The organism is Bounagaea algeriensis, assembly GCF_054491375.1.
In genome coordinates this window covers 2,686,185-2,915,712 of the sequence record NZ_CM137102.1, presented here as the reverse complement: position 1 = coordinate 2,915,712, position 229,528 = coordinate 2,686,185, and the positions used below count along the sequence as shown (strand labels likewise).

Below are 229,528 nucleotides of genomic sequence, written 5' to 3'. Positions count from 1 at the left end.
TGAAGACCTGGGACAGCTATGCGGCCTTCGCCAACATCCTGCACACCCGACTGGGCATCGGCGCCAACGGAGACGGCTCGAAGGCACTGCGCCTGCTCGTGCGCATCCAGTCCGGCCACCAGATCCGTACCGTCGACGAGCTCTACAAAGAGATGGTCCTGGAGCGACCGGTCACTTTCGCAGCCGCCGACCGCGCCATCGAGCACTTCGACGATCTCGAGGCCGCCTACGTGGCGATGCAGACCGAGCAGGAGAAGGCTGACCTGCTTGCTCCTATTACCGACCTGCACCACCGACTGCTCACTGCCCGCGCTGAGGTCGAGACGATCGGCACTTTCGGCCTGACCCTCCACACCGACAGCCCCATCGGTTTGTGGAGCCTGCGCACCGAGTCTGCGCTGCTCACCGATGCCGTGGACGCCAACCGGAACGCACGCGCAACGAATGCCGACCACCTGAAGCAGGCACGCGACGACGAGACTGATCTCACGCGCGATCTCGAGGCCGCTCGAAAGACGCACCGTGACAGCGGCGGCGCCGACCTCGAGCGGCTCGCAGACGAGATCACGACCGCGCAGCGCCGACGCGACGAAAAGCTGGATCGTCGAGGCAACCTCGCTGAGCGGACGGTCGTGCTGGAAGCACCGCTGGACAACCGCGAAGACTACGAGAAGCTCCGCAGCGCCGCTGAGGCGTTCCTTGCTGGCTACGGTGACGCCGACACCAAGCTGAGCGAGCGGCGTGACGAGCTGATGCAGCAGCAATTCCCGCTCTTGGAACGCCAACGGCGGCTGACCGACGAACGGGCGTCCTTCGCCGGTCGTGCCGGACGGGTACCGAAGGTCCTCGACGACATGCGTCGGCAAGTCGCCGCCGCCGCGGGGATGGACCCTGAGGAACTGCTCTTCCTCGCCGAGCTGATCGACGTCGCCCCCGAGCACGCCCGCTGGCGCACCCCGATCGAAACTGTTCTCGGCGGCAGCGCCCGCCTGCTGCTGGTGCCGCACGAACAGCTGGATGAGTTTTCCCGCAGGATCGACTCGCTGCACCTGCGGGGGAGGCTGACATTCGAGGGTATCCCGTCCGCCGAGCACCGTGAGACGACCGGCGACCCGGACACCATCGCAGGCAAGCTGCTGTTTAAGAACCACCCCTTCAGCGCATGGGTGGTTCGACACGTGACCGACCCGGTGCGCAACGCGCTCTGTGTGGAGACCGCGGAAGAGCTGGCGGGCGACGGTTACCGGGTCACCCTCGCCGGGCAGACCCGGCGAGGCACCAGAGGAAGCCACGGCCGTAACGACAACTCGAACATCATCGGGTTCTCCAATGCCGAGGCGATCGCCGACATCGACCGGGAACTCGCCGAACTCAAGCTCGAACTCGACACGCTCGACTCCCAGCGGATGCGGGTGGAACAGGAGCGGACCGCGCTGGGGCAGACCAGTCGGGCATACGAGGAGGTTCGCCGGGTCGCCTGGGACGACATTGACGTCGCAGGCAGCGAGCACCGCATCCGCGAGCTGGAAGCCAACCGACGCGCGATCCTCAACGCCAACGACCGCCTGCACGCCCTCGAAGAGCGCATCACAAGCCTCAAAAACCGATTGGAGAAGGCTCAAGAACACCGGTTCACGCTGCAACGACGCGAGAAGGAACTCGCAGCGCAGCACGCCAGCCTCACCGAACGGCAGGATGAGGTGAGCCACGAGCTCCACCGGATCCAGGATGAGCAGACGGTGGTCCTTGACGAGGAGCAGATCGCCCGGCTGAACAAGGAGTTCGCCGCGGCTGTGGCACCGGCGGACCCCTCCAGCCTCGACCAGTTCCCCACCAACCTGGGGCGTCTGCACAAGCGGCTCACCGAGGCCGTGACCGAGGCGCAGCACGAGGTGCAACGCACTGAAGCCGAACTCACACGAACGTTCCAGAACTACCAGCGCCTGTGGGAGGACCCCAACCTGGGCACGACAGCCGCCTCCTACCCGGACTACGCCCAGATCCTGGACAACATCATCACCACTGGCCTGCACGAGCGACGCGACGAATGGCGCCGTCGGCTCACCCAATGGAGTGGCCAGGACCTGGTACCGCTATCAGGCGCCATGGACGCCGCCATCGAGGACATCGAGGACCGGCTCGCGCCGATCAACGACATCCTCACCGCACTGCCCTTCGGCGCCGGCCGCGACCGGTTACGCATCAAACTGCGCCGACTCACACCCGACCACGTGACGCAGTTCCGCCGCGAACTGCGAGTGCTGTCGGCGACAGCGACGAAGGGACTCGAGGAAAGCCACATGCAGCGCCGGTTCGCTGAACTGCAACAGTTCATGGCCCAGCTCCGGCGCCGCAACGACCCACGCGCCAACGCAGAGCTCACCGACCGCGACCGGCTCCTCGACGTACGCCGCCACGTGGAGATCACCGCCGAGCGCTACAGCCCCGACGGTGTTCTGCTCAGCGTGCACTCGGCGCTGGGTGGCAAAAGCGGCGGCGAGAGCCAGGAGCTCGTCGCCTTCATCGTGGGGGCCGCATTGCGGTTCCGCCTCGGCGACGAGCTGCGGGCCCGACCGCGGTTCGCACCGGTATTCCTCGACGAAGGATTCGTCAAGTCCGACTCCGAGTTCGCAGGCCGCGCCGTGCAAGCGTGGAAGGGCCTGGGCTTTCAGCTGATCGTTGGCGCACCGCTGGACAAGGTGACCGCACTGGAGCCGCACATGGACCAGCTGCTCGCAATCACGAAAGACACCGAGACTGGCTACTCATTCGTCGCGCACATCAAGGAACCTGATGACGGGGGCGCGCATGAAGACACCTGACCAGGTGGTCACCGATCTCGCGCGCCAGCTGAAGAACTCCTGGGCAGCAACCCTGGTCGGCGGGCCCGATGGGCCAGTATGGCCACTGGTATTGCCCATCGGGCAACCGAGTTCCACCGAGCTTGCAGCCCAGTTCACCGCGGTCACCAAGCTGGTAACCACGTGGCGGGAGTGGGCCACCGCGCATGACCTCACGCTGCAGTTCCGTTCCCGCCGCGTCGCTGGTACGGACCAGGAGCTGCCCACCCACCTTCACGTGCCCGATATCGATATCGCGGCCCGCGTCTGCGCGGCCGAGTGGCCAGCCCGCATCGCTCGAGGGCGGCGGCGAGCTGCGCTCCTGGGCGAACGCTACCCACACCTCGCCCAGCCGGACCGCACGCTGGCCGCCGTTGATGGCCTCTCTGACATTGACTTCGATCTGCTTTGCCGAGCCGCGGACTGGTTTGCCGGCAACGACGCGACCGGGCTGACACCTCGCCAAGTGCCGATCGCAGGTCTGCACGCGAAATGGCTCAATACCCGACAGGCTTTGGTGAAAGACCTCGCCGGCGTCGAGGACCTGGGGCTGAGACCAGCACACCCGGCCCGTATTCACTTCACTTATCTCGATCCGGCCCACCGCGCCGCTGGAGGTCGCCTGCACGACTCCGCCACGGTGGGCGACAGCATCCAGATGCCCTACCAGCCGGACATCGTGATCATCTCCGAGAACAAGGACACCGCTATCCACTTCCCCGAGCTCGCCGGCGGAGTGTCGGTGGAGGGTGTCGGCCGCGGTGGCAGCACAACTGCGGCATTCGACTGGATCACGCGAGCTCCGCAAGTCTTCTACTGGGGTGACATGGACGCCGATGGTCTCGAGATCCTCAACGAGTTCCGCAGCGCGGGAGTGCCAGCCACGTCGATCTTGATGGATCCGGACTCCTACGAAGCATGGGAACGATTCGGCACAAGCTTCGACCGGTACGGCAAACCGCTCGGACCGCGCCCCGCGCGGCCGGTACCGCACCTGACCGAGGCCGAACGCACCCTGTACCACCAACTCATCGCACCAGCCTGGGATCGACACCGCCGTATCGAACAAGAACGGGTCCCGCTGATCATGGCGCTTGAACAAGTGAACCGTCGTGGGACCTCCCACGGTGAGAACGCTACATAAACCGGCGGAAGCCCTGGGCCGGTTCACGCCCCTGACTTTCGACAAGTCGTGAGCATTCGGGATCTTGTCGCCCCTGGCAGGTAAGAAAGCGCGAGCGGGTGAGCGAGGCAGCCGGTCGCCGACAAGCGGTTCGCCGGCCAGCGGATCGAAACTGTGGGGAAACGGCCGGACCCCGCTCTTCGGGTGAAGCTTGGGTCTGGTCACCGGATCAGCGCCCACCACAGTGTCTCGTCGGCGCCGCTGAAGAAGTCGCGGCGGAATATGTCGCCGCCGAGATAGACGCGACCGGTGATCAAGTGGTGTTCGGCGTCGGCCTGCTCAGGCGTTGGGCGGCGGTCCTTGCCCCACTCGGTGCGGGTGCCGGGGGTGAACTCGGCCAGTCCTTGGGTCCAGGCCAGGGCGTGGATCTGACCGCCGACGTAGTCACCGCTGTCGCGGAGCTTGTTCAGTTCGTCGGCCCGCTGCATGATCTCGTCTTCGCCGCGCAACGCCGGCTCGGGGTGAGCGATGCCTGTCTCGTGGGTGGTGTGGGTGGGCAGGGCGTGCCAGGCAAGCTGGGCGAGCTGGCCGTAGAGATGCTTGTTGTTCTCTTTGACGGTGAACACGTCCAAGCCGCCGCGGTGGTGAATGTTGTGCGCGTTGGTGCGGGGTGGCGTGCTGCGCATCAGCGGTCACGATCCGCCCGCCCAGGTCCAAGGGGGTGAGCAGGGGTTGGAATGCGCTGCGTTCGTTGCCGTCGCGGGGGATGTCTCGTTGGGCGATGATCGCACCGGTGTCATGCGTCAACGCGGCGATCAGACGGTTTCCGGTGCCACCGCTGCGGGGATAGGTTCCGCGGAGGGCCTTCCCGTCGACCGCGAGGACCCGCGGGCCGGCGAGATCGTCCTGACCAGGGGTACTGGCCAGCCATCGGCTCAAGGCTGTGTCCAGCTCGTCGCCGTCCACCCGCGCCAACACTCGCCGGGTCGTGGCCTCATCAGGAACCTGCAGCCGGCCATCGGCACCACGCCGGACGTCGAGCCGGGCCAGCACCTCCTCCGGCGCTTCCTGAGCCCAGCAGGCGATCGCGGCGAACGAGCGGGCCCCGGCCGCGACCGCGGCCGCAGCCAGCCCCAAAATCGACACCAACGAATGCCGCACGCCCCGCCGACACCGCGGATCACGTATCTCGGCGAGACACTCCCGCAGGTCCGAGACACCGCCCTCGGTGGACCAGCGAGAAGAATCCACCTCCTCCGGCGGGGTCAAAGGCTGCAGCACATCACCAGTCAGGCATGATGGGGGCGCGGGCACGGCTCTCTCACATGATCATGGGACTTCGACACTCCACATGATCACCTGTAGCCGTGCCCGCACATGCATCCGGGGCCAAACGACTTTGCCGGACCCGTGCAGTTCGCCGAGGTTATTTCAGCGGGGTGTGTGCAGTCGAGCCTCGCACTGTGAGGGAGTTGGTGAAGACTTCGCGGCGCACTGGCAGTTCCGGTTGGGTGATGCGTTCCAGTAGGAACTGCACAGCGGTGTGGGAGAGGTTGGTGATTGGCTGGTGCACGGTGGTCAGGTCGTAGGAGTCCCACGCGGCCATGGCGATGTCGTCGTAGCCGAGGACCCACACGTCGTCGGGAACGCGCAGGCCGAGTGAGCGCGCGCCGTCGATGGCGCCGAACGCGGCGAGGTCGTTGGCGCAGAAGATGGCCGTGGGGGCAGCGGGGGCTTGCAGCATGGAGCGCGTCAGCTCGCGGGCCGCGTCGTGTTCGAAGCCGGCGCGCTGGACGAGGTCTGTCTGCAGCTCGACGCCGAGTTCCGCCAGCCGGTGGCGGAACCCGTGTTCGCGGTGCACTGCCGTGCTGGGCAGTTCGGGTCCTTGCAGGAAGCCGATGCGTTCGTGGCCTGCCTTGACGAGGTAGTCCGCGACGGTGCTGCCGCCGGCGACGTTGTCGCTGACGACTTGGTCGCACTCGGCGTTTTCCAGTCCGCGGTGCAGGAGCACGACGGGTTCGTCGTGCAGCAGCGCTTCCGTGAGGGGAGCGGCTCCTGCGAGGACGGTGGTGAAGAGCAGACCGTCGACCGAGCCTTCGCGGATGGCCTGCAGCGCGCTGTGCTCGCCGGGGCCTGCGGAGTTCCACAGGAGCATGCGTTGGCCGGCCTGGTCGAGGGCGTGGCTGACGGCCTCCAGCAGCTGGGGGTAGAAGGGGTTGGTGATGTCGGCGATGACGACGCCGATGGTGTGCGAGCGGCGGGTTTTCATCGCTCGGGCGGCGGCGTGGGGGCGGTAGTCGGCTTCCTGCATCGCTGCCAGCACGCGCTCGCGTGTGGCAGGCGAGACCCGCACGTTGCCCTGCAGCACCCGGGACACGGTCGCTTGCGAAACGCCCGCGCGGGTTGCGATGTCGCGGCTGGTGACCACTGCGCGTCCTCACGTCTTCTGGATCGGTCCATCGTTGTTTACGTATTCATCCTAGCGGGTTACTCTCCTATGAATACGTACACATGAAGGGAAGTCCGCGACATGGCACACGTGTTGAAGGCTGCCTCCGGGGCCACCGGTTCCGGCCCGGATCGGGCTGCCGTGCGGGAGCGCGTCGCGTCGGTCATCGCCGATATCCGTTCCCGCGGTGACGCCGCGGTCCGCGAGTACTCCGCGAAGTTCGACCAGTGGGAGCCGGAATCGTTCCGCGTTGAGCCGGACGAGGTCGAGCGGATCGTGGCTCGGCAGCCTCAGCACCTCATCGACGACATCGAGTTCGTGCAACGGCAGGTCCGGCAGTTCGCGCAGTATCAGCTCGACTCGATGCGCGAGTTCGAGGTGGAAACGCTGCCCGGTGTGCACCTGGGGCAGAAGCACATCCCCTTATCCGCCGCCGGTGCCTACGTGCCCGGGGGACGCTACCCGCTGCTGGCGTCGGCGCACATGACGATCCTCACCGCCAAGGCCGCGGGGGTGGGCCGGGTCGTGGCGTGCACGCCGCCCATTCGCGGTTCCGTTCCCGAATCCACGGTCACCGCCATGCATCTCGCCGGAGCGGACGAGATCTACCTGCTCGGCGGGGTGCAAGCCGTGGTGGCCCAAGCGCTGGGCACGGAGACGCTCGCGCCGGTGGACATGCTGGCCGGGCCGGGCAATGCCTACGTTGCCGAAGCGAAGCGGCAGCTCTTCGGCGAGGTCGGCGTCGACCTCATCGCCGGGCCCACCGAGATCCTGATCGTGGCCGACGAGCACGCCGATCCGTTCACGGTGGCCGTGGACCTGCTCAGCCAGGCCGAGCACGGGCCCGACTCGCCTGCGGCGCTGATCACCACCTCCGCGGACGTCGGCCGCGCCACCCTGGAGCACGTCGAACGGCTCCTGCCGGGCATGCCCACGCGGGACTTCGCCGAGCAGTCGTGGCGCGAGCACGGGGAAGTCCGCATCGTCGACGACCTGGAGTCCGCCTACGCGCTCGCCGATTCCTACGCCAGCGAACACGTGCAGATCCTGACCGAGCAGCCGCGAGTGGCGCTGGAGACGATGCGCAACTACGGCGCGCTGTTCCTCGGCGCGGGCACCTGCGTGTCCTACGGGGACAAGGTGATCGGGACGAACCATGTCCTGCCCACCGGGGGCGCTGCGCGCTACACCGGGGGCCTGTGGGTCGGCAAGTACCTCAAGACCGTCACCTACCAGCAGGTCACCGATCCGGGCAGCAGTGCGCACCTGGGCGAGGTGTGCGGACGGGCGGCCCGTGCCGAGCACTTCGAAGGGCATGCCCGTTCCGGCGACGTCCGGGCGGCGAAAAATGCTGCAACGACGCCTGATTGGGCGTAGCAGATCCGCCCCCGGGTGCAGGCGGGGGGCGGGTCTGCCGCCCGCCTGCGTTGCACCGGTCCGGCCCGGCCTGGCGTCGCAGGAGGTCGCACGGCTGCTTCGGGCCGCGCTCCCCGTCCCGCAGAGAAAGAGGACGTCACGATGAACGTGCTGGCCGTGGGCCTGGCGGTGATGGCCGTGTACTTGGTGCTGATGGTGCTCTGGACCCGCTACGACCAGCTGCTCGATGAGGAAAACTCGGCATCCGCGGCCGGAGAGGAGAAGCGATGAGCGTTGCCGTGTGGGCCTGGGTGTTCCTCGCGGTCTACGTGGCCCTGATGTTCTACCTGGGCTATGTGGGCATGCGTCGCACGAGCAGTGCCGACTCGTACGCGACCGCGCGCGGTTCCTACAGCGGCCCGCTGCTCGGATTGAGCTTCATGGCCATGATCGCCAGCGGCTCGACGTTCATGGGCATGCCGGGCATCGCCTACGAGTCCGGTTTCAAGGCCGCGTACTACCCGCTGCTGTACCCGGTGGGGGCCTACATCGGCGTCATGCTCGTCGCCCGGCGGATGAAGCGCTCCGGCGACCGCATGGGCTCGGTCAGCGTGCCCGATTTCCTGGGCGACCTGTTCCGCAGCCCGCTGCTGCGCGGTCTCGCGGCGTTGCTGTCGCTGTTCCTCATCTACTACCTGATGGCCCAGCTCGCGGCCTCGGGGCAAATGTTCGAGACGCTGTTCGGGATTTCGTACCAATGGGGCATCACCATCGCCATGGTGATCATCCTGTGCTACATGTTCTTCGGAGGCACCCACAGCGACATCGTCACCGACGCGATCCAAGGGCTTTTCATGCTGGTCATCGCGGTCGTCGTGATCGGCGGGTTCCTCATCGGGTTCGGCGTGGACGGTTTCGGTCCCGGTGCGGTCAATGCCGCGCTCGCGGAGAACATGCGGTGGGACGTGCACACCGACCCGGCCGGGGACTCCACCTTCGCCAACTGGTGGGTCATCGTGCTCCTGTTCGTCGCCCACCTCGGATTCGTGGTGCAACCACACCTGGGCAACAAGTTCTTCGCCCTGCGAGGAACAGCGCACATCCGCTGGTTCGTCGTCACCTCCAGCCTCGCCGGATTCACGGTCAGCTTCCTCTTCCTCGGCGGTGTGCTGGCCCGCGCCACCGGTGTGCAACCCGCGCATCCGGATGCCGTGATGCCGGCACTGTTCATCGACATGGCACCTGCCTGGTTGGCCGCGCTGCTGAGCGTGGCGATCCTGTCGGCGATCATTTCCAGCTCAGATGGGCTGTTGATGAGCATCTCGCAGATCTTCGCCAACGACCTGTACCGCAAGACGTGGGTGCCCTGGCGCGGCCACGACCCCGACGATCCCGCGGTCGATCGCCGGTCCCTGCTCATCGGCCGTGCCGGGGTGCTCGCCGCCGGGGTGGTCGCGGTCGCGGCCGTGTGGACACCACCGGACCTGCTCGCCGTGTGGATGTGGGTCGGCATCGGCGGCGTCATCTCCGCACTGACCGGGCCGCTGTTCCTCGGCGTGTGGTGGCGTGCCACCACGACGACCGGCGCGCTGCTCGGCATGCTGAGCGGGTTCGCCGTGTACGCCGCCCTGCACCTGGGCCCCCAGTTCGGCCTCTACACCGGCACGTTCCCGTGGAACGACAACCCCTTCGCCGCAACAGCGGTCGGCGCGATCGCGGGGGTACTCGGCACCGGGATGGGCAGCGCCCTGACCACCCACCGCTCCCGCGGCCCCTCCGGCGCCGAAACACCCGAACACTCGCAGAAGGCGTGACAACGTGGCCGAACGAGAGATCCGGGCCGTTCCCGTGGACACCGGCGTCGCACGCTCCCGCCGGGTAGTGCAGCGGCGACCGGGCTGGCTGCTGCGGTGCCTTCGCGGCGGCGCGGACACACCGCGCCTCCACGGCAGCCTGTACTGGCCGATCGAGCTCGCACTCGCCGCGGCCACGGTGAAACTGCCCTTCCACGCACCCCGACGCGTTGCTGTACCGATCGCCCGCGACGCCGTCACCGCCCACCACGGCGTCCTCGACCTCCCGGTGCGCGAACCGGAAACAGTCACCGTTCCGGAAGCAGAGATCGTGCAAGCCGGCGCGGAGACACCGGAGTCCGCGCTGCGGGAGTTCGCACGCGAGCAGATCGTGCGGCGCCACCGCCCCACGCACATCCAGGACCTGGATTTCGAAGCGATCCAGCACCTCCACCTGCCATACCACGTGCTCAGCCACGGTAACTCCGTGTTCCTCGTCGACCGGCTGGCAGAACGCGTGGACTACCCCGAACGCCACCCCCACGCGCAGACGGCCACCGGAGACCTCCTTACCGCCGGCACAGCCCCAGACCGTGCCGCGTGACCTCCTTCTGGGGCGGGCACTGCACAACCAACACGAATGTCCGCTCCAGCGAGGTGAACTGTCCGGAGCGGGAATGGTCCAGACCCCGGTCAAACACCCATCGGGCCACCAGGTCCTCGATGCGAACAACCGCACCTACAACGCGCTGCTGCCCGGACTGCGCAGCCTCGGCGAACGCGGCTTCGCCCTGCTGACCAGCCGGTGGCGCATCCTGGGCCGCATCACCGCCAGTCCGAGCAAATCGGCTGCATCATCCAAGCCGCACTCGTGTTGACCTACCGCGAACACCGCACAACGTGAAACTCGCTGAGATCACCTCAGTGAGCCACAAGGGACTGTCAGGAAAACGGTGTAACCGTGGTGCGTGCGGTTACTGATCAGTGGTGGGGATGATACGGCCTTCGAAGGCGATGGCGAATGCGTTGAGGGCAGGTTTCCAGCGGATCATCCACTTGCGACGGCCGGTGCCGGTCGGGTCCAGTGATCGGATCGCTAGATACAGGCACTTCAACGCGGCCTGCTCGGTGGGGAAGTGCCCGCGGGCCTTGACCGACCGGCGTAGCCGTGCGTTGAGGCTTTCGATGGCGTTAGTGCTGTAGAGCACCCGCCGGATCTCGGGGACGAGAGTCCAAAAACGGTACGAATTCGGTCCAGCTGTTCTCCCACCGGCGGATGATGGCCGGGTAGCGCTCGCCCCACGTGTCGGCGAACTCGCTGAACCGGTCCTTGGCGGCGGCTTCGGTGGCGGCGGTGTAGACGGGCCGGAGGTCCTTGGACATCGCGTCGGAGTACTTGCGGCTGGCCAGCCGGAAGGTGTTGCGGATTAGGTGCAGCACGCAGGTCTGGGTGATGGCCAGCGGCCAGGTCTGTTCGATCGCCTGCGGCAGGCCCTTGAGTCCGTCGCAGACGACGAAGCACACATCGTCCACACCGCGGTTTGTGAACTCTCGGTGAGGACTTGGAGCCAGAACTTCGCACCCTCGCCGCCTTGGCCGATCCACAAGCCGAGGATGTCGCGTTCTCCGTCGACGGTCACCCCGACGGCGGTGTAGACGGGCCGGTTGGTGACCTGCCCGTCGCGGACTTTGACCACCAGGGCGTCGATGAAGATCACCGGATACACGCGGTCCAGCGGCCGGTCCTGCCAACTCGTCATCTCCTCAACGACACGATCGGTGATCTTCGAGATCGTGTCCTTGGACACCTCGGTGCCGTACACCTCGGCCAGATGCGCCGAAATTTCACCGGTGGTCAGGCCTTTGGCGGCTAGTACTGCAGCCGTAGTTCATGGTTCGCGGTTGCGTTGTCGCTGGTAGTGGGCTCTTCGGGCGCGGTGTTGGTGGCGCCGTCGCCAGGTGGACCAGGTCAGGATGTGGGCGGCCTGTTCGGGTGAGGCGCCCGTCATGGCGTGCAGCAGGTGGGTGATCTCGGGCAGGGTCAGCGGGATCTGTTCGGCTGGCGCGGGTCGTGCGCGGGCGGCGGCGGTGGTGATGGCCAGGAAGGTGTGGGCCAGCATCACCAGCGTTGTCCAGCGATACCAGGAGTGCCACCGGCGTACTTGGTGCTGGTCGAGCCCGGTGTGTCCTTTGGCGGTTTGGAAGGACTCTTCGACGGTCCACCGTCGTCCGGCCACGTGGGCCAGTGTGGACAGTGGCACCGGGGAAGGGCTGTGACAACGGTAGTAGGCCAGCTCCCTGGTGCGGCGGTTGCGTCGGGCCAGCAGCCACCGCCTCCCGACTGTGTCGGGCTCGTCCAGCTCGACCAGGGCCCAGTCATAGTAGCGCTGCCCGTGCGCCCCGGCTCCGGCCGAGACACGTTGCCAGGCCCGTCTCGGCAGGCTCGCGACCACGGTGTCGGCCCGGGTAGTCCCCGCACTGGTGCGTACCCGGTGATCGCACGATACGGCCAGCACATAGCCCAGCTGCTGGGTTTCCAGCTGCCTGCGCAGGGTCGTGTTACCCCCATAGACCTCGTCGGCGGCCACCCACCGGACCGGAACCTCAGCCTGCACCGCTCGGGTGATCATCTGGGCGGCCAGCTGCGGTTTCGTCGCGAACTCCACGTCCTCGGGCACCCCGGCCGCCTGACGCCGGTCCAGGTCGTCGGCCCAGCAGCGGGGCAGATACAACTCCCGATCGATCAACGTGTGCCCAGCCTCGGTGGCGTAGGTGGCAAACACCGCGACCTGGGCATTCTCGATCCTGCCAGCGGTGCCGGTGTATTGGCGCTGCACCCCGACGGTGTGCCGGCCTTTCTTCAGGTCGCCGGTCTCGTCCAGCACCAGCACCGCCTGCCGATCGCCGAGATGCTGCACAGCGAGGTCACGCACGTCATCGCGGACTACGTCGGCGTCCCAGACGGCTTTGCGCAGCAGGTGCTGCATCCCATCCGGCGAGGCGTCCCCGGCGTGCTCGGCCAACGACCAGCAGTTCTTGGTGGGCAAGTCCGCCATCAGGCCCTGCACCAGCGCCCGCGCGCGCTTGCGGGTCTCGATACGGGCGAACCGGTCGGCCACTCGCTGCATCAACATGTCCAGTTCCGCCTGCCACCCGGCAGGGTCTATGCTGTGGCTTGCGGCCACCACACGATCTTGATGAGTCGACACACCTGATCATGATCACGTGGTGGCCGTCCTCGTCTGCACCGGCCCTCACCAGCCACGATCACCAAAGTCCGGCTGCAGTATTAAGCACGCGCGGAACTGCCCGCAGTCGGCCTTGGCGATCGAGGCTCTGATCACCGAAGCCGGAGCTCCGGACGGGGTTTATCTCAACCTGTTCGCCGATAATGCGCAGATCGAGCGAATGATCGGGGACCCGCGGGTGCAGGGTGTGTCACTGACCGGGTCCGAACGCGCCGGCTCCGCTGTCGGCGAGGTCGCCGGTCGACACATGAAAAAGTACGTGCTCGAACTCGGCGGTTCTGACCCATTCATCGTGCTCGATGCCGAGAATCTGGACGCGACCGTGTCCGGGGCGGTGAACAACCGTCTGTTCAACGGTGGTCAGGCGTGCACGGCCTCCAAGCGCTTCATCGTGCTGGACGACGTCTACGACGCGTTCCTGGACAAGTTCGTCCCAGCGATGCGGGAGTCCGTGCCCGGGGACCCGAACGATCCGGCCACGCGCTTCGGCCCGTTGTCCTCGCAGAGCGTCGTGGACGATCTTGTGGAGCAGGTGGACGATGCGCTTGCCAAAGGGGCGACTCTGCACACGGGAGGTGAGCGCAGCGATGGCCCGGGCGCCTACTATCAGCCCGGCGTGCTCACCGATGTGACTCCGGATATGCGCGCCTACTCCGAGGAGTTGTTCGGCCCGGTCGCGGTGGTCTACAAGGCTTCTTCGGCTGAGGAGGCCATCACGTTGGCGAATGAATCGCCGTACGGGTTGGCGGCCTCCATCTACTCGGCCGATGTTGAACGGGCCCGTGCCTTGACCACGGATCTGGAAAGCGGCATGGTCTGGATCAACGGTACGAGCAAGAGCGCCCCCGACTTGCCGTTCGGGGGTGTGAAACGCTCCGGTGTGGGACGCGAACTTTCCAAGTTCGGCATCGACGAGTTCGCGAACAAGAAGCTCGTCCGGATTCCACGCTGAGCCTCAGTCCCATCCCTGCCCGTCCCTGTCCCTTCGCGGTGATGGGGCGCGGAACGGGTACAGGGATGGGCTTACCACTCGAGACGGTAGAACCGCATCTTGCGGTAGAGCGTGGTCCGGCCGATTCCCAGCGCGGATGCGGCCTGGGTCCGGTTGCCGCCCGACTGGCGCAGAGCGGTGACGAGGGAGTCACGTTCTGCGGTCTCCATCATGGTTAGCTGCCGTTGGCTGGCGGTTTGCTGCATTCGGGTCGGCAGGTCACCAGCTGCCACGGTTTTGCCAGGCATCCGGTGGGCGAGGAATTCGATGGTCCGGCGGAGTTCGGCGATATTGCCGGGCCAGGACCACCGCATTAGCAGCTGCAGCGCTTCAGAGGAGAACACGGTCTTGTGTTGGCTCCCGGGCATCGAGGCAAGGATGCTGGTGATGAGTGCGGGTAGATGCTCGGACATCTCCGCGAGCGTAGGCAGCCGCACTGTTGTGACCAGCTGGTTGACGAGGGCACGGGTGTGTTCTGGAGCGTTCTCAGTGTCGACGGTGAGGACGAGCGGAGCCGGGCTTCCGCCGTGCTCGTTATGGGAACGCTCGACGATCGCCTTGACTCGGTTCGCGTCCGCCGGAGCGATGTCCTGCAGGTGACGCAGCAGCACTCCACTGCCAGCGGTCAACGCGTCCATTGCCGAGGTGAACCAGCTGTGCCCATCCTCGGGATTGTAGGTTGAGAGGTCGAGCACGAGCGGCGACGTACCGGCAAAGTGCTTCGCGAACACCGTGGAGGCCACGTGGCGCTTGCCCGTACCGGGCTCACCGTCCAAAGCGAGGCATTCCCGGTGCCGAATCGCGGTGGAGAGCTGCTCGTCGATGTCCTGCCGCGGGTGCACGGATTCTGTTGAGGAACCGGCCCCGGCACGCGAGATCCTTCCGGAGGTACGACGAGGTTCGTCGGTCTCGTCAGGTTGCCGGGGTAGGAGACGGACACAGTACGCCGCATGCTCCCCGCTGGTACCGTCGATCTGTTCAACGATCGCGTCGTGCCACCCCGACGGAAGCGGCACATGGGTTTGCAGCGGTTGCCGCTGGCCAGTGAAGTCCTCCAGGTGGGTCCACAGTAGCGCGTGTGATTCAGGGGTCACATGGCGAAGTCCCCGCGTGTTGGCGAAGACGGTGCGTTCGTTGAGCACGATGACCGGGTGCTTTTCCGTCTTGTTCGCTAGCAGATAGGACTGGATGAGTACACGTTCGTCGGCACTGAGCCTCGTGGTTAGATTGCTTTCGATTTGTCGGCCGACGTCGGTCGTGATAGCAGTGATCAATGAACTGGCGTCCTCAGTTTTGCAGGCCAGGGAGAAGGTGCCGAGAATGCGCTGGCTGAAGGGTTCGAAGATCGGAGTGCCAGCACAGGTCAACGGCTCGAGCGCATCGTTGTAGTGTTCACTGCCTCGAACCAGCAGCGGCCGACGCTCTGCGATCACCGTGCCGAGACCGTTGGTGCCGATCGAACCTTCGGAGAAATCGACCCCCTCAACGGCCGCTGCGTTGTCGAGCTGGTTACGCGTGCGAGAGTCTGGCGCCTTGCGCATGACGATGTGTCCCCGGTCGTCACTCAGGACCAGCGCGACCCGCGCATCGGTCAGATGCTCACTGAGCCGCTCGAGCACGGGTTGTGCGGCTTTGAGAAGCGCCGGTTGCCGTTCGCCAACGTCGCCGGCAGAGATGGCGCGCGGTTGCGTCGATACTCCTTCACCGATACAGCGTCGCCAGCTCCGTTCAATGACACCCCGGACCCCAGGCTGCATTGCTGGCGCGGTAAGCAGCCCGTTGCTGCACAGCCTCTCCTTGGCCTGCCGTACTGCTTCCCCATCGAAGGGCACAGGAGCCGGTTGATCGATCTTATTGACGCCGTTCATGACGCGCGATCACTCCTCGCCTTGCTCGCAGGAACTCAGCGATATGCGTGGTGTGCATCACAGTATATCTGAGGTTGTCTCAGGTGGCACAAGCGAATCTCTACGCGTCTGGTATCTAAGCAGGCAGCCACGGAGGACCATCGCTACTGAGGGTGCTCCGCTGCTGCCTGCTCATAGGGTCACGGACTGTTCACGTTGACACGGGCTGCGCGTCCTTCTGTAGGTGGAAACCCGTGTAGTCGTTGTCGCGCACCTCGATCAGCTGCTGCCGGTAGGCGCTCATGCCTGCCAGGTAGAACATCACGGTGTTGGTCTTACCGGAGATGTTGCCACCGAAGATCCATGACTGCGACTGAGGGAACAACGTGGCGTTGGCGACCTCTCGGCAGATGGCCGTCCAGTTATCCTCGGCCTCTTGGGTCGCTTCCACCACGGCCACATTCGCCTGCTCGGCGTCTCCGATGAGATCCGAGATCCCCTCGACCTGCACCTCGAGGGCCGTCATGAGATTCGTGAAGGGTCCGTTCGGTCCGAGGATCATGAACATGTTGGGGAACCCCGTCGTCGCGATCCCCAGATAGCTGGTGGGCGCATCCTGCCAGTGCTCGCTGATGTGTTGTCCGCCCCGGCCGCGCAGGTCCATGCGCCGATAGTTGCCGTCGACGGCATCGAAGCCGGTCGCGAGCACCAGGACGTCGAGCTCGTGCTCCATGTCGTCCTCGGTGCGCACTCCGTTCGGGGTGATCTCGATGATCGGGTTTTCCTTGATATCGACCAGGGAGACGTTGTCGCGGTTGTAGGTCTCGTAGTAGCCCTCGTTGCACAGTGGTCGCTTGGCGTAGAGACCAGTCGGGGTGAGCTTGCGGGCAGTTTCTGGGTCCTTGACAATCTCGGCGATCTTCGAGCGGATGAACGACGCGGCGGCCTCGTTGGCATCCGGATCCGTCGTGATATCGCTGAAGGTGCCGAACATGAAGCGGAATCCGTTACCGCGCTCCCAGTTCTCCTGGAACACGCGTTGACGCTCCTGTTCGGAGACGCTCATTGCCGGGACGGTGCTTTCCTTGATACCAAACGCGGTGGTCGAATTGCGCACGTGCTCCCAGGTCTGGTCATAGTTCTTCTTGATCTCGGCGAGCTCGGCTGCATCCACAGGCCTCTTACCGGAGGGAACACTGTACTGCGGGGTCCGCTGGAAAACAGTCAGGTGTTCCACCTGGGGAGCGGCCGCGCAGATAAACTGCGTGCCCGTGGAGCCGGTGCCAATCACGCCGACTCGCTTACCGGTGAGGTCTTCATCTGCGGGCCAGGCACCGGTGTGCAGCAGTTCCCCGGCGAACGTGTCCGCTCCCGGGATATCCGGCAGGTACGTCGCTGCCAGAAGCCCCACCGCGTTCACCAGGTACCGCGCGGTGAACACCTCGCCGGTCTCGGTCCGGATCTCCCACAGAGTGCGATCCTCGTCGAAGTATGCGGCTGTGACGCCTGTGTTGAGCTGGATGTCGCGGCCCAGCTCGTAACGTTGCACCACGTGTTCGAGGTAGGCCAGGATTTCCGGCTGCTCCAGGTAGCTGTGCTCCCAGCTCCACTCCTGCAGCAGGTCCTGGTCGAAGGAGTAGCGATACACGAAGCTCTCGGTGTCCGATTTGGCACCGGGGTAACGGTTCCAGTACCACGTCCCACCGATACCACCGGCACGGTCGAAGATACGAACACTGAGCCCCAGCTCGTTGCGCAGTTTGTGCAGCATATAGATACCACCGAAGCCGGCCCCGATCACGATGGCGTCGAAGTCGGTCCGCGTCTGCATGTCCGTCATGACTGTAAGCTCCTCTGTTGTTCTGGATTGTGCGGTGGAAAGGTTGGTCAGCCGCGGTACCAGGCAGCGACTTTGCGGATCTCCTCGTCGGCCTCCGAGGCACGGCCGGCCAAGCACGGAAAGACGTGCTGCATGCCCTCGACAACCGAGAGCGTCACGGCGACACCGGCCAACTTCGCCTGGTCGGACAGGCGGACGGCGTTGTCGACCAGTGCTTCGACGGACCCAGCGTTGATGTAAAGCGGCGGGAGACCGGTGAGGTCGGCGTACAGCGGATTTGCCAGCGGGGTGGTCGGGTCGACGGAGTCACCAAGCACGCCGGCAGCCATGCCTTCAAGCAACCCGACGGTGATCAGCGCATCGGTCGCGTCGTTCGTGGTGAGGGTCTCGCCCTTGTTCTCCATATCGAGCCACGGCGAAAACGCGATAATCCGCCCGGGCAAGGGGCTACCTTGCTCGCGCAGTGCAAGCGGGATTGCAACAGCCAGGTTTCCGCCGGCCGAGTCACCGATGGTGGTGATGTTCTCGGGTGCAATACCGCGCTTGGTCAACGCGATGAAGGCCGCGACGCCGTCCTCGACCTGCGCCGGGTGGGGGTGCTCCGGCGCCCTACGATAGTTCAGGACCAGCGCGGTGGCGCCGAGCGCTTGAGCGATGTGCGCAGCGAGTTTGCGGTGACTCGCCGCCGAACCCACGGCGAAGCCACCCCCGTGGGTGTAGAGCAGCACCTTCGACCGCTCTGCCCCGCTCGGCAGCGCCCAGATCCCGGGAACCCCGCCGATCGTTTCTTCCTGGTAGGTGACGTCCTCGGGTTCGCGCGCCGGCTGGTGCCACTCATCGAAAATGCTTCGCAGAAGCCGCATGGACAGCTCAGGATTGCTGGCCATGGCCTGAGACCACTCGGAGTAGAGGTGTTCGAGGAACTGGGCTTCCTCCGAAACCTCCGGCACACGGGTAGCAAGAGTAGGTGTCACGTCGATACTCCTTTGGAACCTTAATCGGAAACGTTGAGGTGCAGACCAATCCCGATCAGGAACGGTCGCGTGATGGAGTTCACCGTCGTACTCCGCCACCGTGTTCGGTTGTTCCGATCTGAAACACGGGGAATGTCTGGGTGGAGCTATTGGACCGTTCCCGCTTTGGGGGTAGGTGGGAGTGGTGATCGGGTGTCTGCTGCATCGGGAACAGTCCAGGGCGTTGTCGGTGCAGTTGTCGGCCTCGAGGACCTGGGGGGCCGGATGGTTGTGCGAATGGAGTGTGCACACCGACACCGCTACCGGTGTAGCCGTCGTCGGCCAGGGTCGGCAGGCCCTGGGACGCCGCGGTGGACAGCGCGCCCAGTGCGTGTCACGCGCGGCGGTCACGTCATGGACCGAGCCGGGTTCCCCGTCCGAGGTCCACAGCGGGAATCCGTCCGGTGCTGACAGGGCCTGCACATTTCCGCCGTGTTCGCCGGCCTTGCCGGATTAGCCCAGATCGGTGGTTTTCCCTGCACACTGGTGGTTTTCTCACTCAGGCGATCGGTCGTGATCACGGTACCGTCGAGGGTCACATACGCTAGGCCCTGCTCATGAGCCTGCTGCAACGCCTGATGCAGGTCTCTGAGCCTCCTCAGCCAGTACCGCGATGACCTCAGCGAGAGCGATACGCCGTCGCACGGGACACCCGGTGGTCACGGCCCAACGTCTCCGGATCGGTGCGCTCGCAGACATCAGCGAAACCCGAGCACGGCCTGCCAGAAACACGTTAACGCCCGCGCGCTCGTACGAGTACCGCGCCGGCGCCGCTCAGTCTGCAACAGCCGGGGTGCGGGCGAACGAGTGGCCCGCGGGCTGAGCGAGGTGGGTGTTGGTAGGGAGTGCGTCGCTGGCCGCAAATGAGAGGTCTCGGTGCTGGGGCCACAGGGGCTCCAGGGGATCATCCTGGAGCACCATGACGGAGCAGCACTCGACTCGTTTTTGGTGTTCTCATCAGCACTGATGCTTGTGCTTGCGGCGCATCACACTGTCCTTACCGACATGCCGACACCGCGGCGCCCCTCTCAGCTCACTGCTGGTGACTCCTCGCGGGCTCGGCCAGGCTCGTGCCATGCCGTCCGGGCCGGGACTCTCCGATGAAGAACGAGCCGATGATGCCGAGGACGCCGATCATCCCGGCCACGAGGAAGGAGACGTTCGCGCCGTGCACGAGGCCGGCCGCGCCGTACTCTTCCGGGGCACGGGCAGCTGCGGTCATGACGGTGATCAGTACTGCCGTCCCGACGGAGGCGGCGATCTGACGCAGGGTGTTGTTCAGCGCTGTCCCGTGCGGGATGAGCCGTTGGGGGAGCTGATTGAGCGCCGCCGTGGTCACGGGCATGATGACCATCGCCGTACCCAGCATGCGCACCGCGTTCACCACCGCCAGGTAAGCAAACGACGTGTCCGGGGTCAGCATCGCGAACATGAACGTCGTGCCGGTGACGAGGGTGAACCCGATCATGGCCAGCCACTTCGCCCCGAACTTGTCGAAGATAGATCCGGTGATCGGGGACATCAGTCCCATGACCGCGGCTCCGGGTAGCAGGGTCAGCCCGGACTCCATCGCCGAGAAATCACTCATGTTCTGCATGTAGAGCGGCAGGATGGTCATGCCTCCGATCATCACCATGAACACGCACATGCCCAGCACCGTGTTGAGGGTGAACATCGGGTACTTGAGCACCCGGAACTCGAGGATCGGTTCCTCCAGCGTCAGCTGACGCCGCAGGAACCAGACCAGCACGATCGAGCCGAGGAGGAGGGGCACGAGGACCTGGGCGCTCGCCCAACCCGTGTTCCCGGCCGTACCAAGGCCGAACAGGAGGCCGCCGAAAGCCAACGACGACAGGATAATCGAGAGGACGTCCAGGCGCGGGAATGTGCGCTCGGTGACGTTCTTGAGGATGAAGTAGGCGATGATCACGGTGATCACGGCGATCGGCAGCATCATCACGAAGAGGGTTTGCCACGGGAGGTGGTCCACGATCCAACCTGACAGGCTGGGCCCGATCGCCGGGGCGAAAGCGATGACGAGCCCGAACGTCCCCATGGCGGTGCCGCGCTTGTCGATCGGGAAGAGCGCGAAGAGGATGGTCTGCATCAGGGGGATGATCATCCCGCCGCCGGCAGCCTGGATAACGCGGCCGACGAGCAGCACGCTGTACGCGGGTGCCAGGACACAGACGAGTGTTCCGACGGTGAACAGGCCCATCGCGGTGAGGAACAGGGCGCGCGTGGTGAACTTCTGGATCAGGAATGCCGTGATCGGGATCATGATTCCGTTGACCAGCATGAAGATCGTCGTCACCCATTGCGCCGAGTTCGCGGTGATCTCGAAATCCCTCATGAACGCGGGCAGCGCCGTGCTCAGCAGCGTCTGATTCAGGATGACGACGAAGGCGCCCGATATCAAAACGGCCAGGACGACGTTGCGGTTGACTCGTTTCGCCGTCGAGGGCTCGCCGTCCGCGCTAGCCTCGCCCGGGAAGCTCCCGGCAGGTATGGACCCGTTGGTTTCGCTGGCCAACCGCGATGACCTCTCTCATGCGTCGTGCTGCCCTGGTCATTCGTCTGCCAGGGCCGCTGGTAGTTCGTCGATGGTCCTGTCCGCGACCGTCACATGGTGAGCCGAGGTGGTGGTTCGGACAGCTCGCCTCGTTCAAGCAGATCGAAGGCTGCGTCGATCTGCTGATACAGCGGCTGCTGCCCATCAGCCGTCCAGCGGCGCATCGCCACCCGCAGCACGCTCACCGTGAGTGCCGCGAGTAGCTCCGGGCGCAGATCCTGCTCAGGGTCCACGCCGAGCCGCTCCGCGAGTGCCTCGGTGAAAATCCGCTCCACGCGCGCGTACTGCGCCAGCTGCCGCGACATCAACGACGGATGCTCATGGACCAGTCGCTGCCGCGCCAGGATCCGTTTCCGGTCCGCGTGCACCGCGCCGAAGACGTCGCTCTGCGCGATCACCGCGCGCAGCGCACGCAGCGGCGGTTCGGCCGACGGCCGTTCGGTGATCATCCGGTGCAGGTCGGCTGCGACTTCTGCCGCCTCGACGATCAGCGCGTCCTCTTTACAGGCGAAATAGTTGAAGAAGGTCCGTGGAGCCACCTCGGCGGCCTCGCTGATCGCCTCGACCGTCAGGGACTCCATCCCCTGCTCGAGAGCCAGGTCCAGTGCCGCGTCCTTCAACGCCCGACGGGTCTTGACCTTGTTCTGCTCGCGCCGACCCCACGAGGTGCCCACGCCACTCATCTATTTTGCAGTGTACGCAAACATGCACTATGTGCAAGCTGACGTAGCCCCCGGACTTCCCGACCAGACAGACACCACAGGGGTGACGTGTCCGCTCAAGCGGGAACACTTCACCTGTCTGCCACTGGGCCGTCAGCTATTTGGCTGGCGGCTCGCCCCGCCTCTGTGGTGTGTCAGGAGTCGGCAGTGTCGGCTTGGTCGAGTCGGGCGTGCACGCTGCCGCTGCGCCAGTCGCCGGTGGGCAGCAGCTGTTGCAGTCGCTGTAGGGCTTGCACGTCGTCAGTGCCGCACTCGCCGGTGATGTAGTCCCACAGTAGGTTTGGGTCGTCGGTGTGTAGCACTGCCGTGCGTACGCTGACGGCGAGGTCTGCGCGTTCGGCCACGATGCCCGGAGCTTCGGAGTCGGGCAGCAGTCCGGCACCGTGTTGCTGCAGGGCCTGTCGCACCTCGCCGCGCTGCAGGTGTTCGCGCACCTGTTGGAAATCCGCCTGCACGTGAACGTCGAGTCGGTACGGTTTTGTGCGCACGAGATCCGCGCCGAGATGGGTGCGCAGTCGGTGGATTTCGGCGCGCACGGTCACCGGGTTGCCTTGTTCGCCGTGCAGGAGCAGTGCCAGTTGTTCGGCGTTGGCTCCGTCTTGGCGCATTGCCAGTGTGGTGAGCAGTTCGGCGTGCCGCATGCCCAGCGGGATGATGCGGCCGTCTAGTTCGGCAATGGGCTTGCCGGTTCCGAGTAGTCGCAGCTGCAGCACGGGATCGCGGCAGCGGCCACGGCTGTGCTGCGGCACGCGTAGCAAATAGCCCTCGTCGAGAGGCTCGAGCACTGCTTCGCGACCGTCGGCCAGCGCCACTGCCTCCGACGGCCCTTTCGGCAGCAGCCGCTCCGGCAGGGCGGTGTCGCCGGGCATGGAGTCGATCACCCGACCGGTGGGGCTGAGCAGCGCGGCGGGTGCGGCGTGCTGGGTGCGCAGCACGTGCTGGTGGCGCTCGCGGATCCGTTCGTCGCGCAGCCGGGCCTCGTGCTCGATGCGGCTTTCGGCCAGCCGCGCGGTTGCCGTCACCAGCGCCCGCAGCGCGGGGTGCACCGTGTGCGCGGGGCCGCTGAGATCCAGCACACCGAGCAGCCGCCCAGTCTCCGGATCGCGGATCGGGCTGGCCGCGCAGGTCCATGCGTGGTACGTGCGCACGAGGTGCTCGGCGGAGTGGATTTGCACCTCATCCCCGGTGGCCAGGGCCGTGCCCATCGCGTTCGTACCGATCACGTTCTCCGACCACCGCGTGCCCTCGGCCAGCAGCACCCGGTCGGCCGCGTGGCACACCCGCGCATGTCCCTCGCGCCACAGGATCGTGCCCTGCTCATCGGTGACGATCATGATGTAGGGCATGTCGCCGACCGAGTCGAACAGCGTGTGCCGGAACGTCGACACGCTCCGCGACAGCGGGTGCTGATCGCGGAGGCCGTGGAGCTGATCGGTGTTCAACGTGACCGGGGGCTGCTCCGCGTCCGGGTCCACCTCGGCGGACAGCGAACGCTGCCACGAGTCGTACACGAGCTCGCGCGGCCGTGCGGCGGTGGTTGCACCCGAGAGCACGTCCTCGTGCACGTCGCGGAGCAGGTGCACCTGCTCGCCGTGGTCATTCGTTGCGTTGTGGCTTGTTCCTCGCATCGTCGTGCGCACCTTGCTCGTTCAACGTGCCTCTCGCCGCAGGCCCGCGACGGCCACCGCGCGAAGGGCGATCACAGCCAGGTTGCCTCCGTTGCCGTCATTGATCCGACCCAGGATGCTCGTGATCGGGCTAACAAACAAGCCTCGCCAGGAAGAACGGTGTTTGCCCTGCGCACGGAGATGCAACGGGGATGCAACGCCAAGGATCACAGGATGTGCCTCACACGTGAACACCGACACGTCGCTGGTTGCGGCGTGTCGTTGCCGACAAGGAGGCGCACCCATGACCGCCTACACCGCACCGGGCACCACCGGTTCGATCGTCGACTACGCCACCCGCTATGACCACTTCATCGGTGGCGAGTACGTGCCCCCAGTCCAGGGTCGCTACTTCAGCAATCCCACGCCGGTCACCGGCCAAGACTTCACCGAGATCGCCCGCGGCACGAGCGAGGACGTCGACCGCGCGTTGGATGCCGCCGAGGCCGCGGCGCAGCGCTGGGCCAAGACCTCCACGACCGACCGCGCGAACACGCTGTTGGCGATTGCCGACCGCATCGAGCAGAACGTGGAACGGTTGGCCGTGGCCGAATCGTGGGAGAACGGCAAGCCGGTGCGGGAGGCGCTGGCCGCCGACGTGCCGCTGGCCGTCGACCACTTCCGCTACTTTGCCGGCGCGCTGCGCGCGCAAGAAGGCTCGATCTCGCAAATCGACGAGGACACGGTCGCCTACCACTTCCAAGAGCCGCTGGGCATTGTCGGCCAGATCATCCCGTGGAACTTCCCGATGCTCATGGCCACGTGGAAGCTCGCCCCGGCGCTGGCCGGCGGCAACGCGGTGATCCTCAAACCGGCCGAGCAGACCCCGGCATCGATCCACGTGCTGCTGTCGGTGATCTCGGATCTGCTTCCGGCCGGCGTACTCAACATCGTCAACGGGTTCGGCGCCGAGGCCGGCAAGCCGCTGGCCGCAAGCCCGCGGATCGCCAAGGTCGCCTTCACCGGCGAGACCACCACCGGCCGACTGATCCTGCAGTACGCCAGCGAGAACATCACCCCGGCCACCGTGGAGCTCGGCGGCAAGAGCCCGAACATCTTCTTCGACGACGTCGCCGCGAAGAACGACGCGTTCTACTCCAAGGCCCTGGAGGGCTTCACGCTGTTCGCCCTCAACCAGGGCGAAGTGTGCACCTGCCCGTCCCGGGCGCTGGTGCAGGCCTCCATCTACGAGGACTTCCTCGCCGACGCCGTGGCACGCACCGAACGCATCCAGACGGGCAACCCGCTGGACCCGAGCACCGAGCTCGGGGCCCAGGCCAGCAACGACCAGCTGGAGAAGATCCTGTCGTATCTCGACATCGGCAAGCAGGAAGGCGCCAAAGTCCGCACCGGCGGGGAACGCCTCAACCTGGGCGGCGACCTCGCAGGCGGCTACTACGTCGCCCCGACAATCTTCGAGGGGCACAACAAGCAGCGGGTCTTTCAGGAGGAGATCTTCGGCCCGGTCGTGTCCGTGGCGAGCTTCGCCGACTACGACGAGGCGATCAAGATCGCCAACGACACGCTCTACGGCCTGGGATCCGGCGTGTGGTCCCGCGACGGGAACACGGCCTACCGCGCCGGCCGCGACATCCAGGCCGGCCGGGTGTGGGTGAACAACTACCACAGCTACCCCGCGCACGCGGCCTTCGGCGGCTACAAGCAGTCCGGCATCGGCCGCGAGACGCACAAGATGATGCTGGACCACTACCAGCAGACGAAGAACCTGCTGGTGAGCTACTCGGAAAACCCCATGGGGCTGTTCTGATGCCCGAGCTCGAGCGTGTGGCCGTGACCGACGAGGCGGCGGACATGCTGCGCTACCTGCGCTCGGAGCACGGGCCGTTGATGTTTCACCAGTCCGGCGGCTGCTGCGACGGCAGCTCGCCCATGTGCTATCCGCACGGGGAGTTCCGCACCGGCGATTCGGACGTGCTGCTGGGCAGCCTCCACGTGCGCGGCGTCGACGAACCGATCCCGGTGTGGATGTCCGGTGCGCAGTTCGAGTACTGGAAGCACACGCACCTGACGATCGACCTCGTCTCCGGACGCGGCAGCGGATTCTCGATCGAAGCCCCGGAGGGGGTGCGGTTCGTCATCCGCTCGCGGCTGCTGACCGATGAGGAGCAGCTGAACGCGGTGTGATCCCGCGCGGTCCGCGCGGGGTGGCGCGCTCGATGCCCGACGACGGTGACCGAGCTCGTCGGCGTCAAGGCCCATGTGTGCCAGACACGGCATGGGCAGCGCCTCCGCGTCAGCCGCCGCGAGACGGGGCGGAAACGCCGCGGGGTTGGCGGACAAGCTGTCCGCCAACCCCGCCGCTGCGATCTAGCGGGACAGCTCCAGGACCGCCCGGCCCTGGAGGGTGCCGGACTGCATCCGGTCCAGGATGTCGTTGACCGAGTCGAACGGTTCGGCTGCGGCGGTCGAGGAAACCATCCCGCGGGAGTAGAACTCGAGAGCTTCGGCCAGGTCACGCCGGGTCCCCACGATCGAACCCCGAATCGTGAGGCCACGCAGCACCACGTCGAAGATCGACAATCCGAACTCACCCGCGGGCAGACCGTTGAACGTGATCGTCGCCCCACGCCGCACCACGGCGATCGCCTGCTTGAAGGCCGCCGTGCTGACCGCAGTCACGAGCGCGCCGTGCGCACCACCAATGGTGTCGTGCAACACCTCGGCCGGATCGTTCTGCGATGCGTTGACGGTCACCTCGGCACCGTGCTGATGCGCGAGCGTGAGTTTCGCGTCGTCGATGTCGATGGCGGCGACCCGCATCCCCATCGCGCGCGCATACTGCACCGCCAGATGCCCGAGCCCACCGATGCCCGAGATCGCGACCCATTGGCCTGGTTGCACGTCGGTCAACTTGAGGCCCTTGTAGACGGTGACACCGGCGCACAGAATCGGTGCCACGGCTACCGGATCCGCATTGCTCGGGATGCGACCGGCGAAACGCGGATCGACGAGCATGTACTCGGCGAAACTCCCGTTGGTCGTGTACCCGGAATTGACCTGGCTTTCACAGAGGGTCTCCCAGCCGTTCTGGCAGTGCTCGCACTCGCCGCAGGCCGTGTGCAGCCAGGCGTTACCGATCCAGTCGCCCTCCTGCAGGTGGGCTACCCCGGATCCCAGTTCCACCACTCGTCCATGGCCCTCGTGGCCGGGCACGAACGGCGGTGTGGGTTTGACCGGCCAGTCCCCCTCCATGGCGTGCAGATCCGTGTGACACACCCCGGTGTGCTCGACCTGGACCAACGCCTGACCCGGACCCGGGCGCGGGATGGGGATCTCCTCGATCTGCAGAGGCTGGCCGAAGTCCTGCACGACGGCAGCTTTCATAGTGGACATGGTTCGCTCCTTTCCCAGCGCACCCACGAGAGGTGTGCTGCACATCACTTTAGGAAGGAGCGTACTGCGTGCCCGTTGCATCTGCGTTGCATCGCAACCACCAGCGCAGTGGCATGAGCCAACGCGCTCCGCACCATCACCCTGCGCGCCTGAGGAGAGCCCACGCCGTAGGCGTGCTCTACGTCGTTGACAACTCCGCGCTTCCTCACGCCCTCGGCAATCCTCCTGTGATCACACAGGCGTTGGCCACGTGCACAGCGAAGAAAACCCACCAGAAGCATTTCGGCGGTGCGCCACGGGGTTGACCGCGAGGAACCGGTGGTCTCGACCGATCCACGCATCAGCGCTCAATGGAGCCAAATCGGTCTCTAACTTGTCGTGTGGACCGTTCCCGTGTTGGTTGTGCAGTACGTGTATCGGAGAGGGAAGACGAACGCTTCGAGCACGAATACCGCGCCAACTACATCAACCGGCACGAGCTGCGATGCACCACAGCCCTCTCAGGAGGTGCAATGGATTCGCCGGACCCCATCTACAGCACCACGCTGGAGGAACCCGTCGCGATTACCAGCGTGACCGCGCCGGACTATCGCGTCGAACGAGCCGTGGCCGTCCACGCGCTGCACACGGTAGCCACCGACCTACTGCGCGACGGTGATGCTGCCACGACCCGCAGCGAAGTAGCGCACTGGCTGCATCAACGCGCCCACATCCTCACCCACGGCCACTAACCAGGCCATTCACGGGCATGGACGCGCGCATCCGCTGCGCCGGAGCGGAGCTGCTGTGCTGCGGCGGTCCTGTCGGGTGGGCGGTTCTGTTTGACCGGGCCCTCGGAGGAACGGAGGCTGGAAATCCCCGTCCCGTCCGGTACAGGAGGCGCACGGATGCAGCCAGACGCGGTATTGGCTTGTGTGGGTCAGCTGCAGCAGGCCGGCTGGCAGGTCGCTCCCGTCGCCAGCCCCTGGCAGGCTGTCACGGAGATGCATGCCCACCGCTGGTGGAGCGGTCAACTTGTTGATGCCGCACATCTGTCACTTGTCACCGGACAGGGCATGTTGCAGCGCATCCAGGTCACTGCCACCGCGAGCGGTCCGGCCCACGTCATCCTCGCCGACAGCGGTCTCGTTGCCCTCGATCAACTTCCCGCCATCGCCGTGAGCTGGCCCGCCCCACCGGCCGCCGACCTCGCTCCCGATACGCCATCAGGCCCGACCGATCCACCACACGCACACGCCGACGGGGAACCCGGCTAAACCGATCTGATGGTCTCTCGTGGACCGTTACCACTGGGGAGTCGGGTTTCCTGGATCGGTGAGTCTTCTGTGTTCGCGCTCGATCGGCAGTTGACGTGTTCCCGGTGAGACGGGCAGTTGAGCGCGAGCCGCGTTTGTTCGTGCCAGTGGGAACGCTGCATACTATGGGCATGCTCGTCATGGGGGTGGTGCGGCCCGGGGAAGGAGCACGATGGACGCTCCGGTTGATCAGCTTGGCAGGGGGATGCGGGACCTGCGGGTTTCGGTGACGGACCGGTGTAACTTTCGGTGCCGCTACTGCATGCCGCGTGAGCTTTTCGGTGCTGGGCAGCACGAGTTTCTGCCGCGTGCGGAGCTGCTGAGTTTCGAGGAGATCACTCGGCTGGTACGGCTCGTCGCGGGCTTGGGGGTGACGAAGATCCGGCTGACCGGCGGCGAGCCGCTGCTGCGTAACGAGCTCGAACGGCTCGTCGGCATGATCGCCGAGGTGGAGGGGATCACCGACATCGCGTTGACGACCAACGCTTCACTGCTGCGCGGGAAGGCGCCGGCCTTGCGCGCGGCGGGGCTGTCGCGGGTCACCGTGAGCCTTGACTCCGTCGAGCCGGAACGGTTCGCCGCGATCAGCGACACCCCCGTGCCGCTTGCGCGCGTGCTGGACGGGATCGCGGCCGCTGAAGAGGCGGGGCTGGAACCGGTCAAGATTAACACTGTGGTGAAGCGTGGCCTCAACGATGGGGATGACATTCTCGATCTCGCCGCGTTCGGTCGTGAGCACGGCCGCATCGTGCGGTTCATCGAGTACATGGACGTGGGCACCACCAACGGGTGGCGGTTGGACGAGGTCACTCCTGCCCGTGAGATCGTGCAGCGCATCCACGCGTCGTGGCCCATCGAGGCCATTCAGCCCGCCTACTCCGGCGAAGTCGCCGAGCGGTTCCGCTACACCGACGGCAGCGGCGAGGTCGGCGTGATTGGCTCGGTCACCCAACCGTTCTGCCGCACCTGCACCCGCGCACGCCTGTCCGCCCAAGGCGAGCTGTTCACCTGCCTGTTCGGCTCGGCCGGGCACGACCTGCGCACCCTGCTCCGCGATGGCACCAGCGAGGGCGAGCTCGAACAACGGCTGCGCACCATCTGGGGGCAGCGCACGGACCGCTACTCCGAGATACGCACCGCCGAAACCGCCGGGCAGCAGAAGGTCGAAATGTCCTATATCGGAGGGTGATTCTGCAGCTACTCACGGTCCGGCACCGCCGCCGGCCGGAGTAAGTAGGTGACAGTCCCTCTCGCGAAGCTAGGGACAGCTGGGCGGACAGGATCCCGGTGCAAGAGTGGGCATCGGCGAAGAGCCGGATGGTCAGCTGATACGCAGAAGAGCGACAAGAGCTGATGGGCACTCGCTGGCCATACGATCCGCGCCCTTGTCACTCGGCCGTGAACGTGTCGGGGCCTCGTTCAGCCTAGTGTCGTGGTCGGTGGGGATTCGTCGGTTCCGGGCTGTGGTCCGGCTACGACCGCGGTGGGTTCGGTGGGTGCTTCGGTAGCCGTTGAAGCCGGGCGGCGGTTGATCAGCAACCGCAGCACATCGGGCCGAGAGTAGTGCCCCACCGGGTCGGCGGCTGACTTGGCGATCGCGAGCAGTGCGGGGTCGAGGTCGGCGGAGAGGATGCCTTCCTCCGTCTCGGCCAGTGGCTCGGCCAGGACGGATCCCTCGGGGCCGTAGATGCGGGCGAAACCACCCCCACGTTGCAGCAGCTGCTGTTTCTGTCCGGTGTCGCAGAACAGGTCATGTGCGGCTTGCCCGATCACGGCGCAGGGGGGCGAGCACGAACGTTTGCCCTTCGACGGCGTACATGAGGCTGGCTGCGGTGTTCACCTCGGGACCGAGTGCTTGTGCGGCTCCTCGGTACACCGAGAAGCTCGGCCATGCACCCACATGGATTTCCTCGCCGAGGCTATACATCGAAGTGATCTCAACGGTGAGTGGTGCTGGCGTAGTCCCTGGGGAGAAGGGGTAGACGCAGAGCCCCTTGGTAGGGCTGGTCTTGCCACAGAACACAGTCTGCCGTGGAGGCTCTGCGTGATTACTCATCGTGCCACATTGGATGTCTCTACTGAACTGGCCCAGTACGTGGCCTGGTTGCTGTTCGCCGAACGCTGCCGCCGCGGGACACCGTCAGGTGCCCGGGCGCTCACGTGTTTTTGGCAGGCTGTGCTGGGGCTGCGCTGGTTCCGCGACCGCCTCGCCCCGGCCCGACTGGGCCGCGATCACGGAGTCTCGCGAGCCACGAGCTACCGCTACTTGGATGAGGTCATCGCGGTGTTGGCCGCCCAGGCCCCGGACATCCACCAGGCCCTGCACCACGCCCAGAACCAAGGGATGGAGTATGTGCTCCTCGATGGCAGCGTGCTCTCGTCCGACCGCTGCAGCGAGACCACCACCAGTACACAGGGCTACACCATCGACGCCCGCTACTCCGGCAAAGCCGCCCAGCACGGCGGAAACATCCAAGCTTTGTCCGCTCCGAGCGGGACCCCACTGTGGACCTTGAGACGTCGAACCCGGCTCAACCCACGACCTGACCTGCGCCCGCCAGCACGCCCTCGGCGCCCTTTACGCCGCCGCTTCCCAGGGACTGCCCACCCTGGCCGACAGTGGCTACCAGGGTAGTGGCATCGGGGTGCATACCCCGCTCAAACAGCCTGTCGGCGCCCAGCGGCTGGACCCGGACAACCGGACCTATAACGCCCTCCTACGCAGCCTGCGCGGCCTCGGCGAACGCGGATTCGCCTTGCTCACCCAATGGTGGCGCACCCTGCAGCATCTCACCGTCAGTCCTCGCCGCATTGGCGACGTCGTCGCAGCCGCCTTGACCCTCACCCACTACGAACACAGCATGATTTAACTCGCTGAGATCACTTCACCGTATGGTGTGGCGACATCACCTCCGTGCGTACCGTGGACGGCTGGGCCTACACCGCCACCGTCATCGACGTGTACTCGCGCACTGTCGTCGGCGATGCGGTCGCCGACCACCGACTGACACCAGCCTGGTCCTCGAGGCACTCACCGCGGCCCTGGTGACCCGCAAACCCCCGGAAGGAGTGATCTTTCACAGCGACCGCGGTTGCCAGGGCAGTACACCTCGAAAGAATTCGCCAACTTTTGCGCAGAAAACGGCATTCGACGCTCCATGGGCCGGCGGGCCACATGTTTCGATGCCGTCGCCGAATCCTTCTTCGCAACCTACAAGAAAGAACTCATTCACACCCGACCCTGGAACACCGTTACCGACGTTCGGCAACAAACATTCCTCTGGATCGAAAGCCGCTACAATCGACGCAGGAGGCACTCCACACTCGGATACTTGACACCACGAGAATATGAACTAGGATACAGGCACATCACCGAATTGGCAGCCTAAATCGCTGTCGACAAAGCGGGAACGCTCCACTGCCTGCATACCCCAGACATGCCCCACCACATGATCAGAAAACATCAGTCAGACTGGGACAGCATCCTCTCGATCAATCTCAAGGGCGCCGCGCTTGGCTGCAAGTATGCTATTCCGGCGATGGTTGAGCAGGGCGGTGGCGCTATCGTCAACAACTCATCGACGAATGGCATCGCGGCAGTACTGGGTGCCGATGCCTACACTGCGGCGAAAGGCGGCGTGGTTGCGCTGACGCGCGCAATGGCGGTGGAATGGGGTGCGCGCGGCGTCCGCGTCAACTGCACGTGCCCCGGTGGGATTGAAACCCCCATGATCGCAGAGGCGTTGCAAGAGCCGGAGTACGCGAAAGGTGTGCGTGATGACAATCCCATGAAACGGCTTGGCAGTCCTGACGAGGTCGCCAGCGTCGCAGTCTTCCTCGCCAGCGATGCAGCCTCCTACGTCAATGGTGCCATCCTTCCGGTCGATGGCGGCTGGACGGCCAAGTAGGACACGAACGGGAGAAACCCTCATGCAGGCAGCGGTTTTCCGAGGACCAAACCAGATGGTCATCGAGGACGTCGTTGACCCACATACGGCAGCCTGGACCACTCCCGCTTTGGCGGGCAGCCGAGAGTAGTGATCGACTGTCCGCTCAAGCGGGAGTGGTGCGTCTTTAGCTGCCGGGTATCTTGCCTGGTTGCGTGCATATAGTCGCGAGCGCGGCCGCTGGGCGTTCCGGGGTCGAATTGAGCAGGGTTGTGCGCACGTCCTCGGCGATTCCGGTAGCGGCGGCGGTTTCCATGTTGGTGGCGAATTTGTCCGTGATGTCTTTTCGGGTCAATGGCCGCTCGGCGTGTCCGCGGTTGGTTTCCTCGCGGTGTTCGAGCACGGTTCCGTCGCGCAGTTCGACTTGCACCGCTGCACTATAGGCCTCCGGGAACCTGCTGTCCGGGTCGTCGGCGATCTCGACGCGGTCGGCGAGTACGTGGATCGCCGCGTCTGCCAATGCCTCGTCGTCGAATTCATCGAGGGTGAGCCGACCGCGCTGCAAACACGCTCCGACGACGAAGGGAATGCTGAACTTCGCGTCGTAGTCGTCGCGAGGCCTGCGCTTGTTCTCTAGCGGCTCGCATACCGCCGCGGCTGCAGTGGGATGCACTAGGCAACGGATACGCGCCACGTCCTCGCCTGTGAACGTGTGTTGTTCGCGTAGCAGCAGGATCGCGTCGGCGTAGGCGTGCGTGAAGTGGCAGCTCGGGTAGGGTTTCACGGCCGTGGCTAGCAGTTCCCAGCGGTCACCGAGATCCGCCACGACGGGGCTGGTGTCCCAGTCAGAGGCCCCCAAATGAGTGACGTAGAGGCCGTACCGACCTTCGTAGACCCGGCATGGGCCGGGCCAGTGCGCTGTGGCGAACGCGGTCGCGCTGAGCGCCGCGGAAGCTGCCCAGCCGGGATGTAGCCGCTTCGTCCAGGCGCCGTCCTCCAGGAATTCCAAGATGCCCGATGCCATGGATCCGACGATTTGCTGGGTGCGGGTGATGCCCGCGGAGTCGAGTCCCGCCAAGCGTGCGGACGCCACGGAAGCGCCGAAAGCTCCGACGACGCCCGTGGGATGAAAACCGGCTGTGTGAAATCCGCCGTGACCGACGAGGCCGACGCGGGCGCTGACCTCGATGCCCAGTACGTAGGCCAACAACAGCTCTTCGTAGGAGCGGTCGAACTGAATAGCTGAGGCCAGCGCGGCGGGAAGTGCCGACGCCGAGACGTGCACGATTGAGCCGGTGTGGGTGTCGTCGAAGTCCAGACCGTGGATCAGTGTCGCGTTGAGCATCGCGGCCTCGCGCGGCGCGAGCCGATCGGGCAGTGCGAGGACCGGTTGATCGCCGCTACCGAGTAATGCAGCGGCGTGCTGGGCGCGAGTCGCAAACTCGTGCTTTGACGACGCGAAGGCGACTCCGACGGAATCGAGCATGAGGTAGCGGGCATAGTCGAGCACTTCCGGCGGCACGTCCTCGATGCGCAGTTCGGCGGCGAACTTGCCGATCTGCTCGGCCACCACTGCTGGCTCGTCCGGCTCGACGTGTTGGTCCGCTCGGGACTGCCCGGCCATTGCGGACGCCTGCATGGTGCCTCCTCCGCCGCCGGCGGCGCCGACGCCAGCCGATCGTCTGCTCCGAAACCGTAGTGTGCCGAGCGCGAGAGGGTCGACGCAATAAAACATCAGACCTTAACTGGGCTGCTGTTCAGTCGTCCGGTTCGCCCATTTGTTCGTAGAGCGGCCGGAGACTGTGCAGGTGTTCCCGCGTCAGCCGTTCGGCTTTCGCGCCGTCCCCCTCTTCGACGGCCTGATGTATCAACACGTGTTCCCCATCGATCCGCTCCCAGGCCTCCTGTGCGATCCGGTTCCGGTGCAACCGCGAGTGCAACACCTCGTTGATCGGCTGGCACATCATGCGCAGCAGCGGATTCGCCGTCGCAGCGACGAGCGTGCTGTGAAAGTCCCAGCGCACCTCGAACCCGCGCGACGGGTCGCGGTCCGGAGTGCTCTGGAGGGTTTGGCGCAACTCGGCCAACGTGGTCTTGTCGCCGTGCTCTGCGGCCAGGCGCGCGGCTACTGGTTCCAGGATTAACCGCGCTTCCAGCAAGTGCGCCACGGTCAGGTTCTCCGAGTTGACCAGCAGACCGAGCGTTCCACCGAGGTCGTCGGCGACGGCGGAGGTGTTCGGCACAGCGACGAAACTGCCGCCGTTCACCCCTCGCGTGGTGTCGATGAGGTTTTGGCTCGCCAGCAGGCGGAGTGCTTCGCGTACCGTGCTGCGACTGACGCCGAACATGCTGGCAAGCTCTGACTCGCTCGGTAGCCGCGTCCCGGAGGCGAGCGCGCCGCTGATGATTTGGCTCTTGAGCTGATCGGCGACCTGCCGGTATGCGGCCTGAATGCGCTGCACACGCAGACCGTCGCGCGCGGTGTTCGGCTTGGCCATGCCTGGTCTCCTCGTCCTCGTTCCCCGACAGGTGCACCTCCCGGCCCACCGAGCCAGTGTAGGCCAAGCGCTGGAGCGGACCGCACTCACTGAAAAAGTCAGACGTATTGCCTTCGCACTGTTCACGACGCATACTTACCGCCATCTCGCTCATCCGGACAACGACAGTCAGGGGAGGTGCACGAGTGGTCGTGCACGACAGTTGGCAAGGCCGCTACTACGAGGACTTCGAGGTGGGCGATGTGTACCGCCACCCGTTGGGACGCACCATCACCGAAGCCGACAACACATGGTTCACCTTGCTCACGATGAACACCCATCCGGCGCACTTCGACGCGCATTACGCCTCGAAGACGCCGTTCGGCAAACCGCTGGTGAACTCGGGACTGACCATCGCCATGCTCATCGGCCAGAGCGTGACGGACGTCAGCCAGCGTGCGGTAGCGAACCTGGCGCTGACGAATGTGCAGCTCACACACCCGGTGTACGTGGGCGACACGTTGTACGCCGAGTCGATCTGCACCGGCAAGCGGGAATCCACGTCCAAGCCCTACGCCGGCGTCGTCCATGTGCACAGCCGCACGCTCAATGCCGATGGCGATGAGTGCCTGTCCTTCGACCGCACCGTGCTGATCTACCGGAAGTCGCAGGCCGAGCAGATCGAGGCGTTCCCGGAGGCCAAGAACGGTCCGTTGCGCCTCGAGGAAAAGGACTCCTCAGCATGAACAGCCACTTGCCACTGCAAGACCTTCGCGTTCTCGCTATCGAGCAGTACGGGGCCGGACCCTTCGGCTCGGTACACCTGGCCGACCTGGGAGCGGAGGTCATCAAGATCGAAGACCCGCGATTCGGCGGGGATGTCGGGCGTCAGACACCGCCTTACGCCGAGGGCGACGACTCGCTGTTCTTCGAGGCCTTCAACCGCAACAAGCAGTCCATCGTGTTGGACCTGGAGAACCAGTCAGGTCGCGAGGTCTTCGAGGAGCTGGTCAAGGTCAGCGACGCGGTGTATTCGAACCTGCGCGGCGATGTCCCCGAGAAGATGGGGATTCGCCACCAGGACCTCAAGCACCTCAACCCGCAGATCGTGTGCTGCTCGCTGTCCGGCTACGGGATGACCGGTCCCCGCAGCGAACAGCCCGGTTATGACTACATGCTGCAAGGGCTGGCCGGATGGATGTCGGTGACCGGCGAGCCGGACGGACCGCCCACAAAATCGGGATTGTCTATGGTGGACTACTCGGGTGGGTTCGTTGCCGCGTTGTCCATGCTCTCCGGTGTCCACGCCGCTCGCCGCGACGGTACGGGCATGGACTGCGACGTCAGTCTCTACGACACGGCTATCGGGATGCTGACCTACCTGGCGACCTGGAACCTTAACGGTGGTTTCGAACCCTCGCGCACGCACCACTCGGCGCACCCGAGCCTCGTCCCGTTCCAGAACTTCCCCACCGCGGACTCGTGGATCGTCATCGGATGTGCCAAAGACAAGTTCTGGCACCGCCTCGTCGAAGCCATGGGCTCACCAGACTGGTGCTACGATCCTCGTTTTGCCACACCGGCTGACCGATACGAGAACGCGACGGACTGTGTCGCCCGGTTGGAAGAGGAACTCGCCGCGCACACCACGGACGTGTGGCTCAACCGGCTGGAACGGGCCGGCGTGCCGTGTGCTCGGATCAACACTGTCCCCGAAGCACTCGCCGAGAAGCACACGGCTGCACGCGACATGGTCGTTGCCACCGAGCACCCGCGCTTCGGTGCCGTGCAGCAGGTCGCCTCACCAGTGCGTGCCGGTGAGGCCCGCGCCGAGCACCACCGCGCCCCGCGGCTCGGCGAACACACACAGTCGGTGCTGTCCGGTCTGCTGCAGCTCGGTTCGGACCAGTTTCGTGAGTACGTGCGGGACGGCGCGTTCGGGGCGGAAGGAGGCACGACATGGACTTCGAACTGACGTCGGATCAGGAGCAGTTCCGCCGCGTCCTGCGCGAGTTCGTGGACGAACAGATCGTGCCGGTTGCCAACGAGTGGGAGCACGCGGAGCGCTATCCCACAGAGATCGTCGAGCACATGAAGGAGCTCGGCTTGTTCGGGCTCATGGTGCCGGAGGAACACGGGGGCGCGGCGGCGGATTTCACCTCGTTCACCTTGGTGTTCGAAGAACTGGCGCGTGGCTGGATGGCCATCGCCGGCATCCTCGGCAGCCACTCGCTGTCCTGCTGGATGATTGCCCAGCACGGCACGTCTGAGCAGAAGCAGCGATATCTTCCCGAACTGGCGACCGGCGTGCGGCGCACTGGCATCGCGTTGACTGAACCCGACGCGGGAACGGATCTGCAGGGCATTCGCACGACCGCCGAACGCGACGGCGACGACTACGTCGTCAACGGTGGGAAAGTGTGGATCACTAACGCGCGGCACGCTGATCCGCTTCCGGTGCTGGTAAAGACCGACCAGCACGCCCAGCCGCCGCATCGCGGGATGAGTGTGCTGCTCATTGATGCGGATTCACCCGGATTCGAGGTCACCAAGGACATTCCGAAACTGGGATACAAAGGCACGGAGTCGTGCGAAGTGCTTTTCGACAACGTGCGCGTTCCCGCCAAAAACCTCCTTGGAGACGTCGAGGGCAAGGGCATGAAGCAGGCATTGTCCGCCCTCGAAACCGGACGCTTGAACATCGCAGGCCGCAGCCTCGGGATCGCTCAGCGCGCCTATGACGAAGCGCTCAACTACGCCGCGCAACGCGAGGCGTTCGGCCGGCCGATCTCCGATTTCCAAGCCATCCAGATCCGCATTGCCGAGATGGCGACCCAGTTGCAGTCGGCGCGCTTGCTCACCTACTGGTCGGCCTCCAAATTGGACCAAGGGCAGCGCAGCGACCTGGAGACCGGCATGGCGAAGCTGTCCGCCTCGGAAGTCGCACTGCAGGCCGCGCAGGACGCGATGCGTGTGCACGGCGGATACGGCTTCTCCGCGGAATTCGAGATCGAACGGCTCTACCGGGATTCCATCCTTATGCCCATCGGGGAGGGGACCAGTGACGTGATGCGCACGGTCATCTCGAAGTCGTTGTTTCAGGGAGACGGTCGGATCGGTTGGTGAACGGAGGCGGCCAGCCGCTGCTGTCGCCCCACACCGGATCACCGGGAACAGGCGGTCTGACCGGCAGCTTCCGGGAAGCACCCGGAAACATCGAGAAGCGCACTCTCCCCACACTGCAGCTACCAGACAAGCGGACAGTGCGACAAGTGGTGGTCAAGGAGGGCCATGACATGAAACAGATCGGAGTAGACGTCGGAGGCACCTTCACCGACCTCATGTACTGGGATGCCGACGGCAAACTCGCTGTACACAAGGTCCCCTCAACGCAGGACGACCCCGCCCGAGCCACGGTCAGCGGGATCAGCGAACTGGTCGATCAGGCCGGTGTCTCGGTCGACGAGCTCGACATGTTCCTGCACGGGACGACCGTCGCCACGAACATCGTGCTGCAGCACAACGGCTCGGAGGTCGGCCTGATCACGACCGAGGGGTTCCGCGACATCCTGCACATCGCCCGCAAAAAGCGTCCCCTGAACTACTCCACGCACCAGGACCTGCCGTGGCAAAAATGGCAACTGGTGCGCCGCCGCAACCGACGTGTAGTCCCGGAGCGCATCAATGCCGCTGGCGAGGTGGTAACCCCGCTCGACGAGGACGCCGTCCGTGAGCAGGTGCGCCTCCTCAAAAACCGTGGGGTGCGCGCCATCGCTGTATGCTTCCTGCACTCGTACCGCAACCCAGTCCACGAGCAGGCCGTGAAACGCATCGTCGAGCAGGAATACCCGGACGTGTTCCTTTCGCTGTCCAGCGAGGTCGCGCCACAATACCGCGAGTACGAGCGATTTTCCACGACGGCGCTGAACGCATTCGTGGGCCCGAAAGTCGCCGGTTACCTCGACAACCTCTCTGCTACCGCGCAGGACGCGGGAGTGCGCAGCGACATCCACTTGATGACCTCCGCAGGCGGATTGATCACCTCGGCGGGCGGTGCGCGGAACCCAGTGCTGCTGGTAGCTAGCGGGGTCGTGGCCGGGTTGCTCGGCGGTTGCGCCATCGGCGCGGCCTCCGGCTATCCGAGCGTCATCACACTTGACGTTGGCGGCACCTCGGCCGATGTCGGAGTCGCTCCGGACGGCCGGCTACGCATGAAACACCTACTGGACACCAAGATCGGCGACTATCACGCGATGGTGCCGATGGCCGAAGTCGACACGATCGGTGCCGGCGGAGGATCGATCGCGTTTGTCGACGAGGGCGGCATGTTCCGGGTCGGCCCGCGCAGCGCAGGCGCGACCCCGGGCCCGGCCTGCTATGCGCGTGGTGGTACCGAACCCACCAGCACCGATGCGATGGTCGTACTGGGCTGGCTTCGAGAGAACAACTTCCTCGGCGGCAGCATGACGATCCAACCCGAGCTCGCGAACAAGGCCGTCGAAGAACACGTCGCCGACCGATTGAACACCTCGATCGAGCACGCCTCGATCGGGGTCTTCCAGATCCTGGCCCACGCCATGACCGAAGCCATCAGTTTGCACTCGGTGCGCAAGGGTTACGACCCGCGCGACTTCTCGCTGGTCGCCGAAGGCGGCGCTGGCCCGCTATACGCGTGGCACATTGCCCAGCAGCTCGGCATCCCACGGGTCATCGTCCCGAACCATCCTGGCATTGCCTCGGCGATGGGGCTGCTGTCCACCGACGTCCGCTACGAGAGCGCGGCCACGGTGTGGACGTCCTCGACCAACCCTGACATCGACCGCATCTCGGCCGAATTCGACCGTCTGTCCACGCTCGCATTGGAACAGCTCACCTCCGACGGCCTCTCAGCCGAAGACGTCGTGCTGGAACGCAGCGTGGACTGCCGTTACCTCGGTCAGGGCTATGAGCTGCGGGTACCCGCGCCGGACGGGGACATCGATGCGGACTGGGTCGCTCGCACCGCTGAATCCTTCCACGCGGTGCACGAGCGCGCTTACTCGCAGCGCTCCGATGACAAGCCCGTGCACCTGGTCAACGTGCGGATCACCGCAATCGGCAAGGTCGGACACGTATCGCTCGCCGAAATCGACTCAGGCGCAGCAGATTCCTCCGGAGCTCTCAAAACCCATACAAGTGCCCTGTTCTGGACTGACGACAACCAACCGATCTCCTACGACACAGCCGTCTACGACCGCTCCCTGCTCAAAGCCGGAAATAGCTTCAATGGCCCGGCGATCGTTGAGGAGTTCGACTCCACCACGATTATCGGCCCGACCCAGCGTGCCAGTGTGGACCAGGTGGGCCACATCATCATCGAAGGAGGACAGTCATGACTGAACTCGACCCTGCCGGCGTGTCGCTAGCCGGGGCGGCCCCCGGCGATCACACCGATGTCGAGGTCGACCCGATCACCTTGCAAGTGATCGGAGGTGCGCTGAATTCCATTGCCCAGGAGATGGCGCAAGTCCTCTACCGGATGGCTTACTCTAGCCTGATCCGCGAATCGGAAGATCTCGGTGCCGGGATTTTCGATTCGCAGGGCCGAGAACTGTGCGAATCTGATTCCACACCGATGCACTGTGGCTCGATTCCCGCCTACGTGCGAGGCGTCAACCGCAGGCTGGCTGGCACCTACCAACCTGGCGACGTGATCCTGCACAACCACCCGTATTACGGGGCGGCGCACTCACCGGATTATGGGATCCTGATACCGCTGTTCTGGGACGGAAAGCATATCGGTTTCGCCGGTTCCACTGGACACGTCTCCGACATCGGAGGAAACTTCCCCGGCTTGTGCACGGATGTCGTTGACGTGTGGGCTGAAGGCAAGCTCCTGGATGCGATGAAGATCTACGACGCCGGTGTGCGCAATGATCCACTCATCCAACACGTGCTGGACAACGTGCGCACGCCGGAGCAAAACAGTGGTGACCTCGAAGCGCTGATCGCCTGCGCACGCATCGGCGAACGGCGATTCACCGAGCTGCTGGGCCGTTACGGGCTTGATGTCGTCATGTCCGCTGCCAGCCAATGGATGGACTACTCTGAGCACATGGTGCGTCGCAAGATCCGTGAGATCCCGGATGGCGTGTACGAAGCACCGCCGAACTACCTCGATGACGATGGCAAGAACCGGGGCGTGCCGATTAAGGTCGCTGTCAACGTCACGATCGACGAGGACGACGTTGTGGTGGACTTGAGTGGGTCAAACCAACAGGTACCAACCGCGTTTAACGTTCCGTTCGAAGGATCAGTCCTGCCAACGATCGCCTCGGCCGTACGTACGTTGCTGCTCGATGAATCGCTCACTGAGGAGTTCGTTCCGCAAAACGACGGCTGTTTCCGTCCCGCGAAGGCCTACGCACCAACTGGATCCCTGTTTAATCCGGACTTTCCCGCGTCGTGCTTCGCACGATTCTCGCAAATCAACCGGATCTTCGACTCTGTCAATCTCGCACTGTCCGGTGTGCTGTCCGACAACGCGGTAGCCGGATCGTCGGCGGCATTCACCGGAGTCGCCTACTCGGGGCTTGCCGACGATGGCTCCTATTGGGTCTACATCGAGATTAACGAGGGCTCCTATGGAGGCCGCAACGGCAAGGACGGATTGGATTGCGTGGACACCTTGATGGCGAACACGCGCAACAATCCGATCGAGGAGGTCGAACTTAATCACGCGATGCGGGCCGAGCGTTACGAACTCCGCGACGAGCCGCCTGCCCCGGGACGATGGCGCGGTGGCATCGGTAGCGTACGAAAGTGGCAGATGTTCACCGACACGTTCATCGGTTCGGAAGCTGACAACCGCAATGACCCCCCGAGCGGGCTCGAAGGCGGCCACCCCGGGTTGGCGGGATCGTTCACTCGCAACGCAGGAACCGAACAAGCGGAGGCCCTTTACTCCAAAGTGACCCAAGAGGTCTGCGTCGCCGGCGACACGCTGGAGATCAAACTTCCCTGCGGCGGCGGGTACGGTGATCCGTTCCTGCGCGATGCCGACAGCGTCATGGAGGACGTGCTGGATGACTTTGTCAGCGTCACCGACGCGCGTGAACACTACGGAGTCATCATCGACGAGGACACGATGACGGTGGATCACGCAGCCACAGCGGCAGAGCGGTCAACCGCGGCCCGCACGTGAGGAGGGGATGGCCGCATGGCACCAGCCAGCACGCGGGTGCGGCAGGCGTTGGATCGTGCGCAGCGGCGGGGCCCCGAGCTGCGCGCGATCACCACGCTACGCGGCGAGGACGCCGGTGAGGAAGCCGAACGGCTCGATGCCAAGGATGCGCCACGAGGCCCGCTGTTCGGCGCTCCGGTGACCGTCAAAGACAACATCGACGTCGCCGGGATTCCCAGCACCGCGGGCTCATCCTTCCTCGGTGCCCACCCGGCAGAAGCCGACTCCACGGTTGCCGGACTCCTGCGCGCGGCGGGTGCGATCATCGTGGCGAAAAACAACATGTCCGAATGTGCCATGGGAGCCACGAACCAGAACCGCACGTTCGGCGACTGCCGCAACGCGAGGGACCGCGAACGCATCTCCGGAGGTTCCAGTGGTGGTTCCGCCGTGGCGGTGGCCTCCGGCATCGTGCCCATCGCGCTCGGCACTGACACGGGCGGATCGGTGCGGATTCCCGCTTCGGTTAACGGTGTCGCGGCGATACGACCCACGATCGGCCGCATCTCAAACCGCGGCGTGTTGCCGGTCAGCAAAACCTTCGACACGGTCGGCCCTGTGGCCTGCGATGTCCACACGCTCGCACGGATGATCGCCGCGCTGGATCAATTCGACCCGCTGGATTCGACCTCGCGTCAAGGGACACGCACTCCGGTCATGAGTGCGCTGGACGTCGATGTGCGTGGGATGCGTGTCGGCGTGCCGCAGGAATTCTTCTTCGACGGTGTCGATGAGGGTGTCGCCAGCACGGTCAAGTCCGCCATCAACACGTTCGCCCAGCTCGGGGCACAAATCGTCCCGGTCCGGGTTCCCGGTGCCGAACAAGCGCAGCAGCAGATGCTCACCATCATGTACCCGGAAGCGGCGCAGTTCCATCAGGAACGGCTGCGGACAGCTCCCTCGACGTTCGACCCCGATGTGCTGAGGCGACTGCGGATCGGCGAAGCTACGGCCGAACGGGACATCGAGACCGCACAGCAGTGGCGACGTGGTTTCCAATCCGACCTGAACGTGATGTTCCAGGAACTCGATGTTGTCGCGAGTCCCACAATCCCCATCGATGTCCCGCATATCGCCGATGTCGACTTGGCCGCAGCTACTACCGAAATAGCCCGCTTCACCTACACGTGGGCGATGTACGGCGGGCCCTCGATCACCGTGCCGTGCGGCCAGCATCCGGGTTCGGGAATGCCCGTCGGACTCCAGTTGAGCGCGGCGCCCTGGCACGAACACGTGGCATTGCAAGCCGCGCTCCGCTTCGAAGAGACCATGTCCGGAGATTAGCGAAAACTGGTATAAACCGACTCATCCGACCACGTGCGCGATGCCTTGGCCGGCCTCCTGGCTAACAAAAGCCCGTTCGACACCTGAAACGTTCCCACATTGGCGAACGGTCGAAGTAGTGATCGACCGTTCGCTCAAGTAGAACGCTCCACCCTCGCTATGAAAACGACATGAGGCGAATTGCTGAGATCGCTCCATTGGCCCGCCAGCGAAGTCGCGGGACGGGTTGATAAAGGTTATGGTCTTCGAGGGCCCAATGGCGGGTCGCTCGCTGGCCGTGGCTATTTGTCGAGGAACCGAAGCTTGAGGAGCGTTTCATGAAGGATTTTCAGGAGTCAGTCGAAGAAGCCACGATCGAGGGTATACACGCGGCGATGTCCGCTGGAGTCCTGACCAGCCAAGCACTCTGTGAGGAGTACCTGGCACGCATCGAGAGCTATGACCGTAGTGGGCCGAACCTCAACGCTGTCGTGGCTGTCAACAACGGAGCCGTGGAACGGGCCCGCGTGCTGGATGAGGAGTGGAAGCGCTCCGGTGGACCGATTGGCCCCTTGCACGGCATTCCCGTTCTCGTAAAGGACAATATCGAGACAATTGAGGTGGACACTACGTGCGGCTCGATCGCTCTAGAAGGTTATCGGCCGGAACAGGACGCTACCGCTGTTCACCGCCTGCGCGAGGCAGGCGCTATCGTCCTCGCTAAGACCACTCTTCCCGATTTTGCCGCCTCCTGATTTTCGTACTCATCTGTCAGCGGTGAAACCAAGAACCCTTACAAGCTCGATCACGATCCCGGTGGTTCCAGTGCCGGTACCGCGGCAGGTATAGCGGCAAATCTCGCCGTAGCAGGTATCGGTACTGACTGTGGTGGCTCAGCCAGACTGCCTGCCTCGTTCTGCAACCTCGTCGGTGTGCGTAGCACGCCGGGCGTGGTTTCTAGGGCTGGTTCCAGTCTTCTTGTTGCCTTTCAGGACACAGTGAGCCTTTTCCATCGTCATTCTTGGTTTTCGAGGGTGAGGGTGGCGGGGGCATAGTAGGCCCCGGCCAGGGGGCAGCAGCGGAGTTGGTCGAGGATGTGCCAGTGGCTCAGGGTGGCGAAGCCGCGTTCGCCGGGCCCGCGGACGTGGGCGTGGGCGCGGTTGGCCTGCCGGTAGGGCTCCGGTAGTTCCCGGCCCTTGTCGGGGGTGAGGGTTCCGCAGCTATCGCCCTGATAGCCCTTGTCGCCGAGCACCATGACGCCGGCTTGCCGGCACGTGCTGAGCATGCGGTGCGTGCGGGCAGCGATCACGTCGTGCACGGAACCAGGCAGGCCGGGTGAGATCCATACCAGGCGTCCGGCGTGATCAATCAAGCCCTGATGGTTGAGCCCGTGGTGGCGGTGTTTGCCGGAAAAGGATCCATCCGGTCGTAGGCGGCCAGCCGATCGATGGCAATGACCGTGCCGTCGACGATCAGGTAGTTCGACGCGCTCGAGCACACCCGCCACAGGGCGGCCTGCAGACTCGGAGCTCGACGGGCCAACAGCGCGACGGCCTCGTGGATGTAGCGGCACACGGTGGCAACCCCGACACCGAAACCGCAGGCCAGCTGCTCGTACGTGTCGCCATTACGCAGATGCGCCAGCACCAACAGCGCTTGCCGTGAGGCCGACAGGCGCCGCCACGGTGACGGGATCCGACGCCGGTGGCGCCGGAGCAGACCGGCCAGATACCGCAGCGTCGAGCTGGACAACGACATCGCCGACGGGTAAGAAAGCACTGAAGCTCCTGGTGGCTCTCGGGTAGGTCTTGGTCGACTCCCTGCCTACCAGGAGCTTCTTCTGCCTCTGCATCCTCCGCCCCTGCTGACCAGCATCAATCAGGATGGAAAAGGCTCAAACAAGGGTCCTTCGGCAGTGTCGATCTGGGTGATGTCACCGACCATGGCGCCGCCCGGTAGGTCGGCGGTGAAGTCCCGGCCGAGCAGGTCTGGCAGTTCGGCGGCTTGCCGATCGGGCACGGTCAGCCCCTTGCGGCATCGCTTGACCTGCACTGGAGTAAGTTCGAGCTCACGCATGAGCGTACGGACCAGCTTGTCGTCGACGGCCACACCCTGGCGGTTGAGCTCACCACAGATACGCCGATACCCGTACGTTCGACCCGAGTTATGAAACTTGTGCTGGATCAGCACTTTGAGGTTCTCACGGCGTTGCTGGCTGGCCGATGCCGGGCGATCCAACCAATCATAAAACCCCGAGGTAGACACTCCCAGCAAGCGACACATCATGATCACGTCGAAGTTCTCCTTCTCCGCGGCGATGAGCTCGAAGCGCTGGCTCACCGCTGTTCCTTCGCGAAGAAGGCGGCCGCTTTTTTAGGAACGCGTTTTCTGATTCGAGCTCAGCGTTGCGCCGTTCCAGCTCCGCCAACCGGGCCTGATCAATCGAAGACTGGGCCTGTTCGGTAGTCCCACCCGAACGCTCCTTTCGCGCCTGCTGCACCCAATTCCGCACCGTCTCGGCAACCAAGCCGAAATCCCGCGCAGCCTGCGCCGGAGTCAATCCCCTATCCAGAACCGACTTGACCACTTCGGCCTTCAGCTCCGGCGAGTACTTCCGCTGCTTACTGCTCAACCCTCTTCCTTTCCGGACTCACCCGAACCCTACTTGGGTCCGTGTCCGGAGACCTCGGGCCACCTCAGTGGGCATCTTGGACGGTGCCGATCGTGCGGCCGACTTGGGTTGGATGCGCGGCCCCGATGGTGTCGGCCAGGTGGATCCGCTCGGCACCCAGTTTGATCAGGCCGTCCGTCAGGCGTGCCACACGCGCCGGATCGGTATCGCCGTCGAACGGGCACACGAACGCGGTCGCGATCGCTGCTTCCAGCCGGATGCTGGAGCTGGCGAGCATCTCCGCGCACCGGCCCAGACGGTCCAGTGCCCGCGCGGTGGCGGCGCCGGTGTTGGAGCGGCTGTGCCCGTCGCTGGCCGATGCGGTGATCCGCACGCTGTCCACTCCGCACGCCATCGCCCGCTCGGCGCCGGCCGAGTTGAAAGCCAGGGCGTGCAGCGTCACACCGGGAACCGCGCCGAGTGCGGTGACCAGGTCGTCGGTGTCGGCCATGGATGGGACTCGGTCCGGGCGGACGAAAGTACCGATTTCCAGCGAGGTGAAACCGGCCGTCGCCAGCATGCGGGTGAGCCGGACCTTGGTGGCGGTGGGCACGGTCCCGGCTTCGTTCTGCAACCCGTCGCGCAGCGCCGTCTCGGTGAGCAGCACGTCGGCCACTTCAGATCACCCCCGCCGCGCGAAGTGCGTCCTGTTCGGACTCCTCGATGCCGATCCCGGTGAGGACTTCGGCGGTGTGGTGGCCGAGTTCAGGACCGAGCCATCGAGTGTTTCCTGGCGTGTTCGAGAGCTTCGGCACGATGCCCGTGACGGATATCTCGGTGCTGTGCTGGTCATCGATGTTCACGGTGCGCTGTTCGTGCATGGCCCGAGCCGCGTAGTGCGGGTCGTCGGCGAGGTCCGGTCGTTCGATCAGCCGCATGAGGCGACCGAAGATGCCGTCGTTGTTGCCGCCGATCACCTTTTCTCCAATCGGCGGAAGCCCCGGCGTTCACGCCGGGGAGGGGCCGATCCCGAGTGGTTCCGGGCAACCATGCACCCGTGCTTACTCGTGGTCGATTGTCGTGGAAAATGATGGGTATGCGGACGGCGTACAAGTGCCGGGCCTACCCGGACTCCGAGCAGGCGGCCCAGTTGGGCCGCACGTTCGGGTGCGTGCGCCTGGTGTGGAACAAGACCCTCGCCGAGCGGCATCAGCGCTACCACGCGCACGGCACGACGACCTCCTACAAGGCAACCGACGCGCAGCTTGCCGCGTGGAAAAAGACCGAGGACTTGGGGTTTTGTCCGAGGTCTCGTCGGTGCCGTTGCAGCAGACGCTGCGGCATCAGCACACCGCGTTTGCGCATTTCTTTTGCCAGCCGGGCCAAGTACCCCCGGTTCAAAAACCGCACCGGTAAGCAGTCGGCGCACTACACCCGCAGCGCCTTCACGCTGCGCGACGGACAGTTGACGCTGGCCAAGCAGGCAGCGCCGCTGGAGTTCGTCTGGTCCTGGCCGGACGTGAACATTGCCGAGCTGAGCCCGACGATGGCCGTCGTGTCCCGCGAACCCGACGGCCGGTGGTATGTGACCTTCGCCGTGGACACCGACGAGCCGGAACCGGCCGCACCGACGGGGGAGGCGATCGGCGTGGACCTCGGCGTCAAGGACTTCGCCACCCTGTCCACGGGCGAAACCATCGCCAACCCGCAGCACCTGGACCGCAAGGCGCGCAACCTCAAGCGGTATCAGCGGATGATGGCCCGCAAGCAGAAGGGCTCGAACAACCGCCGCAAGGCCAAGCGCAAGGTGGCACGGGCGCACCGCAAGGTCCGCCACGCGCGGCAGGACTTTCTGCACCGCACGTCCACGAACCTGCTCCGCCGGGCCGACACGATCGCGATCGAGGACCTCCACGTGGCGGGCATGACCAGCAGCGCGCGTGGCACCGTCGACGAGCCCGGACGTAACGTACGGTCCAAAGCCGGGTTGAATCGGCGCCTGTCGGATGCCGCGTTCGGCGAGTTCCGGCGTCAGCTGGAGTACAAGGCCGCCCGTGCGGGCAAGACCGTGGTCGTGGTGGACCGGTTCTATCCCAGCTCGAAAACGTGCTCCGCCTGTGGGCACCTGCTGAACCATCTGAAGCTGTCCGTGCGGCACTGGACGTGTCCGCACTGCGGCACCCGGCACGACCGGGACCGCAACGCGGCGAAGAACATCCGTGCCGCTGGTCGAGCGGTAGCCGGGCAGCACCCCGGCGATGCCTGTGGAGCTGGTGTGAGTCCGCAAGGGTCTTCCCTTCGGCAGTCGGCAACGAAGCAGGAACGATCGGGCGTGAGCCCGATGGGAATCCCCGCCCCTTGAGGGCGGGGAGGAAGTCAAGGATTTCTTGTTCCTGCCCAGCAGCCGGAACAGCAGGGAGGTGTCAGCGCCGTACTGGCGCCAGCCGCGCAGCTCGTCGCCGGTGCCCGGCCGCTCGATCTTGATCACCTCGGCGCCGAACTCGGCGAGCAACCGGCCCGCCGAGGGGGCGGCGATGAAGTTGCCCATCTCCAGCACGGTGATGCCGGCAAGCGGACCCGGCTGGGAGCCGGGTTGTGAATCTGCGGAGTCGTCCATCAGGCACCCTCCTGGGCGAGAGCGCTCGCAATGTGGTTTGAAGAATTACAATGTAGGTTGTTCATGGGTGTCAAGGATTGCCCCCAGGGCCGCCGCCCGCTTCCGGTTTCCCACATGGCGGTACGATCGGGGCGTCAACGCACGAGGAGGAGCGCGCCAGTGACCGACGTTCCGAACACGCCTGAAGGCTCCGGCGGCATGGAGGCTTCCGGGGGCTCGGCGCGCCCGGTCCTGGTGCTGCAGAAGCTTCGAAGGATCTTCGAATGCTTCACGCTGGACGAACCGGAACTCGAACTCCGGGAGATCACCAGACGCACCGGGCTGCCGCCGAGCACGTGCCAGCGGCTGGTCCAGAACCTGGTGAGCGAGGGCTTTCTGGACAAGGACGGCGACGCTTACCGGATTGGGCTCGGCATGGTGCGCTGGGCCGCGCCCGGTGCGTACGGGATGGACCTGGTCAAGCTCGCCCGCCCGGTCCTGGACGAGCTGCGCGATGCTGTGGGCGAGACGTCCTTCCTCCAGGTGCGCGACGGGCCCTATCGCACGATCGTTTCGCTCTCCGAGGTCCGGCACGTGGTGATACGCCGATTCATGGTCGGGATGGTGATGCCGCTGCACGTCGGCTCGGCGGGCAAGGTGTTCCTCGCGCACGACCCGAGCGCGTGGCGCGATGCCATCGGCCTCGGCCTGGGGGGCGGCGCGGAGGACAACCGGGCAGTCGACCTCGAGGACTTGCAGCGCGAGGTTGCCGAGGTCCGCGAGCGCGGCTACTCGGCGACGTTCGAGGAACGCGCTACCGGCGCAGGATCACTGAGCGCTCCGGTCTTCGACATGGACGGCAGCATCGCGGCAGCGATCGGCATCGGCGCACCGATCCAGCGCTTCGCCGAGGCCGACGCCGAACGGATCGCACCGCTCGTGATCAGCGCCGCCAAGCAGGTGTCCGCGAGCATCGGCTACCACGACTGATCCCGCGTTCTGGACACGCCTGTCGATGTGCCGGGAGGTCCGAGCCTTGACGAATCGGATCATCCTTCGCATGCTTGGCACCTACATGATGGATACCTGGCTCACATCGCAGGACGTTGCCCTGGGTGCATCAACGCGGTGGCGTTGTCTCCCGGGGTCAGTTCGGCGTGCCCGCGCATGAGTCCGCTCGGCAGTGCGGGGCCGTGGTGGAGTTGTCCGACAGCACCGGTCCGCCACAGGAGAGGAGTCGGCTGTGTCCGAAACGGGCCGATCTCGCAGGAGGGAGCCGATCCGCAATCCGTGGATCTGGATCGGGCTCATCGCGATCATCCTGGTGGGCATCCCGTGGTATCTGCCGCCGGGGACGTTGCACCCGCTCGTGTTCGGGATGCCGATGTGGACGCTGGTGGCCGTGGCCTCGTCGATCGGGGTGAGCGGCTTCCTGCACTGGGCTCTGTCCCGGCACTGGAACCTGGTGGAGGACGCGGAGGAATCCCCGGATCCAGCATCGACAGACGGGGGTGACTCGTGGAGAACCTGACCTTCGGCGGCTGGACCGGGATCAGCGTCCTGCTGGGATTCGCGGTGCTCATGCTGCTTACCGGCTACTTCTCCGGCCGGGGGCGGCCAGGTATGCGGCACGACATGAAGAGCTATTACCTCGCGGGCGGCAACCTCGGCGTCCTGGTGCTCTTCTTCACGCTCTACGCCACGCAGTACAGCGGCAACACCGTCATCGGCTACGCCCCGCAGGCCTACCGCGAGGGATTCGCGTGGTGGCAGTCGGTCACCTTCTTCACCGTGGTGATGGCCGGTTACATGCTGTTCGCACCGCGCTTGTACGTGATGGCGAAAAAGCACTCCTTCATCACCCCGACCGATTGGGTGCGCCACCGGTTCTCCTCGCCGGCCGTCGCACTGCTCGCCACTGTCCTCATGCTGTGGGGACTGGCCAGCTACCTGCTCGAGCAGCTCATCGCGATGGGTCAAGCCATCGCGGGCCTGACCGGTGACACCGTGCCCTACCAGGTCGGCGTCGTGGTGTTCGTCTGCGTGATGCTGGCCTACTCGTGGATGGGTGGGATGCGGGCGGTCGCGTTGACCGACGTCATGCAGGGCATCGCACTGCTGGTCGGCATCGTCGTGATGCTCATCGGTGCGTTCGTCCTCGCCGGCGGATCCTGGTCCGACACCACGCAGCACTTCGTGGAACAGCAGCCGGACGCGGTGGCCGTCCCCGCACTGCAGGACTCGGTGAACTGGTTCTCGATGATTCTGCTCGTGGGGATCGGCATCACGATGTACCCGCACGCGATCCAGCGGATCTACTCGGCGCGCAGCGAGAGGACCCTCAAGCGCTCGCTGAAGCGGATGGTGTGGATGCCGCTGATCACCGCAGGTGCGGTGTTCTGCGTCGGTATGATGTCCATCCAGATCTTTCCTGGCTTGTCCGACACCGAATCGGAGCAGCTGGTCGGCATGCTCGCCAATGAAGTGGCGGGGATCAACCCGGTGTTCTACCTGGCGATGCTGCTTCTCGTCGGCGGTGTCGTCGTGGCCATCGTCTCCACATCGGACTCGGCGCTGCTGAGCTTTTCCTCCCTCGTCTCCAAGGACATCTACGCCCGTTACGCGAGACGGGAAATCAGCGAGCACCGGCAGGTGGTCATCGGCAAGGCCGTCGGCGTCGGGGTGGTCTTCGCCCTCCTCGTGCTGGCGTGGAACCCGCCCGCCACGCTCGTGGACATCTTCGTGCTCAAGATCGAGTTGCTCGTCCAGCTGGCTCCCGCGTTCGTCCTCGGCCTGTACTGGCAGCGGCTTGCTTCCGGACCCGTGTTCTGGGGCATGGCCGCCGGTGCGACCCTCGCAGGGACGATGACGCTCACCGGAGTGGAGACGCTCCACGGCGTGCACGGAGGGCTCGTCGGTCTTGGGCTCAACCTGGTGATCTGCGTGGTCGGCAGCATGCTCGTCCGCCAGTCGCCCACCGAGTCCCAGGCCGGAAAGTCCGTAGTCGAAGCAGTGCAGCGAACTTGATCTGCGGGTTCCGTTTTTGCGGCGGGGGAGGTGCGGTGCGTGAGCCGATCGTGCGGTTGGTGTATGAACGCACCGCTGCGCCGGGTGTCGACGGTGGCGTTGAACCGCTGATCGCGGTGTGCGCCACCGAAGACGAGGCCGAGGACCTCAGGAAGGCCAGTGCCATCCGCGGCCGGTACGCCTCCTGGGAACAGCACCCGCTGCAAGGTGCTGCCGGCCGCACGGCACCGCTGGTCGACGGCGAGGTGGTGCACGTGGTGCTGATCGGTGATGTGGCGGCCGAGCACCGCGATCCGATCGGGATCGCCGTCTACACCGAGCACGAGGCCGCAGAACGGCGCACATCCGACGAACTGCGCCAAACCGGAGATACCACCTGCCGCACCCGCACGCTGCCCATCGGGTGGCGAGCCACCTTCGGCCCGTAACCGCAGCACACGGGCTGCTGACGTGGCCTGTCAGAGAGAACGCGCAGGTGCGCGCAGCACGACAACACCGTGGACGAGATGCGGAATCCGCCGGCGAGCACCGCATCACCGCGTCGAGCCCCGCGCGAACCGTGGACCGTTCCCGCTGTGGTGGATCGTCGATCAGCACTCCGGCGGCCTGTGCAAGCGGGAACGTTCCAGGACCATGGGCAGCCATCGTGCGTTGCGCCGTCGTCGACACCGCGTATGCCGGTGAACATCGGCTGTTCGGCGGCTGGGTGCTGCTGGTGGGAAGCGGTATCCTGCTGGTGATGTCGCAGGATGCGGAGTTGCAGGCCGCGGTCGCCCACGCGGATCTTCACCAGCCGAACATCGCGCGGATGTACGACTACCACCTCGGCGGCTCGGCGAACTTCGCCATCGACCGGGAAACAGCTGAGCAGGCGCTGCGGATCGCGCCGACCGAGCGGGACTACTGCTGGGCCAACCGCGGCTTCCTGGCCCGCGCCGTGCGGTATCTCGTCACCGAGGCCGGCATCGACCAGTTCCTCGATCTGGGGTCCGGGGTGCCCACGGTGGGCAACGTGCACGAAGTCGCCCGCTCCTGCGACGCGGAGGTGCGCGTGGCCTACGTGGACTGGGAGGCCATCGCCTGCCACCACGCGCGCCACATCCTCGGCGACGACGCCCGCGTGAGCGTGACCGAAGCCGACGTGTGCGAGCCCGAGGCGGTGCTGTCAGCGCCCGGTGTGGCCGGCCTGCTCGACTTCACCCGCCCCGTGGCGGTGCTCGCGTTCGGCGTGCTCGACATCATTCCCAGCTCCGACGGAGCCGCGCTGGTCGCGGCGTACCGCGACGCCTGTGCGTCCGGTAGTGCCCTGGCGGTGTCCAACAACGCCCAGCTGAGCCGCACCGACGAGGAGGTCGCCGGCCTGCGGTCGCTGCTGGCCGGCACGTCCACGCCGCAGCTGCACCTGCGCACACCCGACGAGGTCGCCGCGCTGCTGCCCGGCTACCGCCTGGTCGAGCCCGGTGTGGTGCCCGCCGCGCAGTGGCGGCCCGACCGGCCGGTCACCGACGAGGAAGCCCACCGCGGCAACGTCCACGGCGCCGTGGGGCTCCTGCCCTGAATCCCCTTGGAAGCTCGGGCAGCTCTTCCTGCTGTTCAGCCACGGCAGTGGAACCAGTTGATGGATCGTCGGCGAGCGCCCGGTCGGCTGGGGCGTCCGTGCGGCTGGAGAGGTCTGTTGCGTGTGCGACGCGGGGTGGGCGATTGGAGCTGCTCGACGTGGCCAGCAGCGATGGGGTAGTGCTGGGGTTGTGTCGGATTGGGATGCGCATCTGGAAACGGAACGGCCGAACACCGCGCGGATGTATGACTACCTGCTGGGCGGGTCGGCGAACTTCGCCGTGGATCGGCAGGCGGTGGACGCGTTGGCGGGCACGATCCCGGACAACGAGGTGTACATCCGCAGCAACCGGGCGTTTCTGCACCGCGTGGTGCGCTACCTGGTCACCGACTGCGGTATTGACCAGTTCCTCGACCTGGGTTCGGGGATCCCGACCAAGGGCAACGTCCACGAGATCGCGCAAGCGGAGAATCCGCAGGTTCGCATCGCCTACGTGGACTTCGAACCGATCGCGGTGCACCACGCGCGTCGGCTGCTCGGCGGCACCCCGCGGGTGAGCGTCACCGAAGCTGATCTGCGCGAGCCGGAGACCGTGTTGTCCGCACCCGGCGTGGCCGAGCTGCTCGACCGCACCCGCCCGGTCGCCGTGCTGGCCGTGGGCGTGGTGCCGTTCCTCGATGACGAGCAGGCCCTGCAGGCGTTGTCTGCCTACCGCCAGGCCACCTGCCGCGGCAGTTACCTCGCCATCAGCCACCTTTCCCGCCTGGGCTGGACCGAGGAGCAGATGCGTGCCCTGCTGGCCGTGTCCGCGCAGACCTCCACGCCGGAGCGGGAACGCAGCCCTGAGCAGATCCGTCGGCTGTTGCAGGGCTACGCGCTCGTGGAACCGGGGCTGGTGCCCGCCCCGCTGTGGCATCCCGAGACGACGCCGGACGAGGACACCGTCGCCGGCAGCAATTGCTACGTCGCGCTCGGCCACCGGTCGTGACGACAGCACCACACCGCACGGATCAGCACGGACGCGGGCCGAAGCCGCGGGCCACGCGGATCCATGATGCCGCCTGGGCAGCACCGCCGCCCGGGGAGTGCACACTGGGCGGAGCGTTGTTCCCCACGACGGAGACCTGGACCGTCCTCGTGCTGGCGATCGGCACTGGCCGACGTCGGCACTGTTCTCGGAGCAGTGCGCCTCTGGGACGCGATGCCTCGCGCGTGGCACGGAAAGCAGTGAGATGGCGGCGGCATCCGTGATCGCCGTCCCGGAAGCTGTGGTGATGCAGGCCGATGCGCAATAGCTGTCCGCGCTGTTCCGCACCGTCGTGTTCCGCGCCGTTGATCGCAGTACCGAAGAGGCGCCTCCTCGCCGGAGGCGCCCGGTGGGGTCGGCGGAGGCAGACGTGTGCTGGTCCACCTCTCCTTGAATGCTCCATCTTGTATGCAACAGCATGCTGAATGCATGCCGCAGTGTCCGTCAATAGCTCCGCCGTTGGCTGTCAACGTGAGCGATTAAGTGGAGTTTAATCGGATTGTAGGCGGATATCTGTCGCAGCGGAGGCCGCAAGATTCGGCATTGACCAGATACTACTTGCATGCAACAGTAGCGCGCATCGTGTCGCGAGCTCGTCTTCGCGGGCGGCTCGTCGCACTGCCCTTCCCGCCAGCTCACGGAGACAACGATGTCTGATCCCTCTTCTGCGCGGCCGGAGCGCTGGCGCCCCGGCGCCGTCTTGTACCTCTCGCTGTCCTTGGCTCTTGCCGTCGTCGTCTGGGGCGTTGCCGCTGGCGACACGCTCTCGCGCGTTGGCGCTGCCGCTCTGGACGGCATCACCGGCGGGTTCGGCTGGGCTTATCTGCTGGTCTCGCTGGGATTTCTGGCCTTCCTCGTCTTCCTGGCCTGCAGCCGGTACGGCCGGCTGCGTCTCGGACGTGCGGATGAGCGTCCGGTGTTTCACCGGTTCAGCTGGTACGCGATGATCCTCTCCGCCGTGATGGGCATCGGGTTGATCTCGTACGGGGTTGCCGAGCCGATCACGCATCTCGCTGAGCCCGCGCACGGCCTGGCCGATCCGATGACGTCGGAGGCAGCGGTGCGCGCGATGCAGTTCTCGTTCTTCGACTGGGGATTGCACGCTTGGGGCATCTTTGCCGTTGTCGGGCTGGCGATGGCGTGGTCGATGTTTCGCCGCGGCCGTCCGGGGCTGGTCAGCGCGTTGTTCCGGCCGTTGCTCGGGCGCCGCGTTGATGGGGGCCTGGGCGTCGTGATCGACGTGTTCGCGGTTCTGGCGACGCTGTTCGGCACGACGACGTCGCTCGGACTGGGTGCGATGCAGATCAACGGCGGGTTGACCGCCCTGTTCGGGGTGCCCGGCTCCGTGCTCGTGCAGTTCGCGATCATCGCTGTCATCACCCTGCTGTTCACCGCGTCCGCGTTGACCGGTGTGGCCCGCGGCATTCGCTATCTCTCGCAGACGAGCATGGGCCTGGGCGCGGTGCTGTTCGTGTTCGTCCTGGTGGCCGGTCCGACCGTTTATCTCGTCAACCTCTACGTGCAATCCGTCGGGCGCTACCTCAGCGAGTTGGTGTCGACCAGTCTGATCACCCCGGCCAGCGGGGATCTGGACTTCATGCAGTCCTGGACTTACTTCATGCTCGCCTGGTGGCTGTCGTGGGCCGCCTTCGTCGGGACCTTCCTCGCCCGCATCTCCCGCGGGCGCACGGTTCGCGAGTTCATCGTGGGCGTGCTGCTCGTACCCAGCGTGGTGTTCTCGGTGTGGTTCGTCGTCTTCGGCGGCACCGCGATCCACGGCGACCTGGCCGGTACCACTCAGATCGCAGCAGCGGCCGCAGCGGATGCGAACTCGGCCTTCTTCGCGACGTTGCAGTCGTTGCCTCTCTCGTCGCTCACCTCGGCGCTGACGATCCTCCTCGTCGCGCTGTTCTTCGTTTCCGGTGCCGATGCGAACACGTTCGTCCTGGGCATGTTGACCAGTCGCGGTAGTCAGCAGCCACCGGCCCGGATCCTGGCGCTGTGGGGCGTGGTGACCGGTGCCGCGGCGAGTGCGCTTCTCGTCGCCGGTGGTTTGCAAGCACTGCAGCAGATGGTGATCGTCAGTTCAGCACCGTTTCTGCTCGTCGTGCTGGGCGTGGCGATCTCGCTGTCGAAAGACCTGTCTGCGGACGTGGTTTCGTCTGTAGCTCCGACGTCGCAGCGCGAAGTCGAACGTCGGCCCGAGGATCCTGCCGAGAAGGCGCGTGCGGATGACGTCTCCGAGGCCGTCCCCACTGCCGTCTCAACCGAATGACGCGTCGATCGATGCTGGGCATGTCGGACGTACTTCCTCCGAGTCAGCGTGGCAGTTGGACATGCATGCAACAAGATGGGTCAGCGAGGTACAGCGCGATACGAACCGACCCACCCACTTTTTCGTGCAGTGCTGAAAAATATGCTGGTATCGGTATTTCTCGTCGTTGTGATGGTTGACCCCGTCGGGGGTGCGGGATATGGTTACTTGCATGCAAGAGACGCCAGCCAGTGGTGCGACGATGTCGAGCGGGAGCGGCGCCCAGGCCCGAGTGCTCGACGGCTTGCGGCACGCCATCGTCAACGGGTCCTACCAACCGGGGCAGTTGTTGTCCGAGATAGCGCTGGCTGCGGAGTACGAGGTGAGCCGCACCCCGGTGCGGGAGGCGCTCAAGCAGCTGCAGATCGAGGGACTGGCGGAGATCCGGCCGCGCGTGGGGACGTTCGTGCGCGAGCCCTCCCGCCGCGAGATCGTCGAGCTGTTCGAGTTGAAGGAAGTCCTCGAAGGCATGGCCGCCCGGCTGCTGGCGGCCCGCGGCCCGACTCCGGTGTTGGATCAGCTCGAGGAGAACATCGAGAACTCGGGCCAAGCCGTTGCGCGAGGCGACACCGAGGGCTACTCGACGCTGGTGCACGAATTCCACGGTTTGCTCGTCACCGGGGCTGACAACACGCGGCTCAGCGCCCACTACCAGACCTTGATGAATCAGCTGGCCTACCACCGCTTGGTGGCGGCTTCGCTGACGCGTCCCGGGCGGCTCGGTGACTCCTTGTCCGAACACAGACGCGTGCTCGAACTGATTCGCGAGAAGGACGGGTTCGGCGCGGAATTCGCCATGCGCGACCACGTTCGCTCCAGCGAACGAGCAACGATGTCCGCCGAAGATCCGATCGCCGGTGGTGACCCATCCGGAGAGGAGTTGTAGCGATGCGGTTTTCCATTTTCCACAACGTCGGAGCCCCCGGTCGGCTGCACGACGTCGCGGCCGTCTTCGACGAGATGCGCGAGGTTGCGACCCTCGCCGACGCTGCGGGATACCATTCGATCTGGTACACGGAGCACCACTTCGGACACGAGGGCTTCGAACTGGTCCCGAACCCGGTGCTGATGGGCACCGACATCGCAGCCCGCACATCGCGGATCCGCATCGGGCAGGCCGCGAACACCGTGACGTTCTGGAACCCCATGCGGCTGGCCGAAGACATCGCCATGCTCGACCAGCTCTCGGGCGGCCGGGCAGAAGTCGGAGTCGGGCGCGGCCTGTACGGGCGCGAGGCCATGAACCTCAACCCGACCGCGGACCCGCGCGATGCCGAGCAGAACCGCGCCCTGTTCGAGGAGACGCTCGCACTCCTCCGCAAGGCGTGGAGCGGCGACTTCTTCGAACACCAAGGGCGGTTCCACCAGATCCCCGCTGGCGGGGTCCCTTGGAACCATCCGATGTCGCCGGCCTCCCCGGAGTTCACGGACGACGACGGCACCATCACGAAGCTGCAGGTCGTTCCGCAACCACTGCAGCGCCCGCACCCTCCGCTGTCGCAGGTGATCGACTCACCCCGGTCGATCGAGAGCGCGGCGCGCGACGGGATGAAGGGCATCTTCTGGATGCCGCCGGTCTCCGAGCTCAAACGCCGCTTCGCCCTCTACCGCGACACGTCGTCGGAGGCGACCGGCGTCGCACAGCCGCTCGGCAAAGGACTGTCGCTGGTGCGCGACGTTTACGTCGCCGACACGATGGAACAAGCACGTGCCGATTTCGAAGAAGCCGTGCTGACCTCGTACCGGTGGGTCTGCCACTGGCGCGGACTGGGCAACTTGAGCGGCCCCGAGGAGGACATCACCGGGCGCGACCTGGACTACGACTTCCTCGCCGAGCGCAACCTCCTCGTCGGAACCCCGGATTACGTCGCCGAGAAGATCCACGAACTCCGCGACGAGCTGAACCTGCAGGATCTGATGCTGTGGACCACGCACCCGGGCCTGGAACACCGCAAAGCGATGCGCAGCTTCGAACTCTTCGCCGAAAAGGTCATGCCGCAGTTTTCCGGAGCGAACGCATGAGCGGGAAAATCCGCCGGATCGTCACGATCGTCGACGAAACACTGCACGAACTGGGCGAGCCCGTGCGGACTCCGACGCGCCGCGCAGCGGCTGTCGCGGTGGTGGCCAACCCGTGGTTCGGCGCCGGTGTGCAGGAGGACCTGTCAGCCGAGTCCGCGCGGCTGGCGCCGGACATCGCGCACGCGTTGTCCGAGCGCCTGCTCGCCGCCCTGGGCGGTGCCGCATCCGTCGAGGCGTTCGGCAAGGCCGCGATCGTGGGGTTGGACGGCGAGATCGAGCACGCCGGTGCGCTGATCCACACCCCGTACTTCGGCGACGTGCTGCGCAACCGCACGGAGGGGGAGTCGATCATCGTCTTCTCCGACCAGCGGGCCGCGGCCGGGACCACGTTGAGCGTTCCGCTGTGGCACAAGGACCACGCAGCTACGCGCTCGCACTACCAAACGCTTCCCGTGCGTGTCCCCGACGGTCCGCGACCGGGAGAGATCGCCGTGGTCGCCGCCGCGTCGGACGGGCCCCGCCCGAACGCCCGCATCGGAGACCGCACGACCGACGCGGCCGTGGATGACGCCGTTCTCACTCAATCCGATTTGGAGCATGCCTCATGAGTGCCACTATCCGCAGCATCTCGACCACGATCGACGAAACCCTGACCGAAGGCGGTCGAGCAGTCGATCCGTCCGCCCGGGTCGCGGTCGTGCTCGCGGTGATCGAGAATCCGTGGTCCGGACGGGGATTCGTCGACGAACTCGGACCGGGCATCGAGGCCGTCGCCCCGGATCTGGGCAAGGTGCTCAGCGATCGCGTCGTCACGGCACTCGACGCGCCCGTCGAGGCCTACGGCAAGGCCGCGATCGTCGGCCTGGACGGCGAGATCGAACACGGCTCCGGCCTGATCCACACCTTGCAGTTCGGCGATCACTTCCGCGAGGCGGCGCAGGCGAGCACGCTGCTGCCGGCGGTGGAGAAACGCGCCGCGGCCGGCACGGTCTTCGACATCCCGCTGAAGCACGTGACCGATGCGACGACCCGCTCGCACCACCAAACCATCGAGGCGCGGGTTCCCGACGCCCCGCGGGCGGACGAGATCATCATCGGCCTCGCCGCCGCTGCGCAAGGGCGGCCGCAGGCGCGACTGGCCCCTCTCGCGAACCAATGACCGGTTCGACGGACGTGGTGCTCCTGCACGGTGTGGGCTTGGACCACACCATGTGGGAACGCGTGCGGCAGATCCTGGCGCCGCACTGCAGGACCAGCACTCCGGATCTGCTCGGACACGGACAAGCCCCCGATGCGCAACCGGGCACCACGCTCACCGACCTCGCTGCGCCACTGCACCAGGTGGTGCCCGTCTCCGGCCGGGTCCACCTGGTCGGGTTCTCGCTCGGCGCTTTGGTGGCGACGCAATTCGCGCTGGAGCAACCGGAACGGGTGGCGTCGCTGACCCTCGTCAGCGGTGTCGCAGGCAGATCCGCTGGCGAGCGGGACGCGGTGCGAAACCGCTTGGCCGCAGCACGCCAGGACCTTCCGGCGACGTTCGAGGCGGCCCTGCAACGGTGGTTCTCACCGACGTGGCAAGCCGCGGAACCGGAACTGGTGCGACGGGTTCGCGCTGTGCTGCAGACGAACCGCCCCACATCGTACCTGGCCTGCTACGCCGTGTTCGCCGAAGCCGACGCCGCGTTGTGGCCGCGCCTACCGCACCTGGCGCCCCGGCTGGTGGCGCTCACCGGGTCCGACGATCCCGGATCCACACCGGAAATGTCGGCCGCGATAGCTCAGCGCGTGCCACGGGGGCAGTGGACCGCCGTGCCCGGCGCCCGCCACCTGCTACCACTGGAGCGCCCGGGTGCTGTCGCCGACGCCGTCCTCGCGAACGTCGAGAACCGCCAGCTCGTACACCCATCAGGAGCGTGACAACGATGACCGCACCGGCATCCCCACCTGCATCCGCAGCGCAAGCGCACCGCCTTCCCCACTACGAGCACTACATCAACGGCGAGGAGGTGCCACCCGCCGAGGGCGAGTACTTCACCAGCGACAACCCGGCCACCGGACAACCGTGGTACGAAGCCGCCCGAGGCAGCTCCGCCGACGTGGAACGTGCCGTGGGCGCGGCCAAGCGAACGTTCGAGTCCCGTTCGTGGCAGCGGCTGTCCCAGTCCCAGCGGGGAGCGCTGCTGCGGCGCGTCGGTGAACTGATCGCCGAGAACGCGGACGAACTCGCGCGCACCGAAACCACCGACAACGGCAAACTGCTGCGCGAGATGAAAGCCCAGCTCGCCGGAATTCCCGAGTACTACCACTACTACGCGGGCCTGGCCGACAAGATCCACGGCGAGACGATCCCCGCCAACAACGTCGACGTGCTCAACTACACCCTGCGCGAACCCGTCGGGGTGATCGGAGCGATCACCCCGTGGAACTCGCCGCTGCTGCTGACCACGGCGAAAATCGCCCCGGCGCTGGCCTGCGGCAACACGGCAGTGATCAAACCCTCGGAGTACACCAGCGCCTCGATGCTGGCGCTGGCGCCGCTGTTCGAGCAGGCGGGCTTTCCCGCCGGGGCCGTCAACGTGGTCACCGGCTTCGGCGCCGGTGCCGGGTCGCCGCTGGTGGATCATCCAGATATCGGCAAGCTCTCGTTCACCGGCAGTACCGCCACCGGCGCCTGGATCGCCGAGCGGGCCGGCAAGCGACTGGTGCGGGCCGGACTCGAACTCGGCGGGAAATCACCGCAGCTCGTCTTCGCCGATGCCGATCTGACCAGCGCCGCCAACGGCGTCGTCGCCGGGATCTTCGCCGCTGCCGGGCAAACCTGCATCGCGGGAAGTCGGGTGCTGGTGCACCGCTCGGTGCACGACGAACTGGTGAGCCGCGTCGTCGAGCGCGCGAGCACGATCCGGATCGGCGACCCCACCGATCCGGACACCGAACTGGGCCCGCTGGCCACCCCGGAGCAGCAGACCAAAGTGGAGAACTACGTCGCCACCGCCCAGCAGGAAGGCGGCACCATCGCCTACGGCGGCGGCCGCCCCGACACCGGACTCGACGGATGGTTCCACCAACCGACCGTGTTCACCGGACTGGGCAACGAGACCCGCACCTGCCAGGAAGAGATCTTCGGCCCGGTCGTGGCCATCATCCCCTTCGACGACGAAGACGAGGCGCTGCGCATCGCCAACGACACCAGCTACGGCCTGGCCGCGGGCATCTGGACCAAGGACCTGGGTCGTGCGCACCACGTCGCGGCCGCGCTCGAGGCCGGCACGGTCTGGGTCAACATGTACCGCGCCATGTCCCCGATGTCGCCGCGCAGCGGCTTCAAAACCTCCGGCCTCGGCGTTGAACACGGCACCGAGGTCGTCCGCGAGTACACGCGCCTGAAGAGCGTGTGGATCAACACCAGCGACGAACCCGCAGGCGACCCGTTCGTGATGCGGTCCTGATTCGAAGGAGGCTCCGATGACGGAACTGACCTCGACCGTGGGCACGGACGGTGCCGTCGACGAAACCGGACTCCGCACCGCCTTCGGACGCTTTCCCACCGGCGTCACCGCAGTGGCCGCGCTCGACGAGGCGGGCACGCCCCTCGGCATCGCCGCGAGCGCGTTCGTCCCGGTCTCGCTGGATCCACCGCTGGTCGGCCTGTGCGTGCAGCACACCTCCACGACCTGGCCAAGCCTGCAGCACCGCCCGCGCATCGGACTGTCGGTGCTCGGGGATTCCCAGAACCGCGCGTGCCGGCAGCTGGCCAGTCGCAGCAGCAACCGTTTCGCCGGATTGGACTGGCAAACCACGGACCAGGGGGCCGTGTTCCTGCACGGGGCAACAACGTGGCTGGACTGCGCCGTCGAAAACACCGTCACAGCGGGCGACCACGTATTCGTCCAGTTCCGGGTGCACCGCCAATGCGTCCACCCGCAGCACGGGCCCCTGGTGTTCCACGCCAGCAACTTCCACGCGCTCTCCGTGCTGGAAGAGGCGTCATGAGTGCCGCGACGGTCGCGGCCGACCGGTGTGCGGGCGACGCGCTCGGCACCGTCGAGGACGCTCTGGCCTCGTTGCGTTCCGGCCGTCCCGTGCTGGTGGCCGACGAGCGGGAGCCGGCTTGGCCGAGCCACGTCGTGCTGCCGGCGGCACTGGCGGAAGCAACCTGGGTGGCGTGGGCCGTCCGGTACACCTCGGGTCTGCTGTGCGCCGCGCTACCGGGGGAGTGGGCCGATTGGCTCGACCTGCCTCCCATGGTGCGGCCCGGTACCTCCACCGGTGCCGTCTACACCGTGGCGGTCGACGCCGCCCGCGGTGTCACCACCGGCATCAGCGCCGCCGACCGGGCCCGCACGGCCCGCGTGCTGGCCGCCCCGGACTCCGACCCCGATGATCTCATCCGCCCAGGGCACGTGCTGGGGCTGAGGACGGGTGCCGAGGGCGTTCTCGGGCACCGCGGCTTCGCCGAGACCGCCGTCGATCTGTGCACGTTGGCCGGCCTTTCCCCGATCGGCCTCATCGCTGCCGTGACCGAACCTGCCGAGGGGTGGGATGGCGCTGCTGCGCTCGCGAAGCGGTACGAGCTACCAGTTGTGACGGTGGGCGAGCTCATCCAGTACCGCCTCGTCCACGGCGACGGCCGGAAAGGCAGAGTCGCACGCGGAACGCGCCGCAGCGTGTCCACATCGCAGGGCCAGTTCGACGTGATCGGCTACCACGATCACGTCACCGGTGCTGGGCATCTCGCGCTCCTCAGCCCGACCCCACCTGCGGGACAGCCGCTGGTCGCGGTTCACGTCGAGTGCCTGACCGGTGACGTGCTGGGTGACGCTGACTGCGACTGCCGCCGCCGATTCGACGAAGCCTTGGCCAACACCGCTGTGCACGGCGGGGCCGTCATATACCTCCGCCACGACTCCGGAACCGCCGATACCGCAACGAAACCGGACTGCGACGGAGCGGTGGCCGCATCAGCGGTCGAAGCCGGCGCAGCGGCGGCGATCGTGGCGGATCTCGGCATGACCGAAATCCACTTCGACCGCGAGAACACTGCTGTGGCCGAGCTCGCTCGGAGTGGAACCCATCTTGCCGGGTAGCCACGTCAAGTCAGCGCTGCGCCCGCGCGCTGCGCTCGCAGCGATGCCGAACTGGACCGTTCCCGCTCGAGCGGACAGCCGAGAGCAGTGATCGAGCGTCCGCCGCAGCGGGAACGATCCACCTGCGCACAGGCCCCTCACCAGCCATGATCACGAAGTGCTGCTGGATTGGGCCGGGTGCATCCGGTCGCGCGCCTGCCGGTAGGACTCGCGCACCGGCACCAGCGTCGCCGGGTCGCCCGCCGGCAGGCGGCTGCGGGCGACTTCCCAGTTCGGAGGTTCCTCCGCGGCCGACAGGCTCCAGGCTGCCTGCCGTGCGGCGCCGAGGGCCACGTATTCGCCCGGCGTGGGCACTTCCACGTCCGCGCCGAACAGGGCCGGGGCCACGTGCTGCACCGCCGGTGACCGGGCGGCCCCGCCGGTGAGCAGCACGCGGTTGACCGACACGCCGTGTTCGCGCAGTCGGTCCAGGCCGTCGGCGAGTCCGCACAGCATGCCCTCGACGGCGGCCCGGGCCAGATTGCTCGGCGTCATGTTGGTGGTGCGCATCCCCGTGATCGTGCCCGCAGCTTCCGGGAGGTTCGGCGTGCGTTCGCCCTCGAGGTAGGGCAACAGCGTCAGCCCGCCGGCCCCGGGCCCTGCCTGCGCGGCGAGCCGGTTCAGCTCGTCGAGATCGGTGCCGAGCACCTCCGCGGTGCTGCTGAGCACGCGCGCGGCGTTGAGGGTGCACACCAGCGGCAGGAACCGGCCCGTGGCATCGCAGAAACCGGAGATGTTCCCGCTCGGGTCGGCGACCGGCTCCTGCCCGACGGCGAAGACCGTGCCCGAGGTGCCGAGCGAGATCACGACGTCGCCCGGCCCGATGCCCAGCCCCAGGGCGGCACCCATGTTGTCACCGGTGCCCGGCCCGAGGGTGGCACCGCCGGTGGTGGTGCCAGCCGGTTCGGCCGGTCCGCACACCCGGGGCAGGTGCGGCACCGAGCCGAACGCGCGCTCGACCAGGTCCTCGCGATAGCTGCCCGTCCGCGGTGACCAGTATCCCGTTCCGGAGGCGTCGCCCCGGTCGGTGGTGAGGTCGGCGGGATCACCACTACCGGCCAACCGCCACGTCACGTAGTCGTGCGGTAGGCACACCGCCGCGGTGCGCCGGGCCGAAACCGGGTCGGTCTCGGCGAGCCACCGCAGTTTGGCCACGGTGAACGAGGCTCGGGGAACGATCCCGGCCACCTCGGCCCATCGCTGCGGGCCGAGCTCGGCCACGAGCTCCTCGGCCGCTGCGGAGGGGGCGAGATCGTTCCACAGCGACGCCGCGCGCACGATCTCGCCGTCCTCGTCGAGGCAGACCAGTCCGTGCTGCTGGCCGGCCACCGAGATCGCAGCGACGTCGTCGAGCCCGCCGGCCCGGTCGACGGCGGTGTGCAGCGCCGTCCACCAGTGCCGGGGGTCGACCTGGGTTCCGCCGGGATGTTCGGCGTGGCCGTCACGCACCGGCGCGCCGGTGTCGGCGTCGCGGACGAGCACTTTGCAGGCTTGGGTCGACGAATCGACACCCGCGACCAGGGGCATGATCAGCGCGCTCCCATCAGGTGTTCCACGGCCAGCTGCTGCAGGCGGGCGTTGGCCGCGCCCCGCTCGGCCGCCTCGTCCACGTCGAGTCCCTCGGAGCGGACGCTGGTGACGGTCTCGCCCTCGTCCAGAGTGGGCACCGACAGCTGGTCCAGGCGGGCGGCCCTGCGCGCCTCGGCGACCTCGGGGTCCTGGCGGAACTGCCGCGCCCGCTCGCGCAAGATCAGGTAGGTGCGCATGTTGGACCGTGCGCTCTCCCACACGCCGGCCTTGTCCTCGGTGCGCAGCGGCTTGTAGTCGAAGTGGCGGGGACCGTCGTAGCCGCCGTTTTCCAGCAGGTCGACGAGGAAGAACGCGTTGATCAGGTCGCCGTGCCCGAACACGAGGTCCTGGTCGTAGCGCGGGCCGTGCTGGCCGTTGAGGTCGATGTGGAACAACTTGCCCTGCCACAGCGCCTGGGCGTAGCCGTGCACGGCGTTGAGCCCGGCCATCTGCTCGTGACCGACCTCGGGATTGACCCCGACCACTTCGGGATGCTCCAGCGTCTGGATGAAGGCCAGGGCGTGGCCGACGGTCGGCAGCAGGATGTCGCCGCGCGGTTCGTTCGGCTTGGGTTCCACGGCGAAGCGCAGCTGGTAGCCCTGCTCTTTGACGTAGTGCGTCAGCGCGTTGAGGCCCTCGCGGTAGCGGTCCAGGGCCGCGGCCGGATCGTAGGCGGCCTCGGCCTCCGAACCCTCGCGACCGCCCCAGAACACGTAGGTCTGCGCGCCCAGTTCGGCGGCCAGATCGATGTTGCGCGCCGCCTTGCGCAGGGCGAAGCGTCGCACGTCCCGGTCCTTGGCGGTCAGCGCACCATCTTTGAACACCGGGTGTCCGAACAGGTTGGTGGTCGCGGTCGGCACGGTCAGCCCCGTCTCGGCGAGCGCCTTGCGGAACCGCTCGATGATCGCGGTGCGTTCGGCCTCCGGCGTGCCGAACGGGATCAGGTCGTCGTCGTGGAACGTGATGCCGTACGCGCCGATCTCGGCGAGCCCGTGCACTGCCTCGACCGGGTCGAGACGTTCGCGGGTCGGGTCGCCGAACGGGTCGTTGGCCCGCCAGCCGATCGTCCACAGGCCGAAGGCGAAGCGGTCCTGGGGCGTGGGGGTGAGGTCCATGTGCTCTCCTCGTCTCGGATGGTGTCGGGTTGGGGAGGGGATGCTGTCGGGTGCTCAGCCCGTCCGCGTCAGCGCGGTGCGGTCCATGTCCTCGAGGGTTCGGCCCTTGGTCTCGGGGATCCACTTGAGGACGAACCACACCGACACGGCCGCGAATGCGGTGTATCCGAGGTAGGTCATCGACAAGCTGATCTCGGACAGCGGCGGGAACGTGGCGGTGATGGCGAAGTTCGCCAGCCACTGGGCGGCTGCGGCCACCGCCAGAGCTGGAGCGCGGAACCGGTTCGGGAACATCTCGCCCAGCAGCACCCAGACGACCGGACCCCACGAGATGGCGAAGAAGAACACGAACACGTGCGCGGCGATCAGCGCCATCGGGCCGTAGGGGTCGGCCAGGTTCGGCTCGCCGTCCACGGTGCCCGCGTGGCTGAAGGCGTAGGTGGCGACCGCCAGCATGACCGCCATGCCCACCGAGCCGGTCAGCAGCAGGGGACGACGTCCGACCCGGTCCAGAACCATCAGCGCGAGGACGGTCCCGGCGATGTTGAAGATCTGGGTGGACAGGCTCAGCAGCAGCGAGCTGGACTCGTCTATCCCGACCGACTGCCACAGCGCCGAGGAGTAGTAGAAGATGACGTTGATCCCGACGAACTGCTGCAGCGCGGACAGCACGATCCCGACCCAGACGATCGGGAGCAGGCCGGTGCGCGTGTTGCGCAGGTCCCGCACCCGCGGCCGGTGGTCGTTGGCCACGGATTGCTGGATCTCGGCGAGCCGCGTGTCGACGTCGCCCCCTTCGGTGGTGTTGAGGACCTGGCGGGCGCTGTCCGCGCGTCCGCGAGTGACCAGGTAGCGCGGCGATTCGGGGATGGTGAAGGCGAGCAAGCCGTAGAGGACTGCCGGGATCGCCTCCACGGCCAGCATCCACTGCCACGCGTCGAGCCCCAGCAGCGGCTCTTCGGCTCCGCCGGCGGCGCCGGCGATGATCCAGTTGACGGCTTGGGAGATCGCGATTCCCAGCACGATGGCCAGCTGCTGCAGCGAGCCGAGACGTCCTCGGCCGGCCGCGGGGGAGATCTCGGCGATGTAGGCGGGTGCGATCACCGAGGCCATGCCGACCGCGACACCGCCGACGAGTCGCCAGAGGGTGAAGTCCCAGATCGTGAACGGCAGCGCCGAGCCGATCGCGCTGAGCAGGAACAGCACGGCAGCGGTGCGCATCGTGGCCAGGCGGCCGTACCGGTCGGCGAGCGTTCCGGCGTTCCAGGCCCCGAGGGCCGAGCCGATCAGGGCCGTCGCCACGACGAGCCCGGTGACGGCGGCGCCGACCTCGAAGGTGCTTTGAATGGCGGTGACGGCCCCGTTGATCACGGCGGTGTCGTAGCCGAAGAGGAAACCGCCGAGCGCGGCGACCGTGGCGAAGTGCACCGTGCGCAGCGGGCTGGAGCGGGGTCTGGAACTTGAGGAGCCGGTGGTGGAATGGACGGACATCGGTGCTCCATTGCAGTGGTGGGGCGAGCGCTCAGCAGTAGTTAGTAAGGATCATATCCTTACCAACTTCTGTCAAGATGGAAACTGCCCGTCGCCGAGCGGATGGGGCGGAGATCGTCGAGAACCGCGGTGCTCGCGGCTGGCAGCGGCTGCGCAGGCCGCACGAGGAGGTTTCGCAGCATGGCCGACCCCCGGACGGTCCGGCAGATGAACCGGCAGCACGTGCTCGAGCTGTTCGGCGACGGGCGAGCGCGCTCGCGCGCGGCGGTGGCCCGCGCGACCGGTCTGACCAAACCCTCGGTGGCATCGATCATCGACTCCCTGCTGGAGGAGGAGCTGCTGGTCCCCGCCGGCGTGGGCGAGGCCGGTGTCGTCGGTGGCCGCAGGCCGAACCTCGTGGTCTTCAACCCGGACGCGCGCGCCTACGTCGGCGTGCACCTGGGCGTGCGGCGCAGCTCGGTCGCGGTAGCCGACGCGCTCGGCCGGACCCTGGCGCAAGCGGCCGTGCCCAGCGCGGTCGGTGACGCCGCAGCCGGCGTGCGCCAGCTGGGGCCGCTGGTCCGCGGGACGGCCGAGCGAGCGGGCGTGCCCGCCGACCGCATCGCCTCGGTCGGGGTCTCGGTCTCCGGTCTGGTCGACCACCGCAGCGGGCGCTGCCTGCTCGCCCCGAACCTGGATTGGCACGACGTGCCGCTGCGAGAGTGGGTCGAGGAGCTGTTCGGCGTCCCCGCGGTGATCTACAACGAAGCCCACGCCGGTGCGTTGGCAGAACAACGCTTCGGCCGGGGCGAGGGTGTCGCCAACTTCGTGCGGATCATGGTCAGCGCGGGCGTCGGTGCCGGTGTCGTGCTCGATTCCCGGTTGTTCTCCGGAGCCGCCGGAATCGGCGGGGAGATCGGCCATTGCCGTGTCGAAGACGACGGTCGGCCGTGCGCCTGCGGCAACATCGGATGCCTCGAGAGCGTGGCCTCCCAGCCCGCGATCCTGCAGTCGGCACGCGAAGCCGCTGAAGGAACGGCCACCGAGCTCGCATCCGCCTGCGACATCGAAGACGTACTGGCAGCAGCTGCGCGCGGTGACACCGCGGCGGTGGCTGCGGTGCAGCGCGCCGGAACCGGACTGGGGCGCGGGATCGGCTACCTCCTCAACGTGCTCGATCCCGATCTCGTCGTGCTCGGCGGCGCGGTGGCCGGCGTCGGCGAAGTGCTGTGGCGCCCGCTGGAACAGGCCGTTCGGCACTCCTCGCTGCCGCAGTCCGCCTGCCGCCTGGCGGCGAGCTCGTTGAGCAACGCCGAACTCGACGGCGCCGTGCTGCTGGCGCGCGAACACGTCGCGCTCTGAGCAGCCATCACCTCCACCGCGTCGACCCGTGTTGCACGATCGCGTCATGCCGCGGAATTCCACGGAAGTTTCGGTGGATTCCGGGGCATCAGGTTGTTGCAGGACAGAACCGCGCCAGGTACGCGGTTTCACAATCCCTTTCGAAGTTGCGAACCGGTGCCCGCCTCCGCACCGGCCGAGCCGTACACAGATCCTCCGGCGAGGGTGTCCACGATCTCGCGCGCCGCAGCCGGCGCGTCCCGACGCGCACCGCCGACGAGGACGAACACCGCGAACGACACGAGCACCGGGGAGGCGACGGTGACGGCCTCCGGGGCACCCAGCCCGTACTTGACCACCCCGAACGTGCACAGACCTGCCGCCCAGGAGGCGATCGCCCCGCTCGGCCCGATCCTGCGGAAGGGTCGCAGCATGCCGAGCATGAGCGGGATCGAGATCGGCCCGATCAGCGCGCCGACCCACGCGAGGATGATCCCCAGCACACCGCCGAGCCGGTCCGCGTTGAGGGCGATCACCACGCTCAGCGCGACGAAGGAGACCGTCAGCAACCGTCCGAGGGCCAGTTCACGCCTGCCGTCGAGTTCCCGCAGCCGCGCGGACAGCCTCGGCAGCACGTCCCGGGTGAGCACCGCGGAGATCGCGTTCGCGTCCGAGGCGACCATGGACATCGTGTGCGAGAAGAAGCCGACGAGGATCAGCCCCACAAAACCGGCCGGTAGCAGCTGCAGCGCCATCGCAGCGTAGGCGTTCTCCGGGTCGGCCACGTCGACCAGCAGCGGTGCGGCGAACATCGGCAGCATCAGCACCAACGGCCACAGCAGGTAGAGCCCGCTTGACAGCAGTGCGGTGCGGCGCGCCTCGGCAGTGCTGCGCGTGGCCATGTAGCGCTGCGCGAGGTTCCACATCCCGCCGTTGTACTCGAACGTCTTCACCAGCATGTAGACTACGACGAAGTAGCCCGGGTACGTGCTCGTGGCCGGATCGGTGTGCCCCTCGGGGAGCGCGGCCCAGAAACTCGCGTAACCGAGTCCGCGGTCGGACAGCGCCAAGCCGACCACCACGAGCATCGCCACCGCGCCAACAGCCTGGATCAGGAACTGTCCGGCGTCGACCAGTGCATCCGCCCAGATGCCGCCGGCGGTGCAGTACACCAGTGTCGCCGCAGCCGTGCCGATGATGCCCCACATCAGCGGGATTCCGGCGAACGTGTTCAGCAGCAGCGCGACCGCCGACCACTTGGCCGCGACGTCGAACACTTTGAGCAGCGACCCGCTCCAGGCCAGCACTTGCTGCGTGGGCACGTTGAACCGGCTGGCGAGGTACTCCAGGGGTGAGGCGATCGCGTAGTTGCGCCGCAACCGGTTCCACTTCGGTGCGAACAGGAACGCACCGATGCCGGTAGCCACCGACAGCGGGAACAGGAACACCACGTACGACACGATGCCCTCGTCGTAGGCCACTCCCGCGTAGGCGACGAAGATCACCGCGCTGTAACCCGACATGTGGTGCGAAATCCCGGCAAGCCACCAGGGCATCCGGCCGCCGGCGGCGAAGAAGTCACCTGTGTTCGACACCTGCCGGCGCGCCCAGGCTCCGATGAGGACGACGACGACGAGGTAGCCGGCCATGGTGATCCAGTCGAGCGCGTGCATGCGGACTCCTCACAGGCAGAAGGCTTCTCTTGGCGGGCGTTCGACCGGGTCGCGCATCTTCGCGGCAGCCTCGTCCGAGGAATGCGCGTACCCCGAGCAGAGCCGATCGACGTGTCGGTGCGAGCTGATGATCGGGGGATCGCGTACGTGCTCCTGCAACTGGCGTGTGATCGATCGCTGCGCCGGGGCGGTCGGCAACGGCCGCTCCGGGCGCGATTCGAGCGGCTCCGCACCGCCCTGCGTGGTGCTCGCCGCAGTGCTGCAACGCGGTCCTCCCGTTGGCGCATGCCCGCATGCTCGGGTGGAAGTCCCGCGCCGACAACGAGTTGCCCTCAGTTGCCGCGGTCCGGCGCGCATCCGGTCGAACCGCGCACGACGAGCTCGGCGGCGAAGGTCAGGCAGCGCGGTTGCGCCGCCCGCGAGGAGGACCACTCCTGGAGCACGTCCACCGCGCTCGCCCCCATCTCCGCTGCCGGGCCGCGCAAGGTGGTCAGCCCGGGCGCGGTGAGGTTGGCACCGAAGATGTCGTCGCACCCGACGACGCTCACCTCCTCGGGAACGCGCACGCCCGCTGCGAGGAGGCGTCGCGTCGCGCCGAGGGCGACCAGGTCGTTGTAGGCGATCACGGCGGTGGCCGCCACGTCCGCCAGCTCGGCGCCGGCCTCGTAGCCGGCGTCGAGCGTGGGGGTGCACGGCCCCAGCAGGGCGGTGCGCATGCCCAGCTGCGCGGATGCCGCGCGCACGGCGCGCCACCGCTGGCTGTTCATCCAGGAGTTGCGCGGTCCGGCGAGGTAAGTGATGCGCCGGTGGCCGAGTTCGGCCAGGTGCTGCACCGCTTCGTGCATCCCGCCGGCGGTGTCCCAGATCAGCGTGGGCACGCGCGTGGACGCCCGGTTGAGCATGACCAGGGGGACGGTGCGGGCGAGTGACTCGACGACGTCGTCGGACAGGCGCGAGGTTGCCAAGATCGCCCCGGCGGAGGCGGCGAGCAGGCGCTTGGCGTTGCTCGCTTCGAGCTGCGGCGATTCGTCGCTGTCGGCCAGCGCGAGGGTGTAGCCGCGCTCGAACGCGTGGCTCTGGGCCGCTTTCACCAGCGGTCCGTAATACGGGTTGGCGATGTCGGAGACGACCAGCATCACCGCCCGCTCGCGCACTCCCGCGGCCGCTCGCGTCCGCTCGGGTGGCACGTAGCCGAGCACGCGCGCGGCGGTGTAGACGCGCTCGCGCATGCGGGCGCTGACCCGGCCAGGTCGGGAGAAGGCGCGGGAGACGGTCGAGGCGGCCACGCCGCAGTGCCGCGCCACGTCGTAGATCGTCACCTGCCGCTGCGCTCCGCCGCCGTCACCGTGCGGCTCGTCGTCAACCTCCTGGTCGGCGCTCCGCACCGCGGCGCTGGCACCGTCGACCGCTGTGCACATGGTTTCGGACCGCCTCATCGTTGAAGGGGGCACCGTTCGGCGGTCAGGGCCGGTCTCGCGGCGAGGCCGGCCCTGACCCAGCCGCCGCGGCGCTCGCGGCGGCGGATCCTCCGCCAGCGGAGTCGTCCCCGCTGACGGGCCGCCCGTGGGCTCACGCTCCGTCGCCGACGTGGACGGTGAAACTCGTTCGCTGCTTCGCACCGCGGTACTCGATGGTTGCGGTCACCGTGGCGACCCCGGGCGAGCGGGTGCGCGCACCGTTGCCGTCGACCTGCACCACCTCGGGCCGGTTGGACTCGTAGTCGATGCGCATTCCCGGTGGTAGCGGTGCGGCGGTGCCTTCGGCGTCGTAGCCGCGGCGGGTGCCGTCGGACATCGCCACTGCCGGCCGCGGAGCGATGTTCGTCCCCGGCGCGTACATCACGCGGGAGGCGTTGTTGTCCTCCGGGTCGCCCTCGGCCTGCGGTGTCACCGACACGGACTCCGGTTTCGGCACGAGTGCGCCGGTCACATCCAGGTGCTGCTCGTCGGCCGCGTTCCCGCTGGAGCGACCCAGCTGCAGCTCGTAGGCGTCGTCGACGGTTTCGCGGCTGCGCTGCTCGTCGAAGAAGGCCAGCTCGTGCACGGGGACGTGGAAAGTGACCTCGGTGCTCTCGCCCGGTTCGAGCTGCACCTTCTGGAAATCGGCCAGGCGCTTGTCGGGACGCGGGGCGTCCCCGCCCCGCTGCTGCGAGCTACCGCCCCGCTGCTGCGAGCTCGAGTAGAGCTGCACGACGTCGGATCCGGCCCTGTTCGATCGGTTGGTGATCGTGGCCCGCGCGGTCACGGTTCCGTTGGCGTCGACGCTCTCGCTGTCGACGCGCAGGTCGCCGTAGTCGAAGTCGCTGTAGCTCAGTCCGTGGCCGAAGGAGTAGGAGGGATCGCCCTGGAAGTACCGGTAGGTGCGGCCGGGATCGCCCTCGTGCGGCCGGATGTCGTAGTCACCGGGCTGGCCCAGCTGCTCGTCGTTGCGGTACCAGGTGAACGGCAGGTGCCCGCCCGGGTTGTGCGCGCCGGTGAGCACGTCGGCGAGGGCTTGGCCCTTGCGCTGCCCGTTGTAGGAGCTCCACAGGATCGCCGGCACGTCATCGGCGAAGCGCGTCACGTCGACCGGGCCGACGGTTTCCAAGTATACCGCGGTGTTGGGGTTGCTGTCCGCGACGCCTTCGATCAAGTCGGTCTGCGGTTCGGGCAGTTGCAGCGTCTCGCGGTCCTTCTCCTCCTTCGCGTGGTCGTCGTCAGTGCCGGCGTAGACCAGGGCAGTGTCGTAGTCCGCGGCCTTGCGGACCGAGTCGGCGTTGGCCTTGGTGGGGTCCTGCGGATCGGTACCGGGCAGGTAGTCCACAGTGGCCTGCGGGTTGATCCGCTTGATCGCCCGTTTGACGCCCTCGAAGCCGTTGACGCTGTTGGCCTGTCCCGATGGCCCCTGCTCGCTGGAGTAGCCGCCGAGATACATCTGTTCCGGGTTGGCGTAGTCGCCGATGACGGCGACGCGGAACGGGCCGTTGCGCGGTACGTCGAGCGGCAGGACCTTCTTGCCGTCGGCCGCCGGGTCGTTCTGCATCAGCACGAGCGATTCGCTGCCGGCGCGGCGGGCCAGGGCGAGCCGCTCCTCGGTTTGCGTGACGGCCTTGTTGGCCTCCGAGTTCTCCCAGCTGCCGCGCGGGACGCGGTCGTGGGCGCGCTGCACCCACGGGTTGTTCGCGTCGTCGTCGAACTCGCCCAGTCGGATGCGGGTGGTGAACAGCCGCACGAGCGAAGCGTCCAGGAAGTTCTCGGTGTAGGCGCCGTTCGAGGTCTGCGTGCCCTGTTCGACCGCGGTGGGCAGCGTGTTGCCGTAGTGGTGCTCGTCGTGCAGGCCCTGGTTGCAGTTCAGGTCCACCCCGGCAGCGTTGGCGTAGGCGTTGCGCTGCACCGGTCCGACGGGTTCGTCTTGGCCCGGCGGCTGCCAGTGGTGCCCGTGCTGCATCTCGCGGGCGGAGTCGCAGTCGGTCGTCATAAACCCTCGGAAGCCGAACGTCTTGCGCGCGAGCGTGTCGAGCAGGTGCGTGCTGGCCGTGGCCGGGACGCCGTTGACGCGGTTGTAGGAGGTCATGATCGAGCCCGGCTGGGTGCGCTCGAGGACTTCCTCGAAGGGCTTGGTGTAGTACTGCCGCAGCGTGCTCTCGTCCATGTCGGACGATCCGGTGGTGCGGTTGTACTCGGTGTTGTTCGCTGCCAAGTGCTTGATGGTGGTGCTCGTCTTGAGGTATCCGCCGCTGTCCGGCCGCAGGTGACCGTTGCGGTCCTTGCCCTCCATGCCGTTGACGTACTGCGCGGCCAGTGCCGCGGTGAGTTTCGGGTCCTCGCCGTAGGTTTCGTCGTTGCGTCCCCACCGCGGATCGCGGCCGAGGTTGATCGTCGGCGAGTAGAAGTTGAGGTTGAGGCGGTTGTCCCGCACCACCTCCCGGGCCTCGCTGGAGACCTGCTCGGCGACCTCGTGCGCGAGCTTCGGGTCCCAGGTGGATCCCATGGACAGGCTCACCGGGTAGGACGTGGTGTTGACCAGATCCGGCGGGTCGTCGCCGTCGTTGGTCTGCTCCCGCGAGACGCCGTGGATGGCCTCGTTCCACCAGCCGTAGTCCTTGACGCCCAGGCGCGGGATCGCGGGCGCCTTGCTGGAGGTGAGCTGCCGGGCCTTCTCCTCGACCGTCATGCGGGAGACGAGGTCGGCCGCGCGTTCGGCGGGCGCGTAGGACGGGTCGCGGTAGACGGGCGGTTCGGCCGCCGCGGTCGAGGCGGTCGTCCCGACGCAGGTGAGGCACAGGCTCAGCGCCGTGGCGAGCAGGAGCGGTCGTTTCCTCCGGGGGCGCACGGTGACCTCCAGGCGGTTCGTCGCGGTCAGTGGGAAGGGCTGGGCGCTCTCGGGCGTTCCGGGGCCTCCGCCGGGTCGGAATGCAGGTCCGTCCGAGGCGGTTCAGGTTCGTCGCGTCGTTGCTGGCGCATCGATCTCCGACATATAAGATTTTAAAGAGGAAAAAATAAAATGCTCGCGCCGTCAACCCCGGACATAGGCGATACTGGCCGGGAGCCGCCGAAACGAGGAACCAGTGAGTGCTTCGACCACGTCGGGCCGCGCCCCGGCCGGCCTGCGCCGCCACAACCTGCGCACGATCCTGCAACAGCTGCACCTGCACGGGCCCACCAGCCGCGCTGACCTGTGCGAGGTCACCGGACTGACCCGCAGTGCGGTGGCCGACCTCGTCGGAGAACTCGCCGACCGCGGCCTGGTCACCGAAGGCGAAGCCGCGGGACCGCAGGGCGGACGCGGCCGTCCGCCGCGGATCGTCTCCCCGCGCGGTGACCGCGCCCAGGTGCTGGCCGTGGCGATCGAAGTGGACACGATCCGCATCAGCCGCGTCGGGTTCGGCGGCACGCTGCTCGACGAGGAGCACGTGCCGCACGACTGGGAACCCGGTGCGCCCGCGCGCAGCCTCACCCAGATCACCGAGCTCATCGCCGACCGCGCGCGCCGCGCCGAGGAGCTGATCGCGCTCGGCGTCGCCGTGCCCGGACTCGTGCGCAGCGCCGACGGGCAGGTGATGCACGCACCCAACCTGGACTGGCACGACTTGAGCCTCGGTGCGGAACTGCGCCGGTCCACGGCGCTGCCACTGCCGACCATCGTCGGCAACGAAGCCCGGCTGGCCGCACTGGCCGAACAGCGCCGCGGCGCGGGCCGCGACTGCGGTGAACTCGTCTACGTCTCCGCCGAAGTCGGCGTCGGCGGCGGCATCATCACACGGGACCGGGTGCTGACCGGGCACACCGGATATGCCGGCGAGATCGGGCACATGATCACCGACCCGGGGGGACGGCGGTGCCGCTGCGGCGGGCGCGGCTGCTGGGAAACCGAGATCGGCGCCGACGCGCTGCTGCGCCACGCCGGCGTGCACTCCCCGGCGGACCGGCACGCAGCGTTGAACGACCTGCTCGCCCGCGCCGCCACCGACACCGACGCCGTGCAGGCGCTGCGCACGCTGTGCACGCCGGTCGCCAAGGGACTGGCCAACCTGGCCAACATCCTCAACCCGGAGCGCGTGATCCTCGGCGGACTGCTCGCCCCGCTGCTGCAGCACGCCCGGGCGGACCTGGACACCGCGCTGGAGGAGTTCCGCGGCCCGGACGTGCCGCTGCAGCTGTGCCGGGCCGAGCTGGGAGAGCACGGCGGCCTGCTCGGCGCGGCCGAAGCAGCCGTCAACCAGTACCTGAGCCAGTTCGACTGACCACCACGAGGGATTTCGGATCCCGCGCGGCGCCAACGCGGTCTCGAGCTCCTGACCCGACATCGCAGAGCGCGGAAGCCGGCCCTGTCCCCAACGAGGCGGTTTCAAGACCGCGGTGGTGCTCCTCGTCGCCAGCTCGCCGAAGTTCTCGTCGAAATGACGGGACGAACGCGGGAAGGCGCACGCCACTCACGACGGCGTGGTGCCGTGGTACCTCCTCCGCCGGCAGTGCGCGAGGGCTCTCGCGCCCCAGAAGCGCTCGGGAATGCGCTCGTCCTCCCGGAACAACCAACCACTGGACGCGTCCGTAGGCATCGCCTGCAACTTTCCCGTGCTGGCAACAGCGGCAACCGCTTGACCGGTGCCGGTGGCGTTGGTGATCTCCCATGCGTACCCGGCCGCACCTCCGCGACTCCGTGGACGGCCCGTCGACCCACCAGGGAGGATCATGGTGGTACGACGCCGCACCGTGCTGAAGATGGCCGCCGCAGCCACCGTGCTGTCCGGATCGACCTCCACCGCCTCCCGCGCCGTCGCCGAGTCCGCACGTGGTAGCGGAGCCTTCCCCGCCACAGCGACCGGCGGGATCGACGCGGAACGTCCGCGGGCTCCGCTCCCCGCGGGCGAAGCGCACTTCGCCCGCGGACGCCGTATGGCCTTCCTCAGGTTCGACCCGGTTCCGGATCGGCCGGTGCAGCGGGCGAAGTTGCGGTTCGCGGTCACCGCCCAGCACAACAGCGACGGCGGGTACTGGCCGTTCGAGGTCTACGCCGTAGACGCGCGCGGCTGGAACACCGATACGATCACCTGGAGCGATTCCCCGCGGCACGGCGGCGACTGGCTGGCGCTCGTCGACGCCAGCTCCGCCGCTGACGCCGACCCGCGGGGGGTGCACGAAATCGACGTCACCGGCCACGTGGCGGCGCGGACCGCCGCCGGCGAGCCGATCGCCTTCCGCGTGGAAGGACTCCCGGACAAGGACTGGGCACTGACCCTCGGCGGGGCCGACTCCACTGGCGCGCCGGAACTCGTGCTGTTCACCGAGGACCCCGTCGGCGACCTCGGTCCCCCCGCGCCCGAGGCGGTCAGCACGGCCGGCTCCGGCCTGTGGTTGCGCTACGCACCACTGACCGGTTCCGCCCACCGCGCAGCGCAGCGACACGCGCAGCGGCTGTCCGTAGAGTCCGGCGGGCCGGTGCTGCAGGCCGCCGCCGACGAACTCCGCTCCGCGCTGGGCGTGCTGCTCGGCGCTGACGTTCCCGTCGACGAGCGGGCGCAGCCCGCGGACGGTGGCATCCTGGTAGGGACGGCGGACGCACCCGCAGTGCGTGGCCTGCTGCGCGATTCCGGCCGCGAGAACGCGGTGCGACAACTCGGACCGGAGGGCTACCTCCTGGCCAGTCTGCGCAACGAACAGGGACGCACGGTGCTGCTGACGTCCACCGACGAGTCCGGCGTGCTCTACGGTGCTTTCCGCATGCTGCGCATGTTGCGCCTCGGTGAGGACCTCGACGAGGTCGATCTCACCGACGCCCCGGCGATTCGCTACCGCCTCAACCACCACTGGGACAACTTCCCCTCGACGGCGGCGCGCGACGGGTGGGGAACGATCGAACGCGGCTACGCGGGCCACTCGCCGTGGCAGTTGGACCTTCCGGCATCCCAAGTGGTCGACCGCTACCAGGAGTACGGGCGCCTCAACGCGTCGGTCGGCATCAATGGGACGGTGCTGAACAACCCGAACGCCACTGTGGACTGGATCGACCCGAACAACCTCCCGCGCATCGCAGCGCTCGCCGATGCGCTGCGACCCTACGGGATGCAGGTCTACTTGGCGCTGCGCTTCGACAGTCCGATCGCGACGAACGAACTGGACACCGCTGACCCGCTGGACCCGCGGGTGCGTCGGTGGTGGCGACGCGCGCTGGAGCGCATCTACCGGAACATCCCGGATTTCGGCGGTGTGCTGGTCAAGGGCGATTCGGAGGGGGAGCCCGGGCCGCTGCGGTACGGTCGCTCGCACGCGCAGGCGGCGAACATGTTCGCCGACATCCTCCGCGGGCACGGCGGTGTCGTGCTGTGGCGGATGTTCGTCTACGGCGAAGCCCTCGAGAACCCCGACCCTGACCGCGCCAAGCAGGCTTACGAGCTGTTCCAGCCGCAGGACGGCGACTTCGCCGAGAACGTCATCCTGCAGAGCAAGCACGGACCCTGGGACTTCCAACCTCGCGAACCGGTGACGCCGGTGTTCGGCGGCTTTCCGAACACGAACCTGGGCATCGAACTGCCACTGATGAAGGAGTACACCGGCCACACCACGCACGCCAACTACCCGGCGGCCTACTTCGAACGAGTCTTCGCCTTCGACACCCACGCGCGCGGCAGCGGCCACACGGTGGCCGACGTGGTCGACGGCAGCACCTTCGGCTACGCCCGCACCCTGGCGGTGGCGGTGAACAACCCCGGCACGGACCAGAACTGGACGCGGATGCCGCTGGACCAGTGCAACTGGTACGGGTTCGGCGTACTCGCGTGGAATCCGCGCTCCTCGGCTCGCGAGCTGGCCGTGCAGTGGGCGCGGTTGGCGCTGCACACCGATCGCAGTGCGGGCGTCGAGGTCGCCGACTGGCTGATCACCGCCGACGAGGCGTACCGCCAGTACTACCAACCACTCGGCATTCCGTTCACGTCTTCGGTGGAATACCACTTCAAGAACGAGCCGGAAGCCTGGGAGGAATCAGCCAACGGCGCCACCTCCGCCGGAATCGGCGTGGACCGCACGCGCGCAGGCACCGACTACAGCGCTTTGTACCCCGCACCGATCGCGCGGCGCTACGAGCACCTGGCGAGGACACCGCAGGATCTCGTGCTGTTCCTGCACCACGTGCGTTACGACGCCGTGCTGCCGCACACCGGTGAGACCCTGGCGCAGAGCATCTACGACAGCACGTTCGCCGGTGTGGACGGGGTGCGCGAACTCGTCACCCGGTGGGAGCGGCTGCACGGCCAGGTGGACGAGCCCGTGTGGCTGGCTGTGCGGTGGATGCTGCGTCGCCAGCTCAGCGAGGCGGTCAACTACCGCAACGTGATGAACCACTACGTGCGCACCCGGTCCGGCCTGGCCGACCGACGTGGCCGGGACAGCGGACTGCGGCACCAGCCCGGTGCCATCCTGCCGGATCAGACGGTGCGGCCCGGTGGGCCGATCCGCGACGTGCGGGCCCCGGCGGCCGCGCGCGCCTACCTGCTGCCGGCGAACTGGGCCGGCATCGGTCGATGGGACCGGGAGGATCGGCTGCTGCTGGCCGCGGACGAACGTACGGGCAGCCGCGGAGCCGTGCACGGCGACCGGGCCGTGTTGCGCGCTCCCGCCGAACCCGGCGAGTACCGCCTGCACGCGGTCAACGACCAGGGCTTCGTCTCCGCGCCTTCACAGGGCGTCGTGTGCGTGCATCCCGGGGTCTGAACTCGCCGCCCCGGCCGCTCAGGACCTTCGCGTCGCTGATCGGGACCTGTTCAGAACCCCAGCTCGAACACCCACGCGGCGAGCGTGTACATGGTGATCGGGACCAGCATCATGGCCGCCAGGTTCAGCCAGAGGCCACCGCGCACCATCTGACCGATCGTGACGTATCCGGACCCGATCGCGATCGCGTTCGGGGGTGTCGCGATGGGCAGCATGAAGGCGAAGCCGCTCGCGAACACGGTCGTCAAGACCAGAGTCATCGGTTCCTGCCCGAGGCCTGCGGCAATCCCGCCCATCACCGGCACGTAGGTCGCGATGGTCGCGGTGGTGCTCGTCAGCTCGGTGAGGAACAGGACGAGTCCTGCGACGAGGATGACCAACAAGATCGGTGGCACACCCCGAAGCCCGGCCACGTGGCTGCCCAACCAGTCGCTAAGCCCGGATTGGGTGATCATCGCGGACATGCTGAGCCCACCGCCGAACATGAGCAGGATCCCCCAGGGCACGTCGCTGGCGTCTTCCCACCGCATCAGCATTTGGTCGCGCCGAGGCCGGACAGGCAGCAGGAAGCACACTATCGCAGCGATGACCGCGATGCCGGCTTCGGAGACGTTGCCCAGCCATGGCAACAGGTTCGCGGCCGGTGGCCAGTCACTGAGCAGGGGGATGAAGATCCAGCACAACGCCGTGCCGACGAACACGACGGCGATGAACCGTTCGCCGCGTCCGAGCGGACCCAGCTCCTGGAGCTGCTGGCGGATCAGTGCGGCACCTCCGGGAATTTCGTCGATGCGGGGAGGGAAGATCATCCGCGTCAACAAGAACCAAGCAATGGTGAGGAAGACCAGCGATAACGGGGTGCCGACCAGCATCCACTCCGCGAACGTGATCTCGATGCCGTGATTTTGCGCCAGGTACGCAACCACGAAAGCGTTGCCCGGTGTGGCGACGATGGTGGTGGTGGTGCTCATGGTGGCGCCGTAGGCGATGCCGAGCATGAGGCAGATGGCGAAGTTCCGGTCGATGTCCTCGCCGTTTCGCCTGAGCAGGGTCACGATGGACAGGCCCATCGGCAACATCATCATCGCCGTTGCCGTCGAGCTGACCCACATGCTGATCAAAGCGGTCGCCAGCATGAACCCGCCGATGAGCCGAGTGGGCCGCGTTCCGACCGCCAGCACGACGGCGAGCGCGATGCGCCGGTGCAATCCCCACTTCTGCATCGTCAGCGCGAGGACGAAACCACCGAGGAACAGGAACACCACGTCGGAGGCGTAAGGCGCTGCGACGGTGTCCAGTTCCGCGACGCCGAGCACGGGGAACAGCGCCAACGGCAGCAGCGCCGTCGCCGCGAACGGGACCGCCTCGGTCATCCACCACACGGCCATGAGCACGGTGACACCGGCGACCGAGCACGCCGTCGGGCTCAAGGCCTCCGCCGTCGACGAGGTGAGCAGGAACGTGGCCAAGCCCAGTGCGGGACCGAGAAAGATCCCGATGACTCGACGTAGGGGCATCCGCTGTTCGGCGGTGCCGGGCTCACCGGGCGCGGCCGAAGACGTCGAGGTGGACTCGTCGCTGAGGTCGGCGGAGGTTTTCATGTGCCATGGGCCTTCCTTCTCGAAGCGTGGTCGGTTCGCCTGCACGGGACGCTCGGTGCTGCGCGGGTTCGGTTGTTCGCTGCGTCGGTGCTCGGTTCGCGCGGGGCCGTGGAGCCGGTGGCGTTCGGGCCGAGGCGGGATGGACACCAGATCGGACCGCGGCGGATGTCAGGTTCACGGCCGGTCGTCTTCAACCGCGGTCTTCGTTGCTCGTTCGAGCGTCGAGGTCGGCGAGGTGTCGGGTGCCGGCCGACGATGCCGCGGGCACGCATCAGGCGGGGCACGCGCTTGCGGTTGATGCGGTTCCCCTGGTCACACCGCTCCGCGGTGACCCGTGGTGCCCGTGCGAACAGCCGGGTTCAGCATGGGGCTCCTGGAACCGTTCGGTCCGCTGATCCTCGCGCTGCTGCGCACCCGGTGCCGCAGCGTCTCCCGATCCCCGACTCGCGGGACATCGAGGCGGACGAGCGGCCCGAGTACCGCACGAGCTCCATCCCGTCGTCGCGGACCTCGGCCGGATGCTAGCCGAGGGTGAAGGGGTCGCGGGTCTCGCCGGTGAGTTCGACCCACACGGACTTGTTCTCGAGGTAGGGGTCCAGGGCGTCGATGCCGTTCTCCCGCCCGAGCCCGGACTGCTTGTACCCGCCGAAGGGTATGCTCGGGGCGACGGTGCGGTACGCGTTGATCCACACCGAGCCGGCCTTGATCTTCGCGGCTACCCGGTGGGCACGGTGGACGTCCTTGGTCCAGACGGCGCCGGCCAGGCCATAGGGGGTGTCGTTCGCGAGCTTGATGGCTTCGTCCTCGTCCGTGAACGTCACGGCGGACAGCACGGGCCCGAACACCTCTTCGCGGAAGACGGTGTCGGTCGGTTTGACCGACAGGATCGTGGGCTGGACGAAGTATCCGCCCAGGTCGTCAGCGGCAGCGCCCCCGTGGGCGACTGCGGCTCCTTCGCTCTTGGCCGTGTTGAGGTAGTTGAGCACCTTCTCGTACTGGGGCGCGTTCGCGATCGGTCCCATCTCCGTCTCGGGATCGTTCGGGTCGCCGAGCTTGATCCGGGCGGCGCGATCGGCGATGAGTCGGACGAGTTCGTCGTGCACGTCGGCGTGGACCACGAGTCGTGAGCCGGCCATGCAGGTCTGCCCGGTCGCGGCGAACACTCCCGCGATCAGCCCGTTCGCAGCGGCCCGCAGGTCGGCGTCCGGGAAGACGACCTGCGGCGACTTCCCGCCGAGTTCGAGAGTGGCGGGGTTGAGGTTGTCCATCGCCGCCTTGCCGACGATCTTGCCCGTGGCGCTGGAGCCGGTGAAGGCGACCTTGTCGACGTCGGGGTGGGAAGCGAGGTGCGCGCCGGCTGCGCCCGCCCGGTCGGTGACGACGTTGATGACCCCGGCCGGCAGTCCGGCCTGTTCGACGAGTTCGGTGAAGCCGAGGGTCGAGGCGGGCGAGTGTTCCGAGGGTTTGATCACCACGGTGCAGCCCGCCGCCAGAGCGGGCGCGACCTTCCAGGTCATGAGCAGCAACGGCGAGTTCCACGGGGTGATCGCCGCGACGACGCCGACCGGCTCGCGCCGGGTGTAGACGAGGTAGTTCGGATTCGGTGCCGGGATCTGGCGGCCTTCGATCTTGTCGGCCAGTCCGGCGTAGTAGTAATACCACGAGCTCAAGCTGGTGAGTTGCCCGAGCATTTCGCGGTAGAGCTTGCCGGAGTCGTTGACCTCGAGGCGGGCGAGACGTTCGGCGTTTTCGCCGACGAGATCGCCGAGACGCCGCAGGTGGGCCGCCCGTGCGAAGCCGGTCTTCTGCCCCCAGTCGCCGTCGAGAGCGCTCCGAGCGGCCGCGACCGCGGCATCCACGTCGTCGGTGCTGCCGTCGGGGATCCGGGCCCACGACTGGCTGGTGTAGGGGTTCTGGCTCTCGAAGGTTGCGCCGGAGGTGGCTTCGACGGGCTCGCCGCCGATGAGCATCCGGAACTGTTCGAGCTCTGCCATGGTGGTCTCCTCACGCGGTGCAGGGCCAGCTCGCAGCTGCTCCCGGTGGGCGAAGGCTGACGAGCTCGCGCAGTGCACCCGTCACTGCCAAATCGCAGTTGGACGAGTCCACGTCGAGTTCGTCAGCCGCGCCGCCTCTCGGTCGCGGCCACCACGGGCGGCCGATTCGATCATCGGTGCACCGGGTCCCCGTGGGCGCCGCCGCCCGGGTGGCCCGTACCGAAAATCTCCGATGGGCACCAGGACGATTTGTCCTCGGTGGACGTTGGGTTCACTCCGCGTTCTCGCCGGCCGGCGCTCCCGTGCTGTGGTGTGCTGGGGAGGCGCTGGTGACCGGTGCTTTCGGGTCGAGGGTTCCCGCGGCGATCGCTGTCTCCTGGCGTGCGAGTTCCCGGTCCACGGCCCGTGGATCGCCGCTGGCGCGGGCGGCGAGCATGCGGCTCGCGGTCGGTGTCAACGTGCAGCTTCCCGGCACGCCCCGGTGGTCGGCGCAGGAGTGTCCTCCGGTGGGTGCGGGCGGTGCTGCTGATGTCGGCGCTTCCGCGAGCAGTGCTGCTCCGCTGAAGCGGCGGTGGGCAGTGGCGCCGCAGGCCGCGCAGGTCGACTGGGGGGCCACCGGTTGGCGCGCCCACTGCTCGGCCCGGGTGCCGCACGATGCGCATTGGTAGTCGATGAGCATTGGCATGGATGCGCTCCTCGTCACTGGTAGCACTTCGGTGCTGCGAAGTGCTCCCAGTCCTCGGGGTCGTGGGGGATCCAGATGTGCGCGTCGTGGCTCTCCGAGATCTGGCGGAGCCGGTGGATGGACTCGACGGAGTCGCGAGTGTTGTAGTCCGAGCCCATCGGCAGGGTGTCGGTGAGGGCCGAGCGCAGGTGCACGGTGTCGGCCGTGAGCATGAAGTACCGGTCCGGCAGGCGTACGAGGAGGCTGGTGTTGCCCGGTGTGTGACCCGGCATCGCGAGCACGGTGATGCTGCCGTCGCCGAACAGGTCGTGGTCGCCCTGCAAGGGGTGCCAGTCGAAGGAGCGGGTGGCCTCGATGTCCGGCTGGCGGAAGAACACGGAGGCCGCCGGGTTGGGCCAGAACGCGTACGGCAGGTCCGCGGCGCCGATGTAGAACTTGGCCTGCGGGAACAGGTACATGCCGCCGGTGTGGTCGAAGTGCGCGTGCGAGAGCACCACGTGCGTCACGTCGGAGGTCTTGTACCCGAGCGCTTCGATCTGCCGGTCGACGCGCTGCTCCGGGGTGAATTGCAGGCCGATGTGCTCGGCCAGGTCTCCGTACACCCCCTCCGGATCGACCGATGCCTCCGGGACGATCCCGGTGTCGAACAGGACGAGGCCGCGATCGTGCTCGATGAGGAAGGTCGGAACCGGGATCGTGACCTCACCTTCAGCGCCGAGGACCAGCAGGCCCGAGTCCAAGGTGAGGGTGGCGCCGTCCAGGGCCCAAAGACGCTTGATAGTTCCGGTGGTCGTGGTCGTCATGTGTCGTCACTCCTTCGCGGTGTTCCTGTGCGGACTGGCTTTGCACGATCCAGTCACCGCTGCTCTTGAATGGCCCGTTGTGGATGACAGGCCGCGAATCGGCCCGCCTCGTTCGCGCCGTGGTTGCTACTCGTGCATGACCACGCCACGGATGATCTTTCCGTCGCGCAGGTCCTGATAGCCCTCGTTGACCTGGTCGAGGGTGTAGGTCTTGGTGATGAGGTCGTCGAGGTTGAGGTGGCCGGTGTTCCACATCCGGAGCAGCTTCACGATGTCGTACTGCGGGTTGCACGAGCCGAATTGCGCACCCCTGATGACCTTCTCGCTGCGAGTGAGCAGCGCACTCGGGATCTGAATGGTGTCATCCTCCACATTGGCCTGGCCGACGACCACGACCGTGGAGTCCTTGCCGATGATGTCGAAAGCTTGGCGGACGACCGTTGCATCCATGACGCTGACGGTCAGTATCGCCTGATCCGCGCCGTCGCCCCAGGTCAGTTCCTTGACCTTGCGGTCGGCTTCCTCCGGGTCGGCGAAGGTGTGCGTTGCGCCGAACTTCAAGGCGATCTCGCGCTTGAACTCCACGGGGTCAACGACGACCACGTACTGGGCGCCGGCGTAGGCGGCACCCTGCACGGAGTTCATCCCCACACCACCGGCTCCGTAGATCACCGCGGTGTCCCCGACCCGTACGTTGCCGGCGTTGACGGCCGAGCCCCAGCCGGTCGGAACACCGCAGCCGGCCAGCACCGCTACCTCGAGCGGAAGCCACGGGTCCACCTTCACCGCGGACCGGGCCGGGATCGTGGCTCGCTCGGAGAACGTGCCGAGCATGCAGAAGCCGCCCAGGTCACTGTCATCGCGGTGGTAGCGGAACGTCCCGTCGGGCATGTTGCCCTTCAAGATGTTGGCTCCGATGTTGCAGAGGTTGGTGCGCCCGGTTTCGCAGTACCGGCAAAAACCACAGCTGGGCATGAAGCTGCACACGACGTGGTCACCCGGCTCGACGTGCGTCACGCCGGGTCCGACCGATTCGATGACACCGGCTCCCTCGTGCCCGGCGACGATCGGCAACCGGGGGGAGTTGCCGTAGACGCCTTCGACGAGGTGGAGATCGGAGTGGCAGAGCCCGGAGGCGGTGAACTTGATGTGCACCTCGCCGAAGCTCGGCTCGTCGACATCGAGCTCGACGAGCTCGAATTCCGTGCGTCCCCGTTCCATCACTGCAGCGCGCGTCTTCATCGATTGCCTCCTGTGTAGCGGTCGTACGAGACCGTTAGTGGACGACTGATGCGGCATGGCATGTCGCCGCGTGGTTGGATAGTAAGATCAAACTGCCGCGCTTTTTGTCCTACGACCGAGTTGTGCAGCTGCTGCAGAGGCGACTGCGAGATAGATGCGTGTTCTCTTCGGGCGCTAACCGTCGAGGCCTAATTGCGCCTCGACCATCACGGCGCCTTCGCCGTTGAGTACGGCAGTGTTGGCCGAGTTTCCGTCCGGAGTTGCAGTCAGCAGCACGGGATCCCCGGAAAATACCGGTCGGCGAAGCCGGTAGTCCAGGGTGGACACGCGTTGAAGTGAGCTCTGGCAGGTCAGTTCAACCATGAGCAGCACCAGCAGTGGCCCGTGCACGACCAGGTCGGGGTAGTACTCGACGTCCCGGGCGTAGGGCGCGTCGTAGTGGATGCGGTGCGAGTTGGCGGTCAGGGCGCTGTAGCGGAACAACCGGACGGGATCGCCGGTGAACGGTTGCTGCCAGGGCGCGTCCGAGGTGGGCAGTTCCTCGGACCGGGTGGAATCCGGGTTTTTGGCGATGCTCTCGCCCGAGCGGTAGACGTAGTCGTGCTCCTCGGTCAGGCAGGTTCGCCCGTCCTGGTCGAAGACGCTGCGGACCGTCACGAAGACCATCTCGCCGGACCGGCCGGTCTTGACCGAGACGTTCGCGAGCGAGCGGGTGCGCTCGGCGCTGCGGCCCAGTGCCAGCGGCCGGTGCACGGTCAACCGCCCACCGGCGAACATGCGCCTGCGGTCGGGGACCGGCGGCAGGAAGTGGCCCTCGGTGGGGTGGCCGTCCTGTCCGAGCTCGCGATGTCGGGCCCATTCGAGGAAGTAGACCCAGTGCCACAGCGCCGGCAATGTGCCGGAGTTGGACGGGTGCTCGGGTGTGTCGAGCACGGCCGCGAGGGCGTCGGCGGGTCCGGTCGGCAGCGGATCTGAGTCGACCAGGTCCTCGGGGATCCACCCCTGCAGATGCTCGTCGAGACTGGACACGGCCACTCCCTTCGATTGGTCGTACAAATACTCAGATGTGAGCTTAGTCATGTCAAGTCGTCGTTCAGTCTTCCTGGTGTGCGTGACAGATGGTGCGCATTGACCCGGCGATGAATTGGCCGTACCAATGTAGTGGCACACCACGTCGAGCCCGAGGGAGGCACGATGGGCACTCTTGCGGACTCCCTCGCCCGCTGGGCGGGCGAGCTCGACCCCGGCGTCGAGGACGTGGCCCTGGCGCAGCGATCGCTGACCGACACCGCGGCGGTGGCGCTGGCCGCGCGCGAGCACCCGGTGACCGGGATCGCCGCCGCGCTGCCGGACGCCGCGCGCTGGGCTGCCGCGGCGCACGTGCTGGATTTCGACGACCTGCACATCGAGTCGACCACGCACATCAGCGCGGTTGTCGTGCCGGCCGCGCTCGCCACGGGTGGCGGTCCGGAGGCGTACCTGGCGGGCGCCGGAGTGATGGCGCGGCTGGGCACTGCGCTGGGTTGGTCGCACTACTCGGCGGGCTGGCACGCGACGTGCACGGCGGGTGCTCCGGCGGCCGCGGTCGCGGCGGGCAGGGCGTTGGGGCTGTCCGCAGCGGAACTGGCTGCCGCGATGGCGCTGGCCGTGCCGGCGGCAGGTGGGGTGCAGCGGTCGTTCGGCACGCACGGCAAATCGCTGCAGGTCGGGTTCGCCGCCGATGCCGGGGTCCGCGCCGCGCGGCTGGTGCGGGCCGGCGCGAGCGCCGACCCGGGCGCGCTGGAGGAGTGGTTGCGGCTGGTGGGCGGTGATCCCGACGCGGTGGACCCGGCAGGTCCGGCCGTGCCGGGCGGGCTCGCGATCAAGACCTTCCCGTGCTGCTACGCGATGCAGCGCCCGATCGCCGCGCTCCGCGAGCTGCGCGAGGACGTGGCCGGCGAGGTGCGCCGGGTGCGGGTGCGCACGCCGGAGCCCGCGGTGCAGCCGCTGATCCACGACCGGCCGCGGACCGGGTTGGAGGGCAAGTTCAGCCTCGGCTACGCGGTGGCGACCGCGTTGCTGGACCCGTACCCGGACTTCGCCGCGTTCACCGACGAGGCCGTGCAACGCTCCGCGGCGCAGGAACTCCTGCGCACGGTGGAGCTGGAAACCAGCGGCAGCGGATCCGGGTTGCTCACCGGCGAGGTCGACATCGAGGTCGAGCACGGCGACGAGGCGATGCGGGTGCGGTTGGCGCACCCGCCTGGATCGCCGTCCCGGCCTCCGAGCGAGTCCGAACTGGACGCCAAGCTCGCCGCCTGCGGCGGGGATGTCCCGGGTCTGCTCGCCGCCGCTGACTGGGAGTCGACCCGGGAGTTGCTGGCGACGACCTTCCCGCGCTCGGAAGTGGGCGAGCACAACACCTCGAGCCTGACCGCTGTCGGGCGCGATGAACGGGAAATCGAAACCATGCGCGCCGATGGCGCGATCTGAGGCGGGAGAGCTATGAGCACGTGGGACGTTCTCGATTCCGAGGAGCGGATGGTCGTGGAGACCGTCCAGGGCTTCGTGGACGCGGACGTGCGCCCCGTGGTGCGGGAGCTGGAGCACGCCGACACCTACCCCGAGACGCTGATCGAGCAGATGAAGCAGCTGGGCATCTTCGGGTTGGCGATCCCCGAGGAGCACGGTGGCACGGCCGTGTCCACACCGTGCTACGCGCTGGTGACCGAGGAGCTGGCGCGCGGCTGGATGAGCCTGGCCGGTGCGATGGGCGGGCACACCGTGGTCTCCAAGTTGCTGCTGCAGTTCGGCACCGACGAGCAGAAGCGCCGCTACCTGCCGCGGATGGCCACCGGTGAGGTCCGCGCGACCATGGCGCTGACCGAGCCCGGTGGCGGCTCGGACCTGCAGGCGCTCGCCACCCACGCGCGTCGCGACGGCGAGGAGTACGTGATCAACGGCGCCAAGACCTGGATCACCAACTCCCGGCGCTCGCAACTGATCGCGCTGCTGTGCAAGACCGACCCGGAGGCCGAACCCAAGCACCGGGGCATCTCCATCCTGCTCGTCGAGCACGGGCCCGGGTTGAGCGTCTCCCGCGACCTGCACAAGCTCGGCTACCGCGGTGTTGAGAGCTGCGAACTGTCCTTCGAGGACTACCGCGCACCGGCGGATGCCGTGCTCGGCGGGCAGGAAGGACACGGGTTCGCGCAGATGATGAAGGGCCTGGAGACCGGCCGGATCCAGGTCGCCTCCCGCGCGCTCGGCGTCGGCCGGGCCGCGCTGGAGGACGCGCTGGACTACGCCCAGCAGCGCGAAACCTTCGGCAAACCGATCTACAAGCACCAGTCCATCGGCAACTACCTCGCCGACATGGCCACCAAGCTCACCGCCGCCCGCCAGCTCACCCTGCACGCCGCGCGCGAGTACGACGCGGACCGGCGCGTGGACATGGAGGCCGGCATGGCCAAGCTCTACGCCTCCGAGGCCGCCATGGAGATCGCGCTCAACGCGGTGCGGGTGCACGGCGGCTACGGCTACTCCACCGAGTTCGACGTCGAGCGCTACTTCCGCGACGCCCCGCTGATGATCGTCGGCGAGGGCACCAACGAGATCCAGCGCAACGTCATCGCCTCCCAGCTCGTCGCCCGCGGCGGCCTCGATGCGTAGGCCACGCGCGGTCCTCCGGCTGCGGGGCGGTTGCTCCGATGACGAAGAGGGCATCCGGTCTGCAACGACGTCGGCTCTCCGCGGCAAGGCCCGCGAGCGGACCGCTGCTCGGTTCCCGGTCGCGGTCGGTTACTGTCCGGAAGCGACAGAGTGAGGGGGAGGAATGCCGTCGAAGGCCCGGGAGAGCGCCTATCTCCGCCTCGCGCGTGAGCTGCGAGCCGCGATCCTGCAACACCGGTACCAGGACGCGCGGTTGCCCACGGAGGCCGAGCTCGCCGAGAGCTACCAAGTGAGCCGCCAGACCGTGCGCCGGGCCTTCCAAGACTTGGTCGCCGAGGGCATGGTCTACAGGGTGCCGGGCAGGGGCACGTTCCCCGCGCCGCGCGAGGAGCAGTACCTGCGCCAGTTCGGCTCGGTCGACGACCTCATGGGGCTTTCGATCGACACCACCATGCGGCTGGTCACCCCCATGCACCGGAAGGTCCAGCTCGACGCCGCCGGGCGGCTGCAACTGCACTCGGACCGGGTGCACACGCTGGCCTTCCTGCGCCTGCACGACGCCACGCCGTTCTGCCTGACCACGGTCTACTTGCCGCCGTCCGCGGGTGCGCTGGTGGAGTCGCGTCCGGAGTTGACCGAGGTCGGTTCCCACAGCGACGTCACGATCATCGGGTTGCTCGACGGCAAGCTGCCCGATCCGATCGCCGAGGCCGAGCAGAGCATCACCGTCGACCACGCCGGCGAGGAGACCGCGGAGCAGCTCGGCTGCGAACCGGGCCGGGCGCTGCTGCGGATCGACCGCCTCTACCAGTCCACGGCGGGCCAGCCGGTCGAGCTGGCGGTGAGCTACTTCTTGCCCGAGCACTATTCGTACCGCGTGCGGCTGCGACGCAACGTCCGATGAGCAGCAGCGGCGCAACGCATCGGAGGCACGGGTGGCGCGTCTTGCGGGGTGATCTTCCGTCTGTCGCAAGAAGGAATGATTACCCAAGGGCTTCACTCATGATTAACTGGGGGCACACATCAGCACCACCTGGTTAAACAACAAGCTGAGATCCCGTCTTGGGTCCCGGTGTTGGCATGGGAGTGGAACGTTCCCGCTTGACCGGGCGATCGCTACTCGTGGACCGTCCACCACAGCGGGCGCGGTCCACGAGACCAGCAGACTCGAATGTTGACCGGGTCAAGTTGAGTCGCGTTCTTGGCGCGGGGTGACGTGGACGGTGCCCAGCTGGGTCAGGTGCAGGTTGGTATCCGCGAACTTCGGTGCCACTGCCTGCAGTGTTTCGAGCATGAATTCGGCGACGGGCGTGGGTGCTCGGTTTGTCGGACGGGCCAGCAGGATCCGTCGGGTCGGCGCGGGCACCCTGGCATCGAAGTTGATCAGCCGAACGTCGTGGCGGCGGTTGGTCAGCGCCAGCCGCGGTGCGATGGCGAGACCGAGTCCCGCTGCCACCATCGCTTGAGCCTCCTGGTAGTCGTGTGACTCGTAGGAGATCGCCGGTTCGAATCCCGCCAGACGGCAGCTGCGGTGCAGCACCTCGGCAACCGGATGGTTGTCCGCGCGGGTGATCCACTGCTGGTCGGCCAGCTCGGACAGCTCCACGCGAGGCTGTTCGAGCAGTTCGGAATTCGCCGGGACCACCAGCACCGTCGGATCGTCCAGCAGGTGCGTCACCTGCAGAGACTCGTCCTCGATCCGGTTCCACTCGTAGTCCCAGAGGATCGCCAGTTCCACGTCCCCGGAGTGGAGCAAGTCCAGCAGGCCGGTCAGCAGCGATGACCGCACGGTGACCCGAACGCCGGGGTGCTTGCGGGAGAACCGAGTCAACGCGAGCGGGAGCAACGAGGAACTGGCGGTCGGGAACGCCCCCATCTTCAGCTCGCCCCGGTCCAACCGCGCGAACGAATCCAGGTCCGCCTGGGCTCCCCGCAGTTCGCTGCGGATGCGGTGCCCGCGCACAGCCATCGCCTCGCCCGCGTCCGTGAGCCGAATACCGCGCGGCAACCGCTCCACCAGCGGCTGGCCCGCTTCCGCTTCCAGCCGCGCGATCTGTTGCGACGCGGCGGAGGGCGTGATCGCGAGCGCCTCCGCCGCCGCGCTGAGCGATCCGCGGTCGGATGCTTCGGCCAACAGCAATATGCGGCGCACGTCCATGCGCACTCCCCTCGGTATGAGCTGTGCTTAATGCAGGATAAGTACGTGAACATTGTTGTAAATGCTCCCCGGTGCCACAGTCCTCTGCATCCAGCGCGGCGATCAGCGCCCGCGCCAGGAAGGAAGGGAGGTGCACCGTGCGGGTACCGGCGAGCTTGGTGCGTGGCGGCACGAGCAAGTGCTGGCTGTTCGAGACCGCTGCACTGCGCGACCGAATGGACCTCGACCTGCCGAGTCTGGACCGATTGCTGGTCAACGCCTACGGCGCTGGCGATCCGGCCCACATCGACGGCGTCGGCGGGGCTACCCCGACCACTTCCAAAGCCGCGTTCGTGCAGTCCAGTGACCAACCGGGAATCGACGTCGACTACCTCTTCGGGCAGGTCGGTATCGGCGTCGCGGGTGTCGAATGGGGCAGCAATTGCGGCAACTGCGCAACGGCCATCGCGTTGTGGGCGGTCACTCGCGGTCTCGTCGCGCCTGCGGGGGATCGGACCACGGTCGTGCTGCGCAACAGCAACACCGGTGCCGTACTGGAAGCCGACGTCGACACGACCGGTGGCCGGGTTCACGAGTTCGGAGCGGAAGCAGTGCCGGGTACGGACGCGGGCGGGGTCGGAGTGGGGCTGGCCTTCCTCGACCCCGCGGGCAACACCACAGGGCACGCACTGCCGACCGGGAACGCGGTGGACGAGCTGCTCGTCGACGAAGTTCCGCTGCGGGTGAGCATGATCGACGCCGGAGCACCGGTGGTGCTGGTCGACGCGGGTTCGCTCGGGCTGACCGGGCGCGAGCCGATCACACCGGGGCTCGTCGAGCGGCTCCGCCGGGTGCGCCGGGCGGCCGCACAACGGATCGGGCTGCCCAGCGGTGACGCGATTCCGAAGGTCGGAATCGCGGGGAGCCCGCCGTCCGGTTCGACGGAGGTCGACGTGTGCGTCCGCATGCTGTCGATGAACGCACCGCATCCGACGATCGGCCTGACTTCGGCGGTCGCCGTCGCCGTCGCGGGGTCGTTGTGCAAGTCGGTCGTTGCCGCCCACTCCACCGCTGGCGAGGCGTCGTCGCTGCGGATCGGCATACCCGACGGTGTCGTCGCGGTCAGATGCGCGGACTTTCGCGACCGCTTGCCGCGACGGGTCGCCGTCCAACGCGCTGCCCGGATCCTCTGCGATGCCGAGATCCGAGTGCCCGAACCGGCCGCGCCTTCTGCACCGCGTCTTTAGCGCGTCCGCGCCGAACCGAACTGAGGAGGAATGATGCAGTCTGGTGAGAAGTACGACGTCGTGGTCGTGGGTGGCGGCAACGCCGGTTTCAGCGCCGCGCACGCCGCGGCCGAACGCGGGCGGCACGTGCTGCTGCTGGAGAAGGCGCAGCCGGGTGCGGCCGGTGGCAACAGCTACTACACCGCAGGTGCGTTCCGCATCGCGCACCACGGTCTCGGTGAACTCGCCGATCTGCTCGACGATGACGACCGCCACTCCGCCTCTCTGCTGGAGCCCTACACCGCGCAGGAGTTCGCCGGCGACGTGGCGAAGGTGACCGGTGGGTGCAACGATCCGGCTCTGACCGGGGCCGTGGTCGATGACAGCCAAGAAGTGCTGCGCTGGCTGCACCGCAAGGGACTGCGGTTCCGGCTGATGTACGAACGACAGGCGTACCCGGACGATCAGGGACGACACGTGTTCTGGGGTGGTCTCGCGGTCGGCAGTACCGGTGGCGGCAAAGGACTGGTCGAACAGCACACGCGTGCCGCAGCACGGGCCGGGGTGGACATCCGCTACGGCGTGCGCGCGCAGGAACTCGTGCTGGACGGCGGTGCGGTGATCGGTCTGCAGTGGACCGACGAAGCAGGTGGATCAGGTGTGCTGCACGCGGATTCCGTGGTGCTCGCGGCAGGCGGGTTCGAAGCCAACGCCGACCTGCGTGCGGAACACCTCGGCGAGGATTGGCGCCACGCCAAGGTGCGCGGCACCCCGCACAACACCGGCGACATGCTGAGCGCAGCGTTCGAGGCAGGTGCGGCCTCCCACGGCGACTGGAACACCTGCCACAGCGTCGCGTGGGACGCCTGGCACCAGGGCAATGAAAGCAACCGGGGCTTCACCAACCAGCTCACCCGGGGCGGCTACCCGCTCGGCATCGTGGTGAATGCGCGCGGTGAACGCTTCCTCGACGAAGGCGCCGATTTCCGCAACCTCACCTATGCCAAGTACGGCGCCCGGATCCTGCAGCAGCCGGGTGGCGTCGCTTTCCAACTGTTCGACGCCACCACCCGCGGCTGGCTGCGCGCCGAGGAGTACGACATGCCCGACGCCTCGGTCGTCGCGGCGGACTCGTTGGAAAACCTCGCCGCGGGGATGGACGTGGAAGCAGCCGCGCTGAAAAGCACCGTCGCTGATTTCAACGCCTCGATCGACCGCTCCGTCCCGCTGGACATCGCCTCCCTCGACGGGCGGGTGGCACACGTCGCCCCGGCGAAGTCGAACTGGGCGATTCCGCTGGAAACCGCGCCGTACTACGCCTTCCCGGTAACGTGCGGAATCACGTTCACCTTCGGCGGCTTGCGCGCGGACACCCGCGGGCGGGTGCTGAACGAGCTCGGCGGGCACCTGCCGGGGTTGTTCGTCTGCGGCGAAATGCTCGGCGGCCTCTTCAGCGGCAACTACCCCGGCGGCACCGGGCTCACCTCGGGCGCCGTGTTCGGGCGCCGGGCCGGTTCCCTGGCCTGACGAGCTCCACCGCACCGGAAGCAACGGCGCGTCGTCACGGCGCAACAGCCGCGGGCCGGCGATTTTCGGCCCGGGACAACCAAGACCAGTGGTAGGACAGCGATGTCTGAGATCATTCCGCTCGTCGCGCTCGGCGCCATGTTCGTCGTCGCGACATTACTTCCCATCAACATCGGAATCCTCGCGTTCATCGGCGCGTTCCTCGTCGGTACCACCTCCCTGAACCTGACCGAGGAGGAGATCCTCGCGGGGTTCCCCGCGTCACTGTTCGTCACGATTGCCGGGGTCACCTACTTGTTCGCGGTGGCCCAGCGCAACGGCACCGTCGACCTGCTGGTGCGGTCCGGGGTGAAACTCGTGCGCGGCAAAGTCGCGTTGATCCCCTGGGTGCTCTTCGCGGTGTGCGGGATGCTGTCCGCGCTCGGCACCTTCCCCACCGCGGCCATCGCGCTGCTCGCCCCCGCGGGGTTGAAGTTCGCGCAACGTTACGGCATGAGCCAGTTGCTCATCGGTGCGGTGTTGGTGGCGGGCGCACACGCCGGGTCGTTCTCCCCGATCGCAGTATCCGGCGCGCTCGTGCTCGGCATGATCGAACAGACGCCGCTGCACGTGGCGCCGTCCGCGTTGTTGTTGGCCAGTTTCGCGTTCAACGTCCTGATCGCGGCGGTGAGCTTCTTGGTGCTGCGCGGTCACCGGAGAGCCGAGCCTGCAACGCCCCAGCAGGATCCGGACCAGGACGAGGCCGACGCCGCCGGGGCGGTCGACTGGCGGCAGGCACTGACCCTCGCGATGCTGGTCCTGCTGGTCCTCGGCGCCTTGGTGTTCCAGCTGGAGATCGGCTTCCTCGCGCTGGGGGCCGGTGCGTTCCTCGCACTGATCGACATCAACCGGCAATCCCGGGCGATCGAGGGGATCAGCTGGTCTACGATCTTGCTCATCGGTGGGATGATCACGTACGTGGGGATCCTGGAGCAGGCAGGCACCATCGACGGGATCTCCCACGGCGCGTCCCGCCTGGGGAGTCCGCTGCTGGTGGCGTTGCTGCTGTGCCTCGTGGTCGCCGTGGTCTCCGCGTTCGCGTCGTCGACCGCCATCCTCACCGCCATCATCCCGATCGCGGTTCCGCTGCTGCTGTCCAGCGACCTCAGCGCAGCGGGGCTGGTCGCCGCGCTGGCAGTGTCGGCCACGATCGTGGACACCTCGCCGTTCTCCAGCAACGGTGCCCTCGTGCTGAGCAACGCCAACGGCTCGGACAGAACGCGAATCTACCGGCAACTGCTCGGATACACCGGCACCATCGTTGCCATCGGCCCGTTCTGCGCGTGGGCATTCCTGGTCGTGCCCGGTGCGGTGTGAACGGGGCGTCCCGCTTCCGCACGTGTTGGCCGGTCGATCATACGAGAACCGTTCCGGAAGAATGCCCTGTGCGACGAGATCGGCTGGTGTATGCGCTTGGCGATCGCCGGGACGCGCTCGCCGACGCTTTCCAATCCGAGTTACCAGCAGTGGTCGTGAAGGCCGGGAGTCCAGCTTGTTCGCAAGAAGGATGAGGCAGTAGGAACGCCGCCGGAGCACAGGAGAGCGCCCGCAGGCACTCAGCCGGACGAGAGGGGATCGAGCAGCAAGGCCCCCTCGGCCTCGACAACTCCGGACGTTCCCGGGGTGGGGTGCTGGTCACCCGGACAGGCCCGTGATGCGTCGTGCAGCTCCGTCACGCCGGGACGGATGCGGAAGCTCGGGGTTTCATGGGCGTGCCGGGGGTTCCGATGGGGATGGGATCGTCCGTGCCGTGTCGATTGTCGTGGGCGTGTGCGGCTTTTCCGGCAGGGGGTTGAGCCGGCCTTCAGTCTGCTGGGGCTGCGCGAGCACGGCGGCGATCCCGGTGCGTAATGTGGCCAGGGCCTGCGACGGCGTGTGGGAACCGTAGAGCAGGCGCATGGCCAGCCCGTCGGAGAGGGCGATGATCGCTGCGGCCGTCTCGGGCGCGGTGCCCAGGTATGCGGTGAGCTCGTCCTGTATCTGCTGGTCCAGCACGCGCAGCCGGTCGGCGAGCCGTTCATCGTGTGCCGCACGCAGCGCGAACTCGTGCAGCACCAGGGTGTCCACCCGGCGTGGCTCGTCCAGCGGCAGGGTTGCGGCCACCAGCGCGGTCACGGTCTCGACCGGGTCGCCGTCCCGGGGGACGGCGTCGATGCGCGCGCCGGACCGTTCGCAGTAGAGCTCCAGCGCGGCCGTGAGCATCTCGTCCTTGGTGGCGAAGTACTTCTGCACCGCGCCGGGCGAGCGCCCGGCCGCGGTGGCCACGGTGCGCACGCTGACCGCGTCGATGCCCTGCTCGGCGCAGCCCTGGTGCTCGTCGGAATCCTGCTGCGCGTCTACGGCGGGGACACCGATGTCGGGCCAGTCAACCTGACAACCCTCGGCAACGTGCTCTGGATCGTCGGCGGCGTGGAAATCCTGGTCACCCTCGGGTCCCTGCTTACCCCGAACCGGCAAACCAAGTGACCACTCCTCGCCGGCTACGGTCGAGCGGTTCGAGCACGTCGACGCAAGCTGGCCTGTTGCTGCCCGGTTGAAGATACACTCTCGCGGTCGAAGAGGGGCTGCGGTCGCTCACGCCCGACCTCAGGCGGCCGTGGGAACGCCCCACTTCGCCGAGCCGCTTCACCCCCCGCCCGGCTGCGACGGGGGTTTCGCAATCTGCGCGTGACGACGCCGTGCCCAGCGCATGCACCAAAACTCATCCGAGCCGTCCCCGGACGCCCTCCCAGCTCGAGAAGCCGCCACCGCGCCGCCCGCTACGACGTGGGACGCGTCCTCGCCACCGGTGAGGCATACACCCGCCCTGTCCACCACAAAAGGGCACCAAACCCGACGCGGAAGTTGAACGACGAGCTGAAGCAGGTCGTGGCCTTCGACCAGAACACCGGGTGTCGTTTCTGTCGGCACGGCGACATAATCGGCTTGCGCTTGGGCGGAAGCATCACGGAACTGGAGGGTGCACGTGGAACTGCGTCACCTCGAGATGTTCGTAGCCGTGGCGGAGGAACTCAACTTCCGCAAGGCGGCACAACGGTTGCACATGTCCCAGCCGCCGTTGTCGCAGCAGATCAAGCGCCTGGAAGGTGAGGTCGGGGTAGCGCTGCTGTGGCGTACGACCCGCCATGTCGCCCTGACCGCTGCGGGAGAGGCCTTCCTGGGTGAGGTGCGCAAGATGCTCGCCGCCGCGCATGCGGCGCCGGTGGTGGCGCGCAAGGCCGCGGCAGGGCAGATCGGATCCCTCCGCCTCGGCTTCAGTGGGCCCACCTCCTACGAGGCGCTTCTGCTGATCGTCCGAAAGTTCCGCGAGCGCTACCCGCAGGTCCGCTTCGAGATCGTCAGCCCGCTCTACGGCGGCGAGCTCGTCGAGCGGATCAACCGGGAGGAGCTGGATGCGGGGCTGTTGCGGTTGCCGATCCCGTCGGAGAGGGGACTGAACGTTCGTGAGTTGCAGCGACATCCGCTGGTGATGGCGGTGCCCACCGGGCATGCGCTGGCCGAGCAGGATCAGGGCAGCCTCGATGACATCAAGGACGAACCCATCATCACCTACCCCACCGGCAGGGGGTCGGTGGTCAACCAGATCGTGCAGGCGGCTTGTCTGCAGCGAGGATTCAGCCCTCACTTCGCACAGGAGGCACCCGACACGCACACCATCCTGTCGTTGGTGGGCGCCGGCTCCGGGATCGGCTTGGTACCGGCGAGCGCGGGACACCTCGAGTTGCCCGGTGTCGTGCTGGTCCCCCTGCCCGGTGCACCGGCCATACCGTTGGCGCTTGCGTGGCGGGAGGACGATCCCAATCCGGCACTGCACGCTCTGGTCGACCTGCTGCACGAGGTCGTCGAGGAAGTCTAGGGCCCGGCGCGGTGGAGTGCGCCGACGGACATCGCCGAGACCTCCGGTCCGCGACGAGCGCGGATGGCACGCCCCGGGCTGACTCTGTTCTCCCTGGGTACGCGAGATTATGTCGCCCGAGGCAATCACGTGTGCACCGACTCGGTGTTGGACAGCGCACAGTCGACGTCCTAACTTCATATCAATCGAAAAGCGCCCTGGCATTCGGCCGGTGCCTCGGCGTGAACCGCCCGGATCCCGGTAACGCGCAGCCGGGTCAATGCACCGCTTCCGTGAGCCGGTGACGTCCACAGGGCATTGTGAGGGCATCGACCATGCGTAACAAGATTTTCCCCGAGCACGAGAAGATGGCTCGCAAAGCGGGTATTGCCTCGTTCGTGGGGACCACCATCGAATGGTACGACTTCTACCTCTACGGTACGGCGTCGGCCCTGGTGTTCGCACCCTTGTACTTTTCGGACGTGCCACCGTCGATCGGACTCGTGCTCTCCTTCGCCACTTTCTGGGCGGGATTTCTCTCACGGCCGTTGGGCGGGATCGTCTTCGGGCACCTCGGTGACCGCGCCGGACGCAAGGCGGCGCTCGTCACGACACTGCTGCTGATGGGATTCAGCGCGGTCGGTATCGGGTTGCTCCCGACCTACGCCCAGATCGGTGTGGCCGCACCGGTGCTGCTGACGCTGTTCCGATTCGTCCAGGGACTGGCCGTCGGCGGCGAGTGGGGTGGCGCGGTGCTGATCGCCACCGAGCACGCGAAGAAGGAGCGCGGCTTCCTGTTCGGGGCGTTTGCCCAGCAGGGATCGCCCGCAGGCAAGCTGCTCGCCTGGGCGGCGTTCGTGTCCGCCTCGCAGTTGATGCCGCAGCAGGCGTTCCTGAGCTGGGGCTGGCGCATCCCGTTCCTGGCTTCTGCTGCCTTGGTGGTGGTGGGACTCGTAGTTCGGTTGAGCATCACGGAGTCTCCGGCCATGGCCGAGCTGGCCTCCAAGGAGAAGAAGGAGCGCATACCGCTGATCACGCTGTTCAGGTCACACGCGAAACCCGTGCTGATCGGCATGTGCGCGGTCATCGTCATCTTCACGGTGGCATACGGCAAGAACGCGTTCGCGCTGTCGTGGGCCACCAATGAGGTCGGCTTCACCCAGGACACCTTCCTGAGCATTCTTCTCATCAGCGCGGCGGTGCAGTTCCTGGTGCAGCCGTTCGGCGCGGTGCTGGCGAGTCGTTGGAACCCCCGGAAGGCCGTCACACTGCTGCTGATCCTCGAAATCCCCGCGTTGGCAGTGATGTTCATGATGATTGGAACGGGCAGCATCGCCTTCGCCGTATTGGGCACCATTCTGGCGACACTGCCCGACGTCATGTACTACGCGCTCGTGGCGGGCATGCTCTCCCAGGCGTTCCCGGCCGGGGTTCGCTACACCGGGGTGTCGATGACGTATCAGCTGACCGGTTTGGTGGGCGGTTTGACCCCGTTGCTCATGCAGTCGCTGTTCACGGCGTTCGGATCGATCGTCCCGGTGATCGCCTATGCCCTGGCCACGGTGCTCACGTCGCTGTTCGGTGCCCGTGCGCTGCTGGGTCTTTCCAAGCGGGAGGAAACCGCCGAGGCCGACGGGGTTTCCGCTACCACGCACGCCTGATCAGGTGAAAGGAAACGGGACAGATGGATTCGGAACTGTTCGACGACGTGCTGCGGACTGTCCGTGACTTCGTGCGCAGCGAGGTGATTCCCTGCGAGGACGAGATCGAGGCGGCCGACGCGATCCCGCAGCGCCTGCGGGACACCGCTGCCGAGATGGGACTTTTCGGTTTCGCACTGCCCGAGGAGTACGGCGGGCTAGGGCTCTCGACGAGCGAGGACGTACGTCTGGCGATGGAGCTCGGCTACACGACTCCGGCGCTGCGGTCGATGTTCGGTACCAACAACGGGATCGCCGGACAGGTGCTGGTCGGCTTCGGCACCGAGGAGCAGCGCAAGCAGTGGCTGCCTCGATTGGCGTCCGGAGACGCCATCGCCTCGTTCGCGCTGACAGAGGACGGCGCGGGGTCGGATCCAAGCCGGGTGCGAACGCGGGCCGTGCGCGACGGTGATGACTACGTGCTGACCGGAACCAAGCGATTCATCACCAATGCCCCGGAAGCCGATGTGCTGGTGGTCTTCGCCCGCACGAACGAGAACGTTGCGCCGCACAAGGGGATCTCGGTGTTCCTGGTGGAGACGGGCCGTTCCGGGGTGCGGATCGGGCAGCCGGACGCCAAGATGGGCCAGTCCGGTGCGCACACCGCCGAGGTCTTCTTCGATGACGTGCGGATTCCCGCGGAGTCGCTGGTCGGCGGAGAGGAGGACACCGGGTTCGGGGCGGCGATGGCGTCGCTGACGCGGGGCCGGTTGCACATCGCCGCTCTCTGCGTCGGGATGGCGACCCGGATCCTCGACGAGGCAGTCCAGTACGCCGCCACCAGCGAGCAAGGCGGCGCCCCGATCGGTCGCTTCCAGCTGGTGCAGGCGCAGCTGGCCGAGTCGCAGGCCGAGCTCTACGCCGGCCGGTCGATGGTGCTCGAGGCGGCTCGCGAGTTCGACTCCGGTACCGATGCCCGCATGGCACCGTCGAGCGCGAAGTTGTTCTGCAGCGAGATGGTCTCGCGGGTGGCCGATCGTGCGGTGCAGGTGCACGGTGGCTCCGGCTACATGCGCGGTGTGGCGGTGGAACGCTTCTACCGCGACTCCCGGGTGTTTCGCATCTACGAGGGCACCAGCGAGGTGCAAAAGCTCATCATCGCCAAGCAGCTCCTGAGCCGGTCTGCCGCATGACGGTGCAACAGCAGAAAGGTGGCAGCACCGTGAGTGCTACCGAGGTCATGTCCGGTGTTGACAGTCGTGATCAGGTCATCGAGAAACTCCTCCACCCGCGCTCGATCGCGGTGCTCGGCGCTTCGGACAACCCCATCAAACTGTCCGGCAGGCCGGTGGACTATTTGAAGCGGTTCGGCTTCACCGGACGTATCCTGCCGATCAATGCCACTCGGACCGAGGTGCAGGGCCTGCCCAGCCATCGCAGCCTCGAGGATGTCGACGGCGACATCGACCTCGCGTTCATCATGTTCTCGGCCGAGCACGTGGCCGAAGGTGTGCGAGCTTGTGCCGAGCACGGCATCGAGGTCGTGATCGTGGGCGCGGCCGGCTTCGCCGAAGTCGGCGGCCGCGGTGCGGTCTTGCAGGAGGAACTGCAGGCCGCGATCGACGAGACCGGTGTTCGGGTGCTCGGCCCGAACTGCCTGGGCATGATGAGCGTGCGGGACCGGGCGATGGCGACGTTCACCTCGGCCCTGGACGAGGACGTCGACCTGCACGAGGGACCGGTGGCGTTCGTCAGCCAGAGCGGGGCGTTCGGCTCCTTCGTCTTCAGCGAGGCCCAGCAGTCGGGCGTGGGGATTTCGCACTACTTCAACACCGGTAACGAGGTCGACCTGTCGGTCGCGGAGATCCTCGGTGGTCTGGTGGAGTCCGAGCAGGCGCAGGTGCTGCTGGCCTACCTCGAGGGTGTGAGCCACGGACGGGAACTGCTGGACGTGGCCCGCCGTGCGCACGAGTCGAACAAGCCGCTGCTGACCGTGAAAGTCGGCCGCTCGGCCGCCGGCGCGCGCGCAGCGCAGTCGCACACCGCTTCTCTGGCCGGGGAGGACGCCGTCTTCGACGGGGCGATGCGGCAGGCCGGCGTGATCCGCCTCGACGGCACCGAATCCCTGCTCGACGCGGCGCAACTGTTCGCCACCGGCCGGCGCGCGCGGGGACGGCGGCTGACCACGTTGTCGTTGTCCGGTGGCGCCGGTGTCCTCATGGCGGACATGGCCAATGGTCACGGCGTCGAGGTCCCGACCTGGGAAGAGAGGTGGCAGCAGCGGATGGCCGAGGTGATCCCGACCTACGGGTCACCTCGCAATCCGATCGACCTGACCGCGACCTTGGTCAGCGATCCGGAACTGCTGCGACGTGGCCTGGAAGTCGCCGTGGAGCATCCGGACACGGACATGATCGCCGTCCTGCTCGGCAACGCGGACACCGGTTCCGAAGCGCTCATCGGCGCGATCGAGCAGGCACACCACCGCACCGATCGACCCTTGGTCGTCGTGTGGACCGGCGGCAGCGGCCGGCCCCGTCGACGGCTGCGGGAGCTCGGCATCCCGTGCTACACCGATGCGGGCCGTGCGGCGGCGGCGCTGGGAGTGCTCGCCGACTTCAGCCTCCGCCCACCGCTGTCGTCGGCTGAACGCCCCGCCGACATCGATGATGCCGTCGCCCGCGCTGTGATCGCGCGAGCACGGGATGCGGGCCGCAGCCAGCTCAACGAATACGACTCCAGCCGCGTGGTCGCGGCCTACGGCGTGCCGTGCGCGGGTGCGCTCTGCGTCGACACCCCCGACGGGGCGGTCTCCGCCGCTGCGGAGCTGGGTGAACCCGTGGCAGTCAAACTCTTGTCCGAGAGCATCGGGCACAAGAGCGACATCGGCGGTGTGCGCCTCGGTGTCTCCGGAGCCGAGTCCGTGCGAACCGCGGCCGAAGACCTGCTGGGCGTCGCCGGGAAGAACGGCGACAGCAGTGCACGCCTGCTCGTCCAGCGGATGGAACGCGCGGAGACAGAACTCATCGTCGGTATCAAGCACGACCCCTCGTTCGGGCCGGTCGTGGTTGTCGGGTTCGGCGGCGTCCTGGTGGATGTCCTCGCCGACAGTCAAGTCGGTGTGGCTCCGCTCGATCCCGACGCGGCCAAGAGGCTCCTGCTGTCACTCCGCGGAAGCCGATTGTTCGGCGCCGTCCGGGGGCAGCCGCCCCGTGACCTCGACGCGGCTGCGGACATCGTGGCCCGTCTGTCCTGGTTGGCCTTCGATCTCGCTGATGACATCACCGAACTCGACATCAATCCGCTGCTGCTGGGCGCCCACGGACACGGCGCGATCGCTGTGGATTGCCTGGCGGTACTCACGCACGGAGGGAAGGACCACGGATGACGAGCGAGACGAGGACCCGTGGCGACGCGGCTCCGGACGTGGTGTTCCGCGAGGGGCTTGCCCAGGGCGAACTGCGGTTCCAACGGTGCCGGTCCTGTTCGGCAGCGGTGTTCCAGCCGCGGGTGCTGTGTCCGTCCTGCGGAAGCGAGGAGCTGGGATGGCACCGCAGCGACGGTCACGGAACCGTCTACTCGACGACTGCGGTGCGTTCCCGCCACGGGATGCACAACGTGGTGCTGGTCGATGTCGATGAGGGATTCCGGATGATGTCGCGGGTCGACGACATCGAGCCCGACCAGGTCGTCATCGGATCCCGGGTCACGTTCGCCGTCGCCGACGACGAGGGGACGCCGGTTGCGGTGTTCCGGGAGGGAGAGCGCTCGTCATGAGCATGCGTGGCACCACTGCGGTGGTCGGGGTCGCCGAGTCCGACCTCGGTGAGGTTGCCTCCGGCCTGACGCCCTTGGACCTGGTCGGTCAGGCGACGGTGCGGGCCTTGGCTGACGCGGGAATCAGCAAGTCCGCTGTGGACGGACTGTTCACGGCCTCATCCTACTACCCCATGGCGGCCATGGACACCGCTGAGTACCTCGGCATCACACCGAGCTACCTCGACAGTTCAAACATCGGCGGCAGTTCGTTCGTCTCCCACCTGCTGCATGCGGCATCGGCGATCAACGCCGGGCTGTGCACGACGGTTCTGATCGTCTACGGCAGCACTCAACGCTCCGACGGGGGACGACTGGTCTCGCCGTCCAAGCCCAACCCGTATGAGGCTCCTTATTCTCCACGGTACCCGGTCAGCATGTACGCTCTGGCCGCTGCGCGGCACATGTACGAGTACGGCACCGCGCGTGAGCAACTTGCCGACGTCGCCGTGGCCGCGCGCGAGTGGGCCCGGCTCAACCCTGCTGCTTTCGCGCGCGAACCGCTGTCCCGCGAGGACGTGCTCGCGGCACGCATGGTCAGTGATCCGCTCACCACCCGGGACTGCTGCCTGGTCACCGATGGTGGCGGAGCGGTGGTGCTGACCGCGGCGGATCGCGCCCCCGACGGAGCAGCTGCGCCGGTGTACCTGCTGGGAGCGGGAGAAGCGAACTGGCACCGCAGCATCTCGGCCATGCCGGATCTGACGGTCACGGCGGCTGCCGAGTCCGGGCGTGCCGCGTTCGACATGGCTGGACTGACCGTGCAGGACGTGGACGTCGTCGAGCTCTACGACGCCTTCACCATCAACCCGATCCTCTTCCTGGAGGATCTCGGGTTTTGCACCAAGGGCGAAGGCGGTGCGTTCGTCTCCGACGGCCTGATCGCTCCGGGCGGCAAGCTCCCGGTGAACACCAACGGCGGGGGGCTGTCGTATTGCCACCCGGGAATGTACGGGATCTTCACCGTCATCGAAGCCGTCCGCCAGCTCCGCGGGGGTTGTGCTCAACGTCAGGTCGAAGGCGCCGAGGTCGCCCTCGCGCACGGCAACGGCGGAGTGCTCTCCAGCGAGGTCACCGCACTGCTCGGCACAGCGGACACGCTCTGAACGTCTCATCGGGAGATTTCATGTTGCAGCACAAGGTCGCCGTCATCACCCGCGACGCCACGATGCGGCTGCGACGCAACGTCCGGTGAGCAGCAGCGGCGCAACGCATCGGAGGCATGGACAGCGCGTCGGGGCGCCTCCATGCCTTCGGCAAGCGGGTGCGGGGTTCTGGGGTGCGGGGTTCTGGGCCGGTGGAAAGTGCCGTCGCGGAGCATCGCGAACAGCGCGCTGATGCGGTGGTGGGCGACCAAATCAGCCACTTCTCGTGCGCAAACGTGTTACTAGTGCACGAGGAGTGACATAGTATTGGGTGCAGTGTCTTTACATGATGAGCTGTGTTGCTCACAATGAGGACATGTCATACAGCTACGGGGGGCAGATTGAAGAAGTGGTCGGTGTCAATGGTCAAGGACGCGTGACGCTGCCGAAGGCCGTTCGGGACGCTGCCGGCATCGAGCCCGGCGCCACGCTCTACATCCACACGGACAGGAGCGGCGAGCTCGTCCTGGAAACCCGCCAAGCGCGGATCCGGCGCATCCGCGCGCTCGCGGCCCCCACGGACGGCAGCACGGGGGCGCAGTCCGACGAACTGATCGCCGAGCGGCGCGCCGAGGCCGCCCGCGAGGACCTCGCATGAGCGGCGTGCTCGATGCCTCCGCGCTGCTGGCCTGGCTGCGCAACGAGGACGGAGCCGAGCAGGTCGACGAGCACCTCGACGGCGGCGTCATCGGCGCTGTGAACCTCAGCGAAGCCGCGCAGAAGATCAGTCAGCACGGCGGTGACGGAAGCCGGGCAGCCACCGAATCCCTCGGGATGGGGCTGACCCTCACGCCGTTCGCCGGTGAGGACGCGCTGGCCACCGCCGAGCTGTGGCCGCGCACTCGCGAACACGGACTCTCCCTCGGCGACCGGGCGTGCCTGGTGCTGGCGCGCCGCCTCGGGCTTCCAGCGCTCACAGCAGACCAGGAATGGAGGAAGCTGGATCTCGACGTGGAGATCCAGCTGATCCGATGAGACATGTGCCAGCCGTCCGGGCAGAGCGCTGCGCGCGAGATGCACCGGATGCCTGGTAAGGAACACGGCATGAGCCGCCACTCAACCTGTGCTCGATTCCGACGCCGGCCACCAGAAGATGCTCGTCCGCGTCCAGGGCCGGCGGCCGCGCAACGACTCTGGTGGCGTCGTCGCGCCGAACCGGCGGCGTTGTGGTGTCGCCGTGACACGAGCCGCCGGTTCTGCGGGACGGGCGTGCTCAGGCCGGTCATGCGGAGCCGTTGCCGGGCAGGAGTTCACGGGAGCAGCGGGAAGCCGTCGAGGACCTGCTGCAGGTGCATCACTTGTCGGGGGAGGAATTCGGCGATGGTGAGCCCGACGACGTCGGCGGAGTCGTTGATGTCGGCGACGATGCGCCGCACTTCGGTGCTGGACAGCCCGCCTGGTACGGCGCCGAGGCCGAGGGTGACCTCGTTGCTGTCGACGGTGTCGACGTCGAAGTCACGGCCACGCGCGAGCAGCCGGTGGTCGCGATCCAGTCCAGCAACGGCTGGGTGGAGGCGCGGAGCTCGTCGGGGCTGAACGAGGTGACGCCCCATGCGGCGACGTTGCCGACGTCGTCGTCGGTCCAGGAGTGCAGTCCGGCCAGGGCGAACCGCTCCGGCGGCACGGTCGCGGGCAGCAACTGCTGCACCTCGGGAGCACCGTGGCCGGTCAGCACGGCAGCGGCCATGGCGTGATAACCGGGGTACTCGCTGTCGGGGGTACTCGCTGTCGGGGTGCGAGTCGATCCAGACCACGGCCAGGTCGTCGCCGTAGCGGTGGGCGAGCGCGGCGAACGGTGCCACGCTCACGGCGCACTCGCCGCCGAGCGTGGTGATCCGCGCCGGCTCGTGCTCACGAACGAGCTCCACAGCACGCGCGAGTTGCTCGACGACGACGGTTTTGGCCTCGATGCCGTCGCGTTCGGCCAGACCGTGGTCGGACATCGTCACCGGCACGGTCGCGGTGGGTCCCTCGTGCGGCGGCAGGATCGCGTCGAGCACGGTTGTGCCCACGGCATAGCCGCGGTGTGCGATCTCGAGCGGGAACTCGGAGGCGAATGCCTGCACGCTGGAGGTGCCGGCGCCCTGCCATTGCGGCCAGACCAGGCGCAGGTGGGCGTCATCGGAATGGGGGGCGCCAGCTGGCGACAGGTGGGGAGAGGTCATCCGGGGTCCAATCGGCGGAAACCCCGGCGTTCACGCCGGGGAGGAGCCGATCCCGAGTGGTTCCGGGTGACCAACCGAGAACGATCTCTCACGTACAAAGTTGCTAGCATGTAAGTATGAGTCGGACGCAGGTGAAGCGGGCCTACAAGTACCGCTTCTACCCAACAGAGCAGCAGCGCACCGAGCTGCTGCGCACGTTCGGCTGTGTCCGCAAGGTCTACAACCTCGCCCTGGAAGCCCGAACCCGCGCGTGGTTCGCCGAACAACGCCGGGTGAACTACGCGGAAACGTCGAAGCTGCTGACGGAGTGGAAACGCTCCGACGAGCTGTCGTATCTGGGCGAGGTGTCCAGCGTGCCGCTGCAACAAGCCTTGCGGCACCTGCAAACCGCGTTCTCGAACTTCTTCGGGAAACAGGCGCGCTACCCGCGGTTCAAGTCGCGGAAGAAGTCGCGCCAGTCGGCCGAGTACACCAAGTCCGGCTTCAAATGGCGTGACGGGCAGCTCACGTTGGCGAAGATGCGCGAACCCCTCGCCATCGTGTGGTCCCGCTTGCTTCCTGAGGGTGCGGAGCCGTCCACGGTGACCGTCTCCCGCGACGCGGCCGACCGGTGGTTCGTGTCGTTCCTGGTCGAAACCAGCACCGAACACCTGCCCGCGACGGACACGGCGGTCGGCGTCGACGCCGGGTTGGATTCGCTGGCGACCCTGTCGACCGGCGAGAAGATCACCAACCCCAAGCACGAACGCCGGGACCGGAAACTGCTGGCGAAGGCCCAGCGGGAGCTGTCCCGCAAGGACAAGGGCTCGAACAATCGGGCCAAGGCGCGGCGGAAGGTGGCCCGCGTGCACGCGCGAATCACCGACCGCCGCAAAGATCACTTGCACAAGGTCACCACTCGACTCGTCCGTGAGAACCAAACGGTCGTGATCGAGGACCTTCAGGTGCGCAACATGCTCGGCAACCATAGTCTCGCTCGCGCGATCAGCGATGCGTCGTGGTCGGAGTTCCGCACGATGCTGGAGTACAAGGCCACCTGGTATGGCCGCGAGGTGGTCGCGGTCGACCGCTGGTTCCCCTCCAGCAAAACGTGCTCCGCGTGCGGCCGGCTCGCCGAGGCGATGCCACTGCACCTGCGCACCTGGACCTGCTCCGGGTGCGGCACCACGCACGATCGCGACGTGAACGCCGCGACGAACATCAAGGCCGCCGGGCTGGCGGTGTCGGCCTGTGGAGCCGGTGTGAGACCTCAACGGGAGTCCTCCCGGACGGGGCAACTGGCTGGGAAGCAGGAACTTTCTGGCGCGAGCCGGAAGGGAATCCCCGCCCTTCAGGGCGGGGAGTAGTCAAGGAACGGTCCTCACTTGCAGAAGAGTCGGCTGTTCTCGTGCTGTGCTTCGATCGTGCTGCGATCGGGTGTCAGCCCGGGAGGTGGCGGTCACGCGGATCTCGACCCGCATGTTCGGATCCCAGGGCCGCAACGCCCACGTTGGTCCACACGGGAGGCTGGTCGGGCATGTAGCGACGCAGCAGCTCGGTCATGATCTCAGAGTTGGGCGATTGCGGCATAGAAGCCGCACCGGTCGGCGGGGTTGCTGGGGGTGGTGGGTCGCCAGTGCAGTGCGTCCACGAGGCCGGGTTCTGCCAGGGCAGCGTCCTCCAGGAGTGCGGCGATGCTGGCGCGGTCGCGCAGGTAGGCCGGCGTGTTGCTGTGCTGGTACACCTCGGCCACGGCCCGGTGGGGTGCGGCGAGTTCTTCGGTGGGCTGGTCGTCGCTGACGTGCGAAAGCACCAGGGCACTGCCAGCGGCGAGGGCGTGGCGGTAGCGGGCGAGGATCGTCCCGGGATCGTCGCGGTCGCTGACGAAGTGCAGCACTGCCACGCACAGCACGGCCACGGGCTGGTGCCAGTCGAACAGGTCTGCCACTCCCGGGGCGGTGAGCACTTGCTGCGGATCGCGCAGGTCGGCTTGGGTCACGGTCACCTGCGGCAGTGGGTGCAGCAGCCGGCGGGCGTGGGCCACTGCGACGGGTTCGATGTCGACGTAGGCGACGCGCGCGTCCGCGTCGCGGGCGTGGGCGACTTCGTGCACGTTGCCCTTGGTGGGGATGCCGGAACCGAGATCGAGGAATTGCTGGATCCCGTTGTCGAGGCAGTAGTGCACCGCGCGGGTGAGGAACGCGCGGTTGGCTTGCGCGCTGCGGGCGGTGTGTGGAAACCGGCTCAAAGCCTGTTCCGCGGCCTCGCGGTCGAGTGCGAGGTTCTGCGAGCCGCCGAGGTAGTAGTCGTACATCCGCGCCGCGTTCGGCCGGTCTAGGTCGGCGGCACCGGTGATGGCGGCCAACTCCTGCTCGAGCTGCGGCTCATCGGACATGGACGGCCTCCTGCGCGCGCGTCGGGCGGATGCGGCGGCGGTGTCACCGCCGCCTGGCACCAGCGAGGATGCCACGTCCGCGCGAAACGACAGTGGCCGCTGCAGGATACGTACTCGCGCCAGTGCGGATATCAGCGACGAATCTGCTCGTCGTGGACGTGTGCGGCGATGTCCTCGACCGGCTGACGCCCAGAGTTGCTGCCGGATGTGCTGCGGACTTGGGTGAAGTGTCCGCTCAAGCGGGAACACTTCACCGGTAGCCGGCGCGGGCGTCGTCGGGTCGCGCGGATCAGGCGAGGCCGGTCAGGTCGCGCAGGAACAGGCCGGGTGTGGGTTTCGGGGCGAACCACGTCGACTTCGGCGGCATCAGCAGGCCCGCGTCCGAGACCGCCATGATCTGCTCGATGCTCGGCGGGTGGGCGATGAACTGCACCGCTTCGTCGGCGGGGTGCCGGCAGTTCTCGGGCGCGCCGTTGCCGCACGAGATCGGCGCGATCCCGAGCTCGGGCAGCACTTCCTCGTCGAGGGTGACCACGTCCAGCGACGCGCGGACGTGCCCGTTCGCGCCGGACGGCCGCAGGCCCAGCCGGTAGCACTCGTCGGCGAAACGCACCACCACGACCCCCGGTTCCGGGACCGCGCTCGTGCACTCCTCCCACCACGCGGTCACGGGTAGCGACACCAGCTTCTCGAACACCCCGGCCGCGGACCCGCCGGGCACGGGCAGGCAGCGGTGGTAGCCGAAGATCCGCATCTCGTCGCGCGGAAACAGCGCGGCGAGCGTGAACGCGGCCGGATGGTCCGCGCCGAGGTGGTGGCGTCGCGTGGCGTAGTGCTCGGCCGCGGCCATCCGGTGGTGGCCGTCGGCGATGTAGAGGGCGTCCATCCCGCTGACGCCCAACTCGACCGCCCGCGCGAGTTCGGGATCCCGCCGGGCCCACACGGTGTGCCGGGTTCCGTCCCCGGTCGTGAGATCCACGTCGGGACCGGTCGGGGTGATCCGCTCGGTCACGCACCGCAGCGCGTCGTTGGGGGAGTGCGCGAGCGTCACGGGCATCTGCTCGATCCCGGACAGTTCGGTGAACTCGTCGAGCAGCCGCTCCCGCTCGGGCTGCGTGGCCTCGTGCCGTCGGACCCGCCCGGCCCGGTAGTCGTCGACGGACACCTCGACGACGACGCCGGTCTGCTCGTGCCCTCCTTCCGCGATGCGGTACACGACGACTGCCGCTTCGGGCAGGAGCGGGTACCGACCCGAGTTGAAGGACTCCCGGATCCGCGCCGCGTCACCCGGGTACTCACCCCACTGGCGGTCCAGCACCAGGCTGCGCGGCAGCCGCGCGGTGACCCCTGCGGCCGGGGCCTCGGTGCGCGGGGAGCTCATGACGCCTCGCTCATGGACAGGGGCGGCGCGAACTCGCGGGCCGCCTCCGAGTTGACGCAGTGCAGCACGGTGCCCGACGCGAACTCCTCGACCATGCGCACGACCTCGGCGGCCACCGCCTCCTGCGCCTGCTCGGTCGACGCTCCGATGTGGTGGGTGCCGTAGACGTTGGGGTGCGCGGCCAACCGGGAGTCGATGGTGCCGGTGCCGGTGCCGGGCTCGTCGGCGAAGACGTCGATCCCGGCCCGCACGCCCTTGGTGTCCATCGCCTCGATCAGCGCGTCCTCGTCGACCAGGTCGCTGCGCGAGGTGTTGAGGATGATCGCCCCGGGGGGAACCTGCTCCAGCAGGGCCCGGTCGACGAGGTGCCGGGTGGTGTCAGCGGCGGGCACGTGCAGCGACAACACGTCGCACGTGCGTGCGAGCTCGGGAAGGTCGTCGACGAAGGTGATCTCGATGGCCTGGGCGCGGTCCAGCGTTTCACGGTCGCGGCCGGGCTTGGCCACGGCGTGCACGTGCGTGCCGAAGGCCGCGGCCCGCTCGGCGAACGCGAGACCGATCTGACCCAGGCCGACGACGCCGACGTTGCGGCCGAAGAGCCCGCGCGTCTGGGAGTAGCGCTTCTTGTCCCACCGCCCGGCGCGCAGGTCGGCGACGTTGTCGGCAACGTTGCGATCGAGGCCCAGCAACAGCGCGAAGGCCAGCTCGGCGACCGCGATCGCGTTGCGCCCGGGCACGTTGGAGACGTGGATTCCCAGGCGGGAGGCGGCGTCGCGGTCGATGGTGTTGGTCCCCGAACCCGCCCGGACCACCAGGCGCAGGGCGTCGGCGGACTCCAGGGCCTCGGCGGTGACGCGGGTGCTGCGCACGACCAGCACCTCGCACCCGACGAGCCGGTCGGGCAGCTGGTCCGCGGTCGTGTCCGGCTCGTAGGCGCAGTCGTGCGCCTCGGCGAGCCGGTTCCGGTGCTCCTCGGGAAAGGAGTCGGCCACCAGGATCCTCATCGGCCCCTCCAGTGTCTTGCGAGACATCCGCACCCGGTCGGTACGCACGAGCGCCGGGTGGTCCTCCTGAAACGAACAGCGCGCCCCGCAGCTCGAGACCGGCGCAACGCACGAGACCAGTGTTGCTCATTGCGCACCCTATTGCTGATGACGCAATCGTGCGGGTGGCGCTTCGAGTGCGTCAACAACTCCTTCGGGGGGCGCACCGCTTCGCGCTCACGACCTGCGCTCTCGTCGCCATTCGCCCTCGGTGAGGAACTTGACCAGGTGTTCCTCCAGGGACGTGCGCTGGCGGGCCAGGCCAACCGGGCCGAGGTCCTCGCACTCGGTGCCGAACCGCACGTGCGGCATCCGGGGCCGCGAACGCTGAGCGAGTCCTCATTTGCCGCGAGCAGCTGCGCCGCCGCTGGCTCGGCCAGCGGCTCCGTCCGAGCTTGGACGTCTTCGAGCCGCGCAAGCGCCCCGAAGTCCGGCCTGGTCCGCGGTCAACAACATCGAGCCGGTCTTCACCCGACCAACGCCTCCTGGCTGAACTGGAGCGAGCCCGAGCACGCCGCCACGGGCTACTTCGCGCTGAACGACCACCGCAGTCACGATGAGCAGAAGGCAAAGTTGGTGATGGGAGTGCGACCTCGGTGGTATCGGATCCGGGGTCGGCATCTGATGGTCGTGATCGATCACTGCGCCGGTGTCGTGTTCGGACAGACGTTGTGGACAGTGAAACGCTGAAATAGCGCTATTGTCCCACTTTTCTGTCAAACCGTCAACATTATGGGCAGGTGGTGCTGGCCGCTCCAGGAGTGCGGCAGGCGCACGACCGCGCCCTCGGCTGGAGGGTCGCCCCCGTTCTGTATTTTGTCCGCGAGTTGCTTCACCTAGACGTGTATGGGAGGGCCCGATGGAGGCGGTCCTGGGTGTGCTCGAGGGCATCAGTGACTTCGTTTGGGGGCCGTACCTGCTGATTCCGCTCCTCCTGGGAACGGGGCTGTACCTGACCATCCGACTGGGCGGGCTGCAGTTCACCCGGTTCGCCCCGGCCATGCGATTGGGGCTCGTCAAGCGCAGGGATGCGGGTTCCGAAGGCGACATCTCCCAATTCCAGGCACTGACCACGGCGCTTGCAGCTACGGTCGGCACCGGCAACATCGTCGGCGTGGCCACGGCCATCGGCATCGGCGGACCCGGCGCCCTACTCTGGATGTGGGTGACGGGTCTTCTGGGGATGGTGACGAAGTACGCCGAGGGCTTCCTCGCCGTGCGCTTCCGCCGCACCGACGTCGCCGGCGAGAAGTCCGGCGGTCCGCAGCACTACCTCGAACACGGCATCAAGAACCGGTTCGGCAAGGTCCTGGCCCTGATGTTCGCGGTCTTCGCCGTTCTCGCCTGCTTCGGCATCGGCAACATGACGCAGGGCAACTCGATCGCCGCGAACGTCGCCTCCAGCTGGAACGTGCCGACGTGGGTGACCGGGATCGTCCTCACCGTGCTGGCGCTCGTCGTGCTCATCGGCGGCATCAAGTCCATCGGCCGGGTCACGGCCGCGCTCGTACCGGTCATGATCGTCTGCTACGTCCTCGGCGGCCTCTACATCCTGGTCGCCAACATCGGTGATGTGCCGAGCGCCTTGGGCGCGATCTTCACGCAGGCCTTCACCGGCACATCAGCAGTGGGAGGCTTCACCGGATCGGTTCTCATAATCGCCATCCAATTCGGCGTCGCCCGCGGGATGTTCTCCAACGAGTCGGGGCTGGGCTCGGGGCCCATCGCCGCTGCTGCGGCCCAGACGAACCACCCCGTCCGGCAGGGGCTCGTGTCGATGACGCAGACCTTCATCGACACGATCCTCGTCGTCAGCTTCACCGGGCTGACCATCATCACGACCGGAACCTGGTACGAAACCGACCCCGCCACCGGCGAGCAGCTCGATGCCTCGCTCATGACCGGCCAGGCCTTCACCCACGGATTGCCCGGGGAATGGGGCCACTGGATCGTCACCATCGGGATCGTCCTCTTCGCCTTCTCCACCCTGCTGAGCTGGTCGTACTACGGCGAACGCAACGTCGAACGGCTCTTCGGCCGGGCAGTGGTCATGCCGTTCCGCATCTTCTTCTGCCTCGTCGTCTTCGTCGGATGCACCGCGGAGCTCGAGGTCGTCTGGACGTTCTCCGATGTCATGAACGGGCTCATGGCTCTGCCCAACCTCATCGGCATCCTCGTCCTCTCCAACCTCATCTACCGGGAGACCAAGCACTACCTCAGGCACGACCCCAAGCTCGAAGCCGACAAGGCCACGATCGAGGCGTTCATGGCCGACCAGCCGGGCTGGGAGGAATGGAAGGCCGGCGACGTCGTCGGCTCCTCCCACCACAGGACCTCCCGCCGGGGCAGCGGTTCCGGACAGGGCCCGGCAAGCGGGCACGAGACGGAGGGATCGCCACGTCAGTAGTGGCACCCCGCGGGAAGCGCCGTCCCCGTTTCGGCGGGCCTCCGGCCAACTGTCCTATTCGGATCCGAAGCCGGTACCCGGTTCGCCCGCGCCGCCGCTTCGGTTTCCCGAAACCCAACGGGGACGAGGTCGCAGAGGGTCAACGCCGAGTGCGACCGCAGGGGCAACTCCGCGGCGCTCGTGCCGATCCGGTTCGAGCTGCCAGCTGCGAGACCTGCTGCAGTACCGTGCGAAGGGTGCGCCGCGTGTCTGCTGGCGAGATCTCGACATCGGGTTCCGGTGCGCCCGACGGGAACGTTAGATGTACCTGAGCGCTCCCATCGTTGCGCCCCCGGACACAGCAGAGAGGCTCACGTGGATTACGGAATCGACATCAGCCACTACAACCAGGTCGACGATTGGCACGCGGTTCGGGGCAACAACATCACCTACGCGTGCACGAAGGTGACCGAAGGCCGGACATGGGTCGATGACCAGGCGGGTGCGCACGTGGCGGGTGCGCGGAGCGTCGGCATCGTCACGGGCGGCTACCACTTCGCCCGGCCGGGCGGGATCGACCCGCAGGTGGGGCATTTCGCGTGGTGGTTGGGCCAGCACGGGCTGAAGGAACCGGGCAACCTGTGGCCGATGCTGGACATGGAAGACACCGAAATCCCCGATCCCAACGCGTTCATCCCCGAGTTCATCCGCCAGTTGCGTGCGGCAACGGGCGTGCCCGGGGTCCTCGTCTACGCCAACCTCAACTGGTTCCGAAACATCATCGACCCGAACCTGTGGGCCGGGGACGATGTGCTCTTGTGGATCGCTCGGTATAACGGCGATCCCGGCAATCCGGGATGGGGCCATCCTCGGCTGGCGCTGCACCAGCACAGCGCATCCGGCACTGTGCCGGGGATCCCCGGTGACGTCGACCGGAACGCCACCGTGGGTGACTGGGGCCTCGGCGCATTCACGATCTGAGCGTCGCTGCACCTGCGATAGCCACCGCGGACTCGGCGGCGGTTCGTCCATCACCGGTCGAGCCGCCACCACCAGTCGGGTGATCAGCGAGCGAGCGATCGGGGTGCGCGTGAGACTGCGGGTGAGCAGCTCCGGAACCGGGGTGGCCGAACGTGGATCGAAGGAGGCGCGACATGACTGGTTTCACCCGCACGGTGCAGGGGCAGGAAGCTCCTGTGCCCGGCAGATACCACATCGACCCGGCGCACACGAGGATCGGTTTCTCGGTCAAGCACATGGGCCTGTCCAAGGTGCGCGGAACCTTCTCGGATTTCGAGGGCACGATCACGCTCGGCGAGACCGAGGCCGACACCAGTGCGGAGCTCACGATCCAGGCGGCAAGCATCGACACCGGGCAGTCCCAGCGTGACGAGCATCTTCGATCGAACGACTTCCTCGACATGCCGAACCATCCAACGTTGGAATTCCGCAGCACCAAGATCGAACCGGCCGGTGATGAATGGAAGGTGCACGGTGAGCTGACCATTCGTGGAGCGACCCGTCCGGTCACGTTGGAGGTGGAGTTCGAGGGCGCGGGACCGGACGTGCTCGGCGACCAGCAGCAGCCGCGCATCGGGTTCTCCGCCGAGACCAAGATCAATCGCGAGGACTTCGGCGTGAACTGGAATCAGGCGCTGGAAACCGGTGGTTGGGTGGTCGGCAAGGAGGTCACGATCGAGATGAACGTCGAAGCCGTGCGCCAGTAGCTCGCCACTGCGGCGGCCTCGAGTCCATGCTGCGACCGAGACCCCACCGTGGGACGCGGGGCTCGGCGTGCTCCGGCTGCTGAGGGGCGCGCGGACTGCGCCCCTCGGATCACCGCCGTCACTCGCTCCGATCGGGGTGCAGCAGCACCTTCGAGTAGCCTTCCTCGCGTTTGTCGAAACGGGCGTACGCATCGGGCGCGCTGGTCAACGGGAGCCGCTGGGAAACGACGAAGCTGGGCGTGGCTCGCCCAGCGGTGATCATGTCCCGGAGCTGGTGGGCGTACTGCTTCGCATCGGCTTGGCCGGTGCCCATCTTCTGCCCCTTCTCGAAGAAGCGCCCGACCTTGAACAGCAACTGCCCCTGGGCAGCGTTCTCGTTCGGTGCGCCGGGGTCGGAGGGCAGGTAGAGCCCGACAACGCCGATCGAGCCGGTCGACCGCACGGTGTCCACCAGCTGGTTCAGCACCAGGGCCGGCTGTTCTTCGCCTTCGACCGCTGTGGCCTGGTAGCCGACCGCGTCGATGCCGCGATCGGTTCCGACCGCACCGACCGCGTCGGCGATCTGCTGAGCCGGGGCACCCTGCGTGTAGTCGATCGGCTCAGCACCGATCTGAGTGGCGAGTTGCAGGCGGTGCGCGACTTTGTCGACCACGAAGACCCGGGAGGCGCCCTTGAGCAGCGCCGAGTAGGCCGCCATCAACCCAACCGGGCCGGCGCCGTAGACGGCGACGGTCTCGCCTGGTGCCACCCCGGCGAGTTCGGTGGCGTGGTAACCGGTGGGGAAGATGTCGGCCAGCAGGGCGAAGTCGCTTTCGTGCTCCGCGCCCGCCGGTAGGGGCACGCAGTTGTAGTCGGCGAACGGCACCCGCAGGTACTCGGCCTGCCCGCCCTTGTACGGGCCCATCCCCACGTAGCCGTAGGCACCGCCCGCACCCGGCGGGTTGACGGTCAAGCAGAACGCGCTCTTGCCGGCCCGGCACGTGGCGCAGAACCCGCAGGCCACGTTGAACGGCATCACCACTCGGTCCCCGCGCCGCAGCGTGGCGACACCGGAACCGACCTCCTCGACGACCCCCATGTTCTCGTGGCCGAAGACGATTCCTGGCTGAGCGTCCGTGCGGCCCTCGTACATGTGCAGGTCGGAGCCGCAGATCGCGCTCGTGGTGACCCGCAGGAGCACGTCGGTGGGGGCCTCGATCCGCGGATCTTCCACCTCCTGCACCGCCACTTCGAACGGACGCTGATACACCACAGCCTTCATGGCCGCTCCCTAAGATCGTAGGTATTCAGGTCAGGTGCCCTGGTCCCCAGGACGACGGGGGTGGATGGATCTTGCCGTCTGCGGTTCGGCAGGAACGGCCGCTTGCCCGCCACACGCACCCACCATCCGGCCACCCACCGGCAACGGGAAACCCGCCTGAGAAGGGGACCGAACCGCCGTTGGCGGACTCGAAGTCGCTGCCCACGTCGACCACCGCGAAGTTCATGCGAAGCTCCCACTCGCAGGCCGCGCGCGCACCTGCCCTCCATGGCCGTTTCCGCCAGCCCGCATCACGGTCCGCAGCCGGCGCGGCACCTACCATTCGAAATGTTCCCTGTTCGCCGGTTTCGCATTCGTTCACGTAGCTGCCCCCGCTCGCCAGTGTGATCGCTCCTTCAGGAACGTGAAAGTCGATGACCGTCCCACTGCGGAGTGTTGATCTCACGGGTCTGTTGTTCAAGGTTTCGTGCGAGGTGCGGATGCTCCGGAGCGCGCACAGCGGCCCCGGGAGCAGAGTTCTGCGTAGCGCGGAGGCTTCGACGGGCTCAGCAGCAAAGCTCAGCACCACCTCAGCGATCACGAAACGTTGCGCGGAGCCGCTCTCCTGACCAGGCCATAAATCGGCGCAAGCTCCGGCCTTCAGGCAGGGTTCCGGCAAGGTCGTGTTTTAGCTGGTCATGAGGAGCAGGGCGAGGGGTCTGAGTGGGTCCCGGGCGTGGTGTCGGAGGGCTTGGGCGATGTTGGTGACGCCGGTGAGGCGGAGCAGGCTGATGGCGAGGTTGCGTAGGGTGGCCATCACGCGGGGGCCGCTTGCGGCGCGGATCTGGCAGTGGTCTTCGGCGAAGGTGACGTCGCGGACCCAGTGCAGCTGGTTTTCGAGGCACCAGTGCCTGCGGACGAGGGCGGCGAGCTCGTCCGGTTTGGCCTGGTCGGCGGGCAGGCTGGTCACGGCGTAGACCGTTTCGGTGCGCCGCGTGGTGCTGCTCAGGGTGCTGGTCTTGCGGGTGCTCTGAATGGCCTGGGCCGCGTGTGGGAAGGCGATTCCTGCGGCGAGGGTGACGGCCTTGAGGGTGCGCTTTTCGACGCGTCCGTGACCGCGCTCGGTGTGGCCCACGGGCACCTGCTTCCAGGGCAGAGCGTGCAGCTGAGCGCGCAGCGCGGGCTGGTTACCCTTGACTGTGACCAGGTAGTGGGCACCACGTTCGCCGAGGAGGTGTTCGGCGTGAGCAGTCTGGCAATGCAGTGCGTCCATGGTCACCGCTACTCCTTGTAGGTTGCCGATTTGGTCGCACAGTGGGGAAAATAGCGGTATTTCGTTGGTCTTACTGTCCACATTGACCTGGCCGAGAACGACTCCGGTGTGGTGGTCGATCGCGGCCATCAGGTGGCGAGCCGGACCCTCCGTCCCGCCCGAGCCGCGCAGGGTCTTGCCGTCTATCGCGAGTGCACGCCGACCGCCGGGCACTCGAGTGCGGGCGTCCAACCAGCCACCGACTCCGGTGTCGAGAGCATCGCCGGACAGGCGCTGCACAGTGCGCCGAATCGTCGATTCGTCTGGTGGGGCACCGTCGACACCCAGCGCCTGAAGTACCTCGGCAGAGGCGTCCGCGGCCCACTCGCCGATCGCGGTGAACGACCGAGCCCCGGACAGCACCGCCGATAGCGCCACCGCCAGGATCACCGGCAGACGATGACGCAGGCCACGGGCACGTCGCGGATCCGGCACCGCCGACAACGCAGCCAGCAACTCACTTCCGGTGCCCTCGCGGTCGGCCACGACACGGGCCAGTTGCTCCAAGACAGGGTGCATCGGCGATGATGGTGCGGCGGGCATGGGTCCTCACAGTGAGCAGATGGCTTCAACACCCTTCATGATCACCGCCGGACTCATGCCCGCCCTACTCCCCCCAGATCTACATAGATCGTCACCATCACCGCAGGTCACAACCCCCCGACCACGACCTTGCCGAGGCCCTGCCGCAGGGGGTGTGCGCGGCCACCCGATCCTCGCTGACCTCGGAGGCGAGTTGCTCGTAGTGGTCGGAGACGCTGAGGTAGGCAAACCCCACTTCCTCGGCACGGCGCGCATTGCGGACGAGGTTGAGCGGATCCTGCTCTTCGGCCGAGATGACGTACCCGATCTCCATGCGTTCCCTCCCGGCGCGGATCACTCCTCGGTCACGTCCTCGCTGAGGACCTCGGTGATGCATACCAGCATCATTCCCGCACCGGCGTTGCGCTCGACGTTGTCCTCCCCCGCGTAACGGGCCACGTTGCGGGTGGACCACAGCAACACCTCCTCGGGGTTCCCGCTCGGGCTGTGGTGCCCCGATCATGATGAAGGCGTAAGGCCTGCGCACGTCGTCGACGCAGGCCACCGCACGCCCGCCGCCGAGCGGTGTCAGCGCACCTGGGTATCGGTTCTGGCCAGCTTCGCCGAGAGCGGGGTGTCGGGGAAGGAGCGCAGGTTGCGCTTGAGTTCGGCGAAACCGCGCCAGGTGGCGAGTGTGGTCACCGCGTCCCACAGGCGCAGCGCTGCGCCGCCGGTGGGAGCGGAATCGATGACTGGTCCGAACAGTGCCGCACCGTCGGGCGGGGCGAAGGACAGGACGGGTGTGCCGACGCCCCCGCCGCAGCGATCGGTGGCTTCGCGGGTTTCGGCCCGCAGGTCGGCGTCTCGGGCCTCGTCGGTGGCCGCCTCGGCGAGTTCAGCGGGCAGGCCGACCCGTTCGAGCGCCGGGCGGAGGTCGCGCGGGCGAGCCATCTCGCGCATGACCGCGTCGAAGTCGTCGCCTGGTGGGGCCTCGGAGTTCCACACCAGCCCGCCCAGGGCCTCGTAGAGGTCGCCGAGGACTTCCGCTCCAGCGGCCTCGCGGGCGGCGTGCACCACTCGCAGCATCTCCAGGCCGCGCAGATGGCTCTCGGGATACTCGGGGGAGGCCCTCTTGCGCTCCTCGTAGCTGGTGTTCTCGTTGAGGATCGCCAGCGACAGGGGGCGCCAGCGCACCTCGACCGGGCGCTGCCGGGACACCTCGCGCACCCAGTGCGAGGTGACCCAGCAGAACGGGCAGAGCGGGTCGAAGAAGAACTCGAGGTCCGTGCTCATGCTCTCCGGCTACCCGGTACCCGCGGCGAAGCAACACGCACGTCGCGTCGATCTGTTCGCCGACCTGCGCACGAGCAACCGATGCAGGCGCTGGGCAACGCCCACCGCAGCTGCACTCGCGGAACAGTACATCGGGGCGATGTGGCGGGGCAGGCCCGCGGTGAGGAACTCCGCGGACTGCCGGCACGTGGTCGCGGCGAGGTCCACGGATGTCTGAGTCGGGGTGTCCGCTCCGGACGGGCTTGCTCGACTGGACAAGAGGACGATGTCCAGGAGGTGAGCCCTCGCTGCAGCGTGCCGCGTGATTCTGGAGTAGGCGATGGCGAGCAAGATCTGGTCGGGTTCGATCAACTTCGGGCTGGTGATGATCCCGGTCGTCCTCCAACCACGGGTGTGCTTCCAGCCTCGGTGATGACAACGCCGCCGGAAAGCTCAGTTGCAGTCCGAGCGGAGCAGGTCGTGCGGCTACCGGGGCTGAATCTCTCCGATCGCCGGCCACCAGCCGCCCGCGTGGTCGGGCGGGTACGGCAAGATGGCGGTCGCAGGACGTCGCCGAGGCACGGTTGGGCCACCCGATGAGCGATCGCACCGCGCGCAGCGCCGCCACGCGGCGGCATTTCGTGGACGTGGCGCTGCAGGTGTTCCGGGAGACGGGCTATGCGCAGACGTCGATGGCTCAGATCGCCCAGGCCGCGGGCGGTAGCCGGGCCAACCTCTACCTGTACTTCAACAGCAAACCGCAGCTGGTGCTGACCCGGATGCGGGAGCTGGAGCCGGAGGTGACCGAGCTGTACTCGGCGCTGGATGCGCTGCCGGAGCACGGACCGGAGACGATGCGGGGCTGGGTCGACCGGGCTCGGGGGATGTGGCATCGGTACGCCGCCGAGTTCGAGGCGATCTCCCAGGCGATGAGTGCCGAACCGGACGTCCTGGAGGAGTGGCTGGGGCTGCTGCGCCGGCTGTGCCGGGCGCAGATCGCCCTCCACCGGGACTGCGCGTCCGAGGAGGAGCGGCTGGACCGGGAGGCGCACATGCTCACGTTGATGCTGGGCCTCGAGCACACGTTCTACTTCCTCTACGTGCGCAACGGCCTCGAACAGGAGGAGCGGATCCTGTCCGCGCTGGCCGCGCAGTGGGCGCGGCTGTTCGGCCGGTGAGCCCTCTCCGTTCGGGGCCGATCCGGTGAGCCACGTGGCAGCCGGGGGTCACCGGTCGAGCACGAGCCGGGAACATCCGTCGGCGGCGCGGGACACGCAGATCATCATGGTGTCTCCGTCCTCCTGCTCGGAGTCGGACAGGATCGAATCCCGGTGATCGGCCCTGCCGGAGACGACCCGGGTCTCGCAGGTACCGCAGGTGCCGGTCTTGCACGAGGAGATCACCGGCAGCCCGTTCCGTTCGGCGGCGTCGAGGATGGTCTCGTCGGCGCCGACGTCGACGACCGCCCCGGATTCGGCGAACTCCGTCTGGAACGGGGTGTCCGGTTCGGAGCGTTCCACCGGTTTCGGGGCGAACCGTTCCAGTCGCAGGGAGTTCTTCGGCCAGTCGGCCATGGCCTCCTCCGCAGCCTGCAGCAGCGGTTCGGGGCCGCAGGCGTAGACCAGGGTGTCGTCGCGGACCGTGCCGAGCAGCTCGTGCACGTCGATCGGCCCGAACTCGTCCTGCGGCACGAGGGTGACCCGATCACCGTGGGCGGCCAGTTCGTCGAGGAAGGCCATCGAGGAGCGGCTGCGCCCGCCGTAGACGAGTTCCCACTCGGCCCCGGCGCGGTCGACTTCGGTGATCATCGGCAGGATCGGGGTGATGCCGATGCCGCCGGCGACGAACACGTACCGCGATGCCGGTGCCAGCCGGAAGTTGTTGCGGGGCCAGGACACCGTGACCGTCGAACCGGGCGCCAGGGTGTCGTGCACGGCCGCCGACCCGCCGCGTCCGTCGGGCTCGCGCAGGACACCGATCCGGTAGGTGGTGCGCTGTTCGGGGGCCGAGGACAGCGAGTACTGCCGCACCAGCGATTCGTCCTCGCCGGGCAGGTGCAGGTCGATGTGCGCCCCGGGCTTCCAGCGGGGCAGCTCCCCGCCGTCGGGGTGGGCGAGTGTCAGCGCGACCACCTCGTCGGCGGCCTGCTCGCGCGCGACGACATCGAGGTCGAGGGTGCGCACGGTGCGCTTGCGGGAGCGCTGCACGTCGGCGGTGTCCCAGTTGACCTGCAGGCTTCGTCGGATCGGCACCAGGGCGGTGGGGCGGAAGTCGAGCTCGACGGGCTCGTCGGGGCGCAGCGACGGCAGCCGCTCGAACAGCACCTTGAGCCCGGTGGGACCTTGCACCCGGGCCAGCGGGTTGCCCAGGCAGGTGTGCCGCCCGGTGGAGAACGCGAGGTGATCGCCTGGATCGGGGCGGTGGATGTCGAACTCGAACGGTCGGTCGCGGTGCGCCGGGTCGGTGTTCGCGCTGCTCAACGCCACGTGAACCATGTCGCCGGCGGCGATGTCCACCCCGCCGATCTCGACGTCGGTGGTGGCGCGGCGGGAGGTGAACGTCGACGAGGGCCGGCGGCGCACGGTCTCCTCGAACACCCGCGACCACAGCTCGGGTTCGGCGATCGCATCCTGCAGGGACTCGGGGTTGCGGGACAGGAACAGGATCGCGTTGGCCATCGCCTGGGCCGTGGTGTCGGTACCGGCGGCGGCGAACTCGGCGATGTGCAGGCCGATGCGCGCGGTGTCCAGGGACCAGGACCCGTCGGCGTCGCGGGCCGAGGCCAACACCGAGATGAGATCGTCGGCATCGGAACCGCGCCGGGATTCGATGATCTCCCGCAACTCGAGGTTGGCGGCCACGAACCGGTCCCAGACCTCCAGCCTGGCCTCCTCGGTGATGTCGGCGTGCGCGCTGGAGAGCACGACGAACAGGTCGTCGCGCACCTGGCGCAGCATGGGCGCCTTGTCGTATCCGAGGTCGAGCAGCGCCATGATCGTCTGCGTGGTCAGCTCCAGGCAGTAGTCCTCGACGATGTTGCCGGAGCCGTTGTTCTCGAACCGGTCCACGATGCGGTGCGCTCGGGCCTCGATCTCGGGCCGGAGCCGGTCCATGCGGTCCTTGAGGAACCCGCGCTGAGCGATCCTGCGGGTTTCGGTGTGCCCCGGCGGATCTTGCCCCACGATCATGCTGGACACCAGCTCCGGCGGATACACGTCGCGGTACTTCTCCGGAACGTGCGCTGCGGTGTTGGCCGCGGAGGAGAACGTCTTCCAGTCGCCGAGGATGTGCAACGCGTCCTCGCGCCGGGTCACGACCCAGCCGTGCAGGCGTTCGTACCAGAACACCGGAGTGTCCTCCCGAGCTGCGGCCAGGTGCAGCGCGGGGTCGTGGTAGTACGCCTCGGACATGACGTCGAAACCGTGGGCGACCGGGCAGCCTCCGGTCGCGTCGTGCGCAGCGGTCATCGTGGCCACCTCATAGGGAGCGGACGGCGGATGCGGTGATCGAGGACAGTTTCTGGAAGCGGGCGACGTTGTCGCCTTCGTCCATCACACCGGACGACAGGAAGCAGAACGACACTCCGGAGGCGGGATCGACCCACAGCAGGGAGGATCCGGCGCCGTAGGATCCGAAGGTGCGCGGGGAGACGAACGGCCCGAAGAACCGGGCGTGCGTTCCGGTTCCGGCCAGGGCCATGCCCAGGCCCATGTTGCCGGGTGGTTGGTCCCACTTGCGAGCGTCGGCGACCATGCCGTAGAGGTCGTTGATCTCGTCGCCGGTCTGGTTGGTGGTGGCGACGTCCAGCACGGATTCGCCGATGAGCTGCTCGCCGGAGGCGGTGCGGCCGCGGTTGCGCAACATCTCGGTGAAGGCGAAGACGTCGTCGATGGTGGACACCGCGCCGACCCAGGGCATTTCGGCGTCGGCGCGGGTGGTGACCTCGTTGAGGCATTCGATGTCGTCGGGTTTGAGCCAGGAGTCGTTGGCGGCGACGACTTTCAGCGGTACGGCGCGGTCCTGCCACTCGGCGGGTAGGCCGAACCGGGTGTGCGGCATCCCGACCGGGGCGAAGACCTTGTCGTGCACGAGCTGCCGGAACGATTCGAACCCGTAGGCGCGGCAGGCCATTTCGCCCAGCAGCGCGTGGTTGATGGCTGGCGAGTAGTTCAGGTTGGTGCCGGGTTCGTGCACGACGTCGAGGGAGCCGAGGGCGCCGATGACGTCGGCGAGCACGGCGAAGCGGTCCGGGCCCAGTCCGGGGTTGGGGGTGGCGGGCATGCCGGCCCGGTGGGTGAGCAGGTGGGCGAGGTTGATCCGGTCCTTGCGGACGGCGCGGAACGGTTCCTCGCCGAGGAATTCCGGGATGAGGTCGATCACGCGCGTGGACAGCATCAGCTTGCCCTCGCTGAGCGCGCGGAACACCAGGGCGTTGGTGAAGCCCTTCGACATCGACAGGACGCGGTAGATGTCGGTGCGGGCGGTGGGGCGCGCGATGGCCGCCTCGGCGTGGCCGTAGCTGCCGCGCAGTGCGACGCTGCCGTGCCGGGCGACGATGACGTTCGCGCCGTGGTAGTCGCCGCGCGCGATGTCCTCGCGGATGGTCTCGTCGAGGACGTCGAGGAAGCGGCGTTCCAGTCCGGGAACATCGGTGATGCTCACCTGGTGCGCGTGATCGTCGGACACGGTGCTTCCCTTCGTGCGGGGCGATGCCGGTCGTCGGGGCTCGGGGCGTGGCGGTGGACCGCGCCGCCGCGCCACGTGGCGTCACACCATGAGGGCGCCGCCGGAGGGGGACAGGGTCTGGCCGGTGAAGTGGCGACCGGCCTCGGAGGCGAGGAACAGCACGGTCTGACCGACTTCGTCGGGTTCGGCCACTCGTTTGAGGGGCTGCAGCGCCAGCAGGGCTTCGACGTGGTCCTCGCCGGAGGCGGTGAACATGGCGGTGTTGACGCCGGCGGGGGCCAAGGCGTTGACGCGGATGTCGAACGGGGCCAGTTCGGCGGACGCGGATTTGGTCAACCCGATGATCGCGGCTTTGGACGCCGGGTAGTAGGCGGGCATGGGCAGGCCGATGAGCCCGGCGACCGAGGCGAAGTTGATGATCGCCCCGCCGCCGGCGTTCTTGAGCAGGTCGACGGCCGCGCGGATCGCGTAGAAGGTGCCGCCCAGGTTGATGGCGACCACCCGGTCGAAGTCGGCATCGCTGATGCCGCCCAGGAACTCGGGGTGGAAGGTCTCGCCGGTCTTGGCGGCGTTGACCATCCGGTCGTTGATGCCGTCGACCCAGGCCTGCTGCTGTGCGCCCGGGGTGGACACGCCCGCGGCGTTGACCAGGACGTCCAACTTGCCGTGGTCGGCCCCGACCTGGGCGAAGACCTCGTCGACGGCGGTCGAGTCGGATACCTCCACGGCGAAGCCGCGGGCGCGCGGCAGCGCGGTGAACTCGCGGTCCAGATCTTCCTGCCGCAGGTCGAGGCCGTACACGGTCGCGCCGGCATCGGTCAGCGCTTTCGCCGTGGCCAGGCCCATGCCGGAAGCGGCTCCGGTGACGACTGCGATGGCGTCATCCACTCTCATGCGATCCGTCCTGTCGGTGCGGGTTGCCGGTGCTGGGGCGCGGCGTCACCGCCGCTGGATAGGGCAAGCATGCCAAAACTTAGACACCCTGTCCATATTTCGTGGCAGGAAAAGTGGACGACCTGTCCAGGATACTTTCGATCACCAGCGTGGCCAGGCGAAACGCCGTTCTCGGAGACGTTCCGAAAGGCGAAGAGGAACCGGCTGCTCCGAGGGCCAGGGTGGGCCGTTCCCGCTTGAGCGGACGGCCGGGGCGCGGCATTCGGACCGAAGACGCACCGGTGCGGCTCGAGGAGATCAGCCCGGTCTAGGTCCCCTCGTGCGCTGCCCGATCCCGGGATCTGAGTAGTGTCACGGATGACGGTCCCGGTGTGGTTGCCCAGACTGCGAGGCGATGTCCCAACCGGATTCCCGCCAGACGTTGCTGCTGGTGGCAGGGGAAATGGCCGCCATCGGCCGCCGACTGACCGAGCTGAGCACGATGGTGCAGGCGCAGGCCGTCGAGTCGCCGTCAGCGGCTTCGGAGACCGCTGAAGCTCCGGCGAGTGGGCCGACCTCCCCGCCTGGAGGCACCGCACCTGAACACACCCCTTCCGAACACGCTCCATCCGAGCGGGCCGAGCCCTCGCCGACGAGGCCCGCTCCGGAGGACGCGATGCCGATGGTGTGGCGCGAACGGCGCTCTGGTGCCGAGCGGCGGCGTGCTCCGCGGGTGGCGTGGGAGCCCAGCCGCGTGCTGGCGTGGCTCGGTTCGGCGGTGACGCTGCTCGGTGTGGTGTTCCTGCTGGTTCTGGTCGCGCAGCGCGGCTGGCTCGGCCCTGAGCTGCGCGTGGGCGGAGGCGCAGTCCTGGCCCTGCTGCTCGTCGCGGCCGGGTGGTGGTCGCATCGTCGTCCCAGCGGCCGGGCCGGCGGATACGCCCTCGCGGCGACAGGTTTCGCGGCCCTGTACCTCGACGTGGTGGCCGCGACGGCGCTGTACCAGTACTTGCCCGCGACAGCCGGCCTGGGCGCGGGGCTGGCCGTGGCCGTCGCCGGGATCCTGCTCGCGGACTGGTGGCGGGCGCAGCCGTTCGCGCTGGGTGTGGTGCTGGGGTCCGCGGTGTGCGCCCCCCTGATCACGCAAGAACCGGACGCGCGGTTGGTCGCGTTCCTCCTGCTGCTGCAAATCGCGGCGGCGCCGAGCCAGCTCCGGCACGACTGGCGGGGACTGACCCTCGCAGCGGCGATTCCCAGCGTGCTCGCCGCGGTGATCGCCGATCTCTGGTCGCTGCAGATGCCCGATCCCTCCGCGACGGTGTGGGCCGCCGGTGCGGTCGCGCTCCTGGGCGTGGTGCTCGCGACCACGAGCGCGACCGTCCGCGCCGGCAACGACGCCACCGCCGTCGCGACGCTCGTCGCCGCGCCGGCTCCCGCGCTGCTGGCCGCGCCGTTGCTGGACCGCTACGCCGCCGGTGCTCTCGCCGGTGCAGTGGCGGCGTTGCTCGCCGCGCTCTGGGGCTTGGCCCGCTTCGTTCCCGCGCTGCACCGGCGACTGCCCGACCGGATGCGGGTCGCCGCCGGTGCGGTGGGCATGGTCGCCGCACTGCAGGCCACGATGATCCTCGTTGACGAGTCCTCGTGGGGAACCGTCCTGCTCATCGAGGCGTTGTTGCTGACGGCGGGTTCCCACCAGATCCGCAGCAGGGCCGGCATGCTGGGGGCGACCGGCTACGCCGGGGTCGGGTTCCTCGTGGCGCTGTTCCACGAGATTCCCCCGTCCATGCTGCTGGACGCGAGCCGTCCGGGAGCGGAGGCGACCGGTGTTTCCGGAGCGCTGGCCGGGCTGCTGGTCGCGATCGCCGCGGGGGCGCTCTCCGCCGCCGCGGTGCGCCTCGAAGCGCTGCCGAAGCTCCCGGAGGCCCGTCTGCTGTGGACGATGATCGGAATCCTGCTGCTGTACGGAACGGCGAGCGCGACGATGGCGCTCGTGCTGATGGTGCGCGAAGACCGTACTGCCTTCCTCTTCGGACATACCCTGATCACGTTGAGCTGGGTGGTGTTCGCGATCGTGCTGCTGCTGCGCGGGATTCGAGTCCCGCACCTGCGGGTGGCGGGACTGGTCCTGATCGGGGTGTCGCTGGCGAAGCTGTTCCTGTTCGACCTCGGCACGCTCGACGGGCTCGCGCGGGTGGTCGCGTTCCTGTGCGCCGGTCTCGTCCTTCTCGCGGCCGGGGTCCGCTACGCGCGCCTGGTCGCCGCGGACCGGAAGGCGGTGCAGGACTGAAGGTGCCGGTGTGCGGCGCCTCATGCCGCGCTCCCGCAGCGCCGCCGCAGAGTCGCCGGCGGACGATCCCCGATCAACTGCGGGAACACCGCCCTCGACCGAGAGGCAGCATCAGGAAATCTCCGCGGTCTCGGGGAAACTGCACAGCGGCCCGGTCCGCGCCCATGCGCACCGCGGTGATCTCACCGCGGTGCGCCTCCTGCACCTGCAGGGCCTGCTCCACCGCGCGTGCGGCCCTCCCCGCCCGCGGCGAGAATCCTGCGCGCGCGTTCGAGGACGGGTTTGTCGACCATGTGGCCGTTGACCTGCGTTGCTGAGCCTGTGGTCTCGGTGATGGTGCGGGCCCATGCACGTTCGCTCTCGGAGGGGGTGAATCCGTCGATGACGTGCGGAACTTGGCCGGGGTGGATGCACAGTTTCGCGGTGAAGCCGAATCGGCGGGCGTGCGCGATGTCGGCGGTTACCGCGGCCTCGTCCTCGGTGGACAGCGTCACGCCGTCGATGGGCGGTGTGCGGCCCGCTGCCGCGGAGGCGACGACGAGTTTGGAGCGTGCGTAGGCGAGCGCGGAGTGGTCGTCCTGCGCGATTCCGAGTTCGACGGCCAGGTCGGCGTTGCCGAAGGCGACGCGGACCGTGCCTGCAGCGGCGCACACGTCCGCGGCCTGCTCGATTCCTGCGGCGGTTTCGATCAACGGGATCAGCGGAGACCGGTCCTGCGCCCGCCGTGCGATGTCGGCGAGCTGGGATGTGTTCTCGGACTTGGGCAGCATGACGGGGCAACCGCGGTCGAGCGCCGTTTCGAGATCGGCATCGAACCAGGGCGTTCCGGGAGGGTTGATCCGGACCACGGCGTCGTTGCCGCGTTCGAGCCATGCGTCGACGTCGGCGCGCGCCCGCTGCTTGTCCGCTTCTGCGACCGCGTCTTCGAGATCGACGATGACGACCTCGGTGCCGGAGGCGGCGGCCTTGTCGAACCGGTCGGAGCGGTGGCCGGGGACGAACAGGAAGCTGCGAGCGGTGGCGAGCTGCTCTCGACTCGTGCTCATGCGAACGTCACCTCCGCCGTGGCGTGCCGCGGATCGCGGTGGGTCGCCACGTGCAACTGCGCTCCGGTTTCCGACGGTGCGCCACATGCAGCGAGCTGCTCACCGGCGAACACGGGGCTGCGCAGCTTGTAGGAGACCGAACGCACCTGCCTGCCGGCGTTGCGGCGCGCGAGTTCCAGCATGAGCAGGACGAGCAGGGGGCCGTGCACGACGAGGCCGGGGTAGCCCTCGGCTTCTCGCGCGTACGGGAGGTCGTAGTGGATCCGGTGGGCGTTCGCGGTCAGCGCGCTGAACCGGAACAGCAGCGAAGGCCCGGGATGGGCACCGAGGTGCCATGGTGCGTGGTCCCCCGGCTCGGCCGACGTGTCCAGTTCAGCGGGGTGCTGTGCTGCGCTGCGCCCTGAGCGGTACACGATGTCCTGTTCTTCGATGACGCACGTGCGCCCGCGTTGCCGGAATTCGCGGCGCTCGGTCACGAACATCAGCTCGCCGGTCTTCCCGTGCTTGAGGGTCACGTTCGCCAGTTCACTGCGGCGCTCGGTGCGCTCGCCGATCCGCAACGGTTCGACCACCTCGCAGCGTCCGCCGGCGAACATCCGCTGCCGATCGGGAATGGGTGGGAGGAAGTGCCCCCGCTGGGGGTGGCCGTCGGGGCCGAGCTCGTCCTGGCGGTGCCAGTGCAGGAAGTAGAGCCAGTGCCACAGCGGTGGCAGCGATTCACCCTGCGCCGCGACCGAGTCCGGTTGGTCCAGCAGCGCCGACAACGCCGCGACCGGGCCGCGGGACAGCACGTCCTCGTCGATGATCGCCTCGGGTTGCCAGGACTGCACGTGCGTCCCGAGCCCGCTTTCCGCCAGTTGCACTGGTCACCTCCGGTGGAAGAATCGGTGTGCCCGTCAATGTCGACCGGTCAGCCGCGCGCCGGGTAGTCCCGCAGCAGTCCCTTGCTGATGATGGTCTTCTGGATCTCGCTGGTGCCTTCGCCGATGAGCAGGAACGGTGCTTCGCGCATCAACCGCTCGATCTCGTACTCGGTGGAGTAGCCGTAGCCGCCGTGGATCCGGAAGGACTCCTGGGTGACCTCGTGGCAGTACTCGCTGGCGAGCAGCTTGGCCATCCCGGCCTCGGTGTCGTTGCGTTCTCCGCTGTCCTTGAGCTTGGCGGCGTTGACCATCATCTGGTGCGCCGCTTCCACCTTCGTGCCCATCTCGGCGAGCTTGAACCCGATGGCCTGGTGCTCGGCGATGGGCTTGCCGAACGTGGTGCGCTGCTGGGAGTAGTCGATGGCGAGTTCGAAGGCCCGCAGCGCGATGCCGCAGGCCCGGGCGGCCACGTTCACCCGTCCGACCTCGATCCCGTCCATCATCTGCGCGAAACCCTTGCCGCTGGTCTCACCGAGCACCCGATCCGCGCTGATGCGGTGGCCGTCGAACACGGCCTCGGTGGTGTCGACGCCCTTGTAGCCCATCTTGTCGATTTTCCCGGGGATGGTCAGGCCTTTTGCGACTTCGCCGTAGCCTTCGGGCTTTTCCACGAGGAAGGCGGTGAGGTTGTGGTGCGCCTTGTCCGCTCCTTCGTCGGTGCGGGCCAGCAGCGCGATCAGATTCGACGTGCCACCGTTGGTGAGCCACATCTTCGAACCGTCGATGACGTACTCGTCGCCGTCGCGGGCGGCTTTCGTCGAGATCGCCGCTACGTCGGAGCCGAGGTCGGGCTCCGACATGGAGAAGGCGCCCCGGATCTCGCCGGTGGCCATCCGCGGCAGGAAGTGCTGCTTCTGCTGTTCCGTGCCGTACCGGGCGATCATGTGCGCCACGATGAAGTGCGTGTTGATCACGCCGGAGACGCTCATCCAGCCGCGGGCGATCTGCTCGACCACCAGGGCGTAGGTCAGTAGGGATTCACCCAGGCCGCCGTACTCCTCGGGGATCGTCAGGCCGAACAGGCCCATCTCCTTCATGCCTTCGACGATCTCCGTCGGGTAGGCATCGGCGTGCTCCAGCTCCTGGGCGTGCGGGATGATCTCCTTGTCCACGAAGGAGCGGACGGTGGACAGGATTTCGGACTGCACGTCGGTCAAACCGGGGGTCTGGGCGAGGCGGGCCATGCCGGCTCCTTTTCACGCGTTCTCCGGGGAAGGATCGCTCCCGAATCGATGTCTGGCAGGACCGAGTAGCGGGATCTCCCTCTGGTGGTCCTCGGGCGATGTGCCCGGTCGTGGATGCGCTCCTGCTACGAGGGGCCGCCCACGACCGCTTGCTCGTGCAGCTGGGCGAGCTCGGCAGCTGACAGGTCGAGCAGGTCACCGAGGACGGTGTCGGTGTGCTCGCCGAGCTGCGGTGCTGGTTCCGCCGGCTGACGCGCCTGCCCGGCCAGCGACAGCGGCGATCCGGGAGCGAGGTGCTCGCCGATGCCGGGCTGGTCGATGTCGTCCATCATCGGATTGGCCCGCAGCGCTTGGCCGCCGCCGGAGAAGAGGTCGGTGAAGCTGCGGTAGGGCGAGCACAGCACCGAGGTCCGGTCCAGCGCCTCCTGCACGTCGGACAGCGGCCGGTTGGCGAACCACGGTTCGAGCAGCGCCGTGAGCACCTCGCGGTAGCGGTACCGGTCGCCTTCGGTGGAGAAGTCCGCCTTCAGGCTGCTCTCCAACGCCGCGATCGCCTCGGACAGGCCGGTGACCGCCACCAGGTCTCTCCAGTGCCGCGGAGTCAACGCCACCACCATGACCCGGTGACCGTCGGCGGTGGCGAAGTCGCGCGCGAAACTGCCGTAGAGGTGGTTGCCGACCTTGCCGCGGTCGACTCCGTTGACCTGCGCCTCGGCGAGGAATCCGAGATGTCCGGCCATCGCCAGCGCGACATCGGCCAGCGCGAGCTGGACCTGCTGGCCCTGCCCGCTGCGGAGGCGTTGCCGGTCGGCGGCGAGGATGGCCAGCGCGGCCTGCAGCCCGCAGGCCATGTCCCAGGCGGGCAGCACGTGGTTGACCGGGCCCGCGTGCTCGGGTGGCCCGGTGACGTGCGGGAATCCGGTCTCGGCGTTGACCGTGTAGTCCACGGCCGCGGAGCCGTCGTGGTGGCCCTGGATGCCGACGTGGATCAGATCGTGCCGCCGTTGGGACAGCTGCTCGTAGCTCAGCCAGGGTCTGCCGCCCTGGTTGGTCAGCACGATGCCCGCCTCCGGCCCGGGCGCGGTGATCAGGCGCGAGACGAGCTCCTGCCCCTGGTGCGAGCGCAGATCGGCGGTGATCGACCGCTTGCCCTTGTTGAGACCGGCCCAGTACAGCGAGGTGCCCGAGGAGGCCAGCGGCCAGCGGTCCCGGTCGGGGCCGCCGCCGATCGGGTCGACGCGGATCACCTCGGCTCCGAGCTGGGCCAGCGTCATCCCGCCGAGCGGCGCGGCCACGAAGCTGGACACCTCGACCACGCGCATACCAGTCAGCAAACTCACGGGAACTTCCTTCCGGATCTCGAGTGCACTCGGGGTGGACGAACGCGCGGCTCAGGCGAGGCGTTCGAAGACGGCGGCGAGGCCTTGTCCGCCACCGATGCACATCGTTTCCAGGCCGTAGCGGGCGTTGCGGCGGTGCATCTCCCTGGCGAGCGTGGCCAGCATGCGCACGCCGGTGGCGCCGACCGGGTGGCCGAGCGAGATGCCCGAGCCGTTGGGGTTGAGCCGCTCGTCGGCGGTCGGGTCGATGTGCCACTCGCGGGCCACGGCGAGGGCCTGCGCGGCGAACGCTTCGTTGAGCTCGAGGACGTCGAGGTCGTCGAAGCGCAGCTCAGCTCGTTCCAGCGCCGCCGCGGTGGCCGGCACGGGGCCGATGCCCATGGTTTTCGGTGCTACGCCGGCAAGTCCCCAGGAGACCAGTCGCACGAGCGGGCGCAGGCCGAGTTGTTCGGCGCGTTGCGGGGTGGTCACGACGCAGGCGGCGGCGCCGTCGTTCTGCCCGCTGGCGTTGCCGGCCGTGACGGTGGCTTCGGCGTCCTCGCGGCCGAGGACGGGGCGCAGTTGGGCCAGTGCCTCCGGGGAGCTGTCGGGGCGGACGTGTTCGTCGGCCTCGACGACGGTGGTGGATTTGCGGCCGTGCACGGTGACCGGTACGAGCTCGTCGGTGAACCGGCCCTCCTTCTGCGCGGCTGCGGCCTTGGCGTGCGAACGCACTGCGAGGGCGTCCTGCTCCTCGCGGGAGATCGCGTAGTCGCGCCGGAGGTTCTCGGCGGTTTCGAGCATGCCGCCGGGCACGGGGTGGTGACGTCCGCCGGCGGTGGTCCGACCGGCGGCGAGCGAGTCGGTGAATTCGAGGCTGCCGGCCTTGACGCCCCACCGCGGTTGGTGCGAGTAGTGCGCGGCGCGGGACATGCTCTCGGTGCCGCCGGCGAGCACCAGCGAGGCGCCGCCGGTCTGCACCATCATGGCCGCGTAGAGCACGGCCTGCAGCCCCGACCCGCAGCGGCGGTCGACCTGGATGCCCGGCACGGTGACCTCGAGTCCCGCATCGAGCGCGGCGACCCGGCCGATTGCCGGTGCGTCCATCGTCGGATAGCAATGCCCGAAGGCGACGTCGTCGACGCTGCCGGAGGTGATCCCGGTGCGCGCGACCAGTTCCCGCAACACCGTCGCGGCCAGGTCCTGGGCCGGCACGTCGCGCAGGCCGCCGCCGAGGCCGCCGACCGGGGTGCGCAGGGGTTCGCAGATGACAGCATCGACCATTCGGGGTTCCTCCGTTGCTCAGCGGGTGGCCGTGGTGGGCGCCTGGGTGTGCAGCGGCGCTGCGGTGGCCGCTTCGACCTCGGCTCGAGTGGTGCCGGGCGCGCATTCCGCGAGGACGAGGCCGTGCTCGGTCACGTCGATCACGGCCAGGTCCGTGATGATGCGGTCGATGCAGCCCCGGCCGGTCAGCGGTAGTGTGCAGCTTTCCACGATCTTGGGGGCGCCGTCACGGGTGACGTGCTCGGTCATGGCGATGACGCGTCGGGCCCCGTGGACGAGATCCATGGCCCCGCCCACGCCCTTGATCATCTTTCCCGGGACGGCCCAGTTGGCCAGATCACCGGTGGCGCTGACCTGCATGGCACCGAGCACCGCGACGTCGAGATGACCACCGCGAATCATGCCGAAACTCTCCGCGGACGCGAACGAGCTGGCTCCGCGCCGCACGGTCACGGTTTCCTTGCCCGCGTTGATCACATCCGGGTCGACCTCGTCCTCCTCCGGGTAGGCGCCGACGCCGAGCACCCCGTTCTCCGAGTGGATGATCACGGTGCGCTCCGGCGGGATGTGCGCGGGCACGCGGGTGGGCATGCCGATGCCGAGGTTGACGTAGGAACCGTCGGGGAGCTCGTCGGCGACGCGGGCGGCGAGCTGCTCGCGGGTGCGGCTCACGATGCCTCCCTGGTAGTGCGGAATTCGACCGGTTTGTCGATCTCGGGTACGGCCACCACGCGGTGCACGTGGATGCCGGGGGTGTGCACGGCGTCCGGATCGAGCTCGCCGGGCTCGACGAGGTGTTCGACCTGGGCGATGGTGACCCCGGCCGCGGCCGCGCAGTCCGGATTGAAGTTGCGGGCGGTGCGCCGGTAGACGAGGTTGCCGTGCCGGTCGCCCTTGAACGCGTGCACCAGCGCGTAGTCCGGGGTCAGCGCGTGCTCGAGCAGGTACTGCACCCCGTCGAACTCGCGGACCTCTTTCGCGGGCGAGGCCACGGCGACCGAACCGTCGGCGGCGTAGCGCCACGGCAACCCGCCCTCGGCGACCGAGGTGCCCACACCGGTCGGGGTGTAGAACGCGGGGATGCCGGCGCCGCCGGCGCGCAACCGCTCGGCCAGCGTGCCCTGCGGGGTCAGCTCGACCTCCACCTCGCCGGCCAAGTACTGGCGGGAGAACTCCTTGTTGTTGCCGATGTAGGAGCCGATCGTGCGGCGGATCCGCCCGGCGGCCAGCAGCGTGCCGAGCCCGAAACCGTCGACGCCGAGGTTGTTGCTGATGGTCTCCAGCTCAGTCGCGCCCTGCTCCAGCAGCGCGGCGATGAGCGCGGTCGGCACCCCGCACATCCCGAATCCGCCGACGGCCAGCGAGGCACCATCGGCGATGTCGGCGACCGCCTCGAGTCCGCTCGGGACCGTCTTATCCATGGCTCACCTCGCTGTGCGCGTCCGCGAGGTGCGCGGCGAGCTCGTGGTTGACCGCTCCGGGTGCCTCGGCGTTGAGCAGGTGCGCCGTGTTCGGCACGACGGCCAGCCGCGATCCCGGGACGGCATCGGTGATCTGCTGCAACATCGCGGGTGGGGTGGCGGGGTCTTCGGCGCCCGCCAGCGCCAGCGTCGGGACGCGGATCTCGCCCAGGCGTTCGCGCACGTCGAACGCGGCGATCGCCTCGCAGCACCCGGCGTAGCCCTCGGCCGCGGTGGCGCGCAGCATGGCCAGCAGCCGCTCGGTTTCGTCCGGCGCGTTGCGGGCGAAATCGTGCGTGTACCAGGTGCCGGGACGGGAGGCGAGCATGGCTTCGGTGCCTTCGGCGCGCACTTTCGCGGCGCGGTCCGGCCAGGCGGACGGGTCGGCGAACCGCGCGGCCGAGGCGCACACGGTCAGGCTGACGAGGCGGTCGCCGGCGTCGAGCGCGAGCTGCAGGCCGATGGCACCGCCGATGGAGACCCCGGCGTAGTGGAACCGTTCGATGCCGTGGCGCTCCAGCAGCGCGAGGACCTCGCCCGCCATTCCGGAGATGGTGTACGGCCCGGGTGCGGTCGGTGCCCCACCGTGGCCGGGCAGGTCGAACCGCACGATGCGGTACCGATCGGCGAGCGCGGCGACCTGGGCGTCGAACAGTCCGGTGGTGGTGCCCAGCGAGGGGCCGAGCACCACCACCGGGGCGTCGACCGGTCCGTCGAAAACGGGCTGCATGTCGGTCATGGGAGTGCTCCGTAGGTCTGCTCGGCGGATGCGACGGTGAACCGGCCGTGATCCCACCCGTCGGCCAGGGGCGCGAAGTAGTCGAACGCGACCTGCTTGCTGCTGTAGCGCCAGTGGCCGTCCCGGCGCACCAACTGGTCGTGGTAGGCACCCGCCGCCACGTGCGGGACGCCGTTCTGCACGCACGGCTGCCACAGCGCGGAGCGCACCTCGGCGGTGTCTCCGTCGATCGTGATCTCGTGGTTCGTGACGTGGTGCCAGAACGCGGTCAGCCCACCCTCGGCGAGCGTGCTGAAGAAGCGGCGAAGCTCGTCCTGGCCGCGGACGCGGTCGAGCCCGATGAACTCGCCGTCCGGGGTGAACAGTTCGACGAGTCCGTCCCAGTCCCCGCTGTCCAGCAGTCGGCAGTAGGCGGCGTCGAGCTGGCGGATCGCATCGATGTCCTCCAGCCGTTGCAGCCGTTGTTCGACGGCGCTCATCGCGGCTCCTTCCGATCGGTGAACTCCACGCACGGGCCGAAATCGACCGGTACTGCGCCAATCCCGCGCCACAGCGGAACCGCCTGCGCGACCGGCGCGCTCATGATTGCACCGCCAGATCCGAGGGGTGTTGCGTCAGCGCGGACACTTCGATGCGCATGAACGGGAACAACGGCAGGCCCGACAGGATCTGGTGCAGCTCGTCGGGCGATTCGACGTCGAGCACGCTGATGTTGCTGTACTGGCCGACGATGCGCCACAGGTGCGGCCATTTCCCGGCCCGCTGCAGTTCGAGCGCGCGTGCTTTCTCGTCGGCCAGGAGCTTCTCGCGCTCGGCCGGGTCGAGGTCGTGCGGGATGGCGACGTCCATCTTGACGTGGAACAACATGGTGGCATCAGCTCCTGGTGAAAGCTCGGACGGCGTCGGGGTCGAGCTCGACGCCGAGGCCCGGACCGTCGGGCAGGTGCAGCTCGCCGTTCTCGTAGCGCAGCGGATCGGTCAGCAGTTCCTCGCGCATGAGCAGCGGGCCGAACAGTTCGCTGCCCCAGGTGACGGCGGGGGCGGCGCAGGCCAGGTGCAGCGAGGCCGCGGTGCTGATCGGGCTCTCGATGGACGTAGCGCTGTAGCAGGGGATGTCCGCGGCGGCGGCGACCTCGGCGATGGCCTTGGTGCGCCGCAGCCCCCCGGATTTCGTGGTTTTGAGGGCGAAGACGTCGGCGGCGCGGTGCTCGGCGAGCCGCAGCGCATCGGCGGGCGTGCGCAGGCTCTCGTCGGCCATCACGGGAATCGGCAGTGTTTTGTTGATCTCCGCGAGCGTCTCGACCTGCTCGCCCGGGACGGGCTGTTCCACCAGGTCGACTCCGGCATCGGCCAGCTGCGGCAGGTGGGTCAGCGCGGTGAGCCGGTCCCACCGGGCGTTGATGTCGACGCGCACGCTCGCGACCCCGGCCAGCTTCTCGGCGACCGCGCAGACTCGGGCCATGTCGTCGGCCGGGGCTTGTGCGCCCATTTTGAGCTTGAAGCTGTGGTGGTGGCCGGCGTCGAGCTTGCCCAGTGCCTCCTCAGCGACGACCTCGGCGGATTCGGTGCCCAGCGCCCAAGTCACCGGCACCGAACGCCGGGTCAGGCCGCCGAGCAGCACGTGCACGGGGACGTCGAGGCAGCGCGCCCAGGCGTCGTGCAGCGCGACCTCGATCGCGGTCTTGGCGAAGAGGTTCGCGGCGACCACGTCGTCGATGTCGCGCTGGATGCCGGCGATGTCGTCGACGGTGCGGCCCAGCAGCAGGGGCGCCATGTAGCGCTCGATGACCAGCTGCATGGTCTCCACCGACTCGCCACCCCACCACGGACCGCCGGGCACGACGCCCTCGCCGACACCGGTGATCCCGCCTGCGGTGCGCACGAACACCAGCAGCACCGGCTGGGCGTCCATGCCGACACGAGCGAAGCGGTGCGCCCGCCGCAGCGGCACGTCCAGCAGCACGGTTTCGACGCGATCGACCTGCAGATCACTCACCACGGGGACTCTCCAATCAGACCGCGGGTGCTTGGCGGGACGGCCGGCAAGCACCCGCGAGTCGCAGGTCATGGGGATGGTTCGAGTACGAAGTCGTAATCCGAGCGGCGCCGACCATCGGCCTGCGGCCGCGGATCCAGGACCAGCTCGGGTTTGGTGGCCTCGGCGACATCGGTGTCCAGCCAGTCGCCCCCGGTGAAGTACAGCTGCGTGGTGATCGGCCGGTATCCCGGTGCGCGCACGATCAGGTGCAGGTGCGCCGGGCGCCACGGATGCCAGCCGGCGGCCTCGATGAGCTGTCCGGTCGGCCCGTCGGTGGGGATCTGGTACGGGGCCGGTTCGATCGTGCTGATCTCGAAGCGGCCGTCCGCATCGGCCACCACCACGCCGCGCAGGTTGCCCTCCGGAATGTGCGGAGCGAAACCCGAGTAGTAGCCCTCGTGGTCGGCGTGCCAGATGTCGAGCTCGGCGCCGGGAAGCGGGTTCCCACCGGTGTCGCGCACCTGCCCGGCGAACACCAGCGGAGTGCCCTGCTCGTCCGCGCGCATCGGCAGCGCGGTCACCGCGGGCAGTTTCGCCGCGTCCGGCAGGTAGTACGGCCCGAGGATGCTGCCCTTGCTGCCTTGCTGCTGCTGTGCGGCCACGTCCTCGACTTCGTGCTCGACGAACACGTCCAGGAACAGGGGCCACTCGCCACCGTCGCCGACGTCGATGAGCCACTGCTTGGCGGCCTGGAACTCCGGGTAGCTCACCTGGTGCTCGCGGATGGCCCCGTGTATTCCGGCCAGCATCGATCGCACCACAGTGGACACCCGTTGCGGGGAGACCGCCTCGGCTGCGGACTCTTGCCGGCTGGAGCGGAAGGCCTCGGTCGCCGAGGCACCGGAGCCCGCCGCCGTCGGGGATTGCTCTGCCTTCGTCATCGTTGTTTCCTCCTTCCGCTGCTCAGCGCGCGCCCCGGTCGGCAAAGCCGTCGTCGTTGTTGAACAGGTCCGGAACTCGCCAACCGTCCAGGTCGTACTCGGCCATGCACTGCTCGGCGAAGCCCTTCATCGCGTCTGCGCTGCCGGACTGTTGCGCGGCGGTGAGCAGTTCCGCGCGCACGCCTTCGTGGTTGCCGGAGTAGTTGCGTTCGTAGAGCTCGTGGCGGCCGCCGAATTCGCTGCCGATCGAGTCCCAGATCAGCTTCATGAGCTTGACCCGCTCGACCGAGTCCATCTCGCCGGTGCCGCGGACGTACTTGTCCAGGTACGGGCGGACCTCCGGGGACTGGAAATCGGCTGCGCTGGAGGGCAGGTAGATCAGCCCGGACCCGAGGTCCTGCATGATGATCTCGCGAACCCGGGGGTAGCCGACCGTCATGAACCAGCGGTAGGCCAACCCGTAGTCCAGGTGCGGCAACACCGAGCCGTGTGCCCACTCGTCCGGGTTCGCCGCCATGGCGTCGGAGAGGGCCCAGAACATGTTGCGCCAACCGATGACCTCCCCGACGCGGGTTTGGATGCCACGGAAGTCCTTCGTGCCGGTCGTTTCCACGCCCTTCATCAGCAGCCCGGCGATGAAGTCCAGCTTGACCGCCAGGCGCGTCACACCGTGGAAGGTGAACCGGTGCAGGAATCCTGACGTCGGGAAGAAGGTGCTCGCCTTTTCGGGATCGCCGTAGATGAACACGTTCTCCCACGGGATCTTGACCCGATCCAGGACGAAGATCGTGTCGTTCTCGTCGAACCGGCTCGACAGCGGGTAGTCGTACGGGCTGGAGGTGTCCGCCTTGTCCGAGTACCCGTTGCGGCAGATCAGCTTCATGCCCGGAGCACCCATCGGCACGGTGCAGACCAGGGCGAACTCGCGCTTCTTGATCGGCAGGCCGTAGTGGGCGATGAAGTTGTAGTGCGTGATCGCCGATCCGGTGGCCACGACCTTCGCGCCCGAGACGATCAGACCGTCATCGCGTTCCTCCTCCACGTGGATGAACACGTCCTTGACGTCGTCCGGGTTCTTGTTGCGATCCACCGGTGGGTGCACGATCGCGTGGTTCCAGTAGAGGCATTTCTCCTGGGACTCTTCGTACCACCGGCGCGCGTTGTCCGCGAACGGCTCGTAGAAGTCCGCGTTCGCACCGAGCGTGCCGAGGAACGAGGCCTTGTAATCCGGGCTGCGGCCCATCCACCCGTAGGACATCCGCGCCCACTCCGCGATCGCGTTGCGATCCTGGAACAGGTCGGAACTGTTGTGCGGGGTGCGGAAGAACGGGTGGGTGAACCCCGAACTGCCGGTGTCGGTCGGCGTGGTCAGCACGTCCTGCTTGTCCGGATCGTGCAGCGCGTCGTAGAGGCGGGCAGTGCTACGCACGACGTTGCGAAACGCCGGATGCGTGGTGACGTCCTTGACCTTCTCGCCGTACATGAAGACCTCGCGCCCGTCGCGCAGGCTCTCGATGTACTCCTCACCGGTGAACGGCCGCGAGGCCCACTCGCCGCCCTGCTTCGCAGCGGACTTCTGCGGGCTGGCTGGCACCTCTTCCTGGGTGGTCATGAAAGGCTCCTCCGAGTCGATTGTTTCGGGTGCTGCTGTCCAGGCAGACAGCGCTCAGGCCGGCAGTGGGAACCAGGACTGTTCGGGGCAGTCGCCGGATTCCAGCCATGGAAGGGTTTCGAAGACGGGACCGAGGTGGCGGAATCCACCGGCGTAGAACACCAGCGGATCTCCGGTGGTGACGTTGAAGTGTTGGACCTGGCCGAGGTGGAGCACGTGGTCACCGCCGTCGTAGGACCGCCACGGGGTGCACGAGATGGTGGCCAGCGCACCGGCCAGCTGCGGTGCCAACTCGGGGTCGGGCCGCTGCCACTCCGGCTCACCGCTCATCGGTTTGCCCGCGAAGTGCATCGCGACCTCGTCCTGCGGTTCGGTGAGCACGTTCACCGCGAACGGCGCTTCGTCGACGTAGCGGCAGATCTTCGTCTTGCGATCCAGCGAGACCAGCACCAGCGGTGGGTCCAGCGACACCGCGCTGAACGCGTTGACCGTCGCCCCGTGCGGCACGGAGTCCCCGTCGCAGGTGATCACCGTGACCCCGGTCGCGAAGTGCCCCAGGCAGCGTCGAAGTTCTCGAGCATCGACGGGCAAGGTTTGACACCTCCTCGTACACTATGTGTACATATCGAACGATTAGTGTCCGTATCGAGTTATAGTGCGGTGCTTCACACCGAGCTGTCAAGAAAGGGTCGGCCATGGCCTCAGCGAACGACGAGAGAAGCAGCCAGAACCACATCCAAGGCCTGGAGCGGGGGCTTGCGGTGCTCCAGGCGTTCAACGCGGAACATCCCACCCGGACGACGACCGAGCTCGCCACGGCGACCCAGCTGTCGCGCCCGGTGGTGCGCAGGGTCCTGCTGACCCTGCAACACCTCGGCTACGTGGCGACCTCCGGCGGGCGGTGGACCCTGACACCGCGAGTGCTCTCCATCGGGCAGCACTACACCGCCACCCACGCGCTGACCGAGCTGGCCCAGCCGCACTTGATGCAGCTGGCCGAGCGGACGGGCGAGTCCGCCACGCTGGCCACGCTGGACGGCAACGAAGTCGTGTACATCGCCAGGGTGCCGGTGCGGCGCGTGCTCAGCGTGACCGTGGCTCCCGGCACGCGAGCGCCCGTCCACGCCACGTCGCTGGGGCGCGTGCTGCTGGCCTGGGAGCCGGCTGAGCGGGTCGAACGCGTGCTCGCCGAGTCCGGGATGCCCCGCCTGACCCCGCACACGGTCACGGATCCGGCGCAGTTCCACGACATCCTCGCCACCGTGCGCCAACAAGGCTGGTCCATGGTGATCAGCGAACGCGAAGAAGGGCTCATCGCGCTCTCCGCACCCATCTGCGATCACGCCGGCGACGTCGTCGCCGCCGTCACCTCGTCCACCTCCGCCGGACGAGCGACGCCGGAAGGATTCCGCGAAGACGTCGTACCCGTGCTCACCGACACCGCGAAGCACATCAGTGCCGAGCTCGGCAACCACCCGTCCGGACCGCCGCTCGCATGACTCGAGCAGTTTCCCTGCTGTCCGGGGGTGTCGGCGACGTCGCCAGCTGATGATGGTGACGTCGCTGGCGAAGTGGCCGAGGTAGGTCCTGGGTTGGCGCGGGTCCAGGTGCATGACGTCTCCAGTGGCGATCGGGGGTCGCAGGACCCGGCCGCGGCGGGCGGGTCCCTTTCCCGGTCCGTGGGTGTCCGGAAGACTGGCCCACCGCGCCGCGCGGTGAAAGACGTCACCACCGCCATGTCCGCTGAGTGCGAAAGCACGGCGGCTCAGTGCGAAGCGGTGCGGAACTGCTGCCGCGCCCGGCGCGGTGTCATGTCGAAGCGGTTGCGGAAGGCGCGGCTGAAGTAGGTGTGCGAGGAGAACCCCACCCGCGGGGCGAGCTCGCCCAGGGCGAGGTCCTCGGCCTCGGAAGTGGTGAGCAGCTGCCACGCCCGGTCGAGGCGGCGGTCACGGATGTGGTCGCGCACCGTCAGGCCGGCTTCGGCGAACGCGCGGGCCAGGTGGCGCGGGCTGATGCCGACAGCGGACGCGACCTGCTGCGCGGACAGGTCCGGATCGGCCAGGTGCCGTTCGACGTAGTCCTTGGCCGCGGTCACGTAGCAGCGAGCCTCACCGGCCTGCCGGTGCACCACGAGGGGCCGGATGAGATCGAGCAGGCAGCGCTCGACGTCCGGACGAACCGGGGCCTGCGGCGCGCTGCCGTCCGCTTGCGGCGCCACCGTGGCGCGCACCAGCTTGGCCAGCGCGTGCGCGGTGGCCTCCGATCCGGACTCGAACGGGAAGATCACGGGTTCGCGCAGCGATTCCTCTCCGGTGAGCTCGCGGTAGACCGCGCGCGGAATCGTCAGCACCAGCTCTTCCAACCCGCGGGCGAACCCCCGGGTGAACGGCAGGTCCGTGTCGTACATGATGGCCTGGCCCGGCCGCAGCGACTCGGTGCCACCGCGGTGGAAGAAGAACGCCTCGCCCTGGGTGGCGAAGTACACCGCGACCGCGTCGCGGGGATTGTCACCGATGAACGACTCGGACCGCTCCACGATCTGCGGCGAACCGTTCACCTGCGCCAGACTCAAATGCGGCAGATGCAGGTTGATCTCACGCGCTTGCAACGGCGATTCGTCGATCGTACGGATGTCCAGCGGAATGAGAGCACGCGCGTTGTGGTGCTCCCACAAGCGCACGCGGCTCGCCGGCGCAATACCCCGCGTCGTGAAACGCAAAGCCCGCGGATGGACCAACTGCCCATCGTGCTGCTCCGACATGGCGCTACCCCCGCTTCCTACCAAGCCCCCGCCAATACGCTCAGCGTATGAATCCCCGGGGCAGTGGCACGCAATCGTGGCTGGGTACTATGCGGGCACGTCCGCCCTGCGTCAATGCCCCCGTTAGTGCGATACTCGGAACCCGTCTACCAGCGAGCGCAGTTCAGCAACGGGACCGAGCTCCACGCCATGCGACTGCTGGTGCCGGCGAGGAGAATCCGTTCCGGTGCGAGCCGTCTCGGCTACCGCAAGCGTTCATGTGCCGCGGACGTAGTGGCCCGGCCAGTCGGCGTGGCTGATGCGGGTGATCTCGCGCAGCTCACCGACCTCCGACCACTCGATACCCCCGAGCCGAGCGAGCGGCTGCAGGTGATCCACTGCGGGACGTCCGTTCACGAGCGCCGATTCGGCGACGGCCGCGTGCACCACGCGGCCGAAGACCACGGTGGACTCGCCGAGCCGCACAGTGCTGTGCAGCTCGCATTCCAGCGCCGCCGGCGACTCCGCCACCCGCGGCGGGCGAACCGCTTTCGCGCACTCGCGGTCCACCCCGACTTCGTCGAATTCGCTGACACCACGGGGAAAATCCGTCGCGGTGGCGTTGATCCGCTCGAACAGCCCGGAGGGGGCGAGGTTGACCACGAATTCCCGGGTCTCCTCGACGTTGCGCAGCGTGTCCTTGCGGCCGGCGGAGCTGAACTGCACGATCGGCGGCTCGGTGCAACTCACGTTGAAGAACGAGTACGGCGCCAAGTTGTCCACGTCGTCACCGGACGTGCTGGACACCCAGGCGATCGGTCGAGGGACGACCACCGAGGTCAGCAGCCGGTAACCGGCACGTCCGGTGAGGTCGGAAGGGCCGAGTTCGCTACGCACGACGCTAGTCTGCCGTAGCTGCGCGCCGCTGCCAAGCGCGTGGCGGCGCCTTTCGAGAGCTCAAGTTTCGGAGGGCCGGGGCGAGCCGCGCGGGGCAGAAGGCGTGGTTGTCCACCATGGAGGAATGGCCCCGGGCCGCTACCAACCAGAACTGGTGAGCGATTTCCGCCTGCGACAGCGCTCTCGCTGAGCTGTCGCGGGCGGACTGGCACCAGGCATCAGGCTACCGCGAAGCGCTGCAGGTCTTCGCCGATGACGACCGGTCCGTCGTAGCCGCGTTGCGCCCATTTCTGCCACATGTCGAGATCGAGGGAGGAATCACCAACCTCGGCGATGTGCGAGAGCACGAGCTTCTCGGCACCGGCTTGCTGCGCGACCGAGCCCACGTCCTCGACGAGGACGTGGGACTGCAGCATGTGCTCCTTCGCCGCAGGAGTAACGTTCTCGCCGTGGATCCCGATCGCCTCGTGCACGAGCAGATCGGTGCCCCGGGCGAGTTGGACGAGGTTGTCGCTTGCAGCTGTGTCGCCGGAAAACGTGACCGATCCGTACCTGGTGTCGAAGCGGAACGCGAAGGACGGGAACACGGGGCCGTGGGGAACGAGCGTGGCCGTAACGTGCACTCGATCGTCGCGCATCACCGTGAACGGGCGCATCCTCGGCGAGGTCTGCGCAAAACTGGCACCGACATCGGGCAGTTCGATCTCGCGGACGTCGACCATCTCGCGAACATCGCGGATGTGCGTGTCCCGGGAGAACACGTTGGTGCTGTATGCGTAAGCCTCGTGGAGCTTGGCGGTCATCTCGGCGGTACCCGGAGTGGGGCTGTCCGGATTGATCGTCGGCGCCTCGCCGCCGCCGAAGCGCGGCGACAGCCCGCCCGCCGGCCCGGGCCCGTAGACCGCGATCGGACCTGGCAGCGTGTCACCTTGCATGTTCGGGATGTGCCCACCGCCGAGGAAGAAGTTGTAGTAGTCCATCAGGTGGTCGGCGTGCAGGTGCGTCAGGAACAGGGAATCCAAGGACTTGAGCGGGATCCCCGCACGCACGTATTGCGTCGCGGCCGCGCGTCCGCAGTCGACGAGGTAGGAAGCTCCCTCCACGCGGAGCACCGAGGCGATTCCCGCGCGGGCTGCTTCGATCGGTGGTCCTGCCTGGGTCTCCAGCAACACCAGCTCCAGCGGGGAGGTCGGATCCGAGGCCGTCCGGGCAACTTCGGGTGCGTTCGATGACTTCTCGTGTCTCGTTCCGGCGCCTCCGGTGGAGCAGGCCGACAAACCCGCTACGGCGGCAAGTCCGCCCGCACCGAGGAGCATTCGGCGTCGGCTCGTGCCGGACGGTTCCGTTGATGCGCAGCCTGTGCACATGCACGCCTCCGCAAGCTTGTACGCATAGTGGGCAATCCGTACGCATGGCAGATAGCGGAGATCATGAGCTAAACCACATGGCGTGTCAACGGAGGAACGTCCGCAAGCGGGCGGATGGCCGCGTGGTTGCGCACGAGCGCGCGATCGGCGTAGTGGTACTCGCTGCCGCCCGCGCGGGTGAAGGCGTAGACCGTTCACGCTGACGTGGGGCGTGATTGGTTCGTACTGCGTACTGCGTACCGCGAGCTCGGGGTCCTCCGCGCATCGCACTGATGTGGCTTGGTGGCGAGGTGCCGAAACAGCATCAGCTGTCGATGCCGGCGCGTGCGGCGAGGTGCTCGCGCTGCCGGAGATCACCGTCTACCGGATCCTGCGCTTCTGTGTTTGGATCACGTGGGCTGACAACGCGGGAAGCGTGCGGGGACGTGGCGGGAGCAGCGCGGCACCCCGTCGTGACGGTCCCGTGACGACGTGGCGAGAGGGTTTGGCGCAATGGTTGTGTTGCATGCGGCGATCGCGATCGCCGCGGTCATCGCGCTGATATTGGTGGTGCGGGTCGATCCGGTCATCGCGCTCGTCGTCGGATCGGTCTACTTGGGGCTGGCAGCTGGGCTGGGCTTCGAGAAGACCATCACGACGATCGCTGAGGGCTTCGGCGACATCATGGCCGAAGTGGGCCTGCTCATCGGATTCGGTGTGCTGCTGGGCTCCCTGCTGCACGAGTTGGGTGCGTTGCGGCAGGTCGTCGAGAAGTTGCTGAGGGCGCTCGGCGCGCACAAGCTGCCGTACGCGCTGGCCGTCGCGCTGAGCACCGTCTTTCCCGCCATCTACGTGGACGTTCAGCTCGTGCTCGCCGCACCGCTGGCACGATCGGCCGCGCCGCACCTGGGACGCAACGGGCTCGCGATGATGGGCGGCGCGCTGACCACGGGCATCCTCGTGGGTTACGTGTTCGTCGTACCGGGTCTGGGAACGGTGGCGATCGCTGGACTGCTGAACGTCCCGCTGGGCACGATGCTCTTGTACGGCTTCGTGCTCGGCCCGCTGACCGCGCTGCTGACCGTGTTCCTCTACAGCCGTCTGCTCCAGCGCGGGTTCTGGAACAAGCACAAGGACGAAATCGAGGGCGCCGGTCCCGAGAACCTCGGCGAGGACGCCGAGCGCGGGCCTGCGCCCGTCGAGCCGGGCGGCTCCGAGGGGGCGCCGACCGCGGTCACCGAACGGCCGGTGCGCACGCTCCCGCGGCTGTCCGTGTCGTTGTTGCCCATCGTGATCCCGCTGCTGATGATCGCCGCGGGCGCGATCGCGGAGGCCGTTGGAGTGAGCTCCGATGTGCTCGCGTTCCTCGGCGACCCCGTGTTCGCGCTGTTCGTCGGTCTCCTCGGTGCTTACGTCATGGCGCGCAGAGTGCTCGGCGGCCAACGGGTCCTCGACACGATGACGCGGGGTTTCAACTCCACCGGTCAGATCCTGCTGGTCACCGGTGTCGGCGGTTCGCTCGGTGCGGTCATCGAAGAGACCGCGCTCGACGGCGTCCTGTCCGGCATGTTCTCCGCGGACGCGGGCGTGCCGGCCGTGGTGACGATCCTGCTCGCATGGCTGGTGGCAGCGGTCCTGCACTTCGCCATCGGGTCGATCTCCGTGGCGGGCATCGCCGCGGCCGGCATCATCGCCCCCATCATGGGCGGCCTCGGCATCCCGGCCGAAGTGCTCGCGCTGGCAATAGGTTCGGGCGCGCTGTTCGCGCTTCAGCTGAACAGCAACTTCTTCTGGATGTTCCAGTCGCTGCTCGGAGTCACCACCAGGGGAACGCTGAAGGCGCTGACGTTCGTGACTTCCTTGGCGTCACTGGTCTCGCTGGTCCTGATCATGGGTGTGGGGTTGGTGTTGTGAACACCGCAACTGGTGGTGAACGTCCTCCCGGCCGCGGCCTCGCCTGCTGCGAGCAGATCATCGGTCGCGTCAGCCGCTCATTCCTTGGGTGGGATGTTCGCCGGTGGTAGGTCCGGACCGATGGGCGAGTACTTCTCCTGGGCCACGATCCGCGGTGGCGGCCAGGTCACGCCCTCCGGTGGCCAGCTCTGCTGCGTGCGGTTCAAGAACCACTCCGGCGGCCGGTGCACCGGAGGTTGGTAATCCTCGGGGAGCAGGCTGCGCCACGTCGTCTTCCTGGTGCGCGCGGCGTGCTCCTCCTTCAGCCCGCGCAGCAGCTCGGGCTGGGTGAGCAGGTCCACGCTGACCGCGGCCAGGTAACGGGCTGCCGCAAGCATAGCCACGTGCCCGGCGTGGGAGCCGGTCGCGCCGGTGCGCAGCCAGGAGTGGTTCTTGGTGCCGATGGGGATGCCGGCCGTGCCCATCCGGATCGTGGGTACGTTCCAGCTGATGTCGGCCACGTCGGTGGAACCGCCGCCGGTGTAGACGTTCTCCGGTGGTTTCAGCTCGCTGATCGCGCCGTCGAAGCCGGTCGGCTCCACGCCCACGCTCTCCTGCAGTCCGCGGCCGTAGCGCTGGTCGGCCTCGGAAAACACCGGCGGACCCACCTGTCGCATGTTGTCGTGCATGAGCTCCGCGCCCAGCTGCAGCGGCAGCACGTTCCACACCGCGGCCGTGGTGCGGTGATGCATCTGCGTTTGAGTGGCCAGCGCGGCCCCTCGGGCGCAGTCGATGATCTTCTCGGACAGGATCCGCACCCGTTCGGGGCTGCCCTCGCGCACGAAGAACCAGATCCCGGCCAACGAGGGGTTCACGTTCGGCACCGCTCCGCCGTCGGGGATCGTGAAGTGCAGCCGCGCGGTGCCGTCCATGTGCTGCTCGCGGATCATGTCGCTGAGCAGCGCGGTGGCCCGGGCGGCGTTCAGTGCGCTCTTGTTGCCCAGCGGACTGCCGCCGTGCCCGTTGGTGCCGGTGAAGTTGAAGGCGATCGAGCGCAGCGCGTTCGACGAACTCCAGCCGGCGCTGTTCGTGCTCGAGGGGTGCCAGTCGACGAACGCGTCGAGTCCGTTGTAGACACCTCGCTTCACCGCGTAGGCCTTGCCCACCACTTGTTCCTCGGCGGTGGAGCCGAAGAACTTCAGCGCGCCGTCGAGCCGGTGTCGCTTCATCGCCTGCGCCACCGCGACCGCTCCGCCTGCTGCGGCCGCCCCCAGCGCGGAGTGGCCACAGCCGTGGCCGTAGCCGTAGTTGGGGGTGTACGGGTCGTCGTCGTAGACCAGCGGGTCGTGCTGGGTGGAGTCGGGCTTCTGCGACAGCTGCGGCAGCGCGTCGTATTCCCCGCTGAAACCGATCACCGGCTTGCCGGTGCCGTGACTGAACGTGGCCACGAACGTGCTCGGCAACCCGCCGGCGCCCCACTCGATGGTGAACCCGTGCTTGCGCAGGAAATCGGCTTCGGCCAGCGCCGAGTTCCACTCGGCCAGCGACGGTTCGGCGTATTCCCAGATGCGGTCGTTGAGGCCGATGATGTCCTGGTCACCGCGGTCGATCCAGTCCAGCGCGCCCGCTTTGGCGGGGCTGTCCTTGGCCAGGCCGGACGGCGGCTCGTAGTCGTCGGCGTTCGGGTTCTTCGCCTCGGCGGCCAAGCCGGTCGTGGCCGCCATCGCCGGATCGGCCATGCCCGCCCCGATGCCCAGGCCGGCGGTGACCGCACCCGCTGTGCCCGCTCCGGCCAGACCCAGAAAACCGCGGCGGCACATCCCGTCGTTGGGTTCGAGATGATCGGTGTCACACACAGGCGTTCCTCCTGTCCTCGCCGCAGGCGAGTCAGTACGGGGAAGCTGTCGACCGGTGCGCGCCCACCATGCAGGAGAAAGCAGTCTCCACGTTGACGAATTTACTTTATAGACAGCCGTGTTCGGGCGTCAATCAGATCCGATTGGGACGATCGAGTGGTTCCGGAGCATATCGACCGTTGCGCTCATCACTGGTCGATGCCCTGTGCGCTCCAGCCACCGTCGATCGGGGTCACGACACCGGTGATGAACGACGCGGCAGGGGTTCCGAGGAAGTGGGCCAGCTCGGCGACCTCGGCGGGTTCGCCGAAGCGGTTTATCGGTATCCTGCTGAGAAACGCGCTCTCGTCGAACACACCGCGACGCATGAACTCGGTCGACAGTTCCGTGGTGATCGGTCCGGGGGGCGATGCCGTTGACGCGGATCCCCCGCGGTGCCCATTCCGCCGCGAGGTCGCGGACCAGGCCGGCCACACCGGCTTTCGCCGCACCGTACGCCGTCCGCTGCGGGAAACCCACGATTCCGTTGAGCGAGGACATCATCACGAGGGCGCCGCTGGACGGCATCCGCGCGGCGGCTTGTTGCGCGCCGATCATCGTGCCGCGATGGCGGCCCCGATTCCCCGCGCGGCGCCGGTGACGACGACGGCCTCAGGCATCGCGCGGCTCCATCCGGAAGGTTTGCTGGACATCGATGCGTTTGCGGGCGAGGCGCATCTCCGCGTCGAAGGGCACGAGCAGATCCTCGTACTCACCGAAGATCGCGATCGCGTCGTTGGTGGTACGGGAGACGGCCTGGAAACAGGACGTCGCGGCGAGCCCGCCGGCACGTGGTTGCACGAGGAGGTTGGTGATCAGGTGCTTGCTCCACACCGTTGGTCCCTCGAAAACCCGCCGGTAGAACGTGAGCACCGCGTCCTTCCCCTCGCGCGCGCCGTCGGCGCGTTCCAGCACCACGTCCTCGGTGAACACCTCCGCGAGCAGTTCCGCGTCGCCGCGGTCCACGGCGCGGGCGTACCGGTGCAGAGCCGTCTGCGCGATCGCGATGTCCTCCGGAGTGCTCATGCGGATCCTCCTCGCACGGTGGCAGACTCACGAGCGGTGCCGAGTGGTCGGCCGCCCAGGTGCCGACGGGGGAGCAGCAGCACCAGACCGATGCCGATCGCGGCGGGGATCATGGTCGCCATCAGCATCCGGCGCGCCTGCCGAGCAGGTCGGTAGCCAGTCCGCAGATCAGCGTGCCGACGAGCATTCCCATGAACGCGTAGCTCGCGATCAAAACCGTTTGCACCGGATCGAGGTCCCACGCCTCGTACTCGAGCAACGCCGGGATAGTGGTCGCGAAGGCGGACAGGTCGTAACCATCGAAGATCACCGCGCAGCAGCAGATGACGGCCACGAGCGTTCCGCTGCTGGTGCCGGTACCCGCAGTGGATGATCTCCCCACGTGGGTCCTCCTCTGCCTCGACGGTATCGAGCCGGACCCGGAAGCCCGATGAAGACCATGACAATTATGACAAGGAATGTCCAGCGGTGTCCGTTCTCCGCGCGTGGCGGTGGCCCGGCTCCTGATCGGAGCCGAAGTGCGTGTCGGCGAGAGCCTCGCTTGCGGCCCGAAACATCGTTATCATAATCATGTTCTGAGTTCGCTCGTCGGAGCGTGGGGAGGCCGCTATGGCACGGTACGACGTCGGGGACCGGTCTGCGATCGTCACGGGAGGCGGGTCCGGGATCGGCAGGGCCGTGGCACACGAGCTCGCCGACAGCGGGGCATCGGTGCTGGTGGCGGACATCGCTGCGGACGGGGCTGAGGCGGTAGCGGCGGAAATCGCTTCGTCAGGGGGGATTGCGAAACCGCACGCCGTCGATGTCACCGAAGTGCAGGACGTCGAGGCGATGGTTGCAGCGGCTGGGGATCTGGGCCCACTGCGCATCGCGGTGAACAACGCAGGAATCGGAGGGCAGGCCGCTCCCATAGCCGATACCGATGTTGACGACTGGCGCAGGGTCGTCGATGTCGACTTGAACGCGTTGTTCTACTGCATGCGAGCGGAGATTCCCGCGATGACCGCAGCCGGTGGTGGGTCGATCGTGAACATGGCTTCGGTGCTGGGGTGTGCCGCGTTCGAAACCCAGGCTTCCTACGTGACGGCCAAGCATGGTGTCGTCGGCATCACCCGCAACGCGGCGCTCGAGTACTCGCGCGAGGGTGTGCGGGTCAACGCCGTTGGTCCAGGATTCATCCGGACTCCGTTGTTGGAGACCAGCCTCGATGCGGAGGCACTGGAACTCCTGCGCGGGAAGCACGCTGTCGGCCGCCTCGGCACACCCGAGGAAGTGGCGAGCCTGGTCACCTTCCTCGCCAGCGATGCCGCTTCGTTCATCACCGGCGCTTACCACCTCGTCGACGGTGGATACGCAGCCCAGTAGGCGAATCTTCCCGGTTGGTGCGGGCGGCCGCGCGAAGCAGGGTGATCCTCCCGAGGCGTTCCTGCACGATCTCACTGCCGCCCGTGCGCGCGGAGCGCCGATGCGCGGACCGACCTTCGCCGCACGGGGACGGATGTCCTCGAGGATCGCGGCGACTTCGTTCCTCCGTGCCGACGTTCGCACGTGAACGTCCGAGCTGACTCGTTGCACGAACGTGCGGTCCGCCGGCTCGGTCATGCGGACCCGGTAGCGACCGGGGGTGGTGCCGACGTACTTGCGGAACACCCGAGTCATGTGGCTCTGGTCGGAGAAGCCGCAGCGTGCCGTGATGTCGACCAGGGGCGCGCCGGTGCGGGACAACATCGTCTCGGCCTGACGGCGTCACGTTGACGCCGGCCTGCTTCGCTCCCTCGGACGGATGCCGCGGCGCCGAACCCTGAGCGACATGGGCGGTGAGCTTGCGGCGACTTGCGGCCGAGCCCACGGCGAATCCCCACCACGGGTGTGGAGAACTGACCTCGCGTACGCTGGCGACGCTCCTTCGCATTCGTGGACGGACGAGCTCCGATGGCGCCCGTGCAGCCGGAACAGCTCCGCGATGCCGTTCACGGTGATACGTCGTTGCCCTGCTCGGTTGTTCCGATCTGAAACACCGACGTGACGACGTTCGGGCGAGCGAGGCCAGGGTTGGCCAACGGCTCGGGGTGTCCGGGAAGCCGGCGCTTCGTGCGATGGTCCGTTGTCCGGCGTCAGATACCGCGGCTCGGGTTGCTTCGGGTCCGCAGGGCACGGGTTGCGCAGGGCAGTCGAACGCCTGGCAGGTGCGACCGCGCGGTGTGTGCTCACCTCAAGCAGGGATATCGCATCTGGGCAGGGCCGCGTGTGGACGTGAGTTCGGTGTGGGAGCGGTTCCGCTCGAAGGTGCCGAGCTGGGGCACTGGTGCGCCACTGGGACTCCGCAGTGGATCTTTCACGCTTTTCCGTTCCCCGGTGGGGGTGCGTGGTAGTTTCTCCGCCGAGCCGAGGGAGGTGGTGCGGTGATGCGTTCCTGGTGGGGTTGGGGAGCGGTTGAGGTCGCCGTGCGAGGCGACGAGCTGGACAGCTTGCTCAACCGGGTCGCCGAGCTGCTACCGGGAGCCGAGCTGCGCGATCATCCGCCGCCGGAGATCTCCGCTCTCGACCTGCCCGAACCTCGGGTGGGCGCACCTGAGTCGCTGGTGCACCTGTGCTCTGGCGAGCCGGGCGACCGCGCTGCGCACGCCCACGGCAAGTCGTTCCGCGACGTGGTGCGCAATCTGCACGGCGACCTGCAGCACGTGCCCGACCTCGTCGCCCGTCCGCGGACCGAGCAGGACGTCGTCGACCTGCTCGATTGGTGCACGCGCGCCGGTGTGGCCGTGATCCCCTACGGCGGCGGTTCGTCGGTGGTCGGCGGGATCGAGCCGCGGTGCCCGGACTTCCCGGGCGCGGTCACCCTCGACATCGGGTACCTCGATCAGGTCGCCGAGATCGACGCCACCGGCCTCGCCGCCCGCATCCAGGCCGGCGCGCTCGGCCCGAGCCTGGAGGGCGCGCTGCGGCCGCACGGGTTGACGCTGCGGCACTTCCCGCAGTCCTTCGAGTTTTCCATGCTCGGCGGCTGGCTGGCGACCCGCTCCGGCGGGCACTACGCCACCTTGCTCACGCACATCGACGACATGGTCGAGTCGATCCGGGTGGTGTCGCCGAGCGGCATCGGCGAGTCGCGGCGGCTGCCCGGATCCGGCGCCGGACCCTCTCCCGACCGCCTCTTCCTCGGTTCGGAGGGCGCGCTCGGTGTCATCACCGAGGCTTGGATGCGGGTGCGGCGCCGGCCGCGCTGGCGCGCAGGCGCATCGGTGCGCTTTGACGACTTCACCGCGGCCGTCACCGCGACCCGGATGATCGCGCAGAGCGGGCTGAACCCGGCGAACTGCCGGTTGCTCGACCCCGGCGAGGCATTCCTCAACGCGGGCAGCTCGGTCGGTGGCGGCGTGCTCGTGCTCGGTTTCGAGTCCGCTGACCATCCGGTGGATGCCGCGCTGGAGCGGGCCGTCGAGCTGTGCCGCGACCACGGCGGCACGCCGTCCGAGTCGGACGGTTCGGGCGCGGACCGGACGTGGCGCTCCGCGTTCCTGCGCATGCCGTATCACCGGGACGCGCTCGCCCGCCGCGCACTGATCGTGGAAACCTTCGAGACGGCCTGCACCTGGGATCGCTTCGACGAGCTGCACCGCGCCGTGACCGAGCAGGCCAACCGCGCCCTGCGCGAGATCACCGGAACCGGATTGTTGACTTGCCGGTTCACCCACGTCTACCCGGACGGTCCCGCCCCGTACTACGGCATCTACGCGCCTGGCAGGTGGGGCAGCACCGTGGCGCAGTGGGACGAGATCAAGGCCGCGGTCTCCGAGGTGATCGACGCGCACGGCGGCACGATCACCCACCACCACGCCGTCGGCCGCGACCACCGCCCGTGGTACGACCGCCAGCGGCCCGATCCGTTCGCCGCAGCCCTCACCGCCGCGAAGCAGTCCCTCGACCCCGCAGGCGTGCTCAACCCCGGCGTCCTCATCGGCTGAGCGCCGCGGACCATCGCACCGCAGTGCCCGGGCAGGTGCCTCGGCGGCCATGAAATCGGCCAGGCTGAACGGCAACGGGTCGGCGTCGACCTCGATCGCGGACTGCAGGCGGTGGATGCGCTCGCCGACCCCGGTGCGTTGCCTCGAGCTCCTCGGATTCGTGCGCACGGTGGTGCTGTTCCGGGCGTCGAGCTCGGCGCCCGGGTGCTCGCGCGCGGCACGACGCCTCAGGTGAGGGCGCCGCTGTAGGCGTTGAGGGCGGGTTGCCCGCCGAGGTGCGCGAACAGGACGTTGGAGTCCGCGGGGATGTCGCGGCCCCGGACGAGGTCGAGCAGACCGGCCATCGACTTGCCCTCGTAGACGGGGTCGAGGATCACGCCGTCGAGCTGGGCGGTGAGGCGGATGGCGTCCACGGTGGACGGTGCGGGAATGCCGTAGGCGTCACCGGCCCAGCCGTCGAGGACGGTGATCTCGTCGTCGCGCAGACTCCGCCCGAGGCCGATGGTCTCGGCGGTGCCGCGGGCGATCTTCTCCACCTGCGCGCGGGTTTCGGCGATACGGGCCGAGGCGTCGATGCCGATGATCCGGCGCGGCCGCTCCTGGCCGGCGAATCCGGCGATCATGCCCGCGTGGGTGCTGCCGGTGACGCTGCACACCACGACGGTGTCGAAGAAGACGCCCGTCTCGCGCTCCTGCTGCTGCACCTCGCCGGCCCAGTTGGCGAACCCCAGTCCGCCCAGCGGGTGATCGGAAGCCCCGGCCGGGATCGCGTACGGCGCCCCGCCGCGGGACCGGACCTCGTCGAGGGCCTGCTGCCAGCTGTCCTTGACGCCGATGCCGAACTCCGCCTGAACCAACCGGACGTCGGCACCCATGATGCGGGAGAGCAGGATGTTGCCCACCTTGTCGTTGACCGCGTCGGGCCAGTCCACCCAGCTCTCCTGCACCAGCACGGCCTTCAGCCCCAGCTTTGCGGCGACCGCGGCGACCTGCCGGGTGTGGTTGGACTGCACCCCGCCGATGGTGACCAGGGTGTCAGCGCCCTGCTGCAGCGCATCGGGGATCAGGTATTCGAGCTTGCGGGTCTTGTTGCCGCCGAAGGCCAGGCCGCTGTTGCAGTCCTCGCGTTTCGCCCAGATGCGGGCTCCGCCGAGATGTTCGCTGAGCCGCTGCAACGGGTGGATCGGGCTCGTGCCGAACAGCAGCGGGTAGTGCTCGAAATCCTGCAGGCGCATCGGTCGCTCCTCGGGGAGAGGCCCTCGGGCCTCGGTCAGGGTGCAGAACGGCGCTCGGGGCCGCGAGTGGCCTCATCGTGAGTCCTATCGGTAGTACACGTCGAAATCAACGGTACGGCCGCTGCCTCTCGGGCGCCTTCGCTTCGGCCGCAGCTGCCCGGGGTCGGCGGTTCGCCCCAGCCGCAGCGGCGCGCAGCGTGCCGGGCGATCGCCGCTGAGGCGGGATCGCTCGGCACCATGCCGGTCGACGGGCGCTCCTATCGTGCGAGGAGCAGGTCGTGGAAGGACTGCAGCACCGCGTCGCGCTCGCGGGCTGCGGCGTCGACCAGCTCGGCGAGGTTGAGGTAGCCGTGCGTGAGACCGGTGCCGGTGAAGGTCCGCACCGGCACGCCTGCCTCGCTCAGGCGATCGGCGTAGGCGAGTCCTTCGTCGCGCAGCGGGTCGAACTCCGCGGTCGCCACCACGCTCGGGGGCAGGCCCGCGAGGTCGGGCGCCCGCAGCAGGTCGGCCCACGGGTGCGCGCGCAGGTCCGGGCTCGGCAGGTAGTTGTCGATGAACCAGCGCAGGTCCGCGGCGGTGAGGAAGTAGCCTTCGGCGTTGGCGGTGACCGATGGTTGCGACATGGTCATGTCGGTGGCCGGGTACACTAGCAGCTGCCCGGCGATCGCCGGCGCGCCGGAGTCCGCGGCGCGCAGGACCGCTCCGGCGGTGAGGCTTGCGCCGGCGCTGTCCCCGGCCACGCCCAGCGGCAGACCGGGGTGCTGCGCCGCTGTCCAGTTCACAGCCGCCACGGCGTCCTCGAGCGGGGCGGGGAAGGGGTGTTCGGGTGCCAGGCGATAGTCGACGGCCACGACGACCGCGTTGAGGCGGTTCGCGATCCAGCGGCACACCGGGTCGTGGGTGTCCAGGTCACCGAGGACCCAACCGCCGCCGTGCAGGTAGGTCACCGCGGCCCGCGCCTGCTCGGGTCGGTAGAGCCGCACGGGAACGGGCCCAGCGGGACCGGTGACCACGTCCTCGGCGACGTCGGCGACGGGTTCGGGAGTGTAGTCGGGGCCGCGCCTGGCCAGCGAGAGCTCCCGGTAGTGCGCTCGGGCATCGACCGCCTCGCCGCCGGTGAGCGGCAACCAGCCGTGGGTGTTGAGGCTTTCCAGAACGCTCGCGAGCTGTGGATCCAAGGGCATGGGACCGTGCTACGCCGCGGGCAGACGCGGGTCAACCCGAGTGTTGTCCGGCCAGCTCCTCCGTTGGCAGCATGGCAGCCACGAGGGACGGAGGTGGCCATGACCGTTCTGCCGCGTCAGGAGCGCGACGTCGACGACCGCGGTGCGTGCGATTTCGACGCCGTCGTCGTGGGTGCCGGGTTCTCCGGGCTGTACATACTGCACCGCCTGCGCGGGGCGGGGTTTTCCGCCCTCGTGCTGGAGGCCGCCGACGGTGTCGGTGGCACGTGGTACTGGAACCGCTACCCGGGTGCGCGCTGCGACTCCGAGAGCTACTACTACTCCTACTCGTTCTCCCGGGAGCTGCAGCAGGAGTGGAGCTGGACCGAGCGCTATCCCGAGCAATCCGAGATTCTTGCCTACCTCAACCACGTGGCCGACCGCTTCGACCTCCGCCGCGACATCCAGCTGCGCAGCCGGGTCACCGAAGCCGAGTTCGCGGAAGGATCCAACCGCTGGTACATCCGCACAGCGGACGACCAGCAGATTTCCGCGCGGTTCTTCATCACCGGGGTCGGCTGCTTGTCGACGGCCAACGTCCCCGCGATCGACGGTCTCGACTCCTTCGAGGGGAACTGGTATCACACCGGGCAGTGGCCGCACGACGGTGTGGACTTCACCGGCAAGCACGTCGGCGTCGTCGGCACCGGTTCGACGGGCATCCAGACCATCCCGGTCATCGCCGGAGAAGCCCGGCACCTGACGGTGTTCCAGCGAACGCCGAACTACAGCATCCCAGCTCGCAACGGTCCGATGACCGACGAGTTCCAGGAGTACGTCAAGGAGCACTACGACGAGATCCGGGAGCTGCAGCGCTCCACGAGCAACGGTCACCCGTTCCGCATCAACGAGCAATCCGCCCTGGACGTGCCGTCCGACGAGCGCGCGAAGATCTACCAGGAGTTCTGGGATGCCGGCGGTTTGAAGTTCCGCGCTTCGTTCAAGGACCTGCTCACCGACAAAGCCGCCAACGACACCGCATCGGATTTCATCCGCGCCAGGATCCGGGAGACGGTCGATGATCCGGAGACCGCCGAGACCCTGGTGCCGACGGACCATCCGTTCGCGACGAAGCGCCCGCCGATCGACACGCACTACTTCGAGACCTACAACCGGGACAACGTCGACCTGGTGGACGTGCGAGCCACGCCGATCGAGGAGGTCACCCCCGCCGGCATCCGCACCAGCGATGCCGAATACCCGCTGGACGCGCTCGTGTTCGCGACCGGCTTCGACGCGATGACCGGGGCGCTGCTGCGGATCGACGTTCGCGGCCGCAACGGCAAGACGCTGCGGGAGAAGTGGGCGGACGGGCCGCACACCTACCTCGGGTTGCAAGTCGCCGAGTTCCCGAACATGTTCACAATCACCGGGCCGGGGAGCCCGTCGGTGCTGACCAACATGCCCACAGCGATCGAGCAACACGTCGACTGGATCACCGACTGCCTGCTCCACCTGCGCGTGCACGGCCTCGACCGCATCGAAGCCACCGCCGATGCCGAACGGTCCTGGGGCGCCCACGCCAACGAGGTCGCCGACGCAACGCTCATGCCCACGGCGAAAACGTCCTGGTACCTCGGCTCGAACGTCCCGGGCAAACCGCAGGTGTTCATGCCCTACGCCGGTGGCATGGCCGCCTACGCTCGCATTTGCGACGACGTGGCCGCAGGCGGCTACCGCGGCTTCGAGCGCGATACCGTCGAGCGGAGCCATCGGGAGCGAACGTCGAGCTGACAAGGTCCGTCCGCGGTCGCCCGCTCGCAGGGGCTACATCCGGGTGGTGTGCTGGATCGAGATGTAGAGGGTCACGCGCTCATCGCCGGGCTGGTGGTAGGGGTACTCGTCCTGTCCGAGGTACTTCCGGGCCAGGCTGTTGATGAAGGCGTTGTCCGCATCGTCCTCGAAACGCTCCACCCGGCCGCGGATTTCGAGGTAGCGGTACGGATCGTCGGGATCGGTGACCGACAGCGCTACGCGAGGATCGCGTTGCAGGTTGCGGTATTTCTGGCGTCCTGTGGTTTGGCTGATCTTGACGAACTCGCCGTCGGTGTCGTACCAGACCGGGGTGGACTGCGGTTCGCCGCTGGGGCCGAGCGTGGCCACGTGCACGAACCCCGGCTTGTCGAGCAGATCGGCGTGACTGCTGGGGACGCTCATCTGGGACTCCTCGCTGTCGGTGTTTCCGGTGGGCGCACAAGCACTCCGTCGAACAGTGAACCACGACTGCGAGCCGGTCACAGGCCTGGACGTACTGCCCGGCGAAGACGCTTCCGATTGAGCATCAACACGACGGTGCCGACGGGGTCAGGGCGGAGGGCCGGGATCCTCGCGTGCCGGACGGGCCTTCGGCAGGGCGCGAAGGCCCGCTGTCGGACCTCCGCCGGGCGTTCCGGTGGAAATCGGCGAGCCGGTAGTTTCGCCGGCATGAGCAGTCGAACCCGATGGCCTGCCGGACCTCGCGAGGAACTCGCCGCGCGACTGGACCGCCTGGCGCGGGATGCTGGTGGCAGCTGGTCGTTCGCCGTCGCCGAGGGCGGGGCGGTGGCGGCCGTCCAACCCGATCTCGTGCACCCGGCCGCCAGTACCATCAAGGTGCCCCTGCTGATCGCGGTGCTCGAGGACGTCGCGCGCGGTGCTTGCGAGCTCTCCGAACCGCTTCCAGTGCCCGAGCAGCGCACCCCCGGCAGCGGCGTGCTGCGGATGCTGCCGTCGGTTTCCGCGCTGTCCTTGGCGGAGATGCTCGAGCTGATGATCACGATCAGCGACAACACCGCGACCAACGTGCTCATCGACCGGATCGGTCTGGACGCGCTGTTGGGCAGGTTTCGCGAGCTCGGGCTGGCACGCACCCGTTTGCGCAGGCACATGCTCGATCACGACGCGCGCGACGCGGGGCGGGACAACGTGGCGTCCGCGGGGGAGATGGCAACCCTGCTCGACCAGCTGTGCACGACCGATCTCCTGCGCAGTGACCTGCGAAGCGTCGCGATGCGCGCCCTCGCCGGACAGCAGATCAACGACCGGATGCCGAGCCGCCTCGATCCGGACACGTTGTGCCTGCACAAGACCGGTGAGCTGGCCGGGATCCGGCACGACGTCGGTGTTCTGCGCTTCGATGGGCGCGAGATCGCCTTCGCGGCCATGGGCAGCGACCTGCCGGATGCCGGGGATGGCACCGGATCGGGCCCGGCGGCCGCTGTCATCGGGCAGGCAGCTCGCACGGTCGTGGATCTGGCCAAAGCGGCCGAGGAGCCGGATCCGGCCGATCAGTCCGCATAGGACGGATGTGGATCGGGAAGACCGCACCGAGCGCATCGATGCGGCCGTCCCGGCCGGTCCGACTCGCTCACAGGATCCGCTTGGCTCCTGCGAACTCGTCGTTCTCGTCCCACCGGTCCCAATCCACGATGGACACGCTCGAGGACGCGTTCGGCGAGTGGATCATCTTGCCGTCGCCGACGTACATGCCCACGTGGTGCACCGAGCCTTCGCCACCCGGCTGGGCGAAGAACAGGAGGTCGCCCGCCTGCAGATCGGACACGGCGACATCCGTGCCGACCGTGGACTGGTCCGAGGCGTCCCGCGGAATCGTGATGCCGTGCGCGCGGTAGACTGAGTAGGTGAACCCGGAGCAGTCGAACCCGAAAGCGGACACGCCCGCCCAGAGGTAGCGCAGCCCCAGGAATTGCTCGCCCGTGCGCACCAGGTCCTGGCCGGTCGGCCGGGCCGGCTCGTCACCGGGGGCGTAGACGTCCGCGTCGTCGCGGTCCAGCCATGCCGCCGAGTTGTCGGGCAGGGCGACGCGCAGCGCCCGCGGTGTGGTGTCCAGCACCGGAAGCCGGGTGTTGAAGCTGATCTCCTGGCGCCGCTGCTCGCCGGTGGGTTCGTCGGTCAGCCAGGTCCGGTTCGCCGTCACCTGCGCCCACGGCAAGTGCTCGGCCTGCCGGGCGAACTCGTCGCTCTCCGCCAGCTGGTCGATCGGAACCCAGCCGGGATAGCCCCGCTCGTCCCGGGGTGTCGGCTGGTCCAGCACGACCACGTGCGCCCAGTCGCCGGAGATTTCCGTGATCTCCACTTCGGACCCGAGAACGGCCTGGCTTTCCAGCTTGCCGGTCAGCCACCGGCGCGTCTCGGCGTCGGGCATGTTCGCGTTCCACTGGTCCAGATCGACCGGGTTGGTCAGCGACGGCGCGTCCACCTCGCGTGCCGTGTTCGGCTCTACCCAGAGCGTCGCAGCGGTGACGTCGACGAACGCGCGGTCGCCTGCTTGCAGGTCGTCGGATGCGGGCGATGCCGCGGCCGTGGTCCCCGTCGTGCACAACAGGGACGCGCCGAGCGCCGCGGTCACGATGCGCAACCCCTTCATCGTTCGATTCCTTCCGTTGATTCTGATCCGAACCCGAGGCCGGGGGCGTGCGACAGGTGCAGCTGGTCGCCGTGCAGCGCGTAGCCCCCGGCCAGTTCGCGCTCGTCGATCCATTCGGCGGAGTCGAGGTCCACCAGCGTGATCGCCGGGTGCGCCGCGGCCACGTGCACCGCAGCCGTGATGGAGATCCGGGGCTCCATCATCGCTCCGATCATGCACCGCAGTCCTGCGGCGCGGGCCACGTCCGCGATCGCCAGGGCGTGGCCGATCCCGCCGCACTTGGCGAGTTTGACGTTCAGCACGTCGGCGGCGCCCGCGCGGGCGATCTCGAAGGCGTCCCGCGGCGAGTTCAGCGCTTCATCCGCCATGATCGGGACGTCCACAGCCGCCGTCACCGCGGCCAGCGCCCCCAGGTCGTGCTTGGGCACCGGCTGCTCGACCAGTTGCAAGGGGATCTGCGCGTCCTGGATCGCGCGGATGATGCGCACCGCCGACTTCGCGTCCCACCCCTGGTTGGCGTCCAGGCGGAACTCCGCTTCCGGGACGGCATCTCGCACCGCCTGCAATCGGTCGAGATCGGCGCGCCAGTCATGACCCAGCTTGATCTTGAGCACCGTGAAGCCGTCGTCGAACGCGTTCGTCGCCGCACGCGCCATGGCATCCGGACTGGCCAGGCTGACGGTCATGTCGGTGCGCAACACCGCGCTCGCGTCCCCGCCCAGCGCTTCGACCAGCGGTACGCCGAGCCGGCGCGCCCAGGCGTCGTGCAGCGCGACGTCCGCTGCCGCCTTCGCGCTGGTGTTTCCGGCGCACGCGGTGGCGATGGCATCGGCGTGGCCGCGCACTCCGCGATCCGCGGGCTCGGCCGTCAGGACCTCGGTGATCGGTCCGTGCAGCACTGCCCGCATCGACTCGACCGACTCGCCGGTGACGGCGAGCGTCTGGGCTGCTGAACCGCGCCCGACGGTCCCGTCGTCCAGTTCGACTTCGACGAGGAGCCCGGCGATCTCCTCGACGCTGCGCCGGGAAGTCACGAACGGATGAGTCAAGCTGCGGGTGTAGTCCCGGGTGCGCACATCGGTGATCGCGAGGCCGCTGCGCGGTGTACCAGGCATGTCACACTCCCGAGAGGATCTGCGCCACGGTCAACCCGAGGAACGTGCCGGCGAACGACCCGATCAGGGCGTAGAGCACACCGACCGGCACGAGCTGGCGGTTGAACGCGCTGGCCACGACGGGCGCCGAGGCCACACCGCCGATGTTGGCCGTGCTGGCCACCGCCAGGCTGAACAGCTCGGTGCGGGTCAGCTTGGCATAGCTGACCATGATCACCAGGTGCACGAGCAGTACCACGATCCCCACGACGAGGTACAGAGGTGCCTGCGCCAGCGAGGCGAAGTCCGACCCCGAGGCGATGATGCCGATGAGGACGTAGAGCATGACCATCGCGACCTCCGACGACCCCGCCGTCTTCCCCAGCCGCGTCGTGGCGATGATCAAGCCGAGCACGCTGACGATGAGGATCGTCCACGTCGTGCTGGTGATGACCACGCCGATTTCCGGTAGCTGGTCGCCGACCCAGCCCGCGGTGGCGGAGATGAACAGGCCGAAGCCGATCAAGGTCATCAGCGAGACCAGATCGATCGGGCGCTGGTGCTCGTCCAGACCGGTCTGCGCGTCCAGCTGCGCGGTGTTCGCCCCGACCCACCTGTTGAACCGGGACGACAAGCTCACCGACCCGAACATCAACAACAGCCACACCGAGTACAGCACAGTGTCCACGATCAGCGCGTAGCCGAACACGTTCTCCGGGGCCTGCAGAACGCCCTGCACCGCCACCATGTTCGCCGAGCCACCGGTCCACGAGCCGCTCAGCGCGGCCAGCGCCTTCCACGCCTCGGACGCCAATGCCGCTTGGAAAACCAAGTAGCTGACCACGAAGCCGAACACGATGCTCAGTGCGGACACTGCGTAGGTCAGCAGCAGCTTCGGGCCCAGCTTGATGATCTTGCGGAGATCGCACTTGAACAGGAAGAGCAGGATCATCGCGGGCAGCAGCGCATCCTGCACCGCACCGCCGGTCGATTCGATCGACTCGGATTCGCCGAACACGCCTGCCGTGTTCAGCCCCGCAGCGGCGAGGTACAGCAGCACGAACCCGGGCACGTAGGTGAACAGCCGGACGTTGGTCCGATGGGTTGCGAACACGATGACGCCGGACAGCGCCAGCAGCACGCCCAGGTACAGGAAGCCATCAGTGATCATCTGGTCGTCGTCCCCGTCCTTCCTGCGACCGGGCCGGTTTTGCGGAACGCGAAAAGTCGGAAACAAGCACGGCACGCCAGGTGCGCGCGTGGCATGTTCCCGACCGGGTCTCGTTCCGATGGGGTGATACCAGGTGGTGATCCGCTCCGCCAGGCGGCCTTCGTCCGTGATGCGCTCTCTCGCGCACGAGCTCTTGACGAACGCGTCCGTCAGCGCCAACGTCGCGGAGCATTCCGCATCCAGGATCCGGTGGCTGTCCGCGTCAACCGCGAAAGCGACGTGGAACATGCCGAACCGGTGGTGATCGGGTTGCTGGACGGCGCCTTCGCCTCGCCCGTGACGAGGATCGACGTGGACATCGAGGAGGATAGAACCACGGGAGTCCGTGGTTCGTAAAGGCACCACCAGCAGCTCGCGGTGAGTTTATGCAACCGTGACCGAGCTGACGCGAACCGTGCCGGGGATCTCGGTTCCGTTCGACGCGTTCTGCCGCTCACCACTTGTAGGGCAGGAACTTCCCGTCGAAGGTGATCTGCACGCGAGGCCCTTCGTCGGCGTCGACGCGTTGCACGTTCGCTCGGAAGGTGATGGCGCTCATGATGCCGTCGCCGAAGTCCTCGTGGATGAGCTCCTTCAAGGCCGGCCCGTACACCTGCAGGGCCTCGTACAACCGGTACAGGGTCGGGTCGGTCGGAGGCAGCTCGTCGAAGCTGCCGCGAGTCGGGATCTCGCGGAGCACGGCGAAGACGTCCTCGGGCAGCTCCAGCAGGGCCTGCAGGCGTCGTGCGGTGCTCTCGTCGAAGGGGTGCTGCCCCAGCAGGGCGGCGGTCGTCCACACCCGGTCCGTGCCGAGCTGTTCAGCGATGCCGCTGAAGGAGAGCTCCTTGGTGCGCTTGGCTTCGAGAATGGCTTCCGTGGCCTCGGAACGCCGCATCGGTACCGCCTTCGTCGGGTGAGCGGGAACGGCGGCGCTGCCGCGCTGTGCTTCCCGCGCGGGCTGCCCGCCGGGTGGGCGCCGTAGAACCCACCGTGCCGCAGTGTCGCCGCCGCGCACGGCAGACGCAGGGCGCGGCGGTACATCCCCTCACTCGTCCGGGGCTATGGGGTTGGCCAAGCTGGTTGTGGTTGGCACTCGGTTCTCTCTGAGCGGAGCGAACAGGACGTCGCAGCGGCGGTGGACCTGATGCCGATGCCGGACTTCGAGATCACGACGTCCGGGCACGAGCAGGGAGTTGCGGGCGGAGGCGATCCGTTCTCGGCTCGTGCGAACGCCACCTCCGGCGTCAGGTTTCGGCGGGAGCCAGCACGATGTCGAAGCGGACCCTGCTCCAGCTCCGGTCGCCGAGGTCGCGGCCGTCGGGAGTGGGCGTTCCGGGCCCCGGCTGTTCGAATCGCTTGATCAGCGAGTCCTTGACGCCGAAGACGCTGTCGCCGATGGCGAGCTGCGGGTCGTCTTCGACGAAGATGTGCGTGACCAGCGTGCGCAGGTCGTCTGCGGTGACCATGAAGTGCAGGTGTGCGGCACGCATCGGGGAGCGGCCCGCGGCTTCGAGCAGCTTGCCGACCGGGCCGTCGTGCGGGATGGGGTAGGGCACGGGGGTGAGTCCCCAGAAGCGGTATTCGCCGTTGGCGTCGGAGCGCAGGCGGGCTCGTCCGGCGACGCGCCCGTCGGTGTGCTGGACGTCGTAGAGGCCGTCCTCGTCGCACTCCCACACCTCGATGCGCGCGCCGGGGACCGGGTTGCCGTCGGTGTCGGTGACGGTGCCCTCGACCCAGCACGGTTGGCCGGGGGCGGTGCCGGCGATGTCGTCGCCGAGTTCGATCTCGGGGGCGTCGTCGGTGAAGAACGGGCCGAACACGGTGGCTTCGGTGGCCTCGGCGTAGGCCTCGTTGTTCACGGCGATGGTCTGCATCGAGGCGCCGAGCACGTCGGAGAGCAGCACGAACTCCTGACGCTTGTCGTCGGTGATGTGGCCGACCGCGGTGAGGAACTCGATCGCGGCGTTCCACTCCTGCTCGGTCAGCCGCACGTCGCGGACGAAGGAGTGCAGGTGCCGGGTCAGCGACTCCAGCACATGCTTCAGGCGCGGATCAGCGGTGTTGCCGAAGGAGGCGAGGACGGTGTCGACGAGCCGGTCCTCGACGGCGGTCTGCTCGGCGGAGGTCGGTGCGTTCTCGGAGGCGTTGGTCATGCTGTTGTTCCTCTCACTGGGCGGAGGCGGTGCCGGCGCGGGCGGCGCGCAGCAGGTTTTCCAGGTCGGCACGGGTGACCGGTCGGGGATTGGATTCCGGCACGGCCGGCAGGGCCAGGTCGGCGGCTTGGGCAACGTTCTCCTCGACCATGCCGTGCTCGCGCAACGCCCGGGGAGCGTCCAGCGCGCACCGCAGGGTCTGCAGCCCGGCCACCGCGGAGTCAGCGCCGAACGCTGCGGCGATGCGTGCTTCCGCTTCCGGTGCGGAGGGTGCGTTGAACGCGAGCACGTGGGGCAGCACGATGGCGTGGGTCTGGGCGTGCGGCAGGTCGTAGGCCCCGCCGAGGACGTGGCAGATCTTGTGGTGCAGGCCGGATCCGGCTGAGGTGAACGCCACCGCGGACAGGTACGCCCCGTACAGGGCCCGTTCCCTGCCGGGGAGGTCGCGGGGGTCGTGCTTGATCGCGGGCAGGCCGCCGGCGAGGGCGCGGATGCCCTCGGCTGCCAGGGCCCGGTTGATCGGGTCGGCGCGCGGGGACCACATCGCGTCGATGCAGTGGGCCATGCCGTTGAGCCCCGAGGCGATCGACAGGTCCACCGGCAGCGACAGCGTCAGCTGCGCGTCGTAGATCACCGTGGTGGGTAGGACCGCGTCGTCCACACCGGTGGTCTTGCGGGAGGTCTCGGTCAACCCCCACACGTTGGTGGCTTCGGAACCGGCGTAGGTGGTGGGAACGGCGACGATCGGCAGGCCGGTGCTCATCGCCACGGCCTTGGCCAGGCCGGTGGTCGAACCCCCGCCGAAGCTCACCAGCAGGTCGATGCCGTGCTCGGCCGCGACCGCTCGAGCCTTCTCCGCCTTGTCGAGGGGAACGTGCGGAGCCACGTCGTCGTGGTGCACGACCACGTCGATGTGCGCGGTGACGGCTTCGACGAGCGCGGCCGCGGACGGTGCGGCGATCACCATGACGCGTTCGGTGCCGAGTCGAGCGACTTCCGCGGCGAGGTTGTCCGCCGCGCGGTCGGAGCCGAACCGGACGCGTTGGCCGAGGGTGACGTGCTCGAAAACCGTGCTCATGGGGCTGTCCCTTCCATTCGACTACGGCCGGCGTGCGAGCGCTGGTGGTCAGGCGCGGCACGTCCAAGGGGTGTCGAGGCAGGTGCGCAGCTGCGCTGCGTGCGTGGCCGGCGCGGCGACGTAGGAGTGCGGGCGGGACCGTGACGTCGACAGCGATGCTATCGAGCCACCGCGTTCAGTCGCCATCCACGTCGGACACGTCGCCCTCGGTGCCGAGCCGCACCCACCGCCCGCCAGCTGCCTCCGCGTCCTCGGGCACCGGACATCCAGAAAGCACCGCGGGCAAGATCCCCGAAGCGGATCTGACGGTGCGCGACCACATCCGTGACCGCCGCCTCGACCGGGCGTGGCAGCTGCTCACCACTTCCGAGGCCGAGGACCTCGCCCTGGGCGAGCTCGCCCCGCGGGTGGGGTTCTCCTCGCACACCTACTTCAGCCGCGCCTTCCGCAACCGCTTCGACATGACACCGCGCCGGGCGCGGCAGCAGTTCCGCACCGCTTCGCACTGAGACGCCGTGCTTTCGCACTCAGCGGACATGGCCGTGGTGACGTCTTTCACCGCGCGGCGCGGTGGGCCAGTCTTCCGGACACCCACGGACCGGGAAAGGGACCCGCCCACCGCGGCCGGGTCCTGCGACCCCCCGATCGCCACTGGAGACGTCATGCACCTGGACCCGCGCCAACCCAGGACCTACCTCGGCCACTTCGCCAGCGACGTCACCGTTGTCAGCTGCGACATCGACGGGAACCCGCACGGTGCGACCGTCAACGCGTTCAGCGCGGTGTCGCTGGACCCACCACTGGTATTGGTGTCGCTGGACCGCCGCAGCAAAGCCTGCAGCCACCTGGAGAACCGGCCGTTCGCGGTGAACGTGCTGCGCGAGGAACAGGACGCGGTGGCGTCGCACTTCGCGGGCAAACCCGCGGAGCAGCCGATCGAATGGATCCGCCCGGAAGGGGCGGCCCCGTACCTGGGCGGTTCGCTCGCGCACATCTCGTGCCGGCTGTGGCGGTCCTACGACGGCGGGGACCACGTGATCCACCTCGGGGGAGTGGAGTCCTTCGCCTTCGCCGGGGGCGATCCGCTCGTGTTCTACCTCGGCAAGTTCCGGCACCTGGGCAAGGCGTTCGAAACCGCACCGTGGTTGGAATCGCTCGACTGCCCCACGGGCCAAACCCGTTTCGTGCTGTCGTGAACCGCCCCCGGCGGACGCGCGGCTCGGTCCACCGAAACCCCGGAAGAGAACGGAATCCGCGAGAAGAGGAGCACCCTATGACCCAGCAGGACGAACGGACCAGCAACCCCGCGGTCGCTCCCGACGCCCAGCAGCGGCCGATGACCGGTGACGAGTACATCGAGAGCCTGCGCGACGGACGGGAATTGTGGCTGTACGGCGAACGCGTCGACGACGTCACCAAGCATCCGGCGTTCCGCAACCCGGTGCGGATGACCGCGCGGCTCTACGACGCGTTGCACGATCCCGACAAGCAGGACGTGCTGACCCGGCCGACGGACACGGGCAACAACGGGTTCACGCACCCGTTCTTCCGAGCCCCGCGCAGCGCCGAGGACATGGTCGCCGACCGCGACGCGATCGCCGAGTGGGCGCGGTTGTCCTACGGGTGGATGGGCCGCAGTCCCGACTACAAGGCCAGCTTCCTCGGCACGCTCGGTGCGAACGCGGACTTCTACGAACCCTTTTCCGACAACGCCCGGCGCTGGTACCGGGAATCGCAGGAGAAGGTGCTGTACTGGAACCACGCGATCATCAACCCACCGGTGGATCGGCACCGCGATCCGTCGGAGGTCAAGGACGTGTTCATGCACGTCAACGAGGAACGCGATGACGGGCTGATCGTCAGCGGCGCCAAGGTCGTAGCCACGGGTTCGGCGCTGACGCACTACAACTTCCTCGGCCACTACGCCCTGCCGATCAAGGAGCGCGAGTTCGCCCTGGTCTGCACCGTGCCGATGAACGCGCCGGGGATGAAGCTCATCTGCCGCCACTCGTACTCCATGCAATCGGAGGTGATGGGCAGCCCGTTCGACAACCCGCTGTCCTCGCGCATGGACGAGAACGACACGATCTTCATCCTGGACCGGGTCAAGATCCCGTGGGAGAACGTGTTCATCTACGGTGATACCGAGAAGGCCAGCACCTTCATGCCCAACTCGGGGTTCCTGCCGCGGTTCACCTTCCAAGGCGTCACCCGGCTGTCCGTCAAGCTCGACTTCATCGCCGGTCTGCTCATGAAGGGCGTCGAGGTTACCGGGACCAAGGACTTCCGCGGCATCCAGACCCGCGTCGGCGAAGTCCTCGCCTGGCGCAACATGTTCTGGGGATTGACCGACGCGATGGCCAAAACCCCGGAGGCGTGGAAGGACGGCACGGTCCTGCCGAACGTGGACTACGGCATGGCCTACCGGTGGTTCATGACGCAGGGCTATCCGCGCATCAAGGAGATCATCCAGAAGGACCTCGGCAGTTCGCTGATCTACCTCAACTCGCACGCGCGGGACTTCAAGCAGCCCGCGATCCGGCCCTACCTGGACCAGTACGTGCGCGGGTCGAACGGTTACGAGGCCGTGGACCGGGTCAAGCTGATGAAGCTGATCTGGGACTCGATCGGCAGTGAGTTCGGCAGCCGGCACGAGCTCTACGAGGTCAACTACTCCGGCAACCACGAGGGCGTGCGCGCGGAAATGCTCTACGCGCACCAGAACTCGGGCAAGGCCGACGAGATGAAGGGCTTCGCCGAGCAGTGCATGGCCGAGTACGACCTGGACGGTTGGACGGCACCGGACCTGTTCAACCCCGGCGACGTGTCGGTCCACGGCAACTGCTGATCACCAGGCGGGCCCGGTCGGAACTGGCCGGGCCCGCTCACCTCAGCTGCTCGTTTGAACAGGGATGATCCGTGAGGAGGCCATCATGCGGACCACCGGCCCGGATGCCGCGGGCGAGCGGCCGCTGCTCCTGTCGGGGACCGGCGTGCTCGAGGAGCTGGGACGCGCGCTGGGGCGGCTCGGCATGGACGAGGTCGTGGTCGTGTGCCGCTCCCAGGACGCAGCGGGCGCCTTGGGGCAGGTGGCCGGTGTGCTCGGCAGCCGGGTCGTCGCGGTCGTCGACGATGCCGACGACCTGCCCACGCCGCAGGCCGTGTTCGCCACCGCCGATATCGCGATCACCAGCGGGGCCGACGGTGTCCTGGCACTCGGACATCCCGGCCCCGCCGAGCTGGTCAAGGCTCTTCCGCTGATCGTGGACCTGCCGACGGCCGTGGTGTCGGCAGTGCGGTCGGAAACACCCGACGACTGCTGGGCGCTCAGCGATCGCGGTGTCCTCACCAGCGGTCGGCACGAGCGCGTGCACTTGCGTCTCGCCTGCGAGGATCCGGCTCTGAGCATGGCGCCGTGACATGAGGAACCCGGCGATGCGGGCCGGGCGCAGCCCGCCGATCCCTGTCAACGGGACGTTGCGGTGGCACGTGACGGCCTGCTGGGGCGGCGGTGCGGACGTGGTGATCCACGCCTGTACCGACGGCCTCCACTCAACCCGCGGTCGTCCGGTCCGTGCCGCCCATTCACGACCTCGGGAGGCGAACGCTGCTAGCTGTTCTGCATCTGGAGGCAGCTGGGCGTTGTGCGCCAGGTTGCGCCGTTTGCGGACGCAGTTGTTGCGCGGTGGCGCGTGCGGCGAGGCGGCCGTTCCGGGTGGCACCGACGGTGCTGGCCGAACTGCCGTAACCAACCAGGTGCAGGCGTGGTTCCCCGACGGCTCGGGTGCCGTCGAGGCGGATCCCGCCGCCGGGTTCGCGGAGTTGCAGCGGCGCGAGGTGGTCCAGCTCGGGCCGGAACCCGGTGGACCAGAGGATCGTATCGGCGGGGATGGAGCGCCCGTCGTTCCAGGCGATCCCGTCGGGGGTGATGCGGTCGAACATCGGCAGCCGGTGGTCGAGCACGCCTCGGTGACGTGCCTGGCGGATGGCGGGGGTTTCCGGTAGGCCGGTGGCGCTGACCACGCTGCCCGGCGGGTGCCCGGCACGGGTGCGTTGTTCCACCGCAGCGACCGCTCGCCGCCCGTCCTCGGTGGTGAACTCGCTGCCGGTGAACTCCGGTGGGCGGCGGGTGACCCACGTGGTGGTGGCGACCTCCGAGATGGCGCTGAGCAGTTCGACCGCGGAGATTCCACCGCCGACGACGACCACTCGGCGGCCGCGGAACACCTCCGGGGTGCGGTAGTCGACGGTGTGCAGCTGCCATCCGCGGAACTCGGTGATTCCCGGGTAGTGGGGCACGAACGGTTTGGTCCAGCTGCCGGTCGCGTTGATCACCACGCGCGCCGTCCAGGTGCCGGAGGTCGATTCCACCCGCAGTCGCTGGTCGCGAACCCGACGCACGGCCGTGACCTGCACAGGCCGGTGCACAGGCACAGCGAAGCGGCGCTCGTAATCGGCGAAGTACTCGGCGACCACCTCGGCGGCCGGTCGCTCGGTGTCCGCGGGCGCGAACCCCGTGCCGGGCAGGGCGTGGATGCCGTGCGCGTCACCCAGGCGCAAGTCGGACCATCGGTGCTGCCACGCACCACCAGGGGCGGGATTGCCGTCCAGCACCACGAAACCCGTCTCCGGGGCGAAGCCGTAGTGCTGCAGGTGATACGCAGTCGACAGGCCGGCCTGGCCGGCCCCGATCACCACGACATCCACCGGTTGCGTTTCCACGTGCTCTGCAACGCGAGTGAGGCCGGTGGCCTTCCAACACGGGGTGACGGGTACGTCACGCGACGGGGAGAGCCGTGAGGTTCCGACTGGTATGCAGCTGCTGCCTGGACACCGGTGATGGGATGCCGCGGCTGGTCGCGACCCGAGGTGCTTCCGCCAACTGGGCCACCAGCTGGGCCACCGACCGTGCTACCACGACGCTGGTACTGACCGCCCGAACCGCGCTCGTCGTTGCCGCAACGTGCGTGCCGGAGGTTGCCCACCATTCAAAAGGCTGCTGCACGGCGCTGCGGTTCGACTCACTCAACGGTCGGCCTGTTCCAGTCAGTAGGCGAAACGGATCACGGGTTCGATCGTCTTGCCGCGGGCGGAGCCGGCGAAGGCGGTGTTGATCCTCGTCGAGGGCTTTTCACAGCGGTGCGCTGAACCTCGGCAGGGCTGCGTGACGCCGTTCACGCAGAACAAATACTGGCGCGCTATGCATTTGCATTCGAAATGTATCGATCTGTGGGTGCTGGTTCGGGGAACGCGGCGCTCGTGGTGCGAAATCGGCGATATGGTAGGCGAAAACGGGATCGGACGGCGAAGCTTCGTCGGGAGGCTTGACCGTGCTGTGCGTTGCACCTAACGTCCCGCTTTTGTATCGATCAGTACGTTCGGCCGTGGAATTGCGCACTCGAGGGGTGGTCATGTCGAAGACGACGTCAGTGGCGATCATCGGCGGAGGAATCGGTGGGTTGACGCTGGCGTTGGCGCTGCGACGTCACGGCATGAACGCGGTGGTCTACGAGCAGGCGCCGGAATTTCGGGAAGTCGGCGCGGCGGTAGCGCTGTCGGCCAACGGCACGCGTGTGCTGGATGAGCTGGGATTGCGCGAAGGACTGGCCGAGCGCGGCGTGATGCCCACCGAACTGATCTACCGGAAGTGGCAATCCGGCGACCGCGTCGTGGCCTACGACGTCGCCAACGGCTACGAGGAGCGCTTCGGTGCCGCCTACTACGGAGTCCATCGCGCCGACCTGCAGGGAATGCTCGCAGAGGCGTGCGGGCCCGAGCGCGTGCGCCTCGACCACCGCCTGGTCGCCCTGACCCCCGCGGGGAGCGGCTATCGCCTGGAATTCGCGAACGGGGCGGTCACCGGAGCCGACGTCGTGGTCGGAGCGGACGGCGTGCACTCCACCGTGCGGCGGTGGATCCTCGACGAGGACCCGGCCGTGTACTCCGGAACCAGCGGTTTCCGCGGGCTGGTGCCCCTCGAGCAGCTGCCCCACCTGCCGGATCCGGGCGCGATCCAGTTCTGGATGGGGCCGGGCGCGCACGTGCTGCACTACCCGATCGGCAACGGTTCGATCGTCAACTTCCTCGCCGTGGTGCACGAGCCGGAGCAGTGGGAGTCGGCGAGCTGGGTCGAGAAGATGTCCCCGGAACGCATCACCGGGTTCTTCGAGGGTTGGCACCCGGGCGTGCGCGAGCTGATCGCCAGCACATCGCTGCACCAGCGCTGGGCGCTGTTCGGGCAGCGGCCGCTGAACCGGTGGCACCGCGACGGGATCGTGCTGCTCGGTGATGCGGTGCACGCGATGCTGCCGCACCACGGACAAGGCGCCAACCAGACCATCGAGGACGCGGCCGCGTTGGCCGAGTGCCTCGACCGCCATGGTCGCGACGAGGCGCTGGCCCGCTACGAACGCCTCCGCCGCGCTCGCACGCGTGCGGTGCAGCGCAGTTCCTGGGTCGCCTCGGACCTGCTGCACCTGCCCGACGGGCCGGAAGCCGAGCAGCGCGACCGCGATCTGCACGGCATCCCGGACACGCTGCGGTGGATCCACTCCCACGACGCGAGCGCCGCTGCGGCGGCCTGATCGCCGACGGGAATGTCCGCGGACCCGCCAGCGCCGTTGTGCACGCGACTGGCGCGGGCGGTGCGCTCCCGTAAACCGGGCGTTCAGCTGGAGCTGTCCAGCCAGAACTTCGCCCAGCCCGCGCTGCAGAAGCTCCTCCACGGCGAGACCGACATCGCGCTGGGGCGCTGGGACGCGATTCCTGCCGAGGTCCGTGCTCAGGTGGTGATGTGTGACGCGCTCGTGGTCGCACTGCCGGACACGCACCCGCTGGCGGGTGCCGACCGGCTGGAGAACGCCCAACTGACCGATGCCGGGTTCGTGACGCTGCCACCGCACGAGGGCGCCGTGCTCACCGACCGGCTGTGGCGGCTGCCCCGGCAGAGCGGTTTCACGGCCGAGGTGGTGCAGATCGCCCGGACACCTAGACCGCGCTGGCACTGGTCAGCGCCGAAGTCGGCTGCCACGTCACCCTCGCGTCCGTGGCACGCAACCCGCACGACCCGCACATCGCATTCGTGCCCCTGGAATCTGCGTTGGATGCGGATCTGCGGATGGCGTGGCGACGCGACGACCACAACCCCGCGCTGCGGACGGTGCTGCAGCAGGCGTTGGACCTCGACGACGTTGAGATCGACTGGGATGGAGCACCTGGCCCGAGCGAGCCGCTCGCGGCGCCGCCGACGAACGACGAGGCCAGCGTGGGCGGTCAGCGCCGCTCGACGTGGGCGCGGATGCGCGTGCCGTTCTCGTCCGTCCAGCCCTTGCTCGCCGCGTACTGGACCATCCTGTCGATTTCGACCTGTCGAACCGGTTCTCCGAGACCGGGTTGAGCGAGTGGCTCGGCACGCAGGTGGCCGGGCTGCCCGTGCCCCGCTGCTGTTGCTGGTGGTCGTCGCGATCACGGTGTTGCTGCTGACCGAGCTGACCAGCAACACGGCCACATCAGCGGCGTTCTTCCCGATCATGGGCGCGGTGGCGGTCGGCGTGGCATGGATCCGCTGCTGATGACCGTCGCGGTGGCGATGGCAGTCAGTTGCGCGTTCATGCTGCCGGTGGCGACCTCGTCGAACGCGGTCGCCTTCGCCACCGGTGAACTGCCGATCCGGCACATGATCCGCGGCGGCATCTGGCTCAACGTGATCGGGCTCGTCCTGATCGCGCTGGCGATGGTCACGCTCGTGCCGCTGGTCTTCGAAGTGCATCCCTAGACTGGTGCCACTTTCCGCTGCGGTGCGGGCATCTTTCGTGATCCCCACTGCAGGCGGCCAAAAAGCACACCTCGTGAAATGGTGAGGAACGCATGAAGATCGCTGTGATCGGACTCGGAGTGCTGGGCGCGAGCGCCGCGCGATCGCTGTCCCTCGAGGGCGCGCAAGTGACGGTGTTCGAACGCGCCGCACCACTCGCCGGAACTTCCGGCACCTCGTTCGCCTGGACCAACTCGCACCGCAAGAACCCGCAGGCCTACCACGAGCTCAACGTCGCGGGGATGAACGAGCACGAAGCGCTCTCCGCGGATCCCGGTCCACTGCCGCCGTGGTACGTGCGCACCGGCAACCTGGAATGGGCCGAGGACGACGCAGGAGCACAACGGTTGGCCGCTTCGGTGTCCGAACTGGACGAGCGGGGTTATCCCGTCGAGTGGCTCGATCCGGAACGCGCTCGCGACCTGGTCCCGGATCTGCGGGTGCCTGCCGCGGTCAGCCGGATCGCCTTCTACCCGACGGAAGGCCACGTCGTCCCCGCCCTGCTCCTGGCACGGTTGTGGGGCGAAGCACGCGAGCACGGTGCTCAGCTGCGTTGTCCGGCAACGGTTTCGAGTGTTTCCGAAGCTGGTGGAAAGGTTCGGGTCGCCCTCTCCGACGAGGTCGCGGAGTTCGACGCGGTACTGGTCGCGACGGGTCGGTGGACCGAGGAGCTGACTGCCGCGGTCGGGCACCAGGTGCCGATGGCCGCACCCGATGCGGCCGGCTCGGCAACCGTCGGATTCCTCGGCTACACCCCGCCGCTTCCGACGAGGCTGAACCGGGTGCTGACCACCCCGGAGCTCAACGTGCGCCCCGACGGCGGGGGGCGCCTGGTCGTGCAAGGACTGGACCTCGATGCGCAGGCCGATCCCGCCAATCCGCCGGACACCGATGGCCAGCACGCGCACGACCTGTGCGACAGGCTGAGCACCCTGCTCGCGGGTACTGCCGGGATCCGTTTGGAGGCCTTGCGAGTCGGCCAGCGCGCCATGCCCGCGGATGGTCTGACTGTCGCAGGGTTCCTCGGCGACAGCGAAAAGATCTACGTACTGGCCACCCACAGCGGCATCACGCTGGGTCCGCTCCTCGGGCGGCTGGCGGCACATGAGCTCCGCACCGGCACCCCCTCGGAGGAGCTGACAGGTTTCCGCCCCGATCGCCTGATCGGCCGATCCGGACTGCCGGACCTCGAGCCCGCCCGCTTCGCGGGCCAGCAGTGAACTGACTTCCCCCGTTGGAGCGAGCGCTCGTGTTGGTCGGAGCGTCCGTCCAGCGGGGCGAGGTCACTCGAACCTGCAAGCGCGTTCCCGAGAACAGAGCGCGTTCAGCCGGGCGTGCTCGACCGAACCGCCACGTGCTCGTCGCAGCGGCCCGCTACAGCATCGACTGGCCGGCGTCGTAGACGAGGCATCCGTCGTCGTTGACGCGCACGCCGTCGATCGGCTCGTGCTCGTCGCGCTCGCCCCGGTGCGTGAGGTGCGCCACCGGAACTTCGCGGACGAGTTGCACGAAGTCGCTGATCATTCGGCGGTGGCAGCGCCACCACAGGCTCTCGCTGCACATCACGGCCACCTGCGTTCGGGCCAGCTCGTCGAGGAGCTCGTCGACGCCGTCGGTGAACTCGCGGGTGCGCATGTGCGCCGCGTAGGCGCGGAACGCGTCGTTGCGCAACACCCAGTCCGGGGAATCGTTCGGGAGCTTGCGGAAGCCGCCGAGGCGCTTGTCCCAGCGGTAGGAGATCCCCGACTCCGGCAGCCACCGTTGCAGCTCACCGCGGGCGAACTGCGGATTGCGACGGCTTCCCGGCGCGCTGCGCACGTCGAGCACGGAACGAACCCCGGCCCCGTGCAACAACGCGGTGATCTCATCCTCCGATGCGGTGCCGTGGCCGAACGTCAGCAGTTCCATCAGCGTCACCTCCGGCGCACGGGGTACCACCGCCGAAGCATATCGAATCGGCGAATACCCACCCCGGAACGAGCTTCCTCGATCATGCCGCACCGAGCGACCAGGACCCCGACACCGGAGTCACCAGCACGGGTTGGTTGGGGCGTTCGTCGTGCGGGGCCGGGGGCGAGTAGGTTGTTGCCGGCGTGACGGGCACGAGCTGTGCTGAAGGGGTCAGCTGTGCTCGGGTGGTTCGATGATCGACGTGGTAGCGCGCTCGTGCTGAGGGAGTTCGTACATGACGAGTGGTCAGCCGGGCCTGTTCCCGCAGCACCAGCGCGCTTCGACCAGCTCGTCGGAACCGTCTTCCGCCGATGTGCGGCGGGCTGCGGACGTGCTCGGTTGGGCAGGGCGGTTGGCTCCGCGGACGAAATTGCTCGGCATCGAGGTGCACCCGGTGGTCGAGATCGACGAACGGGCCCACGCGGTGCGGAAGCGGCGGGACCAACACCCGGTGCTCGACCACGACGTGTTGGCGATGTGGGAGTGGACCGAGGCGGCTCCTGTCCGGGCACCCGAGGTGGTCAAGCTGCGCGGTGTGCTGCCGACCGCGCGCGCTTGGCGTTCGGCGTTGGCGGGAGCAGCGCGGCTGCGGGGGTTCTGCAGTGCGGCAGTGCTGCTCGCCCCGCCGCGAGTGGGGGATGAGTGCTTGCTCGAGTGCAAGCTGCACGGCGTCGGTGTGCTGGAGCACGGCGAATCGGGCCGGCTCCGTCTGGTGGAACCGGCCCGCGACGGGCGGGCTCCGCGGGCACGGCGGCGGACGTTGGACCGGTGGATCGAAGAGCTCGTCTACCAGGAACTCATCGACGCGGGAATGCTTGATTGACGTCCTCCGCGAGGAATTCGGTGCCCACCGATTGCCAGGCTTTCAAGAAGGCCGGTGGGTTCCAGCCCTGTGCCAGCAGGCTGTCGATCTCCTGGTGGTAGGAACCGGCCGCACTGCACTGCTGGATCCAGCTGTTCTGGCGCTGCCGCTGCGTGAGCCGTCGGGAGAACAGGTCTTCGTGGACGTCGAGGAGCTTCTCCAGCGAGTGCCCGAACGCGGCCCTGTCCGCTTCCTTCCTGTCCCGGATCGTCGCGAAGTGGTCCATCGTCCGACCGCTGCAGGTGCGACAGGTGCATGTCCAATGGTGTGCTTGGTCCGGCGTCGCCTGCACCGCTGCCGCCACCTTGTCCGCACCTACGTAGGAGAGGCAGTGTTCGACCAGCACGGACACCTGCGGTGCTCGTGCGGGGCCACCGCTCGTGCACGGATAGAGGTGGCGAAGCGCCGAGGTGGTGCCCACTGCTGCGGCTGACGCGTCGAAGCACAGCGCGCCCAGGGCGGAGACGTCGCTGCGCAAGAGCAGCACGGGCTTCGTGGCGGTGCTCAGGAACCGGAGCAAGCCGCGCAGGGCCTGCTGGACGCCGAGCGGGTCGCCCGGGTGCTCCAGCACCAGGGCGACGGCGACGCCAGCTTCTCGCGCCACCGCCTGCAGGTGTTCGAGCGAGGCGCTGTTGGTCAGCCAGCTCGCGTGCAGCGGGAGGCAGGCGATGACGTCCTCCCCCAGCTGCGCAGAGCGGCGCAGGATGCTCTCCAGGCCCGGAACGTCGCCTTCGCCCACGTAGCCGGAGTCGGTGAGGACCGGAATCCCCAACTCGCGCTGCTTCGAGATCCACCGGGCGTCGAATTCCTCTTCAGCGACCGCGCGGTTCTTGCCCCGGTAACGCTCGGCATCGCACAGCAGCGGTTTGTTGAAGCCGTGCTTCTGCAGCGCGCGAGCTGTGCACGGTGCCTGGGTTCCGCTGAGCACCAGCCCAGCGTCGGGTCTCTCCGCTACGAGGGACGAGGCTTCCCACCCGCCGGTGGCGGCGCACTGGACCAGCAAGGTGCCCGTGAAGTCAGCGGGCCAGTGGGATTTCGTGGTCTGCGCGATTGCACGTGGTCGGAGTTCCTGCAGGCTGATGAGTGGCGGGGTGTGGCTCGACTGCTCCGGAGCACGGCCATCGCTGTCAGACATGGTCCCCCTCACGGTGACGCTGCCGGGGTGCGGAGCCACGTCGAACTGCGGAACCCGCACCCCGCCTGCGCGGGCATCAGCTACCGGTGGGCTGGCCGGTCCCTCCAGCCGCACTGGTGCCTCCGTCCCTGATCGGCTGTCAGCACGTCGAGCTTAACGATCATGCCGGCCGAGATCAGGTGCTCTGCGACGTCGGAGGAGTCGTTCGGAGAACGGGTGCGGTGTTGCGGGTTACGAGCCGTTTTCCCAGTTCGGAGGGTGTTTTCAGGCACGCGTGCCATGCGTCCGCAGGGCCCGGCTCCACCGGATGGGAGTGCTGTGCATCACACTTCATTCCATTCGCTTGGCCCACATCCGTGATGCTCCGAGCGCCGACCGGCAACGCCGGTCGAGGGCGAGCAGCGGCTTGCACTGGCAAGGGAATCGTGAACCAGCCCGGTGGTCGATGCGGCCGAGATCACCGTGTCACGGGTGTCGAGAGATGCGCACTCGCTGAGGGAACGGTGTGGCCTGGCTGAGCGCGTACGCGCAGGGCCAGCGCGACGAGTGCGGCGTGGTTCGGTCGGGTCAGCTGCCCGCCGGTCAGCTCGCCGAGCCGGTGCAGCCGGTTGAGCACGGTGTTGCGGTGGCAGAACAACGTCTTCGCGGTCTCGGTGACCGATCCGGACGCGAAGAACGCGTTCGCCGTTTCGACGAGGCGGGCCCGCTCGTGCTCGGTCACGGTGTCCAGTTCGGACAGAACCTCGTCCGCGAGCGCCTCTCCTGTCCCGGCCAACCGGTGCGTGACCACTGCCGGCCACACATCGGACAGGCGCCGCGGACCGGCCACGTCCGGACCAAGCACATCGGCGATTTCGGTGGCGATGCGTGCCGAGCGCGGCAGTTCCACGAGGCCGTCCGCGATCGGGCCAAGTGCGCAAGGCACGTCGTGCAGCCAATGCCGGGGGAGACCTCCCGAACCATCGGGAAGCTGAGCGATGAGCAGGGGGCGTCGGTCCTCGATGTGGATGTGCGCGTTCGCAGCACCCGAGCGCAGGTGTTGGACGGCCTCCCGCATGGTTCGCTCGTTGGCCGGATGACTGGCAGCGACGACGAAGCGCTCGTGCGGATCCAGCTCCAGTGCGGTGGCGACCTGGGCGCGGATCGCCGGATCACGGCCGTTGCTGGCCAGCAGCGCGGCCACGAGTTGACTGCGCTCCTGTTCTCGTTGCCTTGTCAGCACGGCCGCCTCGTCGAGGTATGCCACGTGGACGCCCACGGTGTGCTCCTCGACGGCTTCCCAGACGGTGACCGCTCCGTCGACGAGTGGGCGGAGCGCGTCCGGGGCGGCACGTCGAAGCAGCGCGGCCCACAGGATGCGGAAATCGAGGCGAACGGCGCATAGCAGCATCTCCAGCGGAACCCCGGCCTGTGCGCGGCGGCGGCCGATGCGATCCGAGATGTCGGCCAACCGATCCGGAAGTGACTGGTCAGCGATCCGCTGCAGCAGCATCTCGAAACTGGCTTCGGCGTCCCTGCGCACCTCCGGCCACGGGATCGATTCCGCCTGGTAGGGCGGCATCTCGGCGAGTTCGGCGACGAATGCTTCAACGAGTTCGTCGAGATCGTCCATACAGGCTTGGGCCAGTGCGTGCAGCGGAGGTGCGGAGTCCACCGAATTGTGCATATGCCCAATTGTCCCGCCCCAATCGACGACACACCACCATTGTTCTGGGTAGTTGTCTTCCGGCAGGCTGTGTCGACACTTCGGCTTTCGTGCTGCGCGCTGCAAGGGGCAGGAATGCATCTCACGCCGCGTGAGCGGGAACGGCTCACGCTGTTCACCGCTGCCGAGCTCGGTCGCAAGCGTCTCGCCCGCGGATCTCGGCTCGGAGCCACCGAGGCCACCGCGCTGGTGTGCGACGAGGTCCTGGAGATGGCCTGGGACGGGATGGACATCGACGAAGTGGTGACCGAAGCCCAACAGGTGGTGCGGTCCGACCAAGTGCTGCCGGGTGTCGCATCGGCGGTGCCGCAAATCCAGGTCGAGGCGCTGTTCCCGCACGGCAGCGCACTGGTCCACGTCGCGGAGCCGTTCGGGCCGGCGACCGGGGAGGCGGGTGCGGTGCGCTCCGCGGCCGGCGAGATCGAGCTGGCGCCGGGGCGGGCGCGCAAGTGGATCGACGTCCGCAACCGGGGTGGCCGCACGATCTGGCTGTCCTCCCATTTTCCGCTGGAAGAGGCGAACCCGGCGCTGGAGATGGATCGGGACTCCGCCGCCGGGCACCGGCTGGATCTGCCGGCCGGGACGTCGCTGGAATTTCCGCCGGAGCAAACCCGCACCGTCACAGTGGTAGCGAGGAGTGGTGATCAGTGAACGCACGGCTCACGCGCGAGCGGTATGCCTCGCTGTACGGCCCCACGACCGGAGATCGCGTGCGGCTGGCCGACACGGGACTGTGGGTCGAGGTCGAGGGCGATGTCACCGAGCCGGGAGAGGAACTCCTCGGCGGATGCGGCAAGACCGCACGGGACGGCCTGCTGGTGGCGGGCAAAGCGCCCAGGGACAGCGCGCTGGATCTCGTGGTGCTCGGAGTGCTGGTCCTGGATCCGTTGCTGGGGGTGCGCAAGACCAACATCGGCGTCAAGGACGGGCGCATCGTCGCGACCGGACGCGCGGGCAATCCGGACACCTCCAGCGATGTCGAGCTGGTGGTGGACTCGCACACGGCCATGGTCACCGGGGAAGGGCTGATCGCCACTCCCGGCGTGGTGGACTCGCACGTGCACCTGTCCAGCCCGGAGGTCGTTCCCTCGGCGCTGAGCGCGGGGGTGACCTCGCTGGTCGGGATGGGTCTCGGCGGCGTGTGGGACGTCGGCGCGAACCCGAGGCACAACCTGCACACGTTGATCCAGGCGTGGCGCGATGTTCCGGTCAACGCCGCTTTCCTGGCACGAGGTTCTTCGTCCTCGGCGGATCTGCTCGATCAGGCGGTGCTTTCCGGCGCGGGCGGATTCAAGATCCACGAGGACTGGGGCGCCACACCGCGGATCGTGGACACCTGCTTGGGCGTCGCCGAGGATGCCGACCTGCCCGTCGCCCTGCACACCGACACGCTCAACGAATCCGGTTTCCTGGCCGACACGTTGGATGCGACCGCTGGTCGCACGGTGCACGCTTATCACGTGGAAGGGGGCGGTGGACATCCGGACCTGCTCGAGATCGTTGCCTGTCCGCACGTGTTGACCTCGTCGACCACGCCAACGCTTCCGTTGACCCCGGCCACGATGTCCGAGCTGCTGCCCATGACCATGACCGTCCACAAGGGCCACGCCGGCTTGGAAAGCGATGTTGCGATCGCGGGCAGCCGGCTGCGCGAGCACGCCATCGCGGCGGAGAACGCGCTGCACGAACGGGGTGCGATCAGCATCGTCAACTCGGATTCCATGGGAATGGGACGAATCGCCGAAACCGCACGACGAACCTGGCAGCTCGCCGATGTGCAAGCGCGGCTTGCCGGGCCGACGGGGCCGGAGCACCCGTGCAACGCCCGGGTGTTGCGCTACCTCGCCAAGATCACTACGAATCCGGCAATCGCGCACGGCATGTCGCACGAGGTCGGAACGCTCGCACCCGGTCGACTCGCCGACATCGCGCTGTGGAATCCGGCGTGGTTCGGCGCGCAGCCGGAACTCGTGCTCAAATCCGGTTTCGTGGCCTGGGGAGCCGGCGGCTCGGGATCCGGTTCGACGCGCCTCACCCAACCCCGACAGATGGGGCCCTTCTTCGGCGGGCACGGCGCCGCGCCCCACAAGCTGGCCTCCGTCTTCGTCTCCGAACAGTGCTTGCAGGATTCGCGGGCGCGGGCGGAACTGCCCACCGGCGTGCGCTACGCCGCAGTTCGAGGCAGTCGGGGGCTGGCTCGCGGCGACATGATCGCCAACACCGCCACACCGAGCGTCGAGGTGCCGAACGGGCCGGAGCCCGTGCTCATCGATGGCGCGGCGATCGACCGGCACCACGCCGACTCGTTGCCCTTGACCCGTGTCCACAACCTGGCCTGAGAGCGCGTCGTGCTCGATTCGGCCGTCGATGAGCAACACCGCCGAGGTCGCTTCGCGCTCGGTCGGCTCGCCGACCGCGTCGCGCTCGACGAGGTCCTGGTCACCGCCCTCAGCGGCCGGATCGGATCGATTCCGGTGCGCGCCACCTTCGTCACTGGTCAAAGCATGCGCGGAGCGACCGGTCTCGACGATGCTGCCACCGGCGCGTTGCCTCGCGATACCGCCTCGCGTTCCCCACGAGGAGCCGTCCGATGACCACCAGTTCCGCCAAGCCGGATGCCCCGCGGGTCACCGCGGCGGAAGCGAAGAAGATCGCTTTCGCCGCCTTCGTCGGCACCACGCTGGAGTGGTACGACTACTTCCTCTACGGCACTGCTGCCTCGATCGTGTTCAACCGGCTGTACTTCGTCACCGGTGATCCGCTGGTGGCAACCATGGCCGCGTTCGCCTCCTTCGCAGTCGGTTTCGTCGCGCGACCTGTGGGTGCGGTGATCTTCGGCCACGTCGGTGATCGACTGGGCCGGCGCCTGTGCCTGATCATCACCGTGACGCTGATCGGTCTGGCAACTGGAATCATCGGCTTGCTGCCCGGGTACGCCTCGATCGGTGTCGCCGCTCCGATGCTGTTGACGTTGCTGCGCGTCCTGCAGGGCGTTGCCGTCGGCGGCGAATGGGGCGGCGCGGTCACGCTGGCCGTGGAACACGCCCCACCACAGCAGCGTGGCCGCTTCGCCGTGATGCCCCAGTTGGGTTCGCCGATCGGGACACTGCTCTCGTCCGGCGCGTTCGCGCTGGTGTCCCTGTTGCCGCCGGAGGACTTCGATTCCTGGGGGTGGCGTCTGCCGTTCCTCGCGGCGATCCCGCTGCTGGTGGTGGCGCTGTACCTGCGGCGCAGAGTCGAGGAATCGCCGCTGTTCACCGAACTGCTCGAGCAGCGCGAACGCGCACCGCTACCGGTGTTCGAGGTGGTGCGCCGTTCCATCGGCCGGGTCCTGGTCGGCATGTGCGCGGCGTTGCTCGGCGTCGGTGGTTTCTACCTGCTGACCACGTTCATCATCAGTTACGGGACGGAAACGCTGAACCTGCCGAAATCGCTGATGTTGACCGCCACGCTCGTGGCCGCCGCGGTCGAAGTGGCGATTCTGCTGGTCTTCGGCCGGATCGCCGAGGAGTGGGGAGCCGGCACGGTGTGCCTGGCCGGCGGCATCGCTTCCGCTGCAGTGGCGTTTCCCGTGTTCTGGTTGATCGATACGAAGAACCCGCTGCTCGTCGTCCTCGGTGTCACAGTGGGCGTGGCCTGCTTGTCGGTGTCCTACGCGGTCTCCGGAACGTTGTTGACGGAGTTGTTCCCGCCGCACCTGCGCTACAGCGGCGTTTCCATCGCCTTCAACCTCGGTGGCGTCGTGAGCGGCTTCATGCCGCTGCTCGCAACAGCCGTGCTCGCCGCCAGCGGGGACCAATCCTGGTCGGTGGCACTGCTGCTCATCGCGTTGTCGGTGCTCACCGGCTTCGGTGGATGGCTCGGTGGTCGCATGCGGGTGCACGACGAGGTCACGGTGGACTGATCCAGCACCGCCGCTGAATCGCCGACTCCCGCATTCCCGAGTGGGCGTGTAACCGGACCTGCTCGAACGGCTGTGGTTTGCCGTCGCTCGCACCTGCCCGGAAGGAGACCGAGACAGGTCCGGTTCAGCCCGACCGCGGCGCTCGCACGTGGCACCACCGGTCAACGGTGCGCTCAGTGCGCGTGGTTGTGCATGACGTGCTTGGTGCGGGAGTAGTCGTCCAAGGCGTAGATGGACAGGTCCCGGCCGTAGCCGGAGCCTTTGAAGCCTCCCCAGGGGACGTCGGTGGCCAGGACGAGGTGGGAGTTGACCCACACGGTGCCGGCGTCGATGCGCGCTGCGAGCGCGTGCGAGCGGCGCGCGTTGTCGGTCCACACCGAAGCCGCCAGGCCGTAGGGCACGGCGTTGGCCCGGCGGACGGCTTCGTCCTCGTCGCGGAAGGTCTCGACCGTGACGACGGGCCCGAAAACTTCCTCCTGCGTGATCTCGGCGCCTTCGGGTACGTCGACGAGCACCGTGGGTGCGATGAAGTAGCCCGTCCCGTCCAGGGCACCGCCGCCCACGACGGTACGGGCACCTTCGCGTTGTGCGCGGTCGAGATAGCCGAGCACGCGCTCGTAGTGCGCCTCGGAGACCACCGGGCCGAGCTCGACCGCACTTCCGGCACGCGGCTCACCGACGGTGAGGCTGCTGACTTCCCCGGCCAGGTACTCGACGAACTGCTCAGCGACCGATTCGTGCACGAGCACGCGACAGCCCGCCCCGCACTCCTGCCCGGAATTCCAGAATCCGGCATTGCGCAGTGTGGAAGCGGCCGCGGCCAGGTCGGCATCGTCGAAGACGACCACCGGGGCCTTGCCGCCGAGTTCGAGGTGCACGCGCTTGAGGCCCTCGGCGGCGTTGCGGGCCACGGCGCGTCCGCTGCCCACCGAGCCGGTCAGCGCGATCATGTCCACGTCCGGATGCGACGACAGTCGCTCGCCGACGGGGTCGCCGCGTCCGATGACGATGTTGAGCGCCCCGGCCGGGAGCAGGTCGGTGACGAGCTCGGCGAACTTCAGCGTGGTGATGGGGGTGTGCTCGGAGGGTTTGACCACGCAGGTGTTGCCCGCGGCCAGGATCGGCGCGATCTTCCAGGCGGCCATCATCAGCGGGTAGTTCCACGGCGTGACCACACCCACCACGCCGAGCGGTTCCCGGTGGATCACCGACAGGTGGTCCTGCACGTAGTCACCACCGGCCATGGCCGTGCTCGCGCGCACGGCCCCGGCCATGAAGCGGAACGAGTCGACAGTACCGGCGATGTCGTCACGGGCGACCTCGAATGGTTTGCCGGTGTTGGCCGCTTCCAAACCGGCCAGCAACTCGGTGTTCTCGGCCACTCGGTCCGCGACGGCGTGCAGCAGGTCCGAACGCTCCTTGGGCACCTTCCGCGCCCACTCGTCCTTCGCCGCTACAGCGGCCGACACCGCACGATCCACGTCGGCAGCCGTGCCGTCGGGCGCGTGGAACAACACGCCTTCCGAGCACGGATCCACCACCTCAATTCCCCGGCCCGATGCGGAATCGGTGAACTCCCCATCGATGAAGTGCCGGGACGGGGGAAAGCTGAGGGTCGTGCCCCACGGCGGTACGTCCCCGGCGCGGCGGACCGCGGCGGTTCCCGTCGCGGCTGAACTGCGCGGAGACTGCGGCGTCAGCGCGAGCGCTTGGGACGAGACCTTTTCTGCCGCAACGTCATCGAGGTCTAGCAGCGGCTGTCGGGGGGCGCCGCAGGAGACGCCGAGGGCGCGCAGCACGGTCTTGATGGCGGGAATGAACGGGACGGACATCATCGTATCCAGCAACGGGTAGATCCGCGACCACTCAGCGCGTGCGCGCTCGATCTCACCCGTGCGCAAGGCGCGGTGGATGGAAGCGAGCTCGCTCGGGACCACGTTCGCCGTTCCGGCCACGACACCGGCAGCCCCCTCGGAGAGAGTGGACAGCGTGAGCGTGTCCCAGCCGCCGAAGGTGGAAACGACGTCACCGCAGTGGTGGATCAGCTGGCGGATCTGCGAGAGGTCGGCCCCGGTGTCCTTGATGTAGCGGATGTTGTCGACCTCGCGGCCGAGTTGGCCGACCATCTCGGGCGTTAGGTCCACTCCCGTGGCGCCCGGAAGGTTGTAGAGCATGACCGGAAGGTCGACGCTTCCGGCGACCGTGCGCAGGTAGTGCACCGTCTCGTCGTGGGTGAGCGGCTCGTAGTACGGGGCCACCACCATGAGGACCGCGGCGCCGGCGGCTTGCGCGTGCTGCGACAGTTCGATCGCTTCGGTCGTGCTCACGGCCCCCGTCTGCGCGATGACCGGGACGCGTCCGGCCGCTCGCTCGATCACGGTTTCCACGACCAGGCGGCGTTCCGCGTTGCTCATCGCGGCGAACTCGCCGGTGGAACCGCAGGCGACCAGGCCGTCCACGCCGCCGTCGACGTTGCGGTCGACCAAACGGCCCAGGGCGTTCACGTCGATCTGCCCGTTCGCGGTGAACGGAGTGGGAAGGGCGGAGAGAATACCGCTCAGCTGTGCTGGCATGCAGGGAACATCCTCAGTGTTTCGACTCGGTCACTGGCTGCCGATGGGCAGTGGCAGTGCTTTTCAGCGCGACGAGTTCCGGCCGGGAGCAGCCCCTGACCGGAACTCCTCGCAACGCGGTGTGCGTGAAGGTGGTCAGGAAGGTGTCGGCAGCTTTGCGGTCCTGCCGCCGTCGAGCACCACCGTCTCCGCGGTCAGGAACTTCGCCTTGTCACTTGCCAGGTACACCGCGAGATCGCCGACATCGGTGGACTGGCCCACCTCTCCGAGCGGATGCAAGCGGTTCAACGCGTCGCGGGCGGCCGACGGGTCGGGTTGCGAGGAGAGGTAACCCTCGCTGAGCTCGGAGGTGATCCATCCGGGTGCAATCGCGTTGCACCGGACGTGGTCCTCACCGAGATCGACCGCCAGCGCGCGAGTCATCCCGTGGATACCGGCTTTCGACGTGCAGTAGACGGCATGGCCGGGGTTCGCTCCGAGGCCTTCGATGGAGCCGATGTTGATGATGCTCCCGCCGCCGCGCTTGCGCATGTGCGGTAGCACGGCCTGGGCGAGGAACAGCGGGGCGCGCAGATTGACGGCGATCATGAGATCCCATTCGTCGGACCGGATCTCGGACACGCTGCGTTCGAACATGATCCCGGCGTTGTTGACCAGGACATCGATGGCGCCGAACTGTTCGCCGACGCGCTCGACGGCCGGGTCGATCGAGGAAGGATCGCTCAGGTCGGCGTGGACGTGGGCGACCCGGGAATGATCCTGCAGGGCGGCGTCCAGTTCTGCACGCTGGACCACCGCGACCTGCGCTCCTTCCTCGAGGTAGCGATCCACGATGCCGCGGCCGATTCCCCGTCCGCCACCGGTCACCAGGGCGGTCTTGCCTTCCAGTTGCATTGCGGTCCCCTCGAATCCCCACCGGCTTGGCGCCCGTGACCCCATCGCCCTTCCCGCCGGCTCGGCGGTGTCAGCGCGCGGCGCCGACGGCGGCGTGGTCGAACCTGCGCCCCGGGTGGTCGTCGCGCAGCCGCACGGCTCCGGGGCCGTACAGCTTCTCCCGCAGCGTCGAGCTTTCGTAGTCGGACCACATCACGCCGCGCTTTTGCAGCTCGGGCACGACGAGCTCGGCGAAGTCGGCGATGTCCTGGTACTTCACGGCGTGTCCGAGGTTGAACCCGTCGATGCCCGTTTCGTCCATCCACCGCGTGAGTTCGTCGGCGACGGTGGTGGGGGATCCGACGATCGTCGGGCCGCTGCCGCCGACTCCCAGGAACTTCGCGATGTCGCGCGGTGTCCACTGCTTGTCCGGGTCCATCTTGGAGAAGAGGTCGATCATGGTCTGCCCGGCGTCCGTCTTGACGTGCTCGAGGGGAACGTCGGGGTCGAACTGGGCCATGTCGAGGGCCGTCCAGCCGCTGTAGCGGGCCATCGCACCGGCGTAGCTGACGAGTTCGCGGTAGGACTCGTACTTGGCGCGGGCGAGTTCGTCCGTGGGGGCGCAGACCACGTTGAGCATTTGCAGGACCTTCAGGTTCTGCGGTTCGCGGCCGTGTTCGGCGGCGAGCTCGCGCAGCGAGTCGACCTGTCGTTTGAGCGCGGGAGTGGACACGGCGTTGACGAACACCGCTTCGGCGCTCGAGGCCGCGAGCACCCGGCCTCTGGGCGATCCGCCGGCTTGGAAGATCACGGGCGTCCGTTGGGGTGAAGGTTCCCAGAGCGCGAAGCCGGGCACGTCGAAGTACCGCCCGTGGTGCTCGATGTCGTGCACCCGCGAGGGATCGACGTACGTGCCGCGCTCCCCGTCGCGGACGACGGCGTCCTCCTCCCACGAGGTCTCCCACAGCTTGTAGCAGACGTCGAGGTACTCGGCGGCCATGTCGTAGCGCTCGTCGTGGGGAACCATGTGCCCGCTCGCGAAGTTGCGCGCCGCGCTCTGCGCGTAGGAGGTCACCAGGTTCCAGCCCACCCGTCCGTTCGTGAGTTGGTCGAGCGAGGCGAACTTGCGAGCCAGGGCGTAGGGGGTCTCGTAGGTGGTCGAGCCGGTCACGCCGAATCCGAGGTTCTGCGTCACGCCCGCCATCGCCGAGATCACCAGGGTGGGATCCAGCGACGGGATCTGCGCGGCATCGGCGAGGGCGGCGTTCGCATTGCCCTCGTAGACGTCGTGGTAGCCGTGCGAGTCGGCGAAGAAGACCCCGTCGAACCGGGCCTCTTCGAGCAGCTTGGCGTACTCGGTCCAGAAGGTCAGGTCCTTGTAGCGGTGTCCCCGGTCGTGCTCGTGCCGCCACATGCCCGCAGAGAGGTGCGCAGGGCCTTGGAACTCGAAGGCGAACAGCCGCATCCGTCGTGTCATCGTCACCACCCTGTTCAATATGTGAACTGACCGTTCATGTATTGGATGTCAATGTAAGCGGGGCGAGTCAGCTCGTCAAGAGCGGCCGGAACAGGTGCGCCTGCCGTTGGAGGCGGCGCGCTGCGCCGTTCTTGCGCAGCGGGACCGTCTGCGATCGCCAGCTGCGGCGAGGTTCCCGCCGGCTGGAGGGCGCATGGATGCGCGCGTGCGACCAGGGGCGAGCACGCCCCCGGTCATCGCCTCGCTGAACGGATCCGCGTACTGCGCCCAGCGGTCGGGCAGAAGTGGCCGCTGGCGCCCCGGTGTGGCGATGAGCGGGGAAAACGGTGACCTCGGACGCCCCGCGGAACTCCGGGACGCGGGTGTGGATCGCGCTGGCGGCCGATGCGGTCAGTCGCCTGCCGCGTCGCGCCAGAACAGGTCGGTCAGCCGGTCGGCCGTGCTCTGCATCTGTTGCAGGGCCTCGGGGATCTGCGCGCGGCCGAACCGGTTCCTGGGGCCGTTGAGGGTCAGGATCGCGACGAGCGTCCCCGCCGAATCCCTGATCGGGCGGGACAGCGAGAGCAGTTCGTACTCGAGCTCGTTGTCGATGATGGCGAAGTCCTGCTCCCGGACCTGCTCGAGCTCTTTGACCAGCGTTGCGCGGTCGGTGATGGTGTGCGGGGTGAACGCGTCGAGCTTGTCGGGCAGCATCCGCTCCAGCTTGTCGGCGGGTTGCTCCGCGAGCAGCACTTTGCCCGTGGAACTGGCGTGCATGGGGTAGCGCTGGCCGACCATGTTCTGCGAGAGGACGCCGACCACGTGCGAACCCACGGCTTCGGCGATGAGGTCGAGGCCGTCCTGCGGGTTCGGGACGGAGAGGGTCACCGACTCGTTGAACGTGTCCGCCAGTTCCTGCAGCAGCGGCTGGGCGTGCGCGACCAGCCCGGCGTAAGGATCGGCATGCCGCCCGAGCCGGGCGAGCTCCCACCCGAGGACGTAGTTGGTGCCGAGGCGATCGACGAGGCCGCCCTGCTCGAGGCTGTAGAGCAGTCGGAACGCGGTCGGCCGGCTCAGGCCGTTCGCCTTGGCGAGCGTCGTGACAGTGGCGCCCCCGCGGGGTTGAGCGGCCAGTTCGCGGAGCAGGCGGATGGCTTTGGTGACCGACTTGTTGGTCATCTCCGGCTGCTCGGGGCTCTCGCCCACCTTCTCCTCCTCGGACGGCCTCGCTGTGCATGCCCCGCTGGACCAGGGCACATGGGCAGTATAACGTCCGCGTTCACTTACTGGACGCGCACTCGGATCGCTGCTGGCGTGTCCGCTCGGCCGAGCTGTACTCGAGAACCGCGAGAGCTCTGCGCGGGAGTCCGGATGGTGCGCAGAAATGCTTGACTCGGCCGCCCGGGCTCTGCGAGTGTTTCTGGTCATCGCGTTCGAAATATGAACGAAATCGTCCACGGGGCAGGATCGCGCCGCCGGCTCATGAACTGCTTCCGGCTCCGTCCGCTGGCCAACCGCGGAACCGCCGCGGTCCTCACCTCGACATATCCGAGACCGCTTGCAGGACCACGCCACGTTGACTCGCATCGATCGTCAGAAACGAGGGACAACGATGTCCGACTCAGATAGAAGTGGCCATTCCGGAGCGCCCAATGGCACGCGCAGCCTCCGCGAGGAGGACTGCATCGTCGTCGACAAGCCAGCGCTCATCCGATCGCAGATCGGCGCCGGGGTGGGCAACTTCATCGAGTGGTACGACGTCGGGGTTTACGGCTACCTGGCCGTCACCCTGACCCAGGTGTTCACCGCGGGCATGGACGAGCGGCTCGGCCTGCTCGTGACACTGCTCGGGTTCGCCGTGTCGTTCCTGGTGCGCCCCCTCGGCGGCATCATCCTGGGCCCGCTGGGGGACAAGATCGGCCGCCGCAAGGTCATGTTCTTCACCATCGCGCTCATGACCGCTGCCACCACGCTGATCGGCGTATTGCCGGGGACGGGCCAAATCGGCGCCTGGGCCGTCGTGCTCCTCTACCTGCTGCGCATGGCCCAGGGCTTCTCCGCCGGCGGCGAGTACTCCGGCGCGTCGACCTACGTCGCGGAGTTCTCACCGGACAAGAACCGCGGGTTCTGGACCTCGTTGCTCAACAGCGGCTCGCAGCTCGGCTTCGCGGCAGGCGCCGGCGTTGTCGCGGCGACCAGCGGCATCACCACCCACTTCTGGGGGCCGGACGCCATGGTCAACGGCGGCTGGCGCGTCCCGTTCCTCGTGGCGTTCGTCCTCGGCATCATCGCGCTCCTGCTGCGCAGCAGGGTCGCGGAGTCGCCGACCTTCAAGGCCGCCCAGGAGAAGACCGAGGAGCAGGCGGACAACCCGATCTTCGTGCGCCACAAGCTGCCCGGGGTTCTCAAGCACTACTGGCCGCAGGTGTTGATCGGTATCGCCCTCATCGGCGCCGACGGCGCGTCGTCGTACACCCTGACCAGCTACATGCCCACGTACCTGGAAACCCAGGCCGGGATCGCCACGACCCACACCGCGGTCGCCACCGTCATCATTCTCATCCTGCAGGCCATGCTGCTGCCGGTCTTCGGGCGGATGTCGGACAAGCTCGGCCGCAAGCCGGTCTACCTCATGGCGGCCTTCGGCAACCTGATCCTGCTGGTCCCCGCTTTCGCGCTGATGAACCTGGGCACTACCTGGGCGCTCTACGTTGCGCTGGCGCTGGTGATGATCCCGGGAACGCTGTTCCTGTGCATGAACGCGGCCATCATGGCCGAGCTGTACCCGACCGCGTCGCGGTACTGCGCCGTCGGGTTCGTGCAGAACATCGCGGCCTCGCTGTTCGGCGGCACCGTGCCACTGGTCTCGCAACTGCTCGTGCAGCTGACGGGGAACAGCTATGCGCCCGCCTTCTACGTCATGTTCTTCTCCGCGATCGCCGTCGTGGCCGCCCTGTTCATGCGGGAGTCCGCCTCGCGCCCGCTGCGCGGATCGGTCCCGGTGGTCTCCAGCTCCGAGGAGGCCCGAGAGCTGGTCGACGGCCAGGACACGAACGAGCGCTTGGACACGTCGACCATGCTCCTGGCGCCCCTGCCCAAAGTGGACGAGCGCGCCTGAGCCACCGGCACCGTGGCGGACGCGCCCGGGACCCAGCCGCGCAGATCACGAGGAGGATCCGTGACGAGGACGAACGAGTCGGCGAACTCGCGTTCCCGCGCCATCTTCGCCAGCGCGCTGTCCTTCAGAAGGAGGCCACCGGGGCGCCGAAGAGGATTTCATCGGGCACGACGCCCAGACCGGGGCCTTCAGGGCGCTCGATGTGGCCGTCTTCGATGCGGATCCCGTGGTCCGGGTCGTAGTGACCGTCGATGTAGGGGGCTGCGAGCCAGACGCCTTCGAGCAGCTCAGGTGCCACCGTTGCGCCGATGTGGGTGCAGGCGGCCGCGATGATGTCCCCGCCCCAGGCGTCGTCGCAGGTGTGCGGCAGGTTCCGCGCCTGGCAGAGGTCGCGGAACGCGCGCATCGGATGCAGCCCACCGAGCCGGGTGACCTTCATGCCGAAGCCGTCGACCAGTCCGGTGCCGGCGGCGGTGACTGCCGTGTTCAGGCTGGTGCTGCTCTCGTCCACGAAAATGCCGTGGTTGACCTGCGAGCGGATCTTCTGCAGGTCCTCGGTGGTGTTGCAGGGCTGTTCCATGACGAAGGGGACGTCCGGGCATTCCCGGCTGAGGCGCAGCGCATCGCGAGTGGTCAGGCTGCGGTTGCCGTCCACGGCCAGCTGCATCCCCGATCCGCGGATGACCTCCCAGACCTTGCGGACGGTCTCGATGTCTTCCTCGACCGGTCGCCCGCCGATCTTGACCTGCAGGCGCGGGTACCCCTCGGCGCGCTTCTCCGCTGCGAGGCGGGCGGTGTCGTCCGGCGGGCCGACGACGGTGGAGTAGTAGGACGGCACGCGATCCGTCACCGCACCGCCGAGGAGGTCGGACACGCTGACGCCGAGATGTTTGCCCAGCAGGTCGTGGGCGGCGATGTCGACGGCGGCCTTGGCGTAGTTGTGGCCGTGGAGCAGACCGTCCATGCGCCGGTGCAACGGCACCGGCAGCACCTCGGTGCCGCTCAGTCCCGGCGCCATTTCGGACAGTGCCGCCACGGCGCCGGCGGCGTGGGCTTCGGCGTAGGTGGGGCCGACCGGGCAGGTCTCGCCCCAGCCGACGAGCCCGTTGTCGGCCACCAGCTTGACCAGCGTCGTGGACAGGAACCAGACTTGCCCGTGCGACATCGCGTAGGGGCCGTTGTGGACCGGCAGACCGTGCCGGTAGATGTGGATTTCAGCGATCCTCAACGTCCGACCTCCACAATGGTGCGGTGCAGCATGTTCTCGTTGCTGGAGCAGGGATAGGGGCCGAGGCGAGTCCACGTCGGCCCAATCGCAGACCACTACACGATCGCAGGGCACTTCGGGGGATCGGACACCGGGGCGATGGCGAACTGGGCGAAGCCGCCGTATTCGCCGCCGAAGGCTCAGCTTCCGCAGGGACCGCGTATCGACGTGGCTGCCCTGCGTGGCTCCGGGGACCGGATGACGGTGAGGCGGTCGGGCGGAGCGGTCGGCCGACACTCCCGCGAAGGCCCCTGAGCGCTGCGACCGTCCACGCATGGACCGTCGTCGCAGAAGCCGGCGTTGTCACCGGCTTCTGCGACGAATCACCGCTCCGGGTGCAGCGACCAGTTCACGCTGGCGCTGCGGGTGTCATTGCTGCGAGTCCCAGCGATGAGAAATCCCCGGCTCGTTGACGGTCCTCGGCAGACGGAGCGGGTTCCCTTCGCGGAGCGAGGGAGGAAGCAGCGAGTCCGGCGCGTTCTGATAGCTCACCGGGCGCAGGAACCGGTCGATCGCAGCCGTGCCGACGGAGGTGTGCGAAACAGCAGTGGTGGCGGGATACGGTCCGCCGTGCTGCTGAGCCGGGGTCACCGACACTCCGGTCGGCCACTCGTTGAACACGACCCGGCCGGAGTGCTCCGCTGCCACCTCCGTGATCCCGGAGAGCCGTTCCCGCTCGGCATCGCCAGGGACCTGGGCGGTGTGCACGGTGACGGTCAGACTTCCGGCCACGGCGGCGAGGACGTCCTGCAGTTCCTCCGCGGAGTCGTACTCGGCCACCACGGCGGAGGGGCCGAAGGTCTCCTCCAGGAGGACGGAGCGGTGCTCGTCCAAGTTCTTCACCGAGCCCGCGTGGAACAAGGTCGGCGTGCAGGCGGGGACGCCGGACGGGTCCGGCGACTCGCTCCCGCTCGTGAGCACCTCGATGCCGGGGGTTTTCGCGATCTCGTCGATCCGCTCGCGGTAGCGCTGGGCGATCCCGGAGGTGAGCAGCCGTGCTGCCGGGGCGTGGGCGAGCCGTTCGGTCAGGCGTGCCGGCAGTTCCGTTCCCCGCGGCAGCAGGAGCACTCCCGGCTTGGTGCAGAACTGTCCCGCGCCGAGGGTGAAGGAACCCACGAACCCTTCGGCGATCTGCTCGCCGCGCTCGCGCTCCGCCTCGGCGGTGACCACCGCGGGATTGATGCTGCCGAGCTCACCGAAGAACGGGATCGGGCGCTCGCGGGATGCGGCGATGTCGAACAACGCCCGACCGCCGGCCACCGAGCCGGTGAAAGCGCCCGCGGCCACCCGGCGGTCCTGCAGGGCCTGCACACCTGCCTGCCGGCCGGTGATCACCTCGAAGGTCCCCTCGGGTGCGCCGTTCGCGGTCAGGGCCGCGCGGACGCTCTCCGCCGTTCGCTGCGAGGTGCGCGGATGTCCGGGATGGGTCTTCAGCACCACGGGGCAGCCGGCCGCGAGCGCGGAGGCGGTGTCGCCGCCGGCGACCGAGAACGCGAACGGGAAGTTGCTCGCCGCGTACACGAGCACCGGCCCGACGGGTTCCAACCAGCGGCGGAGATCGGGGCGGGAGCCGAGGATGAACTCGGGATCGTGCCGGTCGATGACGATCCGCAAGTAGGAACCGTCGCGCAACACGTCCGCGAACATGCGCAGCTGGACCGAGGTGCGCTTCAGCTCGCCGGTGAGCCTGGCTTCGGTGAGTCCGGTTTCCCGCACGGCCTCGGGGACCAGGGTCGCTGCCTCGGCGTCCAGCGAGTCGGCGACCGCCGAGAGCGCGTACGCCCGCTGGCGAGGGGTCTGCCGCCCCCAGACGGATCCGGCGGCCGCTGCGGCGTGCAGGCACCGCTCGAGCTGCTCCTGCGTTTCTTCGGGTTCGGTCTGGTCGATCGTGGTCATCGGCGTGTGCTCTCAGCTCCTCGTGATCGGTCGGATGTGCTGCTGGAGGATCAGATGTCGCGATATCCGCCCAGGCGGCCGCGGTGGAAGACGAGGGGTTCTCCGTCCCCCACCTCCATGGCGGAGACGTGCGCGAGCACGATGAGGTGGTCACCGCCTTCCAGTTCCTGCTCGACGGTGCAGTCGATCCACGCGTGCGCGCCCGAGATCCGCGGAGCGCCGTCCACTGATTCGTGCCAGTCCACGGCGGCGAACTTGTCGTCGCGCTTGCTGGACAGCGCCCGGCACACGTCGTTCTGCCCGCTGGCGAGCACGCTGGCGCTGAACCGCGCTGCCGGGCGGATCTTCGGCCAGCTGCTGGAGCTCCGGTCCACGCTGAAGCTCACCAGGGGCGGGTCCATCGACAGGGATTGGAAGGTTCCGACGACGAGTCCGGCCGGACCTCCGGTGCGCATCTCGCGCCCGGCCACGACGACGACGCCGGTGGGCAGGTGCCCCATCACGTTCCGGTAGTGGTGCTGGTCGATGGTTGTCGAAGGCGAGATGGTCATGCTCGGTTCCCTCCCGGTCTCGGATCGGCTCGGTCAGCGCGGGTCGAGCTGCGCGGTGAGTTCACTGGACACGTGCAGGCCGCTCTCGATGGCTCCGTCGATGAAGCCTCCCCACACGTTGGCGTAGTCACTTCCGGCGAAGTGCAATGCGCCTTCAGGTCGTTGCTGGGCTCGGAAGTACCGGGTGAGCTGGTGCGGTTGCTGTATCAGCCACGTCTCACCGGAGTACTGGTCGGCCATCCAGTCGTGTCCGGTGACTTCCAGGACCTCGAGGTCGTCGCGCCACACGCGCAGCGCTTGTTGCACGGCGTCGCGGTCGTGGGCGGAGATCTTCCCGGCGTCGGCGCCGAACGAGACGAGGACCGCGTCGTCCTCCCCCACGAACTCGGTGCGCACGACCGACAGCGGGTGGCTCGCGGAGGAGTAGGCGAAGAACGGTTCGATCGGACCGCGCACGCGGATCCACACCTTGATGCCCCGCGAAGCCGTCTTCTCGCGACTCGCGGCGAGCTTCTCGTCGCACAGCGCGGGGGAGACGTCCAAATCGCCGAGGATGTTCTGGGGCAACGTCACGACGGCGCGTCGCGCGTTGATGACCTCCCCGGCCGCGGTGGTCACTGCAGCGCCGCTCGCGTCGTGCTCGATCCTGCGCACCTCGGTGCCGGTGCGGATGTCGGCGCTGGTGTCCGACACGATCGCGTCGACCAGCGCACGGGTGCCGGACGCCAGGCGGAAAACGGCGGAGGCCTCGTGCATCAGGTGCCAGGAACCGGCGGTCGCCGCGGTCCAGCGCAGGGCGCTGGCGAACGCGGCGTGGTCGGGGGAGGCGTTGAGATGCCCCACCCACGCGGCCTCGTTGGCGTTGTACTCCGCCACCGGGAGGTCGAGCTCGTCGAGCTTGTCCCGCACTGTGCAGCCGTCGACCGAGGCCAGTTCCGCTTCCGAGGCCGGCTTGTCGGGACGGGGGACCCACCGCATCGTGTCGGCCAGGAGTCGGCGCATTCCCGGGTCGATGAGCTCCATGAAACCGTCGAGCGTGCCTTCGCGGACCGCGTCGCCGGCCAGCCAGTAGGCCTTTTCGGGACGCGGCCCCCGGGTCACGTCGAGCCCGTAGCGGGTGATCTCGGCCCACACGTGCGGCTGCACCCAGTGCAGCCACGTGCCACCGATCTCCAGATCCCGACCGAGCCGGTGATCCGTCCACACGCGCCCGCCCAGGCGGTCCCTGGCTTCGAGCACGACAACACGCAGTTGCCGCCGACTGAGCTCGCGAGCGGTGATCAGGCCGGCGATCCCGCCACCGACCACGACGACGTCAGCTTCCTCGGTCACTGGCACTCCCTGGTACTCGGCGTTGCGCGGCTGGCTGCTACTCATGGCTGGCTGCTACTCATATGCATAATTGGACGTTATGTTCAAATATTGAACAATACGTAGCTCATTGTGGTCTGCGATACTGCTTCCGTCAAGACATGCCGGGGTGTTCACGCGGAGTCGTGCGCGGCGTGCCCTCGTGGGGAGCGCTTGACGGTGCGCCTGCCTGGAGTCTATTGTTACTGAATATAGTGTTCAGAATATGAACGCAATCGCGCAGCAGACTGCTTAGGCCGGTGCCCGCGCGGAGCTGCGACCGGGGTGCCGGTGAAGAACCGGCACGCGCGGTGAAGAGGTGGGCCTCGAGCGCCCCGAACCGAACTACTTGGCAGGAGGAGGTCCGATGTCGTCGACTCGCGTCGCGGAAGCTGTCAATGCGCTCGCAGCGGGCGGGAAAGTCCTCGTCGTGGACGACGAGAACCGGGAGAACGAGGGCGACCTGATCATGGGCGCCGAGCACGCGACCACTGATGACGTCGCCTTCTTCCTCGAGTACACCTCGGGTTTCCTGTGCGTCGCGATCGACGAGCAGCGCGCCAGCGCGCTCGACCTCGACCTGATGGTGTCGACCAACACCGAGAGCCGGGGAACGGCCTTCCTCGTCAGCGTGGACTACCGGCACGGGACGAGCACGGGAATCAGCGCTGGGGACCGGGCGTCGACCATCCGCGCACTGGCCGACCCGCTGCTCGAGCCGACGGATCTGGCGCGTCCCGGACATGTCATGCCGCTGCGAGCGAGGGCAGGCGGAGTGCGGGAGCGCGACGGGCACACCGAAGCGGGAGTGGACCTGTGCCGCCTGGCGGGGCTGCGCGGCTCCGCCCTGCTGTGCGAGATCGTGACTCCGGACCGGCGGCGCATGATGCGCCGGCCGGGGCTGGACGACTTCGCCGCGCAGCACGGCATCCCGATGGTCTCCATCGCCGAGCTGGTCCAGTGGATGCACGACGAGGCCAGCGTCGAGCGAACCGGCCAGGCCGCGATCCCCACCGACAGCGGCATTTTCCACGCCACCACCTACCGGTCCAAATCGGATGGCGTCGAACACCTCGCCCTGGCGATGGGCGACATCGACGACGGCCGGGACGTCCCCGTCCGCTTGCACAGCGAGTGCCTCACCGGTGATCTCCTGGGCTCGTTGCGCTGCGACTGCGGCGCGCAACTGCGGATGGCGATGGAATCAATCGCCGCTGCGGGGCGGGGTATCATCATCTACATGCGGGGACATGAAGGACGGGGAATCGGTTTGGGGCACAAGCTGCAGGCCTACGAGCTCCAGCAGCACCACGCGTTGGACACCCTCGAAGCGAATCGGGCGCTCGGCCTGCCGATCGACGGCCGCGATTACATCCCGGCCGCCCGCATCCTCGCCGACCTCAACATCTCCTCAGCACGACTGATGACCAACAACCCGGACAAGTGCCGCGCGCTCGCGGAGTGCGGAGTCGCGATCAGCGAACGCCAACCTCTCGAAACTCAGCCGAACGAGCACAACGCCACCTACTTGGCAGCGAAACGGGATCGCATGGGGCATCTTCTGCAGCAACTCGTCTGAGGAAGCGTTCGTCATTGCCGGTTCTCTGCCTGCCGATGTCGAAAGGACTCACATCTTGCCGCCCAGCACGATGGCTGCCGTTCTCCTCACCGGACACGGTGGACTGGACAAGCTCGAGTACCGCGCGGACGTGCAGGTTCCGCATCCCGGACCGGGGGAGGTGCTGATCCAGGTCGCCGCGGCCGGGATCAACAACACTGATGTGAACACCCGGGTGGGGTGGTACTCGAAGGCCGTCACCTCGGGGACGGGGGACGGTGCAGCGGCGGGTTTCGACGCCGTCGACGACGGAGATGCCACGTGGTCGGGAGCCGCTCTCGAGTTCCCGCGCATCCAGGGCGCGGACGTCTGCGGTCGTGTTGTTGATGTGGGGCAGGGGGTTTCGCCCGAACGAGTCGGTGAACGGGTTCTCGTGCGGAACATGTTGCGCACGCCCGTCGACTACCGGCCGTTCGAGTGCTGGACCTTCGGCAGCGAGTGCGACGGCGGGTTCGCGCAGTACACCGTTGCCCCCGCGCAGGAAACGTACGGCGTCCGCAGCGACTGGAGCGATGAGGAACTGGCGGCAATACCGTGCGCCTATTCCACAGCGGAGAACATGATGCACCGGGCCGATGTCGCCCCGGAGCGGGTGCTGGTGACGGGTGCCTCGGGCGGAGTGGGGCTCGCCGCGGTGCAGCTCGCGAAACGCCGAGGGGCGACGGTCATCGCGGTGTGCTCGGACGCGAAGGCCGCCGACGTGAGAGCGCAGGGCGCTGATCGGACCGTGGACCGCGGTGCGGATCTGATCAGCGTGCTCGGCAGCGGATCCGTCGACGTGGTCATCGACCTCGTGGGCGGTCCGCAGTGCTCGCACCTGCTGGAACTGCTGCGTCCCGGTGGCCGCTACGCCATCTCCGGCGCCATCGGAGGTCCGATGGCGGAACTCGATCTGCGGACGCTCTACCTCAAGGACCTGTCGCTTTTCGGCTGCACGTTCCAGGAAGACGCGGTGTTCGAGAACCTGATCTCCTACATCGAGCGCGACGAGGTGCGGCCGGTCGTGTCCCGCACATATCCGCTGGGCGAGATCACCCGCGCACAGCAGGACTTCCTCGAGAAGGCCCACCCCGGCAAGCTGGTGCTCGTTCCGCCCACCCCGTCCGCGTGAGCAGCACGTCCAGCACCGGAGTGGTGACGAGGGGAGAAGGATGAAGATTTCGCGGATCGATCTCCACACCGTGACCCTGCCGTACGCGGGTGGGGTGTACCGCCTCTCGGGCGGGCGGACGTTCGAGTCGTTCGAGGCCTCCATCGTCCGAGTCACCTGCGATGACGGCACCGAAGGCTGGGGCGAGAGCACACCTTTCGGCTCGACCTACATCGCCGCGCACCCGATGGGGACGCGCGCCGGCGTCGCCGAGCTCGCCCCGGCGCTGCTGGGTCTGGATCCCCGCCGGACGGACCGGATCGCCGACGCGATGGACAGCGCGCTGGCCGGGCACAACCACGCCAAGACCCCGCTCGACGTCGCGTGCTGGGACGCCTTCGGCAAGTCGGTCGGCCTACCGGTGTGCGAGCTCCTCGGCGGCTCGACGGACGTCCCCGCGCCCATGATCTCCTCGATCCACGCGGGCGAGCCGGAGGAGATGCGGGCACGCGTGGCCGAGCACCGCGCCAAGGGCTACCGGGGCCACTCGATCAAGATCGGCGCCCTGGACGGCGAAGGCGGCCCCGCGCTCGACGCCGAGCGCATCACCGCATGCCTCGCAGACCGGCGCCCCGGCGAGTTCTTCGTCGTCGACGCGAACGGCGGACTCCTTCCGGAAACGGCTCTGCGGATGATCCAGCTGCTGCCCCGCGGGCTGGACTTCGCCCTCGAAGCCCCCTGCGCCACGTGGCGCGAAACGACATCGCTGCGCCGCAGGTGCCCCTACCCCGTCGTGCTCGACGAACTCGCCCAACACGACGGGGACATCGCGCTCATCGCGGCGGAAGACCTGGCGGACGGCATCGGGCTCAAGATCTCCAAGGCCGGCGGATTGACCCCGGCACGACGCCACCGGGACATCTGCCGCGCCGCCGGGCTCACCGCCAGCGTGCAGGACACCGTCGGATCGTCCATCGCGTTCGCCGCGATCGTCCACCTGGGCGCCACCGTGCCCCCGAACCTGCTCCGGTGCGTCCTGAACTGCCAGGAGATGGTCACGCTCGCAACGGCGCAACTCGATGCCCGCTACACCGAGGGCGGGATCCTGCCGAGCGACGCGCCCGGCCTGGGAATCGCGGTGCACGAGGACGTCCTCGGCGACCCGGACATGACCTGGGAGTGAACAGGACTAGCCGTGCTGGCGGTCGACCTCGTCGGCGAAGGCGGCCATGGAGGGGAATTCGGCGGCGTAGCCCCACTCCTCGGACGGTTCCGGAGTGGCGCCCCAGCCGGGCCGGTCGTGGCGCCGGTTGATCCACACCGACGCCAGTCCGCGGCGCCGGGCCGGCACGTGGTCGTGGAAGAGGCTCTGCGCCACGTGCAGCAGCGCGTCGCGTCCGCGGCCGAGTTCGTCGAGGACGCTGTCCAGCGCCTCGAAGTGCTGATCGGCGGGCTTGTAGGCGCCGACGTCCTCGGCGGTGATGATCCGGGCGAAGTCGCCGTGCAAGTGACCGTTGCTGCCGGCGAAGCCGGCGCGGTGCACGTTGCTCACGATCACCAGCTCGTAGTGGCGGCGCAACCTTGCCAGCGCGTCCGCCGAGTCCGGGAAGGCGGGCCAGTCCGGTACCGAATCGCCGAGCCGCTCCGCCCACTGCCGGCTGACCCCGGTGCCCGCGGAGGATCCGGTCCGCCTGAAGGCCTCGGCGAGCACGTCGGGGTAGAGCCACGTCGGGTGCTCGCGCATCACCGCCGCCTCATGACCGGCGTAGGTTTCCAGCAGCGCCTCGCTGCCGTGCTCCAGTCCCCGCTCGCGAGCCCAGGCCACCAGCACGTCGGTGATTCCCCGCTCCCAGTCGATGAGGGTGCCGTAGCAGTCGAAGCTGAGGACTCGGAACGCTGTCAGATCGAAGGACATGTCACTCCTCGGTGTGGACGGTGCCGTTGTGGACGGTCGTGCCGCACTCGCGTGGGCCGCGTCCTGGTAGCAGCAGGCTGCCGACGACCAGCGTGACCACCGACACCGGCAGCGAGATCAGCACGGAGTTCAGCTCGTAGGGCTGGCCCAGCTGCTCCCAGGCGATGGTCACGACGGTGCTGATCCCCATGGAGGCCAGCGCGCCCCGCGTGCTGGCCCGCCGCCACAGGAAGATCGCGAGGACCGGCGGGGCGAGGGCGACGCCGTAGACGGTGTAGGAGTACATCTGCAGCTCCAGCACAGTGGGGAAGTACCGGCCGAGCAGGTAGGCCACGGCGCCGATGGCCAGCACGGCCAGGCGGTGGAGCACCAGGCGCCGGCGGTCGTCCATCTGCACGCCGAACAGCCGCTGCGTCACGTCGTGGACCACGTTGCCGGCGCCGGAGAGCAGGAAGGAGGAGCCCGTGGTGATGATGAAGGCCAGCGCGCCCGCCAGCAGCAGACCACCCATCACGGTGGGCAGGTAGCCCTCACCCGCGAGCGAGAGGATCGCCGAGTCCGGCTCGATGCCGGGCATCAGGATGACCGCGGCCGAGCCCAGCAGCGCCACGGGCACGGTGACCAGGAAGCTGGACAAGAAGAAGCCGCCCGTCGACCTGCGCGCCTCGGACTCGTTGCGGGCGGCACCGAGCCGTTGGTACATGTTCTGGTCGGCCAGGATCAGCAGGAACAGCGGCAAGAAGTAACCCAGCAGCTGAAGCGCGGTGAGCCCGCCGCTCAGCGTCGTGTGGCTCGGGGGCAGGTTCCGCCAGTAGTCGGCGACGCCGCCGAGATCCACCCCCAGCACCAGCGGCAGCGAAGCGATGAGGACCGTCACGATCACCACGGCGGACATGAAATCGCTCCAGGCGACCGACTTCAGACCGCCGCCAGCTGCGAGGAAGGTGACCAGAAGCGCCACCACGATCGATCCCTGCTGCGGTGAGAGCGGCGCGATCACGCTGATGATCCGGCCACCGCCGGTGAACTGGTAGGCGGTGATGCCGGTGTAGGCCAGCACGGTGATGATCGCCGCGATCATGCGGACCGCCATGCCGTAGCGGCGCTCCAGCAGCTCGGGGACGGTGTAGGTCGATTCCCGGCGGATGCGGTGCGCCAGGCAGTAGAGGACCACGATTCCCGCTGGCGTGCCCGCGAGGAAGAAGATCGAGGCCAGCGGGCCGTAGCTGTAGGCGAAGCTGGCGCCGCCGATGATCGTGCCGGAGCCCACCCAGGTGACCAGTAGCGTGCCGATCATCACCGGGCGGGGCAGGCTCCGGCCCGCGAAGAGGAAGTCGTCGCCGGTGGCGACCTTCTTGGAGTGGCTGAACCAGGCACCGGTACCCACCAGGATCAGCAGGTACAGCACGAGGACGATCACGTGGGTCGTCGGCATGGACGCCTCCGGGGCGCTCGGGGGTCGACCGTGCGGGCGGCGACCCGGCAGACCAGGGGCAGCCTCGTCCGGGCGCGCCCATGGAACCGGCTCCGAGCACCTGGACGCAATAGTTATTGCAATCTTTCTCCCGGGGCGGGGAAGAGGTCGTACCGCGACCACAGCCGTTCGACTCCGTCGCTCCACGCCGCGGCGGCCTCCGGATCGCACGCCACGAGCGCGGCGAGGACGGCCTGCACGAGCGTGGTGGCGGCCGCCAGCGAGGGGAACATGCTGGCCCCCTCGCTGGGCATCGTCACCAGCTCGTCGGCCAGCTCGCGGACGTCCTCGTGCACCTGGTCGCTGACCAGCACGATCGACGCGCCGGCCGCGGCCGCCACCTGCACGGCGTGCAGGATCTCGTGCGGCGTGCGCCAGAGCTGGAAGACGACGAGGCAGTCGTGCGGGCCCAGCAGCGACACCGCGTTGAACAGCGCGGTCCCGCCGAGCCGGTGCAGCCGCACGTCGTGGCCGATGGTCTGCGCCAAGTGGGAGAGCTGCAGGCCGGGGGCGGCGAAGCTGCCCGAGCCCAGGACGAGCGTCGTGCCTGCCGCGCGGAGGGTGCGGGCGACCCGCTGCACCTGCTCCTCGTCCAGCAGCCAGGCGAGCTCCTGCAGGTTGTGCAGGTCGCGGCGCAGCGTGGACCACGCCGGCCCGTGGCCCGCGTCCTCGTGGTGCTCGCTGAGCACCTCGGAGGCCGACAGCCCCGACAGGTAGCGCGAGCGGATCTCCGCCCGCAGCGCGGGCCAGCCGCCGAAACCCAGCTGCTGGGCCGTGCGCACCACCGTCGCGACGTTGACCCGGGCCTCGGCCGCTGCTGACGACGTGCTGGCATAGGACATCTGCCGCGGTTGGGCCGAGATCACCGCCAGCACCCGCCGCGCACCTGCGGACGGACGGCGATCACCCAGGCGCGCCGCCAGCCAGCCGGGCAGCTCCTGCTCGCGGACCCGGCCCGCTTCCTCCTCATCTGGACTCATGCCCGTTATTGTGCAACGAATATTGCACGAGTGGGGCGGGCTTGGCACGATGTGCACACCCAGGAGCCCGGGAAGGCGGCGGGAAGGGAGATCATGACCTCGAACGCTCTCCTCCTTCGTCGCGGCGTGGTGTGCGATCCTGCCGCAGGAGAAGCGCGGGCGGCTGACGTGCTGGTGCACGACGGCCGCGTCCAGGAAGTGGGCAGCGCGCTGCGGGCCCCGGAATCGGCCGAGGAGATCGACGTCGCCGGACGTCACCTGGTCCCCGGTCTCGTCGATGCGCACGTGCACGCCACCGCCGCCAGCGCCGATCTCGGAAGCGTCGCCGACCAGTCCCCGTACTACGTGGCCGCCCGCACGAGCCGGATCCTGCGGCAGATGCTGCAGCGCGGCTTCACCACGGTGCGCGACGTCGGCGGTGCCGACCACGGCGTGGCCGCGGCCGTGGCCGAAGGGCTCTGGTCCGGTCCGCGCGTGGTCTTCGGCGGCAAGGCCCTGTCGCCGACCGGCGGGCACGCCGACCTGCGCAGCGCCGGCAGGCAGGTTCTCGACGACCACGCCTGCTGCCCCAGCATGGGTCTGGTCTGCGACGGTGTCGCCGAGGTGCGCCGCGGCGCACGGCACCAGCTGCGGACCGGTGCCCACCACGTCAAGGTCATGCTCTCCGGCGGAGTCGCCTCACCCACCGACCGGGTGGACTCGATGCAGTTCTCGGCCGATGAGATCCAGGCGGTCGTGGAGGAGGCGCGCAACGCCAACCGCTACGTCACCGGGCACGCCTACACGGCTGCTGCGGTGAACCGGGGCCTGCAGCTCGGCGTGCGCTGCATCGAGCACGGCAACCTCATCGACGACTCCAGCGTGCGGCTCTTCGTCGAGCACCAGGCTTTCCTGGTGCCCACGTTGGTCACCTACGAGTACCTGCACCGCGAGGGCGCCGCCGCGGGGCTTCCCCCGGCCAGCCAGGCCAAGGTGACCGACGTGCTCGAGGCCGGCCTGCACGCCCTGGATTCGGCCCACAGGGGCGGGGTCCGACTGGTCTTCGGCACCGACCTGCTCGGTGACATGCACCCCCACCAGAACGACGAGTTCCGCATCCGGGGTCGGGTCCAGCCCGCGCACGAGGTGCTGCGCGCGGCGACGGTGAACGCCGCCGCGCTGCTGGGACGCCAAGGCGAGTTGGGCGTCATCGCCCCGGGCGCGGCCGCCGACATCCTGCTCGTCGACGGGGACCCGCTGACGGACGTCGAGGTGCTCGCGCGGCCGGAGCAGCACCTGCGCGCGGTGCTGCAGGGCGGTGCGCTCGTCGCCGGAGCGCCGTGAGATGACGAACGCGCTGGTGCTCCGCGACGGGCGGGTCTGGGACGGACTGGCCGCCGAACTGAGCCCCGCCGACGTGGTGTGCGAGGACGGCCTCGTGCGGGAGGTGGTCGAGCCGGGTACGGCCCGGGCGGACGCCGCGGACCTCGAGGTGGACCTCGCCGGATGCGCGGTGTTGCCCGGGCTCGTCGACTCCCACGTGCACCTGGTGTGGGACGGCGGTACCGACCCCGTCGCGCACGTCGCCGAGGACGGCGAACAGCTCACCACCGTGCGCGCCGCCGAGCACGCCCGTGCCTACGTCCCCGCCGGGATCACCACGGTCCGCGACCTCGGCGGCAACTGGGACGTCGCCATCACGCTCGCCACGGCTGTGGACCGGGGGCACCTCGACGGGCCCACGATCGTGGCAGCCGGCCAGACGGTGATCATGACCGGTGGACACGATCCGTTCTGGGGAGTTCCCTGCGACGGTCCGGACGCGGTGGTCCGCGGTGTCCGGGGTCAGGTGGCCAAGGGGGCCGGTGTGATCAAGACGGCGGCCACCGGTGGCGTCTACGGCCAGGCCCGTGGCGAGGAGGTGGGCGAGAGCGAGCTGACCTACGAGGAGCTGGCCGCCCTGGCGCACGAGGCGCACCGCCGCGGACGGCGGGTGGCCGCCCACGCGCTCGGCGAGGAGGGCGTGCGCAACGCGGTCCGGGCCGGAATCGACACCATCGAGCACGGCATCTTTCTGGCCGATGACGTGATCGAGGAGATGGTGCGGCGGGGGACCGTGCTGTGCCCCACCGTCGAGGTGTACCGGCGGGTGGCGGACGGGCAGGCACCCGGTTACGCGGTGTGCAAGGCCCGCGAGGTGGTCGAGGCGCACCGCAGCAGCGTCGCCCGGGCGGTCGAGGCGGGTGTCCCCGTCATCGCCGGGACCGACGCCGGGGCGCCCGGCATGGCCCATCCGAGTCTGCTCGACGAGATCACGAAGCTCCAGGACTACGGGCTGTCCCCGCTGCAAGCACTTCAGGCGGCGACCTCGGCGGCGGCGGACGCCCTGGGGATGTCCGCCGCCGGGCGGGTGCTTCCCGGTTCGCCGGCCGACCTCCTGCTCGTCGACGGCGACCCCTTCACCGATGCCGCCCTGCTCCGCCACCCGTGGGCCGTCGTCCGCCGCCAAGAACTCCGGCGGACGTAGCTGTGCGAGCTCCGGAGGATGTTGGACGGGGCGGCCTCTTCGGATGGTGCACCGCCCCGGTCGATTGCCGGAGCGGCGAGCTACGGTCCGGTTCGTGTCGGGGTCGTGGGGGCGGCGTCCTCGGCGAGTTCGTCGACGGCCATGCGGTCTGCTGGAGTCGTGGCGGGCCGCAACAGACTCAACGTGATGTTGACGGCGAGGTTGATGCCGAGCCCGAGCACGCCGGCGTTGATGCCCAGCACGGTGTCGTGCCCGGTGGTGATCAGCGCGATAACGGTGCTGACACCGGCCAACAACCCGGCGACCGCTGCCGATCTGGACATGCGTTTCCACAGCAGGGAAGCCAGCACGACCGGCAGCATCTGCGCCAGCCCCTGGTACGACAGCACGGACAGCTGTACCAGCGTGCTCGGTGACAGGAAGGTGAAGAGGAGCGCCACGAGCCCGAGCAGGAACGTCACCAACTGCGAGAGGCGCTTCTGGTGCGGCGCCGTCCGGGGGTGGGCACCGAGGATCGAGCGGCCCCACATCGTGCCGATGACGAGCATGAACACGGCCATCGGCACGATCGCCGACAAGGCCCCGGCAACCCCGACGAATCCGACGACCCAGGCCGGCATCGAGTCGACGACGAGTCGGAACATCGCCAGGTTGGAATTGCTCAGGCCCGGAACGACGAAGAGGGCGGCCAGGCCGAGCAGGATCGGCACGAACAGCAGGACTTGGTAGAATGGCATGATCATCGCGTTGCGGCGCAGCACTGCGGGGTTCTTCGCGCCGAGGTAGCCGGCCACGGTGGTGGGGAAGATCGTGTACACCACACCGTTGAGCAGCCCCGTCGTGGCGAACCACATCATGCCCAGTGACTCGTCGCCGTGGCCGGGCAGGACCAGCCACTCCGGACGTTCGGCCACGAGGCGGTCCATCATCGAACCGAAACCACCGAAGTAGTGCACCGGTACGTAGATGAACACCACCAGCAGCGTCACGATCACCATGATGTCCTTGAGGGCCGAGACCCAGGCGCTGCCCCGCAGTCCGGAGGCGATGACGAACGCTTCGCTGACCACGAAAGCGATCACGTATCCCAGGCCGAGGCTGATCGTGCCGTAACTGATCGTCGAGACGACCACGCCCATCCCGGTGATCTGGAGCTGGATGTAGGGCAGCAGGAACAGCGTCGTCAGCACGGCGACCAGGGCACCCACCCAGGGAGAGTTGAAGCGGTGCGCCGCGATGTCGGTGATGTTGTGCAGCCCGTGGCGGTGGGCGTAGTGCCACAGGATCGGTCCGACGACGTATCCGACCGCGAACCCGATCGCCAAGTACGCCACGAGGTAGAACACCGGCATGCCGTAGTCGTACGACCATCCTGCGGCACCGAGATAGCTGAAACTCGTGTAGGTTTCGCCGGCCATGAGCATGAAGATGAACACGGTGCCGAGGCTGCGCCCGCCGATGGACCATTCCGCGAGGTCGGACTTGTCCCTGCCGCGCAGGGACAGCAGGCCCAGCAGTACTGCACCGAGGATGAACACGGCGAGGATGCCCACCGAGATGACGGCATCGGTGTTCATCTCGGCTCACTCCTGTCTCGATTGCGATCGGCTTGGAAGAGCGGGTCCTTGCGAGCCGCCAGCCAGACGCAGACCGGTGTGAGCACAGTGGCCAGCAGCGTCCAAGCCATGAAGAAGGGAAGTCCGAGGACGATTGGTTCAACCCTGTTGTAGAGCGGCAGAGCCAGGACGTACAGCGCCACCGGCCCCGACAGCCACCACAACGACCTCCGCCCGGCGAACATGCTTTTCCGCCGATTCGACACGTGTTTCCACCTCACGTGAGTTGGTCCAGCAGGATGAGAGCGAGTCCCTTGGTACCTGCGACGAGATCGGCCACTTCGATGTACTCGTCGCTGATGTGCGAGAGGCCGGTTTGACCGGGACCGTAGACCACGGAGTTGGTGATGCCCGCGTCGCGCACGACGAAGCGCTGATCGTCGCTGCCTGCTGAGATCAGCGCGCGGGGTTCCCGTCCCAGGCGTCGAATCGCGTTGCGGGCACTGGTCGCGAGCGGCTCGTCCTCGCGGACCAGGACGGGCTCGGTGTGGTACTTCTCGTGGTAGTGCAGATTCAGGCCGGTGCCGGACGCGCACACCGAGGAGAACAGCTCGTGGAGTTCCTGACGCGCATCCTGCAGCCGCTCACCGGGAATGAGACGGCGGTTGAAGGTGACGCTGCACTGGTCCGGCACGATGTTGGTGGCTTCGCCACCTTGGATCGTGTCGAACGACAGCGTCGCAGAAGTCGATTCGGCAGGGGTAACTCCGTACTCGGTGATGCGCTCGGCCAGCTTCGGCTGCAACTCCGTTTCCACGGCGGACAGCGCGCGTGCCATGGCCTCCACCGCATTCACGCCCAGCTTGGGGGAGCTGCCGTGCGCCTGTTTGCCGGTGATGGTGAACTCGCCCCAGATGGCGCCCTTGTGACCGATGCCGACGCCGCTCGGTGAGAACGGTTCGGTGATGATCACCGCATCGGTGTTGGAAGCGGTGATGTGGCCGGTTTCGACGAGGTAACCGGTACCGGCGTTGTGCACGCCCGTGGTTTCCTCGTCCGGAACAGCGCTGTGGCTGATCGTGCCGCCCCAACGCACGTCAGCTCGCCGGAGCGCTTCCACCGCGATCACCGCTGCCCCGAGCCCGCTCTTCTGGTCCGCGCTACCGCGTCCGTAGATGCGGCCGTCGACCAGATCACCGCCGAACGGCTCATGGGTCCAACCGTGGCCGACGCGGACGACGTCGTAATGACCGTTGAGGTGCACCCGCCTGCCCGGACCGTGCGGTCCCTGCACGTGGGCGAGCACGCTCGGTCGAGCGGAGCCGTCGCCGAGCGGGGCCAGTTCGGCCAGGCGGGAAGCGGGGACGTGCACGGTCTCGGTGTCGTAACCGAGTTCTGCCATGAGATTCGCGTAGTAGCGGCAGAATTGCTCGTACTGTTCGCCCGGGGGGTTGACCGTGGGGATCCGCACCATCTCGCGCACGGTGCCGATCAGCGTGTCGGTGAGCGCGTCTACGGCGCTGAGCACCCTTTCCTGTTCGGCGGTCATGGGGGCGTTGTTCACGTGGTGCTCCTTCCGGCGGAGGCGCAGGTCGGCCGTGGATCAGCCTCGGTCACACTCGTGGACCAAGGCGCGGAGAGCGGGCCGCTCCTCCTCGTCGATGTAGTCGCAGTAGTACGAGTACAGGCGCTCACGGGCGAGCCATGCCGCTTCCGGCCCCTCACGACGACGAATGGCGGTGATGACCTCGTCGTGGTGCTGCACGGACTCGCACATCTGGCTCCGCTGGTCGCTGGTGTCGACGAGCTTGTTGCGAATCAGGTGCAGCGCGGAACGCCGGATGGCGTCTCCGCACACCTCGAGCAGCGGGTTGCCGCTGGCTTGCGCCACCACTTGGTGGAACTCGACGTCGGCCTCGCTGAACTCGTCAAGATCACCGTTGATACCGGCCCGCATTCGCGCGTTGGCGCTTTCCATGGCGCTGAGGTGTTCCTCGGTCCGGTTCTGCGCCGCGAGCAGGTTCGCGGAACTCTCCACGATCATCCGGAACTGCACCAATGCCGTGAAGTTTCCATCCGGACCAGCGGCGAACCTGGTCATCGTCTTGCGCAGTGGATCGGCCGACACCGGCAACACGAGCGGGCCGCGCGGGTCGCCCGGCCGGGACCACACCAGGTCGTTGCTGGCCAACACGCGCAGCGCCTCCCGCACGGTGGAGCGACCGACCTGGAACTGCTCCACCAGCTCCCGCTCGCCGGGCAGACGATCGCCGGGTTTGAGTTCACCGGCGAGGACGGCACTTTCGATCTGGTCAGCGACCTGCTGGTATGCATGGCCCGGTTCCACCGGCTGAAAGGGCATCAGTTCAGCGGCTCCTGTCGTGGTCGCAACTCTCCTGCGGAGTCCTCCCGGACGCCCGTGGCACCCGTCACGTGGCCGAGGGCGGTTCGTACCGTCCGTCCACGGCGGTCCAGCCGCCGTCCACGTAGACGACGGTGCCGGTGACGTAACTGGCTGCTTCGGAGGCGAGGTAGACCACGGCTCCGGCGACTTCTTCCGGCTTCGACCAGCGGCCGAGCGCCGTCTTCTCGGCGTAGGCCTGGTACCAGTCCGGTTGGTCCTTGATCGGCGTGGTCAAAGGCGTGTCGACCACACCCGGAGCGATGGCGTTGGCTCGCACCCCGGAAGGGCCGAACTCCGCTGCCGCGGTGCGCAACAACTGCACCACGGCTGCCTTGCTCGCCGCGTAGAGACCTTGGCCGGGCTCGACGACCTGGTGCCGGATGGAGGACAGGCCGATGATGCTGCCGCGTTCACGCTGCACCATGTTCCCGCCGAAGGCACGGATCAGGTCGAAGCTGGAACGCAGGTTCAGTCCCGTGACCTGGTCGTAGTCTTCCGATGTGTACTCCAGCAGCCGTTTGCGCACATTGGTGGCCGGTGTGAACACGAGCGTGTCGGCATCGGGAAAATCCGCCGCTGCTGCCGAAGCTGCGTCTGGATCCAGCACGTCGACCTGGTACGCCTCGGATCGACCGTCGAGCTGTGCTGCCGTCTCCTTGGCCGCAACGATGTCGCGGTCGGCGCAAACGACGTGCGCGCCATGAGCGGCCAGCGCCCCCGCTGCTTCTCGTCCGATGCCACTGCCGGCCCCGAGGACGAACGCTGTCTGCCGGTCGAGCCGGAACAAGTGTGTGTAATCCATGAGCCCTCTTTCGCACTCGGTGAGTAGTCCTGTCCAGCAATCACGTTGTCCGTGGCAGGTGCACGAGGTGAGTGCGGACCGACCGCGAAAGCCGGGTGTCGGCGCACATCGACCTCTGCCGAGGGGTGGGAAGGTGACGGTTTCCGGACCAGCACGGGAACTCGGCCCCGCCCGGTCGCGACGCTGCCGGTCTGACCAGTAGATGGCAGCATGCACCCGACCTCGGGCGAGGTCAACCGTTGCTCTTCTCGGCTCGCGGCTCTCGTGGACGAATGAAGCTCAGTCTGTGCAGGACAGGCGATTCCGCGCGAACAGCGGGAACCGGCGAATCATTCGATCGGCAGATGCGAAGGCGGGGAGCCGGCGCCGCAGCGCGGCGCGCTCTTCCCGGCGTCATTGGTGTGCGTGCGTTCCCGCGCGCAAGAGAGTCGGGGTTGTCCGATGGGCGGCGTGCTCAACGACGCGGCTTGGCCTTGCGGGCGTGGCGGGCGACCTTGAGCGGTTCGGGCAGGATGCGGTTGATCAGCGCGGTGACGGTCACACCGCTGCCGCGCAGTTCCTCGCGGAGACTCAGGGCGAACATGCGTGTGAACGCCCGCGAAGGACCGTACACGGTTTCGTACGGGGTCGGCAGCGAGCGGCTCAACGCGACGCGGCCGGGGCGTGGTCAACATCGCGCGCGGCCACATCGTCGAACGGGACGCACTCGTGTCCGCTCCGGAGAGCGGGCAGCTCGGTGGTTACTCCGGCGACGTGTGGTATCCGCAGCCGGCACCGGCGGATCACCCGTGGCGGACCATGCCGAACCACGCCATGACCCGCACGTGTCCGGAACATCCCTCGAGGCGCAACAGCGCTACGCCGCCGGTGTCCAGGACAGCATCCACCGGTTCCTCGGCGACGAGGAGCTGCAGCGCGACTACGTGGTGGTGGAGGGGCAGTGAGCCTCGTCGTCATCTTCCTGGCTGGTCGAGGCGCCCTCGGAGCCGACCTGGCTGGAGGGCTGCTCGAACTCGTCGGCCGCGGCGATTCCGGTCATGCCCAGGGCAACGGGCCGGACAGCAGGGAAGACCAGCCGAGCTGCCGGAGCGCGTCACCGCGCGGTCGTGCCCCCGGGAAGCATCCGGCGCCACCAGAGCGCGAGCAGCTCGACGAGCATCACCACGGCGAAGGTCAGCAGCAGCACGGTGGTGACGACCCCGAATTCCAGCACCCGCGAGGCGTTGAGCAGGTAGTAGCCGATACCGCCCGCTCCGACGAGCCCGAGCAGCGTGGCCGAGCGGATGTTGGTGTCGAGCTGGTACAGCAGGTGGCCGACCACCGCCGGAGCGGCCTGCGGCAGGGTAGCGGAGAAGAACACCTGCAACCGGGTGGCGCCCGTGGCGCGCAGCGCCTGCTCGACGTCCCGGTCGACCTCCTCCACGGAGTCGGCCACCAGCTTGCCGAGCAGTCCGACCGAGCCGACGCCGAGTGCGCACGCGCCCGCGACCGGGCCGAGCCCGGTGATCACCACGAAGATGATGGCCAGCACGAGTTCGGGAACGCCGCGGATCATCAGCACCGCCCCGCGGAAGGCGCGGGCGATGCCGGGGCGGGGAGCGACGTTGGCCGCCGCCAGTGCCCCGATCGGCAGGGACAGCACGGCCCCGATCAGGGTCGCAGCCAGCGCGATCTCGACCGTCACCAGCAGTTCGGCGAGCAGGGTTGGCAGCATGGCGCCGGTTTCGGGAGGCCAGAACTGGGCCAGCGTCGGCCAGAATTCGCGGAATCCGCGAGCGAACTGCTCCGGCGTCAGTCCCAGCTGCCACGTCGAGGCCACCACGACGAGCACCGTGATGAACCAGTAGGCGAGCTTGCGCAGCCGCGCGGGCGTCCACGGGTGGCTGATCCGCGCGGTGCGGGCCCGCACGCAGGACTCCTGCGTCGCACTGCCTGGTGGAAAGTCCGTGGCACGCCGGGAACCCGCACGCCGGGAACCCGCACGCCGGGAACGGCCGGTGACGAGGGCGAACGTGCGGCTGCGCGGCCGTTCGCCACCGGTGTTCATCAACCGCGTGCGGATCGCACCGGAGAGCAGTTCCATGAGCACGCACAGCGCGAAGACCACCAGCGCCAGGGCGATTCCGCGCTGGTAGTCCAGTGTGCGCAGTGCGTTGGCGATGTCCTGGCCCAGGCCGGCCACGCCGACGAAGCCGAGCACCACCGACACGCGCAGGTTGATGTCCAGGCGGTGCAGCGACGTGGCCACGAACGACGGCAACACCTGCGGGATCACCCCTCCGAACAGCTCCTGCAGGCGGGATCCGCCCGCGGCTCGGATGGCCGTGCGGGGGCCTTCGTCGATCTGCTCGATCGCGTCGGCGTAGAGCTTGCCGACCATGCCGACCGAGTGCAGGCCCATCGCGAGCACTCCGGTCAGACCGCCGAAGCCGAAGATCCGGAAGAACAGGATCGCCAGCACCACGTCCGGAACCGCTCGGGAGGCCACGATGAGCGCGCGTGCCCCGTGCCTGCCGAGCACGTGCGGGGCGGTGTTGCTCGCTCCGAGCACGGCGATCGGCACGCTCAGCAGCGCCGCCAGCAGCGTCGCGCAGATCACGATCGCCAGCGTCGTGCCGATCGAGGACAGCAGCTGTGCGACCGGCGGGAAGTCCAGCGGCAGTGTCCGCGACAGGAAGTCGGCGGCGTTGTCAGCGCTGTCGACGACGGTCGCAATGTTGAGGCGCAGGTCGACGGTCGCCCACACCGCCGTCAGCACCAGTGCGAACGCGGCGAGCAGGGCGAGAACCCTCCGCGGGTTCGGGCGGGGCAGGGTGCGGCGGTCTCCTGACGCCGGTGTGGGCGCCGAGGTGCGAGCCAGCTCCGCTGTGGACATCACGACCTCACCCCACCGCCGTCAACTGCGGGTTCTCGGAGCCGGCCGCGGTGTAGACCGCCATCGCCGACTCCCGGCTGAGCCCCTCGACCGGGCTGTCCAGCACCACGCTGCCGGCGCGCAACCCCACGACTCGCTCGCCCCAGCTCATGGCCAGTTCCAGCTGGTGCAGGCTGCACACCACGGTCAGCCGGTCCTGCCGGCTGATTTCGGCGAGCAGCGCCATCACCTGCTCCGAGGAGTCGGGGTCCAGGGAGGCGACCGGCTCGTCGGCGAGCAGGACGTCCGGGCGCTGCAGCAGCGCGCGGGCCACGGCGGCCCGCTGCTGCTGCCCGCCGGAGAGCGTGTCGGCCCGCTGCAGGGCCTGTTCGGTCAACCCGACGCGGTCGAGCTGGTCCATCGCGTCGTGCCGAACGCTCTTGGCATACGTGGCCAGCCCCAGGCGCGGAGCGCGCAGACCGCCCAACGCTCCGGTGCACACGTTCTCCAGCACGGTCAGCGCTCCGACGAGGTGGAACTGCTGGAACACGAACCCGATCCGGCGCCGCAGCTGCCGCAGCGCCCGTCCGCGCATCCGACCGAGATCACTGCCCAGCACCGTCACCGCGCCCGCGGTGGGGCGTTGCAGTCCGTCGACGTGACGCAGCAGCGTGGATTTGCCCGATCCCGAGGGTCCCAGCAGGACGGTGAACTCACCGGCTGCGACCCGCAACGAGACATCGTCGAGCGCCGCGGTCGTACCGTCGAATCGCTTGCTCACACCGTCGAAGTCCACGACGGTCTCGCCGTGCTCTAGTTGCATTGCTCGTTCCTCGTCGTCTCGCAGACGCGGCGGATGCTGTCGTAGTAGGAGTCGTCGACCCGGGCGAATCCCCAGCCGCCGGTGTCGCCGACCCGGCATGCGCCCGCGCAGTAGCCGTTGGCGCGCAGGTAGTCGCTGTTGGCCTTGGTGCGCAGTGCCGAAGTGATGGACTCGCGCAGCTCCGGATCGAGATCGGGGGAGACCGCGGCCGGATCGCCCGGGATGACCTCGGAGCGCCACACGGTCTTGAGCTGGCCGCGTTGGAGCTCACCCTGCTGGATCAGTTGGTGGTCGACCATGGTGTCGAAGGCGAACCCGGCGTCGCACTGCCCGCTGGCCACGCCCAGGGCCGCGGCGTCGTGCCCCCCGGCCATGATCGGCTGGATGCCGGTCTTCGGGTCCACACCGGACTCGATCAGCCCGGCCGTCGGGTACAGGTAGCCGGAGGTGGAGGTGGGGTCGACGAAGCAGACCTTCTTGCCCCGGAAGTCGGCCAACGAGTCGATGCCGGTGCCGGGCCTGGTGATGCCGTAGGACTGGTAACCGGGCTGCTTGCCCTTCTCCTCGGCCTGGGCGGCCACCGCCTCGGCCTCGACGCCCTTCTCGCGGGCCAGCATGTAGGAGAACGGGCCGTACTTGGCGATGTCGATCTTGCCGGCGCGCTGCCCCTCGATGATCGCGGCGTAATCGGTGGCTTGCTGGAAGCGGACCTCCTTGCCGGTTTCGTCCTCCAGCATCTTGATCGTAGGAGCGTAGTCCTGTTGCAGGTTCGCCGAGTCCTCCGAGGGGACCGCGGCGAAGACGAGCTCGTGCGGGGATCCGCCGCCCTGGTCGGCGGCGCTGGGGCCGCAGGCCGACAGCAGCAGCGCGAACGCGGCCGCTGCGGCGGCGAGACCGGCACGTCTGTTCCTGGTGGGCATGACGAGCGCAACTCTCCTTCGGGTGGGGCGGTCCGATCAGGCTCGGACGAGATCGGGGAGTTGGCGGACTGATTCGAGGACGTGGGAGGCACCGGCGCCGATGAGGGCGTGCCGGTCGTGCGCTCCGGTGAGCACGCCCGCCACGATTCCCGCTCCGGCGCGCAGGCCGGTGCGGACGTCGTAGCTGGTGTCGCCGACGACGGCGACCTGGCGCACGTCGTCGACGCCCAGGCGCAGCACGGCGGTCAGGACCATGTCCGGGTACGGTCGCCCGCGACCGGCGCGTTCCGGGGTGAGCGTCAGATCGGCGAGTTCGCCCCACCCGAGGGCGTCGAGGATCCGGTGCTGGGTCGTTTCGGCGAAGCCGGTGGTCAGCGCCACGGCCACGCCGGAGTTGCGCAGCCGCTCGATGGCCTCGACGGCACCGTCGATCCCGGTGCACTCCCCGCCGGAAATCAGCTCGCCGTAGGCGTTCTCGAACGCGCGGTTGGCCCGCTGCGCGCGGTCTTCGTCACCGTCGAGCAACGCGCGGAAGACGGTGATCTTGGATTCGCCCATCGTGCGGCGGACGTGCTCCAGCAGGCGCGGGTAGGCGTCGTCGGACTCGGTGACGCCGACCTCGGCGATGGCGGCGGTGAAGGCCCGCTCCACCAGCCCGTCATCGACCACGGTCGTGCCGGCCATGTCCAGCACGGCCAGTCGGATGTCGGGACTCATGACTGCTCCTCCCAACCGATTTCGCGGGCGGTGTCCTCGGCGATGGCGGGCGATGCGGTCATGCCCCGCCCGCCCGGGCCGGTGACCAGCCACACCCCGGGCAGCACCTGCTCGCGGTGGACGACGGTCGCTGGATCCGTGCACTGGGCGTAGACACCAGCCCACCGGCGCACCACGCGCGGCAGCGGCCGGTCGAGCAGTTCCTCGACCCGCTCCCGCAGGTGCTCGTACGGGTCCTCGTGCACGTCGAAGGGGAACGGCTCGGCGTAGCCGTGGGTGTCGCCGATCGTCAGTCCGCCGTCGGCGCGTTGGACCATGAGCAGCTGCATCCCGTTGTTCGCGGCCACCGGGGGCTGGGGCTCCTCGCGGTTGAGCGCGTCCAGCGCGGCACCCCGGTAGGCCGGGTAGTAGCGCAGGCTGTCGGCATCGGCCACCGAGGTCGGCAGCGGCTCGCCCAACGACTCGGTCTGCATCATCTGCAGCCGCACGCGCCGCACCGGCGCTTCGGGCGCCAGCTCGCGCACCAGGCCCCCGAGCGCAGCCCCCGTGCACAGCACCACGGCGTCGGCGCCGTGGCGCTGGCCGGTCTCATCGCGGACCGCCCCTTCGGCGACCTCCCGGACTTCGCGGCCGGGCAACCAGGTGTAGCGCCCGGTAGTGGCCAGGTGCTCCCGAATCGCAGGTTGCGCGGTGCGCGGTTCGACGGCGGCGTCCTGCTCGCACCACAGCGCCCCGCGCATCGGCCCGCGAAGAGCGGGATTGACCTCCCTCACCTCCTCCGGCGACAGCAACTTCGTGCCGCGTTCGGCGGTTTCGGGCTGCACGAGCAACTCCTCGGCGACCGCCAGCTCCGCCTCCGTGCGCAGCACGGTCACCGAGCCGTTCGGGCGGAAGCCCAGTCCCGGGACGTCTTCCGCCAGGCGCTGCCACGAGCGTCGCGCGCGCAGCGCGATCCGCAGGTCCGCACCCGGGGCGCGACCGCTGAGCCAGATCAGCCCGAAGTTACGGACCGAGGCGCCTCGTGCCTCGGGTTCCCGCTCCAGATGCACCACGTCGTGTCCGCTGTTGAGGGCTTTCCAGGCGTGCATGGTGCCGAGCACGCCACCGCCAACTACCACTACTCGCACGACGTCCACGGTCACCGAACCGGAGGAACCAGATGTGCCCCCGGATCCAATTCGCGGTGAACAGGTACCGAACACTGGACTGGACGAGTTATCGATCCGTTATCCCCGGGTCGGGAGGCGGACGATGTGCGCGGAGAACGCCCAGCGCAGCGGGATGCCGAGACCGCCGGAAGAGCGGCCGTCAGCGGTGCAGCCGGGTGACGAAGCTGAAGCGGTCACCGCGGAACAACGAGCGCACCCGCTCGATCGGCGCGCCGTCCGGGCTCCACGACACCCGGTGCAGCAGCACCATCGGAACAGCGGAGTTGGTGCCGATCAGCAACGCTTCCCGCGGTGTCGCCAGCACCGTTTCGATGCGTTCCTCGGCCTCCTCGAAAACCACCCCGAGGACCTCGTGCAGGTAGCCGTAGAGGGAGTGGTTCGGATCGAAGTCCTCCAGCAGGTTCGGGAAGCGGCCGAGCGGCAGGTACGTCGACTCGAGCCCGACCCGCTCGCCGTCGGCCAGCAGGACCCGCTCCAGGTGGACCACCTCGCCACCGGGCTCCACGTGCAGTTGCTGCGCCAGGTCGCCGTCGGGCCGCATCCGCTCGGTCGTGACCGCGGTTCGGCCCGGCTCCATGCCCTGCTCGCGCATCCCCTCCGTGTAGCTGCGCAGCGACAGCGGCTGCAGCACCTTCGGTGGCGCGACCACGGTCCGACTCCCGTGCCTGCGCAGCAGTTTCCCCTCGAGCACCAGTTCGCTGACGGCCTGGCGCAGCGTGATCCGCGAAACCTCGTAGCGCTGCGCGAGCTCGCGCTCGGCCGGCAGCGCCGCGCCCTCGCCCAACTCCTGGAGCAGCCCGAGCAGCTCCGCTTTGACCCGGTAGTGGAGCGGGACCCGGCCGTGCTCGGGAACTCCGGCGCGGACCGGGTCCTCCGCCCGGTGCGCCGGGCCTGGTGAATCGGTGCGCACGGACCCGAGGCTAGACGTGTCGACGAGAGCACGTGCGGTGGGGTGAGCGCGGTTTCAGCGGACCTGCGGTTCCCGGGCTGCACGTGCTTTCCGGTGTGCTTCCGCCTGCACGCACCCGCGCGATCCGCGGGTGCGTGCAGTGGGGTGCTGAACCGTTGAGGGTTCTGCGTAAAGGTTCAAGCGGATCCGGGGACGAGGATCGCCCGGCCTCGCACCCGACCGTTGTCGAGGTCGTTGAGGGCGTCGTTGGCCGCGGTCAAGGGGTAGGTGGTGGTGTGCAGCCTGACTTCGCCCCGCGCGGTCAGGGCCATGAGCTCGTCGAGGTCGTTGTAGCTGCCGACGAGGTTGCCGATGATGTCGATTTCCCGGGAGATGATGTCGATCGTCGGCAGGTTGAGCGCACCGCCGTAGCCGACGGTGAAGTACGAGCCGGCCTCGCGGAGCATGGCGATCCCCTGGTGCTCGGCGCCTCGTTCCCCCACGAAGTCGATCACGACCTGCGCACCGAGGCCGCCGGTGATGTCCCGCACGGCGCTGACCGGATCACCGTCGGCCCGCACCGTGTGGTGCGCGCCCAGCTGGCTGGCGAAGGTGAGCGCCTCGTCGGACAGGTCCACGACGATGATCCGGGCCGTCGTCATCGCCGCGAGGCATTGGATTCCGATGTGCCCCAAACCGCCCGCGCCGATGGCCACGACGAACGATCCCGGGTGCAGCAGCGGCGCGGCCTTGCGCACCGCGTGGTAGGCGGTAAGGCCTGCATCGGCCAGCGCGGCGACGTCGGCGGGTTGCAGATTCGCGTCGAGCTTGACCATCGCACGGGCGTTGGTCAACATGTACTCGGCCATGCCCCCGTCGCGGGACATTCCGGGGAATTCGGATTGCGCGCAGTGGACGTCGTCGCCGGCGCGGCAAGCGCGGCAGAGACCGCAGGTGACCAGCGGGTGGAGGATGACGGGGTCTCCTGGTGCGACGTTCGTGACGGCGGAGCCGACCTCGCGGACCCAGCCGGCGTTCTCGTGGCCGATGATGTACGGCAGTCGGGGCGCCATCCTGTCGGCCCACTGCCCTTCGATGACGTGCAGGTCGGTCCGGCACACCCCGGCGGCGCCGATTTCGACGAGCACGTCGAACGGGCCGGACACCTGCGGGTCGGGTACTTCTTCCACGGCGGGCTGCGTTTCGTACGCGTGGACGCGGACGGCCTTCATCGCCCGTCCCTCCAATCTGTCCTCTCGACGGCGCGGACTGCTGGGCACCGGAGTTCCCGAGTGCGGTGGGCAGCCATCAACGTTCGTAGATCGGGGTGAGCATCGCCCGCGCCAGCGTGTGCCCCGAGAGGCTGAAACCAAGGAATGCCGGTGTCGCCTCCTTGCTGATGCCGAGCTTCGCGACATCGACGGCGTGCACGACGAAGTAGTAGTGGTGGACGCCGTTGCCCCCGGGCGGCGCGGCCCCGAGGTACTGGCGGATGCTGGCGTCGTTGCGCAGGGTCAAAGCCCCCTCCGGCAGCGCGGCGCCGTCGGGGTCTCCTGCTCCGGCCGGCAGCTCCGTCGTCTCCGCGGGTATGTCGCACACCGCCCAGTGCCAGAAGCCGCTCGGCGTCGGCGCGCCCGGGTCGAAGCAGGTCACCGCGAAACTCGCCGTGGCGGTCGGGAAACCGCGCCAGGCCAGGTGCGGCGACGTGTCGCTGCCACCGGCGCCCATGATGCCGCTCACCTGCGGCCGGGGAAGCGGCACCTCGTCACCGACGTCGTGGCTGCTCACGGTGAAGGGAGGAACGGGGGTCAGGAACTCGTACGGGTTGGGGCGCTGGGTCAAGGCATCCTCCGCTCGCGCGGGCAGATGGGTCCGTGCCGCGCGCTGTTCAGGAACGCTGTTTCCGGTGCTCGGTCGTGATGTAGTTGGCTTGGCGGATCGCCAGGCCCACGATGGTCAACGTGGGGTTGGCCGCCGCTGACGTGGTGAATTGGCTGCCGTCGGAGACGAACAGGTTCGGCACGTCGTGCGCGCGCCCGAACCGGTTGACCACACCATCGCCGGGGCGCTCGCTCATGCGGCACGTTCCCAGGTTGTGGGTGGAGGGGTACGGCGGTGTCTCGATGGTGCGCTTCGCGCCGACCGCTTCGTAGATGGCACGTCCCTGCCGCTGCGCGTGATCGCGCATCGCCAGGTCGTTGCGGTGCTCGTCGACGTGCACGTTGGCCACGGGCAACCCGTGCTGGTCGAGCACCGCGTCGTTCAGCGTCACGCGGTTGTCGGCCCGGGGCAGGTCCTCGCCCACGATCCACATGCCGGCGGTGTTGAGGTAGTCCTCGACGTAGGTGGTGAACTCAGGACCCCAACCGCCCGGAGCGACGAACGTGGTGAAGAACGACGGCCCCAGGGCGATCGTTTCCAGGTAGTAGCCGCCGACGAAACCGCGGTCGGTGTCCAGGACGGACTCGTCGGAGACCACCCCGGCCATGGTCTCACCGCGATACATCCGCACGGGTTTGGAGAACTGGCCCCACACGGTGCCGGTCGTGTGACTCATGTAGTTGCGGCCCACTTGGCCCGAGGAGTTCGCCAAGCCCTGCGGGAACAGCGCCGACCGGGAAAGCAGCAACAACCGCGGGGTTTCGATCGCGTTGCCCGCCAGGCACACGACGCTGGCGCGCTGACGACGCAGCGTGCCGTTGCGGTCGGCGTAGACCACGCCGGTGGCGTGCCCGTTGCTGTCGTGCAGGATCTGCGCCGCATGGCTGTCCGGGCGGAGATCCAGGTTGTCCGTCCGGCGCGCCTTGGGCAGCTCGGCGACCAGGGTGGACCACTTGGATCCCTGCTTGTCGCCCTGGAAGTTGAAGCCGTCCTGCACGCTCGCCGGCCGCCCGTCGTAGGGTTCGGCGTTCGTCGCGTACGGGCCGGTCGCGTACTGGCGGTACCCGAGCTTCGCCGCCCCGTTGGCGAGCACCTTGTAGTTGTTGTTGGCCGGCAGCGGTGGACGGCCGTGCCGGTGGGAAACCCCCATCTTGATCTCGGCGCGGTCGTAGTACGGCTCCAGCTCGCCCAACGTGAGCGGCCAGTCGAGCAGGTTGGCGCCGTCGATGTCGCCGTAGGTGCTGCGCGCGTGGAACTCGTGGGGCTTGAACCGCGGGCAGGCGCCTGCCCAGTGCGTCGTCGTCCCGCCGACGGCCTTGACGATCCAGGCGGGCAGCTCGGGGAAGTCCTGGTGGATCCGCCAACTGCCCGAGGTGGTCCGCGTGTCCCCCCACGACATCTGGGCGAAGGCCTGCCACTCGTCGTTGTGGTAATCCTCCGCGGTCAAGTGGGGTCCCGCTTCCAGCACCACCGTCTTGAACCCCTGCTGGCACAGCTCGTTGGCCAACGTGCCGCCGCCGGCACCGGAACCCACCACCACGACGACGTCCTCGTCGTCATAGTCGAATCGAGTCATTCCGCCACCTCCTCGATGCGCGGCTCGGGGAGCCAGTCCAAATCGTTGAATCCCCGTTCGATGTAGCCGCCCTTGTCGAAGGACGGCCCCTCGTATCCCAGCAGGCCCCACACTTCGTGATCGTCGTACAGCTTGACCGAGGCGATCCCGAGGACGTGCGCGAAGAACGGCGCGTCCTGCACACCGCGCAGCACGGTCAGCGCCACCGCGTCGTCGAGTTGCACGAACGGCACCTCACGCAGCCGGTCCAGGTCGTGCAGGCCCTGGCAGAGCTGGGCCAGGCTCCGCGGATCGGCAACGGTCGCGTCGAGCACCTCCCGGGCCGTGCGCTCGTAGGGGTCCTTGGGGAAGGAATCGTGCGGGAACATGACTTCCAGCATGCGCACCAACGTGCGCCGATCGTGATCAGACAGGAGACTCATCAGCTACCTCCTCCTTCCACGAGAGCCACAGCCTGCTCGTCGCTCGGTATCGGCCCGGGGCGGCGCGGCGAAAACACGCCTCGTCGCCCCGATCACCGCGCCTTCTCACGCTATGCCGCCGCGTGGGAGTTCGCAGAAGCACGCTAGGCCCCGAGGACCCGTCCGCGAAGGGGTGTTGCGTCTCAATTTGAGACGTGCGGCTGTTGGCTCGCGAGCGAGCCGTGCCACAACCTGGACAGGTGCTGGCGAGCGTACGAGGAGGTGCGCATGGACGAGCCCACCCGCAGCACTCGCACGGGCGGCACCCCGGTCGCGCCCACGCCGCGGCTGTCCGCTTCCTGGCAGCGCAGCGAGGACTACGGGGCGCCAATCGAGCAGATCGCCCCGGTCTACATCGGTTCCGTCGACGACGAATCGCTGTTCTTCCGGTGCGGGCAGGAGGTCCTCGGCGGTCTGGAGGACCGGCTCGCGGGCGAGCCGGTCAGCGCGATGTTGACCGACCACGACGGGCACGTGCTCAGCCGCACCTGCCACGACCGCGCGCTCGTCGAGGCCCTCGACAACACCTACTTGGCCCCCGGTTTCGCCTTCTCCGAGCGGGAAGCCGGGACCAACGGGCTCGGCGTCGCGCTGGCGGACCGGGCCTCCTCGCTGGTCCGCGGTGACGAGCACTACTGCACGGGCCTGTGGCGCTACACCTGCGCGGCGGCACCTGTCCTGGATCCCGTGCACGGGTGGTTGCTCGGCAGCATCAACCTGACCACCTGGTCGCAGCGGGCCGCGGGCCTGCTGCTGGCGCTGGCCGAGACCGCTGCCGGGCACACCTCGGCACTGCTGCTGGCCCGCGACCGCGGTGGAGAACCCCGCCCCACCCCTCGCGGCGAGGTCTTCCAAGTGTCCACGGCGCACTCCCAGTGCGCACCCGTACCGCAGCTGTCGGAAACCTGGCGAGCCTCGTTGACCGAAGTCGAAACGGCGCTGACCGCGGGACTGTCGGTCGGAGTCACCGGTGAGCCCGGCAGCGGCAAGACGGTTCTGCTCGCCACGGCCCTGCGCCGCGCGCTTCCCCGCGACCGCATCCTGAACGCCCGGCCGCCGGATCCGCGCGATATCGAATCGTGGCTGTCGTTGTGGCCTCGCGAACTGGGCAAGGACAACACCAGTGCCATCGTCGCGAACGTGGATGCCCTGCCATCACGGGGTGTCGCGGAGATCGCGGCAACCGTGCGGGCACAAGCGCGGCGACCACTCACCGTCACCGCCCGCGAAGCGGGCACGATCCCGGCGGAACTGGCGCGCCTCGTCGACGCAGTCGTGGAGCTCCCGCCGCTGCGCCGACGTCCGGATGACATCGTCCCGCTGGCGCAGCACTTCGGCGGGAAAGCACGCGGCCGCGAGGTCCGGTTCACGTCGGCGGCAGCCCGCGCGCTGCGTACCTACCACTGGCCGGGAAACGCCGAACAGCTGCGCAGGATCGCCCGGGAAGCCGCAGTTCGGCGCGATGTCATCGACGCGCACCACCTGGCTCCCGAAGTGCTGTGCGGACCGAGCCGCACGCTGACGCGGATCGAAACCGTCGAACGCGACGAGATCGCCAGATGCCTCACCACTCCGGGAACCACCATCACCCGCGCTGCCGAAGTCCTCGGTCTGAGCCGGGCCACCATCTACCGCAAGATCGCCCGGTACGGCATCCACCCTCCGAGCTGAACGACCGAGAACGCGGCCAGATCTCCGGGTGATCCACTCGAACTTCCCCGATGCCGGTGACCGGTTCGGTGCGGGTGAGGACACCGCGGGCGGACAGGTGATGCCGCAGCGTGTTCTGTCCGCAGCGGAGTCGTACTACTGTGTTCGGTGATCACGATCGGGTATGGAGGTGGTTGCGATGACCGGTGCGCACACTCCGGAAGCGCCTGCTGGGGTGGACCTGTCGCGGCCGAGCGCGGCGCGGGTGTACGACTGGTACCTGGGCGGGCTGTGCAACTGGGCCGTGGACCGGGAGTTCGGTCGGAAGGCGATGGCCACGTTCCCGCTGATACCGAAACTGGCACGGCACAACCGCATGTGGCTGCGGCGGGTCGTCCGCGCCGCGCTGGACGCGGGCATCACCCAGTTCCTCGACCTGGGAGCTGGAGTGCCCACTGCCGGGGCCGTGCACGAGGTGGTTGCCGAGCGGTGCGACGACCCGGGCGCTCGTGTGGTCTACGTGGACAACGAGCCGGTCGCGGCCGCCCATGCGAACCTCATCCTTGAAAAGGAGGGAGCTCAACACTGGGTCGGCGTGGTGGAAGACGACATGCGCCGTCCCGAACGGGTGCTCGCCTCCGGGGAAGTGCGTCGGCTCATCGATTTCGACCGGCCGGTGTGCGTGCTGATGGTGGCCGTGCTGCACTTCGTCGGCGGTGAGGACGACGTGCCTGCCATCATCGCCGGCTATCATCAGCGCCTGGCCTCGGGCAGCTGGGTGGCGATCTCGCACATCGCCAACGACACCGCCCCGCAGGAGCAGCACGACCAGCTGCAGCGATTCGCCGAGGCGTACCAGGACACGCAAAACCCCGGATACTTGCGCGGTCACGACGAGATCCGCACCTGGTTCGCCGAGACGGAGCTGCTCTCGCCCGGTGTGGTGTCGCTGCCGGACTGGCAGCCGGACGAGGGTGACGCCGACGAGGGGGAGGAGGTCCGCGGCTGCGGGTGGTGCGCCGTCGGCCGCGTCCCCTGACGTGCGAGCACGACCGCGAGCGCACGGCGCAGTTCCAGGGGCGGAGCTGCCACCGCGGCACCGGCGAAACCGGACTGCGCCGAGGTGGCCATCGGGATCGCGCAGGTAGCAACGGATCTCGGCGTTGCGGTCGATCGGTTCGGCGCGGGAGCGCCGGTCCGACGACTCCGCCCGAAGTGCGGACTTCGCGCGGTGGGAGTGGACCGCTCACCGAAATCCGCTCATTGACGCGCGGATCGCACCGCGCTCTAGGATGCGCGTGATCGAGGGGGATCGGTGCCATCGGCGAAGGGGAGCTCAACCGCGGACCGGCCAGCATCGACGAGTCCCCTCCGCCGCAGACGGACACGTGGAGGGACCTGGCCATGTTGGGGCTGCCGATCACCACGGTCGCCGTGATCGCCGGGGTCGCGCTGTTCTGGGTGCTCTACACGGCCGTGTTCGTGTGGCGCACCCGCCACTGGAAGCGCGAGGACGAAGGGGGTCACCGGTGAGCACCGAACTCCTCTTCCTCATCCTGTACTTCGCCGCGATGGCGGGCATCGGTGTCGCCACCATGCGGATGGGCTCCGGCGGGGCCGAGGACTACCTCCTCGGCGGCCGCACGCTGGGAGCGCCCGTCACGGCACTGCGCCTGCAGAGCTCGTCGATGTCGGGCTACATGTTCCTGGGGGCCGGCTCCCTGGCGTACACCCAGGGATACTTCGGGATGTGGTACGCGCTCGGCGATCTGGGCGGCGGCATCCTCAACCTGTCCGTCCTCGGCCGGCGGATGCGCAAGCTCTCCCAGATCCTGGGGTCGATCACCTCCATCGAGTACCTGGAGCACCGGTACCCGTCGCGGTGGACGCGGATCGTCGCGGCCGCCATCGCCCTGTTCTGCCTGTTCTTCTACGTGCTCTCGCAGTTCATCGCGGGCGGGCGCGGCCTGGAGATGGTCACCGGCGTGCCGTACCCGGCGGCGCTGCTGGCCGCCATCGGCATCATCGTGCTCTACACCTTCCTCGGTGGTTACCTCGCCGTCGCCTACACCGACTTCGTGCAGGCCATCGTCATGCTCGTCGGCGTGCTGTGGATCCTCATCGCGACGCTGACCGCGGTGGGCGGGCCCACCGCGGGCCACCGGAAGGTCGCCGACATCGACGAGACCCTGCTGACGATGTGGGGGCGGGGCCTGCAGCACCAGGGCGAGTGGGGCCTGGTGCTCGGCGCGCTGCTGGTGTTCTCCATCGGCTACATGGGCTGGCCGCACGTCGTGGTCAGCCACATGGCCATGAGGAGGCCCGGGGAGGCGCGGATGGCCGGGGTCTACTCGATGGTCTTCAACCTGCTCTTCATCCCCGCTCCCTACGTCGTCGGTGTGCTCGCCCTGGTGGTGGTGCCGGGCCTGGCGAACCCGGAGCTGGCGATCTTCGCCACCGCCGACGCCGTCCTGCCCGACTTCGCCGTCGGCATCGTCATGGCGGCGATCATGGCCGCGATCATGTCCACCGCCGACGCGCTGCTGCTGCAGGGCGGCACGATCGCCAGCCACGACCTCTTCGCGCGGTTCGTCAGGGCCGACCTCACGCAGCGGCAGCGGGTGTGGGTCTCGCGCATCACCGTGCTGGTGCTGGGAACTGTCGGATATCTCATCGCGGTGAACGACCCGCCCGCGGTGGCCGCGGTGGTCATCTTCGCCACCACGATCCTCGGGGCGGCGTTCGTGCCCGCCTACGTCGCCGCCGCGTGGTGGCCGCGGGCCAACACCGTCGGAGCCGTCAGCTCGATGGTCGCCGGCACCGCCGCGGTGGTCCTCTGGATCGCCGCCGGCCTCGACTCCCTGCTCGGCATCGACGCGATGGCGGTCGGAATTCTGGCGTCCACATTGGCCATGGTCATCGGCAGCCTCGTCACCGCCCGGTCCCACCCGGTACCGCCGCGCGTGCGGGAGGCGGTCGCGGAAGCGGGCAGGGCAGGTGCGATCCCGGCCGGCATGCTGGCCGACCAGAACCACGACCTGGCCGGACAGGTGCCCCCGCGATGACGGCCCGCGCACTGCCCGTCCGCGTCCCGGCGCAGGAGGCGGTCGACCTGTGCGCACGACGTGCACCGCGCGCGCAGGTCGCCGACGCCGAACTGCACTACCACCCGTTCGTCGCCGTCGCCTTCGATGTGATCCGGACCAGGAGGGGCCTGTTCCGGCGTCGGGCGTCCGGCACTTCGCCGTCCCGCCGCGTCCACGCCCTCGTCGACGCCGTCGGAGGCCGCACCTACCTCACCGAGCCGTGGCCGGAACTCGAACGGCACGACGGCTTTCCCGGCCCCAGCGGCGACATCACCACCGTTGAAGCCGTCCGCCGCGCCACGGCGGCCGTGTCGACCCAGCTGCTGCGGGGTCGGCGTCTGCTCGATCCCGGTGTTCTCCAGCAGGCCGGGGTCATCGACCGCGTGTGGAAACCCAACTGGGTGGTTCCGTTGGTGCACCGGGGACGACAGCTCCGCGTGCTCGTCGACGGCATGAACGGCAGCTACTACGTGTCCTCGTGACGAAGGCCCGCCGCGAAGGACCACCGCGCGGTTGCGGTGCTCGGCGGTGCTCCGTCCGGTGCGCGACTGCCACGAAGCGGTTTCCGCCGCGGGGAGCCGATCGCTGCTCTCGGCCCTTCCGCAGAACGGGAACGGTTCAGTCGATGCGGCCGTGCCCGGGGTGAGCGGACGGGCACCGGGCACATCCGCGGCCCGTGCCGGTGCGCGCGCCGATCCACGGCTGCCGAGAACGCCCAGCGCAAGCGGGGTTCGTCCCGATCAACCTGCTTTGCTGGTGCCCCGTCATCGCCTGCTCCGCGGGCAGGTACCGGCGGGTTTCGCCGACCGGGTGACACGGCAATTCCGCGAGCGGGGCAGCAGTGGGCCCGGCGGGGCGGTGGTCACCGGCAGCCGGGGTGCGCTGATTCTGGTAAACAAGCCAATACCCTCGACGACGCACCTGCACCGACGCAGGTGCGTCGTCGCCGTGACAACACCGCAGGAGGAGAGCACATGCCGAGGGAGGACATGCGGCTTGCCGCGCAGCAGATGGTGGCGCCCGGCAAGGGGATCCTCGCCGCCGATGAGAGCACCGGCACGATGAACAAGCGGCTCCAGGGCGAAGGTCTCGACACCACCGAGGAGGTGCGCAGGCAGTACCGGGAGCTGATCGTGTCCACCCCGAAGCTCGGTGACTGGATCAGCAGCGTGATCCTCTTCGACGAGACGGTCCGGCAGACGTCGCAGGACGGCACTCCGCTGTACCAGCTCGCGATCGACAACGGCGTCACCCCCGGCATCAAGGTCGACAAGGGCGCGAAGCCGCTGGCTGGCAGCGCTGAGGAGAAGGTCACCGAGGGGCTGGACGGACTTCGGGAGCGCCTCGAGGAGTACGCGCAGCTCGGGATGAAGTTCACCAAGTGGCGTGCCGTCCTCGACATCGGCGAACAGCGCCCGAGTCCGCGGGCCATGCACGCCAACGCGCACGCCCTCGCCCGCTACGCCGCCCTGTCGCAGGAGGCGGGGCTGGTTCCGATGGTCGAGCCCGAGGTGCTCATGGACGGGGACCACTCGTTGGAGGCTGCTGAGGAAGCCACCACCAGCACGCTGCGGCGGGTGTTCGACGAGCTGGCCGGCCAGGGCGTCGAGTTCGAGTCGATGATCCTCAAGCCGAACATGGTCGTTGCGGGCAAGGGCAACCCCGTGCAGCCCAGCGAGGGCGAGATCGCCGACGCGACGGTGCGTGCGCTGCAGCGCACGGTGCCACCGGCGGTGCCGGGGATCGCGTTCCTCTCCGGTGGTCAGAGCGACGAGACGGCCACCGTCAACCTGAACGCGATCAACCAGCGCGCCCCGTTGCCGTGGCAGGCCACCTTCTCCTTCGGCCGCGGGCTGCTCGCACCCGCACTGCACGAGTGGGCGGGCAAGAGCGAG

The 229,528-nt window shown here is 68.0% G+C and carries 197 protein-coding genes and 15 pseudogenes (2 of these 212 only partly in view); 99 read left to right on the top strand and 113 right to left on the bottom strand.

The genetic code is table 11. The features are described 5' to 3' along the window. Together ACVGV2_RS13120 and ACVGV2_RS13115 are read left to right on the top strand one after the other, a co-directional pair. On the top strand, nt 1-2,822 hold the 3' portion of the coding sequence (locus tag ACVGV2_RS13120) for an ATP-binding protein (protein WP_459165982.1). 562 nt of this gene lie to the left of the window's left edge; the window shows 2,822 of its 3,384 coding nt (coding positions 563-3,384); its start codon lies off the left edge, out of view; it ends in the stop codon at nt 2,820-2,822. Continuing rightward, nucleotides 2,794-3,984: a Wadjet anti-phage system protein JetD domain-containing protein gene (locus tag ACVGV2_RS13115; protein ID WP_459162652.1), complete on the top strand. Its 1,191-nt coding sequence runs from the start codon at nt 2,794-2,796 to the stop codon at nt 3,982-3,984. The genes ACVGV2_RS13120 and ACVGV2_RS13115 overlap by 29 nt, the downstream gene beginning before the upstream one ends. A gap of 200 nt (nt 3,985-4,184) precedes the next feature. Here ACVGV2_RS13115 and ACVGV2_RS13110 read toward each other — a convergent pair whose 3' ends face one another. The 3 genes from ACVGV2_RS13110 to ACVGV2_RS13100 form a co-directional block, all read right to left on the bottom strand. Next, the gene (locus ACVGV2_RS13110) at nt 4,185-4,451 is read right to left on the bottom strand and encodes a hypothetical protein (RefSeq protein WP_459162651.1); all 267 of its coding nucleotides are present in this window, start codon (nt 4,449-4,451) and stop codon (nt 4,185-4,187) included. Next, nucleotides 4,408-5,214, bottom strand: a complete 807-nt coding sequence (locus ACVGV2_RS13105) for a transposase family protein (RefSeq protein ID WP_459162650.1) — start codon at nt 5,212-5,214, stop codon at nt 4,408-4,410. Before ACVGV2_RS13105 ends, ACVGV2_RS13110 begins: the two co-directional genes overlap by 44 nt. Nucleotides 5,215-5,389: 175 nt before the next feature. Next, nucleotides 5,390-6,391, bottom strand: a complete 1,002-nt coding sequence (locus ACVGV2_RS13100) for a LacI family DNA-binding transcriptional regulator (protein ID WP_459162649.1) — start codon at nt 6,389-6,391, stop codon at nt 5,390-5,392. Between the two features lie 102 nt (nt 6,392-6,493). Here ACVGV2_RS13100 and hisD point away from each other — a divergent pair, with 102 nt between their 5' ends. From hisD to ACVGV2_RS13075, 5 genes are all read left to right on the top strand, one after another. Then, nucleotides 6,494-7,789 (top strand): histidinol dehydrogenase, encoded by a 1,296-nt coding sequence (gene hisD, locus ACVGV2_RS13095; protein WP_459162648.1) that lies wholly within the window; start codon nt 6,494-6,496, stop codon nt 7,787-7,789. Between the two features lie 141 nt (nt 7,790-7,930). Continuing rightward, nucleotides 7,931-8,059, top strand: coding sequence for a hypothetical protein (locus tag ACVGV2_RS13090; protein WP_459162647.1), 129 nt, complete (start codon nt 7,931-7,933; stop codon nt 8,057-8,059). Beyond that, the gene (locus tag ACVGV2_RS13085; RefSeq protein ID WP_459162646.1) at nt 8,056-9,582 is read left to right on the top strand and encodes a sodium:solute symporter family protein; all 1,527 of its coding nucleotides are present in this window, start codon (nt 8,056-8,058) and stop codon (nt 9,580-9,582) included. Before ACVGV2_RS13090 ends, ACVGV2_RS13085 begins: the two co-directional genes overlap by 4 nt. 4 nt (nt 9,583-9,586) lie before the next feature. After that, a complete protein-coding gene (locus ACVGV2_RS13080) occupies nt 9,587-10,165 on the top strand; it encodes a hypothetical protein (RefSeq protein WP_459162645.1) in 579 nt (192 codons plus the stop codon). Nucleotides 10,166-10,238: 73 nt separating this feature from the next. Next, nucleotides 10,239-10,439 (top strand): hypothetical protein, encoded by a 201-nt coding sequence (locus tag ACVGV2_RS13075; RefSeq protein ID WP_459162644.1) that lies wholly within the window; start codon nt 10,239-10,241, stop codon nt 10,437-10,439. A 96-nt stretch (nt 10,440-10,535) separates the two neighbouring features. Here ACVGV2_RS13075 and ACVGV2_RS13070 read toward each other — a convergent pair. Then, a pseudogene (locus tag ACVGV2_RS13070) lies at nt 10,536-11,435 on the bottom strand (IS256 family transposase); the annotation flags it as partial. Nucleotides 11,436-11,450: 15 nt separating this feature from the next. Continuing rightward, a complete protein-coding gene (locus ACVGV2_RS13065) occupies nt 11,451-12,689 on the bottom strand; it encodes an IS701 family transposase (protein ID WP_459165823.1) in 1,239 nt (412 codons plus the stop codon). Between the two features lie 160 nt (nt 12,690-12,849). On the opposite strand from ACVGV2_RS13065, the pseudogene ACVGV2_RS13060 reads away from it, so the two are divergent. Next, nucleotides 12,850-13,761 (top strand): annotated as a pseudogene (locus ACVGV2_RS13060) (aldehyde dehydrogenase family protein); the annotation flags it as partial. A gap of 71 nt (nt 13,762-13,832) precedes the next feature. Here the strand turns inward: ACVGV2_RS13060 and ACVGV2_RS13055 are convergent. From ACVGV2_RS13055 to ACVGV2_RS13030, 6 genes are all read right to left on the bottom strand, one after another. Then, the gene (locus ACVGV2_RS13055) at nt 13,833-15,668 is read right to left on the bottom strand and encodes a sigma-54-dependent Fis family transcriptional regulator (RefSeq protein WP_459162643.1); all 1,836 of its coding nucleotides are present in this window, start codon (nt 15,666-15,668) and stop codon (nt 13,833-13,835) included. Between the two features lie 190 nt (nt 15,669-15,858). Continuing rightward, the gene (locus ACVGV2_RS13050; RefSeq protein WP_459162642.1) at nt 15,859-17,487 is read right to left on the bottom strand and encodes a flavin-containing monooxygenase; all 1,629 of its coding nucleotides are present in this window, start codon (nt 17,485-17,487) and stop codon (nt 15,859-15,861) included. A 47-nt stretch (nt 17,488-17,534) separates the two neighbouring features. Next, on the bottom strand, nt 17,535-18,374 hold the full coding sequence (locus ACVGV2_RS13045; RefSeq protein ID WP_459165981.1) for an alpha/beta hydrolase: 840 nt from the start codon (nt 18,372-18,374) through the stop codon (nt 17,535-17,537). Between the two features lie 1,159 nt (nt 18,375-19,533). Then, nucleotides 19,534-21,033, bottom strand: coding sequence for a DHA2 family efflux MFS transporter permease subunit (locus ACVGV2_RS13040; RefSeq protein ID WP_459162641.1), 1,500 nt, complete (start codon nt 21,031-21,033; stop codon nt 19,534-19,536). Nucleotides 21,034-21,122: 89 nt separating this feature from the next. Next, entirely contained in the window at nt 21,123-21,755 is a 633-nt protein-coding gene (locus ACVGV2_RS13035) for a TetR/AcrR family transcriptional regulator (protein ID WP_459162640.1), read from the bottom strand. Between the two features lie 173 nt (nt 21,756-21,928). Next, nucleotides 21,929-23,434, bottom strand: a complete 1,506-nt coding sequence (locus ACVGV2_RS13030) for a GAF domain-containing protein (protein WP_459162639.1) — start codon at nt 23,432-23,434, stop codon at nt 21,929-21,931. A gap of 271 nt (nt 23,435-23,705) precedes the next feature. Here ACVGV2_RS13030 and exaC point away from each other — a divergent pair, with 271 nt between their 5' ends. Beyond that, nucleotides 23,706-25,229 (top strand): acetaldehyde dehydrogenase ExaC, encoded by a 1,524-nt coding sequence (exaC, locus tag ACVGV2_RS13025; RefSeq protein ID WP_459162638.1) that lies wholly within the window; start codon nt 23,706-23,708, stop codon nt 25,227-25,229. After that, the gene (locus ACVGV2_RS13020; RefSeq protein WP_459162637.1) at nt 25,229-25,606 is read left to right on the top strand and encodes a DUF779 domain-containing protein; all 378 of its coding nucleotides are present in this window, start codon (nt 25,229-25,231) and stop codon (nt 25,604-25,606) included. The genes exaC and ACVGV2_RS13020 overlap by 1 nt, the downstream gene beginning before the upstream one ends. A 183-nt stretch (nt 25,607-25,789) precedes the next feature. Here ACVGV2_RS13020 and adhP read toward each other — a convergent pair whose 3' ends face one another. Beyond that, a complete protein-coding gene (gene adhP, locus ACVGV2_RS13015; RefSeq protein WP_459165980.1) occupies nt 25,790-26,815 on the bottom strand; it encodes an alcohol dehydrogenase AdhP in 1,026 nt (341 codons plus the stop codon). A gap of 512 nt (nt 26,816-27,327) precedes the next feature. Between adhP and ACVGV2_RS13010 the strand changes: the two genes are divergently transcribed. The 3 genes from ACVGV2_RS13010 (at nt 27,328) to moaA (ending at nt 29,299) form a co-directional block, all read left to right on the top strand. Beyond that, the gene (locus tag ACVGV2_RS13010) at nt 27,328-27,546 is read left to right on the top strand and encodes a hypothetical protein (RefSeq protein WP_459162636.1); all 219 of its coding nucleotides are present in this window, start codon (nt 27,328-27,330) and stop codon (nt 27,544-27,546) included. 156 nt (nt 27,547-27,702) lie between these two features. Further along, nucleotides 27,703-28,071, top strand: a complete 369-nt coding sequence (locus ACVGV2_RS13005) for a hypothetical protein (RefSeq protein WP_459162635.1) — start codon at nt 27,703-27,705, stop codon at nt 28,069-28,071. 211 nt (nt 28,072-28,282) lie between these two features. Further along, the gene (gene moaA, locus ACVGV2_RS13000) at nt 28,283-29,299 is read left to right on the top strand and encodes a GTP 3',8-cyclase MoaA (RefSeq protein ID WP_459162634.1); all 1,017 of its coding nucleotides are present in this window, start codon (nt 28,283-28,285) and stop codon (nt 29,297-29,299) included. Between the two features lie 230 nt (nt 29,300-29,529). Here moaA and ACVGV2_RS12995 read toward each other — a convergent pair. Continuing rightward, a pseudogene (locus ACVGV2_RS12995) lies at nt 29,530-30,040 on the bottom strand (nitrilase-related carbon-nitrogen hydrolase); the annotation flags it as partial. A 114-nt stretch (nt 30,041-30,154) separates the two neighbouring features. Here ACVGV2_RS12995 and ACVGV2_RS12990 point away from each other — a divergent pair. The 4 genes and pseudogenes from ACVGV2_RS12990 (at nt 30,155) to ACVGV2_RS12975 (ending at nt 32,018) form a co-directional block, all read left to right on the top strand. Next, nucleotides 30,155-30,980: pseudogene (locus ACVGV2_RS12990) on the top strand (transposase family protein). A gap of 44 nt (nt 30,981-31,024) precedes the next feature. After that, nucleotides 31,025-31,159: a hypothetical protein gene (locus tag ACVGV2_RS12985; protein WP_459162633.1), complete on the top strand. Its 135-nt coding sequence runs from the start codon at nt 31,025-31,027 to the stop codon at nt 31,157-31,159. Nucleotides 31,160-31,268: 109 nt separating this feature from the next. After that, the gene (locus ACVGV2_RS12980; RefSeq protein WP_459165979.1) at nt 31,269-31,499 is read left to right on the top strand and encodes an integrase core domain-containing protein; all 231 of its coding nucleotides are present in this window, start codon (nt 31,269-31,271) and stop codon (nt 31,497-31,499) included. Nucleotides 31,500-31,547: 48 nt separating this feature from the next. Then, nucleotides 31,548-32,018: an SDR family NAD(P)-dependent oxidoreductase gene (locus ACVGV2_RS12975; RefSeq protein ID WP_459162632.1), complete on the top strand. Its 471-nt coding sequence runs from the start codon at nt 31,548-31,550 to the stop codon at nt 32,016-32,018. 166 nt (nt 32,019-32,184) lie between these two features. Here ACVGV2_RS12975 and ACVGV2_RS12970 read toward each other — a convergent pair whose 3' ends face one another. After that, nucleotides 32,185-33,636: an MmgE/PrpD family protein gene (locus ACVGV2_RS12970; RefSeq protein WP_459162631.1), complete on the bottom strand. Its 1,452-nt coding sequence runs from the start codon at nt 33,634-33,636 to the stop codon at nt 32,185-32,187. A 118-nt stretch (nt 33,637-33,754) separates the two neighbouring features. Continuing rightward, complete coding sequence (locus tag ACVGV2_RS12965; protein WP_459162630.1) at nt 33,755-34,495, bottom strand: FadR/GntR family transcriptional regulator; 741 nt, start codon at nt 34,493-34,495, stop codon at nt 33,755-33,757. A gap of 185 nt (nt 34,496-34,680) precedes the next feature. On the opposite strand from ACVGV2_RS12965, the gene ACVGV2_RS12960 reads away from it, so the two are divergent. From ACVGV2_RS12960 to ACVGV2_RS12930, 7 genes and pseudogenes are all read left to right on the top strand, one after another. Further along, nucleotides 34,681-35,220 carry a MaoC family dehydratase gene (locus ACVGV2_RS12960; RefSeq protein WP_459162629.1) on the top strand — a complete coding sequence of 180 codons (540 nt, stop codon included), beginning with the start codon at nt 34,681-34,683 and terminating at the stop codon, nt 35,218-35,220. Further along, entirely contained in the window at nt 35,217-36,449 is a 1,233-nt protein-coding gene (locus ACVGV2_RS12955) for a CaiB/BaiF CoA transferase family protein (RefSeq protein WP_459162628.1), read from the top strand. The genes ACVGV2_RS12960 and ACVGV2_RS12955 overlap by 4 nt, the downstream gene beginning before the upstream one ends. Further along, nucleotides 36,434-37,600, top strand: coding sequence for an acyl-CoA dehydrogenase family protein (locus ACVGV2_RS12950; RefSeq protein WP_459162627.1), 1,167 nt, complete (start codon nt 36,434-36,436; stop codon nt 37,598-37,600). Before ACVGV2_RS12955 ends, ACVGV2_RS12950 begins: the two co-directional genes overlap by 16 nt. A gap of 146 nt (nt 37,601-37,746) precedes the next feature. Next, nucleotides 37,747-39,849, top strand: a complete 2,103-nt coding sequence (locus ACVGV2_RS12945) for a hydantoinase/oxoprolinase family protein (protein WP_459162626.1) — start codon at nt 37,747-37,749, stop codon at nt 39,847-39,849. Beyond that, nucleotides 39,846-41,657, top strand: a complete 1,812-nt coding sequence (locus ACVGV2_RS12940) for a hydantoinase B/oxoprolinase family protein (protein WP_459162625.1) — start codon at nt 39,846-39,848, stop codon at nt 41,655-41,657. The genes ACVGV2_RS12945 and ACVGV2_RS12940 overlap by 4 nt, the downstream gene beginning before the upstream one ends. Before the next feature lie 15 nt (nt 41,658-41,672). Beyond that, nucleotides 41,673-42,980 carry an amidase gene (locus ACVGV2_RS12935; RefSeq protein ID WP_459162624.1) on the top strand — a complete coding sequence of 436 codons (1,308 nt, stop codon included), beginning with the start codon at nt 41,673-41,675 and terminating at the stop codon, nt 42,978-42,980. Between the two features lie 317 nt (nt 42,981-43,297). Beyond that, nucleotides 43,298-44,014, top strand: a pseudogene (locus ACVGV2_RS12930) (amidase). Here ACVGV2_RS12930 and ACVGV2_RS12925 read toward each other — a convergent pair. The 5 genes and pseudogenes from ACVGV2_RS12925 to ACVGV2_RS12905 form a co-directional block, all read right to left on the bottom strand. Further along, nucleotides 43,975-44,738: pseudogene (locus tag ACVGV2_RS12925) on the bottom strand (transposase family protein). The pseudogenes ACVGV2_RS12930 and ACVGV2_RS12925 overlap by 40 nt on opposite strands. A 99-nt stretch (nt 44,739-44,837) precedes the next feature. Continuing rightward, on the bottom strand, nt 44,838-45,299 hold the full coding sequence (locus tag ACVGV2_RS12920) for an IS3 family transposase (RefSeq protein ID WP_459162623.1): 462 nt from the start codon (nt 45,297-45,299) through the stop codon (nt 44,838-44,840). Continuing rightward, complete coding sequence (locus ACVGV2_RS12915) at nt 45,202-45,591, bottom strand: transposase (RefSeq protein WP_459162622.1); 390 nt, start codon at nt 45,589-45,591, stop codon at nt 45,202-45,204. The genes ACVGV2_RS12920 and ACVGV2_RS12915 overlap by 98 nt, the downstream gene beginning before the upstream one ends. Nucleotides 45,592-45,655: 64 nt before the next feature. Then, nucleotides 45,656-46,246 (bottom strand): beta/alpha barrel domain-containing protein, encoded by a 591-nt coding sequence (locus ACVGV2_RS12910; RefSeq protein WP_459162621.1) that lies wholly within the window; start codon nt 46,244-46,246, stop codon nt 45,656-45,658. Between the two features lies 1 nt (nt 46,247). After that, nucleotides 46,248-46,547: a hypothetical protein gene (locus ACVGV2_RS12905; RefSeq protein WP_459162620.1), complete on the bottom strand. Its 300-nt coding sequence runs from the start codon at nt 46,545-46,547 to the stop codon at nt 46,248-46,250. A 119-nt stretch (nt 46,548-46,666) separates the two neighbouring features. On the opposite strand from ACVGV2_RS12905, the gene ACVGV2_RS12900 reads away from it, so the two are divergent. After that, on the top strand, nt 46,667-47,932 hold the full coding sequence (locus ACVGV2_RS12900; protein WP_459162619.1) for an RNA-guided endonuclease InsQ/TnpB family protein: 1,266 nt from the start codon (nt 46,667-46,669) through the stop codon (nt 47,930-47,932). A gap of 12 nt (nt 47,933-47,944) precedes the next feature. Here the strand turns inward: ACVGV2_RS12900 and ACVGV2_RS12895 are convergent. Next, a pseudogene (locus tag ACVGV2_RS12895) lies at nt 47,945-48,187 on the bottom strand (CoA transferase); the annotation flags it as partial. A gap of 63 nt (nt 48,188-48,250) precedes the next feature. Between ACVGV2_RS12895 and ACVGV2_RS12890 the strand changes: the two are divergent. The 15 genes from ACVGV2_RS12890 to ACVGV2_RS12820 all read left to right on the top strand — a co-directional run bounded on the left by ACVGV2_RS12890 (nt 48,251) and on the right by ACVGV2_RS12820 (nt 63,201). Further along, entirely contained in the window at nt 48,251-49,156 is a 906-nt protein-coding gene (locus ACVGV2_RS12890) for an IclR family transcriptional regulator (protein WP_459165978.1), read from the top strand. A 253-nt stretch (nt 49,157-49,409) separates the two neighbouring features. Then, nucleotides 49,410-49,697, top strand: coding sequence for a hypothetical protein (locus tag ACVGV2_RS12885; RefSeq protein WP_459162618.1), 288 nt, complete (start codon nt 49,410-49,412; stop codon nt 49,695-49,697). Next, on the top strand, nt 49,685-51,193 hold the full coding sequence (locus ACVGV2_RS12880) for a sodium:solute symporter family protein (RefSeq protein WP_459162617.1): 1,509 nt from the start codon (nt 49,685-49,687) through the stop codon (nt 51,191-51,193). Before ACVGV2_RS12885 ends, ACVGV2_RS12880 begins: the two co-directional genes overlap by 13 nt. A 35-nt stretch (nt 51,194-51,228) precedes the next feature. Further along, entirely contained in the window at nt 51,229-51,621 is a 393-nt protein-coding gene (locus tag ACVGV2_RS12875; RefSeq protein WP_459162616.1) for a hypothetical protein, read from the top strand. A gap of 218 nt (nt 51,622-51,839) precedes the next feature. Next, nucleotides 51,840-52,751: an SAM-dependent methyltransferase gene (locus ACVGV2_RS12870; RefSeq protein WP_459162615.1), complete on the top strand. Its 912-nt coding sequence runs from the start codon at nt 51,840-51,842 to the stop codon at nt 52,749-52,751. A 190-nt stretch (nt 52,752-52,941) separates the two neighbouring features. Further along, a complete protein-coding gene (locus tag ACVGV2_RS12865; protein ID WP_459162614.1) occupies nt 52,942-53,739 on the top strand; it encodes an SAM-dependent methyltransferase in 798 nt (265 codons plus the stop codon). Between the two features lie 688 nt (nt 53,740-54,427). Next, nucleotides 54,428-56,053: a BCCT family transporter gene (locus tag ACVGV2_RS12860; RefSeq protein ID WP_459162613.1), complete on the top strand. Its 1,626-nt coding sequence runs from the start codon at nt 54,428-54,430 to the stop codon at nt 56,051-56,053. Between the two features lie 211 nt (nt 56,054-56,264). Beyond that, the gene (locus ACVGV2_RS12855; protein WP_459162612.1) at nt 56,265-56,978 is read left to right on the top strand and encodes a GntR family transcriptional regulator; all 714 of its coding nucleotides are present in this window, start codon (nt 56,265-56,267) and stop codon (nt 56,976-56,978) included. A gap of 2 nt (nt 56,979-56,980) precedes the next feature. After that, on the top strand, nt 56,981-58,114 hold the full coding sequence (locus ACVGV2_RS12850) for an LLM class flavin-dependent oxidoreductase (protein WP_459162611.1): 1,134 nt from the start codon (nt 56,981-56,983) through the stop codon (nt 58,112-58,114). Next, the gene (locus ACVGV2_RS12845; protein ID WP_459162610.1) at nt 58,111-58,722 is read left to right on the top strand and encodes an amino acid synthesis family protein; all 612 of its coding nucleotides are present in this window, start codon (nt 58,111-58,113) and stop codon (nt 58,720-58,722) included. Before ACVGV2_RS12850 ends, ACVGV2_RS12845 begins: the two co-directional genes overlap by 4 nt. Continuing rightward, entirely contained in the window at nt 58,719-59,273 is a 555-nt protein-coding gene (locus ACVGV2_RS12840) for an amino acid synthesis family protein (RefSeq protein ID WP_459162609.1), read from the top strand. Before ACVGV2_RS12845 ends, ACVGV2_RS12840 begins: the two co-directional genes overlap by 4 nt. After that, nucleotides 59,270-60,031, top strand: coding sequence for an alpha/beta fold hydrolase (locus ACVGV2_RS12835; protein WP_459162608.1), 762 nt, complete (start codon nt 59,270-59,272; stop codon nt 60,029-60,031). Before ACVGV2_RS12840 ends, ACVGV2_RS12835 begins: the two co-directional genes overlap by 4 nt. A 5-nt stretch (nt 60,032-60,036) precedes the next feature. Next, nucleotides 60,037-61,563, top strand: a complete 1,527-nt coding sequence (locus ACVGV2_RS12830) for an aldehyde dehydrogenase (RefSeq protein WP_459162607.1) — start codon at nt 60,037-60,039, stop codon at nt 61,561-61,563. 37 nt (nt 61,564-61,600) lie between these two features. Continuing rightward, complete coding sequence (locus ACVGV2_RS12825) at nt 61,601-62,107, top strand: flavin reductase family protein (protein ID WP_459165977.1); 507 nt, start codon at nt 61,601-61,603, stop codon at nt 62,105-62,107. After that, nucleotides 62,104-63,201: a 3,4-dihydroxy-2-butanone-4-phosphate synthase gene (locus ACVGV2_RS12820; protein WP_459162606.1), complete on the top strand. Its 1,098-nt coding sequence runs from the start codon at nt 62,104-62,106 to the stop codon at nt 63,199-63,201. The genes ACVGV2_RS12825 and ACVGV2_RS12820 overlap by 4 nt, the downstream gene beginning before the upstream one ends. A 150-nt stretch (nt 63,202-63,351) precedes the next feature. On the opposite strand, the gene xylB is transcribed toward ACVGV2_RS12820, so the two are convergent. The 3 genes from xylB to ACVGV2_RS12805 are packed head-to-tail and all read right to left on the bottom strand — an operon-like array spanning nt 63,352 to nt 67,415. Beyond that, nucleotides 63,352-64,767, bottom strand: coding sequence for a xylulokinase (gene xylB / locus ACVGV2_RS12815; RefSeq protein WP_459162605.1), 1,416 nt, complete (start codon nt 64,765-64,767; stop codon nt 63,352-63,354). Nucleotides 64,768-64,769: 2 nt separating this feature from the next. Next, a complete protein-coding gene (gene xylA / locus ACVGV2_RS12810; protein WP_459162604.1) occupies nt 64,770-65,924 on the bottom strand; it encodes a xylose isomerase in 1,155 nt (384 codons plus the stop codon). Nucleotides 65,925-65,978: 54 nt separating this feature from the next. Continuing rightward, a complete protein-coding gene (locus tag ACVGV2_RS12805; protein WP_459162603.1) occupies nt 65,979-67,415 on the bottom strand; it encodes a sugar porter family MFS transporter in 1,437 nt (478 codons plus the stop codon). A 180-nt stretch (nt 67,416-67,595) separates the two neighbouring features. On the opposite strand from ACVGV2_RS12805, the gene ACVGV2_RS12800 reads away from it, so the two are divergent. Beyond that, nucleotides 67,596-68,756: an ROK family protein gene (locus ACVGV2_RS12800; RefSeq protein WP_459162602.1), complete on the top strand. Its 1,161-nt coding sequence runs from the start codon at nt 67,596-67,598 to the stop codon at nt 68,754-68,756. A gap of 128 nt (nt 68,757-68,884) precedes the next feature. Here ACVGV2_RS12800 and ACVGV2_RS12795 read toward each other — a convergent pair whose 3' ends face one another. The 3 genes from ACVGV2_RS12795 to ACVGV2_RS12785 all read right to left on the bottom strand — a co-directional run bounded on the left by ACVGV2_RS12795 (nt 68,885) and on the right by ACVGV2_RS12785 (nt 74,719). Further along, entirely contained in the window at nt 68,885-70,408 is a 1,524-nt protein-coding gene (locus ACVGV2_RS12795) for a sodium:solute symporter family protein (protein WP_459162601.1), read from the bottom strand. Between the two features lie 332 nt (nt 70,409-70,740). Continuing rightward, complete coding sequence (locus tag ACVGV2_RS12790) at nt 70,741-71,844, bottom strand: LacI family DNA-binding transcriptional regulator (RefSeq protein WP_459162600.1); 1,104 nt, start codon at nt 71,842-71,844, stop codon at nt 70,741-70,743. Between the two features lie 133 nt (nt 71,845-71,977). Then, nucleotides 71,978-74,719 carry a glycoside hydrolase family 3 C-terminal domain-containing protein gene (locus tag ACVGV2_RS12785; protein WP_459162599.1) on the bottom strand — a complete coding sequence of 914 codons (2,742 nt, stop codon included), beginning with the start codon at nt 74,717-74,719 and terminating at the stop codon, nt 71,978-71,980. A 235-nt stretch (nt 74,720-74,954) separates the two neighbouring features. Between ACVGV2_RS12785 and ACVGV2_RS12780 the strand changes: the two genes are divergently transcribed. Both ACVGV2_RS12780 and ACVGV2_RS12775 read left to right on the top strand, forming a co-directional pair. After that, the gene (locus tag ACVGV2_RS12780; protein ID WP_459162598.1) at nt 74,955-76,130 is read left to right on the top strand and encodes an ROK family protein; all 1,176 of its coding nucleotides are present in this window, start codon (nt 74,955-74,957) and stop codon (nt 76,128-76,130) included. Nucleotides 76,131-76,578: 448 nt separating this feature from the next. Next, nucleotides 76,579-79,596: an alpha-glucuronidase family glycosyl hydrolase gene (locus tag ACVGV2_RS12775; RefSeq protein ID WP_459162597.1), complete on the top strand. Its 3,018-nt coding sequence runs from the start codon at nt 76,579-76,581 to the stop codon at nt 79,594-79,596. Between the two features lie 50 nt (nt 79,597-79,646). Here ACVGV2_RS12775 and ACVGV2_RS12770 read toward each other — a convergent pair whose 3' ends face one another. From ACVGV2_RS12770 to ACVGV2_RS12740, 7 genes are all read right to left on the bottom strand, one after another. Further along, nucleotides 79,647-81,197: an SLC13 family permease gene (locus ACVGV2_RS12770; protein WP_459162596.1), complete on the bottom strand. Its 1,551-nt coding sequence runs from the start codon at nt 81,195-81,197 to the stop codon at nt 79,647-79,649. Then, the gene (locus ACVGV2_RS12765) at nt 81,194-81,550 is read right to left on the bottom strand and encodes an IS3 family transposase (RefSeq protein WP_459165976.1); all 357 of its coding nucleotides are present in this window, start codon (nt 81,548-81,550) and stop codon (nt 81,194-81,196) included. The genes ACVGV2_RS12770 and ACVGV2_RS12765 overlap by 4 nt, the downstream gene beginning before the upstream one ends. Nucleotides 81,551-81,718: 168 nt before the next feature. Further along, nucleotides 81,719-83,191, bottom strand: a complete 1,473-nt coding sequence (locus ACVGV2_RS12760; RefSeq protein ID WP_459162595.1) for an aldehyde dehydrogenase — start codon at nt 83,189-83,191, stop codon at nt 81,719-81,721. A 271-nt stretch (nt 83,192-83,462) separates the two neighbouring features. Next, nucleotides 83,463-83,876, bottom strand: coding sequence for an FmdB family zinc ribbon protein (locus tag ACVGV2_RS12755; RefSeq protein ID WP_459162594.1), 414 nt, complete (start codon nt 83,874-83,876; stop codon nt 83,463-83,465). Nucleotides 83,877-83,890: 14 nt separating this feature from the next. Continuing rightward, nucleotides 83,891-84,679 carry an N-acyl homoserine lactonase family protein gene (locus tag ACVGV2_RS12750; protein WP_459162593.1) on the bottom strand — a complete coding sequence of 263 codons (789 nt, stop codon included), beginning with the start codon at nt 84,677-84,679 and terminating at the stop codon, nt 83,891-83,893. A 126-nt stretch (nt 84,680-84,805) separates the two neighbouring features. Then, nucleotides 84,806-85,921: an NDMA-dependent alcohol dehydrogenase gene (locus tag ACVGV2_RS12745; protein ID WP_459162592.1), complete on the bottom strand. Its 1,116-nt coding sequence runs from the start codon at nt 85,919-85,921 to the stop codon at nt 84,806-84,808. A 174-nt stretch (nt 85,922-86,095) separates the two neighbouring features. Next, the gene (locus tag ACVGV2_RS12740) at nt 86,096-86,950 is read right to left on the bottom strand and encodes an HTD2 family dehydratase (protein WP_459162591.1); all 855 of its coding nucleotides are present in this window, start codon (nt 86,948-86,950) and stop codon (nt 86,096-86,098) included. A 165-nt stretch (nt 86,951-87,115) separates the two neighbouring features. On the opposite strand from ACVGV2_RS12740, the gene ACVGV2_RS12735 reads away from it, so the two are divergent. The 3 genes from ACVGV2_RS12735 (at nt 87,116) to ACVGV2_RS12725 (ending at nt 90,476) form a co-directional block, all read left to right on the top strand. Then, entirely contained in the window at nt 87,116-88,393 is a 1,278-nt protein-coding gene (locus ACVGV2_RS12735; RefSeq protein ID WP_459162590.1) for an MmgE/PrpD family protein, read from the top strand. Nucleotides 88,394-88,405: 12 nt separating this feature from the next. Further along, nucleotides 88,406-89,572, top strand: a complete 1,167-nt coding sequence (locus ACVGV2_RS12730) for an acyl-CoA dehydrogenase family protein (RefSeq protein ID WP_459162589.1) — start codon at nt 88,406-88,408, stop codon at nt 89,570-89,572. 163 nt (nt 89,573-89,735) lie between these two features. After that, the gene (locus ACVGV2_RS12725) at nt 89,736-90,476 is read left to right on the top strand and encodes a GntR family transcriptional regulator (protein ID WP_459162588.1); all 741 of its coding nucleotides are present in this window, start codon (nt 89,736-89,738) and stop codon (nt 90,474-90,476) included. A gap of 279 nt (nt 90,477-90,755) precedes the next feature. On the opposite strand, the gene ACVGV2_RS12720 is transcribed toward ACVGV2_RS12725, so the two are convergent. Beyond that, nucleotides 90,756-91,730 (bottom strand): LysR family transcriptional regulator, encoded by a 975-nt coding sequence (locus ACVGV2_RS12720; protein WP_459162587.1) that lies wholly within the window; start codon nt 91,728-91,730, stop codon nt 90,756-90,758. A 137-nt stretch (nt 91,731-91,867) separates the two neighbouring features. Between ACVGV2_RS12720 and ACVGV2_RS12715 the strand changes: the two genes are divergently transcribed. From ACVGV2_RS12715 to ACVGV2_RS12705, 3 genes are all read left to right on the top strand, one after another. Continuing rightward, nucleotides 91,868-92,956 carry a PrpF domain-containing protein gene (locus tag ACVGV2_RS12715; protein ID WP_459162586.1) on the top strand — a complete coding sequence of 363 codons (1,089 nt, stop codon included), beginning with the start codon at nt 91,868-91,870 and terminating at the stop codon, nt 92,954-92,956. 33 nt (nt 92,957-92,989) lie between these two features. Continuing rightward, nucleotides 92,990-94,462 carry an FAD-dependent tricarballylate dehydrogenase TcuA gene (tcuA, locus tag ACVGV2_RS12710; RefSeq protein ID WP_459165975.1) on the top strand — a complete coding sequence of 491 codons (1,473 nt, stop codon included), beginning with the start codon at nt 92,990-92,992 and terminating at the stop codon, nt 94,460-94,462. Between the two features lie 102 nt (nt 94,463-94,564). Then, complete coding sequence (locus ACVGV2_RS12705; protein ID WP_459162585.1) at nt 94,565-95,818, top strand: SLC13 family permease; 1,254 nt, start codon at nt 94,565-94,567, stop codon at nt 95,816-95,818. Between the two features lie 387 nt (nt 95,819-96,205). Here ACVGV2_RS12705 and ACVGV2_RS12700 read toward each other — a convergent pair whose 3' ends face one another. Next, the gene (locus ACVGV2_RS12700; RefSeq protein WP_459162584.1) at nt 96,206-96,958 is read right to left on the bottom strand and encodes a TetR/AcrR family transcriptional regulator; all 753 of its coding nucleotides are present in this window, start codon (nt 96,956-96,958) and stop codon (nt 96,206-96,208) included. A gap of 110 nt (nt 96,959-97,068) precedes the next feature. Here ACVGV2_RS12700 and ACVGV2_RS12695 point away from each other — a divergent pair. The 9 genes and pseudogenes from ACVGV2_RS12695 to ACVGV2_RS12655 all read left to right on the top strand — a co-directional run. After that, nucleotides 97,069-97,342, top strand: a pseudogene (locus ACVGV2_RS12695) (NF041680 family putative transposase); the annotation flags it as partial. A gap of 124 nt (nt 97,343-97,466) precedes the next feature. Then, complete coding sequence (locus ACVGV2_RS12690; protein ID WP_459162583.1) at nt 97,467-98,357, top strand: LysR substrate-binding domain-containing protein; 891 nt, start codon at nt 97,467-97,469, stop codon at nt 98,355-98,357. Between the two features lie 314 nt (nt 98,358-98,671). Next, the gene (locus ACVGV2_RS12685; RefSeq protein WP_459162582.1) at nt 98,672-99,997 is read left to right on the top strand and encodes an MFS transporter; all 1,326 of its coding nucleotides are present in this window, start codon (nt 98,672-98,674) and stop codon (nt 99,995-99,997) included. Nucleotides 99,998-100,020: 23 nt separating this feature from the next. Next, nucleotides 100,021-101,169, top strand: coding sequence for an acyl-CoA dehydrogenase family protein (locus ACVGV2_RS12680; protein ID WP_459162581.1), 1,149 nt, complete (start codon nt 100,021-100,023; stop codon nt 101,167-101,169). A 29-nt stretch (nt 101,170-101,198) separates the two neighbouring features. After that, nucleotides 101,199-103,364, top strand: coding sequence for an acetate--CoA ligase family protein (locus ACVGV2_RS12675; protein ID WP_459162580.1), 2,166 nt, complete (start codon nt 101,199-101,201; stop codon nt 103,362-103,364). Then, nucleotides 103,361-103,753 (top strand): Zn-ribbon domain-containing OB-fold protein, encoded by a 393-nt coding sequence (locus ACVGV2_RS12670; RefSeq protein WP_459162579.1) that lies wholly within the window; start codon nt 103,361-103,363, stop codon nt 103,751-103,753. Before ACVGV2_RS12675 ends, ACVGV2_RS12670 begins: the two co-directional genes overlap by 4 nt. Next, entirely contained in the window at nt 103,750-104,898 is a 1,149-nt protein-coding gene (locus ACVGV2_RS12665; protein WP_459162578.1) for a thiolase, read from the top strand. Before ACVGV2_RS12670 ends, ACVGV2_RS12665 begins: the two co-directional genes overlap by 4 nt. A gap of 355 nt (nt 104,899-105,253) precedes the next feature. After that, complete coding sequence (locus ACVGV2_RS12660; RefSeq protein WP_459162577.1) at nt 105,254-105,535, top strand: AbrB/MazE/SpoVT family DNA-binding domain-containing protein; 282 nt, start codon at nt 105,254-105,256, stop codon at nt 105,533-105,535. After that, nucleotides 105,532-105,912, top strand: a complete 381-nt coding sequence (locus tag ACVGV2_RS12655) for a PIN domain-containing protein (RefSeq protein ID WP_459162576.1) — start codon at nt 105,532-105,534, stop codon at nt 105,910-105,912. The genes ACVGV2_RS12660 and ACVGV2_RS12655 overlap by 4 nt, the downstream gene beginning before the upstream one ends. Nucleotides 105,913-106,187: 275 nt before the next feature. Here the strand turns inward: ACVGV2_RS12655 and ACVGV2_RS12650 are convergent, their stop codons facing one another. Next, nucleotides 106,188-107,102, bottom strand: coding sequence for an arginase family protein (locus tag ACVGV2_RS12650; protein WP_459162575.1), 915 nt, complete (start codon nt 107,100-107,102; stop codon nt 106,188-106,190). A 116-nt stretch (nt 107,103-107,218) separates the two neighbouring features. Here ACVGV2_RS12650 and ACVGV2_RS12645 point away from each other — a divergent pair, with 116 nt between their 5' ends. Beyond that, a complete protein-coding gene (locus ACVGV2_RS12645) occupies nt 107,219-108,448 on the top strand; it encodes an RNA-guided endonuclease InsQ/TnpB family protein (protein ID WP_459162574.1) in 1,230 nt (409 codons plus the stop codon). Nucleotides 108,449-108,648: 200 nt separating this feature from the next. Here ACVGV2_RS12645 and ACVGV2_RS12640 read toward each other — a convergent pair whose 3' ends face one another. From ACVGV2_RS12640 to ACVGV2_RS12630, 3 genes are all read right to left on the bottom strand, one after another. Then, nucleotides 108,649-109,476 carry an SAM-dependent methyltransferase gene (locus ACVGV2_RS12640; RefSeq protein ID WP_459162573.1) on the bottom strand — a complete coding sequence of 276 codons (828 nt, stop codon included), beginning with the start codon at nt 109,474-109,476 and terminating at the stop codon, nt 108,649-108,651. A 289-nt stretch (nt 109,477-109,765) separates the two neighbouring features. Further along, nucleotides 109,766-110,857 carry a DUF1015 family protein gene (locus tag ACVGV2_RS12635; protein WP_459162572.1) on the bottom strand — a complete coding sequence of 364 codons (1,092 nt, stop codon included), beginning with the start codon at nt 110,855-110,857 and terminating at the stop codon, nt 109,766-109,768. Then, nucleotides 110,854-111,861, bottom strand: a complete 1,008-nt coding sequence (locus ACVGV2_RS12630) for an NAD(P)-dependent oxidoreductase (protein ID WP_459162571.1) — start codon at nt 111,859-111,861, stop codon at nt 110,854-110,856. The genes ACVGV2_RS12635 and ACVGV2_RS12630 overlap by 4 nt, the downstream gene beginning before the upstream one ends. Nucleotides 111,862-112,008: 147 nt before the next feature. Between ACVGV2_RS12630 and ACVGV2_RS12625 the strand changes: the two genes are divergently transcribed. The 4 genes from ACVGV2_RS12625 (at nt 112,009) to ACVGV2_RS12610 (ending at nt 116,013) form a co-directional block, all read left to right on the top strand. Next, nucleotides 112,009-112,590: a hypothetical protein gene (locus tag ACVGV2_RS12625; RefSeq protein WP_459162570.1), complete on the top strand. Its 582-nt coding sequence runs from the start codon at nt 112,009-112,011 to the stop codon at nt 112,588-112,590. A 169-nt stretch (nt 112,591-112,759) separates the two neighbouring features. After that, nucleotides 112,760-114,307 (top strand): alanine/glycine:cation symporter family protein, encoded by a 1,548-nt coding sequence (locus tag ACVGV2_RS12620; RefSeq protein WP_459162569.1) that lies wholly within the window; start codon nt 112,760-112,762, stop codon nt 114,305-114,307. 354 nt (nt 114,308-114,661) lie between these two features. Further along, nucleotides 114,662-115,267 carry a glycoside hydrolase family 25 protein gene (locus tag ACVGV2_RS12615; protein ID WP_459162568.1) on the top strand — a complete coding sequence of 202 codons (606 nt, stop codon included), beginning with the start codon at nt 114,662-114,664 and terminating at the stop codon, nt 115,265-115,267. A gap of 173 nt (nt 115,268-115,440) precedes the next feature. After that, nucleotides 115,441-116,013, top strand: coding sequence for a YceI family protein (locus ACVGV2_RS12610; RefSeq protein WP_459162567.1), 573 nt, complete (start codon nt 115,441-115,443; stop codon nt 116,011-116,013). Nucleotides 116,014-116,131: 118 nt separating this feature from the next. Here the strand turns inward: ACVGV2_RS12610 and ACVGV2_RS12605 are convergent, their stop codons facing one another. The 5 genes from ACVGV2_RS12605 to ACVGV2_RS12585 form a co-directional block, all read right to left on the bottom strand. Next, the gene (locus ACVGV2_RS12605) at nt 116,132-117,274 is read right to left on the bottom strand and encodes a glutathione-independent formaldehyde dehydrogenase (RefSeq protein ID WP_459162566.1); all 1,143 of its coding nucleotides are present in this window, start codon (nt 117,272-117,274) and stop codon (nt 116,132-116,134) included. Between the two features lie 667 nt (nt 117,275-117,941). Continuing rightward, nucleotides 117,942-119,072, bottom strand: coding sequence for an ISAs1 family transposase (locus tag ACVGV2_RS12600; RefSeq protein WP_459162565.1), 1,131 nt, complete (start codon nt 119,070-119,072; stop codon nt 117,942-117,944). A gap of 133 nt (nt 119,073-119,205) precedes the next feature. Beyond that, nucleotides 119,206-119,421, bottom strand: a complete 216-nt coding sequence (locus tag ACVGV2_RS12595; RefSeq protein ID WP_459162564.1) for a hypothetical protein — start codon at nt 119,419-119,421, stop codon at nt 119,206-119,208. Nucleotides 119,422-119,441: 20 nt separating this feature from the next. Further along, nucleotides 119,442-119,570, bottom strand: coding sequence for a hypothetical protein (locus ACVGV2_RS12590; RefSeq protein ID WP_459162563.1), 129 nt, complete (start codon nt 119,568-119,570; stop codon nt 119,442-119,444). Between the two features lie 105 nt (nt 119,571-119,675). Continuing rightward, entirely contained in the window at nt 119,676-120,380 is a 705-nt protein-coding gene (locus ACVGV2_RS12585) for a mycothiol-dependent nitroreductase Rv2466c family protein (RefSeq protein WP_459162562.1), read from the bottom strand. 575 nt (nt 120,381-120,955) lie between these two features. Between ACVGV2_RS12585 and ACVGV2_RS12580 the strand changes: the two genes are divergently transcribed. Next, the gene (locus ACVGV2_RS12580; RefSeq protein ID WP_459162561.1) at nt 120,956-121,537 is read left to right on the top strand and encodes a TetR/AcrR family transcriptional regulator; all 582 of its coding nucleotides are present in this window, start codon (nt 120,956-120,958) and stop codon (nt 121,535-121,537) included. Between the two features lie 48 nt (nt 121,538-121,585). Here the strand turns inward: ACVGV2_RS12580 and ACVGV2_RS12575 are convergent, their stop codons facing one another. The 3 genes from ACVGV2_RS12575 to ACVGV2_RS12565 form a co-directional block, all read right to left on the bottom strand. Next, nucleotides 121,586-123,826, bottom strand: coding sequence for a cytochrome P450 (locus tag ACVGV2_RS12575; protein WP_459162560.1), 2,241 nt, complete (start codon nt 123,824-123,826; stop codon nt 121,586-121,588). Nucleotides 123,827-123,836: 10 nt separating this feature from the next. Beyond that, nucleotides 123,837-125,045 carry a serine hydrolase domain-containing protein gene (locus ACVGV2_RS12570; RefSeq protein ID WP_459162559.1) on the bottom strand — a complete coding sequence of 403 codons (1,209 nt, stop codon included), beginning with the start codon at nt 125,043-125,045 and terminating at the stop codon, nt 123,837-123,839. A gap of 81 nt (nt 125,046-125,126) precedes the next feature. Beyond that, on the bottom strand, nt 125,127-125,939 hold the full coding sequence (locus tag ACVGV2_RS12565) for an SDR family NAD(P)-dependent oxidoreductase (protein ID WP_459162558.1): 813 nt from the start codon (nt 125,937-125,939) through the stop codon (nt 125,127-125,129). Nucleotides 125,940-126,333: 394 nt separating this feature from the next. Here ACVGV2_RS12565 and ACVGV2_RS12560 point away from each other — a divergent pair, with 394 nt between their 5' ends. Further along, a complete protein-coding gene (locus tag ACVGV2_RS12560) occupies nt 126,334-128,202 on the top strand; it encodes a DUF2339 domain-containing protein (protein WP_459162557.1) in 1,869 nt (622 codons plus the stop codon). A 182-nt stretch (nt 128,203-128,384) separates the two neighbouring features. Here ACVGV2_RS12560 and ACVGV2_RS12555 read toward each other — a convergent pair whose 3' ends face one another. The 14 genes from ACVGV2_RS12555 to ACVGV2_RS12490 form a co-directional block, all read right to left on the bottom strand. Continuing rightward, nucleotides 128,385-129,248: an HpcH/HpaI aldolase/citrate lyase family protein gene (locus tag ACVGV2_RS12555; protein ID WP_459162556.1), complete on the bottom strand. Its 864-nt coding sequence runs from the start codon at nt 129,246-129,248 to the stop codon at nt 128,385-128,387. Further along, the gene (locus ACVGV2_RS12550) at nt 129,245-130,111 is read right to left on the bottom strand and encodes an HTD2 family dehydratase (protein WP_459162555.1); all 867 of its coding nucleotides are present in this window, start codon (nt 130,109-130,111) and stop codon (nt 129,245-129,247) included. The genes ACVGV2_RS12555 and ACVGV2_RS12550 overlap by 4 nt, the downstream gene beginning before the upstream one ends. A gap of 47 nt (nt 130,112-130,158) precedes the next feature. Beyond that, nucleotides 130,159-131,355, bottom strand: coding sequence for an acyl-CoA dehydrogenase family protein (locus ACVGV2_RS12545; protein WP_459162554.1), 1,197 nt, complete (start codon nt 131,353-131,355; stop codon nt 130,159-130,161). A 125-nt stretch (nt 131,356-131,480) separates the two neighbouring features. Next, on the bottom strand, nt 131,481-132,695 hold the full coding sequence (locus ACVGV2_RS12540) for a CoA transferase (RefSeq protein WP_459162553.1): 1,215 nt from the start codon (nt 132,693-132,695) through the stop codon (nt 131,481-131,483). 51 nt (nt 132,696-132,746) lie between these two features. After that, nucleotides 132,747-133,958: an acetyl-CoA C-acetyltransferase gene (locus ACVGV2_RS12535; RefSeq protein WP_459162552.1), complete on the bottom strand. Its 1,212-nt coding sequence runs from the start codon at nt 133,956-133,958 to the stop codon at nt 132,747-132,749. Between the two features lie 18 nt (nt 133,959-133,976). Next, nucleotides 133,977-134,630, bottom strand: a complete 654-nt coding sequence (locus tag ACVGV2_RS12530; RefSeq protein WP_459162551.1) for a 3-oxoacid CoA-transferase subunit B — start codon at nt 134,628-134,630, stop codon at nt 133,977-133,979. Then, nucleotides 134,627-135,379: a CoA transferase subunit A gene (locus ACVGV2_RS12525; RefSeq protein WP_459162550.1), complete on the bottom strand. Its 753-nt coding sequence runs from the start codon at nt 135,377-135,379 to the stop codon at nt 134,627-134,629. Before ACVGV2_RS12525 ends, ACVGV2_RS12530 begins: the two co-directional genes overlap by 4 nt. Then, on the bottom strand, nt 135,372-136,157 hold the full coding sequence (gene pcaD, locus ACVGV2_RS12520; protein WP_459162549.1) for a 3-oxoadipate enol-lactonase: 786 nt from the start codon (nt 136,155-136,157) through the stop codon (nt 135,372-135,374). The genes ACVGV2_RS12525 and pcaD overlap by 8 nt, the downstream gene beginning before the upstream one ends. Continuing rightward, entirely contained in the window at nt 136,154-136,636 is a 483-nt protein-coding gene (locus ACVGV2_RS12515; RefSeq protein ID WP_459162548.1) for a nuclear transport factor 2 family protein, read from the bottom strand. Before ACVGV2_RS12515 ends, pcaD begins: the two co-directional genes overlap by 4 nt. Before the next feature lie 100 nt (nt 136,637-136,736). After that, nucleotides 136,737-137,024, bottom strand: a complete 288-nt coding sequence (gene catC / locus ACVGV2_RS12510; protein ID WP_459162547.1) for a muconolactone Delta-isomerase — start codon at nt 137,022-137,024, stop codon at nt 136,737-136,739. 7 nt (nt 137,025-137,031) lie between these two features. Further along, nucleotides 137,032-138,153 carry a muconate/chloromuconate family cycloisomerase gene (locus tag ACVGV2_RS12505; protein ID WP_459162546.1) on the bottom strand — a complete coding sequence of 374 codons (1,122 nt, stop codon included), beginning with the start codon at nt 138,151-138,153 and terminating at the stop codon, nt 137,032-137,034. Nucleotides 138,154-138,221: 68 nt separating this feature from the next. Continuing rightward, entirely contained in the window at nt 138,222-139,076 is an 855-nt protein-coding gene (catA, locus tag ACVGV2_RS12500; protein ID WP_459162545.1) for a catechol 1,2-dioxygenase, read from the bottom strand. A gap of 22 nt (nt 139,077-139,098) precedes the next feature. Continuing rightward, a complete protein-coding gene (locus ACVGV2_RS12495; protein ID WP_459162544.1) occupies nt 139,099-140,688 on the bottom strand; it encodes a 4-hydroxyphenylacetate 3-hydroxylase family protein in 1,590 nt (529 codons plus the stop codon). A 54-nt stretch (nt 140,689-140,742) separates the two neighbouring features. Further along, entirely contained in the window at nt 140,743-141,279 is a 537-nt protein-coding gene (locus ACVGV2_RS12490; protein ID WP_459162543.1) for a flavin reductase family protein, read from the bottom strand. A 104-nt stretch (nt 141,280-141,383) separates the two neighbouring features. Between ACVGV2_RS12490 and ACVGV2_RS12485 the strand changes: the two genes are divergently transcribed. Continuing rightward, nucleotides 141,384-142,187 (top strand): IclR family transcriptional regulator domain-containing protein, encoded by an 804-nt coding sequence (locus ACVGV2_RS12485; protein WP_459162542.1) that lies wholly within the window; start codon nt 141,384-141,386, stop codon nt 142,185-142,187. 266 nt (nt 142,188-142,453) lie between these two features. Here ACVGV2_RS12485 and ACVGV2_RS12480 read toward each other — a convergent pair whose 3' ends face one another. The 3 genes from ACVGV2_RS12480 to ACVGV2_RS12470 all read right to left on the bottom strand — a co-directional run bounded on the left by ACVGV2_RS12480 (nt 142,454) and on the right by ACVGV2_RS12470 (nt 145,497). Further along, nucleotides 142,454-143,449: an AraC family transcriptional regulator gene (locus ACVGV2_RS12480; protein ID WP_459162541.1), complete on the bottom strand. Its 996-nt coding sequence runs from the start codon at nt 143,447-143,449 to the stop codon at nt 142,454-142,456. Nucleotides 143,450-143,704: 255 nt separating this feature from the next. Continuing rightward, the gene (locus ACVGV2_RS12475; RefSeq protein ID WP_459162540.1) at nt 143,705-144,325 is read right to left on the bottom strand and encodes a flavin reductase family protein; all 621 of its coding nucleotides are present in this window, start codon (nt 144,323-144,325) and stop codon (nt 143,705-143,707) included. Nucleotides 144,326-144,543: 218 nt separating this feature from the next. After that, entirely contained in the window at nt 144,544-145,497 is a 954-nt protein-coding gene (locus ACVGV2_RS12470) for an MBL fold metallo-hydrolase (protein WP_459162539.1), read from the bottom strand. 687 nt (nt 145,498-146,184) lie between these two features. Here ACVGV2_RS12470 and ACVGV2_RS12465 point away from each other — a divergent pair. Continuing rightward, complete coding sequence (locus tag ACVGV2_RS12465; RefSeq protein ID WP_459162538.1) at nt 146,185-147,585, top strand: GntP family permease; 1,401 nt, start codon at nt 146,185-146,187, stop codon at nt 147,583-147,585. Nucleotides 147,586-147,662: 77 nt separating this feature from the next. Here ACVGV2_RS12465 and ACVGV2_RS12460 read toward each other — a convergent pair whose 3' ends face one another. From ACVGV2_RS12460 to ACVGV2_RS12440, 5 genes and pseudogenes are all read right to left on the bottom strand, one after another. Further along, nucleotides 147,663-149,420, bottom strand: coding sequence for an amidohydrolase (locus tag ACVGV2_RS12460; RefSeq protein ID WP_459162537.1), 1,758 nt, complete (start codon nt 149,418-149,420; stop codon nt 147,663-147,665). A 188-nt stretch (nt 149,421-149,608) separates the two neighbouring features. Beyond that, complete coding sequence (locus tag ACVGV2_RS12455) at nt 149,609-149,896, bottom strand: SDR family oxidoreductase (RefSeq protein WP_459165974.1); 288 nt, start codon at nt 149,894-149,896, stop codon at nt 149,609-149,611. Beyond that, a pseudogene (locus ACVGV2_RS12450) lies at nt 149,835-150,017 on the bottom strand (SDR family oxidoreductase); the annotation flags it as partial. The gene ACVGV2_RS12455 and the pseudogene ACVGV2_RS12450, both read right to left, overlap by 62 nt. A 54-nt stretch (nt 150,018-150,071) precedes the next feature. Continuing rightward, a complete protein-coding gene (locus ACVGV2_RS12445) occupies nt 150,072-150,485 on the bottom strand; it encodes a nuclear transport factor 2 family protein (RefSeq protein ID WP_459162536.1) in 414 nt (137 codons plus the stop codon). Between the two features lie 121 nt (nt 150,486-150,606). Then, the gene (locus tag ACVGV2_RS12440; protein ID WP_459162535.1) at nt 150,607-150,819 is read right to left on the bottom strand and encodes a hypothetical protein; all 213 of its coding nucleotides are present in this window, start codon (nt 150,817-150,819) and stop codon (nt 150,607-150,609) included. Between the two features lie 275 nt (nt 150,820-151,094). Between ACVGV2_RS12440 and ACVGV2_RS12435 the strand changes: the two genes are divergently transcribed. Next, nucleotides 151,095-151,850: an SDR family NAD(P)-dependent oxidoreductase gene (locus tag ACVGV2_RS12435; protein WP_459162534.1), complete on the top strand. Its 756-nt coding sequence runs from the start codon at nt 151,095-151,097 to the stop codon at nt 151,848-151,850. A gap of 255 nt (nt 151,851-152,105) precedes the next feature. Here the strand turns inward: ACVGV2_RS12435 and ACVGV2_RS12430 are convergent. Continuing rightward, a pseudogene (locus tag ACVGV2_RS12430) lies at nt 152,106-152,213 on the bottom strand (helix-turn-helix domain-containing protein); the annotation flags it as partial. A gap of 677 nt (nt 152,214-152,890) precedes the next feature. On the opposite strand from ACVGV2_RS12430, the gene ACVGV2_RS12425 reads away from it, so the two are divergent. Continuing rightward, on the top strand, nt 152,891-154,450 hold the full coding sequence (locus tag ACVGV2_RS12425) for an FAD-binding oxidoreductase (RefSeq protein WP_459162533.1): 1,560 nt from the start codon (nt 152,891-152,893) through the stop codon (nt 154,448-154,450). Between the two features lie 227 nt (nt 154,451-154,677). Here the strand turns inward: ACVGV2_RS12425 and ACVGV2_RS12420 are convergent, their stop codons facing one another. Continuing rightward, nucleotides 154,678-155,685 (bottom strand): 1-aminocyclopropane-1-carboxylate deaminase, encoded by a 1,008-nt coding sequence (locus tag ACVGV2_RS12420; RefSeq protein ID WP_459162532.1) that lies wholly within the window; start codon nt 155,683-155,685, stop codon nt 154,678-154,680. Between the two features lie 257 nt (nt 155,686-155,942). Beyond that, complete coding sequence (locus tag ACVGV2_RS12415) at nt 155,943-156,869, bottom strand: alpha/beta hydrolase (protein WP_459162531.1); 927 nt, start codon at nt 156,867-156,869, stop codon at nt 155,943-155,945. Between the two features lie 99 nt (nt 156,870-156,968). Here ACVGV2_RS12415 and ACVGV2_RS12410 point away from each other — a divergent pair, with 99 nt between their 5' ends. Next, complete coding sequence (locus tag ACVGV2_RS12410) at nt 156,969-158,642, top strand: flavin-containing monooxygenase (RefSeq protein WP_459162530.1); 1,674 nt, start codon at nt 156,969-156,971, stop codon at nt 158,640-158,642. A 33-nt stretch (nt 158,643-158,675) separates the two neighbouring features. Here ACVGV2_RS12410 and ACVGV2_RS12405 read toward each other — a convergent pair whose 3' ends face one another. Continuing rightward, nucleotides 158,676-159,065, bottom strand: a complete 390-nt coding sequence (locus ACVGV2_RS12405) for a PPOX class F420-dependent oxidoreductase (RefSeq protein WP_459162529.1) — start codon at nt 159,063-159,065, stop codon at nt 158,676-158,678. 267 nt (nt 159,066-159,332) lie between these two features. Between ACVGV2_RS12405 and ACVGV2_RS12400 the strand changes: the two genes are divergently transcribed. Beyond that, nucleotides 159,333-160,187 carry a serine hydrolase gene (locus ACVGV2_RS12400; RefSeq protein WP_459162528.1) on the top strand — a complete coding sequence of 285 codons (855 nt, stop codon included), beginning with the start codon at nt 159,333-159,335 and terminating at the stop codon, nt 160,185-160,187. Between the two features lie 67 nt (nt 160,188-160,254). Here the strand turns inward: ACVGV2_RS12400 and ACVGV2_RS12395 are convergent, their stop codons facing one another. The 7 genes and pseudogenes from ACVGV2_RS12395 to ACVGV2_RS12365 form a co-directional block, all read right to left on the bottom strand. Beyond that, nucleotides 160,255-161,274 (bottom strand): C40 family peptidase, encoded by a 1,020-nt coding sequence (locus ACVGV2_RS12395; protein ID WP_459162527.1) that lies wholly within the window; start codon nt 161,272-161,274, stop codon nt 160,255-160,257. Next, nucleotides 161,271-162,389, bottom strand: coding sequence for a dipeptide epimerase (locus tag ACVGV2_RS12390; protein ID WP_459162526.1), 1,119 nt, complete (start codon nt 162,387-162,389; stop codon nt 161,271-161,273). The genes ACVGV2_RS12395 and ACVGV2_RS12390 overlap by 4 nt, the downstream gene beginning before the upstream one ends. A 1-nt stretch (nt 162,390) precedes the next feature. Next, nucleotides 162,391-163,539, bottom strand: a complete 1,149-nt coding sequence (locus ACVGV2_RS12385; protein WP_459165973.1) for a DUF819 family protein — start codon at nt 163,537-163,539, stop codon at nt 162,391-162,393. A gap of 183 nt (nt 163,540-163,722) precedes the next feature. Next, a pseudogene (locus ACVGV2_RS12380) lies at nt 163,723-163,827 on the bottom strand (DUF3870 domain-containing protein); the annotation flags it as partial. 205 nt (nt 163,828-164,032) lie between these two features. Then, nucleotides 164,033-164,473 carry a cyanase gene (gene cynS, locus ACVGV2_RS12375; RefSeq protein WP_459162525.1) on the bottom strand — a complete coding sequence of 147 codons (441 nt, stop codon included), beginning with the start codon at nt 164,471-164,473 and terminating at the stop codon, nt 164,033-164,035. Between the two features lie 349 nt (nt 164,474-164,822). Then, nucleotides 164,823-165,731 carry a dioxygenase family protein gene (locus ACVGV2_RS12370; protein ID WP_459162524.1) on the bottom strand — a complete coding sequence of 303 codons (909 nt, stop codon included), beginning with the start codon at nt 165,729-165,731 and terminating at the stop codon, nt 164,823-164,825. 13 nt (nt 165,732-165,744) lie between these two features. Beyond that, the gene (locus tag ACVGV2_RS12365) at nt 165,745-166,809 is read right to left on the bottom strand and encodes a maleylacetate reductase (protein WP_459162523.1); all 1,065 of its coding nucleotides are present in this window, start codon (nt 166,807-166,809) and stop codon (nt 165,745-165,747) included. A gap of 209 nt (nt 166,810-167,018) precedes the next feature. On the opposite strand from ACVGV2_RS12365, the gene ACVGV2_RS12360 reads away from it, so the two are divergent. The 4 genes from ACVGV2_RS12360 to ACVGV2_RS12345 all read left to right on the top strand — a co-directional run bounded on the left by ACVGV2_RS12360 (nt 167,019) and on the right by ACVGV2_RS12345 (nt 170,228). Then, on the top strand, nt 167,019-167,318 hold the full coding sequence (locus ACVGV2_RS12360) for a helix-turn-helix domain-containing protein (RefSeq protein WP_459162522.1): 300 nt from the start codon (nt 167,019-167,021) through the stop codon (nt 167,316-167,318). Nucleotides 167,319-167,471: 153 nt separating this feature from the next. Then, the gene (locus tag ACVGV2_RS12355) at nt 167,472-168,005 is read left to right on the top strand and encodes a flavin reductase family protein (protein ID WP_459162521.1); all 534 of its coding nucleotides are present in this window, start codon (nt 167,472-167,474) and stop codon (nt 168,003-168,005) included. A 77-nt stretch (nt 168,006-168,082) separates the two neighbouring features. Beyond that, entirely contained in the window at nt 168,083-169,657 is a 1,575-nt protein-coding gene (locus ACVGV2_RS12350) for a 4-hydroxyphenylacetate 3-hydroxylase family protein (protein ID WP_459162520.1), read from the top strand. An 85-nt stretch (nt 169,658-169,742) separates the two neighbouring features. Next, the gene (locus tag ACVGV2_RS12345; RefSeq protein WP_459162519.1) at nt 169,743-170,228 is read left to right on the top strand and encodes an iron-containing alcohol dehydrogenase; all 486 of its coding nucleotides are present in this window, start codon (nt 169,743-169,745) and stop codon (nt 170,226-170,228) included. 166 nt (nt 170,229-170,394) lie between these two features. Here ACVGV2_RS12345 and ACVGV2_RS12340 read toward each other — a convergent pair whose 3' ends face one another. Next, nucleotides 170,395-171,531 (bottom strand): NAD(P)-binding domain-containing protein, encoded by a 1,137-nt coding sequence (locus tag ACVGV2_RS12340; protein WP_459162518.1) that lies wholly within the window; start codon nt 171,529-171,531, stop codon nt 170,395-170,397. Between the two features lie 689 nt (nt 171,532-172,220). Between ACVGV2_RS12340 and ACVGV2_RS12335 the strand changes: the two genes are divergently transcribed. The 6 genes and pseudogenes from ACVGV2_RS12335 (at nt 172,221) to ACVGV2_RS12310 (ending at nt 175,842) form a co-directional block, all read left to right on the top strand. Further along, nucleotides 172,221-173,393, top strand: a complete 1,173-nt coding sequence (locus tag ACVGV2_RS12335) for an FAD-dependent monooxygenase (RefSeq protein ID WP_459162517.1) — start codon at nt 172,221-172,223, stop codon at nt 173,391-173,393. A gap of 12 nt (nt 173,394-173,405) precedes the next feature. Then, nucleotides 173,406-173,723: pseudogene (locus ACVGV2_RS12330) on the top strand (LysR substrate-binding domain-containing protein); the annotation flags it as partial. A gap of 131 nt (nt 173,724-173,854) precedes the next feature. Further along, entirely contained in the window at nt 173,855-174,205 is a 351-nt protein-coding gene (locus ACVGV2_RS12325; protein WP_459166092.1) for a hypothetical protein, read from the top strand. Between the two features lie 4 nt (nt 174,206-174,209). Beyond that, nucleotides 174,210-174,380 (top strand): hypothetical protein, encoded by a 171-nt coding sequence (locus ACVGV2_RS12320; RefSeq protein WP_459166091.1) that lies wholly within the window; start codon nt 174,210-174,212, stop codon nt 174,378-174,380. 17 nt (nt 174,381-174,397) lie between these two features. Further along, nucleotides 174,398-174,583, top strand: a complete 186-nt coding sequence (locus ACVGV2_RS12315) for an anion permease (protein WP_459162516.1) — start codon at nt 174,398-174,400, stop codon at nt 174,581-174,583. Nucleotides 174,584-174,675: 92 nt separating this feature from the next. Next, nucleotides 174,676-175,842: an NAD(P)/FAD-dependent oxidoreductase gene (locus ACVGV2_RS12310; RefSeq protein WP_459162515.1), complete on the top strand. Its 1,167-nt coding sequence runs from the start codon at nt 174,676-174,678 to the stop codon at nt 175,840-175,842. Between the two features lie 154 nt (nt 175,843-175,996). Here ACVGV2_RS12310 and ACVGV2_RS12305 read toward each other — a convergent pair whose 3' ends face one another. Continuing rightward, the gene (locus tag ACVGV2_RS12305; RefSeq protein ID WP_459162514.1) at nt 175,997-176,530 is read right to left on the bottom strand and encodes a DUF488 domain-containing protein; all 534 of its coding nucleotides are present in this window, start codon (nt 176,528-176,530) and stop codon (nt 175,997-175,999) included. 277 nt (nt 176,531-176,807) lie between these two features. On the opposite strand from ACVGV2_RS12305, the gene ACVGV2_RS12300 reads away from it, so the two are divergent. Continuing rightward, nucleotides 176,808-177,395, top strand: a complete 588-nt coding sequence (locus ACVGV2_RS12300; RefSeq protein WP_459162513.1) for a hypothetical protein — start codon at nt 176,808-176,810, stop codon at nt 177,393-177,395. Here the strand turns inward: ACVGV2_RS12300 and ACVGV2_RS12295 are convergent. Then, a complete protein-coding gene (locus ACVGV2_RS12295; RefSeq protein ID WP_459162512.1) occupies nt 177,370-178,362 on the bottom strand; it encodes a hypothetical protein in 993 nt (330 codons plus the stop codon). The two genes, ACVGV2_RS12300 and ACVGV2_RS12295, sit on opposite strands and share 26 nt — an antisense overlap. Before the next feature lie 664 nt (nt 178,363-179,026). After that, nucleotides 179,027-180,235 (bottom strand): helix-turn-helix domain-containing protein, encoded by a 1,209-nt coding sequence (locus ACVGV2_RS12290; protein ID WP_459162511.1) that lies wholly within the window; start codon nt 180,233-180,235, stop codon nt 179,027-179,029. Between the two features lie 114 nt (nt 180,236-180,349). On the opposite strand from ACVGV2_RS12290, the gene ureA reads away from it, so the two are divergent. Genes ureA through ACVGV2_RS12270 form a run of 4 tightly spaced genes read left to right on the top strand, consistent with a single transcriptional unit; the run spans nt 180,350 to nt 184,178 of the window. Further along, the gene (gene ureA / locus ACVGV2_RS12285; protein WP_459162510.1) at nt 180,350-180,925 is read left to right on the top strand and encodes an urease subunit gamma; all 576 of its coding nucleotides are present in this window, start codon (nt 180,350-180,352) and stop codon (nt 180,923-180,925) included. Beyond that, nucleotides 180,922-182,613, top strand: a complete 1,692-nt coding sequence (locus ACVGV2_RS12280) for an urease subunit alpha (RefSeq protein ID WP_459162509.1) — start codon at nt 180,922-180,924, stop codon at nt 182,611-182,613. The genes ureA and ACVGV2_RS12280 overlap by 4 nt, the downstream gene beginning before the upstream one ends. A gap of 9 nt (nt 182,614-182,622) precedes the next feature. Beyond that, on the top strand, nt 182,623-182,868 hold the full coding sequence (locus tag ACVGV2_RS12275; RefSeq protein ID WP_459162508.1) for a hypothetical protein: 246 nt from the start codon (nt 182,623-182,625) through the stop codon (nt 182,866-182,868). Further along, complete coding sequence (locus ACVGV2_RS12270) at nt 182,865-184,178, top strand: MFS transporter (protein WP_459162507.1); 1,314 nt, start codon at nt 182,865-182,867, stop codon at nt 184,176-184,178. The genes ACVGV2_RS12275 and ACVGV2_RS12270 overlap by 4 nt, the downstream gene beginning before the upstream one ends. Nucleotides 184,179-184,351: 173 nt before the next feature. Here the strand turns inward: ACVGV2_RS12270 and ACVGV2_RS12265 are convergent, their stop codons facing one another. The 5 genes and pseudogenes from ACVGV2_RS12265 to ACVGV2_RS12245 form a co-directional block, all read right to left on the bottom strand. Continuing rightward, nucleotides 184,352-185,878 carry an aldehyde dehydrogenase family protein gene (locus tag ACVGV2_RS12265; protein ID WP_459165972.1) on the bottom strand — a complete coding sequence of 509 codons (1,527 nt, stop codon included), beginning with the start codon at nt 185,876-185,878 and terminating at the stop codon, nt 184,352-184,354. Between the two features lie 24 nt (nt 185,879-185,902). Next, nucleotides 185,903-186,751 (bottom strand): annotated as a pseudogene (locus tag ACVGV2_RS12260) (dihydrodipicolinate synthase family protein); the annotation flags it as partial. A 135-nt stretch (nt 186,752-186,886) separates the two neighbouring features. Continuing rightward, on the bottom strand, nt 186,887-187,690 hold the full coding sequence (locus tag ACVGV2_RS12255) for an SDR family NAD(P)-dependent oxidoreductase (RefSeq protein WP_459162506.1): 804 nt from the start codon (nt 187,688-187,690) through the stop codon (nt 186,887-186,889). Nucleotides 187,691-187,715: 25 nt separating this feature from the next. Then, on the bottom strand, nt 187,716-189,101 hold the full coding sequence (locus tag ACVGV2_RS12250) for an LLM class flavin-dependent oxidoreductase (protein WP_459162505.1): 1,386 nt from the start codon (nt 189,099-189,101) through the stop codon (nt 187,716-187,718). A gap of 390 nt (nt 189,102-189,491) precedes the next feature. Beyond that, entirely contained in the window at nt 189,492-190,286 is a 795-nt protein-coding gene (locus tag ACVGV2_RS12245; protein WP_459162504.1) for an IclR family transcriptional regulator, read from the bottom strand. A gap of 406 nt (nt 190,287-190,692) precedes the next feature. Here ACVGV2_RS12245 and ACVGV2_RS12240 point away from each other — a divergent pair, with 406 nt between their 5' ends. Continuing rightward, a complete protein-coding gene (locus ACVGV2_RS12240; RefSeq protein ID WP_459162503.1) occupies nt 190,693-192,198 on the top strand; it encodes an MFS transporter in 1,506 nt (501 codons plus the stop codon). Nucleotides 192,199-192,322: 124 nt separating this feature from the next. Here the strand turns inward: ACVGV2_RS12240 and ACVGV2_RS12235 are convergent, their stop codons facing one another. From ACVGV2_RS12235 to ACVGV2_RS12220, 4 genes are all read right to left on the bottom strand, one after another. Continuing rightward, complete coding sequence (locus ACVGV2_RS12235; RefSeq protein WP_459162502.1) at nt 192,323-193,426, bottom strand: mandelate racemase/muconate lactonizing enzyme family protein; 1,104 nt, start codon at nt 193,424-193,426, stop codon at nt 192,323-192,325. A 408-nt stretch (nt 193,427-193,834) separates the two neighbouring features. Beyond that, entirely contained in the window at nt 193,835-195,361 is a 1,527-nt protein-coding gene (locus tag ACVGV2_RS12230; RefSeq protein ID WP_459162501.1) for an aldehyde dehydrogenase (NADP(+)), read from the bottom strand. A 50-nt stretch (nt 195,362-195,411) separates the two neighbouring features. Then, nucleotides 195,412-195,912 carry a flavin reductase family protein gene (locus tag ACVGV2_RS12225; protein WP_459162500.1) on the bottom strand — a complete coding sequence of 167 codons (501 nt, stop codon included), beginning with the start codon at nt 195,910-195,912 and terminating at the stop codon, nt 195,412-195,414. A gap of 33 nt (nt 195,913-195,945) precedes the next feature. Continuing rightward, nucleotides 195,946-197,289 (bottom strand): flavin monoamine oxidase family protein, encoded by a 1,344-nt coding sequence (locus tag ACVGV2_RS12220; RefSeq protein WP_459162499.1) that lies wholly within the window; start codon nt 197,287-197,289, stop codon nt 195,946-195,948. Nucleotides 197,290-197,629: 340 nt separating this feature from the next. On the opposite strand from ACVGV2_RS12220, the gene ribA reads away from it, so the two are divergent. From ribA to ACVGV2_RS12205, 3 genes are read left to right on the top strand one after another with little or no spacing between them, the layout of a single operon-like run. Continuing rightward, a complete protein-coding gene (gene ribA, locus ACVGV2_RS12215) occupies nt 197,630-198,841 on the top strand; it encodes a GTP cyclohydrolase II (RefSeq protein ID WP_459162498.1) in 1,212 nt (403 codons plus the stop codon). A 52-nt stretch (nt 198,842-198,893) separates the two neighbouring features. Continuing rightward, entirely contained in the window at nt 198,894-199,991 is a 1,098-nt protein-coding gene (locus ACVGV2_RS12210) for an alcohol dehydrogenase family protein (RefSeq protein WP_459165971.1), read from the top strand. A 40-nt stretch (nt 199,992-200,031) separates the two neighbouring features. Further along, the gene (locus tag ACVGV2_RS12205; protein WP_459162497.1) at nt 200,032-201,153 is read left to right on the top strand and encodes a mandelate racemase/muconate lactonizing enzyme family protein; all 1,122 of its coding nucleotides are present in this window, start codon (nt 200,032-200,034) and stop codon (nt 201,151-201,153) included. Nucleotides 201,154-201,159: 6 nt separating this feature from the next. Here ACVGV2_RS12205 and ACVGV2_RS12200 read toward each other — a convergent pair whose 3' ends face one another. The 3 genes from ACVGV2_RS12200 to ACVGV2_RS12190 all read right to left on the bottom strand — a co-directional run bounded on the left by ACVGV2_RS12200 (nt 201,160) and on the right by ACVGV2_RS12190 (nt 204,339). Beyond that, the gene (locus tag ACVGV2_RS12200; RefSeq protein ID WP_459162496.1) at nt 201,160-201,885 is read right to left on the bottom strand and encodes an HAD-IA family hydrolase; all 726 of its coding nucleotides are present in this window, start codon (nt 201,883-201,885) and stop codon (nt 201,160-201,162) included. A 1-nt stretch (nt 201,886) separates the two neighbouring features. Next, on the bottom strand, nt 201,887-203,320 hold the full coding sequence (locus tag ACVGV2_RS12195) for a sodium:solute symporter family protein (RefSeq protein WP_459162495.1): 1,434 nt from the start codon (nt 203,318-203,320) through the stop codon (nt 201,887-201,889). Nucleotides 203,321-203,433: 113 nt separating this feature from the next. Further along, on the bottom strand, nt 203,434-204,339 hold the full coding sequence (locus ACVGV2_RS12190) for a MurR/RpiR family transcriptional regulator (protein ID WP_459162494.1): 906 nt from the start codon (nt 204,337-204,339) through the stop codon (nt 203,434-203,436). A gap of 93 nt (nt 204,340-204,432) precedes the next feature. Here ACVGV2_RS12190 and ACVGV2_RS12185 point away from each other — a divergent pair, with 93 nt between their 5' ends. Then, the gene (locus ACVGV2_RS12185; RefSeq protein WP_459162493.1) at nt 204,433-205,662 is read left to right on the top strand and encodes a metal-dependent hydrolase family protein; all 1,230 of its coding nucleotides are present in this window, start codon (nt 204,433-204,435) and stop codon (nt 205,660-205,662) included. Between the two features lies 1 nt (nt 205,663). Beyond that, the gene (locus tag ACVGV2_RS12180) at nt 205,664-206,845 is read left to right on the top strand and encodes a metal-dependent hydrolase family protein (protein ID WP_459162492.1); all 1,182 of its coding nucleotides are present in this window, start codon (nt 205,664-205,666) and stop codon (nt 206,843-206,845) included. Nucleotides 206,846-206,925: 80 nt separating this feature from the next. Here ACVGV2_RS12180 and ACVGV2_RS12175 read toward each other — a convergent pair whose 3' ends face one another. The 6 genes and pseudogenes from ACVGV2_RS12175 to ACVGV2_RS12150 form a co-directional block, all read right to left on the bottom strand. Further along, on the bottom strand, nt 206,926-208,422 hold the full coding sequence (locus ACVGV2_RS12175; protein WP_459162491.1) for a sodium:solute symporter family protein: 1,497 nt from the start codon (nt 208,420-208,422) through the stop codon (nt 206,926-206,928). Then, the gene (locus tag ACVGV2_RS12170) at nt 208,419-208,646 is read right to left on the bottom strand and encodes a DUF3311 domain-containing protein (RefSeq protein ID WP_459165970.1); all 228 of its coding nucleotides are present in this window, start codon (nt 208,644-208,646) and stop codon (nt 208,419-208,421) included. Before ACVGV2_RS12170 ends, ACVGV2_RS12175 begins: the two co-directional genes overlap by 4 nt. A gap of 32 nt (nt 208,647-208,678) precedes the next feature. Then, nucleotides 208,679-209,965, bottom strand: a complete 1,287-nt coding sequence (locus tag ACVGV2_RS12165) for an ArgE/DapE family deacylase (RefSeq protein ID WP_459162490.1) — start codon at nt 209,963-209,965, stop codon at nt 208,679-208,681. Nucleotides 209,966-210,004: 39 nt separating this feature from the next. Further along, nucleotides 210,005-210,763: a FadR/GntR family transcriptional regulator gene (locus ACVGV2_RS12160; protein WP_459162489.1), complete on the bottom strand. Its 759-nt coding sequence runs from the start codon at nt 210,761-210,763 to the stop codon at nt 210,005-210,007. A 67-nt stretch (nt 210,764-210,830) separates the two neighbouring features. After that, nucleotides 210,831-211,607 carry an SDR family NAD(P)-dependent oxidoreductase gene (locus tag ACVGV2_RS12155; protein WP_459162488.1) on the bottom strand — a complete coding sequence of 259 codons (777 nt, stop codon included), beginning with the start codon at nt 211,605-211,607 and terminating at the stop codon, nt 210,831-210,833. A 454-nt stretch (nt 211,608-212,061) separates the two neighbouring features. After that, a pseudogene (locus tag ACVGV2_RS12150) lies at nt 212,062-212,256 on the bottom strand (hypothetical protein); the annotation flags it as partial. Between ACVGV2_RS12150 and ACVGV2_RS12145 the strand changes: the two are divergent. Next, a pseudogene (locus tag ACVGV2_RS12145) lies at nt 212,256-212,551 on the top strand (NAD(P)-dependent oxidoreductase); the annotation flags it as partial. The pseudogenes ACVGV2_RS12150 and ACVGV2_RS12145 overlap by 1 nt on opposite strands. Nucleotides 212,552-212,700: 149 nt before the next feature. Here the strand turns inward: ACVGV2_RS12145 and phnE are convergent. From phnE to ACVGV2_RS12095, 10 genes are all read right to left on the bottom strand, one after another. Next, entirely contained in the window at nt 212,701-214,482 is a 1,782-nt protein-coding gene (gene phnE, locus ACVGV2_RS12140; protein WP_459162487.1) for a phosphonate ABC transporter, permease protein PhnE, read from the bottom strand. Nucleotides 214,483-214,489: 7 nt separating this feature from the next. After that, on the bottom strand, nt 214,490-215,284 hold the full coding sequence (gene phnC, locus ACVGV2_RS12135) for a phosphonate ABC transporter ATP-binding protein (protein ID WP_459162486.1): 795 nt from the start codon (nt 215,282-215,284) through the stop codon (nt 214,490-214,492). Further along, a complete protein-coding gene (locus tag ACVGV2_RS12130; RefSeq protein ID WP_459162485.1) occupies nt 215,275-216,204 on the bottom strand; it encodes a phosphate/phosphite/phosphonate ABC transporter substrate-binding protein in 930 nt (309 codons plus the stop codon). The genes phnC and ACVGV2_RS12130 overlap by 10 nt, the downstream gene beginning before the upstream one ends. A gap of 36 nt (nt 216,205-216,240) precedes the next feature. Next, nucleotides 216,241-216,921, bottom strand: a complete 681-nt coding sequence (locus tag ACVGV2_RS12125; protein WP_459162484.1) for a phosphonatase-like hydrolase — start codon at nt 216,919-216,921, stop codon at nt 216,241-216,243. Continuing rightward, nucleotides 216,918-218,048: a TIGR03364 family FAD-dependent oxidoreductase gene (locus ACVGV2_RS12120; protein ID WP_459162483.1), complete on the bottom strand. Its 1,131-nt coding sequence runs from the start codon at nt 218,046-218,048 to the stop codon at nt 216,918-216,920. The genes ACVGV2_RS12125 and ACVGV2_RS12120 overlap by 4 nt, the downstream gene beginning before the upstream one ends. Nucleotides 218,049-218,229: 181 nt before the next feature. Beyond that, entirely contained in the window at nt 218,230-219,000 is a 771-nt protein-coding gene (locus ACVGV2_RS12115; protein WP_459162482.1) for a GntR family transcriptional regulator, read from the bottom strand. A gap of 176 nt (nt 219,001-219,176) precedes the next feature. Beyond that, nucleotides 219,177-220,211 carry an NAD(P)-dependent alcohol dehydrogenase gene (locus tag ACVGV2_RS12110; RefSeq protein ID WP_459162481.1) on the bottom strand — a complete coding sequence of 345 codons (1,035 nt, stop codon included), beginning with the start codon at nt 220,209-220,211 and terminating at the stop codon, nt 219,177-219,179. Between the two features lie 76 nt (nt 220,212-220,287). After that, complete coding sequence (locus ACVGV2_RS12105; RefSeq protein ID WP_459162480.1) at nt 220,288-220,821, bottom strand: YbhB/YbcL family Raf kinase inhibitor-like protein; 534 nt, start codon at nt 220,819-220,821, stop codon at nt 220,288-220,290. A 46-nt stretch (nt 220,822-220,867) separates the two neighbouring features. Continuing rightward, a complete protein-coding gene (locus ACVGV2_RS12100) occupies nt 220,868-222,436 on the bottom strand; it encodes a GMC family oxidoreductase (RefSeq protein WP_459162479.1) in 1,569 nt (522 codons plus the stop codon). Beyond that, the gene (locus ACVGV2_RS12095; protein WP_459162478.1) at nt 222,433-222,858 is read right to left on the bottom strand and encodes a hypothetical protein; all 426 of its coding nucleotides are present in this window, start codon (nt 222,856-222,858) and stop codon (nt 222,433-222,435) included. Before ACVGV2_RS12095 ends, ACVGV2_RS12100 begins: the two co-directional genes overlap by 4 nt. 267 nt (nt 222,859-223,125) lie before the next feature. Here ACVGV2_RS12095 and ACVGV2_RS12090 point away from each other — a divergent pair, with 267 nt between their 5' ends. The 6 genes from ACVGV2_RS12090 to ACVGV2_RS12065 form a co-directional block, all read left to right on the top strand. Further along, nucleotides 223,126-224,568 carry an AAA-type ATPase lid domain-containing protein gene (locus ACVGV2_RS12090; RefSeq protein ID WP_459162477.1) on the top strand — a complete coding sequence of 481 codons (1,443 nt, stop codon included), beginning with the start codon at nt 223,126-223,128 and terminating at the stop codon, nt 224,566-224,568. 178 nt (nt 224,569-224,746) lie between these two features. Next, complete coding sequence (locus ACVGV2_RS12085; RefSeq protein ID WP_459162476.1) at nt 224,747-225,586, top strand: SAM-dependent methyltransferase; 840 nt, start codon at nt 224,747-224,749, stop codon at nt 225,584-225,586. 365 nt (nt 225,587-225,951) lie between these two features. Continuing rightward, the gene (locus ACVGV2_RS12080; RefSeq protein ID WP_459162475.1) at nt 225,952-226,080 is read left to right on the top strand and encodes a hypothetical protein; all 129 of its coding nucleotides are present in this window, start codon (nt 225,952-225,954) and stop codon (nt 226,078-226,080) included. Next, nucleotides 226,077-227,612, top strand: coding sequence for a sodium/proline symporter (locus tag ACVGV2_RS12075; RefSeq protein ID WP_459162474.1), 1,536 nt, complete (start codon nt 226,077-226,079; stop codon nt 227,610-227,612). The genes ACVGV2_RS12080 and ACVGV2_RS12075 overlap by 4 nt, the downstream gene beginning before the upstream one ends. Further along, the gene (locus ACVGV2_RS12070; protein ID WP_459162473.1) at nt 227,609-228,115 is read left to right on the top strand and encodes a hypothetical protein; all 507 of its coding nucleotides are present in this window, start codon (nt 227,609-227,611) and stop codon (nt 228,113-228,115) included. Before ACVGV2_RS12075 ends, ACVGV2_RS12070 begins: the two co-directional genes overlap by 4 nt. 492 nt (nt 228,116-228,607) lie before the next feature. Next, nucleotides 228,608-229,528, top strand: partial view of a class I fructose-bisphosphate aldolase gene (locus ACVGV2_RS12065; RefSeq protein ID WP_459162472.1) — the 5' portion only. Its footprint extends 96 nt past the window's final position; the window shows 921 of its 1,017 coding nt (coding positions 1-921); the start codon lies at nt 228,608-228,610; the stop codon falls past the right edge of the window.

Coding starts and splice junctions, on each gene's coding strand:
- ACVGV2_RS12775 (WP_459162597.1), top strand. CDS start 76,579: ATGGTGGTACGACGCCGCACCGTGCTGAAGATGGCCGCCGCAGCCACC.
- cynS (WP_459162525.1), bottom strand. CDS start 164,473: ATGCGGCGTTCCGAGGCCACGGAAGCCATTCTCGAAGCCAAGCGCACC.
- ACVGV2_RS12650 (WP_459162575.1), bottom strand. CDS start 107,102: ATGACCTCTCCCCACCTGTCGCCAGCTGGCGCCCCCCATTCCGATGAC.
- ACVGV2_RS12230 (WP_459162501.1), bottom strand. CDS start 195,361: ATGACCACGATCGACCAGACCGAACCCGAAGAAACGCAGGAGCAGCTC.
- ACVGV2_RS12495 (WP_459162544.1), bottom strand. CDS start 140,688: ATGACCACCCAGGAAGAGGTGCCAGCCAGCCCGCAGAAGTCCGCTGCG.
- ACVGV2_RS12840 (WP_459162609.1), top strand. CDS start 58,719: ATGAGTGCCACTATCCGCAGCATCTCGACCACGATCGACGAAACCCTG.
- ureA (WP_459162510.1), top strand. CDS start 180,350: ATGCATCTCACGCCGCGTGAGCGGGAACGGCTCACGCTGTTCACCGCT.
- ACVGV2_RS13005 (WP_459162635.1), top strand. CDS start 27,703: ATGCAGCCAGACGCGGTATTGGCTTGTGTGGGTCAGCTGCAGCAGGCC.
- ACVGV2_RS12965 (WP_459162630.1), bottom strand. CDS start 34,495: ATGGCCAAGCCGAACACCGCGCGCGACGGTCTGCGTGTGCAGCGCATT.
- ACVGV2_RS12240 (WP_459162503.1), top strand. CDS start 190,693: ATGTCCGACTCAGATAGAAGTGGCCATTCCGGAGCGCCCAATGGCACG.
- ACVGV2_RS12830 (WP_459162607.1), top strand. CDS start 60,037: ATGACCGCACCGGCATCCCCACCTGCATCCGCAGCGCAAGCGCACCGC.
- ACVGV2_RS12680 (WP_459162581.1), top strand. CDS start 100,021: ATGGATTCGGAACTGTTCGACGACGTGCTGCGGACTGTCCGTGACTTC.
- ACVGV2_RS12635 (WP_459162572.1), bottom strand. CDS start 110,857: ATGAGCTCCCCGCGCACCGAGGCCCCGGCCGCAGGGGTCACCGCGCGG.
- xylB (WP_459162605.1), bottom strand. CDS start 64,767: ATGCCCCTGGTCGCGGGTGTCGATTCGTCGACCCAAGCCTGCAAAGTG.
- exaC (WP_459162638.1), top strand. CDS start 23,706: ATGACCGCCTACACCGCACCGGGCACCACCGGTTCGATCGTCGACTAC.
- ACVGV2_RS12725 (WP_459162588.1), top strand. CDS start 89,736: ATGCCGTCGAAGGCCCGGGAGAGCGCCTATCTCCGCCTCGCGCGTGAG.
- ACVGV2_RS12425 (WP_459162533.1), top strand. CDS start 152,891: ATGCGTTCCTGGTGGGGTTGGGGAGCGGTTGAGGTCGCCGTGCGAGGC.
- phnC (WP_459162486.1), bottom strand. CDS start 215,284: ATGCAACTAGAGCACGGCGAGACCGTCGTGGACTTCGACGGTGTGAGC.
- ACVGV2_RS12535 (WP_459162552.1), bottom strand. CDS start 133,958: ATGGTCGATGCTGTCATCTGCGAACCCCTGCGCACCCCGGTCGGCGGC.
- ACVGV2_RS12805 (WP_459162603.1), bottom strand. CDS start 67,415: ATGTCCGTCCATTCCACCACCGGCTCCTCAAGTTCCAGACCCCGCTCC.
- ACVGV2_RS12160 (WP_459162489.1), bottom strand. CDS start 210,763: ATGCCCTTTCAGCCGGTGGAACCGGGCCATGCATACCAGCAGGTCGCT.
- ACVGV2_RS12855 (WP_459162612.1), top strand. CDS start 56,265: ATGCAAGAGACGCCAGCCAGTGGTGCGACGATGTCGAGCGGGAGCGGC.
- ACVGV2_RS12255 (WP_459162506.1), bottom strand. CDS start 187,690: ATGGGGTCACGGGCGCCAAGCCGGTGGGGATTCGAGGGGACCGCAATG.
- ACVGV2_RS12415 (WP_459162531.1), bottom strand. CDS start 156,869: ATGCCCTTGGATCCACAGCTCGCGAGCGTTCTGGAAAGCCTCAACACC.
- ACVGV2_RS12545 (WP_459162554.1), bottom strand. CDS start 131,355: ATGGCCCGCCTCGCCCAGACCCCCGGTTTGACCGACGTGCAGTCCGAA.
- ACVGV2_RS12170 (WP_459165970.1), bottom strand. CDS start 208,646: ATGTTCGCCGGGCGGAGGTCGTTGTGGTGGCTGTCGGGGCCGGTGGCG.
- ACVGV2_RS12595 (WP_459162564.1), bottom strand. CDS start 119,421: ATGGAGATCGGGTACGTCATCTCGGCCGAAGAGCAGGATCCGCTCAAC.
- hisD (WP_459162648.1), top strand. CDS start 6,494: ATGGCACACGTGTTGAAGGCTGCCTCCGGGGCCACCGGTTCCGGCCCG.
- catC (WP_459162547.1), bottom strand. CDS start 137,024: ATGTTGTTCCACGTCAAGATGGACGTCGCCATCCCGCACGACCTCGAC.
- ACVGV2_RS12605 (WP_459162566.1), bottom strand. CDS start 117,274: ATGAAGGCTGTGGTGTATCAGCGTCCGTTCGAAGTGGCGGTGCAGGAG.
- ACVGV2_RS12365 (WP_459162523.1), bottom strand. CDS start 166,809: ATGAGCACGGTTTTCGAGCACGTCACCCTCGGCCAACGCGTCCGGTTC.
- ACVGV2_RS12130 (WP_459162485.1), bottom strand. CDS start 216,204: ATGCCCACCAGGAACAGACGTGCCGGTCTCGCCGCCGCAGCGGCCGCG.
- ACVGV2_RS12180 (WP_459162492.1), top strand. CDS start 205,664: ATGACGAACGCGCTGGTGCTCCGCGACGGGCGGGTCTGGGACGGACTG.
- moaA (WP_459162634.1), top strand. CDS start 28,283: ATGGACGCTCCGGTTGATCAGCTTGGCAGGGGGATGCGGGACCTGCGG.
- ACVGV2_RS12770 (WP_459162596.1), bottom strand. CDS start 81,197: ATGAAAACCTCCGCCGACCTCAGCGACGAGTCCACCTCGACGTCTTCG.
- ACVGV2_RS12390 (WP_459162526.1), bottom strand. CDS start 162,389: ATGCCTGGTACACCGCGCAGCGGCCTCGCGATCACCGATGTGCGCACC.
- phnE (WP_459162487.1), bottom strand. CDS start 214,482: ATGTCCACAGCGGAGCTGGCTCGCACCTCGGCGCCCACACCGGCGTCA.
- ACVGV2_RS12070 (WP_459162473.1), top strand. CDS start 227,609: ATGACGGCCCGCGCACTGCCCGTCCGCGTCCCGGCGCAGGAGGCGGTC.
- ACVGV2_RS12705 (WP_459162585.1), top strand. CDS start 94,565: ATGTCTGAGATCATTCCGCTCGTCGCGCTCGGCGCCATGTTCGTCGTC.
- ACVGV2_RS12970 (WP_459162631.1), bottom strand. CDS start 33,636: ATGCAGGCGTCCGCAATGGCCGGGCAGTCCCGAGCGGACCAACACGTC.
- ACVGV2_RS12355 (WP_459162521.1), top strand. CDS start 167,472: ATGCACCTGGACCCGCGCCAACCCAGGACCTACCTCGGCCACTTCGCC.
- ribA (WP_459162498.1), top strand. CDS start 197,630: ATGTCGTCGACTCGCGTCGCGGAAGCTGTCAATGCGCTCGCAGCGGGC.
- ACVGV2_RS13020 (WP_459162637.1), top strand. CDS start 25,229: ATGCCCGAGCTCGAGCGTGTGGCCGTGACCGACGAGGCGGCGGACATG.
- ACVGV2_RS12080 (WP_459162475.1), top strand. CDS start 225,952: ATGTTGGGGCTGCCGATCACCACGGTCGCCGTGATCGCCGGGGTCGCG.
- ACVGV2_RS12090 (WP_459162477.1), top strand. CDS start 223,126: ATGGACGAGCCCACCCGCAGCACTCGCACGGGCGGCACCCCGGTCGCG.
- ACVGV2_RS12890 (WP_459165978.1), top strand. CDS start 48,251: ATGGGTGTCAAGGATTGCCCCCAGGGCCGCCGCCCGCTTCCGGTTTCC.
- ACVGV2_RS13050 (WP_459162642.1), bottom strand. CDS start 17,487: ATGACGGACATGCAGACGCGGACCGACTTCGACGCCATCGTGATCGGG.
- ACVGV2_RS12820 (WP_459162606.1), top strand. CDS start 62,104: ATGAGTGCCGCGACGGTCGCGGCCGACCGGTGTGCGGGCGACGCGCTC.
- ACVGV2_RS12085 (WP_459162476.1), top strand. CDS start 224,747: ATGACCGGTGCGCACACTCCGGAAGCGCCTGCTGGGGTGGACCTGTCG.
- ACVGV2_RS12975 (WP_459162632.1), top strand. CDS start 31,548: ATGCCCCACCACATGATCAGAAAACATCAGTCAGACTGGGACAGCATC.
- ACVGV2_RS12220 (WP_459162499.1), bottom strand. CDS start 197,289: ATGAGTAGCAGCCAGCCGCGCAACGCCGAGTACCAGGGAGTGCCAGTG.
- ACVGV2_RS12630 (WP_459162571.1), bottom strand. CDS start 111,861: ATGAGGATCCTGGTGGCCGACTCCTTTCCCGAGGAGCACCGGAACCGG.
- tcuA (WP_459165975.1), top strand. CDS start 92,990: ATGCAGTCTGGTGAGAAGTACGACGTCGTGGTCGTGGGTGGCGGCAAC.
- ACVGV2_RS12485 (WP_459162542.1), top strand. CDS start 141,384: ATGGCCTCAGCGAACGACGAGAGAAGCAGCCAGAACCACATCCAAGGC.
- ACVGV2_RS12610 (WP_459162567.1), top strand. CDS start 115,441: ATGACTGGTTTCACCCGCACGGTGCAGGGGCAGGAAGCTCCTGTGCCC.
- ACVGV2_RS12445 (WP_459162536.1), bottom strand. CDS start 150,485: ATGAGCACTCCGGAGGACATCGCGATCGCGCAGACGGCTCTGCACCGG.
- ACVGV2_RS12175 (WP_459162491.1), bottom strand. CDS start 208,422: ATGAACACCGATGCCGTCATCTCGGTGGGCATCCTCGCCGTGTTCATC.
- ACVGV2_RS12980 (WP_459165979.1), top strand. CDS start 31,269: ATGGGCCGGCGGGCCACATGTTTCGATGCCGTCGCCGAATCCTTCTTC.
- ACVGV2_RS12735 (WP_459162590.1), top strand. CDS start 87,116: ATGGGCACTCTTGCGGACTCCCTCGCCCGCTGGGCGGGCGAGCTCGAC.
- ACVGV2_RS13115 (WP_459162652.1), top strand. CDS start 2,794: ATGACGGGGGCGCGCATGAAGACACCTGACCAGGTGGTCACCGATCTC.
- ACVGV2_RS12670 (WP_459162579.1), top strand. CDS start 103,361: ATGACGAGCGAGACGAGGACCCGTGGCGACGCGGCTCCGGACGTGGTG.
- ACVGV2_RS12310 (WP_459162515.1), top strand. CDS start 174,676: ATGAAGATCGCTGTGATCGGACTCGGAGTGCTGGGCGCGAGCGCCGCG.
- ACVGV2_RS12575 (WP_459162560.1), bottom strand. CDS start 123,826: ATGACCGCTGCGCACGACGCGACCGGAGGCTGCCCGGTCGCCCACGGT.
- ACVGV2_RS12195 (WP_459162495.1), bottom strand. CDS start 203,320: ATGCCGACGACCCACGTGATCGTCCTCGTGCTGTACCTGCTGATCCTG.
- ACVGV2_RS12250 (WP_459162505.1), bottom strand. CDS start 189,101: ATGACACGACGGATGCGGCTGTTCGCCTTCGAGTTCCAAGGCCCTGCG.
- ACVGV2_RS12845 (WP_459162610.1), top strand. CDS start 58,111: ATGAGCGGGAAAATCCGCCGGATCGTCACGATCGTCGACGAAACACTG.
- ACVGV2_RS12305 (WP_459162514.1), bottom strand. CDS start 176,530: ATGGAACTGCTGACGTTCGGCCACGGCACCGCATCGGAGGATGAGATC.
- ACVGV2_RS12760 (WP_459162595.1), bottom strand. CDS start 83,191: ATGGCAGAGCTCGAACAGTTCCGGATGCTCATCGGCGGCGAGCCCGTC.
- ACVGV2_RS12420 (WP_459162532.1), bottom strand. CDS start 155,685: ATGCGCCTGCAGGATTTCGAGCACTACCCGCTGCTGTTCGGCACGAGC.
- ACVGV2_RS12465 (WP_459162538.1), top strand. CDS start 146,185: ATGGTTGTGTTGCATGCGGCGATCGCGATCGCCGCGGTCATCGCGCTG.
- ACVGV2_RS12950 (WP_459162627.1), top strand. CDS start 36,434: ATGGACTTCGAACTGACGTCGGATCAGGAGCAGTTCCGCCGCGTCCTG.
- ACVGV2_RS12525 (WP_459162550.1), bottom strand. CDS start 135,379: ATGGATAAGACGGTCCCGAGCGGACTCGAGGCGGTCGCCGACATCGCC.
- ACVGV2_RS13045 (WP_459165981.1), bottom strand. CDS start 18,374: ATGGCCAGCAATCCTGAGCTGTCCATGCGGCTTCTGCGAAGCATTTTC.
- ACVGV2_RS12720 (WP_459162587.1), bottom strand. CDS start 91,730: ATGGACGTGCGCCGCATATTGCTGTTGGCCGAAGCATCCGACCGCGGA.
- ACVGV2_RS12200 (WP_459162496.1), bottom strand. CDS start 201,885: ATGTCCTTCGATCTGACAGCGTTCCGAGTCCTCAGCTTCGACTGCTAC.
- ACVGV2_RS13090 (WP_459162647.1), top strand. CDS start 7,931: ATGAACGTGCTGGCCGTGGGCCTGGCGGTGATGGCCGTGTACTTGGTG.
- ACVGV2_RS12665 (WP_459162578.1), top strand. CDS start 103,750: ATGAGCATGCGTGGCACCACTGCGGTGGTCGGGGTCGCCGAGTCCGAC.
- ACVGV2_RS12640 (WP_459162573.1), bottom strand. CDS start 109,476: ATGTCCGATGAGCCGCAGCTCGAGCAGGAGTTGGCCGCCATCACCGGT.
- ACVGV2_RS12435 (WP_459162534.1), top strand. CDS start 151,095: ATGGCACGGTACGACGTCGGGGACCGGTCTGCGATCGTCACGGGAGGC.
- ACVGV2_RS12655 (WP_459162576.1), top strand. CDS start 105,532: ATGAGCGGCGTGCTCGATGCCTCCGCGCTGCTGGCCTGGCTGCGCAAC.
- ACVGV2_RS12515 (WP_459162548.1), bottom strand. CDS start 136,636: ATGAGCGCCGTCGAACAACGGCTGCAACGGCTGGAGGACATCGATGCG.
- ACVGV2_RS12565 (WP_459162558.1), bottom strand. CDS start 125,939: ATGAGAGTGGATGACGCCATCGCAGTCGTCACCGGAGCCGCTTCCGGC.
- ACVGV2_RS12955 (WP_459162628.1), top strand. CDS start 35,217: ATGAACAGCCACTTGCCACTGCAAGACCTTCGCGTTCTCGCTATCGAG.
- ACVGV2_RS12660 (WP_459162577.1), top strand. CDS start 105,254: ATGTCATACAGCTACGGGGGGCAGATTGAAGAAGTGGTCGGTGTCAAT.
- ACVGV2_RS12625 (WP_459162570.1), top strand. CDS start 112,009: ATGACGCAATCGTGCGGGTGGCGCTTCGAGTGCGTCAACAACTCCTTC.
- ACVGV2_RS12685 (WP_459162582.1), top strand. CDS start 98,672: ATGCGTAACAAGATTTTCCCCGAGCACGAGAAGATGGCTCGCAAAGCG.
- ACVGV2_RS12555 (WP_459162556.1), bottom strand. CDS start 129,248: ATGAGCACGAGTCGAGAGCAGCTCGCCACCGCTCGCAGCTTCCTGTTC.
- ACVGV2_RS12745 (WP_459162592.1), bottom strand. CDS start 85,921: ATGAAGACGCGCGCTGCAGTGATGGAACGGGGACGCACGGAATTCGAG.
- ACVGV2_RS12480 (WP_459162541.1), bottom strand. CDS start 143,449: ATGTCGGAGCAGCACGATGGGCAGTTGGTCCATCCGCGGGCTTTGCGT.
- ACVGV2_RS13085 (WP_459162646.1), top strand. CDS start 8,056: ATGAGCGTTGCCGTGTGGGCCTGGGTGTTCCTCGCGGTCTACGTGGCC.
- ACVGV2_RS12100 (WP_459162479.1), bottom strand. CDS start 222,436: ATGACTCGATTCGACTATGACGACGAGGACGTCGTCGTGGTGGTGGGT.
- ACVGV2_RS12350 (WP_459162520.1), top strand. CDS start 168,083: ATGACCCAGCAGGACGAACGGACCAGCAACCCCGCGGTCGCTCCCGAC.
- ACVGV2_RS12835 (WP_459162608.1), top strand. CDS start 59,270: ATGACCGGTTCGACGGACGTGGTGCTCCTGCACGGTGTGGGCTTGGAC.
- ACVGV2_RS12645 (WP_459162574.1), top strand. CDS start 107,219: ATGAGTCGGACGCAGGTGAAGCGGGCCTACAAGTACCGCTTCTACCCA.
- ACVGV2_RS12410 (WP_459162530.1), top strand. CDS start 156,969: ATGACCGTTCTGCCGCGTCAGGAGCGCGACGTCGACGACCGCGGTGCG.
- ACVGV2_RS12750 (WP_459162593.1), bottom strand. CDS start 84,679: ATGACGACCACGACCACCGGAACTATCAAGCGTCTTTGGGCCCTGGAC.
- ACVGV2_RS12345 (WP_459162519.1), top strand. CDS start 169,743: ATGCGGACCACCGGCCCGGATGCCGCGGGCGAGCGGCCGCTGCTCCTG.
- ACVGV2_RS13035 (WP_459162640.1), bottom strand. CDS start 21,755: ATGAGTGGCGTGGGCACCTCGTGGGGTCGGCGCGAGCAGAACAAGGTC.
- ACVGV2_RS12270 (WP_459162507.1), top strand. CDS start 182,865: ATGACCACCAGTTCCGCCAAGCCGGATGCCCCGCGGGTCACCGCGGCG.
- ACVGV2_RS12095 (WP_459162478.1), bottom strand. CDS start 222,858: ATGAGTCTCCTGTCTGATCACGATCGGCGCACGTTGGTGCGCATGCTG.
- ACVGV2_RS12385 (WP_459165973.1), bottom strand. CDS start 163,539: ATGATCACTGATGGCTTCCTGTACCTGGGCGTGCTGCTGGCGCTGTCC.
- ACVGV2_RS12370 (WP_459162524.1), bottom strand. CDS start 165,731: ATGACCAACGCCTCCGAGAACGCACCGACCTCCGCCGAGCAGACCGCC.
- xylA (WP_459162604.1), bottom strand. CDS start 65,924: ATGGACCTCACCCCCACGCCCCAGGACCGCTTCGCCTTCGGCCTGTGG.
- ACVGV2_RS12335 (WP_459162517.1), top strand. CDS start 172,221: ATGTCGAAGACGACGTCAGTGGCGATCATCGGCGGAGGAATCGGTGGG.
- pcaD (WP_459162549.1), bottom strand. CDS start 136,157: ATGACCGACATGCAGCCCGTTTTCGACGGACCGGTCGACGCCCCGGTG.
- ACVGV2_RS12190 (WP_459162494.1), bottom strand. CDS start 204,339: ATGAGTCCAGATGAGGAGGAAGCGGGCCGGGTCCGCGAGCAGGAGCTG.
- ACVGV2_RS12620 (WP_459162569.1), top strand. CDS start 112,760: ATGGAGGCGGTCCTGGGTGTGCTCGAGGGCATCAGTGACTTCGTTTGG.
- ACVGV2_RS12225 (WP_459162500.1), bottom strand. CDS start 195,912: ATGACCATCTCGCCTTCGACAACCATCGACCAGCACCACTACCGGAAC.
- ACVGV2_RS12850 (WP_459162611.1), top strand. CDS start 56,981: ATGCGGTTTTCCATTTTCCACAACGTCGGAGCCCCCGGTCGGCTGCAC.
- ACVGV2_RS12935 (WP_459162624.1), top strand. CDS start 41,673: ATGGCACCAGCCAGCACGCGGGTGCGGCAGGCGTTGGATCGTGCGCAG.
- ACVGV2_RS12860 (WP_459162613.1), top strand. CDS start 54,428: ATGTCTGATCCCTCTTCTGCGCGGCCGGAGCGCTGGCGCCCCGGCGCC.
- adhP (WP_459165980.1), bottom strand. CDS start 26,815: ATGTCCACTATGAAAGCTGCCGTCGTGCAGGACTTCGGCCAGCCTCTG.
- ACVGV2_RS12110 (WP_459162481.1), bottom strand. CDS start 220,211: ATGAAGGCCGTCCGCGTCCACGCGTACGAAACGCAGCCCGCCGTGGAA.
- ACVGV2_RS13110 (WP_459162651.1), bottom strand. CDS start 4,451: ATGCAGCGGGCCGACGAACTGAACAAGCTCCGCGACAGCGGTGACTAC.
- ACVGV2_RS12155 (WP_459162488.1), bottom strand. CDS start 211,607: ATGGATTACACACACTTGTTCCGGCTCGACCGGCAGACAGCGTTCGTC.
- ACVGV2_RS12205 (WP_459162497.1), top strand. CDS start 200,032: ATGAAGATTTCGCGGATCGATCTCCACACCGTGACCCTGCCGTACGCG.
- ACVGV2_RS12405 (WP_459162529.1), bottom strand. CDS start 159,065: ATGAGCGTCCCCAGCAGTCACGCCGATCTGCTCGACAAGCCGGGGTTC.
- ACVGV2_RS12125 (WP_459162484.1), bottom strand. CDS start 216,921: ATGAGTCCCGACATCCGACTGGCCGTGCTGGACATGGCCGGCACGACC.
- ACVGV2_RS12315 (WP_459162516.1), top strand. CDS start 174,398: ATGGCAGTCAGTTGCGCGTTCATGCTGCCGGTGGCGACCTCGTCGAAC.
- ACVGV2_RS12400 (WP_459162528.1), top strand. CDS start 159,333: ATGAGCAGTCGAACCCGATGGCCTGCCGGACCTCGCGAGGAACTCGCC.
- ACVGV2_RS12800 (WP_459162602.1), top strand. CDS start 67,596: ATGGCCGACCCCCGGACGGTCCGGCAGATGAACCGGCAGCACGTGCTC.
- ACVGV2_RS12185 (WP_459162493.1), top strand. CDS start 204,433: ATGACCTCGAACGCTCTCCTCCTTCGTCGCGGCGTGGTGTGCGATCCT.
- ACVGV2_RS13055 (WP_459162643.1), bottom strand. CDS start 15,668: ATGAACGGCGTCAATAAGATCGATCAACCGGCTCCTGTGCCCTTCGAT.
- ACVGV2_RS12580 (WP_459162561.1), top strand. CDS start 120,956: ATGAGCGATCGCACCGCGCGCAGCGCCGCCACGCGGCGGCATTTCGTG.
- ACVGV2_RS12300 (WP_459162513.1), top strand. CDS start 176,808: ATGACGAGTGGTCAGCCGGGCCTGTTCCCGCAGCACCAGCGCGCTTCG.
- catA (WP_459162545.1), bottom strand. CDS start 139,076: ATGACGAAGGCAGAGCAATCCCCGACGGCGGCGGGCTCCGGTGCCTCG.
- ACVGV2_RS12795 (WP_459162601.1), bottom strand. CDS start 70,408: ATGCACGCGCTCGACTGGATCACCATGGCCGGCTACCTCGTCGTCGTC.
- ACVGV2_RS12730 (WP_459162589.1), top strand. CDS start 88,406: ATGAGCACGTGGGACGTTCTCGATTCCGAGGAGCGGATGGTCGTGGAG.
- ACVGV2_RS12790 (WP_459162600.1), bottom strand. CDS start 71,844: ATGAGGCGGTCCGAAACCATGTGCACAGCGGTCGACGGTGCCAGCGCC.
- ACVGV2_RS12940 (WP_459162625.1), top strand. CDS start 39,846: ATGACTGAACTCGACCCTGCCGGCGTGTCGCTAGCCGGGGCGGCCCCC.
- ACVGV2_RS13010 (WP_459162636.1), top strand. CDS start 27,328: ATGGATTCGCCGGACCCCATCTACAGCACCACGCTGGAGGAACCCGTC.
- ACVGV2_RS13065 (WP_459165823.1), bottom strand. CDS start 12,689: ATGCAGCGAGTGGCCGACCGGTTCGCCCGTATCGAGACCCGCAAGCGC.
- ACVGV2_RS12755 (WP_459162594.1), bottom strand. CDS start 83,876: ATGCCAATGCTCATCGACTACCAATGCGCATCGTGCGGCACCCGGGCC.
- ACVGV2_RS13075 (WP_459162644.1), top strand. CDS start 10,239: ATGGTCCAGACCCCGGTCAAACACCCATCGGGCCACCAGGTCCTCGAT.
- ACVGV2_RS12900 (WP_459162619.1), top strand. CDS start 46,667: ATGCGGACGGCGTACAAGTGCCGGGCCTACCCGGACTCCGAGCAGGCG.
- ACVGV2_RS12290 (WP_459162511.1), bottom strand. CDS start 180,235: ATGCACAATTCGGTGGACTCCGCACCTCCGCTGCACGCACTGGCCCAA.
- ACVGV2_RS12585 (WP_459162562.1), bottom strand. CDS start 120,380: ATGAGCACGGACCTCGAGTTCTTCTTCGACCCGCTCTGCCCGTTCTGC.
- ACVGV2_RS12560 (WP_459162557.1), top strand. CDS start 126,334: ATGTCCCAACCGGATTCCCGCCAGACGTTGCTGCTGGTGGCAGGGGAA.
- ACVGV2_RS12395 (WP_459162527.1), bottom strand. CDS start 161,274: ATGAAGGGGTTGCGCATCGTGACCGCGGCGCTCGGCGCGTCCCTGTTG.